The organism is Undibacterium sp. Di24W (genome assembly GCF_049340325.1).
Taxonomy (GTDB): Bacteria; Pseudomonadota; Gammaproteobacteria; order Burkholderiales; family Burkholderiaceae_D; genus Undibacterium.
The window spans coordinates 287,623-518,308 of the sequence record NZ_JBMPOP010000002.1; the positions used below are offsets into that span (position 1 = coordinate 287,623).

The following is a 230,686-nucleotide window of genomic DNA, read 5'->3' on the forward strand; positions in this document are numbered from 1 at the left end:
GCTTGCTGCTGCCTGCTCCAATGTTGTTCCAAAGCCTGCGCCATAGACGCCGCCGCTTTGCCAGCGCCGACCACGATGCAGCGTCCACTGACAGGAAAATCAGGTAAATGTGGTGGCAGGCAATGATGCGGATCAACTGCTGCGACAGCAACGGCAAATAGCTCGCGCAAAAAATCTAAGGCCTGTGTCTGATTCCAATTTGTCATCTTGGTTTGGTGCTGGGTGCTAGGTTGGCTAGAATAGCGGCTAAAATACCAGCTTTCTCCCTGTCCTGCGACGCTTTTCACCGAATCTGCCCATGATCATTACACCCAGCCACTATGACTTCAGTGCTATCGCACCTGCGATGCAAAGCTATGTTGATAGAAAAATTCTGTCTGGCGTCTCTTCTGCCGTTTTGCACGGACAAGATCTGGTGCATTTTCAGGCTGCCGGCTGGGCGGATATCGAAAATCAAATTCCGCTGCGTCACGATCATCTCTTTCGCGTATTTTCAAATACCAAACTCCTGACTTCGATGGCGATCATGCAGTTGGTTGAAAGCAGTCAATTGAAACTCGATGATCCGGTTGAAGTTTACTTGCCACAGCTAGGCACACGCCAGGTCTTACTTCCCGGCGCAACGGACATCAGCCAGACCGAAGCAGCTCGCTCAGCGATCACCGTACGCCAATTGCTGACGCATACCTCAGGCCTTAGTTATGGCCTGCTGGATCATGGCAGCACTATCTATAAAGCCTATGTCGAGCGCAAAGTTTTGAATGCGTTTGAACCCTTGTCCGAATTGATCAACGTATTGGAAGATTTACCGCTGAGCTTTCACCCTGGTACGCAATGGGAATACTCAATCGCCACCGATGTTTTGTCACGCTTGGTAGAAGTCGTCAGTGGCGATAATTTTGATGTCTATCTGCACGCCCACATCTTGTCGCCCTTAGGTATGAATGACACCAGCTTTTGGGTGCCGCCACATAAGCATGATCGTCTAAGCGCGTACTACGCGGGCAGCGATCCTATGAATGTATTAAACCGCGATCTCAAACGTTTAGAAAAATCTCCCTACCCAGAGGCTTTCTTAAAACCGATTCCACGCTTCTCGGGTGGTGGCGGTCTGGTATCGAGCATGCACGATATGCTGGCCTTAATGCGCAGTTTTTTGCCCGGCGGTCGCGCTGTTTTAAAACCCGAATCCATACAACTGATGATGCAAAATCACTTGCCCGCAGGCTGGGGCATCGCTTTTCCCGGCGTCGGCGATGTACCGGGCAAAGGCTTTGGTCTCGGTGGCGCAGTGACTTTACGTCCGGGCGAAAATGATCCTGCCGATGCAGAGGGTGAATTTGAATGGGGAGGCATCGCGGGCACGCATTGGTGGATCTCACCGCGCCACAATATGGCGGGCTTATTGATGACACAACGCCAAATGGCGTTTTGGCATCCTTATTCATTTGAGTTTAAAAAGCTGGCTTATGCCGCGATGTTGGGAAAATAAAACCTAAAAAATTTAGGACTCAAAGTAGTAAATCATCGCCGCTGTCAGCAGCGCCATGAGAACTAGCTGCCACAGCAGTTTTCGCTTAAACCATGGTAGCTCCTCAGTATTCGCGCTGCTGGTGGCTTCCAGATTCATGACACGAAATTTGGTGGCATAGGGTGCCTGACGAAAACGGATGATGATCACGTCTTGATCGGGGTCGAAGCGTATCGGCCACAAACTGGTTGCCAGATGCGCCCAGATCAGACTGCTTACACCAACTATGCCTAACACGGGCAAAGCTAGCAAAGCGCCCAATTCAGGGAAGCTTGAAAGTGGACGAGGTCCAAGCAATAGGGCGAATGCGAATATCGCTCCCACATAAGAAATAAAGCGCAACATGTACATCACCGGACTTTTTTCTAACAAGCGATTCGCCCAACGCGTCTCGGCGGCATGATCTGGACAAATAAAATAAGTCAGATACAGGATCTCGCTTTTCATCGTCAAACCACCGCCAAGATTCGGACGCACTGAGTTCACCCGACCTAAACGAGTCGTCATTTTTTCCAACATCTTGGTTGTGCCACACTCGGGACAGCAAGCCGGCCACTTCAATGGTGGGACGTCTTCACCTATCGCCACTCTGACTGTTTGCGGCATAAGTCGCCTTTAGGGTTATGAATCTCTTAATTAATCATCATAACCATTATTTGACGACTGCGGTATATCAAAATATTCAGAAATCTAGGCATCTGCTACCATGCCCACATTTCCCCAACCAGTCATGACCCACATCGCCTATGTCACAAACCATACTCATCGTTGAAGACGAAGTCGCCATCGCTGACAATTTAAGCTACGCACTAGCGACCGATGGCTTTACGCCTAAGCACGTCACCTTAGGACAGGCGGCGCTGGATCTCTTGCAAGCTGGCACAGCTAAAGAGATTGCTTTAATTGTTCTAGATGTAGGTTTACCTGATCTGAACGGTTTTGAAGTATGCCGCCGCTTGCGTCAATTTTGCAATACACCCGTGATTTTTTTGACGGCACGTAGTGATGAAATTGATCGCATTGTTGGTTTAGAAATTGGCGCGGATGATTACGTCACTAAGCCTTTTTCACCACGTGAATTGGTAGCGCGTATCCGTGCCGTCTTACGTCGTCAAATCGCGCCCGCCAATATCATTGCCGCTGATATCGATGTCGAGCGTTTTGAATTACGTGCTGAAGAGGCGCGTATTCTGTATTTCGGCCATCTGCTAAATTTGACTCGCTACGAATTTTTACTACTCAAGACCTTGCTAGAAAGACCAGGGCGGCTTTTCTCTCGTGCGCAATTGATGGATTTAGTCTGGTCGAATTCCATCAACACCATGGACCGAACTGTCGACACGCATATCAAATCTCTGCGTGCAAAGCTCAAAGCCATCAATGAGAATGACGAGCCAATTCAGACCCACCGCGGCATGGGTTATAGCATTGCTCAAGCTTAATTAAACTCTGACGCCTCATGAAAATCGGCCTGCGCATACTACTCGGTTACTTCCTAATCTTAGGGCTAGCAGCCTGGTTTGTTCTCAACGTGTTTGTCGCCGAAGTCAAACCGGGTGTACGTGCGACTTTAGAAGATACGCTAGTCGATACCGCTCAGCTCTTAGCGCAACTAGTTGCTGAAGACGTGAAACAGGGTGATCTGTCGCATGCTACTTTGGTGACACGTATGCAAAATTATGCGCAGCGCAGCGTCGATGTCAAAATCAGCGGTGTCCGCAAAGCCAGCCTCGATTATCGTATCTATATCACAGATGCCAAAGGTATCGTGATTTTTGACTCTGAGCTACGCGATGTCGGTAAAGACTATTCGCGCTGGAACGATGTGTATCTGACCTTGCGCGGGCAATACGGTGCACGTATCACGCGCACTGAGCCGCTGAATGAAGAAAGCTCGGTGATGCACGTAGCAGCCCCGATACTCGACAATAATAACGACGGCAAAATACGCAAAATCATAGGCGTATTAACCGTAGCCAAAGCAACCTCCACGATACGTCCCTTTATCGAACGCAGCCAAAAGAAAATCCTGCAACGCGGTTTTTGGCTACTGTTGGCCTCACTGATCATCGGTATCAGTTTTTCCTGGTGGTTAAATCGTTCATTGCAACGCCTGCAGCACTACGCCAAAGCCGTGACACGCGATGAAAAAGTTAGTCTGCCAGATTTAGGCAATAATGAAATCGGCGAACTGGGACAAGCATTAGAAAGCATGCGTTACAAGTTAGAAGGCAAAGAATACGTAGAAACCTTGATGCACACCTTAGCGCACGAATTAAAAAGTCCCATCGCGGCGATACAAGGTTCTGCTGAATTATTACGCGAAGATTTAGCCGCTGCCGAACGCAACCGCTTCTTAGCCAATATTATCGAGCAAAACGCGCGACAGAAACAATTGATCGACAAACTATTGGCTCTGATCAAAGTCGAGAAACAGCAAAGTTTGAGTGGTACACAAGACATCGCACTGAATGAATTATTAGAGCAGGTAGCACTAGACTACGCTGAAAAAATTCAAGGTAAACAGATTCGATTAAATCTCAACACCGACCCGTACACGATTCATGGCGATCAACTCTTACTACGTCAGGCGCTAGGGAATTTACTCGACAACGCGATTGCCTTTTCTTCGAAGTCCAGCACAATCAATATAACTGTAAATAGTAATTCAGAAAAAGCCAACTTAGAAATCAAAATAAGTGACCAAGGCACAGGCATCCCTGACTATGCCATAGACAAAATCTTTGAACGATTCTATTCACTAGCGCGCCCAGATGCTGCAAAAAGCACAGGATTGGGTTTACCTTTTGTGCGTGAAGTGGCGGCTTTGCACGGCGGTGAGATTCATTTGGAAAATCAGAGTTCTGGTGGTGTTTGTGCTTGTCTTAGATTGCCATTGGGGTGAGCAAAAATTGTGAATACAATCATCTGTAGAGAACGCCGCGCGCACTCTAGCAATAAACCTTATGGTAGGTGCGATTAGCGTCAGCGTATTCGCACGCATGTGAGCGTACACGAATCACAGAAAACAAGCGATCAAGCTGAGAAAGAATCTCTTTAATCTCGCATACTCGCCACCACATGCCAAATCTAAATACCGTGCGATTACGCTGACGCTAATCGCACCTACAAAACAGATCGCTCCGACAAACTACCAACGAACCGGCAAACAAAACTTCACACCCAACACACAAAAGCGAATCTCCACTTCATTCTCCGCACACAAGATTTTTTTATAGTGTTGACTCCTCATTTCACGGAGCAAGACATGCAAAAATCTTTATTTCTAAAATCTCTCACCATCGGCATTTTGATGCTCTTGATTGCGATTCCCTTGATGATGATTGAAGGGACGATCAGCTCGCGTATGCGATTTCGGGATGAGGCGGTGCGTAGCATAGCGGCGGATTCGGTCGGTGAACAGACTCTATTGGGACCGGTTTTGATTATTCCTTATAGCGAGCATTACGAGGAAGAAGAGATCGTCAATACCACCACTAAACTTAGTGTGATACGGCAACGGGTTTTAAATAAACGTTTATTTGTGTTTCCGAATGATCTGCAAATTTTCTCGAACGTCGATAACGATCAACGCTATCGGGGCATTCATAAAGTCTTGGTATACAGCGGACAACATACTTTGAGCGGCAATTTTGATCTGCCTACACTAGAGGCGTTGGTGCGTGACAAAGCAGGTTCGCAGTTGAAGATCGGACAGCCATTTATCAGCTTGGGTTTGAGCGATACGCGGGGCTTAAAAAATGTCCCTAAAATTAAATGGGATGGCGCGGCCTATGAATTTCAACAGGATAGTAAGCTGGAGTTTTTTAAACGCGGCTTACATGCGCCATTGGCTGCGATGGACTTAAAGCAAAGTAAAGCAGTCGAATTTAGTTTGAAATTGTCGATTGATGGTATCGAGCAACTGGCGTTTATTCCGATTGCTAAAAACAATATCGTGACCGTGACGTCGAAATGGCAGCATCCTCAATTTTTTGGACGTTTTTTACCATCTCCGAAAGAACGTAAGATTGATGCGAACGGCTTTACAGCGACCTGGAATATTTCCTCTTTATCGAGCAATGCGCAACAACAATTATTAAATACCGAATGCTGCCAAAACAGAGCGCCAGCGAATCAAGCGGGTGCAGTTGAAGCTGCCGCGCCGCCAGTTGGTCAGATCGACAGTTTTGGTGTGGCATTTATTGAACCAGTGAATATTTACTCCCAATCGGATAGAGCTATTAAATACGGCGTGTTGTTTGTGGCTTTGACTTTTGCTGCGTTCTTCTTATTTGAGATTTTGAAGCAATTACCCATCCATCCTGTTCAATATGCCCTGGTCGGTCTGGCGCTGGTTTTGTTCTTCTTATTACTGGTCAGCCTATCCGAGCACATGCGCTTTATCACCGCGTATGCGATTGCCAGCCTTGCATGTATTGGTCTCATCGGCTTTTATCTGAGTTACGCACTCAGAAGTTGGAAACGCGGATTTGGCTTTGGCGCCGCCTTGAGCTTGCTGTACGGTGTCTTGTTCGGTCTGCTGCAATCAGAAAACAATGCGCTAGTGATGGGCAGCCTCTTACTGTTTAGTGTTTTGGCTGCAATTATGTTGGTGACACGTAAGGTAGATTGGTATCAGATCGGCAAAACCAAGCCAATTGACTTATAACAAAGTATAAGAATTTTAAGAACGTCTGCACTCTCGCGGTACAGACGTTCTTTGCTTATTCTCCTAAAAAACCACTAAGTGAAAATTGCTGATGCGCATCATACAAATGTGCTCTAAGATAGCAAAAACCTTGATATATCTGATCTTACTACCTCGGTAATGCTTGGCAATGTCGCCAACGTCGCTTCAGTTTCAGTACAACTTCAATCACTTTGTGGAGATCTCGTGGACATGCAGCTTCTGCCATTTACGCCTCCTCACTTAACTGATGAGCTGGTTCTGTGATTAAGTCAATTTCTTCCCCTTTCAGCACTCGCCGGTCCTGCCAGGCAATCGGGCTGCTACAACTTGTTCAATATGGATTGTTTGCTTTTATTGGCTTCGTAGCGTCGCTGAGTTTCCTGAATTTAACGGTGTCAGATGTGTATGCTGCCAATACACCCGAGGTCAAGTTAGGCAATTTGCGTTTCGATCATGTGGGATACGACCAAGGTTTTGTGCAGCAATCCATGACCACGGTGATACAAGATAAACAAGGGTTTATGTGGTTTGGTACCCAGTTTGGCTTGGTCAAATACGATGGCTATCGCACGACCGTCTACCGCAATGATCCACGCGATCCCGAGTCCATCCGTGATAACTACGTTTCTGCCTTGTTTACTCACTCGGATGGCACCCTATGGATAGGCACGCAATCAGGACTTAGCCGCTACAATCGTCAGAAAAATAACTTCAGTAATTTTTTACGCAAAGATAAAAATGGTAGCGCCAGCGGTAACTATAGGATTAATGCGATAAGCGATGATGGTGCTCAAGGTTTATGGCTAGCAACGGATTACGGCCTGATGCATTTCGATATTCAAACACAGGGATTTACCGATTATCGTCACGATCCCACTTCAGCCGATAGCTTGCCTGATGATCTGGTTAACGATCTCGTCCTCGATCAAGATAAAAACCTGTGGGTAGGAACCGCGCTAGGTTTAAGCAAACTGAATGTAAAACGAGGAAAGTTTGAACATCTAAAGTTTGTTTCCGAAAATCGCGCAGCAGCAGCACAAAACAGCGTGGTAGCGCTGGCTATGGATTCACAACAAAGACTATGGGTAGCGACTGATGCCGGTTTATCCAAAATCGATTTGCGGCAAACACCCTACCACTCGGTAGCAATCGGCGAGGAACAAGGTTTAGATTCAGCACGTATACAAAGCCTGTTTATTGATAAGGATAACCATCTATGGATAGGCAGCTTAAATAGCGGACTGGTGCGCCATGTAGAAAAGACCCAAAGCTATGAATGGTTCCGACACAGACCGCTCGATCCCAATAGCCTGCTTCACAATCATGTGAGCAAAATCTATCAAGACCAGACGGGGGTTCTGTGGGTGGGCGCTCGTTCTGCAGGTTTGAGCAAAGTTGATCTGGCAAGTGGTGGTTTTACGCGTTTTGTGCAGCTACAAGACGATGCCAGCGGTAATAGCGATAACCGAATACGCGCCATCGCCAATGCCGGTCAAAATCATTTATGGTTAGGTACCTATGCTGGTGGTCTGTTAAGGATGAATTTAAGCAACCGTCGGGTCGAGGTTTGGAAAAAAGATCCTAAGAATAAGAATAGCTTGGTGGACGATCAAATCGTTAGCCTGTGGCCAGAGAAAGACGGCCGCCTGTGGATTGCGACACGCGCCGGCCTGAGCCTGTTTCAGCCAGCGCTAAATAGCTTTACTGAGGTTCCCATTGGGAATGACGCCAATGAGAAATATTTGGAAAAGATACTATTTGACCACGAAGGTGTGATGTGGGCATCAAGTCGTGGAGGCCTACATCGAAAATTCCCTACAGAAAAAAGCTTCACTAGTTTTCATCACGATCCGAAAGATGATGGCAGCCTTAGCAATAACTGGGCATTAAGCCTGTATGAAGACGATGAAAAACGGCTCTGGGTAGGTACCATGAATGGATTAGACCTCTTTGATCGCAAGACCGAAACTTTCATTCATTTCCGCCACAACGATAAGGATAAAGACAGTCTGAGCCACAATCGGGTTAATGCTCTATTCGAAGACAGTATGAGCAGGCTGTGGGTTGGCACAGCGGGCGGCCTTAATCGCATGGTAGAGATGGCGGACGGCAGTATACAGTTTCAGTTTTATCCCACCCAAAGCGATGGTTCGGGAGACTCCGTAGGTGGAATTTTAGAAGACAAGAACGGCGACATATGGATCAGTAGTTCTATTGGAATCTCCAAGTTGAACATGGCTACCGGGAAATTCAAAAATTACAGCGCCAAAGACGGCATGATACAAGGCTCCTTTCTAGTTGGCTCGGTACTGATGTCGGAAGACGGAACGATGAATTTTGGTGGCTGGACTGGATTGACTCGCTTCAAACCCGAGGATATCCGTGACAACCTTATTCCACCGCGTGTGTTAATTACCGATTTTTTAATTTCCAATCAGAGTATTTCTCAGTTATCGGTGCAGGGTAAGCCACGCCTGCAAGGCCCTATTCAAGATACACAAGAAGTGCAGCTCAGTTATCGCGATACTGTTTTCACCATCGAGTTTGCTGCTATTCACTTTGCTGATCCTATGGCAAATCGCTACGCTTATCGGCTCGAAGGCTTCGAAGATAAATGGGTAGAAACGGATGCAAAAAAACGGTTTGCGACTTATACCAACCTCGATCCGGGTGATTATATTTTTCGGGTGAAGGCTAGCAACAAAAATGCTGTTTGGAATGAAGAAGGTGCCACACTCAAAATACGAATTACACCGCCGGTCTGGAAAACCCTATGGTTCAGATTACTGGTCAGCGTCTTGGTATTGGGCTTGGCGTATGCCATGTATATGTATCGTGTACGCCAATTCATGCAACAAAAATTTGCTCTGAAAAATGAAGTAGAAAACCGTACGAAAGAATTACAGGACCAAAAAGCTTCATTAGAAAAACAAAAGGAGTCGATCGAGCACGCTCACAAAAACATTTCTTTATTGAGTGAAATTGGCAAAGAAATTACTGCCAAGCTGGACGAAGAAACCATCATGCAAATGCTGTACCGTAACGTGAATAATCTGATGGACGCCAGCGTGTTTGGTGTAGGCTTTTATTTGCCAGAGCAAGGGATTATTGACTTTCCTTATGTCATGGAGGCAGGCAAACGCTACGATCGCTACAGCCGTGACTTAAGTGAGAAAGATCAGTTGCCCGTGTGGTGTATAGAGAACAAAAAAGAAGTCTTTATTAATGATCTGGAGCAGGAATATCAACGCTATATTTCGCATCTGGAACTAACCAATAGCGTAGAGAGCCTTGGCTTACTAGAAGACGGTACCGTGGCGATTGCGCCGCAGTCGTTACTGTATGTACCTATTATCGTCAATCACCAAGTTCGTGGCGTGATCAGCGTTCATAGCTATAAGAAGAACGCATATCAAGTGACCGATCTTGATGTATTGCGCACGCTGGCCTCGTATGTGGGTATAGCACTTGACAATGCCGATGCCTATCAACAGTTACAGATCGCACAAAATCAGTTGGTAGAACGTGAGAAACTAGCCGCCTTGGGCGCACTGGTAGCAGGTGTTGCGCATGAATTAAATACGCCACTGGGTAATAGCTTGTTAATTGCCAGTTCAATTGAAGATCAGTTAGAAAAAATTACGGAAAAAATCGGTTCCGGCTCTGTCAAGCGCTCTGACTTCAAACAATTCACCGATCGTTGCCACGAGGCTTGCGTACTACTGATGCGCAGCTTAGAAACCAGTGCCAACTTAGTCAGTAGCTTTAAGCAAGTCGCTGTGGATCAGGCCAGTGCCCAGGCGCGCCCATTTAACTTGTACAAAACCACGCAAGAGATAGTCGCTACCATGATGAATCAGGTGCGACATGCCGATCATCAGCTCATCATCGATATTCCACCCCATATAGAAATGCACAGCTACCCGGGTCCCTATGGTCAGGTTTTGATCAACCTTTTACAGAACGCTTTGTTGCATGGCTTTGATGGCACAAAAAATGGCCTCATGCGCATCAGCGCCGCTGAGTTGGGAGACAAAGTACAAATCTGTTTTGAAGATAACGGCAAAGGGATACCCCAAGCGCATATAGGCAGAATTTTTGAACCTTTCTTCACCACGAAATTGGGACACGGCGGCTCTGGACTCGGTTTGAATGTCACCTACAATATTGTGACATCTTTGTTAGGCGGCCAAATCAAAGTCGACAGCGCAATCGGTCAAGGTACAGTGTTTACGCTTGAGTTACCTATTCATGCGTGGACACCGAATGAAATTGAAAAGCCAGTATAAGGTCTTAGGGCTTATCCTGGCTTTCACAAGTATTGAATTCTGGTTCTCAAATAGACCGCGCTATGATAAATAGCGCGGTCAAGATTCCACTATTAAATATCTTTTGCTACCGATACCAAACCTTTTTGCTTAGCTTGTTGAATCAAGTCTCTGACTTGTTTCTCAGCCTGGACGGCAAGCGCTTCCATTTGCTTACCTAACTGATTCATTTCTTCACCCAAAGCGTTCATGGGCTGACTTGCTTGATTCATCTTTTGCCCGAGTTCTTCCAAGGGCTGCAAAGAAGTACGTAATTTCTCATGTTCGGTTTGGTATGCTTGGCTATCCTTGCGTAATTTTTGTTCAAGCTCACGCACTTCCGCTTCGGCTTCTCTGATGCGTTTTTGTGCTTCAGTCCGCTGCTCATCTGTCTTCGCCAATTCTAACTTGGTAACCGCAGCTTCTATCTTGCGGCTGAAGGCTTGCATTTTCTTTTCAAGAGCGCGCATACGTGCTTCCAACGCCGCATCTACCGGGTACTCTTTAGCAGAAACCGCTTCCATCTGCTTGCCGATTTCTTCCATGACTTTGCTATGCACTTCCATCTTTTTACCTTGAGCGTCCATTTGTTTACCTAGGACTTCCATAGGTTGATAGGCTGCATTGGCTTGCGCCAGGATAGCGCTGTCTTTAATGATGTAAGATTGTCCGTTTTCAGAAAACCATAGAAATTCGTCTTTGGTTTTTTTCCTCAATGCATCGATTTCACGTGTTCCTTTACGATCGGTATTAACAAAGTTGCCGCGCTCATTATCTGGTTTAATCAGCGCAAATGAGGTCCTAGCTGAAGCGTCGGGTTTTGCAGTCATGACTGTTGTGCTTTGGGTATCCGCGACACTGGCAGGCGGCGGCGCAGGTGTCACCACGGGCATTGTTGCCGCAGCATTACTAGCCACCATGGGCGTCGTGCTACTATTATTTATAGTAGTTGTCGTGGCTGCTTGTGCATAGATGAGCGAGCAAGCTGCACTCAGACTCAGTAAAGGTAAAGCCATTTTCCAGGTCCAAACACCGGCTGGTGATGCCGGGCGAATTAAGCGTTTGATGCGTAACATAAGATTTCCTCCGTGTGCCGCTTGGGCGAGTTGAGGGTGAGAGAACTGGAACTGCTCCAGCTCAGATAATGCAAGCGCCAGGCGCCGCGGTTCGCCTAACAATCCTGCGGCTAAATCATCGGCAATCTGCTCACGCTCGATACGAATTTGTCGTGATAACCACCAGACAGCAGGGTGGAAGAACAACAAAATCTCTATCGCGCTTTGCAACAGATTGACCAGGTAATCCATACGCTTCACGTGCGCCACTTCATGCGCCAATAAAGCTTCTATTAATTCAGGAGGCATGCCAGTCATTAAGGCGCTTGGGAAAATCACCATAGGACGCCACCAACCGACCGTAAAGGGTGACTCGACTTCGTCAGAAATGCCGAGACGTATTGCACCTTGAATGTTCATTCTTTGCGCTAGCTGCTGCAGTTTAGCTTGCCAAAACACATTGCTTTGACGACTGCCACGTTGCACTCTTTGACGTACCCACAGCAGTCCAGCACACATGCGCAAGGCCATGCCAGCAACGCCGATAGCCCAGAGTAATACTAAGATAGGCGCGACAGAGGCGAACCGTGGTTCCCACGCTTGCCAACGCCAATTCCTGAAACTCGTCAACGAAGCTAACGTGTCACTTGACTCCCCAGCCTTGTTGTCAAGATCGTTAGGGACGGGCGTGTCAACATAGAATCCAGTCAAGGAGTCAGACTGCCAGTACTCAACAGATTGACCGGTGTGACTGATGAGGTTTTGCACAGGCAAAGCTATGCACAACAGCAAGGCTAAACAGAGCAAGAGATAACGACTCTGCGCTGACGCCGACCGCAACAAGCGCAAGCCCACAGCTGTCGCTATTGCGATCAGACTCGCCTGCCACAACACATGCAATAGGGCGATGCCTAGCACAGACAATCCAGGTAAGAATGGCGTCAGATTGCTCATCACGTCTTGTCTCCTTGCTGATTTTTGATTAGTTATCGCGTTTGTCTACTGGCGGTTTTCCGTGCAGATAGGCTTGAATCTCGGCACGTTCGGTATCACTGACATGCTCTTTCAGTGCTGCCATGATCAGTTCTTTACCAGAACCAGAAAATGCTTTTTGAATAAAGTCTTGTAGCAAGTTGGTCTGCAATTTTTCCTGCGCCTGTGCGGCGGCATACACATGTGAGCGCGCACTTTCATCGCGCGTCAACAAACCCTCGCTATGCATGATTTGTAATTGACGTAATACCGTAGCTTGGTTGATCTCAGGTCGATCTGCTTGTACTCGCTCGAAGACTTGCTTAGCAGTCGCCGGACCTTGTTGCCACAGGACCTTGAGCAGCGCTAATTCGGCCGCAGTAGGTTTTCGGGTGGCGCTGGTTTTCTGTGTTTTTTTTATGAGATTCATGCAAGCTCCAAATGCTTTTCAAATTTCAATGAAACAAGCATAGCGCATCTAGAACTTTTTTTCTAGAAAAATTTTTCTAGATTGAGAAATATTTTTTTTGGTCCCTCTTTGCTGACGATATAAACAAGGAAATCACCCGACGATTATGAGGCCAGGAAAGAAAAAAGCAGGAAACTTCATTTCTGAAGCTTCCTGCTTTTTGTGTGTTTCTAACTACGTCTGGTTTTACTTATTTAGCGCGCAATTTACCCAAAGGATCGCCCGCTTTCCAAGCTGGCATTTTAGGACTATCTGCCACCGCACGGCCTAAGTTTAGAGTGAATTGCGCTTGTTGCACCATACCGGACAAGTCCCAAGTAGGATCAAACTCGTCACTCGCTTGGTGATAGCGTTTGCCGTAAGCTTTCGCTTTTTCTTTCGCGGCTTCTGGATCTTTCACATAGTCTTTACCACCGCCGACTGAGAACGCAGGTATACCAGCTTTGGCAAAACTAAAATGATCGCTGCGGAAATAGCCGCCGGATAAGTCAGGTTCTGCCGGGGCGATCACTAAGCCCATATTTTTCGCTACTTTGGCGGCCATATCGCCAAGCTCTGTACGCTCACTTCCGCGTGTACTCATATCGCGAGTGACACCGACAAAATTCAAACTGTCCAAATTCAAATTCGCTGCAGTTTTTTCTAAAGGCCACAAAGGTTGTGCTGCATACAATGCGCTACCGAGCAGACCTTGTTCTTCGGCAGCGACCCATAAGAACATCTGGCTACGCTTAGCCGGCGCTTGCAAAGCGGCTTTTGCCATCGCTAGCAAAGCGGCTGTGCCTGAGCCATTGTCGACTGCACCGTTATAAATCGTATCACCACTCGTGCCTTGTTTGCCCAGATGATCCCAATGGGCACTGTAGATCACCAACTCGTCTTTCAATTTAGGATCTGTACCTGGCACCACGGCGGCAACATTGTATTGCTCCACCGTGCGGATATCGGCTTTTTCTTCGCCTGTCAATTTTGCTGAGAGTGTCACTGGTTTGAAATCACTGCGTTCAGCGGCAGCACGCAATTGATCTAAGTCCTGACCAGCGCCACTAAACAATTTACGTGCGGTGTCTTCACTGATCCAGCCTTGCAAAGCCGTACCCAATGCTGCGCCCTGCAATTGGAATTTTTCTGCCGTGCCGCCATTTTGTACCACTGACCAACCATAGCTTGCAGACGCGTCTGTGTGGATCAACAAAACACCCGCTGCGCCACGACGTTTTGCTTCTTCGTATTTGTAAGTCCAACGACCATAATAGGTGAGCGCTTTGCCACCGAAACGATTTGGCTCTTGCGCTGTTGGCTGCGGATCATTCACCATCATGACTAACAATTTGCCAGTCACATCTTGACCTTTGTAGTCATCCCACTTTTCTTCAGCCGCACTGATGCCGTAACCAACGAACACGATATCCGTATCGAACTGATGGCTCGCTACCGCATCACCCGGTGCCCAGACCCAATCTTTACCGAACTCAATCGCCAATGGATTACCACCTGCGACTAATTGCAAGCTACTTTGCTGCGGCTGTGCCTTGACACCAGCGATTTTGACTAATTGACGATAGCTGTTGCCATTGCCCGGTTTGAGACCTATCACTTGCGATTGGCTTTCCAAGTACTGTACGGTCAGATCGCCACCACGTTGCCCCGTACCACGGCCTTCAAATAAATCGGAAGAAATCAAAGCTAAATGCGCACGTAATGGCGCTTCTTCCACTACGGCGGCAACCGTTTTGCTCGCCTTTGTTTTATCAGCCGCTTGCACCGGAAAGGCTAAAATCAAACTGGCAGCCAAGCTGCTCAGTAACAAGTTTGTCTTCATAAATTTCCTATTTTTTTAATTTAACGTCTTCTAATTCAAAACAAATACCGGCAAGATAGACAACATCTTGCGCAAAAGATTCCTTAGTTGCCACAAGGATTATACGACGGGCGCGGAGTGCTATGTGCGGTCCCTTCCATGCGACCAATCTAGTGGAGTGTCGGTGGGCAAGGAAGTTTTCACCACGATATGCCCTTGCGCGATTTGCTGCTCAACCTCTAATGCGACGTCAGTGATATGTCCCTTGCTATAGTCACTGCCTAGCAAAAATAGACCGGTCCAGGCATTTCTGCCACCGCGCTTAGCAGCGTAAAGACATTGATCTGCGATATCCACCACTTGCTCCCAGGTAAAGGCTTCTACCGATGTCGGAATAAATGGGTAAGTCGCCAAACCGATAGAACAAGTTTTGTGTAGTACTTTGCCATCAGGCAGCACAAAATCGTGTTCTGCGATACGGGTACGGATGCGCTCCGCCAACACTTCGGCTTCTAGATAGTTCGCATTGCGCGCCACAATCAAAAATTCTTCCCCGCCCCACCGTATAATGATATCGGTTTCGCGAACCGCATCTTTTAGAATCTTAGTTGTCTCAATCAACACCAGATCCCCTGCAGCATGACCGAATTCGTCGTTGACTGATTTGAAGTAATCGATATCGACCATCATAAAAATGATGTCGATGTTTAACGTTGCGCGGTCGATGTCCTTGACGTTAAGGCCTTGATAGGCGCGATTCACTAGCGCGACATCTTCGTCTATACACAAGTTCAAATAACGGCGGTTACGCAATCCCGTCAGATGATCGGTCAAACTTTGTTGTTCTAAAAGTTGACGTGATACTTCCAATTCCTGGGTGCGCTGTTGGACCAACAATTCCAAGGTATGATTCCGGTTCGCAAGACGCCATAAGCGCCAACGTATCAAACCGACCACCAGTGTGGAGATCACCAAAAAGTAAGAGGTGTATGCCCACCAAGTTTGAAACCATGCAGGCATTACCCGTATAGGCAATACCACGATCTGTTCCGACCAGGCTCCGCTACGATTCGAACCACGCAATAACAAACGATAATCACCCGGTGACAAATTAGTGTAGGCCGCCAATCGACGGGTGTAATCGGTTTCTATCCAATCCTTATCGTAACCTTCCAGCTTGTAGGCATAATGATTGCGCTCTGGTGCAGAATAATCGAGCGCCGCGAATTCAATGATCATGCTATTGGCGTCAGGATTGATCACGAGCTTCTCAGGATTAGTTCCAAGAAATCTCGCTTGGTTAGCAGCGATCGTTTTACCCCCTGCTTGTATGCTGGTGATGACAACCGGTGGATCAAATTTGTATTCTTTCTTAAAAGAAGGGCGCACAACGGTGACACCACCAACCCCGCCGAAAATCAAATCACCTTGCGGCAATCTGGCACCCGAATTACTCCAATAGCCAGAAATTGCAACGCCATCAGGTTCAGTAATCGCGGTAATTTTTAAGGTGTCAGGATTCACTTTCGCCAAACCTTCATCGGTGCTAACCCAGATATCGCCGCGGGTATCTTCCAAAACTTTGTTGACTAAATCATTCTGCAAACCCTGCTCTTTACGCAGATGAATAAACTTAGCATCTGTTTTGCCGTTAGGTGTACGGAGTAATTCTAAGCCACCTCCTTGCATCGCGATCCACAGCCAACCGCGCGAATCAAATAAAAGCGCTGAGGCGTTTCTGTGCGATAAAGAATGTTCGTTTTTTGGATCTGGCTTAAAATTCTGCATAGCACCCGTATCGAGTTCAATGCGATAAATGCCGTCTTGTGACGTGCCCACCCATATCGCACCGTCAGGCGCTCTCTGCAAATCAGTGATAAATTTATTCGCAACTGGTTTGGCCCATACCGGTTGCATCACTTTATCTTCGTCCAGCGTTAAGTCTTTTTCCCACAATCCCTCGGGCCCCCCGATGAGCAGTTTGCCTGACAATTCCAACATGGCAGCGACACGTAAACCCGGATTGCGTGGCACCAAATTTAATTTTTGCAGATTTTCTCCCGACAAATCTGACCGATACATACCTTTATCGGTGCCGATATAAACTTTTCCCGACTGACTTTGGAAAATACTGAATATCGCGCTCTGCGGTAATGCACTCATTGGTTTGCTGTCGTCAGCGATCAAAGTTTGGAAGCGTTCACTACCCGGATGTAAAATGCTGATACCATGATTTTGCGAACCTATCCAGACACTGCCATCCGACATACCGCTTGCCGAAAAAAAGTCGATGCCAACTAAGCCATGCTGGTGCCTATCGCTACCAAACAACGTAAAAAACGCACTAGAAGAAGGGTCATGCAAACTGATACCGCGTTGGCTACCAACCCAAATCAGACCTGAACGATCTCGAAAGATCGACCATACCGAATTGTCTGCCAAACTGGTACTGCGGCTAGCCTCATGCAATAAACGTTTGCTTTCCAAAGTGGTGCTATTAACAATAACGACACCTTTACCGTAAGTACCCAACCAAATTTCATTCTCGGCGGTTTCACGTATCGTGAAAATATTATCATTCGCTGGCAACAGCTGATTAGTATCGGGCTGAGGCAATAGCAGTCGATGTGGGATGCCGTCTTTGGGATCGATATAGAAAGCACCTGCGTCAAAAGTACCGATCCAGATTTTACCGTCCTGACTACAAGCGAGACTAACAATACGTTGAACCTTTCCAGCTTCCATAGGTAAACGCACCGATTTAAACCGTGTACTGCCAACATCTCGCTGCTCTTGTTTCATCAGCCCTTGACTGGTACCTATCCATAGGCTGCCGGTTTTGTCGCGGGTTAGCGCACGTACAAAATCGGTGGACAAACTGGCTTCTTGCTTGGAATCTGCGTGAAATTGCTGGAACTTACCGCTGTCTGGATCGTAATGATTGAGTCCACCGCGAGTTGCCAGCCACATTCCATTTTTTCCATCGCCAATAATTGCATTGATCGTGACATGACTGATTGCCTGTGGACCAATTGGAATCCGTATAAAGCGGTCATTTTTTCTATCGTATCGCGCCAAGCCACCACCATTGGTGCCGACCCAAATCTGTCCGAGGGGATCGGTGTAGAGCGACATGACATAATTATCCGGCAAACTATTTGCATCATTTTGCACTGGCAAATAATTACGGAAACGATAGCCATCCCAGCGTGCAAGACCACCTTGGGTGCCAACCCAGATAAATCCATCGCCATCTTGAGCGATGGCAGTAGCACTATATTGCGGTAAACCGTTTTGAGTAGAAAGCCGGTGAAATACGGTATCAGCAAATTTTCGCCAAGTTGGTAGCGGTGCTAAAACTGCTTGTCCTGACTGTCGATTAGCCTGTGCAAGGGTCTGTGATTGAGCAGACACTACAACACCAGACCATGCAACACACAGCAATAAACCGCCAGTCAAACTGGCACCGAGCTGTCGATAAAATGAGGGAAATCGGCTCATCACTAGCGGTTCGAAATATAGACTTACTCTCGTCTCTGCTTAACCACGGTCACGGTACATTCGGCTTCCGCCACCACTTGCGCAGAAACACTGCCCAAGTAACGCCGAATAGTCGAACTACCACGCGATCCGATAATAATTTGATCGACATTGTTATTATGTGCATAGTCAATAATCGCAGAAGCGGTGTCGTGTGCCTCCAGCACATGGAAAGTAATTTTATCTTTGGGCACTTGCAATGGTCGCGCCCAGTGTTTTAGTTCAACCAACTGCTTTACATGCATATTTTGTCCGTCCTGGACCATGCCATCGTCCAGACCAATACGGCTGGTTTTACGTATCGTGACGCAAGCCAGCCGCGCTCCGGGTTCGGTCTGCAACATGCGCCGGGTCAGCATACGAATATCATCAGCTAACTCGGTATTACTTTCACTCAAATGCAAGGCCACCATAATGATCGGTGATTGCGAGAGTTGATCCGACATACTGTACTTGGCAAAAGGCTCAACACCTGCGGCATGAAAACGTCGCTTCAATACCGACAGCAAACCATCTTTATTGGATTTTTCCGCGCGTGCGGTCAGATGCAATTGATCTGGATTTTGCAGCATCAAACCCAGCTGCGCTGCGGTGTCAAAACGGGCAGCGGGATCGACTTCCAAGCAACGTAAAATGATCTCTTGTAACCAATTCGGGATCGCGGGATTGTGTACACGTGGCGGAATCGCATCTCGATACAAGCGTTTTTTTAAACCAGATACGGATGTAGGATGACCAAAAGGTCGCTCGCCAGTAGCCAGGTGATACAGCAATACGCCAAGCGAAAACTGATCACTGCGCGGCTCATTGCGTATGCCCAATACTTGCTCAGGTGCGATATATGGCCCGGTTCCCATCGGCAGACGAAATTCTTCTCCGAGCAAATCAGGCAATTTGTCGTGACGTGATAAACCATAATCAATCAAGACTGCAACACCACCTTCACGAAACATGATATTCGACGGTTTCAGATCAAGATGAATCACGTGCTGCCGGTGTAAGTCTTGCAAAGCGGCGGCGACCTTAATACCTATCGTTACCACCTCATCGACAGGTAAAGGTGATGCATCAAATCGTGAACGCAGTGAAGTACCTTCGATGTGTTCCATGACGATGAAAGGCTGAGCGTCAAAATCACCGGAGCCAAAATACCGAGGTACATGTTTGCCTTTAAGCTTAGGCATAATCATTTGTTCAACTTCGAAGGCGACAATAGCAGTCGGATCATCGATACTGAACATCAAAGGCACCTTCATGATCAAGGCGGGTAACTCGCCTTCCGGTGAACGGTAACGCTCCTGTAAATCGGTAATGCGCCACAACGCAGCCATGCCACCTGTATGTAATTTCTCTTCAAGACGATAATAATCAACCACCATGCCCGCTTGCAGTCGCTTGGGAGATGACGGTTTTTCCGATGAACTCTGAAGTTCAGCTGGAGTTAGCTTACTATCCTTCATAAAACTAGCCTCCCTGAACTAAGCGATGTGCCAGCACGGCAGGCAAACCCGCTTCCAGCACTTTTTGCGCGGCCGTTTCTGCGTCGTACGGTACCCGAAAAAAAGTTAGCTCTCGTTTAACCGTATCAAACAAGGCATAGCATGCAGCTGGATTACCATCGCGAGGCTGTCCCACCGACCCGGGTTGTACCAACCAGCGCCGCAATTTACTTAAAGACATACTTAGGTCTGAGACGGGTGTGAATTCACCGACTTTCCCAGCATCAGTCATATGGTACAAACTTGGGGTATGCACATGGCCACAAAAGGTAATCTGAGCCTGCGTGGCTTTAATGCTTCGCCCCGCTTCCATCACACCGTCTACATATTCCCACTTCTCTGGCGCCCAGGCATTCGCGTGCACCAACAATAAATTTTCAAACTCAATTTGCATAGGCAAATTGCGAATAAACTCTAGTTGATAGTGATTTAATTGACCGCGTGTCCAATCTACTACGGCTCGGGCATTTGCATTCATATCTTTGCGATCTACATGCAGGACACCAAGATCATGATTTCCCATCAACACATAGGCACCACGTCCGACGTAGTTAATGACCGTATCGAGCACCCATATAGGATCAGCGCCATACCCGATCAAATCCCCCAAAAAAGCATATTGTTCTGCATGCCGTTCTTCAGCATGCGCCAAACAAGCTTCCAAGGCTTCGCGGTTAGCATGCAAATCCGTTAACAATGCTAATAACATGGGTAAAATCTTTGAAAGATAAAATTTGATTGTAAGATATTTGTGCACTGAGAAATGCTATTTTGTTGTTCTGCGATGGACTATCTACGCGGCATAATAAAGCGATAACAAATCCCCTAACAAATACAACGCATCAAGTTTTTATCTACGAAAAAATCTATTTATTTTTCGATGATATTGGCAAAAACAGGTTTTTTCGGATATTGTGACCTATACTCAAACAGTTAATTTAAAGAAACTTTTTTAGTAATTAGTTTGAACACTCTGAAATGCCTGTGCGATGACCGACGCTACCCATCAATTTATCAGTCCGGCAGAATTGCGAATTGGTTTATACATCTACCTCGATATAGGTTGGATGGATCATCCATTTCCGGTGAGTAGCTTTGAAATCCGCAATCAAGATCAGATTCACAAATTGCAGGCACTAGGCTTACAAAAAATTCGGTATGCTCCTGACAAAAGTCAGCCTGATCCAAAGGCAAACACTCCAAAAAACGTCCCTGACGTGAATACGGCAGCCAACACCGAAACGCCAGAGGCATTGGCAGCGAAACATCGAAAAGCTTTACTTGCAAGCCAACAAGCAAGCCTGATGGCATGCGAACGCCAGTTTGGGCAGGCAACGCAAGATTTCAAACATCTGACTGAAATAGTCCACGCGCAACCACCTGCAGCCAAAGATACTGCCAGTAAATTAGTAGAAGGCATGTTGGATGGCATCCTCAATCATGATGAATCAGCGATCCGGCTTTTATCCGAAAAAGCGGGTGAGAAGACGGCACTACACAGTATCAATGTCACCTTGATTTCTCTATTACTAGGGAAGGCTTTAGAGTTACCTAAAGACGATATGCTGGAACTCGGTATCGGCGCATTATTGCACGATGTGGGCAAGATCGAATTGCCAGATCGCCTGCGGTGGGTCGATGAACAGAGCAGTCCATCTGAACGACAGTTATATCAAAGCCACGTCGCGCATGGTGTCAATTTGGCGCGCAAAATGCAATTATCCAGCAGTGCAACTTTACTGATCGCACAGCATCACGAGTTCGCCGATGGCAGTGGTTATCCAGGCCATATCCAGGTCGACAAAATGACGATGCTGAGCCGGATAATTTCACTGGTAAATCGCTTCGATAACATGTGCAACCCGAGCAACGTCGCACTGGCCATCACACCGCATGAGGCCTTATCGCAGCTTTTCACTAAGAACAAAATGCAGTCGGATACCGCAACACTGACGGCATTTATCAAAATGATGGGCATTTATCCACCAGGCTCCGTGGTACAACTCAGTGATGAGCGTTATGCGCTGGTCGTTTCGGTAAATTCCTCACGCCCGATCAAACCCAAAGTCATTATTCACGATCCTTCGGTGCCTCGTGATGATGCCTTAATGATTAATCTGGAGCATGAATCCCACCTAGGCATACGCCGTAGTTTAAAACCGGTGCAATTACCTAAGGCGGCCTACGATTATCTCTCGCCTCGTAAACGCCTGTGCTATTTCTTTGAACGCGCCAGCGATCCGCTCTCCATGGCGACTGATTTGGTTGGTAAAATTTCATGAGCAACCGCCAATGGGAAGCATTAATCGAAGGCATGCTGGAAGGCGTGTTGCTTGTCGATCCGGTACAACTGCATGTTGTCGCAGCCAACCGCGCTGCCCATGAGTTGCTCGGTGTCACACCACATAGTTTACTTAACACGCCAGTGATAAATCTGGCTGCGTCTCCAGAGGACATGTTCTTTTGGGAAGATGTCGCCGCAGGCCTGTCCAATAATATCTATTCTGAAACGCTGTTACGTCGTCCCGACGACAGCGTTATCCATGTCGTCCGACGCGTCAGCTTTGTTCACCTGGATAAAGACACCTCGCTGTATGTGGTGGCGATCCGGAATCACAGCGATCAACGACAAATCGAGACCGAATTAGAAAAGCTCATCGCTGAATTACGAGCTACTTTAGAGTCCACCGCAGATGGTATTCTGGTCACTGATCTAGACGGTGAAATTCGCAGCTACAATCACTTATTCGCAAAATTATGGGACTTGCCAGAAGCATTACTGACCGAGCGCAATGACATAGCGATCTATGCCTGGATGGACAATTGTATCGTCGATGCCAGCAATTACCATGAACGCCTGTCGGAAATACGACGCTCACCTCTGATGGAGGCCAATGACCTGCTGGTTCTGCATTCAGGAAAAATTCTGGAACGCGTCACACTACCGCAGTACGCCCGCGGACGGCCGATAGGCAGAGTATTTTCTTTCCGCGATATTTCAGAGAAATTGGCGGATCAAGCACGTTTACAACTGGCATCAAAAGTGTTTGAAGCTAGCACCGATGCCATCTTTATCACGGACCACTACCAAAAAATCATCACGACCAATCCTAGCTTCGAGCGTCTGACTCAGTACACCGAAGCTGAAATGATAGGCCAGACCATAAGCGACTTCTTACTTAATCAAGGTAGTTCTGAAGTCCTGAAACGGGTTTTGAATGAGCTAACCGAATACGGCTTTTGGGAAGGTGAAATCTGGAACCGTCGTAAAGACGGGCATGCGTATCTCTGCATGATTTCCTTGGTCTGCTTGCAAAATGAATTAGGTTACACGGTTAACATCATCGGTTTTTTTAAAGACCTGACCGAAAACTATAACGCCAAGCAAAAAATTGAAGAGCTGGCATTCTCCGACGCCTTAACAGGCCTGCCCAACCGACTGCTATTGGAAGAGCGCATCAACCAAGCAATTACGCATGCCAGCCGCGACAATGGTGAATTTGCCTTGCTGTTTTTGGATCTCGATAACTTTAAGCAGATTAACGACTCCTTGGGCCATCCTTTTGGCGACCGGGTCTTAATTGAAGTCACCGAGCGCCTGAAAAAATGTATACGCCAAGTCGATACTGCAGCGCGTCTCGGTGGCGATGAATTCGTTTTGCTATTACATCAGGCCAATGCGAGTGGGGCCGAGATCTGCGCCCGGCGCGTACTGGCTGACTTAGCTGCCTCGTTCTGTCTTGATGGTATTCCCTTTAGCGTGACCTGTAGTATCGGTATAGCCCTGTATCCTACCGATGGTCAAACGATGGAAGATCTGATTAAGAATGCGGATAGTGCGATGTACCACGTGAAAGAACGCGGGCGCTCCGATTTCCGTTTTTATCAGCGTCAAATGAATATAGGCTTACTGTCGCGTATGAAAATTGATCATGCCATGCGTCAGGCACTGGAGCATCAGGAATTCCGCCTGCATTACCAACCGCTTGTGGATCTGCAAACTCAACAGGTGTTCGGCGCAGAAGCTTTACTACGTTGGCACGACCCGGAATTAGGCGAAGTCAGTCCGGCGAAATTTATCCCCATCGCAGAAGAGACCGGTCTCATTATCGCGCTAGGCAATTGGGTGATGCATACGGCGATTACCCAAGCTGCCGCATGGAATAAAGATGGACGTCAAATACGCATCTCTGTGAATGTCTCTGCGCTACAGTTTCAACAACCCAATTTCGTGGATAGCTTGGCCAATGCCTTGGACGATGCCCATCTTGATCCCAGCTTTATTGAATTGGAACTGACAGAATCCATCTTGATACGTGATATCGACGAGACACTGAAGAAGCTCAATGCCATAGCCAAATTAGGCGTAAGAATGGCAGTGGACGATTTTGGTACAGGCTATTCCAGTCTTAGTTACCTCAAACGATTCCCCATCAATAAACTCAAAATTGACCGCTCTTTCGTTATGAATCTGACCAAAGACGAAAGTGATGTCGCGATCGTCACGGCGATTATCAGCTTAGCCCACGCGCTTAAGTTAAAGGTGATCGCCGAGGGCGTAGAGACAGAAGAGCAAAAAGACTTGCTGTCATCCTTATACTGTAACGAGATACAAGGCTTCTTAATCTCACGAGCCTTAAATCCTCATGATTTTGAAACGCAATTTTTGCAAAGTACACTGAAGGATGGCAACCGCGCCTAAGCTGATTTTGGTCCAAATACTCAACAAAAATTCCAATAAAACCCCCATTTCGATATCTTTTAAATCATAAAAGCTCAAATTGTCGTTACACTATCGACTGTTCATTTTTTATTTTTTTGATTAAAGGATTTGTCACATGAAAAAAAGTTCCTTGGCTATTGCTGTGGTCGCTGCTCTAGCTATTGCTTATCCAGCAGCCTCTTGGGTCACCGGCAAACGCTTAGAAACCAAATTGAGTCAAATCAACACCAGCGAGGTATTGTTTTCCAAGTTTAAGATCGTTAAACAAAATTACACGCGCGGCGTTTTTTCCTCTACTCAAGAAAGCACCATAGAATTTAGTTACGCAGATATCTTTCCAGCGACACCAGCCACACCAGCGAGCTTCCAGGAGCCAGAGGCAGGAACAGCGGGAACAGCTAGTGAGCCCGCCGAAGCTGCGCCAGATATGATGCCTATCATCAAACCGATACAAATCCAAATCATCAACCGTATTACTCATGGCCCAATTCCGGGCATCGCAGCGATAGGCGCTGGCAAAATCGACACTGAATTCGTTTTAGATCCTGCTACGGTTGCTGAAATCAAAAAGATTTTTGGCGACAAAAAATTCTTAGAGCTGCAAACCGTACTCAATTACGGTGGTGGCGGTACGGTCAAAATGAACAGCCCGGCGGTCAATACCGTGGTTGGCATACGCCAGGACAAACTCAACTGGAAAGGTTTGAATCTGGAGTTTGGATTTGATGCAGCCTATAAAAAACTAAAATTTGATTTCAACGCGCCTGGCATGGATCTGGTGAGCAGCGATGGCAGCACCACCATGAATCTGGGTGCCATTAAAATGAACGGTGATGCGGAACGCGCTTATATGGATGGCATCCTGTATGTTGGTACCTCAAAAGCCAGCATCAGCAGTATCAGCTTCTCAAATAAATTGGCGCCCAACGCTGGTTTTAATTTGAAAGATGTTTTATTGGAGAGCAACACAACTCGCAAGAACGATTTGTTTGATTCCGCCTTAAAAATGGGCATCCAACAAATTCAAATCAACAACACGGACTTCGGTAGCTTTCATTACGACTATTCCTTACAGAACTTACACGGTCCTAGCTTTAATCAAATATTTAATGCCTTGTATGCGATGGATCGCAAGAACCTGACGCCGGAGAAAATGGAGGAAATACAGGTCAGCTTTAAGAAGCATGGTGGAGAGCTGCTCAAATATCAACCAGTGTTGTCTTTAGACCGTCTCAGCTTGACAGGAAAAAGTGGTGAATTTAAAGCCTCAGGTAAATTGCTATTCGTCGATGTCAAACCAGAAGACTTAGAGAATCCTATACTGTTGTTAGCCAAACTCGAAAGTAAAGCGGATGTCACTTTGGCAGAGTCATTGGTGCAAGAATTGGTCAATGGCACACAAACCGAACCAGAAGCACGCAATATGATGTTAGGCATGTTTAAAACCAGCATAGAGCCCTACGAAGTTCAAGGCTACATCGTGCGTAACGGCGGGAACCTAAGCTCTCAAGTTCTCTGGAAAAATGGCAAGCTGACGATTAACGGCAAGGCTTATCCAGCGACAGCGGGTGCTGAAATGGGCGCGCAGCCAGCAGTTGAAATGAAATAGCATCTCACTCTGCCAATAAAAAAGCGACCAAAAGGTCGCTTTTTTATTATTTGCTCTAATCACACGAGCTAAGAACTTACTTCACACCATGCATCAATTTTTGCATCAATGGTGCGATCAAGAATAGCACGATACCAGCGCCTAATAATGAGTAGAAACCGAAGGTGTAGCCGCTCAAAGCAGACGCTACTGACATACCACCATCGCCACTGACATGACTGGCAAAAATACCTGACAAGTTGTTGCCAATACCCGTAGATAAGAACCAACCGCCCATACCTAAACCAACCAAACGCACTGGTGCTAGTTTAGTCACCATCGATAAACCGATAGGAGACAAACACAATTCGCCTATCGATTGAATCACATACACCATGAACAAAGTCCAGAACGGAATCTTGCTCTTTTCATCAACCAAGAAAGTTAATGCATACATCAATAAACCAAAAGCCAAGGCATTACCGATCAGACCCAAACCAAATTTACGTGGAATCGATGGGTTCATATTACGACGACCTAACATCACCCATACTGCAGCGACTACTGGTGCGAAACCGATAATCGCCAAGGAATTCACACTTTGGAACCAAGCCGTTGGAAAATTGAAGGTGGACGTTAAATCACGATCAACAATTTTGTCAGCTAAGAAAGTAAAAGAACTACCCGCTTGTTCAAAGAACATCCAGAACAAAATATTGAATGTAAAGATCAACAACATCGCAATCACTTTATCGCGAGCGACGTTACCATTACGGATACCTTCTACCATCAACATGACAGCCAAGCCGCCAAACAAGATAAACAAAACAATCTGCAATTTCACAGCGCCCATCGACAGCAAAAAGTAAGCCACGGGAATAACACACAATGCACCTAATGCAACATAAACAACACGCGACATACTCTCTTTACCTTCTGCTGGAGCGCCTATGCCTTTTAACATACGGCGACCGATAGCGAACCAGATCAAGCTCAAGACCATACCGATACCAGCAGCGATAAAGACAATCTTGTAGGCTGGCGTATCGCCAGTACTAAATACTTTTTGTGCCAAAAACTGGGTAAAGATCGGCGCTAAGAAACCGCCAACATTAATACCCATGTAAAAAATAGTGAAGCCAGAATCACGACGGGTATCTGCAATACTGTACAACTTGCCGACCATCGTAGAGATATTTGGTTTAAACAGACCGTTACCAATAATAATCGTAGCGAGGCCTAACTTAAAAATGTCTTGATTCGGAATCGAGATCATAAATAAACCAGCTGCCATGAACACCGCACCAACTAAAATTGAGCGTTGATAACCAATCACCCGGTCAGCGACATAGCCCCCAAACAAAGCAGCGGCATACACCAGCGCCAGATACGAGCCATAAGTCAGATTGGCATCTGCCTGACCTGCGCCAGAACCTTGGTAGAACTGATCAACAATATAGAGCACCAAAGCCCAACGAATACCATAGAACGCAAAGCGCTCCCAGAACTCGGACATGAATAGCATCCAAAGTGGAGCAGGATGCCCCATGATTTGCTTAAACTCTGGAATTGGGGTCTCTTGACCCGGTGTGATTGCAGCACCGCTCATGCAATTTTCTCCTATTTGAATTTTGTAAAACCTAGTTTGATTGTCTTAAAGCTTTTTTAATTTGCTTAAATCCGTTGTTCTCTAACTTACGTCCCATTTAGAAACAAAATCCACCGCATTTCATGACCGATAAGACTTACCAAAAATGCAGGGATTTTCAACGACGGTGCATTCTAAACTAGAAATGTCTGGGATAAGACCAATTTGTGGTGAAGAACCAGGCTAGATTTATTGCGCATTGCGGCATTTTTTGCGATTTGCATTGCGGTAGACAAAACAGCCAGCCTATCGCAATGCCATTCCTATAAGCCTTACTGCCCCGGATGATATTGACGCTTCAGATGCTTTGCCACGTCCTCCGGGTAGAACAAGACGTCCTTAAATTGCGCTTTGCTATACATCTCAGCCTGATCGTTAAAATGGACGGAAGCCGGATCGCCGCTCTCGCCACCAGCCAATATACTCTTGGCTTGTATGCGGGGTCCAAAAGATACCGCTGCCACAAAACTATTGCCACGATCACCATAAATCCGTTTGGTTGTTTGCTTAGCGACCATGCCATAAGCCGCCAGCGCACCCCAGTTACCTGATGCAAATGACACAGGCAAACTAGGCTTATTATCATCATAGCTGGCATTAATATCGCCGGAGAGTCGTTGGAAACGATTGATCTCGCCCCAAGGCATTTGCCAATGACCAAAATCATTTTGCAAACGCTGACTAGCACGTTGCAAACCAGCGAGCAGGGCAGATGCCGGCAGGCGAGGTAAATAATCGACCGCTGGTACATTTTTACTACGTGCCTCGGCACCATGCGTCTGCACCAAGTCTTGCGCCCAATAAATCGCCAAGGAAGTGGGACTGGATTCTAAAGTCGCACGCAAGTCCCAAGTACGCAGGCTTTTAATCTGTTCTGCTAAGGCTGGGTCAGGCGCTGCGTCGTAGGCTTTAAATAGTGGCGGCAACAAAGATTCAAACGCAGTGAGCTCATTATCGTAAGCAAGCTTGATCATGCCATCGAGCGTTAAATTTTTAGCCTCTTTCAAGACTTTCACCGCGTGCAGACCACGGGCGTTCTCGCCATTGGTCCACATATAGCGCGGATAATCTTGCAGGCGCGGGCTGCTATTGCCGTCTCCAGTACCAGCAGCGGAAAATGGCCAATTATTGGTATTTTGTATCCAGCCGTTGGCGGGGTTGAATAATTGAATAATGTCTTTGACTGGATGCAGTCCTTGCCAATCGGCCGTACGCAAACTGCCGTCTACCGGGCGCGTCCAATCTAACTGCGGATTACGACGTGGCACGAAGTCGCCATGGAAATACGCGATATTGCCGTCACGGTCGGCGTACACCGTGTTATTGGAAGAATTCGCACGTAGATCCATCACTTTGGCAAATCCGGCGTAATCACGGGTCTTGGTGCGCAAATAGGATTGCATCAAGGCTTTCACCGGCTCGTTCATCAATTGCACCGCGATCCATTTACCATCGGCAGCACGCACTACAGGGCCGTGATGACTAAAGTAAGTGCTGATCTTGCGATTATCCATGCCAGTACTAGTTTTGAAAGGCAGACTCTGTTCGACGACTTTCAAAGGCCGCGGTTTACCTTCGTACAGATAATAATATTTACCCGCTTTTTGACTAATGGTAAGGGCAAATTCATCAATCACATCCGCTGCATTCGAGGTATGCATCCAGCCATTGTATTGATTGAAGCCCTGATAAATGAAGAACTGGCCCCAAGTCACCGCGCCATAAGCGTTCAAACCTTGTGAACTGGTAACCTGCACCTCAGGGCGGAAATAGAATGAAGTATGCGGATTAATCCATAACATGGCCTGGCCGTTCGCGGTACGAGTTGGCGCAATGGCAAAACCATTCGAACCACGTGGCTCGGGCATTACCGGATCCATATTGAGTGCAGCTAATTCGGGGCGCTTGCCATATAAAGCTTCTAATTGCGTGAGGTTGATCGATTCAATATCGCCACCAATGCTACCTTCACTAAATGCCAGTGCCATCCACGGCTCAAAATGCGTAATCAAACGGGGCTTCACTTCGGGATGCGTGTGCAGATAATAATTCAAGCCATCAGCAAAGCCATTCATCAAGGCTTTCAGCCAAGCCGGACTAGCCGCATATTTGGCTTGCAAATCCTTGGGCTGAATAAACAACTTTATACGCAAATCGTGCCAGATCTGGGCCTCGCCTTCCACCTCGGCCAAACGACCTAGCGCATTGATATAGTTTAATTCTATGCGTTTAAAATCATCTTCTGCCTGCGCATACAATAAGCCAAACACGGCATCGGCATCGCTCTTGCCAACCACATGCGGAATGCCCCACTTATCACGCGAGATCGTGACTTTTTGCGCGGTGGCCTGCCAGCGTGCGAGGTCTTTCGTACTGGTAGTTGGGGCACTGGTAGTTGGCGTACTGTAAGCAGGCGCTATATGAAAGCTGGCGTATAGTAAAAAGCTTATGCCCGCTACTGTCTTGCTTAATGCAAAATTAGTTTTCTTTGTGGTTACCAATTTGGTTTGAGGCGATAACATCGTTCGTGCTCCTTGATTTGTTTTTATTATGGTTTTCCCGAACGAAAGACTACCACAGCTACAGCTAATTTCGAATTTCAAACCGCCAATCACAAATTAGCCTAGAAAATAAAACAGACACAGGATTGCTCGGGTGTCTGCACATTTTGAAATGTTCAACTGATCGCGATTAAGGCTCGGGAATCCAAACTAGACACACTCGCGGTAAGCTTGCCAACTTTCACTCCGTCCAAATCGCTTCGGTTGTGTAATGTAGTGTGCATTTATGGAGTCCAATACTGTCTTTGCGTAGCACCGCATACTCGTTCTGAGCTGAATACAAGGTCGTGAAGCCAAGTTTGGTCTCATAAAATGCGACCGTTCTGGCGATGTCGAGTGATGCAAGTATAGGCGTAGCAGATCGAAACTCGGTAACGCTAATCATTTAAGTCCTTATCAATAAATTTAATACCTCATATCTTAGAATTGAATTGACATTTCGTCTTCAAAATTTTTTAAAGAACCATTCGAACTAATATCTGACAGCAAAGTCGAATAAATTCAATTTCGTCACGGAGTATCAAATGCTTTTCAAATCATTTACTCATTTTTTGCACTTCGTTTTGTGCGCCTTACTCTTCTCAAGCAGCGTATTCGCACAAGAATCAAAAACACCACGCGCAGAGGATGTTACAAGCATAGATGGATTAATGCGCGCTTATTACGAAGTCGTTTCTGGCGGCGCGGGCGTGGCACGCGATATGCAGCGTGACTTGTCTTTGCATCATCCAGAGGCCGCCATCTTTATTCATACACGCAATGCCAACAAAGAGCGAATCTTAAAGCGGTACACGGTGGAGGAATATCACAGCAATTCCAAACCCTTTTTTGACGGCGGCTTCTTTGAAAATGAAATTAAACGTGAAGTAAAACGCTTCGGCCATTCTATCCAGATCTGGAGCACATACGAAATGCGCAAAACACAAGACGGCCCCGTAATTGGCCGGGGTATCAATAATTTGATGCTAAGTTTCGATGGCAAACGTTATTGGATTCTGGCGGAAACTTGGGATGATGAAAGCAAGGCTAATCCTATTCCATAAATGTCGTAAAAAATAACGTTGCTATAGCACCCGTAAGCTTATTCGATACTAAAGAGATGGTATCAGCGAAGTTCCGTCCTATATTCTGAGTTTCACAAAAAATCGGCATTTATAACAAAGACGCGTTAAACTGAATCGAATAATCAACCGATTGCTGGACAACACCATCACATAGGCTTAAACCGCCAAGCATAAGCCTGACTCACCTTCAGTATTTCTTTGGTACCGCGTAATTCCACAGTAATCTTACCGAGTTCATCACGATGCGCTTTGGCGATAGCTTCAGCGCGGACTACGACGCTGCGGTGGATTTGCCAGAATATTTCTGGATCTAGGCCGTCGATGATTTCTTTTAATGGTTTGCGTACATGCGCTTCATCATCAGTGCAGACGACGCGTGTGTATTTTTCATCTGAAGTGAAAAATAGAATTTTATCGATCGGGAACATCTTGATTGTGTCGCCGACACTGGCACTGATCCAGCGTATCCGTTCCGCAGCCTGAGGACGAAGGCGTTTGTCTAACTCTTGCATTAATTGACTGAGATCAGATGGTGCGGCTTTGCTCGCCATGCGCTCTTTGAGACGCGTGATGGCGTCGACCAAACGTTCACGCGAAATGGGTTTTAACAGGTAATCGATCGCACCAGCAGAGAACGCTTCAAGAGCATGATTATCATAGGCCGTGGTAAATACGGCGTGGCAGCGTCCCTTGGTTGCGTTTGCAACATCCAAGCCGGTCATTCCTGGCATACGGATGTCGAGAAATGCGATATCCGGACTATAGTGATGGATCGCCTCTAGCGCCTCAGTACCATGCTCACATTCTGCGAGTACCTCTAATTCTGGCCATAATTCTGCCAACATGCGGCGCAAATCTTTACGGGGTAAATCTTCGTCATCGGCGATAATCGCAGTCGTCATTTGAACTCCTTTTAGGGCAATTTACGGTAAATCACTTTTTGCTAAGTAAGGCTAACAATCAATTATGCGATCAGAGGAATCACAATACTAGCAGTCACGCCACCTTCAGGACGCGCTTTCAAAACTAAACTGGCGCGCGTGCCGTACATAGATTCCAAGCGTTCTCGGATATTTGCCAATCCTATACCCGAACCTGAAGTAGCACCGCCAAAACCGACACCGTTATCACTGACCGTTACTTCCAATTTTTCTTCGTCGTCCTGATCAAAATAGCGAGCACTGACACTGATATGCACTGGGCCTATTTTTGGTTCTACGCCGTGTTTGATCGCATTTTCTACGAGCGAAATTAGCAGCAAAGGTGGGAACGCAGCATCCTTTAATTCGGACTCTACGCTGTAAGTCAGGCGGGGAATCCGCGCTTGCATCAATCCTAAATAGGCACGTGCCGCTTCCAATTGTTTTGCTAAACGACCTTGCTCAGAGCTACCATCGCCGCGCATCTGAGGTATGGTGGAACGTAGATAATCGACTAAATGGTCGACAATTGCAGTCGCTCGCAAGGGCTCAGTCAAAATCGCAGATCGTACCCCCGCCAGAGTATTAAATAAGAAATGCGGCTCTACTTGTGCGACCAGAACGGAGAGACGCAACTCGGCTTCTCGTCGCGCATCTTGTGCTCGCTTTAACTCTTGTTGGCGTAGTGCCTCGGCTAAGCGTTTGCGTTGGCGTAAGAAGTACCAAAGGTCAAAACCGCTACCTGTATAAATCAAGACAAAAACCATAGGAGACATACCGACTATCATTTGCACCCATTTATCAATTTCAATATCGGTATCGTCCGCTTTAGGCGTTACCACTGAGGCCGATGCAGAACTTGCGCTTATCGCCGGTGTCGAACTAGATGTAGATGATGAAGCAGCGGTAGTAGGTGGCGTTTGAAGTTCTGCAGTTTTCTTGTCTTGCTCACGTTTCTTGCTGTCGTCAAAAATCTTATGTGATGCATCACCATATATAGCCAATTTCGCTAAACGGCCGCTCGCTTTAAAAACGCCAAAACTAAATGCAGCGCCCATCAATAGGGCAAGAGACAAACAAATGACTTCTTTCCTCGGCGTGAAACCTTTCTGACGCACCCAAACCGCCATGGCTTGGCCCGCCGTTGTCAGGCTGATAGCTGAAATCAAGGTTGGAAGCACCACTACCGAATACAAACGCCAATCGCCTTTGGTGATCAAGGCAATAATTAGAACGATGGCAGTAATGAATAAATAGGTGCCAATAAAAGCAATACTGCGATGACGAAACCAGGTCTTAGAAAAAACCGGAAAATTACGATAACGATTGAGCCAGGTATCGCTTTGTATCGATACCTCAGCTGGTATTGCTTGTTCTGACATGGCGGATTGGGTAAGGGATGAAGTACTCATGATGCCTCCTTAAGAATATGTCTCACTGTAAGCGAAGGCGTTAAAAAGGTGTAAAGATGCGACGTAATTCAGCGTTGCCTGATAAAGCAACTAAATATTGGGATGAATTAAGTACTGGGTGGCGCAGGATTCTCATCAACAGGCTGTTCGGCACTTGATGCAGTGTCAGCTTGTTTAGCACGTGTTTGAGTCGCTATCCGCAAAATCGCATTTCGAATGGACATTAATACCGCCGTAGAATTAAACGGTTTCACAATAAACCCAACCACACCCATGCCTTGTGCAGTCGTGATCGTTTCCGCGTCGAGTTTAGCTGACACCAAAAAAATCAAGGCTTTTGGCAACTGCGCACGCAAATTTTCTAAAATTGATAGTCCTTCTTTATCTGCTTCGCCGATATCGACACAAACGATTTGCGGTTGTAGTTTGACCATTTTTGCCAAGTTGTGAGCGCTATGATTACCATCGCCGATCACTTCATGCCCACCGTTCATGAGCACGGTTCCCAATAAATTACGGGCAACCGCTTGATTGTCGAGAATATACGCTTTGAGCATAATGAAAGTTTATGTGAGGATTAACTGCTTGAGATTTCAAATGCATTGTAACAACAAAACCTCAAGCTTTAGCTGATTGTGTAAAAAAGCCTATTTTGCTGGCAATGGCTTTGCATTTTTCACATAGCGCAATAGCCATTGATCTTGTTCCCACAACATGTGCAACAGCGACTCTCGCGCACGATAACTATGACTCTCGTGCGGCAACATAACCAAGCGAGCAGGCGTACCCAAACCTTGCAAAGCCTGATACATACGTTCACTCTGCATAGGGAAAGTACCTGGGTTATTGTCATCTTCACCGTGTATCAATAATAAGGGTACATCAATCTCGTCCGCATAATTAAAAGGCGACATTTCTTGATAGGTATCAATCGCTTTCCAATAATTTCGGTCTTCTGCTTGAAAGCCAAACGGTGTCAAACTCCGGTTGTAGGCGCCAGACCTGGCAATTCCAGCGCGGAATAAACTGGTGTGCGCTAACAAATTAGCCGCCATAAATGCACCATAACTATGCCCGCCAATCGCTATTCTTTGTCGATCAGCCACGCCTAAACGCACGACTTCATCGACCGCCGCTTCGGCATTCATTTTGATTTGCTCGATAAACGTATCGTTAGGTTCTTTACGTCCCTCGCCTACTATCGGCATCGCAAACCCATCCAAGACGGTGTAACCACGGGCTAACATGACTTGCGGGCCTTGCACATTGATGCGATTAAATTTGTACGGTGAGCCGGTGACCTGACCCGCAGTTTCTGCACTCTTAAACTCACGTGGGTAAGTCCACATGAGCATAGGACGCGGGCCGTCACGCTTAGGATCGTAGCCCGGTGGTAAATACAAAGTCGCACTCAAACTTAATCCATCCTGGCGTTCATAGTGCAACTGTTTCTTCTGTATACCTCGCAACTGTGGCGTGGGGTGAGGAAATGCGGTCAAAGCTTTTGGCGCGGCGTTGCTAGTGAGGTTATTACCGATATTGCGCAAATACAAGTTGGGACGTTCGTCTTGTGATTCACGCGTCGTAATGAGTTGCGTTCCCTGATCATCAACGACACCTAAGACCTCTTCATAGTAGGGCGCTTTAGAACGCCATAAGCGTAAGGCTTTCTGCGTAGGTAAATGATAACGATCTATAAATGGACGATCACCTTCTGGGCTAGCGCCCGTGCCAATTAAGAACATTGATTGTTCGTCGCGGGTCAGGCGAATCACCGAGCGCCCGTACTGATTCAACTCCATCAGAGGCGCGCCTGGATTAGCATATTGATCTTCAGATTTACGGGCAAATAACAATTCTGGTTTGGTATATGGCGCGCCTGGTTGAATTCGCCAAGTACGGACTTCTCGTGTCTTTCCCCAGTTTTCAGTCACTAGTGCGAGATGATCATTGCCCCATACGATTGAATTAAAACGCCATGAGAGGTCCATTAATTTTTGAGGGGCGCCGCCAAACGGTATTCCATGCTGCATTAAAATATCGTGTACTTTAATATTTGACTCTGGGTCGCCTCCCCCTTGCGCCTCCAGCCAATAGAGTGTCGCTGCCTGATCATTGCGCCAGGCAAAGTTGCGCGGTCCTGCCTGCACTGCATCATTTGCACTAGGCAAACGTTCACGCATGGGTAACTCGGCAATGGTCTTTAATTTCTTGCCATCGACACCCCAGACTTCGATCAATTGCCCAAAGCGCTCTAAAGGCAGCTGATAAGAATAGGGACGTTTGATTTGGGTAGTCAAAACCCACTTGCCATCAGGCGACGCTAAGACTTTCGTCAATGTCATCGCTGGACCAAAGCGCCGCACATGGCCTTGAACGCTGACCATTGCCAACTGTGTTTGCAATTGCCAATCGAGCATATCGGCGTCATAAGGATTTCTTAATAAATCGGGGTAGGTGCGGGTTTGTGCTAATTTGCCACCACGCGTTTCCTGCATAGATGGTCCAATTGGTACCGCACTTTCGCGCGGTGCTGGCTTCTGCGTTCGTGGCAACAGACGAACCAACAACTGATCTGCTTGGCCGTTTCCGCTCACCCACGAGAACCCCGCGCTGGTCACTGCATTCAAGGGCTCTTCGATCAATTTTTGTGCAGTCGCGGTCTTTACGTTGAGTAACCACAATTCAACCCCGCGCTTCCCCCAACAACTAAATGCCAACCAACGCTCATCCGCAGACCATGCCATATCAGCAATTTGTACACGATTTGGTAGTCCCCCGACTTTACGCGTATTACCAGTAGTAATATCCAACAAACTTAAGCCATCACTAAAACTGGTACGGCTAGCAGCACGTAAACGCGGATGAATGCGCATACCGGCCAGTTTCAACTCAGCTTGCGCGACTTCGGCGATACTTGGTAAGCTAGGAATACTAATCAACAAGCCCATTTTATTAAGCGGGCCAAGGCGAAACTCAGGACCACGTGGCGCGTCGACGAGTACCTGCAATTCGGGCGCAGGATTTTGATATTTACTGTCGTTGGCCAAGGCGGCCAAGCTATACGCTAACAAGCATAGGGTACTGATGCCTGTAAAAAAAGCATGTAAAGACCTCTGCTTGCTGCACGAAAAATAAACTTTCGGGATCAAGCGCTTCGCGCTTGACTCAAGTGAAACACCGATCATACTGAGAAATTCCTGTGGTTTCTATTGAAAACGATTCGTACAAAGACAGAGGAGAATTTTGGCTTTAATTTACATCGATGATTACAAGACGGAATTTTTTGTTTTCTGAATTTAGTTTTTAATTAACAAAAAAATCGCATTTACTTCACATTTTGCCGCAAACTCGAGAACGCTGTCGAAATTACCGTCTAAAGACTGATTTTTGTAAATAATTTGCTAAAATTTCTTACTATTACTTAGCGCCTGGGTCGAAATCTATGAAACGCCCTAAGCCTGTTGTTTTACCCAACGCATCGCTTTGGTTTACTAGGCTTTAAACACAGGAAAGTTTAGACTTAGCCCGTATGCTTATTGATATCAATAAACTTTTACCAATTCAGATACTTCCCCGAAAAGCTATTTTTGAGGCCTTGGTAATTACATCTCGATCCGCCATTTTCAACAAAATACTGTAAGTCTATGTCAGAACTGAACCAGGAACAAATTGCCGAACGCTTGCAGCATCTCACTGAACTGAGCGTAGCTCTAAATGGCATTAAGGATGTCAATCAATTGCTGGAGCGTATTTTAACGACGGCAAAAACCATCACTAATGCCGATGGTGGTACTTTGTATCGTGTCAGTAGCGATAAGCAAAGTCTAGAATTTGATATGGCGATTAATGACACCTTGAATTTGCATTTTGGCGGCTCACATGAAAAATCTTCCAAAATGGCGTCGATTCCACTGATTGATCAAGCTGGTCACCAAAATCTCAGTGCAGTCGTTGCCTATGCAGCAAATCTCAAGCAGTCGGTCCGCATCGCCAGCGTTTATGATGCCGATCTGTTCAATTTTTCCGAAATGCGGCGCTTTGACGAACTCAATAATTATCACTGCCAGTCCTTACTGACAGTACCGATGCTCAACCATGAATCCGAGCTAATTGGCGTATTGCAACTGATCAACGCGATTAATCCTGTAACGAAGGAAATCTGCAGCTTTACAGAGACGGATCAAGGGTTCATCGAAGCGCTGGCGTCGCAGGCGGCGATCGCTTTGAGCAATCAAGAATTAATCTTTCAGTTAGAAGACTTATTTGAATCATTGGTCAATCTGATCAATATTGGAATCGACGAAAAATCGCCCAATACCGGGCGTCATTGCCAACACGTTCCAGAATTAACCATGATGCTAGCCGAGGCGACTCACCGCCACAATGAAGGATCGCTCAAAGATTTCAAAATGACCGATCGTGACCGTCGTGAATTGTGGATGGCAGGACTACTACACGATTGCGGCAAAATCACTACGCCGGTACACGTTATCGAAAAATCGACTAAGTTGGAAACCATTTTTGACCGTATTCACTTAATCGATGCCAGGTTTGAAATTTTAAGACGTGATGTTGAAATTGAGCACTTAAAAAAAATGCAAACAAGTTCGGCGCACCCAGAACAAGCTCAAATTGCTGAGCAGGCGCTCAAGGCAGAGCTAGCGCAACTAGATCAGGAAAGAGCTTTCTTACGCCACGCCAATATTGGCGGCGAACGCATGAGTGACGACGATCAGCAACGTGTACTGCAAATTGCACAGCGCCGCTGGATCGATAGCCACGGCATACAACAACATCTGCTCAATGCCGAAGAAACCGAAAATCTGACGATCAAAGGAGGCACCTTAACCGCTGATGAACGAAAGATTATCAACAACCACATCGCGGTCACGATACGCATGCTAGAAGCCTTGCCTTGGCCTAAGCATTTAAAAAATGTGCCTGAATACGCGGGTGGTCATCATGAACGGATGGATGGCAAAGGCTACCCCCGTGGCTTACATGGATCACAAATGTCGGTGCAAGCACGCATGATGGCGATTGCAGATATTTTTGAAGCCCTATCAGCTAAAGACAGACCCTACAAGACCGGCAAGAGCTTAACGGAATCACTCGATATTCTAGGAAAATTCAGCTTGAACGGCCACATCGATCCTGAACTTTTCCATGTTTTTGTCAAAGAAAAAGTGTATCTGGAATACGCGAAAAAATTCATGGACGAATCGCAGATTGATGACGTGGACGAAAGTAAAATCCCAGGTTATCAGGTGTCATCCACTGCCGTTTAGTCAGCTTTCTCGGCGATGAAATCTTCACTACGTTTCATTCATGTTTTCACGCTCCTTGTCACTCTTATGGCAAGTTTTGAAGTACTTTGGCCCCATTACCTACTCAACCTTGACGGTAAATTCTCAGACTGGCTGGTAAAACAGCACGCGCTGAAATTGCCGGCGGATCCGGATATCATTATTCTCAATATCGATGACCGCAGCCTGACCCAAATGGAAGACAAAGTAGGCAGATGGCCTTGGCCTCGTTCAGTCTATGCCGAAGTGGTGGAAGCCATCACACAACAGCAGCCCAAAGCGATCGTATTTGATGTGACTTTTAACGAACGCGATTTGGATAGGCCCGAAAGCGATCAACTGTTCAACCAGGCCATCAAAGATAAACGTAATATTTTTTTCCCCTTTATCCGAAGTGAACTCGATCGAGCGGCCTATGTAGGAAAACTGAGCGATTTACAAACACGACTGGGATTGATCAAAACATCGCGAGCAGATGAACTGGCAGACGGCGCCTTTTTATTACCCATGATGATAGACGCTAGCCAATGGCGCATCGGTACCGTGAATTTTTCCGGCGATGCAGATGGCGTTGGTCGACGCTATGAACTCTACACCGATATGTCTGGCTGGTTGGTTCCCTCACTACCAGCACGTGTTGCCCAAGACTTGGCTTACGTGGTGCCACAAAAGGCTGATTTAGTACTAACCTGGCATGGTGATAGCAACCCCTATCGACGCATTTCGTTTGCAGATCTTTATGCCGACATCGATCGAGAAAAGCCGATGCGCCCAATGCAGGAATTCAAAAACAAAATAGTCATCATCGGTGCCAACGCGTCATCTTTGCACGATCTGCGAGTGACACCGATTGATAGCCAGTATTGGGGTTCCAATATTTTGGCCACCGCTATCGACAACCTGAAAAATCAACAGTTCGTCTCGACACCACCGCCATGGTCCATGCTATTAGCAACACTAGTAGCAATCGCTTTGATTTACGCTTGTTTTTTACGAAGAGTGAATGCCCTTTATCCCGCACTCGTCCTGGCTTTGACTACCCCAGTTGTCATTGGTAGTGCTTACTGGGCGTTATCACAGGGCGTCTTGCTGCATGTACTTACTCCCCTAGTTTTTGCCTGGGTCTATTACTTCTCCTTAGCGTTACGTGAATATTGGATCGTGCATCGCTCTTATCAAGCGACGATTAAAGAATTTGGACGTTATGTGAATCCGCATGTCGTCAAGGAATGGGTCGCGCGAGAGGGCTCCGAGCATGTCGGTGAAAAAGCCGAAAGCCGTGAAATTACGGTTTTGTTTTCCGATATTCGTGGTTTCACTTCACTTTCAGAAAGTCGCACACCTGAACAAATTGTCGATCTGCTTAATCGCTATTTCACACTGCAAGTGGAAGTGATATTCCGCTATAACGGTACCATCGACAAATTTATTGGTGACTGCATTATGGCATTTTGGGGTGCGCCGCTCGACAATGAACAACACGCCTTAGATGCGGTAAGGGCTGCGGTTGAGATGTCAGAAGTTCTGGAGAAATTCAAATTGGAGTTAGGCGATCTGTCAGCGGATTTTGACGTTGGGATTGGCCTGCATTCTGGGCCAGCAGTGGTTGGTTCCATCGGTTCATCAGAACGAAAAGAGTTTACTGCCATAGGCGATACGGTTAACCTCGCCAGTCGTATCGAAGGTTTAACCAAAGGCGTGTCGCGCATCTTGGTCTCGAGGGAAACCATGTTGAAATGCGGCGACACACTTGACTTTGAAGCCTTTGGCTCATATAAGGTAAAAGGTCGTGAACAAGAAGTTGAATTATTTGCCCCTAGTCCAAGGAAGCCAAAATGAAACCGTTTGCAACTCCGATTCTTATTGCGGGCGCATTAATGTCCGCACCATCGATTAGCCTTGCGCAAGGGCAAGCTATCGTTGTGCGCAGCACAGAGCTCAAGGCAAAACCTTTTAGCGATGCGGAAACTCTGAAGTCCTTAAAAGAAAATCAGAAGCTTGATGTCGTCTCACGCAAAGCCAGTTGGACTCAAGTCAAAGCGCAAGACGCCTTGGGCTGGGTCAAAATGCTGAGCTTACGTTTTGAGGATTCAGGGACAACATCGTTCAGTTTAAAGGATACGTTTGTTTCAGGAGCTAATCTACAAAAAGGAACAAATACCGGCAGCACAACCACTACAGCGGTAAAAGGTCTGACGCCAGAAAGTTTCAAAAACCTGTCGCCGAATGTAGATAGCTTCCAGAAAATGCAAAGCTTTAACGTCGAAAAGCCAGTAGCAAAGAACTTTGCAGCGCAGCAAAATTTGAAAGATCAAGACCTTGCCTATGTTAAAGCAGAAGGAGAGAGATGATGTCTAAACATTTGCTTACTGCCGGCGCATTTGGGCTCTGCTTAGTCATCAACTCTGCCATGGCGGCTCCGTCCCCGCAATTCAATTTGACTAAAATATTTAAGACGGTAACGGATGGTGCTAAAGCGGCAAAAGATATTTCGGAATCGGATGAAATTGTACTCGGTCAGGAGGTTGCAGCCAATTTGCTTAGCCTTGGCCCCTTGCTCGAGAATCAAGAAGTTCAAAGCTATGTGAACAAGGTCGGTCGCTGGGTCAGCTTGCATAGTGAACGCCCAGACCTACCGTGGACCTTTGTGGTGTTGGATTTGAGCGATGCCACCGCGTTTGCCGCCCCTGGGGGTTATATTGTTATTACAAAAGGTCTACTCCTGAAGCTGAACAGCGAAGCAGAACTCGCAGGCGTACTCGGTCATGAGGCCTCTCATGTCGTTCGTAAACATCATCTAAGCGCGATTAAGAAAGCCAATACCACCGCCTTTCTGAAAACACTTGGGGATACTGCGCTCGATGCCAGCGGTAAAGACAACCGTCGCAACCGAGCTTTTTTAGAGATCGCTTCTCTCGGCGCAGCGCTCTACGGCGTTGGTTTGGATAAAGACTCTGAATTTGAGGCAGATCGTATGGGCGTCGTTTTGGCGACGAGAGCGGGTTATGATTCTTTTGGTTTACCTGCGGTCTTACAAACATTGCAAGGAAGTAAAGGCAGCGAGGTCAATTCCCTCGTTTCTACTCATCCCCCAACCAGTGATCGTCTCAATCAATTGGACCGCGTAATGGGCTCGAATTTTGACCGATTTGATGCCTTACCTACAGTCGAAGATCGGTTTCTAAAAATCAAAGAACTGATCACTGCAAAGAAGAAGTAGAAAACAGAAGCCCGTGCATCATCTCTGATTCACGGGCTTTTTCGAAGCATTAAGGTCTATTCGCGTTCTATCGCCAACGCCACGCCCATACCGCCACCGATACACAAACTTGCTAAACCTTTCTTAGCATCACGGCGTATCATTTCATGAATCAAGCTCACCAAAATACGGCAACCAGAAGCGCCGATAGGATGACCGATGGCAATTGCGCCGCCGTTGACATTAATCTTGCTGGTATCCCAGCCCATTTCACGATTCACACCGATGGCTTGCGCAGCGAAAGCTTCATTGATCTCCATCAGATCGACTTCTTCATGTGTCCAACCCGCTTTTTTCAAGCACAACTGAGCGGCGGGTACCGGGCCCAAACCCATAACGGTTGGATCAATACCAGCAGAGGAATAAGCCTTAATTTTTGCCAACACTGGCAGACCTAATTCAGCCGCTTTTTTCGCTGACATCATAATCACTGCTGCAGCACCGTCGTTTAAACCGGAAGCATTGCCTGCGGTCACCGTACCTGCTTTATCGAAAGCAGGGCGTAAGGCGGAGAGTGAATCTAAAGTGCAGCCATGCTTAATGAATTCGTCAGTATCAAACACGGTCGTACCTTTTTTGCTGACGATTTCGTAAGGAATAATTTCATCGACAAATTTGCCGGCTTTTTGAGCAGCTTCGGCTTTATTTTGCGAAGCTAATGCGAACTCATCTTGTTCTTCACGCGTGATGCCATGTTTCTTTGCGACGTTCTCTGCCGTAATACCCATGTGATATTGGTTATACACATCCCACAAACCATCGACGATCATTGTGTCGACTAATTTTGCATCGCCCATACGGAAACCATCACGTGAACCGTTCAATACATGCGGTGATGCGCTCATGTTTTCCTGGCCACCAGCGATCACAATTTCTGCATCACCGGCCATAATCGCTTGTGCAGCCAAATGCGTCGCTTTCAGACCGCTGCCACATACTTTATTAATGGTCATTGCGGGTACTGTGTTTGGCAAACCTGAGCGGATAACCGCTTGTCGCGCTGCATTTTGACCAACGCCTGCAGTCAAAACTTGTCCCAGAATGACTTCACTGACTGCAGCACCACTTAGACCGGTTTTTGTTATCAAGGCTTTAATCACATGTGCGCCCAAATCGGTTGCCGCTACTTTTGCTAAAGAACCACCAAATTTACCAACCGCGGTACGTCCAGCGGCGACGATTACGACTTCTTGCATGTAAAACTCCCTCAAGGTTTGTGTCAAGCTTACGGTTAATTCGTTAGATTACACCAGACTATGCTGCTTGGCGTGGAATCGACTCTGAAATATTATTGCTTTGTGTCAGGCTCAACCTATCTCGCCTAAGCGTTAATCGAAAAAAAAGCCTCCCTTACGGGAAGCTTTTTTCTGAGACCAGTTTCACTCAAAACAAATTTAATTGTTTTTGTACACGAAACTTGCGGCTTCGTAGTCGTTTAGCGCTTGGCTTGGCCAAGGGCTGATCGGCTAAATTACTTCTTTTTTGCAGTTGTCGTTGCTTTTTCTGCAGCTTGTGTGAATTGCTTAGTTGCATTCGCCAAGTTGTCTTCCAAAGTTGCAACAGCTTGCTTGGTTGTTTTAGACAATTGCTCGTAACCTGCGTTGATGTTACCAACTACAGATTTCAATGCAGTCACAGCTTGCTCGGAACCAGCTGGTGCATTTTTTGTGACTTCGTCGATCAAAGAAACTACTTTTGCATTTGTTTCAGCGATATGAGATTCCACTGCTTTTGTGAATTCTTGTTGTGTTGCTGAAGTGATAGTTGCCAAATGACGGCCATATGCCAATGCTTTTTCTGCATTTGGTTTAGCTTGAGCAGATGCCAAAGCGATCAATTCTTGTGCGTCTTTTGCATTCAACAATTGTTGAGTTGCTGCAGTACCTTCTTCGAAAGTCGCTTTAGCAGCATTCACGTTCAAAGATACGAACTGTTCCAAACCTTCAAATGCTTTTTGGTTCAATGCTGTGATTGCTGCAAATTGTGCTTCCAAGTTAGTCTTAGTAGCAGCGATAAATTGTTCTGGTGTTGTGTACATGGAATTCTCCGGTAAGTTGACGATGTAGTTTGAATCAAAAATGGCAGTGACTCCAAAAACACTTAACATGGTGCACCGCAACAATTCGCATTCTACTGACTATTTTTTAAGCGTCAAGCTTTTTTTGTGCATTGCATCAAAAAAACTTTAAAGCTTGCTTTTTTGCTTTCTTTACGTCAATTTTTCCTTGTATTTCAAGCATTTAACTTGGCCTGCTGCAATCTTTCAAAGTCAAGTAAGTAGCGCTTATTCTCCAAGCCACCAGCATAGCCTTGTAACTCACCATTGGCGGCAATCACTCTATGACAGGGAACAATTATCGAAAGGGGATTACGGCCATTGGCAGCGCCCAGCGCACGAATGGCTTTAGGACGGGCGATCTTTTGTGCAAGTGCAGAATAACTGCAGGTCTCGCCATAAGGAATAGTTTGCAATGCTCGCCAGACTTCTTGTTGAAAATTCGTACCGTGGGCACAGTCAAGTGGCACATCAAAATCCCTGCGTTTTCCCGCAAAATATTCCTGTAATTGCTCCGCTGCCCTCAGCAACACCGCTTCTTGCGGTGCATGCTGCCATGCAGGATCCCATTCCAAATGTTTATGCGCGGGGAAATAGACACCAACTAAACCTATGGGACTAGCGAGCAGACGCAAATCACCTACGGGGGAAGAGAAAATCAAATATTTTTTCATCGTGTTTTAGAGCTACATTAAGAACCGTCAATAATACTAAGCAAAAGAATAGAGGCTTAAGGAAGGAATTACTCTTTCGCAGCCAACGATTCCCACAACAACAATGCCGCATAACTGCGCCAAGGTGACCAAGCCAAGGATCGCTGTTCTAGGGTACGAGCACTGCAACGCGTCTCATGTAAGTCAGTCGCTGCTTTTTGCAAACCCAAATCACCAGAAGGGAAAGCATTCGGAAAGCGCAATGCTCGCATTGCTATGTATTGTGCAGTCCAATCGCCGATACCTGGCAAAGCCACCAAACGCTTTATCACTTGCTCCAGACTAATTCCGGGTGTTTGCTCCAAGCCACCCGCCGCACTAAAGGCAGCAAAAGACTGTATGGTTGCAGCGCGTGTCTTTGGTATCCCTATACTGGCGATCGTTTCTATATCTAGCGCGGCTAGCCGATCTGGAGAAGGAAAATGATGACTTACCTCAGGCCAAGGAGTCTGAACTGGCTCGCCAAATCTTTGCACTAATCGCCCGGCTACGGTCGTTGCACCAGCCACGCTAACTTGCTGACCAAGAATCGCTCGTATTGCCAATTCAAATGGTGCAAAACTTCCAGGGACACGCAAGCCCGGAGTGCGCTGCAATTGTGCTGCCAACAAAGGATCCGTTTGCAAGTGATTTGCGATTAAAACAGGATTGGCTTCCACATCAAATTGCTGGCGTATTCTTGCCAGCAAAGGCATTAGCACCGTACTTAAAGTAGGCGCAACATGCAGCACCAATTGATGCTTGTCTGGTGCATTTTGAATACGAATCCAACCGCTTTTTCCTTCTAGTTGTATGCTACGCTGATAACTGGCGTTTGTGCTATCCACATGTTCAAGTGCGGACATGGCACGTCCACGCAAATAATTCAACAGGGCATCCCAAGCATAAGGTGGCCGGTACGCCAAACGTAAAGAAATACCCGACTCAGCTTGCGAATGCGAACGACGAATTGATGCCGGCGTCATTTTATAGCGTGCTTCAAACAAAGCATTAAATCGACGCACACTTCCAAAACCCGCTGCAAAAGCGAGCTCGGTCATACCCAAATTTGTTTCTTGCAATAATTTTTTGGCGAATAACAGGCGCTGCGTTTGAGCCAACTCAATTGGACTGACACCAAACTCCTGCAGTATCACCCTACGTAATTGACGCGAGGATAGACCTACCGTCAGCGCCAGTTGTTCAACGCCATGCTCATTCATCTCGCCAGCAGCTATTTTTTGCCAAATCGCATGTGCTAGGTTTTGTTGCAGGTCGTAGGGCGCCAACTCGGGACGACAACGCAGACAAGGGCGAAAACCTGCCGCCTCAGCAGCCGCTTGTGAGCCAAAAAAAACACAAGAACTAGCGCGCGGTGTTTTAACCCGACAAATAGGGCGACAATAAATGCCTGTAGTCGTGATGCCCGCAAAAAAAACGCCATCAAAACGCGCATCTTTTGCCGCAAGTGCCCGATAGAAGTCGGGAGAGGAAGAATCCGGTAGTTCAATTGTTTTGCTTGTCATAGTGCTGCGTCTGTATGTATCGCCGTTAAAGGACATCAGGTGACGTTATACGTGAAAGCAGACCAGGCTTCTAGCCATTTTCGGACAAGTATTTTTTTATCCAGATTGTCGATAAAAAAAACGCCTCTCAAGTAACTGAGAGGCGTGAAAGTCCCACCAAGAAATCATTACATTGTTTTTTTTGATCTATGCCATCCGACCAAGTCGTCAGGCATTCATTTCATTAAGAATGATAAGCTGATTCACCATGACTAGTGATATCCAAGCCTTCGCGCTCTTCATCTTCTGGAACACGCAATCCGATCACGATATCAACCAACTTATAGGCAATAATCGACACCACACCGGACCACAAGATCGTTACACCCACTGCAGTTGCTTGAGTTGTTACTTGCGCGACGATAGAGTAAGGATCCGCGGATAACTTGTTGGTGACATAATCGAAGATACCAACGCCACCCAAAGCGGGTGAAGCAAATACACCGGTCAGCAATGCACCCAAAATACCACCTACGCCATGCACGCCAAAGACGTCGAGTGAATCATCTGCGCCAATCAAGCGTTTCAGACCGTTCACACCCCACAGGCAGACGATACCCGCTAATAAGCCAATAGCTAAGGCGCCAGATGGACCAACATAACCGCATGCTGGAGTGATCGCCACCAAACCTGCTACTGCACCGGAAGCGCCGCCCAACATGGATGGCTTGCCTTTCGTAATCCACTCACCGAAAACCCAAGAAAGGGTTGCTGCTGCCGTCGCCAACAAAGTGTTGATGAAAGCTAAAGCTGCAGTGTCGTTCGCTTCATAAGCAGAACCAGCATTGAAACCAAACCAGCCCACCCACAAGAGAGACGCGCCTATCATGGTCATCGTCAATGAATGCGGTGCCATCGCTTCTTTACCGTAACCAACGCGTTTACCAATCATAAAAGCACCCACCAAGCCTGCCACCGCTGCATTGATATGCACCACAGTACCCCCAGCGAAATCAAGTGCACCCATTTGGAACAGGAAACCGGCTTTGGCTGTTTCAGTGGCCAAACTTGCCGCGTCGGTAATTGCATCAGGACCTGTCCAGAACCAAACCATATGCGCGATCGGCAAGTAGCTAAAAGTGAACCAGATGACGATGAAAGCCAACACCGCTTTGAACTTGGCACGTTCTGCAAATGCACCAATAATGAGACCGCAAGTAATCGCAGCAAAAGTCGCTTGGAAAGCAGCAAACACAAACTCAGGGATTACCACGCCTTTGCTGAAGGTCGCAGCGGTCGTAAAGCTAGCCTTTATTGGATCAAAAATACCCCCTAGCAGAACGCGATCAAATTTCCCGATGAAACGACCACCCTCGGTGAAGGCTAAGGAATATCCATAAACACACCATAGGACAATGATCACTGCGAAGATCATAAAGACTTGCAGCAAAATCGATAACATGTTTTTGGAACGAACTAGACCGCCGTAAAACAATGCCAGTCCAGGAATGGCCATCATGATTACTAACAGCGTCGCTACTAACATCCATGCTGTATCACCCTTATTCGGTGTAGGCGCAGGTGCTGCGGTTGCGGGAACTGCGTCTGGGGCAACTGCGGCAGGAGCAGAAGCCATAGTGGCACTGGCGGTTGGTGCACTAGCCGCTTCGCCAGCTGTTGGAACTGAGGCTAAGGAAGCAGCTGCAGAAGCTGATGCACTCACAGCAGTAACTGCACTAGCTGGCGCTGCGGTTTGCTCTTCGGCAAAGGCTAAACTGCTTTGCCCTATCGCTAGCGCACACGCGGTCGCTGCGAGTATTTTAAATAGTTTATTCATGTTAGGTCTCGTTGGCTCGATGTTGTCGAATTTAGTCAAATATGAGGCTTCGTATATGCGTTATTACAGCGCTTCATTTCCTGTTTCGCCGGTACGAATACGTACCACCTGCTCTAGCGAGTAGACGAAAATCTTACCGTCACCAATTTTTCCGGTACGGGCAGCATTTTCGATCGCTTCTAAAGCGCGCTCAACGATATTGTCTTCAACCGCCGCTTCGATTTTGGTCTTAGGCAGAAAATCGACAACATATTCGGCGCCACGGTACAACTCGGTATGGCCTTTTTGACGGCCAAAGCCTTTGACTTCAGTAACAGTAATTCCTTGCACGCCGATTTCTGAAAGCGCCTCGCGTACTTCATCCAACTTAAAGGGTTTAATAATGGCAGTAATCAGTTTCATGATGGTCTCAATGATGTATTGAACAAAACATCTGTTGGTTTGATTTGGGCATTAATTCAATGTGGCAGAATTAAAATGTTTTTACGGCAGACAGTACCAAGCTGGTTTTGCCAGTAAATTTGCCTGCAGGTGTGTAATACAGCTTTTCGTCAGCGCTGGTACCGATGACTGCTAAGCTGAAATTCACGCCAACCAATTCTTTGCTGACGCCCACTTTCCAATCGTTGTACGAGGAAGCAGTATTATTTTTAACGGTTTGACGACCATAGTGCAGATTCAAGGTGTAGCCCTCGCTCATCTCAAGATTGGCACCCAAATCTAAATAGCCACTATTTTTACTTTTTACAAAGCCGAATAAATTCGTTACCGAATGCGAGTACTTTGCATAAAAAGGTCCACTACCAATTTGGCCGTAGATTTCTGTCGTGTTCGCATCGACAAAACCTGCCACTTTTTTCAAACCATTACTCGGATAAACATAGGACAAGACACCGACGTCATAAGTAACATCTGACGTGATTTCACCGCGTTTTCCTGCGTACAGATCCATCTCGACTTCGCCACTGCCACCCGCATCCTTAGTCCACTTAATCGTTGATAACCAGGTGCCCGCATACAAGCCGTTCGTGTTGTTGACATAATCGGCACCACCTTGCAGTGCTGGTTTCAAACGCGATTGAGAAATACCACGATAGCGATAATCGCTAACGCCACCTAGATTGAAACTTACCTCATGTTCTGGCTTGGCTTCTTGTGCCATGGCGCGTTCACTGACGAAACTGCTGGCAATAACACTCGTTACTACGGCACACATTAAAATCGTTTTCATGTTGTATCCCCATTGGTAGAAGTTTGATTTAGACTGCTTTACTTGAACTAGATAAATGCATGGCTGTTCCGCACATAATTAAAATCAGCATTTTTATAAAAGGTACTAGCAGAACTCGTGCCAGCTTTGTTGCAACGCGCAATATAGCCTGTTGATTAGCAGGCTTGTTAGAACAGTGGTATGGTGAGCTGGCTGGTATACCTCCTATGAAAGTACTTGCAGCTTAGGTTTCTCCGCATGAACGACATCATAAAATTTTCAAAAAAAGTACACATATTATTTTCATTTATGTTAATTTTATGTCTATCGTCGTAAAAATTGCACCGAAATGGCGCATTCTTTATTTTCGTGGACTTTATAATGCACCGCGAGGGCGCTTTTGAACTAGATGTGAGATATTTGTCCGCACTTTTTTGCAACAAAGCGCTTCAACAATTATTTTTTAGATCAGGAAAAACCATGGAACCGAATCAATTTTTTAACGATATGCAAAATAAAGTACAGCAAGTGCTCGATAGTTCTCCCGCCAAAGATATCGAAAAAAATGTTAAAGCAATCATGAGTCAAGGTTTTGCCAAACTCGATTTGGTGACCCGCGAAGAATTTGATATTCAAACACAGGTATTGGCAAAAACACGCGCCAAACTAGAAGCGCTGGAAGTACGTATTGCTGAATTGGAAACTCAATTAGGTAAGCCGTAATCATTCAAATCTGGGCCTACGATATGGCATTGGCAGTTTTAAAAAGTCGCGCCTTAAATGGCATGGAAGCACCCGAAGTCACAGTAGAAGTCCACCTAGCTAACGGCTTACCAGCATTCGCCATCGTTGGTTTGCCCGAAACTGAAGTAAAAGAGTCCAAAGACCGGGTTCGCGCTGCACTTCAAAATGCCAGGTTTGATTTTCCAGCGCAAAAAATCACTGTTAATCTGGCACCCGCCGATTTGCCTAAAGAATCTGGTCGCTTCGATTTACCCATTGCTTTAGGCATACTCGCCGCCTCAGGACAGATTCCTGCTGATACACTCGATCAGTATGAATTCGCCGGAGAACTATCGCTATCGGGCGAATTAAGACCCATACGCGGCGCCCTGGCAATGACTTATGCGATTTGCAGAAGTACCAATAATTCATCAAACAATGCACGGGCATTTATGTTGCCAAAAGCCAATGCCAATGAGGCGGCCTTGGTCAGCGATGCCCGGATTTATCCGGCCGAATCATTGTTACAGGTGTGCGCCCACTTCGCTGGTGTCGATCCAGAATCAAAGATCAGTACCCATCGTAGTCAGATTCAAAGCGAAGCACCGCGCTATCCAGACTTCAGCGACGTAAAGGGGCAACTGCAAGTTAAACGTGCTCTGGAAGTTGCTGCAGCCGGTAACCACAGCGTGTTACTTATGGGGCCTCCTGGAACTGGAAAATCCATGTTGGCAAGCCGCTTTCCTGGAATCTTGCCTGGCATGACGGAGCAGCAAGCATTAGAATCCGCCGCAGTACAATCACTCAGTAGTGGCTTTTCTTTGAGTAGATGGAAGCAGCGTCCGTACCGGTCGCCGCACCATACTGCTTCCGCGGTCGCACTGGTCGGTGGTGGCAGTACGCCACGCCCCGGCGAAATTTCACTGGCACATCATGGCGTGTTGTTTCTCGATGAATTACCGGAGTTCGATCGTAAGGTCTTGGAGGTATTGCGTGAACCTTTGGAATCTGGCCATATCCATATTTCACGGGCGGCAAAACAAGCCGACTTTCCAGCTCGTTTTCAATTAATCTCCGCCATGAATCCCTGCCCCTGTGGCTATCTGGGTCACTTCAATAACAAATGCCGCTGCACGCCCGATGCAGTGAGCCGTTATCAGGGCAAAATTTCCGGCCCTTTGCTAGATCGCATCGATATGCAGATCCAAGTTCCAGCCTTGCCGCACGCAGATCTATTACGCCAAAGTGACGGTGAGACAAGTCAAGCGATCCAAGAGCGAGTAGAGCGCGCGTTCGAGCGGCAAATCGCTCGGCAAAACAAAGCGAATAATCTACTTAGTACCAAAGAAATCGATCAACTTTGTGAAACCGATGCCGCAGCCGGGCAATTGTTACGCAATGCCATGCTCAAACTGAACTGGTCTGCACGTGCTTACCACCGGGTCCTGAAAGTGGCGCGCACGATCGCCGATTTGGCGAATACAAACGAAATTCAACAGAACCATGTGGCAGAAGCGATACAGTATCGCCGAGCGTTGCGTGAACCTTAATTTACAGCAATAAGACTTTCGCAATTTTCAAAAGTTTGGCTTACACTATTACTCAGCAGTAAGTGCATTGCATTATTTGTGTCCGCCAATCGCATCTTGTTTCAAAGATCGGCGATACATCGCTAATGCTGAATATCTGTTGTTTTGAGCTTAGATTTAGTGCCTAGTTTTAACAAGCTGTTAAAACGCAAAAGAACGGATTTGTTGAATTCGTCCATCAAACCAAAGTACTATAATTGATAATTGAAGTGTGGCTGCGATGCAGTTCATATGATGTTTCAAAGTAATTGTGACCACGTGTAGGGCTAAGGCTGGTAGACAACTCTGTCTCCCGCAATTTTTTACAACATAAGTCGAGGTTTTTTGATGAGCATCAAACGCAGAATTTGGGCATTGCCCATCATCGCCACTGTCATTTTTGGTGTTGGTATCGCCGCTAGTGTCTATTTTTCTACTACTGCGATGAAATCGATCAAGACAACAGAAGACATTGATTATCCAGTCTTAGACCGATCCAAGAATATTCAGGCCGATGTACAAGGTATTGTCGACGCCTTAAAACAGGCGGTAGGCGAAGACGATAAAAAAGGCATAGAGGCTGTCAATGAGCGTGCCAAGAAAGTCCGCGAGAAATTCAAAAGCTTAAGCAGCGTACCAGGTCAACAGGCCTTAGGCGATAGGCTCGCTAAGGAATTTGATGCCTACTTTAGTCCCGCCATAAGTGTTGCAAAAATTATGCTAGGTGTAGAGCAGGGCGATCCGCAAACGGCGATTGGGCAAATGCAGACATCCTTAAAAGTACTTGAAGATGATTTAAAAAAGACAGTCGAATCAGCGCAAAAGCAATTCTCAACGGGCGTAGATAATTCTAGCGACAACGTGCGCCGCGTCTTATGGACGGTCATTGCAGCGGGTTTGATCGTGATGCTAGTGTTGGTTGTCGTGTCCTACTTTATTATTCGCACAATCTGGCAACAACTGGGTGGTGAGCCTGAGTATGCACAAGAAATAGCATCGGCTGTGGCATCTGGCAATTTGACTATGCAAATTGAAGTTGAGAGTGGCGACACGACCAGCTTGTTAGCAGCATTAAGTGAAATGCAGACACGGCTGCAAAACATGGTCTCGGAAATTAAAACTTCGGCTGAGACTATCAAAGTTGCAAGTGCTGAAATCGCCAGTGGCAATTCTGATTTGTCCTCACGCACTGAATCACAAGCGAGCAGCCTAGAAGAAACCTCCAGCTCGATGGAAACAATGACGGAGACAGTCAAACAAAATGCCGACAACGCCCGTCAAGCCAACAAGATGGTCGAAACCGCGTCTGAAGTCGCGGTAAAAGGTGGTGAGGTGGTCAGTCAAGTCGTTACTACTATGGATGACATCAATCAATCTTCTAAGAAGATTGTCGACATCATTAGCGTAATTGATGGCATCGCATTTCAAACCAATATTTTGGCGCTCAATGCTGCGGTTGAGGCAGCACGCGCCGGTGAACAAGGACGCGGTTTTGCCGTGGTTGCTTCGGAAGTTCGCAGCTTGGCGCAACGCAGTGCGGCGGCGGCCAAAGAGATTAAGACCTTGATTGGTGATTCTGTTGATAAAGTACGTACGGGTTCTGTCCTAGTTGATCAAGCGGGACAAACTATGGGTGAAATCGTGGCATCAGTGCGCAGGGTCAGCGACATCATGGCTGAGATCACTGCAGCTAGCCAAGAACAAAGTACCGGCATCCAAGAAATTGGCTCTGCAATCAATCAGATGGATGAAATGACCCAACAAAATGCGGCTTTGGTTGAAGAAGCGGCAGCGGCTGCGGAATCTCTAGAGGAACAGGCTGATTTGCTCACCAAAGCATTAGACGTATTCAAATTAAGTAGCGTCAACGGCAAATCTAACGTCGTCAGGGCTGGTGCTGTTACGCGGCCTATGACTGGAGGTGGGCGCCCTGTACAAGCCAGAATTACAGCCAGTCCCGCTGGCGCAAAGAAAGAATCGGCCGATAACGACTGGGATGAGTTTTAAATAAAACACATTCTTTGTAGCACAAAGCAAAAATCCCACATTCGCATGTGGGATTTTTTTATGTCAGATAGAAGATCAAACTGGTAAATACGCCTCTACCAATCGCACCCAATAACTAGCGCCAATTGGCAATAAATCGTCATTAAAATCATAACTAGGGTTATGTAAATTGCAGGGCCCTAAACCATGCCCCGAATTGCGATGCGCGCCTTCGCCGTTACCGATAAATACATAGCATCCGGGTTTTTGCTGCAGCATAAAGGCAAAATCTTCGGCCCCCATGGTCGGCTCCACTCGCTGATCAAGCTTTTCGGATCCAACCAAGTCGCATAATACTTGAGTCACGAATTGGGTTTCTTTTTCGTGATTGATCAAAGGGGGATAATTGCGTTTAAAAATGAAATCGACTTCAGCATCAAAGGCCGCCGCGGTCGATCGTGCGATTTTCTCCATTCGACTTTCGATTAAATCTAATACCTCGGTACTAAAAGTACGAACCGTGCCAATTAAACTAGCATCATCGGGAATTACGTTGGTTGCACTGCCAGAATGAATTTGCGTCAATGACAGCACTGCCGGCTCTAATGGATTAACATTACGACTGACGATGGTTTGCCAGCTTTGTGCAATCTGCACCGCAATCATCACGGGATCTATCCCTTTTTGCGGCTGCGCCGCATGAGCACCTTTTCCGCGTACCGTCACGTGAAATTCATTCGATGAGGCCATCATGCCACCGGAACGCACTCCAAAAGTACCCGTCTCCATGCCAGGCCAATTGTGCATACCGAACACCGCATCCATAGGACAACGCTCAAATAGACCTTCTTCTATCATTCGTCGGGCGCCACCGCCGCCTTCTTCGGCGGGCTGAAAAATAAGATAGACAGTGCCATCAAAATCTTGATGTTGCGAGAGATAACGAGCTGCGCCTAATAACATGGCGGTATGCCCATCGTGACCACAGGCATGCATTTTTCCTGTGTGCTGCGAGGTATGTGCAAATTGATTCAGTTCTTGCATGGGCAGAGCATCCATGTCGGCACGCAGACCTAGGGCTCGGGAACTCGTCCCACGTTTAATAATGCCAACGACTCCAGTATCGGCCAATCCACGTAACATGGGGATGCCCCATTCTTCCAGCTTCGCTGAAACGACAGCAGCGGTTCTATGCTCTTCAAAGCATAATTCAGGATGGGCATGGATATCACGGCGTATAGCTTGAATTTCTTGCTGAAATTCACGAATAGGATCGACCAGTTTCATACTGTCCTCAGACTGCAATTATCAGTCTGGCAGTGTAAATCATTTTTTTTGGTTTCGGTTCTAGTCATGTAGCTGAAAAGAACAATTTGCCCGTGTTATTGAGATACTAATTCGAACAAATTTTGCAGGCTTGGGAAGCTGCATCTAGATCTAAGCAAAACTAGATATATTCTTTGTTTATGTCTGGTATACAAAAAAGCAAGAAGACTTATTTGCTGCACTGCGATAAAGTAACACCTGTCTCCTCCAACACCTTCATAGGTTTGGACTTAGCCCGCAGCGAATAGCTAGCGGGTTTTTTTTGTCTATTTTTTCTGTAGACAAACAACTTTATCCAAAAAATGGTTAATTTAGAAGAAAAAGACTGAAAATAATTGATGTAGAGCGATGAAGATCAAAAAAGAAAAGAGTGCGATGTTTATGCGTAGTCGCACTATACATCTACACTCCGATTTTAAACAATAAAATAGCAAGCAATTAAATTACTTTAAAGCATGTTCAGTGCAGCAATACTGACTGCCCCATAAAAGAATCAAATTTTGCTAAGAATTCGTCTATCTCTTCAATACTGGGTTCATTTGAAATCAATTCTTTAACGTCTTGCCGAAAAGTCTCCGCCTGTATCCCGCCAATAAAGCATTCACGGCAAACCGATTTGTCAGTAATTTCATAGCCTCCAAAACGTAAAGCTTCATGATCTGTCTGGGCACCGAATTCAACCACACTATATTGGTCGCTGTTATAGATGATGTTCATTTGCTCTTCCTTTCTCAGGGGAGTCTCATATGAGAGGCCTTCATTCAAAAACAAGCAGGGTGCTTGGTTTGAAAAGAGAAAAACCGTTCTCTCATGAAGAGTTACGGCAGAGCAAGGTATGAACTTTAGGGCGGAACCTGTTAACGTTTAAATTAAGGCTCATAATTTAATGAGCCTTAGAGCACCATTACCTTTTTACATTGAAGAATCTGATCATATGGCGATAGTAACAATGCCTGCTGCAACTGAGCTAAATGCTGGGTGTCATTAATCGCAATATATAAATTCTTTAAATTTTGTCGAAGTAAGCGATTTAGCGTGACACGCATAGCGAGTTGACCTATGCAGCATAAACAACCAGGAGCAATGCGTTCTATGATGAGCTGGTCCAGGCTCTCAAGGAGCAGTATGCCAGTCGGCAAGCCTTCTAATAAGACTCCTGTTTTTTCATTTAAAGGGGGAGAGGCGATGGCGGCAGCAATCCAGGCTTCACGTACCTGATAATTGCTGCCCGCCACCAGAACCAGCGCAATAGGTGCAATCGGCTTACTCGCCGCGCTTACCATACTTAACTGATTCGACACCTAATTGCTTAAGTTTGCGATACAAATGAGTACGCTCTAAGCCTGTTTTTTCCGCAACGCGCGTCATGCTGCCACCTTCGCGATGCAGATGATATTCAAAATAAATTCTCTCGAAGGCATCACGCGCTTCACGTAAAGGCAAATCAAAAGAAAGATTATTGAATGAATGCTGATTGTTTTGAACCAGATGATTTCCCATCGCGAAATCACGAGTTTCATAAGTCACAGGCGCTGCCGTGAACGAAGCCACACTACTTACCTGTGCATTCGCATCCAAGCTACTCATACGAGTAACAGGCGCAACTGGACGTGGTGCTTCGACATTACGGGTCAAACCTTGTTGAACCGCTTTTAAAAGCTTTTGCAAAGCGATAGGCTTTTCCAAGAAGTTCAAAGCGCCAATACGGGTAGCCTCCACTGCCGTATCTATCGTTGCATGACCCGACATCATGATGACTGGCATCGTCAATAAACCATCGCGCTGCCATTCTTTCAATAAGGTCACACCATCGGTATCAGGCATCCAGATATCGAGTAAAACTAAATCCGGCCGTGATTGCGCCCGCGCCTCCCGCGCTTGCTGTGCATTTTCTGCTAATTGAACGACGTGTCCCTCATCGCCCAAAATTTCCGAGAGTAACTCTCGAATTCCCATTTCGTCGTCGACGACCAATATGTTTGCCATAAATGTACCCTAAAACCTACTACGCTAATTACACGACACTGTGCTTCTCTCTGGAAGCCTGCAGCATACACAGCACTTGAGATAAACCCCGAATGATACTCAGGTATTTGACTCCGGTGCTAACTTTAACAGCAAAATCGAAACTTTGGCACCGTTTGCATCGCTACGGTTTTGAATATCGACCTTGCCCCCATGTTCATCTACAATTTTTTTCACCATCGCCAAACCTAAACCTGTACCTCTTGGTTTAGAGGTTGCATACGGCTCAAAAGCGCGAGCCAATATTTTATTTGAAAAACCGGGTCCGTTATCAACTACCGACAAACGAACGGCAACTCTTTCAGTCTTATCCGCACTGGTGTAATGCACGATTTCAGCTGCCACATCGATTCTTGGAACTTGTCCCATTTTCGCATTTTCACTGACGGCATCCTGTGCATTTTGCAGTAAATTGTGAATCACCTGACGGATCTGAGTTGCATCGCCCATAATCAGCGGCAAACCCGGTTCGATGTGCAAATGAATAATATCGCGCCCATCGCCCGACAAATACAAATGCAGGACATCATCAATCAAAGCCGACAAATTAATCTTAGACAAAACCGCTTGCGGAATTTTGGCATAGTCTCGGAAATCATCCACCATACGTTTCATCGAAGTGACCTGATTAACGATCGTGGTGGTGCTTTTATTCAAAAACAAAGCGTCAGTTTCGTTCAACTTGTCGACCAACTTCATTTGCAAACGTTCGGCCGACAATTGAATAGGCGTGAGCGGGTTTTTGATTTCATGCGCCAGACGACGTGCAACTTCACCCCAAGCGATGGAGCGCTGTGCAGAAATAATATTGGTAATATCATCGAACACAATAACGTAGCCCAGACCGGAAGCGACAGGCAAATGTGAACCACGCGCTAACAAAGTCACGCCCTTATCTTCGTCTCCTGCTTGCATGGTCGAAACAGCTTCAGGCACCTCACTAAATGCGGAACTTGGCAATTCAATTTGCTGTTGCCAATGCTCTTGCTCAGTTCCACCTGCCGACTGCGCATGTTGTTCAGAAAAAGCTTTATCGATAGCGTCAGCAAATACTTGTAAGCCAGGTATATCGCTCAAAGGTTTTCCAGTTTCGCTATCTAATTGACGGCGCAAAATGCGCTCTACGGAATGGTTGCAGGTGACTAGACAACCAAATTGATCCAAGACCATAACCCCAGCAGACATACTTGCTAACACCGATTCCAGATAGGCCTTTGCATTTTCCAATTCGTTGCGATTTTTTTCTACCGCGGAACGGGCATCAAATAATTGCCGCGTCATGGTGTTAAATGATTGCGTCAAGCTACCTAGCTCATCAGAAGTAGTCGTAATCGGGCGTGGTGAGAGATTACCTTCAGCCACCGCTTTGGTGCCTTCTGCCAATAGCAATAAAGGCCTAGCCAGTTCACTAGAGATAAAAAATGCCGCTGTAATCGCCGCGAAAATCGCAAACAATAGCAATAAGGTCAAACTGACCAGATACATATCCTTCAGGCCTTCGCGGCTTCTGGATCGCTCACGATGCTCTGAAATCGCCGTGGTAAATACTTTAGCCTGCGTGTCCAATAATTCCGGAATCGGTTGAATCAATTGCAGATAGCTAGATTCATGTTGGAAGCGGGCATTCATACCGCTTAACTGTAAAGGAATAATAACGCGTAAAAATTCTTTATCACCGAGATCACCGCCGCTATTCTGATGCGCATCAGTATATAAATTGCGTGTCGCATCTTCACCAATGTGGTCAAGATGCGTACTAATTTTTGCGTACTTGCCTTCTATTCTGACCATCTGAATGATGCTGGCATTCGGTAATTCAGGCACTAGGATCGAAGGATTTTTGTTCGCGGTTGCGATCACTCGACCACGACCACTGATGATGGTCGCTTCTTCCACTTGCATTTGCTCCAACAGCCGAGAAAGCTTAATTGGTAAGGTTGATGAGTAAGGATTCTCACTTACATCGCTGAGTTGATTCACCATGCTCCTCGCTTTGGCCTCTAAATCTTTCAGCGTGTAATCTAAGGCCGTATGTCCTAAATCGACCCCGGAATTTAACAAGGGATCGAGTTTAACAATAAACCAGGAATCGATGGAGCGCGTGACGAACTGTACCGAAACGATATAAATCAAAGAACCCGGCAAGATACCTGCAAGCGCAAATAAGACCACCAATCTAGTCATAATACGCGAGCCAAATTCGCGCTTACGATAACGTCTTACTAGTTGCCACGATAATGTAATCACCATCGCCAATAAACCCAGAGCCACTACCGCATTGGCGATCAGTAGCAGCGGAAAGTTCGCATTGGTGTATTGAAAACGGCTGGAATTTTCGGTTGAAGTCATCAACGAAAACAATAAAACGCTCATTAGAACGCCGCCGACAACTAAACCTTTCCACAAAAACTTAATCACTTATCGTCTGCCTTAAACGTAAATCGTTTCCACTCGGAGGCTAGGCGCCAATCACTATTGCTAAACGAGGTAATTAACATGGGTCGGGAGAGTTGATTGCTATCGAGCTTTAAACGCACCGCAACGTTATAAGTTGCATTCGGATTCAATATATTCTTATCGGCGACCAACCAACGTCTGGGGTGCCAGACCAACGTCATGGCTTCTTCTAGAGTCGCAAAATTTTGTTTTAAACCCCCATTGACTGCTGCAGTATATTGACGGCGCCAGAGGTCATATTGAATTTTGACTGTTTGCGAAGAGCGTATGGTTTTTTCATCAAACCAATACCAGCGTGGGCGGTTAATCTCTACTTCTGCGGTAAACGATACCGGTATTCCTTCATTAATCGCCGTCTTTAAATCATTTCCAAGCTCAAATGAAAACGCTACTAAGACCCGATAGCCTTCATCACTAGTTTCAATTTTAGCAGTCGTCACCTCAACCCCAGAAGCATAAGCTTGGGCGCAAGAAAACATCATGGGCGCTAAACAGCTTAGCGCCCATGCAAGAAAAATTGATCGCGAGAATTGGATCAAATGGGTGAGCATATGAAAAACACTGGAATCCTAAAATAGCTAAAATTTTTAACAATAACTTTTGCACTAAATCTTACTGTATGTTTTTTGACATCATAACTTGAAACAAGTTTTAAACCGCCGGTTTTTGAAATAGCGCATAGAACAATCCATCGTGTTCGTTGTTGATTTCCGACGTAGGTAGTAACTGACCCGGCGCAGATAAGCGAATAGCACCATGTCGTTTTTCAAATGCGCTAGCTTGCGCTTCTGACTCAGAAGGCCAAATCGAACAGGTAACCAGCAATAATTTACCTTCTGGTTTTAACATACGCCATAAGTTGTCTAAAATACTCGCCGAGGTTTCTGCCAACTGTACTGCATCGTTTTTACGTCTGAGCCAACGAATATCGGGATGACGCCTTACCACACCAGAAGCGGTACACGGAACGTCTGCCAAAATACGATCAAATGATTGGCTGTCCCACCAATTAGAATATTTGGCATCACCACTTTTAATCGTTGCGAACAATTGCAAACGCGCTAGATTGTCATGAATACGTTCTACCCGTTTAGCATCAGCATCTAAAGCGAGCAAATCGATATTTGCGGCTTCTAACAAATGTCCAGTCTTACCACCTGGCGCAGCGCATGCATCCAATACGCGCATACCATCTTGTACGTCGAGCAAATCCGTTGCCAATTGCGCGGCTGCGTCTTGTACCGATACCATGCCTTGCTCAAAGCCTGGTATTAGTTGTACCTGCATAGCACGATCTAAGCGCACGGCAACGGGTCCGATTTGCTGTGCCTGAATATCATTCTTTGCTAACAGATCCAAATAATCGCCGACTGAAATTTGTCTTTGATTCACACGCAAAGTCATAGGTGGCGGTGTATCGCCCGCTTTCAGAATCGCTTGCCATTGTTCGGGATAAGCTGTTTTGCATTGATCCACCCACCATTGAGGATAATTCCACATAGCAGCAGGTTGTTTCATCACGAGTGCTAATAGTTCTAGCTTTTCTCTGAGAAAACGACGCAACACAGCATTGACCATGCCTTTGGCAAAAACCATTTGGGTGGAAGAGGCCGCTGCATTCACCGCCTGATCGACCACTACAAAATCATCGTAGGGCGCTTCTTCAGGATTTTCTGTCACCAACAAGGTCAATGCGCAACACAATAAGCTATAAAGCAAGGGCGGTTCGGGCAATTTACTAGTCATCGCTTTGATTAAAGCATCAACCCTACCAACTTGCCGCATTGTGCGGTACGCAATATCTTGAATCGCACCGCGAGCTTGTGGATTCAGTTCATTTTGTGCAAAAACCCTTGATAAAGCCTGGGGTAATGCCGTACCTTCCAAAACATAGGCAACCGCTTGTGCCGCACCGACTAGACTGAAGGCGAGCGAATCTGGTTTGATACTCAGCGTTGCTATCTCATTGATAACCGCTGGTAGAGGTGGCAATGACTTAGGTGTCGATGCTGATTTTGAGCCGGTACTGAACTTTGATTTGGGCTTAGTTTTGCTCAAAACAGGACGAGTTAATACTTTGCGGGTGGTTTCTGACATAAGGTTTTGACAAACGATGTTGGGTAAAAAGTAGGACTACGCGGCAAGCGCTTCAGGCATCAGATTTTTTTGTTCTAACCAAGTTCTGACATCATCAAAAGCTCGCAAAGCGTCTAATTCATTAAAAATTTCGTGATAAAAACCCGGATAAAAAATAGTACTAAGAAGTTTTGCATTTACACTACGTTCAATTTGTTGCACTAAGGCCTTCGCGCCTCGTGGGTTGACCACTAGATCGGCTTCTGCGACTAGCAATAACAATGGAATAGGTAATTCTTCAATATGTTTTTTCACATAACTCATCGAAGACAACATACTACCAAACAGACTGGCGCTGATACGTGAATGTACTAAGGTATCGTTTTGATAAGCGGCTACCACTTCGGAATCGTGTGATAAATACCGTCCGTTGGTACCATGTGCGACCCCTAAATGTGGAATAACAGCGCGACTAAGTTTAAACAAAATCTTCTGAAAAGTACTGGTCTTAACAGAAAAAGCCGGCGAAGATAAAATCAAAGCCTTAACTGGTGCCAAACCTTGCAGCACAAAATGCGTGGCAAATAAACCACCCATGCTATGAGCAAAAAGCATGGGCGCATCAGGCAATAATTTTAAGAAATCATTCAATACCGCTCGCGTATCACGCAATATCGCTTCGTTGTCAGGAACATCCCCACGTCTGCCACTAGATTGACCGTGACCTCGTTGGTCAAAACTTCTGACTCGATATCCTAAATTAAGAAAAAACCGAGCTATATGAATATAGCGTCCAGAATGTTCACCCAAACCATGCATAATCAAGATACCGGGTGCTGTCTCAGATTTTGCTGGCCAATCACGCACGAAGAGAGAAGTACCATCTGCTACTTCTAAAAAAAATTCTTCAGTATGTTCTACGTGTGCGCTCATGAATTTGTATGCCTCACTTATTTCTCACTTATTCTCATCTATCATTTACTTACACGCCCCACAGCACGTCTTTTTGTTTCTTGTTTGCGGCTCGTAACATATCTAAAAATGGAAACAAGCGCGCCGATAAAGTCACAACATCATTTTTTTTCTTCTTTTCTACACTATCTAAATCTTCATCAGCATCAATATCATTAACGCTTTCAAGCAGTTGCCTTTGTTTTTTATCTGCCTCAATTAAGGCTTCAATTTTTTGAATCGCCAATGCAGTCTCAGCAGCGGTAATTACACCACGTTCGACCTCTTTGCCTAACAATTCTAAAACGGCAGCAATATGCTCTTTATACATAATGATTTCTGCTGCAGCCGTTGATTTAAAGCTCACTAACATATTCTTCTCACCAATAATTTGTCTTAGTTTAATTTGGTTCTTAATTAAGCTTTAAAGAACCAAAAAACATATCAAGTACTTCAGGATCAAAAAATTTCTCTTCACCTATCATAACCGCTTGAATAATCCACGTTCCTTGAATAACAAAACGACCCACGAATTTAACTGCTTGCCCATTTTGAGTTTTACCTAATGCTGCAATAGTATTTTTTGGTAACTCAGGTATATTTTTTTCTAATAAGGTTCCCTGAATATTTTTTAGCATGCCTTGCTTCATTGCTTCTAAAGCTTGCTGTTGCTGCTGGCTCTTTTGTTCAAGACTTAAGCTTGCATCTGCCTGATCTAATTTTGCATAGGCTACTGCAAAACTAATCTGATTGACGTCCACCGCAGTCATTTGCAACTTAACTTTTATACCATTTAAATCCACATCTCTCGCGTGGCTGGCTGGCTTGCCCGGCATTAACACTGATATTGGTGCATCATTCATTCTGACTTCTCGCCAATCAAATTTCGGCGAGCAAGCTGAAAGTAAGAAAAAACAAAAAATCACTATAAAGGCGTGAACTTTAGACATGAAAAACGCTACTTTCGACATTAAATAATGATTTATAAAAATAAGATTGAGACTAGCTCTCATTGTAGGTGAAAGCGTCCTTAGATCGCAGTGAAATTTGCGACAACTGAACCTATTCTTCGTATTTAGCTCTCGATCTCTGTACTTTCTCGATTTTCTTTCGAACTAATTCCAATTTTCGTTCAAGTTTTTGTTTCCACTCATCGCTAAAAATTACCTTTGAGACCTCTCTTTCTGCTTTTAATCGCAGTCTGCTAGTGAGCGTTTTTTTACGGTGCTAAGGTGAAGTCATGGATGCAGGGTTCTGCATCAAACTAACCAAAAATAGGGAGAAATATCATGAACTTCGAAACACAACAAACTAGCAGCGAAAAAAATCAAAATACTAGAAACAATCCTGTTCTAGAGTTTATTTTGAATGTTACGGATGCTGGTAAATACATTTGGCAACACTATATGGAATGGATTATCGATGTCTCTTGGGGCAAGCTTTTCTTGGCGTGTTTATTAACTCTAATTATAGGTGGCATCTTATCCATTCACAGTTTGGCAAATTGGTTGGTTATAGGATCATTGTTATTGAAATGCTTTATCGGCAAAGAAGATCAAGATCAAGCTCAAGCAACACCAGCGCAAGCTAATACACAAAGCAATACGCAGAATGAGATTTCAGAAAAGGTAAAACCGGATGAAGTTCATCAGGAGAATTAACATGAAAGAAGATGAAAAAAATAAAGTACTCTCGTTCCTGCTGGATATAGCAGACACAACGAAAGTCTTTTGGTGGAAATTTTTTGACTGGCTAGCAGTTATTTCTTGGAGTTACTTAGTTTTTGTATCTCTAATAGCGATGATTATTGGTGGCATATTAGGTTTAGGTGCACTACTGCCATTGCTAGTATTTTCTTCGATTATGATTAAGAGCTTAGCGGGTGGTAAGCGTCGTGCAGAAATGGCTGCCAGCGATGCTGCTACCAGAGCCGATGTCGAAGCTTTGGAACGTCGTGTTTTGGAAGCGGAAATGGCAACGCTGCAGGCCCAAATTGAACCTCATTTTTTATTCAATACCTTGGCCTTAATTGGACAATTGATTGAAACCAATCCAGAGCAAGCTTCGACCGTTCACACGCATTTAATTAAATATTTACGTGCAGCATTGCCACAAATTCGTGAACAAGGCGGTGGAAAATTGGGACAGCAAATGGAATTGTCACGTGCCTATTTAAATATTATGCAAGCACGTATGCAAGAACGTTTGAGCTACAAGATTGAATGTCCTCGCGAATTGGAACATGCGCATTTCCCATCCATGATGATACAAACACTGGTCGAAAACTCGATTAAACATGGATTAGAACCTAAAACAGATGGCGGTCATATCAATATTGTCGCGCGTCAGGGTGAACATGAAATTCAAGTGGAAGTCAGTGATAACGGTATTGGTTTTGATATCCACGCCAACGATGGTATTGGCTTAAGCAATATTCGAGAACGGTTGAAAGTCTTGTACGGTATGAAGGCAAGTTTGGTCATCGAAACACCAGAAACAGGTGGCGCTAAATTGACCTTACATATTCCTGACTAATAAAAAAACAATAAAATTTAATATTGACGCCCACATTAGAAAACTATTCTGTCCTATGAAAACTACTACCGCCATGATCGTTGATGATGAAACACCAATGCGTGATCATCTCAGATCTAAATTAAAAAAAATATGGCCTGATTTGCAGATAGTTGCAGAAGCTGCTAATGGAATTGTGGCGATAGAAGAAGCCCAGTTACATGGCCCTGATATCATTTTTTTAGATATTCGTATGCCTGGTAAAAACGGTATTGAAGCAGCAACTCAGTTAGCAAAACAAGCCTTAATTATTTTTGTCACCGCTTATGACGAATATGCAATTGAAGCCTTTGAACGTGGAGCAATGGATTATCTATTAAAGCCAATTGATAACGATAGGTTGATACAAACCTGTCAGCGTTTGCAACAAAGAGTAGAAGAAAAACATGCTCATCAAAACATTGATACAAATAATCAAATGGAGTCTCAAATTGATTTGACGAAGATTCCTGAACAAACATCACAATCAAAACAAGTCGAACAATTATTGAACCAATTAATGCAACATCAACAGGGACAACAACGTGAATATTTACGTTGGATACAAGCCAGTGTTGGAACCACTTTACGTATGATCAGTACGAAAGAAATCTTATTTTTTAAATCGGATGAAAAATATACTTTAGTACAAACAGAACAAGCTGAATTTTTGATTCGTAAAACCTTAAAAGAATTAGAAGATGAATTAGATCCTAAAGAATTTTGGCGTATTCATCGATCAACTTTGGTTAGGGTTAGTGCAATTGCAGAAGTATCACGGGATTTTCGTGGTCGACAAATGTTGGGGTTAAAAGGAAGTTCCGAGAAACTCGAAGTGAGCCGCAATCATACCCATTTATTTCAACAAATGTGATTTATTTCAGCAGCTTTTTTTATGCGGGAAAAAATATCTTTTTTCTTTTAATTGAATAAGTTTATATATATGAATAGTAGTAGTTGTTAACGTTGTTTTATTTTGTGGATAAGCCTGTTTTACTTTTTAAAATCATGACTTTAGAAAAAATATAAGTAGGCGTAAAAATCTTGTATGAGAACTCAACAAATTTTGTATAAGTTTTTGTACTTGAATAAGTGAGCTACTTTTACACAAAATCTGCAAAGTTTACCCACAACTTTATCCACAAAAATATTTTTTGCTTTGTTGTTTCAATTTAGCTTTTTATTCGATTTTCAAAGTAATTCTTCAAAATTCCCAAGGAATATGGCGCAGCGACGTTTTTTACAAAACTCAAAAAATCGATATGTGCTGTTTCATTTGCACTATCAGAAATCGTTCTTATTATCACAAAAGCCAAGTCATGCTCTTCACAAACTTGAGCAATGGCGGCACCTTCCATCTCCACTGCCAACAAATCAGGCAAAGCTTGTTTTAACTGATTTAAGACAGAGCTGTCATGAATAAATTGATCACCGCTAGCAATTAGTCCGGTATGCAGCTTTACGTTTTGCAATTGAAATTCGTCTAATTGTGCAGAGGAAAAATGCTGCTTCATGCTTTGAATAAATCGTGTCGTTGCGTTTTGCACCTCGTTTAGTAAGTCTTTTTGAGCAAAAAAACGTGACTTACCAGTCAATGGAATTTCAAAACGTGGAAATAACGGAGAAGCATCTATATCGTGTTGTAACAGCTCTTTACCTATCACAATGTCTCCCACCTTTAGAACAGGGTCAGTGGAGCCAGCTACACCGCTTAAAATCAATTGATTCACTTGAAAATGATGAATTAAGAGGCTAGTTGTACTGGCTGCTGCAACTTTCCCTATTCCCGATAGCACCATGACGACTGGATGTCCCCATAGTTCACCTTGTATGAAATCGCGTTTGGCAATGTGATGAACTTTTTTGTTCTGAATAAAGCTTTGTAATCCTTCTTGTTCTTCACGCATGGCAAAGATTAGACCTGTGGTGTTGGGTTTGATTGAATTTGACATGGATTTTTAAGAGAAGAACAAAAAAGGAAAGCAGCTTTGTTTTGTATACATAAGGTATATATATACATAGTAGTAGTAGTTAACGCGGACGAATTTTGTGGATAAGCCGGTTTACCGGATTTAAATCAAGGATTTAGGCTAAGGATAAAGACTAGGACAATGCTTGTACAGAAAAAGAATAGATTCTGCATAAGATTTAGACTGTGGAAAGCTCAGGTGCTTTTGCACATAAGATCCTTGAGATATACAGAGACTTATCCACAGAAATTTATTGGTTTTTAATTATTTTTTCAAATACAAATAGAGAACCGTAGAGAGCACACCTGTCTCTATTCTGTAATTCTTGATTACGCGTAGCATTGGTTTGCCAAATGATGTCATCATCCGACTGAAAAACACTTTGCGGTATTGGTAATTGGGTTCCCAGGCTGCGTATTAAGACTTTTGCACCCGGAGCCGCACAGCGATTAATTTCTTGCCATAAGGTTTTGATTTCGTCTGGGTGTAAATAATCGAGATGATCCTGCAAGACAAAAGCATCAATTGATTGTTCACTCTGTTGTTGCAGAAAATCGATCAGACGGTGTTGATGCGGATGAACGCGATGGGCAAATTGGCGTAATTGCGGAAAAACGTCTTTTTGTAAATATAGGGGTAGGCTTTGCTGTTGTTGTATCTGGTAAGTTTGTCCTATGACTTGCTGGGCGAAATGGTTTTCTTGAATACTAAAATCACATAGCAAGCGACGTAATCTTTGTATCAAAATTTGTGATAACTCGTCTTGGTTGGCATTTTTGAGTCGGGTAATCTGATTTTGATTAAAGCCTAATCGGTTTAGCACGTAGCGACGTTGCATTAGGAATTGAAAATATTTGTTTTGTAGTGCAGGCAAAATGGCTTGTTCGAAAATAAGATTTTGTTGCGCCAAATCTTTCGCTTGATGAAGTTTGTCAAAACGGGCACCCAATTGAATCAATATAAATCGTAAAGCACGCAGACTGCTGTTGTAGTAACCATGTTCTTGTAAATTATCGCTAAACGCATAGTATCGAGGGCGGCCAAGCAGATTGCGTTTTTGCCAGTAGTGGCTGGCTTGATCGGATAAATTTGCGCGCAAATGACGTTGATATCGTTTCAAATTATCGCTTTGATGGGGCTGCGCTAAGAATTTGAGAACGGCGTCATAGTCAGGTAAATGAATCAAGGCTTTTGCTTTTATTTCTAGCAGCGCAAGTTGAGCAGCATTCTCGTCTATGCAGTGAATAGCAGCGGGTTTCGCACTCAGGTAAGCCAAAGCGTGGCAAGCACCGGCAGCGATGGTCACAATATTGGCAGCTGGTTTCAGATTAAGCGCGATTAAATCAATATGACTGTCAGCCCAAGTTTGTGATTGGATTAGCTTGTTTTGAGGTTTACGTTCAGTAAAGAATTTGCTGGCTGAAAAGGAATCAAGAATAGTAGCCTTAAAAGCGGTATCGCTAGATTTGCTATGAAAGAATGCTTTCGTATTCATGAAGTTCACCTGATAGTTTGCTAGAAGTAGAAGCACTCTAGGCCGATCAGGTGACAGGTTTATGACAAAAATACAGTGAGTTTGAATTTTTGTTGATTTGTGTTTATGAACTAGCTTTTTTAATGGCTTTATAGCTGGCCACAGGTTACTGGAAGTGGTGGTGGCGATAATTCTAGTTTTTCTCCAGCTTTGGGATGTCGTACGCAGTAAGTGCCGTAAGGTGTTTTGACTTTACTTACTGGTCTACCATCGTAGGCAAACTTCTTTTCGATAATCACGCCTTCTCTTTGAACTTGGGCTGCATCGGATAAGGCATTCGAAAATTTTTTCATATTTTCAGTGCTGCTTTTACTGTCAGGCCGGAAGTTTTTTTCTTGTTTTAGAAAATCCTCCTTTAAACCCAGACTCAATTCACGAATATCTTTTTGTATGGTCAAAGGCGCCACTTGAATTTCAGCTTGTGAAATGGATTCTTGTGTTTGATTGGTGACAGTGATTGATTTTGATTTTTCGCTATTTTTTTTGCTAGCGAGTTGTATTGTTAATCTAGGTTTGATTGCTTGAATTGTTTTTTGTTTGCTGACTTCGAAGCCTAAATTTTGTTGTGATAAAGAGAGAAGAAGCAAGATTTTATCGGTATTTGTTGCGGGATAGGAAGGAAGAAGCCTATTTTTCCATTGCAAAATTATGGCCACGTGAACTAGCAGAACAAGAATAAAAAGTATGCGTCGATCAAATCGATTTTTCTGCATAGCGCCTTTTTGCAAAGTGAAAAATATTGAGTAGTCGTTAGCTGCAAATTATTAACAATTCGAGTGTTTTTTTTATTTGAGTATAGTTGATTAGGTAAGCAGAAAGTGGCAAAGAAATATTCACGCTAATTACACCTACAAAATAAGCAGATACTTTTTCACGAATTTTAAAAACAATCGTCGCTAATTTTGGAGCTCTGTAAGCGTTTATATTTACTTGAATTTTTACGTCAAAAAGTAAGGAACTGCCAAATAGAATTCTAGTCTTAGTATTCAGGCAATGCCAAGGTTTTCTGTTCTTGTTAGATTAACAGGCTTGAGCGATACTGCGTTCTTGCTTACCCCTGTCGTTTAAAAAATGATCATAAGCATTCTAAATAATTACACTAAAAAAGAAAGGCAGCACGGAGATGGATTTTAGTAACCCTACCAGTATCACCTTCATCATTTATATACTTGCAATGATAGGCATAGGATTTGCCGCATGGCGTTTTACCAATAATTTGTCAGATTATATTTTGGGTGGGCGTAGTTTGGGTGCCTTTGTTACCGCGATGAGTGCGGGCGCCTCGGATATGAGTGGTTGGCTGTTAATGGGCTTGCCAGGGGCATTATATTTTTCTGGTGTATCCGAAAGTTGGATTGCGATTGGTTTGACTTTAGGTGCCTGGTTTAACTGGCATTTGGTAGCAGGGCGTCTGCGTGTGTATACTGAGTTGACGAATAATGCTTTAACTTTGCCCGACTATTTTACGCATCGGTTTGAAGACACCAGTAAGTTATTGAGGATTATTTCTGCACTGGTCATTTTGGTCTTTTTTACGATTTATTGTGCTTCAGGTATGGTGGCAGGTGCGCGCTTGTTCCAGCAAACTTTTGGCATGAGCTATGAAGTTTCGTTGTGGGCTGGAGCGGCAGCAACGATTATTTATGTGTTTATTGGTGGCTTTTTGGCGGTTAGTTGGACTGATACCGTGCAAGCAACTTTGATGATTTTTGCTTTGTTATTAGCGCCAGTCATGGTGATCATGCATGTCGGTGGTTTCAGTGAAGCGATTACGGTGATTCAAAATATCAATCCTAAATATACGGATCTGTTCAGTGGTACCTCGTTCATCGGCATCATCTCTTTATTGGCTTGGGGTTTAGGTTATATGGGACAGCCGCATATTTTGGCGCGTTTTATGGCGGCTGAAAGTTTTGCGACGATTAAGAATGCGCGTCGTATCGGTATGACGTGGATGATCTTGTGTTTGGGTGGTGCAATTGCAGTAGGTTTCTTCGGTATCGCTTATTTTGCGATGCATCCTGATCAGGCTGGTGCTGTGACTGCGAATAAAGAAACTGTGTTCATCTCTTTGTCACAAATTTTGTTTAATCCATGGATAGCCGGTATTTTGTTGTCAGCCATTTTGGCAGCGGTGATGAGTACTTTGTCTTGTCAGTTATTGGTTTGCTCATCGGCTTTGACCGAAGATTTTTATAAACCTTTTTTCCGCCCGAATGCCTCGCAAAAAGAATTGGTCTGGTTTGGCCGTATGATGGTTTTGGTGATTGCGGTGATCTCTATCGCAATAGCATCAAATCCTACCAGCAGCGTGTTGGGATTAGTCAGTAACGCTTGGGCTGGTTTTGGCGCTGCTTTCGGACCAGTAGTATTGTTGTCTTTGATCTGGCCTAATATGAATCGTAACGGCGCTTTGGCAGGTATGTTTGTCGGTGCGTTGACAGTATTGGTGTGGGGCGAGTTTAAATGGCTAGGCTTGTATGAATTGGTACCAGGATTTTTCTTTGCTTGTTTGGCGGTGGTAATAGGTAGCAAGTTGGGTACGCCTGCTTCTGAGAAAATGAAGGCGGCGTTTGCTACCATGCGTCAGCAGTCGCAGTAAGTAATTAAAGTCAGGAATTAGTAGGATAGGAAAGACACACTCTACTTTTTCTATTTAAGTATTAAGTATAAAAAAGCGAGGGAAGAAGAATTTCTTCCCTCGCTTTTTTTTATTTTTAGTTATGTTTGCTTATTTGATGGAGCTTAATTTTTTTCAGCAACTAGTTTTAGATTTTTTAAGCCGCTATCAAAATCTGGCCCGACCATTTTGTCCATAAATGGGGCAAATAATTTCATCATGAAATTACCCTCGCTAGTGCCCGTCATGGTCCAGGTGACTTTTGTTGATGTGCCATCCGATTCTAAACTCAAGTTACCTGTAGAAGGTTTGCCCATATCTTCAAAATACAATTCATAGTGGATGACTTGATTGGTGGTGACTTTAGTAAATTTCATGCCACCATTACCTTCACTTTTACTCTTCCAATCCCAGGCCGCACCGGCACCTGTTTCTGGTCCTGAAAACAGCATTTCCATGTTGGGGTCACGTTGATTCCAGACTGACCATTTTTTCCATTCTTTTGGCGTCGCAATTAAAGGATAAATTTTTTCTGGAGAAGTATTAATTTTGATGCTGCGGATTACACCATATTGATTGGGCATCATATAGGCAGCAGCAATCAAAATTAAAATGACAGCGGCCAAGCCTATCAACAACCGTTTTAGTAGACGCATGATGTTTTTCCTCTTTAAAATTGAACAAATTATCGTGTTGTAATTTCTAAAATTGGCGTAAGCCTTGTACGGTTTTCTTCCAGTTTTGCATTAAATTGTGTGCAGAGTCGCGCGTGATACTGGGCAGAAAACTTTGCTGCTGTTTCCACAACATACTACATTCCTCTAGATCAGCATAGACGCCTATCTGTAATCCCGCCAGGTAAGCGCTGCCTAAGGCTGTGGTTTCTAAAATGTCGGGACGGATGACGGGGATGCCTAGTAAGTCGGCTTGAAATTGTAGCAAAGTGTTGTTTGATGCAGCGCCGCCGTCGACACGTAATTCGCTGATGGTCGTATGGCTGTCGTTTTGCATCGCGAACAGTAGCTCGGCGCTTTGGAAGGCGATCGCTTCGATGGCCGCTCGGGCGATATGAGCAGCTTGAGTGCCTCGATGTATGCCTAAGATGGCACCTTTGACGTGCGGATCCCAATAGGGCGCGCCAAGTCCAGCAAATGCGGGCACAAAGATCACACCGTCGCTATCTGGTACGCTATTCGCCAGTGCTTCAATATCGCTAGCTGAGCTAAACAGATGTAATTGATCACGCAACCATTGCACTACAGCGCCGCCAATGAAGACGCTGCCTTCCAGAGCGTATTGAGGTCTATGATCGATCTGGCAAGCCGCCGTATTGATCAGGCCATGTTGTGACTGACTACACAGATCGGCTGTTTGTAGCAACATGAAGCAACCTGTGCCATAGGTATTTTTTGCCATACCAGACTTAAAACAGGCTTGACCAAAGAGTGCGGATTGCTGATCACCGGCGATGCCAGCGATGGGTATTGTCGATCCAAACAGATGGCAATCGCCAAAATGATGACTGGAGGGATGAACCTCAGGCAAGATTGCTGCGGGAATATTGAATAAGGTGAGCAAGTCCTCGTCCCAGCGATTCTGATGAATATTCCACAGCATGGTACGCGAGGCATTGGTGACGTCACTGACATGTAATTTGTGTTCGCTGAGCTGCCATGCGAGCCAGGAATCTATCGTGCCAAACGCCAATTCACCCTGTTGTGCTCTATTTCTCGCATCTGGAACATGGTCAAGTATCCAGGCGATTTTGGTCGCGGAAAAATAGGGGTCAAGTACCAGTCCGGTTTTTTCTTGTATGGTTTTGTTGTGACCCTGCGCACGTAAGGCATCGCAATGAGCGCTAGTGCGACGGTCTTGCCAGACGATGGCCGGACAAATTGGATAGCCGTTCTTTTTGTCCCAAACCACGGTGGTTTCACGCTGATTGGTGATACCGATGGCGGCGATTTTTTGGGTATTTATGCCGCTTTTTTCTAGGACTTGCTTGATGGTGGAAAGCTGGCTGTGCCAGATCTCCATCGCATCATGTTCGACCCAACCCGATTGTGGAAAGTATTGCGGGAACTCCTGCTGTGCACTGGCAATAATTTGACCTGCACGATTAAAAATAATTGAGCGTGAACTGGAAGTGCCTTGATCGAGTGCCAGTAAACAGGTCATGCTGCTCTCCAGATTTTGCGTACTGCTAGATATTTTGACTCCAGACTTCACCACCATGCACTTCAATTTGAGTCAGATACAAGCGACAATCAAGTTCGTATTGATGATACTCGGGTTCTATATAGGTGCAAAGTTGATAGAAAGCCTTATTGTGTTCTTTTTCTTTCAGGTGTGCTAACTCATGCACAGTGATCATCTTAAGAAATTCTTCAGGCACATATTTAAATAGACTGGCTATCCGGATTTCATTCTTGGTCTTGAGTTTACTGCCTTGCACTCGTGATACATAGGTGTGTGTGCCTAAAGCATTCTTGATGACGTGCAGCTTATTGTCATACAAAACCTTACTGATCTGATCACCGTTTCTTAGTGTTTCATTTTTCAAATCTTGGACATATTGGTACAGCGCTTTATCGGTGCGGATATCATGGACTTGTGGATATTTTTTGCGTAGATGTTGCGCCAGTTTTTCGCTTTCAAGCAGCTGCCTGACCTGAGCTTGTAAATGCTCAGGATAGGCAGTGAGATATTTCAGCGCGCTTGTTTTGGTGTCCGTCAAAATGATTTATTTTACTTTTAGCAGTTCAACTTCAAAAATCAAATCTGAATTGGCAGGGATCAAACCGTTGCCAACTTCACGAGTACCATAAGCGAGCGCAGCTGGGATGATCAAGGTGCGTTTGCCGCCGATTTTCATACCTTGCACGCCGAGATCCCAACCGCGAATCACTTCGCCACCATTGATAGTGAAACTGAACGCGTCACGTTTGCGTGAGCTGTCAAATTCTTTACCTTTTTCGCCTTTGGCTTTCGGGTCACGTAACCAGCCGGTGTAATGAACTGTGACTTGTTTGCCACTAATGGCTTCTGTGCCTTTACCGAGTTTATTATCAATTTTTTTGACTTCTGGCATATTAATCACATCCAGTAACTCAATATCAAATACCAGATCGGCGTCAGGTGGAATTACGCCTTTGCCTGCTCCGCGGGAGCCGTAGCCTAATTGTGAAGGAATAATCAAGGTGCGCTTACCACCGACTTTCATACCTTGTACACCTTGTTCCCAACCTTTGATGACTCGGCCTTCACCTAGATTAAAACTAAATGGACCACGACCAATCGAGCTGTCGAAACCTTTACCGTGTTGCTGTTCAGCTTGGGTATCACGTAGCCAACCGCTGTAATGTACGACCACGGTTTTACCAATGACTGCTTCGGCACCGCTACCAACGACAGTGTCGATTTTTTCTAATACAGGAGCGACGGTTGTTACTGGCGCGATTGGTGCAACAGCTTCCTGATTTGTTGCTGCGGCGCTTGCCGCCGTGCTGGTCGTTGCTTTTTCTTGTGTAGTTTTTTGTTCTTGGGCGAACGCTGTGCTTAGGCAAAAATTACCCGCAATTGCTAGGGTTATGATCAGACTTGATTTCATAAATGAGCTTTCCTTGATTGAGGTTGTTGTCGGTTTTTGTATTTCCGTTTGAGCTTGAATGTTATCGCTTCAATTTTGCTTCGAAAGCGATGTCGAGCTTGCTGGCTTTACGTGGAGCTTCTTTTTGTACGCTATTGACGAAGCGCACAAAGTCATCGATGTCTAATGCTGTACAGAGTTGTTCTTGCGATTCAGGGTCATGCCCTAGTACCAGATAAAAATGCCCACTGCCTGTGCTCACCATAGAATAGGGCGCATTATTACTGCGTTGCTTTAAGCGCAGTACGGCATTACTTGCTTTGGTTGAACGTGCCATGGTGTCCTTACTATATTGATGGAGCGCGAGCTATTGTATTTGGTGTCGATATTTAGTTTGGTAAATCGTCTCGAAACTTAATCTCCGACATGATAATCTAGACGCTGGATTTGGAGAATACCAGAAGGATAAGCATGACAGTGATCTCGCATTATATGAACGGCAGTTTGGTGGCGTCGAATAGTGGACGTCAACAGCCCGTATTTAACCCCGCTAGCGGCGTGCAAAGCGCTACTGTGGCACTTGCCAGTGTTGATGAGGTAGACCGGGCTGTAGGGTTCGCGCTAGCGGCTTGGCCGGCCTGGAGTGAGACACCACCCTTGCGACGTGCGCGGGTGATGTTTAAGTTTAAGGCGCTGCTGGAACAACATCAGGAACAATTGGCTGCCATTATTACGCGTGAGCATGGCAAGATTTTTTCGGACGCGATGGGAGAGGTGACGCGCGGTATCGAGGTGGTGGAGTTTGCCTGCGGTTTACCGCAATTACTGAAGACTCAGTTTTCAGACAATATTGGTGGTGGTATCGATCAATGGAGTATCCGTCAACCTTTGGGGGTTTGTGTCGGTATTACCCCATTTAATTTTCCCTTCATGGTACCGATGTGGATGGCACCGTTGGCAATCGCGACCGGAAATACCTTTATTTTGAAACCGTCCGAACGCGATCCTTCGGCTTCTTTGTTGATTGCAGATTTGTTTAGAAAAGCTGGTTTGCCGGACGGTGTTTTCAATGTACTGCAAGGCGATAAAGTAGCGGTAGATTGCTTGTTGGCACATCCGGATGTTGCAGCAATTTCTTTCGTTGGCTCAACCCCGATTGCTGAAACGATTTATGCAGAAGCGACACGGCGTGGCAAACGCGTGCAGGCATTGGGTGGTGCTAAGAATCACTTGGTCGTGATGCCTGATGCTGATTTGGAGCAGGCGGTAGATGCATTGATAGGAGCGGCATACGGTTCGGCGGGTGAGCGTTGCATGGCGATTTCTGTTGCTGTGGCGGTAGGTGCAATTGCCGATCAATTGGTAGAAAAATTAGTGCCACGAGTGCGTGCATTGAAGATTCGTGACGGCATGGATGCGGAAGCGGAAATGGGGCCGGTGGTCTCAGCTGCGCATAAAGCGAAGATAGAAAGTATGATCGCCGCCGGTGTCAACGAGGGTGCGCAATTACTGGTCGATGGACGTGGTTTGCAAGTGGTGGGACATGAGCACGGTTTCTTCTTAGGCGGCTCTTTGTTTGATCACGTGCAGGAAGGTATGCAGATCCATCGCGAAGAAATTTTTGGCCCGGTATTGTGCGTGGTGCGGGTGCCGGATTTCGCATCGGCTTTGGCGCTGATTAATCGTCATGAGTTTGGCAATGGTGTTTCACTATTCACTGCGGATGGAAATACCGCTCGTGAATTTTCACGGCGTGTGCAGGTGGGCATGGTCGGCATTAATGTACCGATTCCAGTACCGATGGCATGGCACTCATTCGGCGGCTGGAAACGTTCTTTGTTTGGTGATATGCACGCCTATGGCGAAGAGGGAATTCGCTTCTATACCCGCTATAAATCAGTTATGCAGCGATGGCCAGATAGCATAGCGAAGGGTGCGGAATTTACCATGCCGGTTGCGAAGTGAATGGTGAACGGTAGGGGCATTGTACACACGGCGAACCCTACCGATTGTCTGCTATTGACGGTCAGCAGGCTTTGTATTTACCCGGGTCTACACCGAGCATCGTCGTAATTTTCAAATAATTTTGTATGCGCATTTGCTGTTGTTTATAGCCTATGTTGTCACTAGGCTTGGAACATTCCAAATCCCCGTTAATACTGCGTACGGTTTCTCCAAAACCCAGATTTTGTTTGAGCGCGACATGGCTAGGCAATGGTCCAGAACCTTTGATTTCCATCCAATACCACAAGGCAGTTTTCCAGGCGACGGTGGGATTGCGTGCCACCATATCTGGATCATTCAGCAAATCCAAATTCAGTGCTTTGCCCGCTAGGGCATAATTGAAATTCCAGCTCAGTTGAATTGGACCTCGTCCAAAATACTGTTTTCCTTTTGCACAAGGGACTCCATTTTTATCATTGCAATAGTGGTCATGTGTGCTGGTATCGACTTCGGTAATTGCCTGTAGCTCATGTGACTCATGCATGATGTTGGCAAGGAATGCAGCGACTTCACGTTTGTTTTCTGCTTCGTTTCCAAAGTTACCAAATTCAGGATAGGCCTGAATGGCTTCGACCAAACCTGCATAGGTGTAAAAAGAAATACGTCTCGGGAATAGGGACTCAAATTGGGCTTCAGTGATCATAAAGCCGGATTGATTTGTTGTTTGGTTCGTTGTTGTGGTGCAGGCGCTGAAACAAAGCGTGAGGAACATCGTCGTTGCAAATGCAGCGGTGATATAGGTTATTTTTTTCATGTGCTTCCTTTTATCTCTATGAGCTAAATTGTGACGTCATTTAGCTTAAACAAAGTAAAGATCGAAAGCAAAGAAGTGGTATTGAATCAGACAAAATAATATAAAAAAAATGGCGAACCGAAGTTCGCCATTTTGAAGTTTAAGTACTGAGCTTAAGTACTAAGCAGATTAGAACTTGATTGTCGCACCTACACTGAAATAACGACCAACTGCATCGTAGTATTGTGGGAAGGTGTTACCGCTGTTAGTACCAGTGGAACCAATAGTGGAACCAACGATAGGTGGCGTTTTATTCGCAGCATTGTTGATACTAATGTTGAAGCGAATATTTTTGTTGAAGTTCCAAACAGCACTCAGATCAACGTAGTCAAATGCATCAATTTTTGCATAAGCAGGTAAGAAGTTAGTGCCACCTGGTTCCTCGATTACACCGCTAACATGACGCCAGTTGTAGCCAAATACGAATTCACCAAACGTCCATGCAGTACGTTGTGTAAATTTGTTTTTGTAAGTTGGGCCACCGCAAGCAACAGAGTAGTAACCTAAGCAGTCACGATCGATAGACGCTGGTGTTGGTTGTGCATGATATGACGTTGTTTTGTTCAAATCGAAGCCTAAATCCAAGCGACCATATTTTGAGTCCAGGCCCAAAGTAGTCATTGGAACTTGGTATTTCACGCTCAAGTCGTAACCGGCAGTGCTTTGTGTACCTAAGTTAGATGAACCTGTGATCACACCTTTGGAATCTACGCCATTGAAACTACCATTCGCCGCGCTACGACCAATCAATGCGCAAGACGCATTTAAAGTGTAACCAGGGTTAAACTTTGGTGAGTAGCAACCATCAAGAACGTCGGTAGTTGTAGGAGAAGAAATTGCCTTAGTAATATCGATTTTGTAGTAATCGAGACTAATCGCCAATTTTGGTAATGGTTCAATCACAAAACCGATAGTTTTGGTTTTCGCTTCTTCAGGGCCTAGGTTAGGGTTGCCACCTGTTTGACGATTGATTTGACCAGCCGATGGTTTATCGAGTGAGCCAATGACGCTAGTTGGAACGCCAGTTAAACGGCACAGGTTCGATAAGGTACCAGCTGTATTTGCTTGTCCAGCGTTGATCAAATCTAATTGGCATGGATCGGTTGCCAAGTTGCTTAAGCCTGTTACCGCTGGCGCAAACAATTCATTCACGTTAGGTGCGCGTGTCGCTTTTTGGACCATACCGCGGAAGCGCAGCATTTGTACAGGTGTCCATTCGCCACCGTATTTGTAGCTGCCGTAATCTTGAGACTTTTTAGCTGTCGCAAAGTTGGTTTGACGATAGCCAATTTCAGCATTTAAAGAACGAATGAATGGTAAGTCTTTGATCAAAGGAATCGCAGCTTCAACTGCGTATTCTTTCAATTTGAAACTACCTGTACGATCTGGTGTTGGAGCACCAGTGCCGAGCACTTCACCTTGTATCTGAGATACTGCATCAGATCTTGTATAAGCGGTCAACTTACGCTGTTCAGCACTGACGGATACGCTGATAGGATCTTTCGCCCATGGACTCTTGATGTTGCCCAAGTCACCGGAAGTTGATATCGCACCTACGTCTTGCTCAACACCTTGTAACAGAATTGCGCTTTGGTTGATGTAAGCAACTTGTTCAGGCGTGATAGAACCGGCAGCACCCCACACGTTTAAAGGTACGCAACCGTTGGATGCATCAACGCATTTGCCAACTGCGACGGAATTGAGCGCTTGCTTAACTTTGGATAATGAACCCCAGTTTTTACGAATTTGCGTTTGATCTGCTGTGCCACGGCTCCAGTAAGCATCGTAGTTCCAAGAACCAGCGATTTCACCTTTAGTACCGATAGTGTATTGCAGTGTCTTGTTATCGAAATCGTTGAAACGTGGACCCATTTCAGTGATACGGCGACCGATCGTCAAAGGTACGATGGTTGTGTTACCAACAACGCAATCAGCTGCAGCGATACCGCGACGTTGACACAATTGATCACGTGCTGCTGCTGGGATGAAAGGATTGCCAATTGGCACATTGAAGGTATTGTTGAAGGTGCCTGATTCAGCCAATGTGGACGCCACTTTGCTGGCTGTGTAGAACAATTCACCGTAGACTTCAAAATTATCGTTGATTTTGTAGTTAGCCAATGAAGTGGCTTGAGAACGATCTAAGCCCGTAACGTAATAGTTCAACGGGTTAAAATTGTATAGGCTGACCGGTTGTACCAATTTTCCTGTTGCAGGGTCGATTTGCCATGCGCCAGCTAAAGTGTCAGTACCGCCAGTACCTTTTACTGTCGACATTGCGGCAGGTACTGTCGTTCCAGAACCATCTGGTGCACCAGAAATAGAATTGAGCGCACTCTTACCATAGGCACGTGTACCTTGTGTTAGCGGATCAGTTTTAGTGCGACCCAAGCTCAATACGACGTTACCACGGCCTTCATCTAAGCTTGCACCCATAGTTACATCGGTGCGATTGCGCTTAGCATCGGACTTGCTAGTCGAACCGTAGGAGGTATTAACTTCGAAACCTTGGAAGTTCTTTTTCAAATTAAAGTTGGCGACACCAGAGACCGCGTCTGCACCGTACACTACGGAAGCACCACCAGTAACTAAGTCTACACGGCTCAATAAGGCGATAGGAATCGAGTTGGTATCGACCGTGCCACCTAAGTCGTAAGGTACCAGACGACGACCATTAACCAGAACTAGAGTACGGTTGGAACCTAAACCACGCAAGTCAATGGTTGCCGCACCACCCGTACCATTGTTGGTACCTGGGCCGATAGCTGGAACAGCCGCTGGCAAACCTTTAAAAAATTCTTCAACCGCCACTGGTTGGGCAGATTTGATTTCTTCCGCTGAGATGGAACCAATAGGGCTATTGGATGTCGTACCAGGAGAAGTGATACGGGTACCTGTAACAACCACGGTTTCCATTTTCTTTTCTTGTGCCACGGCAGGCAGAGCCATGACGCCCATGCTTGCTACTACACTACCTGTGAACATCAGTCGCAAGGAACGCGACAGGATTTTTTCTACAATCATTTAATACTCCTCGTGTGGGGTAAACACTATTGGGGATCAAGCTGGGATTAAGCCTGACACTTTTTGCTACTTCCCTCTTTGGTGGCAATTCTTTAGCACATCTTTATATATGTGTCTTTGATTTTTCGCATACCTGCATTTATTTATGCAGGCGTAATGAGACCATCTTCTGGTATGGCATGTCAATCAAACTTGTGTCTCTGTTTTCACCAAACAACAGTTGTTTTTTTACTTGATTTAATCCGTGTTTCCTGATTGCATATGTCTATGAAGTATCCTTACTGCGTACTTGTTTGTTGATACTTCTTTATTCAATAAATCTTAGTTTGAGATGCATTTTAGCGACATAAGTGAGTGCGAATTTGAATGGCTACTCGCAGTGTGTTTTTTTACAATTGATTGGGATGTGTGTGGGTGATTATGTTTTATTAGCTGTGGCCGCATTCTTTGCTGGCTTTGTAGATGCTGTTGTGGGCGGTGGTGGGTTGATCCAGTTACCCGCGCTCTTTACCGTATTTCCGTCGACAGTCCCTGCTAGTCTGTTGGGCACGAGTAAGTTGGCTGGTGTTTGGGGTACTTCTGTAGCAGCCATGAATTATGTCCGCACTGTGCAGTTGAAATGGCGCGTTATTTTACCAGCTGCCTTAATGGCCTTCTTTCTCTCGTTTGCTGGTGCGGTTACGGTGACGCATATTCCGCCTACTTATTTACGGAAAGCTTTGCCATTTATTTTGGCGATGATTGCTGTGTACACTTTTTGGAAGAAGGATTTGGGTAGCTGCTTCCGCCCTTTGTATAGCGGTAGCAAAGAGTTGTATATGGCTATGCTGGTTGGAGCTGTGATTGGATTCTATGATGGATTCTTTGGCCCCGGTACGGGTAGTTTTTTCATCTTTATTTTTGTACGTATCTTCGGTTATGACTTCCTTCATGCCTCGGCCTCGGCTAAAGTGTTGAATGTTGCATGCAATGTCGCCGCCCTTATCTGGTTTGGTTTTAGTGGTCATGTGATTTGGATGTTGGGCTTGGCAATGGCGGTATGCGGGGTTGTTGGTTCTATTGCCGGTACTCATTTGGCGATTAAGCACGGGAGTGGTTTCGTGAGGTCTCTGTTTTTGGTAGTTGTTTCAGCTTTGGTGCTTAAGACTACTTATGATGCATTCTTAAAATAGTATATGTTTCACGTGAAACAAATTTAAGTGAGAATATTTTGGGTCAAATTTTGGATCAGATAAGCGGTAAGTTATTTAGGCGAACCGAATTGGGTAATGCTGAGGTTAGAGAGCGAGCGTTAAAGTTAAATAAATTTGAGCAAACCTTATTGATTTCCGTCGACGGCGAAACCAGTGTGGTGGAACTTAGTAAGTTATTTCAATCGACCGAGATTTCGGATTTTGACGCGGCTATACGCAATCTGCAAAAGAATGTGTTGATTGAGGTGGTGCCAGACCAGGCTGCCGATAGATCGTTGAATGCAGATCTTTTGCGTTCAAGTATTGAAGATTTTGATTCAGAGAATTTCTTTTCTGGCTCACTTCGACCTATGCAAACAGGTTCTGGTTTGGTTGTCGATACGCATGCGAACAAAATGAAATCGGTAAACCTGAAGAAGCGTGATTTTTCAGTGCATGAGTCGTTTGAGCTTTCGCTTGGATTGGATGATGAGGATAAGGATAAAAAGACGAAACGTTTGAAGAAGAAGCTGGTGCAAGTCTTTCCTGAGCCAGAGAAAGTCAAAAAGCGCAAACGCTCTAGGCGTAAAGTTGAGGTGGTGCCTGAAAGTAAGTGGAAATTGCGGGTTTATATTGGCTTGATAGCGGGTGGTGTTTTGTTGGCTTTATTTTCGCTATTCTATTAGTCGATCAGTGTTTCACGTGAAACAGTTTTCTTGGGTTTTGTGTGGGTCGGGTTGTGATATCCCTATATTATTTGTAAATTGTTCGGAAATTGATCAAATTTCGAGTTTGAATAGGATATTCTTGGGTCGAAAAGCAACTATAATCGTGCCTCGTATTGGTTTTACTCTATCGTCACCAAGCAATTCCTCCTTGAGCTATCCACATGTTCTATCCAAATGAATTCGATGTCATCGTCGTCGGCGGCGGTCATGCCGGTACAGAAGCTGCCTTGGCTTCCGCACGCATGGGCCAAAAAACGCTATTGTTGACCCATAATATTGAGACCTTAGGTCAGATGTCTTGCAATCCATCGATAGGGGGAATTGGCAAAGGACATTTGGTTAAAGAAGTTGATGCCATGGGTGGTGCAATGGCAATTGCGACGGATGAGGCGGGCATACAATTCCGTATTTTAAATTCGTCTAAAGGGCCTGCGGTGCGTGCAACCCGTGCGCAAGCTGACCGGATTTTGTATAAGCAAGCGATCCGTAGCCGTCTTGAAAATCAAGAAAACCTCTGGATATTCCAGCAAGCAGTCGATGATTTGATGGTTGAGGGCGATCGAGTCGTAGGTGCTGTGACGCAAGTTGGTTTGAAATTTAAGGCGCGAGCGGTCGTGTTAACTGCTGGAACTTTTCTAGATGGGAAGATTCATGTTGGCCTGAATAGCTATTCAGCAGGTCGTGCCGGTGACCCTCCCGCGATATCTTTGTCCAGTCGTTTGAAGGAGTTGGCGCTGCCACAAGGGCGTTTGAAGACGGGCACGCCGCCGCGTATTGATGGTCGCAGTATTGATTTTTCCCAGATGGAAGAGCAACCGGGCGATCTCGATTCACTTCCTGTGTTCTCGGTCATGGGTAATGCTGCTATGCATCCGCGTCAAGTTCCATGCTGGATTACGCATACCAATGCCAAAACACATGACATTATCCGTGCTGGCTTAGACCGTAGTCCTATGTACACTGGCGTGATCGAGGGGGTTGGTCCGCGTTATTGTCCATCAATTGAAGACAAGATTCATCGTTTTTCCGGCAAGGATTCGCACCAGATTTTCTTGGAGCCAGAAGGCTTGACGACGAATGAATTCTATCCAAATGGTATCTCAACCAGCTTGCCATTTGACGTGCAATTGGAGTTGGTGCGTTCTATGCGCGGTATGGAAAACGCCTATATTTTGCGTCCTGGCTATGCGATTGAATATGATTATTTTGATCCGCGTGGATTGAAGACATCCTTGGAAACACGTTCCATCCAAGGTTTATTCTTCGCTGGACAGATCAATGGCACAACAGGATACGAAGAAGCTGCAGCCCAAGGCATGCTGGCCGGTCTGAATGCCGCATTGCAAACGCAGGGCAAAGAGGCCTGGGTGCCGCGTCGCGATGAAGCTTATCTTGGTGTATTAGTGGATGACCTAGTAACGAAAGGTGTGCAAGAACCCTATCGCATGTTCACCAGTCGTGCCGAATTTCGACTCAGTTTGCGTGAAGATAATGCCGATATGCGTCTGACGGAAATTGGTCGTAAGCTTGGTTGCGTGAGCGATAAGCAATGGCAAATGTTCGAAGAAAAGCGTGAAGCGGTTTCACGTGAAATGGAAAGGCTGAAGTCAACTTGGGTCAACCCACGCATCGTTGACGATGCCGAAGCCGAGCGTGTCGTCGGTAAAGCATTGGAGCGTGAATATTCATTGGCTGATTTATTGCGCCGTCCGCAGGTTACTTATGATCATTTGATGACACTCAAAGGCAAAGAAGGACAGTCTTTAGCGGGCGAAAATGTTACCGATCCAGCCGTCAAAGAACAGATAGAAATTCAAATCAAATATTCCGGTTATATCGGACGTCAGGCCAAAGAGGTCGAACGTCAGGCGCATTATGAGAATTTGAAGATGCCCAAAGACTTTGATTATCTCGAAGTAAACGGTCTTTCAATCGAAGTGAAGCAAAAATTGAATGCGCAAAAACCAGAAACTTTAGGGCAGTGTGGTCGGATCTCGGGCGTGACGCCCGCGGCCTTGTCTTTGTTGTTGGTGCATCTGAAAAAGCGTGGCTTTAAAGGTTTTGCCAATGCAGCGCCTGCCAATGATGAAGAATTGAATGCCAAAGTGGTAGGTGAATAAACTATGAGTCGTTTTGATAAAGAAGCTCTCGGGAGCGAGCTTAGAGACGGTATTGCCTCTTTAGGTTTGCCATTAAATGAAGATCAAGTCGAAAAGATGCTGGCTTACTTGGCTTTATTGATCAAGTGGAATTCGGTCTACAACTTGACTTCCATCCGCGATCCGCATGATATGGTTAAACAGCATTTGCTCGACTCTTTGTCGGCGGTGCATGCATTTACCCAAGCCAAGAATATTCTTGACGTAGGTTCTGGCGGTGGTTTGCCAGGCATAGTTTTGGCGATTGTTTTCCCAACGGCTTCTGTGACGATGATTGATATCGTCAATAAGAAGACCGCTTTCCTGACGCAAGTAAAAGCTGAGCTCAAACTAAAAAACGTCACGGTACATACCGGGCGTGTCGAGCTTTTGAAGGTTGAGCATAAGTTCGACGTCATTACTTCGCGTGCTTTTTCCGAACTCAATAACTTCATCAACTGGTCGCATCATTTGCTGGTCGAGGATGGTCGTTTCCTTGCGATGAAGGGCATGTCGCCAACGCAGGAAATTGATCGTCTTCCTGATGGTTGGGAAGTTGAAAGTATTGAACCTTTGCAAGTGCCAGGTTTGGATGTTGAAAGACATCTGGTGCATGTGAAGAAACTCGCTTCAGCAAATTAAGTTACACGTGAAACAGCAGTTCCGGGATTTTCTTTTAACCGCAATTATTCTAAAAAGTGTCTATGGCTAAAATTTTTTGCGTTGCCAATCAAAAAGGTGGTGTAGGAAAAACTACTACAACTGTCAACTTGGCGGCAGGTTTGGCGAAGCTTGACCAGCGTGTCTTACTTGTCGATCTGGATCCACAAGGAAATGCCACGATGGGCGCTGGCGTCAATAAAGCCAAGTTGGAATTATCTGTTTACCAAGTATTGCTCGGAATGGCAGATGTGAAATCCGCTGTGATTCGATCAGAATCCGGACAATTTGATATCTTGCCAGCGAACCGCGAACTGGCTGGTGCCGAGGTCGAAATGGTCGAGCTCGAAAACCGAGACAAGCGTCTGCGCTTAGCCTTAGACCAAGTGGGCGCTGACTACGACTTCATTTTGATCGATTGTCCACCTGCTTTATCGATGCTAACTTTGAATGGTTTGTGTGCTGCAAATGGTGTGATTATTCCTATGCAATGTGAATACTACGCGCTAGAAGGCTTGTCAGATTTAGCGAATACGATCAAAAAGGTCTCAGCCAATTTGAATCCCGATCTGAAAATCGTCGGACTGTTAAGGGTCATGTTTGACCCACGTATGACTTTGTCGCAGCAAGTCTCCGACCAGCTAGAACAACATTTCGGCGACAAAGTATTTAAGACCGTGATCCCGCGTAACGTGCGCTTGGCGGAGGCGCCATCCTACGGTATCCCAGGTGTGGTGTTTGATCCATCTTCCAAAGGCGCACAAGCCTACATCGCATTCGGCGCGGAGATGGTCGAAAGAATTAAAGCTTTAGATAAGAAGTAAACATTTAAGATGATTATGGCAACTAAAAAACAAAAAGGCCTGGGGCGTGGCTTAGACGCTTTATTAGATGGAGCTGGTGATTTCGCCGAAGCGGTACCAACGGTGGTTGGCGCGCCTACCAGTTTGCCAGTGACGCAAATGCAAGCGGGTAAATACCAGCCTCGAACTCGCATGGACGAGGGCGCCTTAGCTGAGCTCGCCGCATCGATTAAAGCTCAGGGATTGATGCAGCCTATCCTGGTGCGTCCTATCGGTCAGGCCAACGGTGTGACCAAATACGAGATCATTGCCGGTGAGCGTCGCTTCCGTGCCTCGCAGATGGCAGGTTTGACCGAAGTCGCCGTGTTGGTAAAAGATGTTGATGATCAAGCCGCGGCAGCGATGGCCTTGATTGAAAACATTCAGCGCGAAGACTTAAATCCTTTGGAGGAAGCCCAGGGGATACATCGCTTGATCTCCGATTTTACTTTTACCCATGAACAAGCAGCAAATGCGGTAGGGCGCTCACGTAGCGCGGTTTCAAACTTGTTGCGCCTGTTAAATTTGGCGCGACCTGTGCAAACCATGTTGATGGCAGGCGATATCGACATGGGCCATGCCCGTGCCTTGTTGGCCGTCGATGCTGCAACGCAGATTCAGCTGGCAAACCAGGTTGTGGCAAAACGAATGTCGGTTCGTGACACGGAAAAGCTGGTCACCAAGACCACTGCCGAATTGGCAACGCCCGCCAAGCAAAAAGATAAAGCCGAAAAATCGCGCGACATTACGCGTCTTGAAGAAGAGCTGTCAGATTTGCTAGCGACTCAGGTGACTTTGAAGATGGGAAGCAAAGGCCGGGGTCAGATGTTGATTGATTTCGAGGATCTGGATTCTTTGGATGGCGTGATACTGAAAATTCGAGGTCAGTGATTTAATGGGATAAACAAGTTGAAATAACAAGTTTTCTGATAATCCACAGCAAACTTGTTATTTAATCGAAGACTATTAGGTAAATGAATTCTAAAACGAAGTTTGTTGCGTTGCATCAAACGTTTGACCTTGCTTATACATGCACGTATAATTCCGTGGCTTTGGAAAATCTGCCTGATTGTGCACCGAAATAGTACCATTGGGACATTAAGGCAGCACTAAAATAGATCAAATATAGCACCAATGTAGCGCAAGCTAAGCACGAACTTAGTCTATAAAAAGAAGAAAAACGTTTAAAGCGCATTGGTGGAAAACGAACATTTGTTGTAAAACTGGGGAGTGGCATGGCGCGCATCATCCTGTTGCAATTTGCAGCAGCTTTCATCGCGGCGCTGGTGGCGTTGTTAGCGTCTGGTCTCTCTTCAGGTATATCCGCTCTGCTCGGCGGTCTATGTTGCGCGCTCCCGAACGCGTTTTTTGCTTTGCGCTTACTCAGTAGCGTGCGAAAACCCGGCGGCGCCAACCCGATGAATTTTTTTGTCGGCGAGTTTATAAAAATTGCACTGACCTTGGCTCTCATGGGAGCGGTGGTTATGTTTTACCCCGATTTGAACTGGCTGGCGTTTCTCGCTGCATTCATCGTGGTAATGAAAAGTTATTTAATACTACTCTTTAGGCATTGATTATGAGCGCAACTGAGCACGCCCCAACCCCGTCGGAATATATTTCCCATCACCTCGGTCACTTAAGCAATTCTCACGATCAACAGACTGCCCTCGTGGACATGTCATACATTAACTATGACACCATATTTTGGTCTGTGTTTTGCGGTCTCTTGGCTATTTTGTTGATGTTTTTAGCTTCACGCAAAGCAACTTCTGGTGTTCCTGGTCGTTTCCAATGTGCGGTTGAAATGGTCGTAGAAATGGTCAATGACCAGGCCAAAAGCATCGTACACGGAAACGTGTCATTCATCGCCCCAATGGCATTGACGATTTTCGTTTGGGTTTCTTTGATGAACGCGATGGACTTCTTGCCAGTAGATTTGTTCTCTGTCTGGTTGTTCCCACTTTTGGGCTTAGATCCAGAAATGCACCACCGTGTGGTTCCTACCGCAGATTTGAATGGCACTTTAGGTATTTCAATCGGCGTATTTGCATTAATGATGTATTACTCCATCAAGATCAAAGGCGCTGGTGGCTTTATTAAAGAATTGTGTACAGCACCGTTTGGCCCAATGATGTTGCCATTCAATATTATGTTGAACGTGGTTGAATACGCAGCGAAAACTTTCTCACTCGGTATGCGACTGTTCGGTAACATGTTTGCCGGTGAATTGTTGTTCTTGTTGATCGCTTTGTTAGGTGCTTACAGTCACTTCGGCGGCGTTGGACAAATCATTGCTGGCTCTATCTGGGCAATCTTCCATATTTTAATCGTATTCTTGCAAGCCTTTATTTTCATGATGTTGACTTTGGTGTACATGGGTCAATCTCACGAAGCGCATTAATTGATAGAAAAAAGTACTCTGCATTAGTAGTTCAGTACGATTGAGTAAGAATGGTTTTGAGTCGCATTTAAGTTTTCAGTTTTTTTGGTTTTAGTTTTTGGTTTTGGTATTTTAATTTTTTAACTTTTAGGGAGTTTTCTCATGACTAACGTCGCATTTGTAGCTTTGGCTTGTGGTTTGATCATTGGTTTGGGCGCTTTGGGTGCTTGTATCGGTATCGCTATGATGGGTGGTAAATATTTGGAAGCGTCTGCTCGTCAACCAGAATTGATGGACAAGTTGCAAGGTAAAATGTTGTTGTTGGCTGGTTTGATCGATGCTGCGTTCATTATTGGTGTTGGTATCGCGATGTTCTTCGCAACTGCTAATCCATTCAAATAATTTCCTTTTTTCTACCGCAGTGCTGGTCATAGGATCAGCGCTAGCGGAACGATAATTCACACAAGGAAACGACGATGAATCTTAATCAAACCATGTTGTACCAAGCGGCGGTGTTCTTCATCCTCGCTTTGTTCACAATGAAATTCGTTTGGCCGCCATTGATTGGTGCCATCGATGCACGTATGAAAAAAATCGCAGACGGCTTGTCCGCTGCGGATCAAGGGCAAGCCGCCATGAAAGAAGCTGAGAAAAAGATTCAGCTTGAATTGGCAGCCGCTCATGATAAAGGTATGACACAAATTGCTAACGCTGAAAAGCGTGGTCAGTTGATCGTAGAAGAAGCTAAGAATGCTGCCAACGCAGAAGCTGCGCGTATTATCGCTGCTGCTCAAGCGGAAGCTGCAAATCAAGTCACAAAAGCACGCGAAGAATTGCGCGACCAGGTTGCCGTATTGGCAGTCAAAGGCGCAGAGCAAATTCTGAAACGTGAGGTTAACGCTTCTGCTCATGCAGATTTGTTGAACCAATTGAAGACTGAGCTGTAATCATGGCAGAACTCGCAACGATCGCTCGTCCATACGCAGAAGCGTTGTATCGCGTTGCAAAGTCCGGTAACTTGTCCGCTTGGTCGGAATTGGTTGCTGAGATGGCGCAAGCGGCAGCGCATCCCGATGTAGTAGCTCTTGCACACAACCCCAAAGTCTCCGCAGCGCAAACTGCTGAGGCTTTCTTGTCCGTGTTGAAGTCACCTGTAAATGCTGAAGCGAAAAACTTCATCACTACATTGACTGAATATGACCGTTTAACCACATTGCCAGAAATCGCTGTGCAATTTCATGCTTTGCAAAACGCCGACGCTGGCTCTGCAGATGCTGAAATCACCAGCGCATTTGAAATGACTGACGCACAGGTTAAAGATTTGGCCGCAACACTGGAAAAGAAATTTGGTCGCAAACTGCACCCAACCGTCACAGTGGATTCATCCCTGATCGGTGGTGTGCGTATCGTGGTTGGTGATCAAGTGCTAGATACTTCGGTTCGCGCAAAGCTGCAACAGATGCACAACGCTTTGACTGCTTAATTGCCGTCATAAGTACTGAAACAATTTTAGGAGTTAGTATGCAACTCAACCCATCAGAAATCAGCGAGTTGATCAAGAGCCGTATTCAAGGCCTTGGCGACGGTGCTGAGATTCGTAATCAAGGTACGGTTATTTCCGTTACCGACGGCATTTGCCGCATCCACGGTTTGTCCGACGCGATGCAAGGCGAGATGTTGGAATTCCCAGGCAATACATTTGGTCTGGCTTTGAACTTGGAACGTGATTCCGTTGGTGCCGTTATTCTCGGTGACTACGAGCACATCTCTGAAGGCGACACAGTGAAGTGTACTGGTCGTATTTTGGAAGTTCCTATCGGCCCAGAATTGCGCGGCCGTGTTGTCAACGCATTGGGTCAACCAATCGATGGCAAAGGTCCTATCAACGCAAAATTGTCTGCACCAATCGAAAAGATTGCACCAGGCGTTATTGCACGTCAATCCGTTTCTCAACCATTGCAAACTGGTTTGAAGTCTATCGACTCCATGGTTCCAGTTGGTCGTGGTCAGCGTGAATTGATCATTGGCGATCGTCAAACTGGTAAAACAGCGGTAGCGATTGACGCGATCATTAACCAAAAAGGTCAAGACGTTACCTGTATCTATGTAGCGATTGGTCAAAAAGCATCTTCCGTTAAAAACGTTGTGCGCGCTTTAGAAGCACATGGCGCGATGGAATACACCATCGTTGTTGCGGCAACTGCAGCTGAATCTGCAGCGATGCAATACGTATCCGCATACTCTGGTTGCGCGATGGGTGAATACTTCCGTGATCGCGGCGAAGATGCATTGATCGTTTATGATGATTTGTCTAAGCAAGCGGTAGCGTACCGTCAAGTTTCCCTGTTGTTGCGCCGTCCACCAGGTCGTGAAGCATACCCAGGTGACGTGTTCTATTTGCACTCACGTTTGTTAGAGCGCGCAGCACGTGTTAACCCAGACTACGTTGAAGCATTCACTAAAGGTGAAGTTAAAGGTAAGACAGGTTCATTGACAGCATTGCCTATCATTGAAACACAAGCTGGTGACGTTTCTGCTTTCGTTCCAACCAACGTCATTTCGATTACTGACGGTCAGATCTTCTTGGAAACTTCTTTGTTTAACGCAGGTATTCGTCCAGCGATTAACGCGGGTATTTCCGTGTCTCGTGTTGGTGGTGCTGCTCAGACTAAAGTTATCAAAAACTTGTCCGGTGGTATTCGTACTGACTTGGCACAGTATCGTGAATTGGCTGCGTTTGCGCAGTTCGCGTCTGACTTGGATGAAGCAACCCGTAAGCAATTGGATCGTGGTGCACGTGTAACTGAATTGTTGAAACAAGCTCAGTACGCTCCATTGTCGATTTCTCTGATGGCAGTGACTTTGTTCGCAGTGAACAAAGGCTTCTTGGATGATGTACCTGTGAAGAAAGTTTTGGCTTTCGAAGCTGGTGTACACAACTTCATGAAAACTAGCCATGCAGCCTTGTTGCAAAAGATTGAAGAGACTAAGCAATTGGACAAAGATGGCGAAGCTGCCATGGCTGCCGCAATCGCTGATTTCAAAAAATCCGGCGCATTTTAATTACTTATAGCTTGAAGGAGTTTACTCATGGCTGTAGGTAAAGAGATACGTGGCAAGATCAAAAGCGTAGAGAATACGAAGAAGATCACGAAGGCGATGGAAATGGTCGCCGCTTCTAAAATGCGTAAAGCGCAGGAAAGAATGCGTGCGGCTCGTCCGTACAGTGAGAAGATTCGTACGATCACAGCTAACTTGTCACAGGCTAACCCAGAGTACACGCATCCTTTCATGGTTCAACAAGACCAATCCAAGAAAGTTGGATTGGTTGTTGTGACGACAGATAAGGGTTTGTGTGGTGGCTTGAATACCAACGTTTTACGTTTGGTCACCAACAAAATGCGTGAACTTGAAGGTCAGGGTTCAAAAATTGAAGCGGTCGCAATTGGTAATAAAGGTCTTGGTTTCCTGAATCGAGTAGGTGCAAAAGTTGTGGCGCATGCGACACAATTGGGTGATACACCCCACCTCGATAAATTGATTGGCCCAGTGAAGTTGTTATTGGATGCCTATCAGGAAGGCAAAATCGATGCGGTTTACTTAAGCTACACGAAATTCATTAACACCATGAAGCAAGAGCCAGTGTTAGAGCAATTATTGCCTCTGACAGCGGACAAGCTGGAAACAAATAAAGCCCAACATTCTTGGGACTATATTTACGAACCAGATGCGGCTGCGGTGATCGATGAATTGTTGATTCGTTATGTTGAAGCTTTGATTTATCAAGCTGTTGCAGAAAACATGGCGTCTGAACAATCGGCACGTATGGTGGCGATGAAGTCAGCAAGTGATAACGCAGGTAGTGTGATTGGTGAGTTGAAATTGATTTACAACAAAACTCGTCAAGCCGCTATTACCAAAGAGCTTTCCGAGATCGTCGCCGGCGCGGCAGCGGTCTAAACTGAATTTATAATTATTGAAGGAACGAACATGGCTAATGGCAAAATCGTTCAGTGTATCGGCGCTGTTGTGGACGTTGAATTTCCACGCAATGCGATGCCTAAAATTTACGATGCCTTAAAAATGGAAGGCTCTGACCTGACGTTAGAAGTGCAACAGCAATTGGGTGACGGCATTGTCCGTTGCATCGCGCTGGGTACCTCTGATGGTCTGCGTCGCGGCTTGATGGTTAGTAACACTGGTAATCCAATTATGGTTCCAACCGGCAAAGCAACACTTGGCCGTATTATGGACGTATTGGGTAACCCAATTGATGAATGTGGTCCGGTCAGCCGTGAAACACAAGCATCGATCCACCGTAAAGCACCTGCTTACGACGAACTCTCTCCATCGCAAGAATTGTTGGAAACCGGTATCAAAGTTATTGATCTGGTTTGCCCATTTGCGAAGGGTGGTAAAGTTGGTTTGTTCGGTGGTGCGGGTGTTGGTAAGACCGTTAACATGATGGAGTTGATCAACAACATTGCTAAGGCACACAGCGGTTTGTCCGTGTTTGCTGGTGTTGGTGAGCGTACTCGTGAAGGTAATGACTTCTATCACGAAATGGCTGACGCTAACGTTGTTAACTTGGAAAATCCAGAAGATTCCAAAGTAGCGATGGTGTACGGTCAGATGAATGAACCACCAGGTAACCGTTTGCGCGTTGCTTTGACTGGTTTGACAATCGCTGAAGGTTTCCGTGACGAAGGTAAAGACGTGTTGTTCTTCGTCGATAACATTTACCGTTACACATTGGCTGGTACTGAAGTTTCTGCGTTGTTGGGTCGTATGCCTTCCGCGGTAGGTTACCAACCAACATTGGCTGAAGAAATGGGCCGTTTGCAAGAACGTATTACTTCCACTAAGACTGGTTCTATTACATCTATTCAAGCGGTTTACGTTCCAGCGGATGACTTGACTGATCCATCCCCAGCGACAACGTTTGCTCACTTGGATTCCACTGTTGTTTTGTCTCGTGACATCGCTTCTTTGGGTATCTACCCAGCGGTTGATCCACTCGATTCAACTTCACGTCAGTTGGATCCACAAGTCGTTGGTCAAGATCACTACGAAACAGCACGTGCTGTTCAAGGTACTTTGCAACGCTACAAAGAATTGCGTGACATTATCGCGATTTTGGGTATGGACGAATTGGCGCCTGAAGATAAGTTGATCGTTGCTCGTGCACGTAAGATGCAACGTTTCTTGTCTCAGCCTTTCCACGTTGCTGAGGTATTTACTGGTTCCCCAGGTAAATACGTTTCACTCAAAGATACAATCAAAGGCTTTAAGATGATTGCATCCGGTGAACTCGATCACTTGCCAGAACAAGCGTTCTACATGGTAGGTACAATCGACGAAGCGATCGAAAAAGCGAAGAAAATGGCCTCATAATGAATCCTTCCCCAACTGGGGAAGGAGTGACGCCCCCCTCCCCTTCAAGGGGAGGGTCTGGGTGGGGATGGGGTAAGCTGTGAGTTACTAAGAACACTATAGAAGCTCGACGTAAACCCCATCCCCCTCCCGACCTCCCCCTTGAAGGGGGAGGGGCATTTTGAAAAAAGGTTAGCACATGGCACATACTATTCACGTTGACGTGGTTTCTGCAGAAGAGATGATCTTTTCTGGCGAAGCTGAATTCGTCGCGTTGCCGGGTGAATCAGGTGAATTGGGTATCTATCCAAAACACACACCATTGATCACACGTATTAAGCCAGGCGCAGTGCGTATTAAGGTTGCAGGTCAAGCTGAAGACGAATTCGTATTCGTTGCCGGCGGCATCCTGGAAGTTCAACCTGATGCTGTGACTGTACTTGCTGATACCGCGATCCGTGGTCATGATCTTGATGAGGCGAAAGCAGCAGAAGCTAAGAAATTAGCCGAAGAAGCTTTGGTCAATCGCGAATCAGGCATCGACTACGCGCAAGCACAAGCCGAATTGCAATCAGCGATTGCACAGTTGGCAGCGATACAGAAATTGCGTTCTAAGCGTTAATTCTCCAAAGTTTAGACTTTGCAGAAGAAGTACAATGAAAGGCAGCTTTGGCTGCCTTTTTCTTTTTCCACATGATTTTTGTTTGGGTATGAATTATGTCTGAAGCGTTGATTGATCACCTATTGAAAACCGCGAAAACCGTCGCCATCGTCGGCATCTCGAATAAACCAGAACGCGATAGCTATCAAGTCGCTCAATATTTGCAAGAACACGGCTATAAAGTGTTAGCCGTAAATCCTCAGCAAGCAGGCAATACCATCTTGGGCGAAACTTGCTATGCGAGTTTAAGCGAGGCGCAACAACAAAGTGGTCTCAACATCGATATCGTCGATTGTTTCCGCAAATCAGAAGATATTCCAGTCATCGTGCATGAAGCGATTGCCATCAAAGCAGGTGCTGTTTGGATGCAACTTAGCATCGAGAACGACGCAGCAGCAGAACAAGCCCTAGCGGCCGGATTGCAGGTTGTCATGGATAAATGCACTAAGATAGAACATAAACGCCTGAATCAAATTTCTTAACTCTAGAGTTAAATGCTATGACCGCAATTGCCCAACAATTTCTTGCACCGTCCAACTTCATTTTGCAAGATAAAGATGCCGGCAGACGTTCTTTCAGTGACCTTGGCACTAAAGAGGAGATGAAACTAAAGACGACTGGCTTGGGTGAACAGATCGCCGCTTATCAAGAGATTTTGTACGCACAGCATCAGCATAAATTGTTGGTCATCTTGCAGGGCATGGATACCTCCGGCAAAGACGGGACGGTGAAAGCAGTCTTTGGCCAACTCAATCCAATTGGTGTGCGCAGTATCAGCTTTAAAGCACCAACTACTATTGAGTTAGCACATGATTTTTTATGGCGCATACATCAGCAAGTGCCCGCTACAGGTGAGGTCGTTATCTTTAACCGTAGCCATTATGAGGACGTGTTGATCACCAAAGTCCATGCTTGGATTGATGACGCGGAATGCAAGCGACGCTATGCGCATATCAATGCTTTTGAACGCATGTTGAGTGAAACTGGCACGGCTATTTTGAAGTTTTTTTTACATATCTCTAAAGATGAACAAAAACTGAGGCTGGAAGAGCGTATTGCCGATCCTAATAAACATTGGAAATTTGATCCGCAAGATCTCAGTGAGCGAAAATTCTGGGCAGAATATCAGGATACCTATCAAGAGGTAATACACGCGACAAATACTGAGCTCGCTCCCTGGCATATTATTCCCGCCAATTCTAAGACACAAAGAAACTTTGCGATTGCGAGTATCGTGACCGAAAAGTTAGCAAGAATGGATCTCGCTTATCCTGCCGAGAATCCTGCACTGTATAAGCTTAAAGTCGAATAAGATTTTGAGACACTTTTTTCAGTGATGCTCTGATGTAACTTTGATTACGCAGGAACTTTACTCCGTTTTCAATGAACCTCTAATTAATTATCCACAAAAATTCCATAGAATATTTGCCTGTGGAAATTTCGCTCAATTAGTAATAATTTATAAATTTCGTTATAAATCATATGCTTGAGCTAGCTAATTAATTTGATTTATCTTTATTAGAAATTAAATTCAAAATTATTCAAATCTTACCCACAAAGTTATCCACAAGTTTCTGCGAGTAAGTTGCAGCAGGTTCGGTATTTTTTTACAGATTCGCCAGCAAAATAGCTTGTAAACTGCTGCGACCGAGTGATAAAAATGTCGCAAAAAAACACAGAATGGGAACGTTTCCAAAAAGATGTTGACATCAAATTTTGATGAATGCTATATTTCAAACCACAAATGGAAACGATTCCATAAAAGTGAAAAATTCAGCTAATTGACCTTGTTTGCTGAACCCGACGATAAACACTATGAGCGAGCTGCTTAAGTTGGTATCGAGCAAAATAACTTTTCGTGGATAAATACCTTTGTAAGCACTACCGCTTAAATCGCAAGTAAGATCAAGTCAGGACGAAATTTGATAAAGGTAGTAGCTGCAAGACAATGACTTAAATTTCGCAGAAATAAGCAATATCGAGAAAAACGAACACCTGTAGTGACATGAACCTACGATCCGCCTCGAGATCGCAGAATATCAAAACAAGGAGACAAAATGTTTCATCTGAAGACCAAACGCACTCTGATGAGCGTGGCAGTTGCCGGCGCATGCGGATTGATGACTATGCACGCGCAAGCCCAGCAGGCAGAGCCAGCGAAGACGGCTGAGCCGGGTACCACCAAGAAGAGCAATACTGAATCTGAAAAAATTCAAGAGGTACAAGTAACGGCGACCCGTTATTCAACTTCTCTATTAAAAACACCATTAGCCGTCACCGCCTTCAATCAAGAAAGTTTGGCGCGCATGGGTGTCACTAGCGCCAAAGATTTGGCAAACGAAATTCCTAATGTGACTATCGTACAAACCAATGACTCCGCCATCCAAGTGACGATTCGCGGTATCACATCAAGTAACACCACTGAAATCGGCGATCCCGCAGTCGGCTTCCACGTTGACGGTTTATATTCTCCACGCCCTCAAGGTGCACAAGCCTTGATGTTCGACGTAGCGCAGGTAGAGGTATTGCGCGGCCCACAAGGTACCTTGTTCGGTCGAAATTCAACTGGCGGTACGATCAATGTCATCTCCGCTAAACCAGATTTTACTGGTAATTATGGTAGCGCTGAAATTGAGCTGGGCAATTACAACAAGCGCCAAGTTCATGCGATACAAAATATCAAAGTCAATAATGAGTTAGCCTTGCGCGCAGCAATCATGAAAGTGACGCGTGATGGTTATGCCAATCAAATGCAAGATTTCAGTGAAGCCAACTTGCCATCAAAAGGTTGGATTCCTGACGGCATTCCAGACAATATCCAACGTTGGAATCGCAAAGTAGATCCTAGCGATTACTACACAAATCAAAATGAATGGGCTGCCCGTTTGTCCGCTGTGTACAAAGTGAATAAAGACTGGAAATTGAATGCGACTTATGAAGAGTTTCAAGATTCCAGTGCTGGTGGTACCGCTTTCAAAGACTGCGAATCGACTAAAGGTACTCGTTATGCATGCCCAGCTGGTTGGGGACGTTTCGATCTGAAAATCAACGTGCCTGGCATGACCGACATGAAGATTCGTACCTTGCGTGCTGGTTCAAATTGGAATATCAGCAATGATGCTAGCTTGGACTATAACTTCGCTTTAGCGGATCAACGTCGTAGCCAATTGTATGACAATGACAAAGGCAACATGACTGCGCTTCCTTTCCAGATCACGCAAGATCATCCGCGTATCGCTGGTGGGAATAACTGGGGAACTTGGCCCTTAGCAGATCAGTATCAACAAACGGTCGACTCCAAATATGTGTCAACCGTGCATGAACTACAGTTAAAGCAAAGAATAGGTTCATTAAAGTATGTTTCCGGTTTGTTCTGGATGCATGAAAAGAACCAGATCAACTACGAAGTGGTTGATCTGTATCGTGCACCTGTTGGTTTAGCATCGGGTGCATTCTATGCGCAGCCTAACCGTCAGGTCGATGCAAAAGCAATATTCGCCCAGGCAGATTGGGATTTCGCACCAACATGGACGGCAACTGCTGGTGCGCGTTTTAGTTCTGATACGAAAACTGACAAAGATGGCTTGAACCTCGGTGGATGGTGGGGGCAGAAGGAGTTTTATAACGGCGGTTACGACCCAGGCACGCCTGGTACGCCTAGCTACCGTTTGCCACAAGGTAATGACTTGAACTATGGTCCAGGTGGCAGCGCAGCGGCATATAAACTCTACGGAACACCAAGCAAAAACGATCATCAAGAGAAGTGGCATAAACTGACGTGGCGCCTAGGTTTGCAAACACAAATCAATCCAAACGAAATGGCTTATGCCGCCTTGGCAACAGGTTATAAGGCAGGTGGTTTCGGCGATCGCGGCTTAACTTGTGGTGGTGATGCTACTGGTCCAAATGTTCGCAAATGTGCAGGTGGTCAGCCAAATGTGGAAACCTTTCTTCCTTACAAACCAGAACTAGTTACAAACTTTGAACTGGGCTATAAGGGCAAATTCTTGGACAATAAGTTGAGCGTGTCTGCAGTTGCTTTTGCAATGAACTACAAAGATCAACAACTGACTGGTACGTATTTCGTTAGCAAATACATTCCTGAAAAACCATGTACGTCCGATCAACCGAAATGCGACGTGTATGAAACATGGCGCACGATCAACGTTGGTAATACCAAGATTCGTGGTCTAGAAGTTGAATGGGATTACAAACCATGGCCAGGTGCTAAAGTCGGTGGTGCGTTTACAGTGTTAGATACCAAGATCCATGACTACGGTTCATACAGTGATGATTACAACTGTGATGCTCGTGATGAGTTCAAATTAACGCCATGTCCAGCCACTTATAATGGATTAGGACCTGACAATGGTAAGCGTTTGTATGATGTCACTAATAACAGTTTGCCAAACGCGCCAAAACGTACTTTCATGTTGCATTTCTCACAGAAGTTTGACTTACCTAGCGGTTACAGCTTGACGCCATACATCAAGATGAACTGGCGCGATAAGGCATACTTCGACGTGCGCAATGATGAGTTTAAATACATAGGTCGTTACCAAAAGGCTTACGCGTTGGTTGATGCATCAATGCGTTTAGATGCACCGGAAGACCAATGGCATGCTGAGTTGTTTGTACGCAATGCCAGCGATAGCAAAGCAGTGTACTGGCGCGGTTCAGGTGTTGGCGCGCAAATGAATTCTGCACCGGTTGAACCCCGCATGTTTGGTATTCGTTTTGGTTTCAATTACTAATTGAGGGAAGTTTGATCAATCTGTAAGCAACAATCTTCATTGGGTACATCTGCATTCTTAGGGATGATTTGGTCTATGTTGTGCGATCACTTTTAGGTTGCATCACATAGACCTTTTTTTATTCAAACGAACGAAAACAAAGATAGAAAAAGTTGTGCTGTTAAACAAGTAAATAAGTAAAATGAATAACATCGACTCTCCGGGAATCGCTATGAATCAAAACGGTATTGAAGAAAGCTGTGCTAAAGAAAACCGCATTAAAGATGTCGTCATTGTCGGTGGGGGTACTGCTGGATGGATGAGCGCGGCAGCATTGGCGCAGCTACTGCCGAATGGATACAATTATCGTTTGGTCGAGTCAGATCAAATCTCTACCATCGGTGTAGGGGAGGCGACCATACCCAGCATACGCAATTTCAATATGCATCTTGGCATAGATGAAAATGATTTCATCCGAAATACGCAAGGTACCTTTAAGCTCGGGATTGAATTTGTAAACTGGGGTATCAACAATACTAAATATTTTCATGGCTTCGGCTCGGTAGGCCGCGATCAACCTACAGCAAATTTTTATCATTACTGGCTCAAACTTAATCAGCTAGGCATGGCTGGTGGTCTCGAGCCTTACTCCATCAATACGGTTGCCAGCATGTTAGGGAAATTCAGTGTCGGCCGCCCCGATCTGCCGAATTCACCCTTAGCCGATTTGTCTTACGCTTATCATTTTGATGCCGGTCTTTACGTTAAGTATTTACGCGTCTACGCCGAGCGGCGTGGCGTCAAACGTACTGAGGGTCGCATCGTACAAACATTGTTGCGCGAGAGCGATGGATTTATCGAAGCCTTGGTCATGGAGAACGGTGAGAAAATCCATGGCGATTTTTTTATTGATTGCTCGGGGATGGTGGCACTCTTGATCGAAAAAGCCTTGAATACTGGCTATGAAGATTGGTCGCATTGGTTGCCATGCGATACCGCTATCGCTGTGCCGTGCGAACTGGCTGGCTCGGCACAAGCACATACCCGCTCCACCGCCCACAGTGCAGGTTGGCAGTGGCGCATTCCCTTGCAGCATCGCATCGGCAACGGGCACGTCTTTTCTAGTAAGTTTATGGACTATGACACCGCACAAGATATCTTGATGAATAATCTGGACGGCAAGGCGCTGGCAGAGCCGCGTCAAATCAAATTCATCACAGGCAAACGTAAAAAAGCTTGGAACAAAAACTGTGTGGCGATTGGCTTGTCAGGCGGCTTTATGGAACCGCTGGAATCGACCAGCATTCACATGGTTAAAACGGGCTTGATGCGTTTGATTACCTTTTTTCCGGACAAAGATTTCGATCAGGTCGATATTGATAATTACAATCGGCTGACGGACAAAGAGTACGCCCAGATACGTGACTTCTTGATCCTGCATTACAAAGTGAATCAACGCGACGATTCAGAATTTTGGCGCTATTGCCGTGAAATGGATGTGCCAGAAAGTCTGCAAATCAAACTGGACCTCTTCGCCAGCCATGGACGCATTTTGCGCGAGAACGAAGAGCTATTTCCCGAAGACAGTTGGTTACAAGTCATGCACGGGCAAGGCATGCGACCACGCCGTTACAATCCGGTGGTTGACCAACGCAGCAAAGAAGAAATTGCCGGATTCTTGCACAATACCCAGGCCGTGATTCGTAAATGTGTGGATGCGATGCCTACGCATTTGGACTACATTCGAGCCAACTGCGCGACGAGATAAGAAACCAAATCAATCTAAATGCTTTGCTTGGGACGGCAATGCCGTCCAGTTAAGCCCCTTCTTATGCATTCCATCTAAGAGCTTGCACTCGAGTGCTTGAGTCGGCGGCAGAAATACCTTGGCATAAAATCCTAACGGCGCTGGGTCCTTGCCAACGCAGGGATGACACTAGTTCGATCTCAATATTCGCCGTGGGCGTTTTCTTTGTTTAATGAAGCATCGATTTTTTCGAGCAATGAGATTCAATTAATCGATTTGAATCTAGCTCCACTCGTCCTTACACTAAGTCCATTACCTAAACAAATGGAGAAGCGTAATGAACATCGATATACAGGCTCGTGGTTTTGAGTTGACTGAGGGCCTCCGTGAACACACATACCGCCGCCTCAAATTTGCTACTGACTGGGCGATGGATGATGTCAAAACGATTAAAGTCCGGCTTTCGGATATAAACGGCCCGCGTGGTGGTGAAGACAAGCGTTGTTTGATTCAAATACCTATGGCGAAAAAACAGCAAATAGTGATTCAAGACACCGAAGCTGACTTGTATATCGCGATCGATAAAGCAATTAATCGAGCCGAGCAATTACTTGCGAAGCGCATAGGTCGTATCAAAGAACATGCCCATGTCAAAGTGCATCATTTGGCTTATGACGAGGAAGTGTTGATTTCTAAGTAGAGCTTAAAGTAGCACGAGCACTAAAGCGTACAAGAAAATACCATTTTATTGAAGAGAGACATGTCATGAGAACTTACCGTGTAAATAGCCCCGAAGCGATGGCGCGTATCGTCGCCTTATCAATGTTGGTCGATGGCGGCCTGGACCAATCGGAACTGGACGTCGTTAGTCGTTACGGTATCGTCGAGCGATTAGGTTTAAGCGACGATGAATTCGAAAAGATTGTGCACCACTTGTGCGAGGACATGCTGCAGTGTGCTGATGGCGCGCATTATGGACAAATAGAGATTTCCAATTCAGCCATAGACAGTATTCTTGCTGAAATTAAAGATCCGCAATTACGTAAGCAGTTATTACGCATTATGGTCGCCATCGTCGACGCAGACGATAGCTTGAGTGATGGTGAAGCAGTGTTGATCGAGCACGCATTACAATGTTGGACGCTTGATTTAGTATCGATTAGCGACACACTTCTTGACGTTAATTTAGCGACTTTTGACAGTGCTCGATCATCTCGACAAGCCCATTTGCGAGATTATTCCTCGCCGAATAAAGCCTCAATTCTAGAAACGCACTATTAAACCTCTAATGATCTTATCTGAAATTGCTCGATGAAGTCGTATGGCTAATGCGAGCGGTGAAATACAGTTGTTTTGATGTGAAAATTAGGTATGCCAAAAAAATTCTTAAGAAGGGTGCTCCCAAGCCGGGAGACGATAGAACGTATTCCGATTAGTCGCCGTTTTACCAATCGGCTTAATCGACCTGGTCTATGGGACGTTGCGCGAGAGCCGGTGGCCTTAGGTTTGGCGGTGGGTGTCTTGTGCGGCATGATTCCGGGTCCTTTGCAAATGATCGCGGCAGTGACTTTAGCCTGCTTGTTGCGAGTGAATTTGCCCATGGCGCTCATTGGGACGTTCCTCACAAATCCTATTACTATCGTGCCCATCTATATGTTGGCTTATGGCATAGGGCAGAGCCTGAACGGTGCTGCACATTGGAATGAACTACCAGCGATGCCAGTGACAGATTGGACCCAGCTTATTGAGAGTTTGCACGCATGGTCCGCCTGGATGGCTTCACTTGGGACGCCTTGGCTGTTGGGTATGCTGGTTCTATCGCTATCTTTGGCGGTAATTAGCTATTGTTGGGTGCAGTTGATCTGGCGTGGTTGTCGCTTCTGGAGTCTGCATTGCTTGCGAGTGCAAAGGCGTAATCGAATAGCACAGATAAACAAGGCAATCATGTAGAATAAAAACCGTATGAACATTTGTTATATAAGTACATAGCGTAAGTTTAAAGATAAGGGACTCCAACTTGCCAGCATTGAATTTCAAGCACCTCCGATATTATTGGACGGTCGCCAAGACCGGTAGCATCGCTAAGGCGGCAGAAAAGTTGCATTTGACTGCACATGCAGTCAGTGGCCAGATCAACGAGTTCGAGCAGAGTCTCGGCGTGGAGTTATTCAAAAAAAATGGGCGCAATATCGAGTTGACTGATGCTGGTCGACGTATCTTGGTTTATGCCGACGATATCTTTAATTCTGGCGACCAGCTCCTCGATGCCTTGCGTGATCACTTACAAGCGCGTCGTCGCACATTTCGCGTGGGCATCGCCGATACCGTCCCCAAGGTCATTGCTTACCGCTTATTGCAGCCGGCGATCGAATTGGAAGAGCCGGTCCGCTTAAATTGCCGTGAGGGTCGTCTTGATCTCTTGTTGGCTGAATTGGCCTTGCATCGGTTGGATGTCATTATTGCCGATAGACCGATGGGAACCCAGACCAGTATTCGCGCGTATAACCATCTGCTTGGAAAATGTGGCTTAACCGTGTTCGGAACACCGGCATTAGCAAAGAAATACAAGGGTAGCTTTCCAGCATGCTTGCAACAAGCTCCGTTTTTAATACCTGGCGAAGATGTCGCGGTGCAAGGCAAGATTCTACGTTGGATGGAGGAATCGGAATTGCATCCTATCATCGTTGGTGAGTTTGACGATGGCGCACTAATGAAAGCCTTTGGTCGTGCTGGGGCAGGCTTCTTCTTAGCGCCGACTGCAATGAAGAAGGAAATATGTTCGCAACATAATGTCGTGGCCATTGGCGATGTTCCCAGCATTATTGAGGAAATTTACTTGATTACGATAGAGCGTCGCTTAAACGATCCCGCCATCCTCGCCATTAGTCAGACAGCCAAGCACGACATCTTTGCCTAAAATAGTTGTCAACAGACCCTAGACCTCAAAGGAACTTGACGAGCCTTCTTGGATCAAATGCGCTTGCATCACTTTCTTGTTTGCCACTTCGATCTATTCTGAGAGACTTCATGTACAAATATCCTTTGAGCGCCATGGCGCGCCATATTAGTGTTGCGTTGTTATTGAGTGTGAGTGTGGTTGCCTCAGCGCAAGATGCTACATCCAAAAAAATCGTCGAAATCGGCCTGCAAGACCCGCAAGTTATGACTTGGTTAGATGTGCTGACCAATCGTTTTGGCGGTCGTATGGTGGGCAGCGATAACTACACGCATGCCGCGCGTTGGACTAAAGAGCAATTGCAGCAATGGGGTATCCCAGCTGAGTTAGAAGAAGTAGGCCAACAGCCAGTCGGTTTTAATCGCGGTCCTTGGTTTGGCAAGATAACTGGCGCAACAGAAAAATCGCTGCGTTTTGGTACGCCAAGTTATACCGCCGGTACCAAAGGCGTACAGCGAGGCTTCGCAGTATTAGGTCCTGCCAACGAAGCAGAAGCCCAAACTCGCATGGCTGAATTTAAAAATGCCTGGGTCTTAATTCCTGGCGAGAGCCGAGGTATGGGACGTGACGGACGTAAAGAATACAAACCCGATGCTGTGACGCTAAAGTTAATTGAGGCCGGTGCTTTAGGTACATTGCAATCGGGCAAAGAGCCGCTGAGCCTGCTCGACGCCAAACCAACTAGCTGGGATAAATTACCGAATCTGCCGGATATTAAATTAACTGCTGCGCAGTACACTGAGATTCAAGAGCAATTAAAGAAAGGTGAAAAGCCTGAACTCGAATTTGATATTCGTAATTGGTTTTATCCCGGTCCAGTCCCATTTCATAATGTCGTAGCACGCATCCAAGGTAGCGAGAAACCTGACGAATACGTCGTGATCGGTGCGCATTTAGACAGCTTCGATAGTGCAACGGGGGCAGTGGACGATGGCTCAGGCGTATCGCCGACGATAGAAGCGATGCGCTTGTTAGCCAAGGCTGGCGCCAAACCAAGACGTAGTATCGTCATGTTGGCGTCCGCGGGTGAGGAGCTAGGTATTTTGGGCGCGTCAGCTTATACCGAAAAATACGCGAAGAACATGGACAAAGTCGTTATGATGCTCAATCGCGACGGAGCGCCCGGTGCGGTTTCTGGCATCACAGTGCCCAGCGCGTGGAAAGCACCGTTTGAGCGCGTCGCTAAAAGCTTGCAGGGCGTGAATACCGAATTTGGCTTTGAAGTAAAAACCAGCGATTATCCACGGGTACGCGCCGAAGCGCTGGCAGGTACTGACGCATCTGCTTTCTCTATGAAAGGCGTACCCACACCCTCTGCGAATAACAAAACCGATTTCAACTATGGTCGTACTTGGCACACGCTGCTAGATACTTATAACGAAGTCGTACCCTATGCCAAAGCGCAGCAGCACTCTGCTATCGCGATTGCTTTGATGGCCTACGAAGTAGCGAACGCGCCCGAGCCTATGAGTCGTGAGGGCTACTACTTACCATCGGGTCTGTATGTAGAATTAGGCACCAATCAAGGTAACGTTTTGTTCGCATTGCATCCAGAACTGGCACCTGCCACAGTGGCACGTCTGATTGGTCAACTAGAAACCAACTTCAAACCACCCGCATTCAATCCCGGTGCAGCAAGACCAACGACGCCTCCACCCGCTATCGGACAAGCAAAAAGGGTCGATGGCAAATTGGGATTTACCCTGACCGGCACCTGGCCTGATAGCGCGCTCAGCGAGTTGGTGAATACTTCACACAATTTGAAAGGCACTGTACTTGCCATTAACGCGCAAGGTAATTTGCTACTCAACGTAGCAGAGAGCGCCGTTCCAGCAGGCTTCATCACGATAGCGCAGCTAGTAGCAGGACAAGAGCTGTTGAGTAAATTGGAGACCGCAGGAGAATTAAAACAGATACGCGTAATTCGCGTGGGCGCTGAAGCAAAAGCCTTTGTTGGCGAAGGGCAGCAGAAAAAATAAGTGTCGTATTGGGTTTGTGTCTACTTTAATTTCGAACGACGCTACTCGCAGGTTCTGGCTAAAACGCCCTTCTCCACTAAGCGGGAGAAGGGTAGGGGATGAGGGTGGATCAGACTCGATCATAAAGTTTCGTCAGCCCAAGCAGACTGCCTTTTTGAGCTTTACTTGAGTTTACTTGATGTAAGTAAAGCGAAACTACAAAGACCAACTTACTGTGCCACCATCTCCACGCGACGATTGCGCGCACGTCCGGCCTCTTCCGTATTGCTCGCCACCGGTGCCAGATTGGCGTTACCTTTAGCGATCAATCGACTGGCGGCAATCTTGTAAGGCGCTGCGCTTAAGGCTTGGACTACTGCTTGTGCCCGTTGCAAAGACAGCGTCATATTACTATCGAAATTGCCGACATTGTCGGTGTGGCCGACAATGAAATATTTTTGTTGGGTTTGCGCTTGCATTAATTTTGCCATTTCTTCGAGCTGAACCTTTGATTCGTCTTTGATCGTGGCTTTGCCAGTGTCAAAAAATAGGCCGCTGAGCGTGACTTTGCCTTCCTCTTGTAAACCATTTTGTAAAGCTGTTGCATCGACTGCTACCTGGCCTGTCGGCATAGGCTTCGGTTCAACGAGATGAATATAGGTTTGGGTTAGACCGGTGACATCATATGCTGCCACCGATGTATAGAGTAAGACGTGGGTTTCTTGTTCACCGCGTTTGACACTACCGACTAACATCATACCTTTGTCGGGCGTTAAACCGGAGCTATGGCTGTAGCGGCTACTCGTCGGGGTGTAAATGCTGCCCTCAGCCCATTGCATTCCTTTGTTAGGCTCATTCATTTCTTTCCAGGCCCAATACAAATTACTACATTGGCTTTCGCACACAAAACGTATTTTTACGCCGGCGCTTTGCAAAGCTTGCTGATAATTGCGGAACACTTCGACCGGCATCTTGCCGCGTGGTGCGAGATAGATGATGCGCGTTTGCTTGCCTTCTAAAGTTACTACGTCTTGAAACTTCTTGTCTTTGCCGATGACATTGGTTGTTGGGAATTTCGTGATATCCCATTCTGCGGCAGAATAACCTGTTAGCCAAGAACCCACAAAGCGTTTGATAAAAGGATGATCAGCGCTTTTGGGTACGTCTTTGCCCCAATACTTAGCTTCATCGCTTTGTGCCAGGGCATGCGACGTTGAGAGAGTAAGAATCAGGCTGGCAAAAAGTGAAATAGCAAGACGAAGTTTCAAAGCAAGTCCTTTCGAATAGGTTGGAAAATTGTTGGCGCAGTATCGCCTAAAGAAGGTATTTGTGCAATTATCAAGCTTTTCCTGAAACGAGAATTCGGGTAATTCCTACTTACTTGTGTCATCTCGTATTATGTCAACACGCCTTATTAAACATTTCCATTTAAATTAACCGGAGTCAGTATGCCTATCGTAACGCTCACCGTCCGTAAGCCTAAGTCTGAAGAGTTCAAATCTCTAGTACTGGACTCAGTGCATGCCGCACTTGTTTCCTCTGGTGTGCCTACCACGGATAAATTTCAAAGGGTGTTTGAGCTTGACGCGCAAGATTTTCGCTTTGATACACACTATCCCGACCTGCAAGCAAGTCGTGATGACGATTTTGTGCTCATTGAAATTTTATGGTCGGTGGGGCGCAGCGTTAAAGTGAAGAAAAAATTACTTGAAGAATTGATGAAGCGTCTCGCTGAATCAGGACTCAATCCAGAGAATGTCATGGTTTGCTTTAAAGAGACTGCATGGGAAAACTGGTCATTTGGTGGCGGTCGCTTGATTCACGTTTGAATAGACGATACATAGGATGACGATGAACAAGCACGAAGTAACATCCTTTTTGGACTATCAAACTTCAGGCTACAATGCCCGCTAACACGATGATTTAGTCAGCTGCATAATTGCATCACTCTCTCGAAACGCGAATGAACCAACTACGCCAACAGCTCAACTTTTTACGCGAGATTGATCGCTTAAAATCGGTCATCCGACAATCACCATTATTGGATCAAAGCCGTAAAGAAAACAGCGCCGAGCATTCCTGGCATCTGGCGATGTATGCCTTGCTTTTGCGTGATCATGCTATGGGTGTAATTGATGTTGAGCGTGTCATTAAGATGTTGCTCATCCATGACATCGTTGAAGTCGATGTGGGTGATACGCCTATCCATAGTGGCGCTTCATCGCAAGATCAAGCGCTCCTTGAGACACAAGCTGCCGCACGATTGTTTGGCCTGCTGCCCGAACCACAAAGCAGCGAACTGCTCGCGCTGTGGCATGAGTTTGAAGACGCGATGACAGAGGACGCCAAGTTCGCGAAAGCCGTTGATCGGGTACAACCTCTGCTAGTGAATGTCCATACCGGTGGCGGTACCTGGACTGAAAATGGTGTGAGTTTAGAGCAGGTTCTGCAGCGCTATGGCCCAGTCATCGCGCGCGGCTCGCCGGCGCTGTGGCAGGTTTGTGAGCAATTGGCGAGAGAACATTTTGCTGCTCAAAAGTCTGCAATCTAAGGAGTACTAAATATGGAAACAGATCCAGGTAAAGTTTTAGACGAAGCCCGTGAGGCTGCGTGCAATAAGGATTACCCAATTGCGTTAGACCGTTATCGCTGGTTCTATGATAATGCGCTGCGGCTCAATGAATCTTACTATGGCGTCAGGCTGTCCTATTGCCTAATGGAATGGGCGCGTCTGGGTCAGGAATTTCCTCCGGCCTTGGAGGCATTGATTTCGCTTAAAGAAAGAACCTTGTCGGCATTTAGGGCATCGAAGTCCAGGCGGAGTTTTCACGAGTTTGCCTCAATCTGTCAGGTATTATCTTGTAGCGAAGAGGCATACCAAGAGTTTCGCGTTGTGAGTGATAAGGAGTTGTCTGCAAGCTTATTTAGGCATGTCTATCGATATTGCGCGTCGAATGGCATGTTGGATATTTGCCGCGAGTATCTCGACAATGGATATTCTCAGTATAGAGAAGCACTTGAATTACTCGATCACATGCTTAATTTTTCCAATGAACAGGCAGAAGGCGAAGCGCGTGAATCACTATTGCACACGGGTGTTGTGGAATTTAAACGTGAGATCTCTTGGTTATTGGCTATGCTGCGTCACGCCCAAGCGCTTGATGAGTATGAGTCAGCGATGACAGTATTAGAGTCTGATCTACGAGAACGAAAGCTCGAGACGGTTTTTCTTGAGATTAAGGGTAGTGCTTGAGATAGAACCTTGGTATTTGATCTCGATCGTCTGATGTCGTGGGCTTATGGGATTTTGTATTCAGCGCATGTTGCTGCATAGGGATTGAGCTTGGAAAAAGTGTTGTTTGACTTTTTTTCTTTGAATTTTGAAAATCGGGAAGCACCGTATTAATTCTTTTAACCTAGTATGACCATAATTATTAAATTCTTTAAGCCACACACGGCGTCTTTGTTGATAGCAACTTTGATCGTCGTTTGTTTAGCTCAATATCAGCTTGGTTTTATATTGAATTTCTTCCTGTTGGTTTGGATTTTTTGGCTGCCCTATAGTGCTTATCGCATCATAACCAATTCAGTAATTCGTCAGCATCAAATTGTCCGGGTTCTGATTTGGTTAATCGCTGCAGCCATTATTGGCTTGGCGCATACTGTGCAACATAACCATACGCGCAATGCGGCTGATGTATTCGTGATGAAAATTCAAGCTTTTACCGATAAGTATCATCGCTATCCTTCCAGTATTAGTGAAGTTGGTGTTAGTGAAGATGAATTGAACAGCCAACTTGGGCTTTCCTATTACTCATTGAATCAACTTGGAAGGCCAAGTTTTGTCTATGCGACCAGCTTTGAGCCCTTTAGTACTTTTTCCTATGATTTTGATGCCCGAGTGTGGGAGTATTTGCCAGACTAAATTTGCGTATGAAAGTTAGTGATTCAGTGCTGATGCCCCAGCCTCACCGCTATAGTCGGATGTCGCGCTACTAATCCTTTCAGCGCTTGTAAACTGCTCAGATTGCTAGCGTGATCGCGCGTATAGTCACCTGGTTCTACACCGTGTTCCCAGCCCCATAGTGTGTGTGAGGTATCGCCTACGATGAGGACGGGGCCTTGTGTGCTGCGTACCAGATAGGCGGTGCTGCCCTTGGTGTGACCTGGTACCGCAATCGCAAAGACGCTGCCGTCGCCAAAAATATCGATGACCGGGCGGTTGGTGGTTGCTGAGTCAATTCGGTCAAACGCCCATTCTTGCAATGGTGCGCGATTGGCGAGCAAGTGATCGGTGGCGGGACGCACGACCATGTTGAGCCAATAGGTTTCCTTACTTTCACCCGCGCCCGTAAAGACTGGAACAGACGTCGGAATATCGGGTAAACCACTGATATGATCGAGATGTAAATGCGTGAGAAATACACCGGATACTTTTTGCGGCAGTTTGGCCAAAATAGTGGACGTGCTGGTTTTTACCTGCATTTTTTCAAGTTGCATACCTTTACGCAGCATCCAGTTAAACCCAAACTTTGCCGGATCTTCTAGCAATTGTGCCGAGATGCCGGTATCAATTAAAAAGTAGCCAAACTGAGGATGTTTAATCACGTAGGTAAAAATTTGTATCGCCTCGTCCTTATCCTTGAGTTGCGCCTGACGTGCTGCTGGGCTATCTAAATTGACTAGCCCAGACAGAGGCACAGACCAGTTTGCAGCGGCGACAGTTTCAACGCTGATGGTGCCCGGTTGGTCTATCAATGCTTCCATGGCGGCTTGTGTGCTGGGCTTTCCTAAACGCGATGTTTCGGTAGGATGATTGCTGCTGGTGCAGGCTTGTAGGACGAACAAGGAAATGAGTGTCAAGCTGAGTGTGAACTTATTCATGTGACGTATCTATTTTAAGAAAATAGCGTTTGGATTATTTGTTTTTGACGGGCATAAAATCCCCGCTGGCTTTACCTAAGCCGAATAAAGGCATATTGACGTACACATTGCTGTGACTACCGGCAGTGATTTGGTAGCTTTCATGCCAAATGCCTACCGCAGTGTTGCCATCGGAAGCTTGTTGAAACGCGCGCCAAGCGGGTAGATGTTGGCGTTCTTTGCTTCTGGCATAGGCGTGCAATTGCTCCAGAGAGCGCCAGTACTGCACCATAATAATGGTGCGACCAAACCAAGCGTCCGCATGTAATAGACCCAATTCTGGCTGTGTGTACAATTCGGTCAGCATTCTAGGCATGGCACGCGCTACGGGCAACCAACGATGCACTTGCAAAGGTTTATTGATGCGCATGCCGATGAGGAATAAGACAAAATCGCCCTCTAGTTCTGCTTTCATACGATGTGGATAAATCATCTGCTCGCCTCTAAAATTTACAGTTAAGGCAGTGTCGCATATCCAAATATCTGCGACAATTGCCTAAATTTTGATGTATCCATCCGAATTTAAATGGATGTAGTCATTATTTGACGCAGTTTTTGCGGTAAAAAATGAAAGTTAAAGAGGCGCGAATGAGCTTACGTTGGGATGATGTCAAACTATTTGTGACCGTCGTTGAACAAGGTAGCTTGAGCGCCGCAGCGCGCGTGTTGCGACTCGGACAACCGACCTTGAGCCGGCGTATCGGTGAGCTTGAGGAAGCGATCGGTGAGAACTTGTTTGAGCGCGCCAGTAGTGGCGTGACCTTGACGCAAGCCGGTGAAAAATTACTACCTGCTGCGCAAAGAATGGCCGAATGGGCACATCAGGCCGAGCAAAATATCAGCAAAAAGACACGCCAGCCCGAAGGAAAAATACGCATCGCCGCGCCACCGGGGATTGCGTTTGATTTGCTGGCACCGTTAAGTAAGCAATTGCAGATCAAGATTCCCAAACTATACATGGAGGTCTTGTCGGGGGTAGAAACCTTAAACCTCGGGCGAGGAGAAGCGGATATCTCGCTGCGTACTGCCGCACCTAACGACGAGGATTTGATCTGTTTGGATCAAGTACACGTCCGCATTCGTGTGTATGCCGCCCCTAGCTATGCCGCAGAAATAGGGAAGAGCCCAAAGCCCGAAGACCTGAATTGGATATGTTGGGCCGAGTCGCATGATCATCTTTACGTGAACCAATGTCTGCGCGCCATGATTTCGAATTTTCGACCAGCCTTCACCTCAGACGACTTCAATGTTCAAGTCGCTGCTTGTCGTGCGGGTCTTGGCGCGATGCCCTTAGCCAAGGCGCCGCACACGTATTCCGTGATCAACGAATTGACTGAACTTGATCTGGATTTGGGGCCAGACGCGGTGGGCAGTTTGTATTTGGTGGTACACAAGCGCCATCGCTATTTGCCTAAGGTGCAATGTGTCACGGAACTCATTAGTGCAGCGTTTGAAGAGCTCAGGCAAACGCTCAATCGTTCTTAACGCAGATGCTATCGAGTTTTTCTTGTTGGGCTAAGCAAGCGCTCAATCACTGCCACGGCCGCTTACTGGCACGTGTAGGTCGTCCAAATAATCACGGGCGATATTGACGCTGCACGACACGCTTAAGTGTTGGCGGTGCACTAGCATAGCGTTCATCGAAAATGGCTGTAAAATGCCCGATCACGCTATTGATAGGGTTTGCGCGTCTTTGTCGATTTTGGCGAGTGCTCGTCAGACCACGGATAAGACTTTTTAGTGCGTTGTATGTTTGGGTTGATGGAAAGCTTAAGTGTCTGCTGAAAAGTGTCATTCGCGTATTCAGCTTTTCTAAAAATCACCTGCACTTTTTGTCGGTTTGTTTAAACCAAGTTGTTGTAGGGTATAAGCAAATTCAGCTAGGCCTGATGCGGGTTTCCAGAGGGTAGAAACAAATTGCCAAATTTTTGATGGTCGGTTATCTTCGCAACTTGTCAAATGAAATCGCGTTAGCCACTTATATGATCGCCTACGAAATCGAGATTGATGGAGAAAAATACGTCACTGCAGGAGTAGAGGATTGGTCAATCCTTAGTCTTCACGTCACTGCAAGCCGAGCCGCAGAGAAGTTAAAAGTGCGTGATGGCTATGTCGAATGCTCGGTTGGTGGTATGACGATTCCCGATTCAGATGATGTTCGTCATCACTTCCGCTGGGTCGAGGCTCCGCTTGCGATCGGGAGCCGTGTTTGTATCAAAGTAGTGGAAGTGGTAGACGCAGATCCTCCAAAGAATCGCTATCGTTCCGATTCGAAAATTCAGGAAAATCCATTCACCAAAGAAGAAATTCGCGAAATGCGTTACCGAGACTATCTAGAACTAAAGGCAGAGTTTGAGGGAGAAGCTCGTGGCTAACTCAACAATCGACACGGGCGCTTTGCGCCGGTCATTTCAGCGTTAAACATCAATGATTTCTGTGCACGATAACCTTATATATGGCTTCGCAACTTCGTCTACGAAGCAGAGGTTTGTGTTGCACACCAAATTTCGCCTTGAAAATGAGGCCATGGAGTTTACTGATGTTGTATTCGATGGCGTAGTCGCAATGCGACTTGATGATATCTGTATGACGCAAAGTATTCTTGGGGAAATTTATGAGAAAAGTGCGACAGAATTTTTTGATACGTTTGAAGAAGTCCTAAAAGTCGAAGAAAAATGGGGCATTAAACACTCTTATCTTTGGCTTCCTTTTAAGTACGAAAGCAAAGAAGATTTCATTGAAAAAATTAGGTCTAATTCACTTCTTTGTTTTGAAATAGATTCTTCATGGGGGTTAAATGGTTTTGTTATCGCGACAAGCTGCACAAGATTTTCTCGTGACTGTGAAGCAGAAATTGTTTAGCTGGACTTTCGACACTGACGCTCAAGCGTGCCGGTCAATTCAGCGTTAAAGCATAACTGACCGAATGACTCACTGCGATCACACTTCACTTTCGCCACTACCGCGCTCAACTACTACGCCCGCCAACCGGCACGCGCAAATCATCCAGATAATCACGGGCGATATTGACGCTGCATGACACGCCTAAGTGTTGGCGTTGATCTTGCAGCCATTGCTTCGCGCAGCTTTGTCCGAGGTCACGTAACTGATAAATTAGTTTAGCGTCAGTTTGTGATTTGCTGGAGGCGGGATAGGCTTCGAGTTCTGCGCCGCCGTCGATGCGATGCATGAGGACGTCTTTGTAACGAGTGGAATCGAGTTTGTTTTCGGCCAGTAGACGCTTAACAAAATCAATCGCGCGCATCTCAGCGATGAGGGCTGAGTTAAACGTCATTTCGTTGAGTCTGTCTAAAATATCGGCAGAGGTTTTCGGTAAGCTGTCACGTCGAATCGGATTAATTTGTACCAGCACGACGTCGCGACTTTGGCATTCGTAAATGAGCGGATGTATCGCCGGGTTGCCCGAGTAGCCGCCGTCCCAATAATGTTCACCTTCAATTTCTACCGCTTGAAATACCGTAGGCAGACAAGCCGATGCCATGACCGCATCGGCAGTCAGGCGCTGGCCGCTAAATATCTCGGCTTTGCCGTCGCTGACCTTGGTCGCGACTACAAACACTTTCAACTGCGTGCATGTCGCCAATCGGTCAAAATCAATTTGACGTTCTAGAAAGTCTTTGAGCGGATTAATATCTAAGGGATTACTTTGATAGGGCGAAATAGAACTGGTCCATAGACTACCAAGCGAATCAGAAAACATTTGCGCCGGTGAGTGCGCGCCAGCAAGAGCCGCCATGCCGCCAAACAAAAGATCAAACGGTACACGATGTGCGTGTGCCAGGCTATTTTGCATAGCGTTCATACTGATCACGCCGTCCCAAAAATCCTTTAATGACTGCCGTGCTGCCTCACGCCGCGCCAGTGCAGATTTTTTATCCGCTAAGGCAAAGCCGTGTGCCATTGCTACTGCATTCATGGCACCCGCGCTGGTGCCACTGACGCCTTCAAATTGGATGGTGCCATCGTCAAGTAAGGCATCAAGTACGCCCCAAGTAAAGGCGCCGTGTGAACCACCACCTTGCAATGCCAGATTGACGATATGTTGCTTACTCAAATGAATCTCCCTATGGGTGTTTTTTGCGATTGGTGCGAGGCTGCACTATCGTCAGAGTATAACGCTTGTGTAAGTGGGGTGTGATTTCTTGTTTGGGGCAAGAAGCCTCGGTGTGAACTTTTCGTAGTGTGTAATTATTTAATTGAGATTGATGGAAACAATTTCCAAATTCGGCGAGAAGTTTTATGATGGTGCCACCATTTAAGAAAACCGAATGCCATGCCAAACTACGCAATCCGCCCAGCCACAGAAGAAGATAGCCAAGAACTAGCAAGGCTATTTACCGAACTTGGACATCCAACTACGTCGGCGCAAATACTTACGCATTGGCCAGCGTGGTCACATTATGGCAGCCAAGCGCTGGTGGCTGCACACGTCGATGGGCAATTGTTAGGTGTGATCACGCTGCACAGCATGATCGTATTGCACCGGCCTAAGCCAGTTGGTCGTGTGAGTGCGTTAGTGGTTGATGCCCGTTTGCGTGGCAGTGGCGTCGGGCGTGCTTTAATGGCAGCGGCGGAACGCGTCTTGAAAGATGGGGGATGTGGTCTGATTGAGATTACCAGCAATAACCGCTTAGTGGATGCCCATGCATTTTATGAACACCTTGGGTACACTCGCACTAGCATACGGTTGGCGAAAAATTTGGATTGAAAAAGCTTGGGCGTAGATTGTTGAGGGATAAGTTAAATTATCATTCTATTTTTTGCTTGGTATGGGACTTCACATGCAGTTAATTTTTACAAAAGGGTCAGGCAAATACGACCAAATGGACGTGATGCGCAACGGCGTAGTCGCTGAAAAAATAGAGTGCCCAAAGCAGGGTATTATTCCTCATGATATGGTGCATTTTGGGGTCGAGAGTACGCTACATAAGCGCGGATTTGTGGATCGCATTCTTCACGGCGAAGCGGCAACATTTCAGATGGAATCAGAACCAGAAAGTGATGGCGTAGAGCGCTTGGTTGAAGTGTTTCAAGCGGATGCTTGGTCGGGCTGGAACAGTGCTCCCGCCGATATGTTAGATTTGTATCGGGTCACTTGTAATGCTCGTCAATGCGAGCCTTTGGAATTGAGTCTTGAGGATATCGATGCGGTACGCCAGAAGCTTTTAGTCCTGACAGCACAATGGCAATTGGTCGCAATAGGTGAGTCTTTGGTTTTGCAATTTGAATAGAGTTGATTTGGCACATCGCTTTGATTCACAGATAAGGAGGCAAATATGAGTACAGCAGACTCCACCCAGCAATCGATCTCAATTTTAGTGAAACAGTTAGAAGCGCTGGGTCTAGAATCTCACCGCAACACCTTACTCAAACATGGTGCGCAAGAGCCGCTCTTCGGTGTCAAAATTGAAGAGATGAAGAAGCTGATGAAGCCCTATAAGAATGATCTGGCTTTTGCGTGTGCTCTGTTTGATACCGGGATTTATGATGCGCAGTATATGGCGGGTTTGCTGTCCGACGGGAGCAAGATGAGCGCGGCGCAATTGCAGCACTGGGTAGAAACAGCCAACTCCCAAGGTATACGTGAATACAGTGTGGCGTGGGTGACGGCAGAGAGTTTACATGCGATATCCTTAGCATTGGCGTGGATAGATTCTGATAACCCCGATATTGCCGCCGCTGGTTGGTGTACGCTGAGTAGTTATATCTCGGTCACAGACGATGCGGATTTGGATTTGAAGTTATTGCAAAAACTGCTCAAACGCGTGCAAGCTGGGATTCATCAAGCACCAAATCGCGTGTGTTATTGCATGAATGGTTTTGTGATTGCGCTAGGTTGTTATGTTCCGGCGCTCAGCGAAGCAGCAATTCAAGCCGGAAAAAAAATCGGTGAAGTTGTGGTCGATGTTGGTGATACTTCCTGTAAGGTGCCGTTCTCGCCTGACTATATCGCCAAAGTCGCGCAGCGCGGTAGCTTGGGCAAAAAGCGTAAGACGACTAAGTGCTGAAGACTGGTTCCAGTTAGTTTTAGTCAATTCGTCGGCCTTAGTTTGTGCATAATGACTACACGCAACTACGCGGAAAATACACTCATCGCTATTCAACTCAAGGACTCGACCATGCAACAGATACGCGGCAGTTTCGACGTAAAACTCCAACCACAAGCGCCAGCGGATGCGATTGCAGAAGCTAATTTGGGGCGTCAAACCATAGATAAACAGTTTCATGGCGATTTGAGCGCGCACAGTTTGGGTGAGATGCTGGCAGCAATGACCGAGGTCAAAGGCTCTGCAGGCTATGTGGCGATAGAGCGGGTGAGTGGCACTTTACAAGGCAAGCGTGGCAGCTTTGTCTTGATGCATACCGGCGTCATGGACAAAGGCACGCCACACCTGACAATACAAGTAGTGCCGGATTCCGGCACGGATGAGTTAGTGGGCTTGAAAGGGCAAATGCAGATAGAAATTAAGGAGGGAAAGCATTTCTATGTTTTTGATTATAGTTTGCCGTGATAGCACATTGAACGCTATTTCTTAAGTCTTGTTTGCCCCCCTCTCCCGCTGGCGGGAGAGGGGGGATTGTAGGGCGGGTGCAACCCGCGCCGCCAACTCGTCGTATAACTGGGCCGCGCGGGATGCTCCCGCTCTATGGAAACATTGTCTAAGTGACTTCCTATCTAATTTTTACGCCGTCTTTTTAAATTTGAAAAAACCATTCAAAGCCAAACGTGCTGTATTCGGCTCGCTATTCAATAGCCCTGGCTGGGTGATATGTGCAGCGTGAAAGATTGTGCCTTCGTAGAAAATGGCGCGATTCCACTTGGCGGGCACGGTATGCATTAACTCGAAATAATCATTGCTGGCGTGTAGATAAGCAGGCGCAGTTTTGAGCAAAGTTGTGCAGGCCTCGGGCGTGGCATTTTGCGCGGTGCTTAGCAGTTCACGCGTTGCATCCGCGCTGAGTTTCGGTCGATAAAAGCTGGTGCCACCAAGATCGGCATTTTGAAACAGATACACGACTGCAGCAGCAATGCCGACGCCCGGCGGGAAAGTATCGGCATCACGATGGCAAAGTCTTTGTAAGGCATTGAGTTCATGCATTTGTAAAGTGGTTATCGAGATTCTGCAGGCGACGCCGAGCTGCCTGCGTGCGGCGAAGTAGCGGCGCATTTGCAACATAAAGTACTGTTCCAGACTGAGCGCAAATTCCCGCCCCATGTCCATTTCTAAACCTGGGAAATAGTTGTCTGCGTCATAGCGAAAATGTGCTCGTTGACTATTTGCCAAATCGATCATAGCCTGCGGTTCGCGCAAGAAATCATCGATCACAATGCAGTGGTGCCCGTCAAATAGCGGCACGACTTTGATGCTTGCGTCTGTATTAAAGATGTCTCGGCTATTGAGCATGGTTTGCTATGTTTCGATGGTAATTGCTTGAGTCATTAAGTTTGATTAAGGTTGATTAAGGTTGATAGATCCGCACATACTCAATCTCAAATTTACTTGGAAAAATGTTGTCATCCACCGCGCCACCGAGGTCACCGCCAATGGCCAGATTGAGGATCAAATATTGCGGTTGATCGAAAGGCCATTTTTTGTAGTCACCGGTTTTTGCATTCACGAATTGAAAGTAGTACTTGTCATCAACCGCGATCGCTAGCTGGTTTTGATCCCAATACAATTGATAGTTATGGAATGTGTCGCAAGCATCGTTGACCGTGGTGGCCTTGGTATTGCCTGTGCCATTCGCCCAGTTGTAAAAATTGCTGTAGGCGCTACCTAGAATTTGACCCTTGTTTTTCCCCACATGCTCCATGATATCGATCTCACCATCATCGGGCCACGCACCTTTGGTGCCTAGCGTCCAGATCGCTGGCCAGGTACCAAGACCACACGGGAGTTTGGCACGAATCTCAAAAAAGCCATAGGTCCAGCTTGCTTTACCACGTGTCAACAGACGGGCTGAGGTGTAAGCCTGGCCGCCATAATCGGGGGCGCTGCTGAGCTGTTCTTTGAGTGCGGTTATAGTGAGTTTGCCATCTGCCACACGGGCATTCTCCAGACGGTCTTTTGAATAGTACTGACGTTCATTATTGAACCAGCCCGCTTTGTTTCTTTCAGTATCGAACATCCACTTGTCGGCACTGGGTAATCCGGCTTGATCAAATTCATCGGACCAAACCAACTTCCAACCCGCTGGTTTACCCCCAGGTGGAAGGGCGGGCGCGCTTACGATGGGGGTCGTAACCACAGGGGTGCTGACTGGCGGAGTCGTTGTATTCGTTCCCGATCCACCTCCACAGGCGCTCAGTGTGCTTGCTAGAAGTAGTGTTAGAGGATAGAAATAAGCTTTCATCAAACTTTGCTCCTGTAAAGTTTTTTAGCGCACAAAAACGTTTTAAACTAGCTTTGTGGTAGAAATGTGGAATCGTTTCCAATTTGAGGGGAAGTATGGCATTATTCATTTTTAAATGTCAACACCAGTGTGGTTTAGGATTAAAGTAGGGCGCGCCACGCCAATAGCGATATCTGCTGGCGTGAATTGACATTCAAAAATGAAGAATGCTATAGTCGATGAAAAATGGTAACGTTTCCATATTGTGAAATGTGGCACTAAAGTTGTAGCCAATAAAGCGGTAAAGAATTCAATCAATAAAAATTTGTGAGTAATGCAGGCAAAGTATCTGCATTATCAGGAGACTCGATGTTCAAGCTTAACTATCCTATGCTGGCGATATGTCTGGCCTCATTTGCCAGTGTATCGACAGCGCAGACGCAGGTGCGGGTAACCAAGCCAGCGCCCGTCGAAAAAGCCGAAATCATCCATTGGTGGACCTCTAGCAGCGAGTCGGCTGCAGCCAAGCTGATCGCTGATGCTTATCGTAAAGCCGGCGGTATCTGGGTTGATTCCGCAGTTGCAGGTGCCGATCAGGCCAGAGCTGTGGCGATCAATCGCATCGTTGGCAGTAATCCACCGACTGCGGCACAGTTCAACACGACTAAGCAGTTTCTCGATTTGGTCGAACAAGGTATGCTCAATAATGTCGATGATGTCGCCAAGAGCGAGGGGTGGGAAAAAATTCTGCCAGAACCCGTCTTGAATGTGATTCGGATCAAAGGTCACTACTACGCCGTGCCCGTGAATATTCATATGCAAACTTGGTTCTGGTACTCCAAAGCGGCATTCAAAAAAGCGGGTATCGCCAAAGAGCCGGCGACTGTGGATGAGATGTTTGCCGCACTCGATAAATTGAAAGCAGCAGGCATCATTCCACTCGCTCATGGTGGCCAAGCATGGCAAGAAACCATCGTGTTTCAAGCCATGCTAGCCAATCTCGGTGGTAAAGATCTGTATCTGAGCGTGATCCGTGATCGCGACCAAAAAGCCATCAACTCTGAAGCCTTCAAGAAAGTATTGCTCGCCTTTAAGCGCATGCAGACCTATGTTGATGCGGGTGCACCGGGCCGTAACTGGAATGACGCCACCGCTTTGTTGATCAGCGGCAAAGCGGGTATGCAGATTATGGGTGATTGGGTAAAAGGTGAATTCTCTGCGGCCAAGCAAGTCGCAGGTAAAGATTTTGGTTGTATCGCAGGCTTAACGCCTAATTCACCTTACCTGATACAAGGTGATGCTTTCGTTTTTCCGCGCACTACCAATCCTTCTACCGTCAATGCGCAGAAATTGTTAGCGAAAGTCGTGCTGACACCAAGTACACAGCTCGAATTCAACAAATTAAAAGGCTCGATTCCTATCCGCAGTGATGTTGATACCTCTACCATGGATATTTGCGCACAAGCCGGTATGGCGATTATGAAAGACAAATCGCGTCAAGTCGGCATCAGCGAAATCTTTTTGACGCCCGATCAAAACGGCGCGTTGCAGGATATTTTGACGGCATTTTGGAATACTCGCATGCCAGTTGAAAAAGCCCAAAAAAGCATAGCCAGCGCCTTGAAAGACTAAGTAAGCAATAGGCAAAAAAATACCAATGCAAATCAAAGCCCTCAGCCGCAAAACCAAATTACTGATCCCATTCGCAGCTTTGCTGCCTATGGCTTTAGTGAGCTTGGTCGCCTACTTGGGTGCGACACTGTGGTCGATTAAAGTCTCGTTCTCTAATTCACGTACGATGCCGACTGACACCTTCGTCGGCATGGCACAGTACGCCAAATTATTTGACAATGAACGCTGGTTGCTATCGATAGAAAATATTGCGATCTACACGGTGCTTTTTATTCTAGTCAGCATGGTCTTGGGATTTTTGCTGGCTGTGTTCATCGATCAAAAAGTGACAGCAGAAGGTGTATTGCGCACGGTATTTTTGTATCCGTATGCGATGTCCTTTGTTGCGACCGGTTTGATCTGGCAATGGATGCTGACGCCAGGCATAGGAATAGAGTACGCGGTGCGACAGATGGGTTTTCCAGATTTTGTATTCGACTGGATTATTGATCAGGACAAAGTCATCTACACCATCGTGATCGCCACCGTTTGGCAAACTGCTGGTTTGGTGATGGCGCTATTGTTAGCAGCCTTGAGAGGCATAGACGAAGAGATTTGGAAAGCCGCACGACTCGATGGTATACCGGTGTGGCGGGTATATGTGTCTATTGTGATTCCTATGCTGGCACCTGCGATCGCCACCGTTTTCTTATTGCTCTCAACGACAGCAATCAAACTATTTGATTCCGTCGTCGCCATGACCCAAGGTGGTCCCGGTACGGCCAGTGAAGTACCAGCCAAATTCATTATGGACCATTTGTTTGGTCGCGCTAACATTGCCCTTGCCTCGGCAGGTGCGGTCATGCTGTTAGTCCCTGTTATCGCAATCCTCGCGCCTTATGTGTATGCACGCAACCGCAATGTACGTAACCATAAGGTAGGCAAATGAGCGCTGACTTGCCATCCGCGGCCCATCCAGCCCAACGCCTAAAGCAACGCGGTAGAAGCAAGCGATTTAGTCTCGCTCGTTTAGGTATTTATGCTTTTTTGATCAGCGCCGCAATTTTCTTTTTGCTGCCGCTTTACATCATGCTCACGACTTCGGTGAAAAGCATGGATGAAATTCGTATGGGTAACATCTTCGCCTTGCCACAGCAATTTAGCCTGGATGCCTGGACCATTGCCTGGACTAGTGCTTGTACCGGTATTGATTGCGAAGGCATACGTGGTGGTTTTATGAATTCGGTAGCGATAGCGATACCGAGTACCTTGATACCGATTTTTCTCGGTGCTTTGAATGGCTATGCTTTGTCGTTCTGGCGCCCACGTGGTGCCAACATTTTGTTTGGCATTCTGATGGTTGGTGCATTCATCCCTGTGCAAGTGATGATCTTTCCCTTAGTGAGAATTTTAGCCAGCATCGATTTGTACAGCTCTTTGCCGGGCATCGTCTTGGTTCATACGGTATTTAGTATGCCGGTGATGACGCTACTCTTTCGTAATTACTACAGCACGATACCGCATGAACTGTTTCAAGCGGCACGTATCGATGGTGGTGGTTTCGTTCGCATTTTCGTACAACTGATCTTGCCGATGTCGACGCCGATTATTGTGGTGGCGGCGATTATGCAATTAACCGGTGTTTGGAATGACTATATTCTAGGACTGGTATTTGCTGGACGTGAGCATTTGCCTATGACGGTGCAATTAAATAATGTGATCAATACCACCACCGGTACGCGCATGTACAACGTGAATATGGCTGCCACAATTTTGACTTCGCTCGTGCCTCTGACTTTGTATTTTGTCTCGGGGCGCTGGTTTGTACGCGGTATTGCGGCAGGTGCAGTTAAGGGATAAAACAATTTTGATGCTGTTTCGAAAAAATATTAAGGCTTAGGAAAACCGTGGCGAATGTCTGTCTACAAAATTTAGGCATCAATCTGGGTGGTAATCAGATCATTTCTGACCTCAATTTAAATGTTGAGGCAGGAGAGTTTTTGGTTCTGCTGGGACCATCAGGTTGCGGTAAATCCACGCTGTTGCATGCGATCGCGGGTTTGATTGATGTCAGTGCAGGTAGCGTGGAAATTGCAGGTCAGGATATGACCTGGGCCGATCCTAGCGAGCGTCAAATTGGTATGGTGTTTCAGTCCTACGCCTTGTATCCAACCATGACGGTAGAAAAAAACATGTCATTTGGCTTGCGTATCAACGGCACGCCCAAAGCAGAAATCGCGCGTCGCATCGAAAAAGTCGCCGAGATGTTGCACTTGACGCCATTGCTGCAAAGAAAACCTGCAGCCTTGTCTGGTGGGCAAAGACAGCGCGTGGCCATCGGTCGTGCCTTGGTGCGTGAAGCGGAAGTATTTTTGTTCGATGAACCCTTGTCGAATCTGGATGCCAAGTTGCGCAGTAATTTACGACGTGAACTTAAGTTATTGCACCAACAACTGCAATCCACCATGATTTATGTCACGCACGATCAGGTCGAGGCGATGACTTTAGCAACGCGCATCGTCGTGATGCAAGGTGGCAAAATCCAGCAAATCGGTACGCCTGAGTGTGTTTATGAACGGCCCGTGAATTTGTTTGTCGCGGGATTTTTGGGTGCACCAGCGATGAATTTTATTAGCGGCGAACTCGATGCTCAGGCACGTTTTGTTTCAAATACCTTGAGCATGGATTTGTCGACCTATGCGTTTGCCACACCTTGGTCGGCGACCGCTGAGGTCATGTTAGGCGTACGACCTGAACAGATACAAATCCGTGACGATGGTCAGTTCGTCGGTGCAGTCATGTTGGTCGAACCTATGGGCAATCATCAAGTTGTATGGCTACAGGCAGGAACGCAAACGATTTCTAGCATCGTCAATGATCAGCGCCCGTTCGAGATCGGCCAGACGGTTTTGTATAGTATCGACACGCGCAAAGTTTCTCTGTTTAATCCGCAAAGTGAGCAAAGATTATGAACCATTCTACGAATGCAGGCCAAGCTGCGAATACTGATGCACAGATCCGTGACATTGTGATTGTTGGCGGCGGCACTGCAGGCTGGATGACGGCGGCTGCACTGTCACGCATGCTACCGCAAGGTAAGCGCATTCGTTTGGTGGAATCAGATCAGATTTCCACCATCGGCGTAGGTGAAGCGACGATACCCAGTATCCGTGCCTTTAATCAATTGCTCAACCTGGATGAAGATGAATTCATGCGTCAAACCCAAGCCACCTTTAAGTTGGGTATCGAGTTCGTCAATTGGGGTAAGCAGGGCGATTCCTACATCCACGGCTTTGGTCAGATCGGACGCGATCAGGTCGTGGCGAAGTTTTATCAATATTGGCTGAAGATGTATCAGGCCGGTACCGTGCCTGATTTGGAAGCATTTTCTATTAATACCGTAGCGCCGCGTCAGGGTAAGTTTATGCGTCCGCCCAAGGACATGCCGAATTCGCCCTTGTCCGATATTTCGTACGCTTTTCATTTTGATGCAGGTCTGTATGCGCGCTATTTGCGGGGTATCAGTGAAGCTCAAGGCGTAGTGCGTAGTGAGGGCCGTATCGTCGACGTATTGACACGTGCTCACGATGGGCATATCGAAACCCTAGTGATGGAAAATGGTGAGCAGTTCACCGGTGATCTATTCATCGATTGCTCAGGTTTGGCCGCTCTGCTGATAGAAAAGACTTTGCAAACAGGTTATGAGGACTGGAGTCACTGGTTGCCAGCGAATAGTGCGATTGCTGTGCCGTGTACGTCGACCACGCCCTTACATCCTTATACGCGCTCGACCGCGCATAAAGCGGGCTGGCAATGGCGGATTCCTTTACAACACCGTACTGGTAATGGTCACGTATTTTGCAGTAAATTTATGAGCGCTGACGAAGCTCAGGCTGTCTTGTTGAATAATCTGGATGGCAGCGTGTTGGCGGAACCGCGCTTGATTAAATTCACGACAGGTAAGCGTAAGAAAGCTTGGAACAAGAATTGTGTCGCGATGGGCTTAGCAGGTGGTTTTATGGAGCCACTCGAATCGACCAGCATACACATGGTGCAAACTGCCATCATGCGTTTGCTTAGTTTGTTTCCAGATCGCGGCTTTAATCAGATTGATATCGATACTTATAATGCGCAGAACGATGAAGAGTATCAACGTATTCGTGATTTTCTCATCATGCACTATAAGTTGAATACGCATGAAAACTCGCCGTTTTGGGAATATTGCCGCACGATGGAAGTACCCGCCGAAGTGCAACACCGTATCGATTTATACCGTAGCCATGGCAGAATTTTCCGCTTAGGTGAAGAGTTATTTGCCGATGCCAGCTGGCTGCAAGTCATGCACGGGCAAGGTTTGCGGGCAGCGTCTTATCATCCGTTGGTCGATCAGCGTAGTGCCGAAGATATACAGTATTTTTTGGATCAGGTTCAAAAAACGATAGCCAAATGTGTTGATGTGATGCCTACGCATGCAGAGTTTATCGCAGCGACTTGTGCCGCGAATCCTGTCATGAACAATGCAATGAGTGCGGCAGCTTAAGTTGTGAGAAATTCCTTCTCCTGCTTGCGGGAGAGGGCTAGGGTGAGGGGCGTTCAGAAACGATGATGCTTCCAAGTGCATGATCAGTTATAAAAATCGTCAGAAGCAAGCGAAGGCATTTACAATATGCTGATAAATTGAGCAATTTCGATTTAGAAACGTAGAACATGAAGTAGCATAGAACATAAAATAACTTGCTGAAGAAAGCATGAGAACAAAAAAATATGGCAACTATTAAAGATGTCGCCCGTTTGGCGGGAGTGGGATTGGGAACGGCTTCCCGAGTCGTGAGCGGCAAGGGATCGGTGTCACCCGCGACTTTAGAGCGGGTCAGAAAAGCGATCGAAGAATTAGATTTTCGTCCTTCGCATGCGGCGCGTTCTTTGCTGTCTGGCTCTAGCCGTATGATAGGTGTTTACATTCCTTTGCTCAAAGGTACGTTTTACATGCCGATTATGCAGGCGATTGATACCGAGTTGCGTGCCGAGGGTTTGCATATGGTGGTGGCGTTCGGTGTGGGTGCGGGCGATGTACGGGAACAAGCGATTGATGGGATTAATTTCCTTATTGAACGTGGTTGCGATGGTTTGATTGTGATGAGTAATGCGCTACAAGATGCCGACATCGACAACTTAGGTTCTAAAAAGACGAATTTAGTCGTGTTGAATCATCGCTATGATTGCATCGCGGACCAGTGCTTTACTGCAGATCATAATTTGGGTGGACGCATGGCGGCACAGGCCTTGCTGAAACAAAAGCATAAAAAAATTGCCGTTATTGCCGGCCCTGCTAGCGCACCCGATAACGTGGACCGTATTGGTGGCTTCATGCACGAACTAGAGCAGGCTGGAATCGACGTTAAAAAGATGTGGGTAGCCGAGAGTAACTTTGCACCCGATGGTGGTTGGGCGTCAGCGCAGGAATTGGTGGAGTCTGCCTACGATTTTACGGCGGTATTTTGCGCGAATGATGAAATGGCAATCGGTGCTTTATCCTACTTCCAACATGCGGGCATCGCTGTGCCGGGTGAAGTCTCGGTGGTTGGCTATGATGATACCGAAACCGCTTCTTTTTCCGCACCGCGTTTATCCTCGGTGCACATCGCCTGGCGTGAGATGACGATGAATGGTTTAAGTTTTTTACTGAATCGTTGTTACGATTTGCAACGCCCAGTGCAGCGTAAGTTTCCGGTTAGTATGACTTGGCGTAGTTCGGTGGAAAAAGCAGCACGTACGTCTTTCCGTAAGCGTTTGATTCAAGCGAATGGTGAGCGACGCAGTGAGCTAGGTGATGAGATAGGTAGCGACAAATAAGTTCTATAGTCGTGATAATTTTGTATCGGACTTAGGCAAAACAGATGTTGGCGTTGTTGTGTTCCCCTCGTCAACGCAATTTTGCGTAAGCCCGGTATGGAAAATAGTTAGAAAAGACATGCACATTTTGCGTGTTTTTTTTGGATGCAAATTGGAAACGATTCCATGATAAAAACGGATGAATTTGGAAATCGGTGGAAAGGGGGAGGAATGAAAAATCTGAGTCTGAATAGTCGTCATAGTCAGACTTGGCGCAGCTGCGTAGGATTCAGCTTCAGCCTTTTCCTGGTAGCCATAGGTTTCTGCCTGAGCGCTTGCGGCTCGAGTGACACTACTTCCACGAAACCAGTAACACCAGCAGTCAATGTCATCGTTCCTATTCCGCAAGCCATCGTGCGTGAAACGCCCACCATGCTGCATACCGAAGGTACGCTGTGGCTGCGTGAGAGCGGCAAACCGATACAACTCAAGGGCGTCAATCTTGGCAATTGGTTGATACAAGAATTCTGGATGATGGGGCAGGGTTCGAACGGCATCGACGATCAATGTAAATTAGAAGCAGTGTTGGATAAACGTTTTGGGTATGCAGAACGGGAACGCCTGTACCGTTTATATCGCAAAAATTGGATACGTGAGCGCGATTGGGATTTGATCGCGCAATATGGTCTAAATGTGGTGCGCTTGCCTTTCATCTGGAGTGTGATCGAAGACGAAAAAAATCCCGGTAATCTACGCAGTAATGCTTGGGAATATCTGGACGATGCCATCGCTCAGGCAGAGCGTCGTGGCATGCACGTGATACTCGATTTGCACGGTGCGGTCGGCAGTCAGGGCTGGGAACATCATTCCGGTTGTGCTGGCAAAAATTTGTATTGGAGCACACCTGAATTTCAAGAGCGCACGATTTGGTTGTGGCAAGAGGTCGCAGCGCGTTATAAAGATAGGGCAGCGGTGGCAGGCTATAGCTTATTGAATGAGCCTTGGGGTACTACGCCTGATGTGATGGCGAAAGAAATGATTCGCCTGTATCACGCGGTGCGTAGTGTCGACAATAATCACGTGATTATTTTGCCCGGTCATTCCAGTGGCATTGATGCCTACGGCAAGCCTGCTGATCGTGGCTTGCGCAACGTCGCTTTTGAAATCCATACTTATCCAGGCTTTTTTGGTTGGGGCGAACCGTCGCTCCAAGTACATAAAGAGTGGTTACGCTGCGGGAGTTCTGGCAATGGCGGTGTCTGCGAATGGAATACCCGCTTAAAGAATCTGAACACGGCCTTTTTTGTCGGCGAGTTTCAACCCTGGGCGGGTTTAGGTGCGGAATTAGGCGGGCAAATAACCCGCGTCACCTACGACACCTATGCCAGTTACGGCTGGGCGGCCACCAGTTGGTCGTACAAATTGCTTAGTAACAATGGCGGGCAAGGCAATGGTACTTGGGGACTGGTGACCAACAGCGGTCAAGTCAAAGTACCTGCGCTCGACTTTAATCAAGCTAGTTTGAGTGAGATAGAAAAACTGTTCGAACTCTTTGGCAGTATTCCTTATGAACCACAGCAGGCGGTGATGACTTGGATGACCAGCGCTGTTGCACCCGATCCCTTTGCACGTTCCCAATAAGCATATTATGACTAATCTCTCTACTATGGTACTTCCCTCACAACCAGCGCTAGCGCGTGATGACTTTCCTGCGGATTTTGCCTGGGGTTGTTCGACTTCTTCGTTTCAAATTGAGGGCGGTGCGGGGTTGGACGGACGTGCCGAGTCAATCTGGGACAGATTCTGTCAACAGCCGGGCAAGATTCGCGATGGCAGCAATGCCAGTGTCGCCTGTGATCACTATCATCGCTGGCCAGAAGATCTGGATCTCGCTCAAGAATTTGGAATGAACGCCTATCGTTTTTCGATTGCCTGGCCGCGAGTCATCACTGAGCTAGGTGCTAAGCCCAATCAACGTGGACTCGATTTCTACTCGCGCCTGGTGGATGGCATGCTAGAGCGCGGCTTACAACCTTGGGCCACACTCTATCATTGGGACTTGCCACAGTACTTACAAAATTTGGGCGGCTGGGAGCGCCGTGCGACCGTAGATGCCTATTTAGAGTTTGTGGATGCGACCACCCGGCACTTAGGTGATAGAGTCAAACATTGGATCACGCACAATGAACCTTGGTGCACAGCCATGCATGGCAACTGGGATGGTATGCATGCGCCGGGTCAGCAAAACTTCAAAGCCGCATTGCAAGTTTGTCACCACGTTTTACTCTCCCATGGTTTGGCGGTCCCTCTGATCAAATCGAATGCCGCCCAGGCACAAGTGGGTATAGCATTGAGTTTGCATCCTCTGCGCAGCGCGAGTGATGCGCCTGAAGATATGGCAGCAATGCAGCGTCACGATGGCTTGCGTAATCGTTGGTTTCTTGATCCTCTTTTTGGACGTGGTTATCCCGCCGATATCCTCGAACATTGTGCGGCGGATCTACCTGACATCGAGGCAACCGATCTCGAAGTCATCGCCACGCCGATCGATTTTCTGGGTGTGAATTACTACTTCCCTGAAACGATTGCCGATGCGCCTGAAGTACCACCCTTACATACTAAATTGGTCGTACTGCCAGATCGTGAGCGCACCGGTTTTGCTTGGGAAGTAGCGCCAGATGGTATGCGTGAATTGCTAGTACGCATCAAAAATGATTATCCTAAAATCCCGATTTTCTTGACCGAAAATGGTTCCAGCTATGATGATCAGGTCGAGGTAGACGGTAGTGTTTGCGATACAGAACGGCGCAATTATTTCATGCGTCATCTGGATGCTTTGAAACAGGCGCGTGCAGAAGGCGTCGATGCGCGCGGCTATTTTGCCTGGAGCCTGATGGATAATTTTGAATGGGCAGAAGGTTATTTACGCCGCTTTGGTTTGGTGTATATCGATTTTGTTACGCAGAAACGCACAGTGAAAGAAAGCGGACGTTGGTTCAGCGCGTTTTTGAATCAAAATAAGTAGTATTGCAAAATGGGTAATCGCAGCATGCGATTATTAACCAGTCCGGTATGTGGATTTGCTGCACCAGGGTTTATGCACTACTTTTCCCGGGGGGGAGGAGTAAGCAAGAGTGGAGGCGAATGGCAATCAACACAACTTGATGCGCCGTTCGCCTCGCATTCTAAATATCAGTTTTGCCCGATAATATGCCTTGTACACATGCTATTTCTCCCGGCTTTTCGCCCCTAAGTTGTATCTCTTTCACATCCACAAAACATTTTTTAAAAATAATTGGTAACGTTTCCAAAATTCATTTAGAATAAAACGGAAACGTTACCAATTGGTGCTTAAGAGGTTCAAAAGACTTCTGAATTTGCTTGAAAATTGTATTTGTTGAAGTCTTTTCTCCCGCAAGCGGGCTGCGTTATGGACACAAGTATGAAATGTAGAACTACGGTGCATGACGGTGATGGAGTTCGTAGGGCGGGTGAAACCCGCGCCGATTAGCCTTTACGAACTTGAGCAGCTCGGGTTGCAGCCGCCTTACAAGATCGAGTAAAGAATTGAGCCTTAAAACTAAGATATTAGAAAACTAATCAGAGAGACAAAAAGTGAAACTAATGACAAAAAAAATGACCAGCGTGCAGCTCGCTCTAGCGGTGCTGTGTAGCGCAGGATTACATAACACAGTAAGCGCTGCCAGCACAAACGCCAGCACTAATACCGCCATCAAAGATTGGCCACACATCAAGAGCGCCATCGCCAAAGATCCAGCAATGGAAGCGAAGATCGCCAAGATGGTCAGCCACATGACGCTGGCGCAAAAAGTCGGGCAAATGACGCAGCCCGAAATCAAATTCATCACACCAGATGATGTGCGTAAATACTATCTCGGCTCAGTGCTTAATGGTGGCGGCAGCTGGCCAAAGATGAACAAATATTCAACCGCTGCCGACTGGGTTAGCTTAGCGGATCAATACTACGCAGCCTCAATGAGTACCGATATGGTGGACAAAGTGCCGGTGATTTGGGGCATTGATGCGATTCATGGCAATAGCAATGTAGTTGGCGCTACCTTGTTTCCACATAACATAGGCCTAGGTGCCGCACGCAATCCTAAACTGATAGGACAGATGGCTGAACAAGTCGCCAAAGCAGTACGCGCCACGGGTATTGCTTGGGTCTTCGCTCCGACGCTCGCGGTCGGACGTGATGCTCGCTGGGGACGTTCTTATGAGAGTTTTTCTGAAGATGGACGACTGGTCAAAGAATATGGTGCTGTGTACGTCAAAGCCTTACAAGGTAAATTTAAGGATGACAAGAATGTGGTCGCTACTGCCAAGCATTTCATCGGCGATGGTGGTACAGACAAAGGCGTAGATCGAGGTGTCAACAAAGCGAACTTGAGCGAGATGTTGAACCAGCATGCACAAGGCTACTACGGTGCGTTTGCTGAGGGTGCGCAGACTGTCATGGCGTCGTATAACAGTTGGCATGACGTGGCAGGCAATGTGAATTACGGCAAAATGCACGGCAGCAAGGCACTCTTGACGGATGCTTTGAAAGACAAAATGGGCTTCGATGGTTTTGTTGTGTCGGACTGGGATGGTATCGCCGAAGTGCCTGGTTGTAGTAACGATAGCTGTCCGCAAGCGATTAATGCGGGTATCGACATGGTGATGGTGCCAGATAATTGGAAATCTTTTATCGCCAATACCATCGCGCAAGTGGAACGTGGCGAGATTCCTATGGCGCGTATCGATGATGCGGTGAGTCGTATTTTGCGCGTCAAATTACGCGCTGGTCTGTTCGGCAAAAAGCCATCTGACAATCAATATGCAGGTAAACAAGAAGCGCTGCAAGCACGGGATATCGCACGTCAAGCGGTGCGTGAATCCTTGGTGCTGTTGAAGAACAATGACGGTGTTTTACCATTGGCACGCGGCAAAAAAATTCTGGTTGTCGGCAAGAGCGCCGATAGCATGATTAATCAATCCGGCGGCTGGTCTATTACTTGGCAAGGTACAGAGAACAAAGAAACCGATTACACACCTGGCGATACACTATTGACTGGCATTAAAGAAGCCGCTGGCGCTGTCAACGTGCATTACAGCGCTAACGGAGATGATGTCGATGTCGCCCAATTTGATGTGGTCGTCGCCGTGCTGGGTGAAACACCGTATGCCGAAGGTTTTGGTGATGTGGCCGCCAGTCGTGGTTTGAGTCACAGCCAACAGTTTCCAGAAGATTTAGCAGTTCTGAAAAAAGTCGCTAACAAAGGTAAACCAGTAGTCACTCTATTGTTGAGCGGTCGTGCCGTGTATGCCAATGATTTGCTGAATCTATCTGATAGTTTCGTCGCTGCTTGGTTACCAGGTACTGAAGGCAAAGGCGTTGCCGATGTCTTATTCAAAAATGCGCAAGCTAAAGTGGCGCATCCTATCAAAGGTCGTTTGTCATTCTCTTGGCCAGCGAAAGCATGTTTAACTCAAGCCGTAGCAACAGGTGGCAGCGAAACTTTGTTTAAGTATGGCTATGGCCTGCGCTACGGCAAAGTACCACGCATGGCGCTTTTGCCTGAAGATACCAGCACCGCTTGCAATGTCGCGTCTAGTCTGGTCATCTCGAATCCGCAAGACCAGACTAGCTATCCACTTTCAGTGACCACAGGAAAACGCAAAGTCACGCTAGGTAATGAACTGGCTTTAAACAAACCTGACGACACCGTCGCCGCAAAAACCGTACAAGTTGGCGCGGTCAGCGGAAAGCAAATCAGCTGGACTGGTAAAGGACGTTTTGAAGCGGCAGCGGCATTCGCCACGCCTATCCCAGCCAATCTGGTACCAGAAGGCGCATTGCAATTCTTAGCCCAAGTACAAACCGCACCTGCTGGCAGAGTTGGCATGACGATGGAATGTGGTGATACCTGCACAGCGAGCCTCGACCTCAGCTCTGTTTTCAAAAACATAGCAGGTGCTGGCCCTAAGACGGTGAAGATTCCCCTGTCCTGCTTCAGTGCTTTAGGCGTCGATATGCGTAAAGTCAAAACACCATTTAACGTCAGCACCGATGCCAGTTTTGTAGCAGCTTTCGCCGATATCAAAATCGTCGCAGGTGCCGCAAAAGATGCAGATGCTCTCTCTTGCGCGAGCTTGAAGTAAATGATTTCGGATTCCCTCTCCCGCAAGCGGGAGAGGGCTAGGGTGAGGGTGGTTCAGGAAGCATTCAAACGTCGAGCAAAAAAAGTAGGGCGGGTGCAACCCGCGCCGCCACAACGTATTGCACGCGAGCTCGACCTAGGAACCGCGCGGGTTGCACCCGCCCTACGAGTATTGATTGAACTAATGAAATCTGAAGATACAGAAACATAAGTTAACTGTCATGCCGGACTTGATCCGGCATCTAGGATTGACAAGCCTAAAGGTGAATTCTAGATACCGGATCAAGTCCGCCATGACAATAAATAGGCACTAAGTAGTGCAAGATCTTCAAAAAACGACGCAATACCAAACAACAAACAAAACAACAAAACAAAAAAATAAGGAGACACAACATGGCAAGTCAAATGGGTAGCAATGCCATCCCCCACCGGGTCGATGGTGAAGTGAGTAGTGTGGTTAAAAACAATAATTCCGCCTTGGTAATCGTCACCCTATTGTTCTTCATGTGGGGTTTGCTAACCTCCTTGAACGATGTCTTAATCCCGCATTTGAAGTCCATCTACACCTTGACCTATGTGCAAGCGATGTTGGTGCAATTTTGTTTTTTTGGGGCCTATTTTATTGTGTCTTGGCCAGCAGGAATTTTGATTAAGCGGATAGGTTATCAAAGTGGTGCCGTAGCGGGTTTGGTGATTGCCGCTATCGGTTGCGCTTTGTTCTATCCCGCCGCCACGCGCGGTTACGGTTTGTTTCTGCTGGCATTTTTTGTTCTGGCTTCCGGCATCACGATTTTGCAAGTAGCAGCAAATCCTTATGTCACGGTATTAGGCGATGCAAAAACGGCGTCAAGTCGGTTGACTTTAACTCAAGCATTTAATTCTCTTGGCACTACTATCGCACCTGCCTTAGGCGGGTTCTTAATTCTCTCCGGTGTGGTGCTGACTGCGGCACAGTTCGAAGCCTTACCTGCCGCCGAACAATTGGCACACAGAGCAAAAGAAGCTGCAGCAGTACAAGGTCCTTATCTGGCCTTGGCAGCAGCGTTGCTAGCTCTGGCGATTCTGTTTGCACTGGCACGCTTGCCAAAAATTTCGCATGAAGAGGAGCTCGTAATCAGCAGCTCTGAGTCAAGTCAGCATACCTCGATTTTTTCCCATAAGCATTTGATCTTAGGCGCGATTGGTATCTTCTTATATGTAGGTGGCGAAGTTAGTATTGGCAGTTTCTTGATTAACTTCTTAGGCGAAAGTCAGGTTGCTAATTTGAGCGCGGCTGATGCTGCACACTATGTGAGCTACTACTGGGGTGGCGCGATGGTGGGGCGATTCATCGGTTTTGTCGTGATGCGTAAAGTGAGTCCTGGTAAAGCTTTGGCCTTTAATGCCGCTTGTTCTATAGCTTTGATTTCGGCAGCCATTTTTGCCAGTGGCAGTGTGGCGATGTGGGCGATTATCGCCGTAGGTTTATGTAATTCCATCATGTTCCCGACGATTTTCAGTATGGCTTTAAAAGACTTGGGAAAATTCACAGGACAAGGCTCTGGCGTCTTGTGTATGGCGATTGTCGGTGGTGCGATTGTGCCCTTTATCCAAGGATTTTTGGCGGATCAAATTGGTCTGCAATGGTCGTTCTTTGTACCCGCCGCTTGCTACTTGTTCATCTTCTATTTTGGCGTGAAATATGCCGGTATGTACGATAAACCTGCATTCTGAAAATCAATCAAGGACAGCGCTATGTCGGAACAAACAGCCTTAGCTCAACAATTTCCCGCCGGATTTGTATGGGGTGTTGCCACCAGTGCTTACCAAATTGAAGGCGCCGCCAATGAAGGCGGTCGAGCACCCTCGATCTGGGACACTTTTAGCCACACGCCCGGCAAGATACTCGATGACAGCAGCGGTGACGCGGCTTGCGACCACTACCATCGTTATGCCGAAGATGTCGAACATATCGCGAATCTTGGCGTTGATGCGTATCGTTTTTCGGTATCGTGGTCACGTGTGCAGCCCGATGGCAGCGGTGCCTGGAACGAAGAAGGCATGGCTTTTTATGCGCGCCTGATCAACGCCTTAGCGCAAAAGAATATCAGTGCGCATATGACCTTGTATCACTGGGATTTGCCGCAAGCTTTGCAAGAGCAGGGTGGTTGGCTCAATCGCGATACCGCCGTGCATTTTGCCCGCTACGCACAAGAAATGGCAGCACGCTTTGGTGATCAACTAGCCAGTATTGCCACTCATAATGAGCCTTGGTGTACCGCCAATCTCGGTTATGGTAACGGTCAATTTGCGCCCGGTGTGAAGGACGAAGTCGCCGCTTTGCAGGTCTCGCACCACCTTTTGTTATCGCATGGTCTCGCGATACAAGCGATGCGCACCCAAAACAAAAAAGCCAAACTAGGCATAGTCTTAAATCAATGGACCGCCGATCCCGCCACCGACAGTGAAGCCGACCGTGCCGCCGCCGCGTGGGAATATGCACGTTCAGTACAATGGTTTATGGACCCGATTTTTCGAGGACGCTATCCAGCATTAGCACTCGCCAAAATCGACCAATCTCGATTTTTAGTCGCTCCCGGCGATCTGCAAGCGATACATCAGCCCTTAGATTTTCTGGGCGTGAATTACTATTTCCGTGCCTACGTCAGCACCGAAACCCCACCGCGCTTGCCTGAAGCCAAACTCGGTTTAACCGATATGGGCTGGGAAATCTATCCAGAAGGCCTAAGCCGCCTCTTGATCGGCATACATGAAGAGTACAAGGACCTAGGACTACCACCGATTTTCATCACGGAGAACGGCATGGCAGTCGCCGACCAACTAGAAGGTGAACAAATCCACGACACCCCTCGTATCGATTACATGCAACGCCACTTCCAAGAAGTCGCCAAAGCCATCGCCGCAGGTGTGAACATTAAGGGATTCTTCTACTGGAGCCTGCTCGATAATTTCGAATGGAATTCAGGCTACCTGCGCCGTTTTGGCTTGATCTATGTCGACTATGTGAGTCAGCGTCGAATTTGGAAGGATAGTGCGATTTGGTTTAAGGGGTTTGTGCAGAAGTTTCGGGGACTGGGGGGGTGAGGTTTACGCCCGCATGCCTACCCATATCACCACCACTGTAGACACTTCGACTATCGGCCGTCTTTGATTAGTGCTCGAAAGAAATTATAACGAACATACCGAAATACGTAACCATAGCAATCAGAATTCCAGCCGAAAACGCTGATTGTTTTGAACCTGGTAATTTCCAAAAATCAAGGAATAAAGTACAAGCTTTTCCAGCAGAAAAGATGCCTGTAACAGTTGCAGGTATCCCTGTGATCCATCCCCAACCGACCATACTTTCCATAGACTGTCCGAAGATTATAGGTAAAAAAAAGACAGCGAAAGAAGCTAGGGCGCCAGCACACGGTCCGACTATGCACCATGCTGCAAATAACAATCCAATATTACGGCTGCTTCTCATCTTGTATTCTTTCATTTGACATTTAAAGGACAGGTGCAAAGCACTCAGGGAGGTGCTTAGCTTAACGAGAACTTTGTCGAAGTTTCCAATAGCCAGGGCGTCGTTTGTTATGGGCAACGGCTAATATGAAAATACCTTGTTCCTCATGCTGGTAAATGATTGAATAAGGAAATCGTCTGACGACAAATTTCCGGAGCAATGGACCAAAGCGCGGTGGTGCTTCTGGGCGGGTCTGAATAAACGCTACTGCGTTTTGCACATCGGCTACAAACGATTTACCCAAACCGACTACTTTATCTTCATAAAACAAAGCAGCTTCAGTTAGCTCTGCTTCAGCTTCAGAATGAAACTTAACTAGCATCAATTGAGTCGACGATGCAAATTTTCGAAGACCACATCTGCAGATACTAATGTAGCTTCCCCACGTTTGATTTCGGCTAATCTTGACTCCGCCTCAATTTGCCATTCTTTCTCGATATCACCCGAATCCGCTGGTTCTAGCGTTTCAAGTAAAAACAAAGCAAACTCGGCTCTTTCGTCAGCCGATAACTGAGAGGCTTTTTGCTCTAGCTCTAATAAGTTTAAAGACATATTGTTCTCCTTCAGGGAGGCATAAAACACAAATGATTATACGTCACTTAAATAGTTCATCCGAATTGAGGATGGATGATCGGCTTCCTTAACCTGTTAAAAAATTCAGATTCAAATCTTGAACGCAACCTCAACACCCTTGCCGAGACAACTTAGCAACCTCAAGCATATGCCTCCCAGCTTTCGCTGCTGACGACAACAGCAAAACGGTGTCCGAATTGTTGTAACGAGATTTTTCTATGATGAGGTCGATCTTACCGTCGCGGTCAATGTCGCCAGCCCACGAGACGCTAATCGTTTCGGCGAAATCGCTCTCGCCATTTTCCATGGTATTACCTAACCATTGGTTTATGCCGTTGCCGACGAGGTAGACTTTGCATGCTTGAAATTCTTCGCCTTTGCCTTTCTTCTGGCATTGGTGTTGCACCGTGTATTTGGCGTTGTCGAAAACAATTGTTTGACCGTTGTCTGTGGCGCTAATGCTGGCTTGTTTTATGACGCCAGTTTTCAGACCTTCTCTTCTGATCAGCATAAATGGTTCTGGACCTTTCATCTCAACCTGCTTACCCGAGTACGAGGCTTTGTTTTTTTCATCGTCCATGATGCCGTCAAACACGGTTTTGATTTTAGGCGCGGCGGTCTTCAATTCCGCATGCTCACCATCGACCATCAAGGCGAACCAATTTCTGCCCGCGACGTTAGGCACTTCACCACCATGGAAAGTACCGACCTGCATGATCTCGGTTGGAATGTTGTTCACTGCCGAGGCCATCGGTATGAAAAGACCGAGCAACAAGGACGATAAAACGCGATTTGCAAATGCCATGATGTCTCCAACTAGTTTTGTACCGCCATTGAGAACGGCTCAAATTTAAGACTCGATTTCATAAAATTTCTAGCGTCTTCTGCTTCGTTGATACGCGAAAGTAGAATCGTGTTTTTTGCACGATCAATTAATGACTGACTATCACTCATTGTCTCAATTGCTTGGTTTTCGCTCATGTCAACTTCAATTTTATAGTAGGGTTAAGTGATGAAAAAATAAAAAGCACTTGATATTACAACGAGAAATAGCGCACTGTATTGTGATTTACCTAGTTACAATTTGTATGCAGGGTCTTGATCAGAACATTTGCCTCATCCCACTCAGCGCATTTCCCTCTTATTGAGACTCCATTGTACTAAACCTATCTTGCTAATTGATTTGATGCGAACCTGCAATTAAGCTAGGCTTAGCACCCACAAAGCCTCGCATTTTCGAACTGAAACGCCGATGTTCTTGAGGCTTTGACTTACTTAACTATACAATGTGCCTTAGCAATTCATGGCATGGGTTCAGGCTCCTTTATTCTTGGACTCTAAACGATTTGACCGCGGGGAAATATGGTATTTTTCCTTTGCTTGTCTAATCAATTCCATGCTTAGTTTGTCAATTTATCCAATTCAATTCATTTTGGAGTTCATTTGTCAAAACGGGTTTCGTTCGCATGTTTTACTTTATTGCTAATGTCAATGCAATATGGTTTGGCTGCGCCAGGACAAGTCTTGAAAGTGGTGACAGGTGACATTAATTTCCCCTATAACTTTGTCAAAGACCAACGTGTGCAAGGATTGAGCGTTGATGTGGCACAAGAGCTAGCTGCACGTCTAGGCATGCGTTTGGACATTCAAGTGTTGCCCTGGACACGTGCTTTGCATACCGCACAAACCCAAACTTCAGTGATGCTATTTACTGTGGCAAAGATCCCTGCGCGTGAAAAAAATTACTATTGGATAGGTCCAGTCACCCACAGTGAAGAATGGCTTTACAAATTGAAACGACGTACCGAAATTGAGGTTCGCACGCTGGAAGATGCTCGTCATTATCTGGTCGGTGATGAAGCCAACAATGCGAGCATTCCGGTGTTGGCGCACCTTGGCATTAAAGTCGATACAGCACCGTCTATGCCATCGAATTGCAGGAAATTTAAAGTGGGCCGGGTTGATCTAATTCCTTTTGATCCTGATGGCGTGGAAGATTTTGCCCGCAGCTGCGATCTCAGTATGGCTGAGATCGAAAAGACCGTGCAAGTGCCACGTGACACCGCGCTCTATTTCGCTTTCGGTAAAAGTACCCCGGCAGAGTTTATCCGTCGCGTCAACGCTGCCTTTGAGAGTATGGTTAAAGATAAGTCACTGCAAAAAATCTGTAAGACTTGGAAGCCAGACACGCCCAAAAAGTAAAAAACAGGTCACGCCAGCGATGGCTTACTTCAGCGTGAAATTTTCTAATGAATCGCACGACGCTTAATTTGTGGATAGTGTTATGTAGTGCTGTTTGCGGTTTGAAAACAACATAGCCTAAAGCCCTGCTACTGCCAGGAAAATAACGGTGCATACGTGCCGGCACAGCGCATGCTGAACAAAAAACGAAGAGCGATTGATTGAAAAAATACGTGCCACGAAATGCACATACGCTCGGACTTCGAGTTGAGCGACCAGTTAAAGCTTGTTGGAGTGCTCGCAAAAGTTTGGAAAGCCCAAATCATCAGATTCGAAATAGCTAAAAACTCCATCATGCCTTCTTGCTAGAGCAGTCAAATGACTCGGAATCGAGTGTAACGCAAGTATAAGTGCCTGCATTGAGTCACATCCCGCAGTGTAGGTACTTTTTTCAAAAAATCGCGACCGTATTAGAAAGGGGCAACGCCAATGATGTGGACCAAACTGAATCGGATACCATAAAAATATCTCAGTACTATCAACTTGACCATCAGCACGGGTAAACTCGATAGTTCGATCAGCAATTGCCTCTTCGATTGGGTAAACAAGATCTTGAAACTCTCCAACATGCAGTTTTTTTCTAAGACGGCGGCTTCGAGATTTAGTCAACTTGATCATGAGTTTTAACGTCTAGGTGTCGGGGCGCCGTCAGGCGTGTGCTGGAATGATTTGTTCAGCTGGGATTGGTTTGAGATTCTATTAAAAGTTGTTGCATCTTGCTCAAGTCCAAATAACCTCTTCTGATATTCAGCGATGGACCTTCTCCATGCGGAGTTCCTGAATAATCTGGTGACAGTAAGTCGCATCCTGACCGCCGAGATTTACGTGGGCATGAGCATGCTCACTAAGAAACTCAAGTTTATCATTGCGGGGCAGACCATGAAACGATAAAACTTCTGCCACCGCAAACGGGACTGAGGTCAATATCGTTAACTCCTTGTGGTCGTCGAGAAATATCTCCTCGTGGCGATCGACGTTGTAGCATGCGAAGCCGTACCCAACCATTCCATCATGGAGGAGCAATGGTAGATGCGGAGAAAATACCTCCACGATCTGAGGCCACGACATAAAGTCGCTTAGATAAGTGTCGATCCTGTCATCGAACCAATGACCGCAGAGAATTGCGTAGATTGACTCAGGAAGACAGACGTCGATCAATGCTCTAATTAGTGTGTCGAGATACTCCACCGAACATGCTACGCGAAAAACATGCGTCCACTTCTGGTCGGAAACAAGTTCCATTTTGTAGCCAGCCACAGGTGTGAAGGTAATACCCGAATTATCATATGCCCCATAGATTCCCCGAGGTAGTTCGAAAATAGTATTCATATTGATGTTGGAGCTGAACTAGCTATCGATGGTGAAATGACGGGCGAAAAAGGCGTTTGACGCATATTACTTTTCATATACCTTCCATGAAACCGTCGTAGATAGGCGCTTTTCACTAAGTTTCGTTAACTTCAACGATATTAAAATTTCTTTGAACAGTGTCAGCATTAAAGATGGCCATTCTATCAAGTCGTTTGCTCGCGTCAAGCAAACAATTTTGCTGATGTGATTAGCGTCGTCACGCTGTTTATCCGTAGTCTTCAGCCCACCACCCGCACCTGCTTTGACATTTTACGTATGCGGTTTGGGTTGAGATCGGGGATAATAGCGGATTACCTAATTCGCACTACGAAAGTACGCTATGTCTACCCAATTTGCTCCGCTTAAAAACGATACTTTTTTACGCGCTTTGATGCGTCAAGAGACTGATTACACGCCTTTGTGGTTGATGCGTCAGGCGGGGCGTTATTTGCCGGAATATCGTGCTGTCCGTAAAGGGGCGGGTTCGTTTATGAGTTTGGCGAAAAATCCTGATTTTGCTACCGAGGTGACGATACAGCCCTTGGATCGCTTTAAGCTGGATGCGGCGATTTTGTTTTCGGATATTTTGACCGTGCCGGATGCGATGGGCTTAGGTCTGTATTTTGAAGAAGGCGAAGGCCCTAAGTTTGAACGTCCTTTGAAAGATGAAAAGTCCATCATGGACTTGAAAGTACCGGAAGAGGGCAGCCTGCAATACGTGTTTGACGCGGTGACGCAGATCCGTCGTACCTTGGATGGTCGTGTGCCTTTGATTGGTTTCTCCGGCAGTCCGTGGACTTTGGCTTGTTATATGGTCGAAGGTCAGGGTTCGCGTGAATTTCATGGCATCAAGACTTTGATGTACAAGCGTCCCGATTTGATGGACCGCATCCTGAGCTTGAACGCGGAAGCTGTTGCCACCTATTTAAATGCGCAAATCGATGCTGGCGCGCAGGCGGTGATGATATTTGATAGCTGGGGTGGTGCTCTGGCAGATGCGGCTTATCAGCGCTTCTCGTTGAAATACATGCAACAAGTGGTGAGCAAATTGCAACGCGAAAAAGAGGGGCAGCGTATTCCGTGCATCGTGTTCACCAAAGGTGGCGGCTTGTGGTTAGAGCAGATCGCGGATATCGGCGCCGATGCTTTGGGCTTGGATTGGACTGTGAATCTGGGTCAGGCGCGCGCGCGCGTTGGCGATAAAGTGGCGTTACAAGGTAATCTTGACCCGGCAGTCTTGTTTGCTGAGCCCGATCAAATCCGCAAAGAAGTCACTGCTGCTTTGCATTCTTACGGCACACCAAGTGCAGGTCATGGTCACGTATTTAACTTGGGACATGGCATTTCTCAATTTACCTCGCCTGATGCGGTGACAGTATTGGTGGAAACCGTGCATGAAGTGAGCCGTCAGCAGCGTAGCAATGCAGGTTAATCCACTGATGGAAATAATTCAATTGTTATAAATTGCCAACAGAAAAAATACTCCCTGTGTGTTTTGGCCGCCTCATTTTGCTCAAGTCGTATTCGGCGATCGGTTCAAAATTAGGCGAAAAAACAAGAATTTTCAGCATATATATAGTAATGACATCATGTTGCTGTGCAAAACGTAGCGGGCATGCGGCTTAGCGCTATGAATTGCTTAAAAAGCCAAGACTATTGCGGTGGATAAGTCACCTTTGAAGCTAGATTTTTTAGTAGTTATTCACAAAAAAAGACACGCAAAAAAATAATATGAAAATTTGTTTTTTACCTAAAGTGAATTTTTTTAAGTCTTTGTTTTTAAACGAATTTTTTTGTGCATCGCAATTGTGCATTTTGTTGAAACCCGCATAGAATCTAGCACTCCCGCTTGTCAAGATGTTCTTGTCCACAAAGTTATCCACAGAAATTGTGGATAGAGCAAAAACACCTTATGAAACCGATAGTTAGCGCATTACCTCAAGCCTTACATTAAGTTCGTGGAACCCATTTACCTCACTATCGCACTCGACACCCCCCTTGACAGACTCTTCGATTACCGTTGGCTGCCGGAAGACGGCTGTCCACTCCCTGAGATCGGGCAGATTGCCTTGGTGCCATTTGGCCGGCAAGAGATAGCTGGCTTGATTGTGGGAATTAGTCAGCAGACCGAGGTGCCTGCGGATAAGATCAAAACGGTATTGGCGGTGCGCCATCAATGCCCGTCGCTGAGTCCACAATGGATAGATCTGTGCCGCTTTGCGGCTGATTACTATCAGCGTCCTTTGGGTGAGGTGGCGATTCCGGCTTTGCCTAAAAATCTGCGCGTGCCAAAAGCGACTTCGCTAGATCGTAATCTGAAGAAGTTGGCAAAACTGCAGCTAGCGCACGAACACGATGCGACGCCGAACCAAGAGCCTATCCTTAATGCCGAGCAACAAGCCGCGGTCGAAACGATTGCCAGTACGGCTGGGTTTGCCAGTTATTTATTGTATGGCGTGACCGGTAGCGGTAAAACCGAGGTTTATTTGCAAACCGCGGCGCGGGTTTTAGCAAGTGATAGCCAGGCGCAAATTCTGATTTTAGTGCCAGAAATCAACTTAACACCGCAATTAGAAGGCAATATCCGTCAGCGTTTCTCGGGCATACAAATCGCCACTTTGCACAGTGGCATGGCCGAAGGTGAGCGCCTACTCCATTGGTTAGCCGCACACACTGGTGAGGCAAGAATTGTTCTGGGTACGCGTCTGGCGATTTTGTCATCCTTGCCGCATCTCAAAATGATCGTGATTGATGAAGAGCATGATCCCTCCTATAAGCAACAAGAAGGCTTGCGTTATTCGGCACGTGATCTGGCCGTATGGCGTGCCCATCAATTAGCGATACCGGTCGTATTGGGCTCAGCCACGCCTTCTTTAGAAACCTGGCAACATGCCAAAGCCGGGCGATATCGCAAATTAGAGTTACGTCAACGTGCTGTGCAATCGGCGGTTTTGCCAGTTGTTAAGATTGTTAATACCGAACGTGAAAAACCGTCCGAGGGTTTGACCCAAAGATTAGTAACAGCAATCCGCTTACGTTTAGAGAAGGGTGAGCAATCACTACTTTTTCTAAATCGGCGCGGTTACGCACCCGTAATCCATTGCGATGCCTGTGGCTGGATCAGCAATTGCACGCGTTGTACCGCGCATCTGGTCATGCACAAACTGGACAAAAAGTTACGTTGCCATCACTGTGGATTGGAGCAACGCATCCCACGCAATTGCCCAACTTGTGGCAATGTCGATCTGCAACCGCTGGGACGCGGCACTCAAAGATTGGAAGAAGGCTTAAAAACGCTATTCCCGGAAGCCAGAGTTTTTCGTATCGATGCCGATTCTACCCGCTTAAAGGGCAGTGCCGAAGCCGCCTTCGATACCGTGCATAGAGGCGAAGTTGATATCTTAATCGGCACCCAGATGGTAGCGAAAGGACATGATTTTAAGAATCTGACTCTGGTCGCGGCCCTGAATCCCGATAGCGCTTTATTCTCACAAGACTTCCGTGCCAGCGAGCGCCTGTTCGCCCAATTGATGCAAGTCGCGGGTCGCGCTGGTCGAGCTGGGCAGAAAGAGGGCGGTAATCTCAGCGAAGTCTTAATTCAAACCCGCTATCCCGATCACCCCTTGTACCACGCCTTAATGGCGCACGAGTATCCTCGCTTCGCTGATGATCTCTTAGAAGAGCGTCAGCAAGCTGCCATGCCGCCTTTCATATACCAAGCCTTGCTGCGCGCCGAGGCACGCGAACTTGAAACCGCCATTGCTTTTCTGCAAATGGCCAGCCAATGCGAACCCGTGCAAGCGCACGTCGGCATTACCATGAATGATCCGATTCCTATGACCATGGTGCGTGTCCATAACGTAGAACGCGCCCAATTGCTGGTCGAATCCAATTCCCGCCCCGCCTTGCAAGCCTTCTTAAAAGACTGGATCGCCGAGTTGCGCAGCATGAAAGTGCGGGTTAAGTGGGGTGTTGAGATTGATCCTGTGGATATTTAGACTGGTGTTTTGTGTTTCTTAGATGGTACGCACCGTAATTACTAAATCTAAATACACAAGACTACTTTTTGGTATTCATCTGAGTTTGCTTCCATCGCAGGACAATTTTCTGCAAAGTCTGATCCTTAGTCATCGCGGTGAATTCTTGCTGTAATTGCGTAACGAGATCGGCGGGTGTGTTTTTGGAGAGTCCTATATAGAGCGCGGTGTCGCGAGGTAGATGTAAGACTTTTTCGACTTGGCGGGGATCGATGCCACAGGTTTGCAGGAAGGTATCGACGCCGTTCGGATCAAAAGGGATTAAATCGACCCTGCCGATTTTGAATTTATTGCAATTGGAAATATTGGACGGTGCGGTGTCGACTCTATAGCCCAAGGATTTGATCAGGCTTAAGGTGGAGTTGCCCGCAATATCACCTATCAGGTAGGGATTAACGTCGCGCAGCTCGGTAATCTGTATGTCGGCACGCGATGACAGTTTATAAAGCCAGACTTCGCTGGTGGTGATCGGCCCTATCCAGTGGTAAATCCTCTCCCGCGCGGCGGTGCGTGCCACACTGAAAATCATAGTGCCGCCCTCGGTTTGTGCTAACTGCAGCGCACGTGGCCAAGGCACAATGTCGACTTGCAACTGATATCCAGCTCGCTCTACCAGTGTTTTGGTGACATCATAGGCTAAGCCCTGAACCTGGCCGTCTTTTTGAAAATTGTAAGGATAGGTTTCAGCACTGGTGACCCCTTTTAGAACTGGCTTCTGAGCAGCGCTTTTATTTTGTGCCAAGGCGACTGCGCTGTGTAGCGCTAATGCCAATAAAGTAGGGGCTAGAACCAAGGAGGTGCGCATCTTTGGTGTTGTGCCTGAAAAAAAATTGCTCAGCATAATGTTGGTGGTTTGTTCGGATCAATGTAAAAGAGCAATTAAGAGTCTATAACATTCTTGCTTTGCTATTTTTAAAAAATGGTTCTATTCGGCATCTTTTTGGTTTCGACCTGACTTAGCTCAACCTGCTCATCATAGATAATTGGGCGTGCTAGCTCGCTTTGCTGTTTTGACTCACTTTTGCGTATGATGTCGCTTCTTCGCATTTTATAGGGCAATTTTGTCAAAAATATGGACACTTCACCACAATCTGAGCCAGTCAATGTGCGTCCTGCGGATCAGGACTTTGCCCGAGTTATGTTACAACGTGTCAGAAATCGCTTGATTGAATATCTGGAAGTGGCCGCCTCGTTTCCAGCTCAACAGGCATTTTTAGAGCAGTCACCCGATCTGGATGTACCTAACGAAATCATTCAACAATGGTCAGACTGGGTTAGTCCTGATTGGCGTAAAGAATTGCTCACTCCCGTTTTTTCAGAAGACGAACTCTTAGCGATTAGTCAATTTCAAACTATCTGGCAGGCGATTTCTCAGGATCTGGTGCAACCTTTGCCGCCATTAAGTATTTTGCAGCACTCGCCTTTATGGGAAAAATTAAGGCAAAGTGCACATCATACTTTGCTCATTTTTATGAGTCGGGGCGTGTTATCCGAAGATAAGGTGCAGGATAGTTGAGACGAATTTTAAGCCGTGATTGTTAATCACAATTGCGAATGTTGTTTTAATGCCTAGTTACTATTTATGCTGAACAATTTGCAATACAGTTGTTAAAGAAACTCGTATCATGGCGTGACACTTTCCCCTATCCCATTATTCAGGCATAGAGATCATGGCGCGACTATTGAGTAGTTTACGAATTCGTTTGACGCTATTGTTTGGCGCGCTCGCATTGCTTATTGGTATCGCTGTTTCGCTGTATATCAGTTATTTTGTCAGTTTGCGCATGACAGAAACCAAAGCGGAGTCGGTACAAAAGTTGGCACAGGCTATTGCGATATCGATTTCTGAGAATCTGCGCGAACGCCAACGCGAAGTCGGTTTATTGGCGCAGTCACCGCTGTTGATGCAAGCACCCTTAAATAGCAATGAAATACGAAAAAATTTAAATCGTACCAAGAACACCTATCGTCATTACGCCTGGGTTGGCGTGGCAGATGCACAGGGTCTAGTGCAGGCAAGCTCGGACGGTTTATTAGAAGGTGAGAATGTCATTGCCCGCACTTGGTTTATCTTTGGTTCAAAAACGAGTTTTTTTGGTGATGTGCATGAAGCGGCCTTATTAAGTAAATATCTGAGCACAAGCCAAGCTACAAGCGCCAATCAGGAACCATTGCGGTTTGTCGATTTTGCGGCACCCGTATTTGATGAGCAAGGTAAAGTCCGTGGTGTATTGGCTGCGCATGTGCACTGGCGCTGGGTGGATGAAATCATACAACGTCATTTGCCTGAAGGTGCCAAAGCCAATGGCATCGAGGTTTTCCTTACCAATAAAAACAATGAGGTGTTGGCACCTTTCTCCGCAATCGGAAAAATCACCGTGCCGCCAGCGATGACGAACCAAGCTTATCAAATGTCGAACTGGCCGGATCAGAACGCCTACTTGGCTAGCCGGACTACGATCAATCTTTATGGTGAGTCGCAACAGTTATGGCATGTATTGGTACGTCAACCTGTGGGACAGGCACTGAAAAATGTCAGCGAGTTACGTCAGAAAATGTGGCTGCTAGGGTTGATCGCTACGGTGGTTGTGATGTTGTTGGCGTATTGGCTATCGCGTGCGATTAGTGCACCGATCGAACAGTTATCGGTCATCGCCAAACGAATAGCCGATGGTGATGAACACGCTGAGTTGCAGGTGCATTCCAGCACCCACGAGTTAAAAATGCTGATTGCATCCTTGCATGCGATGACCTCAAAGTTAATTGAGCGCAAACGTGAGTTATTAAATTTCAATGATCAGCTAGAACAAAAGGTCGAGGAGCGAACTTTCGCACTCAAAAAATCTAACCTGGAGAGGGAATCTTTGTCGCAGCAATTAGAGCTATTGGCTCGACAAGATGCCTTAACGGGTTTGGGCAATCGCATGTCCGCTAATGAGCATTTGCAGCAGGAACATTTAAGAATGCTACGTACGGAAAACATCTATTGCGTGCTCTTAATGGATATCGATTACTTTAAGAAGGTCAATGACAGTTTCGGTCACGCGATCGGCGATCAAGTTTTACGGCAGATTGCTGATCTACTTAAGATGGCGGTCAGAACTAGTGACTTGGTGGCGCGCTATGGCGGCGAAGAATTTATCGGTGTATTGCCGCAAACCGATCTTACTGGTGCAACTATTTTGGCAGAAAAAATTACTAAATTAGTCGAAGCACACGCAATGCCGGGAGGTGCTCAGGTTACCTTGAGTGTTGCTGTCGCGTTGTCCCGAGTTGATGACAAAGACTATGATGAAGTCGTCAAGCGTGCCGATCGCGCTTTGTACGCAGCAAAAGAGAATGGTCGGAATCAGGTCGTGGTGGCGCCTAACTAGTTAGTTCGCTCCATTTGCAAACAGCTGTGCGCCGCGGTTACGACGCGCTGTGGATTGAGCCAGTAAAACTTTAACTAAGCTCAATTGCAGCGCGTCCTTTAAAAATCTTCGAATACTTAGTTGATAAAGTTAACCCGTTTGCCATTCACATTGCGTTGTGCAGGATTACCGTAAATAGTCACGTGACCTGAACCTGTGCTTTGTGCAATCACGTTTTGTGATACCGCCGCACTGACATCACCAGAGCCATAAACACCCAAATCTGCAGTCAGACTTTTTACTGCAGACAACTCCGCTGAACCAGAACCATGTGTTTGCGCTACCAGATTGCGCACATTGCCACTGGCATTGACCGAGCCAGAACCATGTACGCTGACGTTCAATTCATTGCCACTGATCTGACCGAGATTGAGCGAGCCGGAGCCTTGGACGCGCACTTTGGTATCTTGGCTTTGTAAATTCGTCGCATTAATTCTGCCAGAGCCGACGGAGCTAATATCCAGTTGAGTCACGCGACCTTCTAGTACGACAGTGCGTGAGCCATTATTTTTCAAATTGAAGGTGCCGCCATTGAGACCATTGACCATCAAACGGCCGGAGCCATTAGAACTAACGTCTTGTAATACCGGTACGGTGTAAACCACACGGATGGGATTGCCGCTGTAGAACTTATCGTCTATCCAGATCTTCTGGCTATCGCCCGCTACTTGCGCTTGTACCAGACCCACCAAATTACTGTCGCCAATAATTTCCAAAGAAGCCGTGCCGCCGACGCGTACTTCTACTTGCAAAGGCCCACTCACGTTCAGCGAGCTTAAGCCGGTGACAGCTCGCTTGTCGGTCGTCACCTCACCGTTGCCTTTTACTGCATTGCTGCCCCATGCGGATTCAAAACGAGCATCGTTGCCGTCAGGCGCAATAATGATGGCACAGCCAGAAAAAGCCAGAATAGAGCAGAGAGCAAAAATGGTACGCATGGTAGATCCTTTAATGAATTTGGTTACTGAGAGTTTGAAACTGAGGAACGCACTCTAACCAAGCCCGATGCGCTTGTTGAGCAAGAAGCGACGAATTGCAGCCTGAGTGGTTTGAACTGCAGAAAACCAGCGCTGAGTGTTGAAGAACTTTGTATTGATTTTTTATCAGCACTTGCGGTTATCCACAATAGACGCTACAAAACAGCTTCCCGATAATGCGTGCAAGGATAGTACATTGAGTGTGTTGCTGATAGCGTTTGTAATTAAGCTAAATGATTCAGGCCAAATGAATCAAGCAAAAAGATTTAAATCAAATAACTCAAGCTAAGGTCCTGTCATTCGCCAAGCCAGACGAAGGCAAATATCAATCAGGAGTGAGACATGAAACGCGTCACGGGACATTTATATTTTTGGGTATTACTCGCCATTTTTTGCGGCGGACTTTTTGGTTTTCTTGATGCTGCTAATGCAGTTAAATTGAAACCCTTGGGCGATGGGTTTATCGCTTTGGTCAAAATGTTGATCAGCCCGGTGATTTTTTGCACGGTGGTGCTCGGCATTGCTGGCGCGGGCGATATGAAAAAAGTGGGGCGGGTCGGTGGTAAAGCCTTGATCTATTTTGAAGTCGTTTCTACGTTGGCCTTAGCCATCGGCCTGATTGTCGTCAATGTCTTAAAGCCAGGTGCTGGCTTTAATGTCGATCCTGCCACGCTCGATGGCAAAGCGGTCGCCACCTACGCCAAGGCGGCGCATGATCAAAGCACGATAGATTTTTTACTCCATATCATTCCTAAAACGTTCACCGATGCCTTCACTGGCTCCGGCGATTTATTACAAGTGTTGTTGGTAGCGATCTTGTTCGGCTACGCCATGATGCGCATGGGTAAAACTGGGCAAGCGGTGCATATGTTTATCGAGGAAGCATCGCATATCTTCTTCGGCATGATGAATGTGATTATGAAGTTGGCACCGATTGGTGCTGGTGCAGCCATGGCTTTTACTATCGGTAAATACGGCCTCGCTTCCTTGAAACCTTTGGCCGCTTTGATGGGCAGTTTTTACCTCACTTGTGCCTTATTTATTGTCATTATCTTGGGTACGATTTCCATGTTGGTCGGTTTTAATATCTTCCGCTTCATTGCTTACATCAAAGAAGAATTACTGACCGTACTCGGTACTTCGTCTTCTGAATCTGCTTTAGTACCACTGATGGGTAAGTTAGAAAAAATGGGTTGTTCCAAATCGGTGGTGGGTCTGGTAGTTCCTTCTGGCTACTCGTTCAATCTGGATGGCACCAATATTTATATGACGATGGCAGCGCTCTTTGTGGCACAAGCTTTAAATATCGAACTGACTCTGACGCAACAATTAACCATGCTAGGTGTCGCCATGTTGACCTCAAAAGGCGCATCGGGCGTGACAGGTGCAGGCTTCATTACATTAGCAGCGACTTTGGCAGTCGTACCTTCGATTCCAGTTGCCGGTTTGGCTTTGATTCTTGGCATAGACCGCTTCATGTCCGAAGCACGCGCTTTGACTAATTTTATTGGGAACGGTGTTGCGACGGTAGTGGTATCACATTGGGAAGGTGAATTGGATCATGATGCGATGCATAAAGCATTGGGTAAAGCTGCGGAGGTCCCGGTGGTGATTCCTGCGTCAGCCGAGAGCAAGCTGGGCGCGGTCATATAAAAACACGTACTAAAGCGAGTGTTGGGCAAGACTTAAGTAAAAAGAATGCCCGCGATAAAGCGGGCATATGAATGGTACTAGGGAGGGTAAATTCAGTGTTGCGCTACTTTCCGAATGGATTGATAGGCGGAACCCGAGGCCCAGGTGGCGTGTTCGGATTATTAGGTGGCGTCGGTGTGGTCGTTGGAGGTGCTCCATTAACAAAGCCATCGCTGAGTGTCCCTAAGAAGGCAATAATGTCTTCGGATTCTGCTGGTGACAAAGCCGGTCCAGCAGAACGCGGGCGGTCCAATGGCGCTTTGTCATTCACAATATTCTTTTGGTACGCCAAGGGTAAATCATTCGGTACGCCGGCAGCTCCATACCAACGACGTGGATCGGCATTTCTTGTGGCGTAGAAAGCCACCACATCGCGCAAATCTTTAAAGAATCCGTTATGCATAAATGCCTGACGTTGCGCCACATTGCGCAAGCTTGGCATTTTGAATTTGCCGCAGAAATCATCGATCGATACAGTCAATGGCACGTTGGATGTGAGCGCAGGTTTGCTGCGTGCTGGTCCGCAAATACCGAGATCAAAAAAGCTGGGATTGGCATTCTGTGGAATCGCAGTGTTGCGAGGCACACCCAGTGCGTAGTAAGTGAATTCGGTGAATAAGGAATCTTTAGGATTTTTGGAATTCGGATTCATCAAATGGCACGCCGCACAATTACCCTTTTTCGGATCCATAAACAGTGCCATGCCGCGATTTTCGTTGGGGGCGAGCGTCGCTTTTCCCTGGATCATCGCATCGTATTTCGAGCTAAAAGATTGCAGGCCTATGGTCGATTCAAAGGCTGCGATGGCTACGCCTATCTTTTGGTAAGCCAGAACCGGATTGGAAAAAATGGTATTGCCAAATTCGGCTCTCATCATATCGGCATAGGGTGCCGCCGCGACTTTTAAAACGACCGCATTGGAATCAGGATTATTCATCTCCGCACTAGCCAAGAACGGACCCAATGCTTGCAGCGCAAGCGTATCGGCACGGCCATCCCAAAAATGCCCGCCAATCGCTTCAACACCATCGGCGCTTGTTTTGAATGAAAACGTCGGATTGAAACTGTTATACGCATTGCTCATTGCATTACGTAAACCGAGTGCTCCCGGCACGCTACCCTGGGGTACGCCGATGCGAGAGCCATTGTTATTAGCAAAACCGGTATTGGCCGTGTGGCAGCTGGCGCACGAAGTGCCAGCCGGTACAGAGAGATTGCGATCAGTGAAAATTCTTTGCCCCAAACTCTCAAGCCGCGTCAGCGCTGCCGCTGGATTTGCGTTTGGTAATTGGGCTTGGGCAAATACGGGATAGCCTATCGACATCAGGACAACACTCAAAGTGATAAGCCCAAGTGCTCGAAACAGATGACGATTCGGATTGTTGGCCATTCGTGATGCGGGTTTGCTGACTGTCGACATAGAGCCTCCAAAAGTTCAATGATTCGCAAAGTTGCGATTGGCAACTTGCGTTAAAGTTGCCATGAGTCAATGGTAGGAGCTAATTGTGAAGGAAAAATGAACTTTTTCCGGTATTGGGAGATTTCGCCTGATACTTCGATTTTTGGTCATTAGTCATGTAGGTCAGGTGCAGGCTGCGCGGCAGATCGGTCGAGCAACTATGTACATTAGATCGGCGGGGCGGGTAGCATCCGCAATACATGACTGCACTAGTTTGAATTTCCTGAGGTGCGAGATATTTCGAAAACATCATGACCGTTTTGGTTTTTGGTTATCTTGAATATCTCTCAAAGGCTGTTTTTATGTATTTGATTTACATAGACTTTCCTTTATGATCCTTGTTATTGATAAATCAAGTCGGTCAGGTTAATTTTCAATCTTGTCCGTTTAAATTAAAGTTAAATTTCAAAATCTCCGTTCTTGACTTGTAACTACACTGTAGTTATATTGTACCTATGAATGATCTTAGTTTTGAGTGGGATAAGTCTAAAGCCACTATAAATTTTAAAAAACACGGGGTTAGCTTTGAAGAAGCTAAGTCCGCGTTTTCTGATGAGCGGGCGAAATTAATTGCTGATCCCGATCATTCGGAAGATGAAGATCGATTCATTCTTTTGGGCTATAGCTCAAGCATGCGTCTTTTGGTTGTATGCCATTGTTACCGTACAGACGAAAGCATTATCCGGATAATTTCCGCACGGAAGGCTAGCCGTCACGAAGCCGCTTCTTACCGAAGGTGAAATCATGAGAGACGAATACGATTTTTCGAGAGCAACTAAAAATCCCTACGCTTCACAACTCAAAAAGCAAATCACTATCCGACTTGATGAGGAAAGTATTAATTACTTCAAGTCTATTTCAGAAGGCATCGGCATTCCATATCAAAGCCTTATCAATCTATATCTTCGTGATTGCGCAGCATCACATCGTAAGTTGAATCTCAAGTGGAAATGAAATTTAACAAGGCGTTCGACACAGACACGCAGGCGTGCGTGTCAACTTTGCGTTAGCGCTTTTGTATCCACACCATGTTAACCCTGGAGGAATTAGATGAAATTTTCCATCGCGTCACTTTTTGCTGGAAGCACATTGACCATCGCACCACTTGTTTCGTACGGTTATCAGTTGCATGTATTTGAATCGGTCGCAAAAACAGTATTGGTCACAAACGGTTCAGCGAATTTACCTGAGGCGCCAACCTTGTTGTACGCAGTCTCATGTATTGTTGGGTTAGCACTTATCGCTCTTGGCTACAAAATCGAATTACATGCCGTTCGCGCTACCAGTCAGACTCCCGCTTAGACAGAAAGAGGTGCAGAGCTTTGCGTGGTGTCGGGTTTTTCCTTCCGTGCTCTTCTCTGACGTTTTAGGTTTCACGCTAACTTTAGTGTTTGAGGGCGAAGCCGTAGTAAGATTTTTTTCTGTGAGTTGTACTTCGCGGCTCACCTCAACTTAGCGTTATGACTCAATGACCATTAAAGACATAATTGGGATGATCTTCTGCGGCGCTGGTGCCACGATCGGTACAATTGGGTATCGACTTCTAGGTCTGGAATGGTATTTTGGGGCGTGTATTTTATTAGCCATCGGTACATATTTCATTTGGGATGCCGCACGTGATCGAAAATTACGTGATGCATTGGATGAAGTACCAGGCGATTGGGGCGATCGGCACTACATCTCGGGTGCAAGTTCTACTGATGGTTTTGATGATGGAGGAGATTATGGAGACGTGTCTTAAAAAGTGGTCTACATGAATGTAACATCGAATCCTAACTTTACATCGACTGGGAATCGCCAACAATGACCGAATTCATTATTAATTTATTCGTGGCGGCGATCCCGGCCCCTCAAGGTTAGTGCGCCAATGCTCAATGCCTCGATTGCCATAACTATTCTCGTCTATGGGATTTCAGTGATCCTGTTGCGAGCTGATGCAGGGATGCTGACGTCTCCCGCTAGTCTTTTGGGGATCTTTATATTGACTTATATCTGCCTTCGCCACTGTGTTCGTAGAAGGTATCTAAGTTTTACCAAGATAAACCAAGTAGCGTTTTATTGCGGCCACTGTCTCATTGCAGCGGCATTTCTACTTATGTCTTTTTCTATAGCCGATGGCGCAAATCCAATTGGCGCAGCCATGGTTGCGTCCCTCATTTGTATCCTCGCTTTTTTCGCTTATGGTTGGGGAGTTATTGTCTTATTTTTGTACGCCAAGCGCTCTGTAAAGTCATAATGGCTTATCGTCCCCTACCTAACATTGTGGTTAAGAGGGATTCCGGAACCGGTGTGGATTCTTCGACTGGTCTCTTTTGCGTCGTAGCCCTTTACCTTCTACGTCAGGCACTTTACATGCAAAGTTCATCAAGACTCGTACAAAAAATAGTGCCTTTAATTCTGTTGGCACTCATGCTATGCAGCTGCGCGACCGAAAGCTTTCCTCAGAATTACTATGCCGCCAGAAACACCGGGGACCGAATCGTCTTGCCGTTGAAGCTTGGCATGACAATGGATGAGATTCGGAAGTCTGTTTCCGACAGCGAGTTCAAACAGTATGTAAAAGAAGGTCCATTGGGTTCTGTGCGTTCCGAGAAGGAAATACTGGAGTTTTACACCTACGCGATCTATCCCAAAAACGTCCTGGATGACATGAAGGTCGGTACGCAATACAGGTCGTATAGCTATTGGATCACTGCTCACACGAATGTGAACCTCTACTTATTTTTTGACGAGTCAGAACGATTGCGTGGCTGGGCGAACTACCCAAGCCGGTTTAACTATGAGCGATACTGGCACGAACGATTAACATCAAAGCTGAGAGTTAGAACTGAGAAGAAAGGCATGACGCGCGCTGAGGTATATGCTTTACTCGGCTCTCCTTTGGACATAGTTGATCTTCCGACAGAACGTTCTCGCTCTCAATATGTAGATCATGTCTGGCTCTCGTACGGCAATTTTTCTGATCCGCCGGTTCGCGATATCGTAAAGAAGCTTGATATCTACTCTTACCCTCTGGTGGGCGGAGGAGAAAGACGCGTGTACCTTGGCTACACTGAGTTTCCCCGTTTTAAGTATCAATTTGTCTCAAAGAAAAATCCTCGAGCGCAAGTACCAAATCCTGATTATCTTGGGCCGCAACAGGACGAATTAACGGTGTGGGGTTATGATCACGCCTGGGAAGAAGGCGAACGCTATATGCGTTACGAAGCACAGCAGAAAAAATGATGCACACCGTCGACGCAACTGGAGATACATCTCACCCGGCAGTCGAGCAGGAAAGTCAAAAGCTGCGCTTTTGCTTTCCTCCACTTTGCTCGGGCTATTGATTACTTTCACCTTATACTGCAAAACGAATATGCGAATCCTATCTAAGTTGCTCGTTGTGCTCGCAGCCATGTTCCTGCCACAAATTAGTATTGCCTGTAGTTGTCTAGGACCGGGGCATTATGATGTGATCTTTGAAGGGATCGTTACGAGCATTCGCGAAGATAAAACCAAAATGAATACCGATCGTTACGCCGAAGTGCGCTTTGAGGTCGTGCGAACGATAAAGGGTAAGAACAAAAAAGAAATAGTGGTGTATACCGGCAATTCCTTGATGTGCGGAGCGGTATATGAAGTCGGAAAAAAATATGTCATATACGCCATCGACAAAAGCTATCTTGAGACAAAATTTTGTTATGGAAAAGAGCTTCAGTGAGTCATGTTCTTGGAGTCCAAGACGCATTTGGCATCGCAGCCCGTGTTGCCTACCATTCGCTTGATCGGACCGTTGCGGCATGCGGCTCTGTTAGCTCAAACCTTCACTCATGAAGAATCAGCATGACAATCGGGCTCACCGCAAAAGTGCGCCCAAAAATAGGAGCAAGTGAAATGACTAGTGCCAAACTTGATGATGCGATCGACCTTTACCTCGCTGCTGTTGGCCGCCTCGGAAGCCCTGTTGGCGAGGTGATACGTCCACTGGCCGACAAAGGGTCCCTGGATGCATTGCGCGTGCTCGACGACGTAACCCTGCCCGATGAGCTGGTCGCCTACTTTAGCCGCATCGATGGCTACGATCTCGATGCCTTGGCAGAGAGAGATCTATTTGAGCCGACTTTCGCTTGGGCGATGGACGCACTTTCTGTCGACGATGTGCTGCGCACACATGGCGACCTGCAGTTCGCTATCATTGACGATGCGCCTGACTACTGGGTCGATGGTTTCCTTCCAATCCTGTCGGACGGCGCGGGTTCGGTGGTCGCGGTGAATTGCATTGCAGGCTCACCTACCTTCGGCGGTGTTTATGAGATGACCGACGGCGTCGGTCTAAACCGCATCGCGTCGTCTTTGACGAAATTCTTCGAGGGGTGCACCGCTGCAATTGTACAGAGATTCATCAGCTACGACGACGGCATGCTGCTACCCGAACATCCGCGCTTCCTGTTGGAAGCAGGGCCGTTGTACGGCAACCCGCCGTATTTCGCACGCATCGGAAAAATGGGCAGCCAGATCGTCGACTGGTACTGAGTAGAGAACGCGACTAGGCATGAGAAGATGAAATAATTGTAGGCAAGATAGTCGATGCACCCGAAAGAATATAGAAATGTGGCTTTGATCTTTATTAAAACAGATTCGACTACGGTAGGCTGCTAAACTTAAACGTAAAAATCATGCCAAAAAGTGTAATTGACAAACCGACCGCAAAAGTTGATATGACTACGATGCCTGACCCACTGGCGCGCTTCGTCCGCGCCCAGGAACGAGACTACGTACAAGCACTCGCTGAGCTTGTTGCGGGACAAAAGCGGACTCATTGGATCTGGTACGTCTTACCGCAGTTGCGCGAGCTCGGACGAAGTCAGATGGCCCGTGACTATGGAATAGCGGATAGTAACGAGGCAGCGGCCTACTACGCACATCCAGTCTTGGGGCCAAGGCTCGTGCAATGCGTCTATGCAGTCCTCGGCCATCGCGATAAGAGTGCGATGAGAATTCTGGGAGAAACCGACGCTATGAAGTTTCGCTCTTGCCTGACCTTGTTTGCCAATGTAGTACCCGATGAACCAGTCTTTTTGGATGCACTGAACACGTTCTACGAAGGCAAACCTGATACAGCGACGATCCGCATTCTCGGCGCTGCAGCACGTGAGGTCTAAGTCCTGATTCAAGTGGTAGCCCGACAGCGTGCTGCCAATTAATATTAACGTTTGCCCATAAAAACAAAGCCTATCTATGTCCAAATCGCCAAAGCAAATCGCAGCGTCTCTTTCTGAATTTTGGTCTCCGTGCGTCATCGCTGAAGTTGATGACTCCTACATCAAGGTCGCCAAAGTCATCGGTTCTTTGGCATGGCACAGCCATGAGAATGAGGATGAACTGTTTCTAGTCCTTAAAGGTCATCTGAAAATCGAGATGGAGGATAGGACTGTTGAACTCGGAGAGGGCGAGGTTTTCGTTGTTCCCAAAGGCGTTCGTCACAATCCAATCGCTGAGCACGAGTGCCACATCATGCTGATTGAAAAGAAGACTACGTTACATACTGGCGACACAGTTACAGAGAAGACTCGCTCGTTGGCAGATCAGCTGCGTCCGGCGTGAGTACGTGCCAAGTACTGCGTACTCTCTCATTCAATAATCAGGATACATCATGCAAAAAGTGAGTCTTACCAATCTGAAAATGTCTGAAACCACCGTGCTGCAACGTTTGCTTCAGCTCTACTATTTCGAATCAACAATGTGGAGTAAAGAAGAAATCTGTAGTGACGGGTTGTATGACGGTTCTACCGCTTCAGATCTTGAGCATTATGTTGACGGGGACGATGCAAAAGCTTACCTAATATGGGTCGGTGACAATCTGGTGGGTTTTGTCATGCTTGATAAGATCGAACTGGAAGATCGTCCTATTTGGGAGCTTGCTGACTTTTTTATCTTACCTAAATATCGCGGTGCCTGGGTTGCGCTAGAAGCGGTGCGTCAAATAATTGCTATAGTCGAACAACCCATGGCTGCATCGACATTTAAAGAAAATGAACTGGCCTTTCGTTTTTTTAAGGCAGTAGGAAAACGAGTGCAACTTGATTCTGTGCGCGAGTTGAAAGAAGAGGATTCATCGCCGTTTTATACTTTTATCGTTAATGATTGACCCTGCGACGATCGCAAGTTCGTGGGACACCCATCCCATCATCTATGGATGACGCGCCAGGTTCCTAACTCACGCTATAGCTAATCAATACATATGAATACACTTCGACAGATATTAACCATTCTATTGATACCCCTGTATTTGTTCGTGGGCGCTTTTTTAAGCGAATGGATATCTAGAAATCTTGGTGTATGGATTATGTACGTGGAAGCGCTTGTACTGCCAGTCCTTGGAATTCTTGCGACCTTTTTTATCGCTCCGTATCGCAAGGTCTATAACCTTATTTTCATATACGTAGTCGGCTTAGTTCTAGCCTATTGCTTGGGCTACCCGGCACAATATCCGGAAGGTTCGGCGCATCCTTATCAATGGACGTATAGACCATTTGCACTGACTGTTGTTTGGGCCACCACTTTGCTCGTCGGCTGTATATTTCTGATTAAGCGTGAGAAACGATAACAAGCGCCTGTAGCTCCGCCTATCCGCGGTGGTGATAGCTAAACGCCAAGTTTGAGAAAGGCGCGTAACCTGACAGTCGAGATTGACATCGTTATACTGTCAGCTCCTCGTGCAGGCTGTGAATCGCGGCGCACGCCACTTCGACCTAGAGCTGCCTTGAGCCATCCCTTATGCAAATATTACACATCCACGAGCGCGAGATTCCTGCTGGAGCCTCAGAAGTTGGTGCACTGATTGACTCATCTCAACACCTTCTAATCTGGGAAATTTGGTTCATATCCGGTGTTGAAAAGTAAACGTGATAACTCAGACCATCTTTACCTTCACACCGGAAGAAGAGAACCGCATAATGTCTTCACAATTGCGATGTAGACTTGCAGCTAAATCGACTTGAAAGATGTCTCGTGTTTCCATTGACCATATCAAAAAAGATTTCGATTTCCGTGTTGATCGTACTCGTTCTTAGCGTGAGCGGAATGGGCTGGTTGACGGTGCGTAGCTTACAGTCAGGATTTAATGCGTATTTACGTGAGACCCAGGAAATCGAATTACAGAAAATTAGCCGGGCGATGTCCGGTTATTATCGAGATAATGGCACTTTCCAATCTTTGCAACATAACCCTGGCGAGGTAAAACGCTTAATTGATCGCGCCTTGTCTCGTTTGCCCGCTGATGCCCAGCCACCTGATATGCCGCCGCCAGAGCGGGAGGACTTTGAGCGCGAACGATTGAATCCTGAGCCACGTGCAGATGGCAGGCGCGAACGTGAGCCTCCCCATGAGCGCCCAAGACGACCACCACCAGAACGTCTATCCGGAGACGACCCACGACAGCGTCCAGCCCGAGATGTCTTTGAAATTGCTCCTCGGATTTCCTTGGTGGATGCGCAGGGCGTCGGCATCTTTGGACCATTGCGCGCACATCAACCTAGTTTAAAGGCCGAAGTCGAAGTCGAAGGTAAGAAGGTTGGCGTAGTTCTGGCACCTTTGCCGCAGTTCGCCTTAGAAAAGGTGTCCTCCGATTTTGTGCGTTCGCAGATAAGACAAATTACCTTGATCGTGAGTTGTTTTATTGGTTTGGCGATCTTGGTGAGTATTTGGCTAGGACGACACTTAGTCAAACCAATTGCGGGTTTGCGTAAGCTGACGCAGCAAATTGCGGGAGGTCAATTTCAGGCGCGTGCCGACGTATTAAATCAGGATGAGATTGGTGGTCTTGCTCAGCATATCAATTCCATGGCCAAGGCTTTGGAAAACAATGAACGTAAGCGCAAAAGTATTATGGCGGATTTGTCACACGAATTGCGTACGCCGCTCACGGTCATGCGTGCCGAAGTCGAAGCGATTATTGACGGTGTGCGCCCGATGAACCTAGATGCAGTTCGTTCAATCGAAGCAGAAATTCATCATCTGAATAAATTGGTCGATGACTTGCATCAATTAGCTTTAGCGGATGCGGGTGATTTGCGATTTCAGTTTGCACAGGTCGATGTGGCGGATTTGCTCAAACAAATCGGGGAACGTTTTCAGGCGCGTATGCAGCAAGCAAAACTTCAGCTGCAAGTGGACGTGCCCGATCTACCCGTGATGTTGAATGCTGATGCAGGCAGGGTAACGCAGATCATAGAAAATTTATTGGAAAACAGTTTGCGTTACACTGATCCGAATGGCCGTGTTTTGATTCGGCTAACGCGCGACGCTGGACTAGCGCGTATTTGCTTGGAAGACAGTGCACCCGGGCTCAATGACGAACAACATCAAAAGATGTTTGAGCGCTTGTATCGAGAAGACAAAGCGAGATCGCGTGCCAAAGGGGGAAGTGGTTTGGGTTTATCGATTTGTCGTACCTTGGTGCAAGCACATCGTGGCGAGATTCAAGCCAGTGCCTCGGCACTCGGTGGCGTAAAAATCACTATCCTATTTCCTCTACTAGATGTGAAGCGAGGAGAATGATGCTCTAAGCGAAAACCCCAGCGGCGAAAATCTTAGTGGTGGAAGATGATGCCAAGATCGCCAAAGTTTTATTGGACTATCTAAGCGCGAGTGGCTATCAGGCGGTTCATATTGGCGATGGTTTGCAGGCGCTACAACGTTTGAAAGACGAGACTTTCGATGTGGTCTTGCTCGATCGTATGTTGCCAGGTTTGGATGGCGTCAGCTTATGTCAACAGCTGCGCGGTTTTAGCCACGTGCCTGTCATCATGTTGACTGCGTTGGTAGACGAGAGCGATAGACTCGATGGCTTAGATGCGGGTGCTGATGATTATGTCTGCAAACCGTTCAGCCCACGCGAAGTGATGGCGCGCGTCAAAGCGCAACTACGGCGCGCTGGAATTCACGCAACTACCGCAATGCCGACCAAGCTGTTCGAGGTTAATGAGACAAACCGAAGTATTGCTGTCAAAGGCCAAATCCTGAATTTGACGCAGGTGGAATTTAATATCTTCGCCGAATTGATTCGACATCCCAGCCGCGTCTATACGCGCCAGCAATTACTCGACGTGGCGCGGGACGATTTTCGCGATAGTAGTGACAGAACTGTCGATGCGCACGTGAAAAATATCCGCAAAAAAATTGCCAACTTCAGTGAATGCGCCGACTGTCTGCAATCGGTTTATGGTGTTGGTTATCGATTTGAACTGGGATAGAGAATTGGGGCGGCTTCAGTATGGTAGTATCAAACCAATTCTAACTTCAGCTAACTTTTCTATTTTAATGACACATAAATTAGGCAATTTAGATAATATTGCCTAATTTATGTGGTGAAAACAGCCTGAATTACCTTAACGTTGAATCTTTATGACTCATATAATTGACAATATCAGTTATATTGACCAGTATATGGGGCATTATGGCTAAAAAATCCCTCACACTCTATCCAAATCAAACTGCACAGATGGCGGCTTTTGGCGAACGCATTCGCCTTGCCCGGCTAAGGCGCAAATTGACGACGACCTTGTTTGCTGAGCGTATGGGGGTTTCAAGAGAAACCTTGCGTCGGGTTGAAAATGGTGATCCTACCGTCGCATTTGCTTCCTATTTAAGTGCGTTACAGACTTTAGGTTTAGCCCAAGATATCGATCATTTAGCCAGCGAAGATGTTCTGGGGCGCAAACTACAAGACGCGAGTTTCGTTACAAAACCCAAACAAAGTCTTGCTAGTTCAAAGCCAAAACGAACCCACGATGCCATTACGATAGCAAAAACCATTCAGCCAAACGCACCATCCTTAATCAATCAAGTGTTGGCGAAATATAAGAATAAACCGCCCTCAAACGATCAGGGATAAACATGGCACGTGCATCTACGCTTATCCAAATCTGGTTAGATGATATTGGCTACATGCAGTCATTGCAGATAGGCGAATTACGTATCTCTGATCACACCGATGTACCAGCTTCATTTAGTTATGACAGCACGTGGCTGCAGCACAAAGACGCTTATGCCATCGATCCTTATCTGCCACTAGTCGCTGGGCATCAGTATCCGGTTCGCGGCTCAATCGCGGGTATCTTTCGCGATTCTGCGCCAGATCGATGGGGGCGAGTCTTGATAGAACGTCGAGAATCTTTAAATGCCGTTAAAGAAAAAAGAACTAGCAAGACCTTATTTGATATCGATTTTTTACTCGCCGTACAAGACGCCTCTCGCATGGGCGGCTTAAGATTTCAGGACGATCGAGGCAACTTTATTGCTGCTGCAGAATTTGCTGTTCCGCCTGTTAGTCAACTGCGTGAATTGCAAGCTTTAGCCACACGGATACAAGAAGTTGGCATTGAATCTTTGCCAGAATACGAACAATGGCTCGCGATGCTAATGGCGCCTGGCTCATCGCTAGGCGGCGCCCGTCCAAAAGCTAATTTTCAAGATGTCGATGGCAGTTTGTGGATCGCAAAATTTCCTGCACAAGAAGACCGCTACGACATAGGAAAATGGGAATATCTGGCACACCGCCTGGCAAACAAAGCGGGCATTCAAGTTCCCAATGCCAGAGTTGAACAACTCGGTTCTCAGTATCATACTTTCTGCGTGCAACGCTTTGATAGAGTTAATCATCGTCGTCGTATGTACGCCTCTGCCATGACCATGACGGGCAAACAAGATGGCGAATCCAGCAGCTATTTAGATATCGCCCAAGTGATTGCAGAGCATGGAGCACGCGGTTTTATCGAAGCCGATTTGGCTCAACTATTTAAGCGATTACTATTCAATGTCGCGATCGGAAACCGAGACGACCATTTGCGTAACCACGGCTTTTTGAGAGAACACTTAGGCTGGCGACTCGCACCCGCTTTTGATATGAATCCCGATCCAGCGAAACGTGAACACGCCTTACATCTAGGTATCGCAACGACACCCGACTATGCACTCGAAGCAGTTGTCTCCACCTACGAGTTTTATCGATTAAGCGAACAGCACGCGGCAAGTGAGTATTTGCATCAAATGAGCCAGTAATTTGCATTTGAAAAGAGCCACATTATTGCAGTCAGGTGCGCCATCGGTTGCACACAAATGTGCCACGAAATTGCATAGGGTGCCAGCAACTTGATAATTGGTGAAAAATGCGGATTCAGGACGCTTCTATTTCCTAAACTTTAGGCTGTTGAATTAGTAATAATTCGGGCTGATTTGGAGGGCAAGGAAATTGAAGACGTCGGCCATTCTATTCTGGCCGACGATATTTTTGACGTAGATGGTAGATTTATCTATTTCAGTTTCTTTTGTTTTTTTCTAAGAGACTCGCCTGAAAATTTCAATGTATGCGAACTGTATATTAAGCGATCCATTACTGCATCCGCGATCGTTTTGTTATTCATTGCATCATGCCATTTTTCAATCGGAAACTGACTTGTCAAGATAGTCGCCCCTGTTCCAACCCTTGAATCAATTAGCTCAAACAAATCTTGCTGTGCTCTTTCATCTAAAGAGTTCATCCCCCAATCGTCTAGTATTAGTAATTTCACTTTTGATAGGTTGGTTAGAAATTTATTGAAAGTCCCGGTCGCATGTGCAGCTAAGAAATTTTCCTGAAGCAAAGTAACTCTAGTAAAGAGAGTTGAAACTCCCATCCTACAAGCCTGATTTCCAATCGCGCACGCGATCCATGTTTTTCCAGTACCCGTTGGTCCAGTGATTATTAGATTTTGATTTTCTTGAACCCATTCGAGCTTTGTCAGTGCCAACAACTGATTCTTTTCAATGCCTCTGGGACTCCGATAATCTATTTCTTCAATTGAAGCAGAAATTTTTAGTTTTGCTTTTTTGAGTAAAATTTGAAGTCGTTTGTTGTCTCGATATATCTTTTCATGATCAATCATCGAACGAACGCGCTGTTCGAAAGGAAATTCATTCATAGATGGATTTTGAATCTGCTTCTCAAAGTCATTTGCCATGCCGTGCAATTTCAAATCACTCAACTGATCATAAACATATTGGTTGCTCATTATATTTTTTCCTTTTCAGTATCTTCATCATTTAAGATTTTTTCGAAATACTCGGCGCCACGAATATTTTCGTGCTCTGAACTTGCTACGATCTTTTGCACTTCGATGCTCGAATCTCTTTGTTTGTTTGAAAGAAGTCGATCAAGATTTCTAGCTAAGATTTGTTTGATTGTTTGAGTGTCATAAATCTTATTCTCTACTGCATATTTACATGCCTCTTCAAAACGAACTGAGCCATACTTTTTTTCCAAAGATTTGATTGCATTTAGAAATCGATAACCGAAAGTCTTATTGTTCAATTTTGGTAACTGCAATTCAAATAATTGAGTAGTCGCAAAACCAATGCTTTTAGCCCAATCAAGTGAATCTTCAAAACTCCAATTTGTTACGGCTTTGTGTTCACTTGTTTGGTGCGCATCATCAGTTGTACAGCCATTTTTTTCGAAGCTCCTTGAGTGAGTCGCAACGATTTTCCCTTTGAAAAAGATTTCTAAGTTTGAATTAGTGAGGCGATACTGGAGTTCATGTAATTTATATATATGTGGGACACTATAAGTGTGATCACCGATGCTCACGTGGTAATCGGCACCAGCGCGAACTTTCCCCCATTCCGCAGTTTCGTATCGCGAGAGGGGTAGCGGTTGGAGTGAGAAACGTTCATGCTCAATCCAATGACTAAAGCGACTTCCGTGAAGCTTTTGAAATGGCTTATGATTGAGACCCTCAAGCAAATCTCGTATAGCGACGTTTAACTCATACAGACTAAAGAATTTTCGCTTTCGTAGCTTGAAAAGTATCCATCGCTGGACGAGTAGCACGGCAGCTTCGGCTCGAGATTTGTCCTTAGGTTTATATGTACGAGCCGGGAATGGCTCAGTGCCATAGTATTCGCACATTTTTTTATAACTCTCATTGATAATTGGAAAAAACCGGTCTGCCTTTGTGACCGCAGATCGAAGATTGTCTGGTACAACTAAGAGAGGAACTCCACCAAAATATTCAAACATTTTGCAGTGAGATTCGATCCAGTCATGCAGTTTCTGCGTCAGTGTTGCTTCCGCATATGTATAGAGTGATGCGCCAAGCACGCCCACAAAAATTTGAACGACTTGTAGTTCACCAGTTTTTCTATCAGTTATGGATAGTGTCTTTCCAGAATAATCAACAAAAGCAACTTCACCGTGTGGATAGGTTTGTCTAAGACTGATTCTGAGACTGTTCTTAAATTTTTTGTATTGCCTCGTGAACTGAGAGTATCCAATAACGTTATCAACACCTAAACTTGTTACTATTTCTTCGTGTAATCCCAGAAGTGTTGCGCTCGGTTGCTTCAGTTCAGAGTGAATATTAGCGAAATCAATCACCTGCGACATTGGGTCAATTTGATCGGATTCAACTGGAAATAGCCGCGATTCCAGTTCGTCATCGCTTAAATCCGGCGGTAAAGGCCAGCCGATTTCTGACTTTGCAAAACGATCTTGATAATCAGCCACGACGCGCCGACTCACGGAGGCCAGCTTTGCAATCTTGCGATTGGAATAATTGTGTTCATATAAATATTTTAGAACTATTCGAATTTTTCGCATTTCGATTCTCCTATTTGCCATGTATTCAGCCCTTCGTCAGGACGTGAGACGCCATGCCTTATATAAATTAAGGCAAAGTCCATGATGTTTACTACTTGACAGTGGAAGGGAGAGATAAGAAAATGAAGATACTTATGTAGTAGTTCACTCGGAAGGAGTTAGGTCGCCACCTAACTCCTTCTTCTTATTTCAGCCCATGTTTGGTATGTTTATGGGTTCATTTCATCTTCTCCTTCATTCGTTTGATTTGTTAGACGGATGTATCCTTCTTTAATATTAAGCAAAACAGCGATTTCGTGCGACTTGCCACGGCTGCATTTTGACTGTTTTGATAATACTTGCTGTACCAAATATGGGGCGTAACCATGTTCTTGAGCCCATTGTGCAATGGTCATTCCAGCTCGATTAAAATCTCTTTTTACTTCCTCAATAGTTCTTAAGGGCATGCTATTATCCATAGATTGAAGTGCCATAGATCTAGATATTAATTGACGTATACAAACATATTTAAATGTTTTAAGCAATTGTTTTATATGTTATTGGTCGTCATGTATTTGTAGTTAAAAGTGAGGTACATATGGAAAACAAATCTATTTCCGAGTTTTTTGGTGATCGCCTCTCACAAGAGCGTACGAGGCTGGGCCTAACTCAGTCAAAGTTAGCTGAATTGATGCAAGTAAAACCTTTAACAGTTATTCAATATGAGAAAGGGATTACCAAGCCAAATTTAGCATCGATCTATAGACTTCAGGATGCAGGATTTAGGCTACAGTTCTTATTGTTTGGGCGAGAAAACGTGCCAAAACCTGGCGATTTACCCAGCGATACATTTGAACAGATTGTTAAAACGATTTCGTCCCTAGAGAACAAAATTGCTGACGGCGCTTTCCCACCTGAAGTTAAGTACCGTATGTTTCTAATTCTATTGGATCAGTACTTAGACGCACCTTCATTAAAAGCACTGTCTGAAAAAGATGTTATCTCATCGTTGGTGAAGATGTTATGAGAGAAATCGACCCAGAGAATTCGGAAGCAGCAATTAGAAAGCTAATTGAATCAATTGAAGAATTGAAACAGAAGTCAGGAAATCACTTCACACAAGAGAATTTTCTAGTTGAAGTCGAATCAATTTATTCAACGAAATTAAAAGCACGACCATTTTTACTAAAATTTTCGTTAAGGCTTTTTCATTTTCGATATTGGCTATACGGCCTCTACTTTCAAAATTGGAACTTTGGATCCAAAAGGGAATTAGAAGCTTCTAAGCAGAAATATTTTCGCTTAAAAATGGCATCGAAATATGGTGCAAGTTTGGACCAAGGCAATATTGATTGGTTAAAAAACGAAATTAGTCGGTTGGGTATGTGCCAATTCGACGCTGTTTTCCTAGTGTGGGCAGGTGTAATTCAACCTAGCAAACGGAAAATTGTATTCAACCATTGGGATAGGTTTTCATTTCTCTGTTTGATGCTACCGGTTTGCTTTTTAGCTCTCTTTACGGCAAGTGCGCTTTTTTGCAACTGCGTCAGCGGCGAAGGTAAATATTACTTTGCGACGATTTCGTTATTAGAGGGGTATGCACTAGTCAAATTATTTAAGGCTCAAAGCTATGATGTCTACCAAATTGCAATGAAGTACTACATCCCGACTGGCTGGCAATCCTCCCCGATTGACCGTGCAAGTATAGGTTGTTAAGTCGATTGACTTTATCTTCTCCTACTTCATTTTTTCAATGATACTTTTTCTTGACTTCGATGGTGTTCTGCATCCAGAGCCATGTTTCGATGATACGAAGTTGTTTTGTTTTCTTCCGAGACTTGAAAGCGTTTTGAGAGACTATCCTCAAATCAAAATTGTGATTAGTAGTACTTGGAGAGAATCACGATCGCTTCGCGAATTACAGAATTTTTTTTCAGTGGACATCGCGCAACGAGTAATCGGCGTGACTCCTTGTTGGCGTGATTATCCTGAATTATTTGAAGTGAATGGATATCAACGCCATACAGAGATTTTGACTTGGATACGATTTTCAGACGAGCCATGGGTAAAGTGGGTTGCAATCGATGACAAGGCTTTTCTCTTTAAACCCTTCCTAAAAAATTTGGTCCGAACAAAATCTTTAACTGGATTCGATGCTGCTGCGGAGAATCAGTTGCGTTTATTGACTGATGAAATTTAGAGCAAAAACATGCCAAAACCAATCATCGCGTTAGATGCGGATGGTGTTCTACTTGACTACCATGCCGCATATCGGCAGGCATGGTTCCGAGCATTTCAAGTTATGCCAGAAATCAAAGACAAAGACGCTTATTGGCCAATCGATCGCTGGGCTGTTTGTCAATTAACAGGTAAGGAGCTGCGACATTTCCGAAGTTTTTTTGATGAGCAGTTTTGGGGTACGATTCCCGCTATTTCTGGTGCGGTAGATGCTTGCAAAAGCTTAAAAGAAGCAGGATTTGATTTGATTTGCGTTAGTGCGATTGAATCGCGATTTCAGCAAAATAGATTGGAAAATTTGATCAATGAAGGTTTCCCAATTAGGTCTGTGATAGCGACTGATGGTAAAGATGGAGAAATCAGCCCAAAGGCGAAGTCACTGCGTGAGATCAATCCGGTGGTGTTTGTTGATGACTTTCTGCCTTATCATCGTGGTGTTCCATCAACCATTCACAAGGCGTTGATACTAAGGGAAACAAACGGTAGTCCAAACGTCGGAGACGAATTGAAATTAATCGATTCAACTCACAACGATTTGTCTACTTTTGTTGAATGTTGGCTCATCGATAAAAACTCAAAATAAAGTATTACCAAAATAATAATAAACCTAATTTCGTCACGTTCAAATTTCTAAACAGCGTATCAATTGTATTAGTTGAAGTTTGACTTGGTATTTGCTGTCCATTGACTGCTGGCTTAAACCTCAGCAGCTTCCAACTTTGAGTGCTTCGGGCTAGAGACATGATGCGAATCGTTAGATCCTATACTGCTGAGCCTCAGACTTACTTCAGAGCACCGCTCCAGGCACTTCGATTCCTCTATGAATTGCCTGATCTGATGGGTTAGTTGCACTGACTCGTTTTGACCGCCTTCCTTGAAGGAGCAGCACGAAGCCACATTAATCTATTATCGGAAACCGTTTCGCTGTGGTTTTCGCAGCCTTCTTTGCATCCCGTTTGGCCTTTTCCTCCTCGACGGCCTTCTGTTTTGCGAACTGGCGCACGCCTTCTGCAACGCCCTTGGGGACAAATACATATTTGAGCACTTCGTCTATGATCTCGGGGTGCATGGAAACCGGCGAGTTTAGAAACTTGACTGGTCCAAATGGAGCTGTAGGCGACTGTAGGGGCGGTCACGTGCCCAACCGCGTCAGCCAGCAAGTCGCCATTCGATTAACTGCTAACTGGCTCTTCCGGCTCAGGTCGCAGGCCAAATACATCTACCGCCTGTTCGAAGAGCTCAGCATCAATATCTGAATGTTCTGTTAGCAGAGACGCGAAAAATGCATAGACATCTGAGTCCGTAGCTATCCAACGAATTTGAGCATTGTCCACAGCCGCTTGAATCAAACGCTCAGCATCTGAGCGCCGTAGCGCGTTTCGAAAGTAATTAAGACGGGAAATCGCGGCATGAGTGGTGGTAAAAGACACACTGTCGACAAGCATATGCACAGCTGCTTCTTTTTCTGGATTGACCTCTTCGACAACTTCTTCTTGTGCAGAAAACTGAGGTGGCACCACGATTGGACCTAATTCCACAGAGTCTGGTTGTAGGGTAACAGGCGTCACAGGTGCGTCTACGGCACTATGCCTCGGCACGTGTTGAGTGATAGGCGCTTGAGCAACCATCTCATTATATTTCTTCAAAAACGCCCTGAGGTCGCTATATATGTGAAGATGCCCGCCCTTTCTGTCTCCCCATTCGCTCTCCAACGAAGGATGCGGTCTACCTTTATTTAGAAGCGAAGCATAGTCCCCATCTTTGGAAACTATATGAAGATCGCCCTCTGGCACTTCCTTCAACAATGTCTCCCAATTGTATTGATCGCCAACACTACCATTTTTCCCAGGTGGGTTTCCCTTCTGCATTCGCTGTAGCGCAGCTGCAAAAATGCCTTCGTCTTCAGGATATTTAATTGCCTTACCAAAAACAGCACGAATCAATCCGTCGGACGCAAGGGTCTCATTAGACGCATCGGCCAATGCAAGACTCGCAAGTTGACTCCGCAGCTTCTTTGCTAGCTCAATCGCAGCCACATATTCCGCGCACTGTGCGTAATGTTGCATGTGACGAGGTACAGCGGACGGAAGAGACTCTTTAATGAACTGATCATTTGCGGCTTTCAGCTTAGCTTCACGATTTCTAGCGAGCTCATTTATCACTTGCTGGGGAAGGTGAAGACAAATACCCGTGTCGTTAATCATGTCGATTAGTTGCACTAGTTCCTCCAAGCTGTCATCGGCGAAATGATAAAAGTTGAGGAGAACATTTGTGTCTATAAATAGGTGAATTATCAGCATAGAATTTGTCAATTTAAATACTACAAATAATTTCGATACAACGTGAATGCTTGGCTGCATCGCTTCCGCCCCACAAGTCCATGCGTATAATTTCGCTGATAGCTACTGGCCGAACAAGGATAGTCAGGCCAGCGGTCTAAGCTAGATTTGGCTTTATATTTCCTGTTGCCCTAGTGCGGTTTATATATCGGCAACCAGCGCCCCCATCTTGACACGCTGGTACAGGCCTGACCACTCTTCGTTAGCTGTCGGCGGCGACACGAAGGGCGCTACTTTTTTCCACCGACTATGGCACGCAATTCGCTCTCCTGCTTTTCGCCGCAAGTTAAATAGCGCAAGCTTTTCTACCGAATCAAGACCTTCGCGAACGCATCCGCTTAGTAGTGAAAAACTCAAAGAGACCGCACTCGAATCGCCGATTTCTTTTCGCACTAGTTCCGGCAGCGAGGCAAGGTACGCAAGGTCAGGAACAATCCGAAGCACAAAATCTCGAGCGTTATCACACTTTTTTGTTCTATTAGGAAGAGTACCGAATTTACATTCGATATCGTACAGTGTTCCGCCAGCTATCCAGAGCAATAGAATGGGCTCTAAACGATCCAGAGCGTAGAGCCCCCGCTGCTCATCATCAGTAAGCGTTGTGTACGGCTTTCCGAACAATGTTTCGAGTCCCTGTCCTCTGACTAAATGCGGGAACAAAGAAGCATTATTTCTAAACCAAACGAACAACCAGGAAATCCAACTGGCAATACTGTCTTGGCTCGGCGCCACATTGAAGTGCTGATGCAAAGAGCGTAGGGTTGTTGGCTCGACACCAAACTTAGCTCCAAGGCGGTCGGCCCAGTCTATCGTTTCTTGAGGGCCAGACAATTTCTTGCGGGCAATTAACGCCGATTGAATACGCGAAGAAATCCACGAAGCGTCACCAGCTCTATTGCGCATATATGCGTTAAAGGTCCTGGAAAGAAGCTCCTTTGCAGGAGCGTCAGGATCAGCAGCGTCGGCACCAAGGGGCAGCCTTCGTAAAAAATACTCGGACGCCTCACTCTCTTCGTTTCCTACCGAGTGAATTTGGTCGAGAATTGCCTCAAGCGGATCTTCGATTGCTAGACATTGGTCACTTTGTGAAAAAATTCCTTGTAGTTCAGTCCAGTGATCGTGTATCAGTCCATCTTCGTCGTTGAAGTGAACTACTTTACTTGGAATCACGAGCACGAATCCGTACGAATTTTCTCCAGCTCGGCCAGCTCGACCAGCAGCATTGAGAAGTTCGTGCGCCTCAAGGCGCTCGAGTTGATTCGCACCTTTATCAAATCGGCTGTCGCCGGCGATGAGGACAACTTGACTTGGGAGGTTCATACCCTGGGCAAGTGTCGAAGTCGCTGCCAACACATTAATCCCGTCACTTCTTTTGTATAGAGACTCATGCAAATGACGTTCGGATGGCAGCAGGCGCGCATGGTGGGGAAGTGCTGAAGACGCTACACGGAGGTCTTCAGTTAGCTCGACAAAAAGAGCTCTTGCCGTGCCCATTTCTTCTAACGCCAATTGGTAAAGAGCAGCTTCGCTTGGCGTCAGTTTCACTGAATAAAGCCCGATTCTATCTCTTGCAGACTCCGCTGTGCTGTTTGCATTCACTGTGGTCTGGCAAAAAACTAGCGTCTTAAGTGGCCGTTCTGCGGAATCGCCAATTGCAGCTGCTGCAATAGCAGAGGCTAATTGGTTTGCATTTGGAGTGAGCCTCCAGAACGAATTCAACGCGAGTGGAACTGGTTTGTCCAACAGACGAATTAAGGCGTAGTCGTTCCGATCTAACGTGTTCCAAGTTTGTTTGAGTCCAAAGAAGCCCTGTGGGTTAGCGAGCAATGTATTTTGGACAGCCTTTGGGGGATTCACCGCACTACTCGCAGCCCGAGCAATGCTCGCGGCCTTCTTAAGCGCGACTATTTCCGACGCGGCATATACGATGCAGCCTCGTACTTGCCGCGTCGGCTTCCAATTCATCGACAGCGATAAGCACGGTCTCTTCGTGATTGTTTGGAGCCAGCCTGCAAGATCGGCGGAGTTACTCATCATCGCCGATAGGAGCAGCAAATCTGCCTTCGGCGCAAACTGAAGCGCATTCAGCACACACAACATCGAGTCAACTGCTCGCTGCCCTCGTTCTGGCGTTGTAGCATGCAAAAGGTGGCACTCATCAAACACGACGAGGCCAACATTTCGAAAAAGTGCTGACTCAAATCCCATGAGCGTCAAGCACCTTTCAGGAGTCATGACAGTAATTGCCGGTAATGTGTCATCTTCGAATCCGAAGGGGTCGTCGCTTGCATGTTCACGCTCAACCTTGGCAGATGGAAAGGCGGCGTCAAGCGCACGGGCAGTCTGATCGACCAACGACAGGGTAGGTGCCAGAAAGACGACTTTCAGACTTGCGCTCAGTGTGGAGAGAATTTTGAGCTCAGAAAGAGTTGATTTTCCAGCACCAGTCGGAAAACTTATCGCCGACGAAACTCCCACATTCAGGTATCCATTTCGAATGGCGTCCAAATGGTTGGGCCAAAGATATGGGCGATTTCCCGCGATAATTGTTACGCCTGCTTCCCACCGGGCAGGGTCGCAGCCACTGGGCACTGGAATGTTTGCGACACTCGCCTCTGGAAAGTCCTGTGCTAAGCACTTAAAAAGTACCGCGAGATGGCGTGGACCCGAGAATAAACTATAAAAGGAGAAGTTATAGCCAGTTGGCATCGAGCTCATTGCCAACTCTTCAATTCTGGCAAACTCAGCGACGATTGACTGCTGGTCTAACTGGCCAAGCATTACCTGTGCAAATTTAGACAAGTTCCGATGGATCAGATGGTAGAGAGCACTACAAGCGCGCTCTGCGGGTGATTCATCGCTAGGATGTATAGCATACTCACCTGGTGTCCCAATTTTTGTTAGTTGACCTGAAGCAAAATGCCCAATGTCACGGATCAGGTGCCCTCTAACTCCATTTTCAGCCACCAAGAAACTATTTATTTCACGACTCATCTGCGAAGCGTCCGCGCTCGCACCTGCTATTAAAAATAGCAAAGTTGCGGAAATCTCAGGAGGAATTGAATTGATGCCAAGACGATTAGATACTTCCGTATCCATTATCAAGCGTCTAGCTTGGAGCAAAACGTAATGTGCAGTCCCAGCGACAAATGCCGCTGACTTTCTATCGATACGGTTTGGGCTTACTGAAATCAGGGCTTCCTGCGTATTGGCTAAGTGTAGAAGGAAGGAAATCTCATTCTGAACACCTTGCCTCAATCCTATGGAAGGATCTGGGGTAACCACATCTTCTGTTTTTTGTTGAGAGCCCATTTTTCGCAATCTCATTCGGGCTGCAACAATACTTGCGAAAATTCTGGTGAAGTCTTTGGGCAAGGCACTAAGGTCTAGCCCCTCAAGCGGGGGGGCATTTCTTATGAGATTCTCGGTTTCGGCATCGAACATTTGAGGTCGCGGTTAGGTGATACTTATTTTCTTAGCGTGCGCAATAGCGAGGTCAGCCAATGTCGCCATCCAAGGTCGTAAATCTTTTATGGGAAAAATTTCACCCCGTCTCCGTTCGACAGCCCCTTTCACAGAGGATGAATATCCCTTAAACAAGGAATTTCGTGACGCTAGCGTGTTCTTCTTTGTGGTGATACTAAGGCGATACCGCTTGGAGCTCTTCCACACAATCGCTGACACCGCTTGCGATGGATTTGGATGTTTTGATGCTGCAAGAATTCCCGCAGCAGCTTGGCTCATTCGACTTACCGCAGCACCGCTCTCAAAATCTTCGAATTCTGGCCAAACAAGGTCTCGTACGGTACTTCTTGCATTTATAGTTGCCTTGTCTTCAAAAATCACGGTTCCGGTCACTTTCTGATTAGCGTCCAAAATTATTTCTAGACCATCCAATCCTTTCTCCGCATGAATCATATGTGGGGCCGCAATGAGAGCATTCGGTGTGCGCTTGTGGGCAGCTAGCCAAGACATGATTTGGAACATCCAACCATCGCGATGGTCCGGTGATTTTCCAGCTTGTGTCAGCAGTTTGACTGCCTCTTTTACCGCGTCGGCATTGGTCGGCAATGGCGCTGCGCCAGCGAGGTGGAGAATGTTCGAGACATGGTAACTTTGTCCAACTGCTACCCACGCTATCCACTTGGCTAGTAGATCAACGTCGGTAATCGTCCATTCGCATCCTTCATATTCAGGATGGGCAGGAAATGGCGTTAATGTGATCGGCATAATTTTTTTCTTACCAGCAACGGGCGAAGCAAGACTCTAACCCATCTGCCCATCGTTGTCAGGTCTAGGATGGCCGTCAAACAACTTTCCCAAAATCCATAGATTCTGAAATTTCTCTTCGAGCTCTCCCGCTACTAAAGTATGCTATAGGAAAACAAAATCAAATGACATGGGCAGACGTGTAGTTTTCTCATTCCGTTTAGCCCTTTCGTGGACCAGTAAATGACCATCAACCCAGAGAAACCGACACTTATACAAATCTATATCGGGGAACCAATCCAGCACCGCTCGGACTATGACTGTCTGAGCGAGGTCTGCACCGCCTTGAGCCAAATGGGGCAATGGGCATATGTTTTTGCGAATTTCCATTTGGCTGATCGACAGGTCGATTTGGTGGTATTTACGGAAAAGACTACAGTCGTCATTGAAGCGAAAAGCTATTCATTCTCAGTACGAGGAGGAACGAATGGCCCTTGGGAACAGTATGGTCCATACGGCACCCGGAAAATTCGCAATGCGTACGAGCAGGCCTGGAACGTTAGAAATGCCCTCCGCGATGAAATCCAGCGAGGTTGCCAAACCGATGGTTACCCAAATGGGTTAGTCGTCATCACCCCCGAGATACCGAAAGGCTCAGTGCTAACCTCCAATTTCAAGGTGGTTATTGCAGGACTAAGCCAGGTTGGTTCAGAATTGGAGCGTCCTTCAGGGGCACTTTTGACTCAAGAGCAATGTGCGGCGCTCGCAATGCGGTTACGACTGGAACAAGTAGCAAGCGTTGCCGCAGCACTTGATGATCAAGTTCTCGCGGCCGAAAGAACACATCGAGTCTACACGGCCGCGTTCCGGGCTTTTCATACTCCACTAGCGGAAGGACTGGTAAAGGACGAATATACGTTCGATGACGCCAAGATTGGGCCAGAGACGGTCCAGTCGCTGGTACTTTCCAGCGAAAGCGGCATCTTCATTAAGGGTCCCTCCGGATGCGGAAAGTCGATGTTGGCCACTTTCTGTGCGGTGTCGTGCTTAGGTGTAGATTGCCTTCCAGTCTTTGTCAGCGGCGGAAGTTTCGAAGGCAATTTTCAGCGGCTCCTCGACAAGGAAGCGGCGTTACTAGGAATGCGATCGGCAAGTTGTATCACCAAAATGGCGCGAACTCTTGGCAGACGCTTGATCTTGTTCATGGATGGCTATAACGAATGCCCAGAAGGTCTGCAGCTCAATTTGACGAGAAGTCTCAGAGCGTTTTCGCTTCGTTATAACGCCAGCGTCGTTGTCAGCACACAGCAGGACATTGTTCGATGCGATCTTCTCGGAGCCCATACGGTATTTGTACACCGCCCGTCTGATGAGCTCAAAGCCAGTCTTGCGAAATTTACTGAAACTGATCCTACCGGAAATCTACACAGCCTCCTCGAAGTTACAACTTCTGGCTTAGAAGCCTCGCTCGCCGGACAAGTTGGAACTACTTTGCCGATTGGGTCGAGCAGGTTCGGGCTGTTCGACTCCTATGCGCGGATCAAACTTGGCACTGCCGCCAGTGAGGGCATTCGGCTCCTCACGTCAGTCGCGGAAAGGCTAGTCTATGGAGCCTGCTTCAGTCTGTCTGTCCGTGAATTTGACCGCCTTTGTGATACCGCCAACTTAGTGCACCTCGATGGACAGCAACTAGTGCAGTCCAAATTACTACATGTGCGGGGCGACAGAATTAGCTTTGTTCACGAGCTGTTTTTCGCTGCATTCTCCGCAGAAGCCGCTATTAGATCTGCAAAAGGAAATACTCAGAGAATCATAGACGCCCTCGAGTCACCTCGATTTTCCTCTTCGAAAGTATTCATTTTGGGAGCGGTGGACGATGACCGGGTCTTGCAAGACGTACTAAGCAATCTGAATGACCGAGACCTCCTCTCCGCTTGTTATCAAGGAGAGTGTGGAGCCACTGCACAATCTTTCGTTAAGAGGAAAATCACAGCTGTACTAGATGTCATGCTCTTGGAAGCAAAGGCTCTGGATTTTCATTTTATTGGCGAAGGACGGAATAGTGTAGAAATTAACCCTACCACACTCAATAGCGAGCTGAAAAATTTCAACGCATATATCAGCGCGATCGGGGATGGGTTAATGCGAGGACAGTATTTGAACGTCGTATTGTCGGCGTGCCAATATGTAGACAATGCAATCGTGAATTTTACGACCAACAATGAAGCTGAAACTAAAGCGATGAAGACGCCGCTTCGACACGAAATGTTCTCCGCAGCGTATGTCATGCATCGTGGAGCAGCTATTTCACAACTCGTCAATTTTATTCATAGCGGCGGGATGTCCTTTCGCTGGCAAGAGACACGCGAGTTTTCGCCTGCGATCCTAGAAGCATGGGATTGTGCACAATCAGTTGGGCAACATTACTTACTTATCGGACTGATGAGATTTACATCGCACAAACTTGAGACGGCACCATATGTGGCGCAACTGCTTCGCAATGTGAGAGCCCAACCTTATCATCTCCAGCTAGCCCTAATCGATTTCGCACAATATTTTCGTGATGCAGGGGAGCCACATCGCACGACGATTATAGCGTCGCTGGAGGCGATACTCGACAAGTTGGGTGTCATGATGAACTCAATTATTTTTGAAGCTCTCGGTAGATTAGGTGCGCTGGAAGAGGACGAACAGAACTATGCCTCTATCGTGCGCGACGAAATTCAAAATGCATTGGACAGCGAAGGTCGCGAGTCCGACTCTGCAGCTTGGGGACTTTTCTCATGGCAGTTTGACCATCCATTTGATGCGGTCTATTGGGACGAAATCCAGTCGTTGGACGAGTCGAGAAAGAAACAACTCTTCACAAAAGCATGTCGAGGGGCGACGGCGAACTACGTTTCGTTCCTGGGAATACTTATTCGTCAACTATCCAAATTCAACGATCATACTGTTGCGCCTACTATTGCACAGTGGACGGCTTTGCCGGACAAATCATGCTTCATGCCACAAGAGGCCGTGGAGGTGTTCGTTATTGCACATGAAGTTCTAGGAAGTTTGGGTGCCAAGCTTCCCGCCTCGAGGGGAAGTGCGATCAACGAAGCGGATAGTGCATTGTTGGCTTGCGGTGAACTCTTTTATTGGGCTAACCGCGCAGACGTTGAGAATGCCGAGATTTCTAATCATACTTTGGCTGCGAGATCGACTCTTTTGGAACGATGCCAGAACTCCGCAGCCGGCGCATTAAAACTTACGACTTCGGCGATGCTCTCCTCTGACGGGACGCCAAAGTCATTAGTCCAGAAGTATCCACTAACCTCATCCGAAATATGCCGAAACGCGCTAGAAAATCGAATTCAACAGGTCAGTTATTTTGAACGCGGTTTCAATTGCGATCCGGACAGCATCGCTTGCTTCGCCATCCAAGTATTAGGCGAAGTCGGCAACATTGACGACTTAGCGGCTCTTCGTGATCTGTCTGATAACAAGAATTGCGGCACGAATGCCCTTAGTGCTATCAGACGGATTGAAGAACGTCACCGTTTCCGTTCCAGTTCATTGTAGCCAACTCGAGGCGAGTGCTTCAGCTCTCTTGCTTTCATGTAAGTTGCATTGGCATTTTCGATAGTTGCTTGTTCAGTCGCTGCAGATTCGTCTTTCTTCGGTGCGCGACATGCTCATGTGGTTGTCCTCATTCGTAGAATCTTGTTTTTCGATTCCAGTGTATTACTCAAATCAGCGTTCATTCGCTTCAGTTCCTGTATTAATTTAAGGTTGGCAATCGAGATTTTTTCAACCCATTCTCACGCTCCAAAAGGAGCGCACGTAACTCTTTAGCCTGCTGTAACTAAAAAATGAAGCTGGAATGAAAATACTAAACTGTTGGCAAAACTAGCAGAACTCGACGCAAGCCAAGCTTGTTAGTTCAAGATAAGCCTCTAATACTGCCAATCCTCATAAGCCAAAGGCAATTTATTCAGCAAAGCACGACTCTCACGCCACTTCGGCAGAAATTTATCCATGTATTTGCGGAAGCGCTCATTGTGATGCCGTTCGAGCAAATGAACCAACTCGTGAACGAGAATGTATTCTAGACACTCAGGCGGTTTCTTCACTAGTTCAAGATTTAGCCAAATGCGTTTTGCCTCGATATTGCAGCTACCCCATTTAGTTTTCATCTTTCGAATACCGAATGCGTTTGGTCTTCGTTTAACGACGGGAGCCCAATGCTGAACTAGCTCATCGACCTTTAATTTAAGTTGTTCGCGATACCAGCTGTTCAACACCGCTAGCCGATTTTCAGTGGAAGTACCTGGTTGGACGTAAAGACGTAATTTTGTCTTCGCCTTTGTTTCAATGCGGTGTTTTCCATTGTCTTCAATGACCTCAAGACGATACGATCTACCCCAGAGATAATGACTTTCGCCATTGGTCATTTCACGCTCGGTTTGTCGTGGCTGCGCGTTGAAGTCGGCTTGTTGGCGTCGAATCCAGCCAAGCTTTGAGATAATGGCCAAACGGACGCGTTCATCCGTCACATGATGAGGTACTGCCACACGGACTTTTCCGTCTGGCGGCAAAACCGCAAGATGGAAATTTTTAATACTTTTACGTACGACTTGAATTTTCAATCCACTGATTACTAAAAAATCTTCTGTCGAACCCGTGTCAATAATTCTGCCCAAAATTCTTGCTTTCAAAAAATCTTATTGATATTCGCGCTGATTTTTTGCCAGCTCCAGCACCTTTGTGATATCCACATCGTAGCCCTCTAATTCTTGACGAATAGCATTCGCAACTTCGCGCTCTTTGAAACGATCACCTACCCAATCCGCTTTTTTGGTATAGCGAATGGCGGTATCGATCTTATTCGCCAAAATCTCGTCATTGTTCAAGTTGTCAAACAAAGCGCGCTTCGCCTGAGTATCAATACTGGAAGGATAAGGATTCTTGGTATCGCCCTGAGGCTTAATCACCTTGCGTGCCAAGGCTTTGATTTTCTCTAAATACTCTTGATAGCTGATTACTTGATTGCGTCGCTCCTCAATGATGGCATCGAGTAATTCCGACATCCGTTCATAGTATTTTGGATTCACTGGATTTTCATCGATGATCGTCTTACGCATGTTGTTTTCAATGGTTTCAGCCATCGCCTCAGGATCCTTTTTGATACCTTCGGGTAATCCATCTAAACCAGCGTCACCATTTTCAACGATTAACTGAATCAAACCTAGCTCTTCAAAATCAATCAGCTTTTCGCTACCTTCTGCGCGAATGTACATATCGAGCAAATGGCGCATGGCTGGTTCAAAGCGTTTCATGTCTAAGTAATCGCCACTTGCCAACTTCACTTCATCACGCATTTTTTCGTAATGAACGACATCTTGCTTTATTTGCTCAGCTTCTTCCCCACTAAACCCAGCTGTACGTAGCTCATTGGCGATATTAGCGTAGCTACGCAATAATTTGCTGACGGTCTTATACAGTGCGACACGCAATGCTTCGCGGTCTAACAAACTCTGCGGCTTACTCGTATCACCACAGAAATATGCAATGTAGTCTTTGGTATCGCGTGGCAGCATGACGGGCTCACACAAAGCTTTAACCGCCTCAAGCGCATCAGTTAGCTCAATCTTCGCCAACCCCAAGCGATCTTTTAATAAGCCAGCTACATCGTCTGCATCGTACCCATCGAGCGCATTTTCGGTATAGCTCTGAACTGCTTTATTCAAAGACTTAAACAAATCCTTGTAATCGACAATGTAGCCATAGTCCTTGTTATCACCATCTAATCGATTCACACGGCAAATCGCTTGGAATAAGTTATGGTCGGCCATGTGCTTATCGATGTACAAGTAGGTCGCTGATGGCGCATCAAAGCCAGTCAGAAGCTTATCAACAACGATGAGCAAGCGCATTTGTCCCGGCTCTTTGATAAACCGTTGTTTTACTTCTTTCTCAAAATCTTCTACTCGATTAACGGCGGCGTCTTCTGGCAGCTCAAAATAATCCGCGAGCATTTTTCGATAGGTATCGTACTTAAACAGTTTTTCTGTTAAACCTTCACCAGATTCTTCGCCTTTAATATCAGATGCAGTCGGTTTATAACTCGTGACGATCGCACATTTATCTTTAAAGTCAGTCTTGCTGAACATGTCATAGACTTTGCACGCTTGATAAACACTGGCACAAACCAACATGGCGTTACCGCGTCCATCCATCAAGCGCGGCTTAGTTTCCATATCCAGCAAGATGTCGTTCACAATCTGCTCAAGGCGGGATTTGCTCGACAACACCTTTTGCATGGTGCCCCATTTTTGTTTCAGCAGGGTTTTATTAAACGCTGTTAGTTCTCGCGTCTTGGCCTCAAACCATTCATCAACTTTCTTTTGAGAGGTAATGCTTTGGTCGATATCTCGCGCTTCATAGCGCAAATCCAAGACCACACCATCGTTGACAGCTTCATTGAACTTATAGGTATGAATGTAAGGGCCAAAAACTTCGAGCGATTTGCGTTTGTCTTTCTTGAGTAGCGGAGTTCCAGTAAAACCAATGAACAACGGTTCAGGCCCCTTGTCGCTAACCAAAATCGCCTTCATCGCATCATGTAACTTGCCTGATTGTGTGCGATGACATTCATCCACAAAAACAAATAAATTACCTTTTACTGAAAAATCTTTTGGGAGATTTTTTCGTAATTCTTCAATGTAGTCATCCGCTGAATTTTCATCCTCATCATCACCATGACGACCAAACTTGTGAACCAAGGAACACAGTAACCATGGATTAGGCTCATTGATACTCGCCATGAGATGCGCACCGCTTTGACTACGCTGTATCTCTTCATCGACACCCTTAAATACTTTTTCGATTTGCTCATCTAATTCGGTGCGATCCGTAATAATTAAGACGCGGGCATCCCTAACATTTTCACGTATCCATTTAGCCAGCCACACCATCGTCAAACTTTTGCCTGAACCTTGAGTATGCCAAATAATGCCGCCTTCACGACGCGCAATATGACGCTTAGCCTCTTGAATTCCAAAGTATTGATTATGACGACAGGTCTTTTTAACGCCGCTATCGAACACAATGTAGTCGTGGATGATTTCCAGAAAACGCTTTTTATTGCAAACCTGAGCAAGATGTCGTTGCAATGGATTTTCAAATTTCTGTGTGCTGTCTTCTTTCCACTCTAAGTAATGCTTCTCTGGTGTCTCAATCGTGCCGTAACGCAGGCCCTGAGTCTCGTTGCCGGCCATCACCAATTGCATCGTCGTGAAAAAATTGCGAATGAAATCTTTCTTTTGATTGTCTAGATTTTGACGAACGCCTTCGCTAAACGACACCGAAGAGCGCTTTAGCTCCAGCACCCCCAACGCAATACCATTCACGTATAAAACGATGTCAGGACGCTTTTTGTTTTCGCCTTTCACCGACACTTCTTCTGCAATAGCAAAATGATTGTTTTGAGGTTCCTCCCAATCAATCAGCCAAATGGTTTGCTTTACATCACCAGCGCCAGTTTTCTCTTTTACGCCATAACGCAGCAAGCGATAGACCTCTTTATTCGCATCGTATAGTTTCTTGCCTTCTCCTAAAGCAGCAGCGCTATCAAGGCGGCGAATTGCTTTCTCGATCAAAACTGGATCAATGCCTCGACTAGTAAGCCATGCACGCAAGTATTGAGGCTCAACATTGCGATTCGATTGGCGATCGTGCCAGTCACCTAAATAGTGATAGTCAAGTTCGGACTGAAAAAATTGAACGACTCGATTTTGAGTGTGCCGTTCTATTTGTCCCACGTTAGTCATTTTTTAGCTCCCTCAATGACTCGAAAAGAGAGGCTAGCTTGCTTATAGTCTGCGATGGTGTGTCGCAAACACCGTAGAAGCCTTCTTGAATGCCACTATCTGCCTTCATACGAACGAAAAATCCAGCAGATTCTAGAATCTTAGAGACATCATCGGAAAACGGGTTCTCATTACCATTTCTAAATGCGAGCTTATACTGATTTGATTCGTACCAAATAGTCAAACGATAGGAACATTTTTCGTGGTGAAACTGTTCAAAGAAAAGATTCGAGAGTTCATACGACGTCTTACTTGGAATATACCTAACTCTTTCAAACGGACTACAATTTACTTTTTCTGAGAGAAGTTTGAGTTCTAAGTATTTCGAAAAAAGTTCACTATGATAGTGATTTCTTTGTGATTCATGCAGCAGTACTATCTCGTGATTGTTGTGAACAATAAATCCTTGTCTGCACAAAGTAAAAAGCTGTGGCATCTCAATCAGTAGCATCCGCCATTCGTTGCCTTGAGACGTATTTAACGCTTTCGCACATATAACTTCCAATGCCCCCTTGACATCAACCGTACTGAAATCTGGATCATCAAACACTGCTTTTACAAAGCTTTGTTTTTGATCCCACAAAGGATCTTTGCCAATTGGGCGTAACAGTCTTTTCCAGCTATGATCACGATCAATATTATTTATGCCACGAGCACTCAAAAGATTAAATCTATCAACAGTAGTCCCATTCATGTAAAACCCTTTGGACAATACAGCACGCTCCCATGCGTAGTTGATATTACGGGAATCGGCAGCTATGAGAGAAAACACAGCTGATGAAGATTGCGCATAGAAGCAAAACTGCTTGAAATAATTGACATCGGAATCGCCCCAATCGGTACTGAAATGTTCGTTGTAATAGTCAACGATTCCGGAAAATTTCAAAATAAACCCGATTTGCCCCTCGAAATAAGGGTGGGCCTCAGTTTTAAGAATCTCTTGTTTCCAAGCTGGCGATTTTGTTAAAAGATGTGCTTTTATCTTTTCTTCGAGTATCTGCTCTTGGGTAAAACCTAAAACAACCACATTGCGTTTAAGCAGGGTATGGATGGGTTCCGCGTGTGCAATTAAATCTCGTAAACTTTTCAATGCCCTATAGTAATTATCTAGAGTATTAAAAGGCGTGTTCTCAGTTAGATTGAATATAACCCTCATCCAATCTAACAAGTGTTCATCCCGAAACCCTCTCGCAAGTAATTCATAAAAAGCATAGAACCGCAATTTTTCAGAATAATTTGTGGTGTTCGTGATAATTTTTTTAAATACCTTCTCTTCATCGTAGTAAGGATTAGTGTCAAGGTATTGCTTTATTTTGCCGTGACTACCTAGTAAATCCAACTGGGTTATAAGCTGAGCCAAATTACCCTGTGTCAGGCATCCTGCCCCCTCATATTCCATGAACGATAATCTTCTAACTACGCCTACTGAACCGAACATTTTGCTCTCTTGCCCGGTTTGTAACAAATGGCAATTGGCCAAAGCCATCGCAATAAAATTCATTAATTCATCGTCATAGGTATTATCGTCGGAGCTCTCATTCCTATAGTCCCAGAAAATATCCGCCCAATCAGTGTCAATTTTATGAATAAAATATTCGTATCCTCCAACAGGCAGATCTCGAAACTTCAATTTATAAACTGGCCATGGTCCTCCGAATGATTTCAGTTTCTTCTCAAGCCGAGCCTTAAAATTTTCAAAATGTGTTAGCGGTTTTCCGCGGGCGTTCATTTTTATATAAAGGTCATCTGTAAGATTAAACTCGTGCAGATTCAGAAAAAGAAAAGTGATGACCGGATTCTCTTCATCAACTAGACGTTCGAAAAAATCAGCACAGCCTTTAAATTTTTGATGGATAGCATCCAGCATATTGAGCATCGCGCGGATAGTTGGATCACCACTCCATGATAGGTAGAACCAACTCGCATCCTGGATAGTGGCGGAAATAATTTTCTCATTTCCATCATTGTTGCGCAGATATTCAAGATTCAGATCATGTTTTAACAAGGCATCGCAAAACTCTCTTGAGCTACTTCGAGTTTTATAAGTAAATCGAGACCGCCCATTGACGCCCAGTGCTGTGCGAAAGTACTCCGCCTTACCGGATATTTGCCCCAAATACCAATGTAGCAGGAAAAGCGTAGTTAATCGCTGCTGTCCGTCAAGCGGAATAAACCGACCAGAGATATCACCGCCGTCGATTAGGTTATCGGCCTCATTGAGAGCAACGCTTCCATAGACGAAATCGAGGTCTCGATGAGTTTTCCCCTCCTCCAAATAACTAAAGAGGGCTGTCAAAAAAGCCTCCCTAACGGCACTCTGTTTCTCTCGTCCTTGAGCATAGTCACGTTGAATAATGGGAATTTCTACTACTAGCTTTTTCTGAGTGAAGAGCTGAAAAAAACTTATGCGCTCGCCTGAATAAGCGAGAGATACCAGATCAGTCATTTCTTTCCCCTTGTTCAGGTAAATAGTCAAAAAGAATCTTAGCAATTGCAGCAAGATAATCATCCGCATCGGATTTCCTCCAATACCTCAGATCGGAAGATGTTTGACTATAAAACTTAAGAAATGCATTTTTTGTACAAATAGGGACAAAGATTCCACGCATGTCATTCTGAATAATTCGTGCTCGTTTTACGGGAAATAACGCGTTCTTATAACTACGATTTGTTCCGGCGTCTAATAATGCTAAATTCCGTAGTTCATTCATCCAAGGTATATCTTCTCCAACGTAATGTCTGTACACATCCTGGTAGAGGGTCGTGAATTCAACATCGTCTATTTTTACCTGAGCGCAAAGTTGATTAATCTTGTCAACGAACTGTTGAATTTTGGGTTCTTTGCAAAGGTCTCCAACCATGAAATATTCGCGCATGTCTACTAACCATGCTTCACGAGCTGGACCAGAAAGTGTTATGCCAGTTTGCGACTGAATATGTTCAATATCCCATTGCTCGTTTTTGAAACGATCAAACGGAAAACGAACGTCGGCCTCTTTGGTCGCTAGAAGTGTTTGAATGTTAAACAGTAACAATACCTTTTTTATCTGAGGCTTATCTTTATCGTACTCCAGTTCAGATAATTGGCAATTCACTTCCTTACGAATTTCGTCGCGCAGATAATTTTTAAAGGCCGTTTTAGTTAGAGCAACAAGTTCAGATTGAGCCTTCAATTTTGCAACGTTGCGCTCACAATCGACTAAAAAGCCGATCAAGTGGTACAGCTCCCTATCCCGAAACCATTGATCAAAAGTGAGGAAGTAGTTCTTAATTTTCATCCACAAATCATCAACATCTTTGTTGTTCATAAAATCAGCATTGAACTTATGAAATGTAAAGTAAGGCTCGTCCCCAGCTTTCTTATCTTGTATTAAATCGAATATGTATTCAATTCTTGTTTCGTATTTTTGCGCCGAAGCACCTTTGTAGATGAAGTGCCAAAAGGCTGGCTCCTGTAATTGTTTCTCTATGGCGTCCCACTCCGACGCAATCTGAATTTGCTTCAAACTTGCACGCTCTTCGGGAAAATGGCTGCGCCGCAAAAATAACGCCTTTACGAGTTCAGCGTTGGTCAACGGAATTTTTCCGATATTGATACGCGAAAACACGTCAATAGCATAATCATTATCTACGCACTCATCTGACAGGTCATACCAGATGACTTTGACTGACTGATTACCACCAGGCTTGGCTAACAACGTTGCAAGCAATTGATTGTTTTCGTTGTAATCTCGCTTGGAAAACCATTCAGCGACTACCTCATAGGCTCTAGCGATATGAAAAGAATCAATATCCTTAGTTTCGCACGATGGTTGGATGTCTTGCAAAACTGCCGCATTCCCCTCGCGTGTTTCATAGGTCATCGAATAAAGTGATTTTTTATAGGCCTCGTGCAGCTCTCTACGCAAATGCATTTTTTCTAGGTAATGCAGAATTACGTAAAGTGTAGTAAGCCGTTGTTGCCCATCAACCAATTCCCATCGTTCACCTCGTCTGGCCACAACAATAGGCTGAAGGCAATAGAATGCTGATTTATCAGCTGCCGACTGTTGGCTAAATTCCCAAATATCATCCAACAGCTCACTTACCTGAATAGAAGTCCACCGATAACCCCGTTGGTAGGATGGTATAAAAAATTGTTCGCCGAGTAATTCATAAATATTCTTTAGGCATAGATTTAAAGGAGTGGCTATTGCATTCATATGAGGCGCGTCTTTCCTGTCAATAATTCCTGCATCATGCCTTGTTTGATTTGTTGGGTTTTGTGTAGGCGTTGTTGTAGGGCTTCGATTTCTCTATCTATGTCAGACAGGACGTTGGCGATGGCAGTTTGCTCTTTTTCGTCTCTCGGTAATGGGATTCTAAAACTTGCCATATCTTTGTTCGTTATCTGATTAATTGTTGCACCCATTACTTCATTTATCTGGTCCTGAATAATATTCGATTGAAACTGATAAAAAACGAATCGACTATTCTTCGAGCGATAAATTGACATAAATGCGCCAAATGCGCACCCAGCAGTCTTCGCATCTATTAATGCACATTTTCCGATCAGCTGACGGCTACCATTTCGAACACATACGAGTACATCTGCTTCTCGAACAATGACCCGATCTGGAAGGACCATGTTGACAAAAACGTTGTTATCGAATGCCAATCGATTATTTTGTACATTTGATGATCGCAAAACTAACGTTCCAAAATCTGAAACATCATTAGGGCTATAAGTTAAACCGATGATTGTCTCTCCGATTTCGCCTAGGGAGGCCACTTCCCAATCCCCCGGAATTTCCCCCAGCTCGGTTTGTTTGCAGCCTGTGTTGAGCTGGTCGAATGGTGGTAAGCGTTTTTTACCGGTGAGGAGTTGTTGCATCGCGGCGGTTTTGATGGCGCTTTTTTTGTTGATGAATTTTTCTAAGGCGGCGATTAGGGCATCGATATCGGATAGCGCATTGGCGATGGCGGTTTGTTCTTGATGGCCCGGCATTTGAACAATTAGTGCTTTGATTTGCTTTACATTAACGCGTTTAAATGTTGTCCCAACCATGCAATCATCTAATTGATTCTTTATGGTGGAAAACGAAAAAAGCTCTTGCAAGAATACTGGTGAATCGTCCTTGTTCTTTCTTCGTAACAAACAAACATCCTGTCCCATAGCGAACTCAGGATGCCAATCCATAACCTGTGCAACTTCACCAACGGTGGCGTTTCGACTTAAGAGAAGATCACCGGTCTCAAGTTTCCTTCCTCCATCGGTTAACAATTTAAAGAACTCATAGGTGGTTTGTTTTGCATCTGTTAGGTCGACAAACCGACTTTGCACTTCCTGGATACTTGCTAATGGGTAGCCGTTTGGAACAAACTTAGCGGTAACATGCTTGCAATCAGTTACGTTCCAAAAATTATCGAGACTTCCAATTCTCCAACTTTCAGGAATAACCCCAACCTCCGTCTGCTTATAACCAGCCGGTATCAATTGCTTTTCCATCGCGTTCACCATACCAAGCCCATTTTTTTCAAATGGACATCCACTTTTCTGCTGAGACTTGCAACTTCATCGATAAAACTAGGCATGGGTGTACAGTAACGCTCTTCCAAGGTTTTGACGCGATTCGCGAGTTGTTGGGTGATGCGTTCGATTTCCGCAATGATGCTGGCTTGCAGACTCGCTAGCCATTTATCATCGACGATGAGTTGTTTAATATCTTCAACGCTGAGTTTCGGGTATTTGGTAAACACTAAAGTATCCAATTCGTCTTGCGCGTCTTTGACGGTTTTCTTGTGTTCTGCTTCTGTTTCTATCAGGTCTTTGACTTTTTTCAGCGCAGCAATTTCATCTTTGTCTGTCGCGATTTTTAAACGTGCGGCAACGCTAGCTTTATTGACTTTGCCAGCGTCATTCATTGCTTCGGCGAGCAAGCCATCTTCGACCGCGTGTTCTTCGATATAGGCTTCCAAGCTTTGCGTACTGGCATCGCATTCGCTTTGTAGAGCGTCGATTGCGCTTTGTTGCGCTTGGAAAAAACGTGCAACGATTAAAGCCGGTGGAATCAATTCAGCTTTATATTTAGTTCTGCCGATGATCAGATCTGGTGTTTCTTTGGATTTGGCATTGCCATCAGCGCTTTTCATGTTCAGCAATTCGCGTAATTGCTTGCCCGCTTGCCAGTCGTCTTGCGTGATGACGTAGACATCGTCCTGCATGAGCTCCGCCCAATAATCCATGATGATTTGGTAGATGTCGTATTTATCCAGCAGCGGTGATTCAGCAAAGGCACTCAACAAACTTTCTGAAATGCGATGGATAATTTCTTTAGGGCTGTCGTGTTTGCCATCGGCAGCGGTTTTTAAATCGCGCAAATTGGCTTGATTTTTCCAGACGTGAAATAGATCAATCGCCGTTTGTGCGAAGGCTTTAAATTCTGCATGATTTAGAATCGTCGATTTCACGGCATGCGCATCGACCAATGCTTTGCTATAACCAGCGCGATCTGGCGCAAATAGCGCAGCGCGTACACTAGGAAAAGCTTGCCAGAAATGTTGCAAGGCATCGATATCGCGGTTGGGGATGCCGCCCTGTAAATGGGCACTGAGATCATGCAAATCTTCTGGTTCGCTCGAATCAATGTAACGTGGGATATTGAGGTTGTAATCGTTGGACTCAATTTCTTTGATGCTGACTTTGCGGCTGAAGCGATCTAACTCAAGTTGCTTGGTGAATACATCCACCACCTTATGAATGTCTTGACTACGCAGACGATTTTTATTGCCGTCTTTCATAAAGCCTTTGCTGGCGTCCATCATAAAGATTTCTTTGCGCGTCGCTGCTTCGGCTTTATCCAAAACGATAATACAAGCAGGAATGCTTGTGCCATAGAACAGGTTGGCGGGTAAGCCGATGATGCCTTTGATATAGCCTTGTTTAATCAAGTTAGTGCGTATTCGTGCTTCGGCATTGCCACGGAATAGAACACCATGCGGCAAAATCACTGCGCCTTTGCCTGTGCTTTTGAGTGACTTGAGAATATGCAGCAAAAAGGCATAGTCACCGTTTTTGTCGGGTGGTGTGCCGTATTCAAAACGACGAAATTCGTCGTCATTGATATTGATGCCGTTGCTCCAACTCTTGACTGAAAACGGTGGATTGGCAACCGCAAAATCAAAACCCTTTAAGCTGCCATCATCGTTTTTCCAATAGGGATTGGCGAGCGTATTGTCTTGCCAAATTTTGGCAGTGACGTTGTCATGCAAGATCATGTTCATGCGAGCTAAGGCGCTGGTCGCATTGTCCATCTCTTGCCCAAAGATGGTGAGGCCACGCGGCGCTTCATCGCTTGCTTTTAACAAGAGAGAGCCGGAACCACAGGCGGGGTCATACACGGTGGCATCTTGTGGTGTATCGCTGGTAATGCCAACCACTTTGGAAACGATGCGAGAGACTTCCGCTGGTGTATAGAACTGACCTTTTGATTTGCCGGAATCTGTCGCGAAGTGGCGCATCAAATATTCATATGCGTCACCGAGCAAATCATCACCATCGGCTTTGTTGCTCGCCAAATCTAAGCCTTGAAAAATACCCACCAATTTGGTGAGTCTATCCACCATGTCTTTGCCTTTGCCGAGTTTATCTTCATCGTTGAAGTCGGCAAGGTCAATCACACCTTTTAAGTCATTGGCTTCAGCAAGTTTGCTGATGATCTTATTGATTTCTTCGCCTATGTTCTTATCGTTTTTTAAGGCGACCATGGCGTTGTAATCAGCGCCTTCAGGCACTTCAATCAAACCGTGAGGGTCTTTGGCGTATTTGTCGGATACGTACTTCATGAACAGCAAGGTAAGTACGTAATCTTTGTATTGGCTGGCGTCCATGCCACCACGCAGTTCGTCGCAGCTGGCCCATAGGGAGGAATAGAGCTCTGTCTTTTTGATTGCCATTGGGCTTCCTGAATGTATTCAAAGGTCCCAGAGGCCCATGAATTTTGAAATTACAAATTCTGTCAAATTCATCTTCGCGAAAATTTTTATTCTTTGCGCTCGCGCTAGAGGGGGAACATTACCAGATTCTGGTGCTTTTAGGCATCAAATGCTAGGTAAAGTTCAGTCGTTTAGTGAGGAAAATCAATGCATCAGCGCGACTAAGACTGCGACGCTATCCATCGACTTGAGGGTCTCATTTATGATGGGTGAGTTTTAGTTGCAGCATAAGCAGCAACATCGACTCTCTTTATTGGAAAGTGAAAATTTTTTACATGTAATTTTTGGGATTCTTTTAAATGAAAACCTTAGAGCTGTGTGACGATAGTTTTGATTAAATACAAGCGGTGATGTAAGTGGCATTTGACTCATGCTCATGAGTCCCATTGCTGGACTTGATTTTGTTTACATGTAAATGAAATCAACTTATGAGTTGGCCTAAATTTCCGGCATCTCATTGAACAACTTTTTATATCCACTAAAGTATATGCATTCAAAAAATTGTGCTCGCTAAATATGCTTGTTGTAAGCGCGCAAATTGAGGCTCCTAGAAAAAATAGAAAAGCACACCCTGGATTAAGTACCTAATTGAATCCACCCATCAAAATTTGACCAAGAGCATTTGGAAGTGGTTAGAATCTCCGATATGTCAGACGACATTGTTCCAAAGTGTATGAGACACATCCCTCGTTTAGATTAAACCAAGATGGCTGCTATTTCTACATTTAGATTTTCAAGGCTTCACCCGTTTGAAGCCACACTTTTCCTATCGATTCCAGACAGGGCAGTTGCTTTCACGATGCCAAGAGAAACTTGATTAATTCCGGTGATCGAAATTAACTCACTTTAATGGTGTATCAAATCACGTGCGATTTCTGGAGAAATCTCAGCATAAAAGATTTTGCTGAACTTCCTTGCGTGGAAATTCATTTGGGTGATAGAATTTCGACGCACTTAAGTGTGCGTGGTTTCTGAGCGACCACCACTGAGTAGCTGCCTTCTCAGTCGATTAGCTCAAAGGATTCGTCCTCACTCTCCAAATCAATTTACTAACCCTTACTAGTTGCTTGAGGCAGCACGGCCTATTGCGTCGTAGCTAAATTGGAGAGTTTCATGAAAAATCGTTCCCTGTTACGCGCAACGCGTGATGTTTATGTATTGGCAGATAAGCCGAATTCCACGTCCGCCGATTCAACAAAATACTGGTCCATAAAAATTGATGGTTTGGATCCAGCCGACATTCGTTGCGCTGTAAATCATCTGCGTGAAAAGCAGCTCGAAAATGCTCAAACTCACGAAGAAAGACAAGCGCTGAAAGCGACCTCGCTTTATGACTCTATCGCAAAATCGCTGGGTGCAAAGTCCCATCGACATTGGTTAAATGAAGAATATCCGAAGATCCAAAAGTTTCTGGATGAGCATGGGATGCATACGCCAACTGATCTCATTAAATGGCAATTTCGACCTGGATTTTGTGATGCTTTGACTGCTCGAAGATTGGCTGACCGCTTTTTCAGCTCCGAATTGCCGCTACCTAAACGCATGTTCACTGGCGTCGGTTCATATTTATTCGCCCCTAGTGGTTATGGTCGTATGGATGTACAAGAAGTGGCGGGTCAATACTTCGACACCGATGAAGCTATATATGATTATTGCGTTGCATTGGCTGAACAAAGAGTTTTGCGTGCTGTGCATATGCGCGACGGTTGCCAACTTTCCTTTCTTGATTTAACAGGTAGGACATTGATGCTTCACGCAGTTTCTGAGTTCATTGGCTCAATGTACTGCTTGATCGGCGACAATCTCATGGATCCAATGATCAAAGAACCCGTAATGAGATCCTACAATATGAGCATCCTAGAGAAGGAATTTGAGTTGAAGGTATTCCACTTATTCCGACAAGAAGTTGAAAGCTCAAATGATGGATGGGTGGAAGTAATTCCACTTCCGGACAATTCACATATTGTGTTTCTTAAAGGGAAAAACGGATGTTTTGATTGGATCATTCGCGACCAAAGAGACGAAAAATATTCATCAAATAATCTTTACCCCTTTTTTAGAAAAGAGGAATTGCCAAGCGCCATCAGCCAAAATAAATTGGATGCACATTTGTATTTTTCAACAGGCAGATGGCAAGAAGAGTTAGAGCATCGGGCGGAGGAAAAGCACTATTTAAATGGTGGGACTGTTCGCACTTGGCCTGGTTATAAAAAGTTAATTGAGAAGGAGCTTTTTGCTGAAGGCTACAATACCCCACGCGTAATTACCGGTAAAACGAATAACTACTTTGTTCCACACCGCTTAGATAAATACTGTTTAATGGTTTCGCCGCTAATCACGATTCGTGAGTTTTTTGAGTTTTACGTTAAGAAGGATTGGGGGCAAACTCGATTGGAACGAGCGAGAGAGGCAAACTGGGATATAGAAAGTAATCTCATGTCTGTTAATTCTGATCCAGATCAGAGTCTTCCGGTAAGTGTAACTTGGCTCGACGCAATTGCATACTGCGGGCTTTTTCAGAGAGAAACCGCGCTTCCCGTGCGTTTACTTTCAGTGGATGAATGGCGTCAAATTGCCCCACCAGCAAAACCTGATCAGAGCGCATTGTCTGCCTTACATACGATTGAAAGGGGCGGTAGCGGTCGTCGGCCACGGGACTCTTATTGGGAGAAAAGAGGCTGGTGTGTAGAAGGTAGTGATCGTCGCTTTGGCAAAGACTCATCCGATTGCTACTCTCCCAATGGCAAATTGCTTTTCAATTCAAATTTTCAATTATTCTCAAATAATGAAGGTTTAGATTTTGTCGAATCCCCTGGATTCGGTGAGTGGCTTGGCGACAGACGCTATGAGAAATCTGCGTTAATAGCAGCTGCTTATGCAGACGAGAAGGCAAGAAGTTCGATTGAGTCTGACTCTCACTCCATTACCTATACGTTGAGAGAAGAAGGATTGAAAACAGGCTTTCGCATCTGTTACATCGCCAACGCCGACGCTTAAGCACCTCACTAGGAGAATATTCATGGTATCACTCCATATGGGAGAGGCGGATGCTCGCCCGCATCTTTCTGAATTGGTTATCAATTGGCATATTACCGAGGTATGCAATTATCGATGTGGTTACTGCTATGCGAAGTGGAATGACGACAGCAAAGAGTTTTTGCATGACTGGGAAAGAACTCAGCGTTTGCTGGATGAAGTATTTTCATTTTTCTCTCCCGATAACTCTTCGAATCCACTTAGAAACCAAATCTCTTGGGGAAGAGTACGTCTGAATTTGGCTGGTGGCGAACCCCTTCTTTATCGAGATAAAGTACTTCGTATCCTTTCGTACTCGAAATCGAAAGGTATTGATACTTCCATTATTACGAACGGGAGTCGCCTTGACGTCGACTTTTTGGATCAGCTCGCATCACATGTTTCAATGTTGGGCTTGAGTATTGATTCAGCCAATAAGGAGCAGAATATTGAAATTGGTCGGACAGATAAGAGCGGTAATCAATTAGGATTGGACTCGATTGCCGACTTGTTCGACCGTGCAAGACAGGTGAACCCAGGCATTAGACTGAAGATCAACACCGTGATCAATGCAATCAATTACAACGAAGACATGCAAGAATTGATCAGTTCGTTAGCTCCACAGCGGTGGAAGGTGTTTCGTATGCTGCCGGTTATCACAAATGATTTGTCGATTTCAAGTTCTGATTTTCAAAAATTTGTCGAGAAACATAAATCACTTGATCATGTCATGTCTGTTGAAGGAAACGAGGATATGAGTGAGTCGTACATCATGATCGACCCACACGGACGCTTCTTTCAAAACAGAATCAGACATCAAGGGTATCAATATAGTAGGTCGATTGAATCCGTTGGAGCCGCGAAGGCGTTCGACGAATTACGTTTGTCGGCAGAAACGTATGCATCTAGATACCGAATGATACCGATCAAGGAGGCAATATGAGGCGCTACAGCTCCTGCAAGGATATTAACAAACTGGTTTCAGGCCTACTGTTAATTGGATGGTCATATCAATCAGGCGGCCATCATGGAAGACTGTATCCGCCGCATAAGCATGTGTTCATTAGTGTTCCCTCTACGCCAAGTGACAGAAGAGGATTCAATAACTTTAAGCAAAGAGTCAGGCGTATGGTATAGAAGTCGATGGAAGGATTCGACAACTACATAGCGTGGTTGTCGAATTTGGTGTTAGTCAGGTAGTGATATATTGAATCAATCGTTCTCGAACAGGGTTTAACGTGATCGGAGATTTTATTTCCGAGGTGTTTTTTTCTTCGAAATGTCTTTTCAAATAGTACTTGATGTTTGTGCTTGGAATTTTCAGTTGTACCTTAACCATCCTATTATCTGCGATGGTTATACTGGATTTAATGTACAAGCTGAGGCGAGATTGCAGACAATGTTACTGGGGATAAAATACTAGCCTGATAAACTCTGACCTTCGGTACTATCGTTTTCATAAATTGTTACTTGGTTAGAAACAAGCATTCGTTTCGACACCTCAATGTTATTACTCCACTTCTCTAGAAATTCTTTGTCCATGTGTTTTGTCCCTACTAATAGTTTTCTTATTCCGATTAAAATTATTGCGCGCGAACAATCACAACAAGGAAAATGAGTAACCACAAGCATTTTGTCGCTAAAGTCATAAATTCCAGACTGGATGGCTGAATATATTAGACGTCGTTCTGCATGCTCTGAATATAGGCATCTATCTTCTTCATTTTCAATATCAGCGTTGTCATACAAAGGATTAATATAGTCGTTGCATGCTTCGGCAATTACCCCTCCCATTTTGTCTACTAAAACTGCACCAACTTTAGTACCTGGTTTCTTGGAAAACAAGGCAATTTTGTTGGCGCGGTCTAGTAATGCTAGTACAGAAAAAGTCATCGATCACCTATCTTTTCAATGCAAACGTTAATTACACCTTCCATATCCATGGTCGATGTATCAATACGGAGCCAGCCTTTGCTCTCGCAAGTCCGCGCATAGTTAGCAATCAGCCGTTCTTGGTAAGATTCATCATTCAAAACCTTAAAATCCATATGACTGATGTAGTTAGGATCTCTTGATTCAAGTCTTTTTCTTTGAGCTTCTTTGTTGATATCAAGAAAAATTGTCATATCAGGAGCCTCAAGATCGATAGATGAGACAGGAATTTTCTCGCAAATAGAATCCATATCGATATTGTTTTTAGAGGCATAACCGATGATTGTGCTATAGAAATACCTCGCACAAATAATCGGGCTTAATTCTGATTCTCTATGCTCCCTAATCTCGCGAGAGAGATCAAAATTTGACGCTAGATAGAATAGAAACCTTCCCTTATCACATAGAGTTTCATCAATATAATTGCGCATATCCTTGAATTTACCTGTTGGACTTTCTAAGTGTCGTGCGCCCATTCGTTTAGCTACGGCCGCACTAATTTCGCTTTTTCCCGCGCCATCTACTCCTTCAAAAACAATAAAAGGAAATTTCATTCATTTCACCGATTGAGTTGGTTGATCTTGAAGGCTTCCATTACGGTATAAAGAAATTCCAACGCAACCTTTTTCCTTAGCAAGAAGAATGGCATCTTTAACGATATCGGTTGTTGCAAAGTTTGGTAAGTTAATCGTTTTTGAAATACCACCATCAATAAAACTTTGAAATTTCGACTGCGTTAAGATGTGCTCCTCGGTGGTTAGCTCATTTGCCGTCACCAAAACATGTTTCATGTCCTTATCAATACAGTCAATCAAATCAAGTTCTTTTCCTGAGATCAGTTCTGCGTAAATAAAGTTGTGATCAATCTTATTTTTGCTGAGTAAATACTTAAATGTGGGCTGGAGTTGACGGACAATAACACCTTGAACATTCTGCTTAATGAGATAGCTGAATACTGGTTCAATTCCGCCAGAAACATTTGCAAGTAAACTTAAAGTTCCATTGGCTGGTATTGCCATCAAAGACGCATTTCTTCTCGGAGCCGCTCCGTTTACGAGTAAGCTTGCACTGCAAAAACCACGTTCCTGTCCCAGTTTTTCGCTTTCATTTAGGAGTGATGATTTAAGCAAAGACATTAGTTTTTCTATGAACTCCAAAGATTCATCAGATCCATACCGAAGGTTCAATAACAAAAGAGTGTCGGAATAACCCATCACTCCGACACCTACTTTTCTACTTTCAAAGCACCTCTCTTGAACAACAATAGACGCATGATCTTGAATGTCATGTAGATTATCTAAGCACCGTAAAGCAATGCGTGCTGTTTTTTCGAAACGCTCAAAGTCAAAAACAGAATTTCTCACAAATTTAGTCAAGTTTATTGACCCTATCAAAGATGATTCATTTTCTCGAAGCAAAGACTCACCACAAACATTGTTAATTAATTTTGTGTTGGAACGTTTATTTTTTTCTGAGCTAAAGGACAAGGAAGGACGACCAGTTCTATGAATTGATTCACAAAGAATGTCCCATAGAGCCTTTGAACCTGCATCTTTATCTCTTAGCTTATCGAAGAAATCATCATCAAATTCAACATTGGTGTGGGTAATTGTCAGGTCTTGGCTAACTTTAATAAAGTCATAAATCATGGGATGCAAATATGATAAAGTTACTGCGCTATGCGCCTTGCGCTTTCTATTAGGATTCAGATTTTCAGTTTGCTTTTCAATGCTTATCGTTGCGGAAACTGGGTCTCCCAATTGCGAAAAATCATAACCGATGCCTCCACAGCCATCATGAATTTTCTTTGCAATATTTAAATCATCAAAATTTGATGGCGGAGACAATACATGGCAAGCAAAAAGATTGACATTGCCATCGCCCTCCGAGTTCATCATAACCGGACTATTTGGAAGAAATGTACCGTCACTCACCAGTTTCATTACCTCTCGCGCCCTTTGCTGTGCTACGACTATATTGGAATATTTTTCTTCTGCCTTAAAAAAGAGCTTTCCCACGCGCTTTGGTAAATCACTCCAATCATAATTTTTACCTGAAGAAAAAAAGCGTGGAGCCAGTATGCCTAGATAAGGGTTATCAATTACCCATTCTGGATCTACTTCGATAAATGAGAAGTGATCTGTGTTTGGTTCATCTTTTAAAGTGTTCATGCTGGATAACATACCTATTTTGAGGGAAGAAAATGGATTGATCTGTCGCGTTAAAGTCGCGCGAATCGATAAATTTGGATGTCAATCCTTAAAACGTTTGTAGAATTCGCAACCGATGGTAGTGATCAATACAATTGGTTGTACCGCCTTTGATAATTACACCAGTTGCTTTACCTATCGAGCATAGCAAATTAAGTCAGAATATCGGCTCAATAGACTAAATCAGAAGCACCCACTAACTGCGATAGAACGTGCTGTGCTGTGCTGTGCTGTGCTGTGCTGGCAATAGTGAACACTAGGGTTGTGGCCGATGCGCTTACTAAATTTGCTTTGCTGGCTACAGTGACAAGAATCCCAGGCACACCTTCGGCGTTAGACGGAACTATTATCCTCTATCAGGCATAGCTAAATATGAATACTAAAAGTATTAAGATTCAAATCGGAAAATACCTTACTTGAACACTCGCCCGTTTCGTCATGATCTGGCTGTCCCCAGCAAGACTGACAGTCACTTTCCACTTCAGACCAATTAGCAGAGAGTTGGGGTAAATAAGTTTTAGCAAATTCAGAGGCGTTTTTGGCCACTGCAATGTCGGGTGAATCTGTTTCGGGCACATGATCTATAAATGCTCCCAAAACTTCAAAACAAAACATTCTATAGTCAATGGTAAACATTAAAAATTCATGCCAGCCAACATCAATTATTTTGCTTGGTTTTAATGGGGTTTTGAACAGTTGAGCGTTAAATTTTGACAAACATAAAAATAATTTAACGTCGGCAAATAATTGCTGTGCTTCGTTATCGCTTAAATTGAAATTTTTTTGAATGCTCGAAACAATCTGTGGAGCATGCCAAGAACGTGCTGCACTTAAAATGGCCTTATGTGTTGCTTTGTCGTGAGAGTTGTTTGGAGTTTGCATTATTAAGCTTTCTAAAAATATTGCCCTAGATTTTGATGATCTATTAATCTAGGATAAGTAAAAAAATGGAATTTTTGGCAATTTAATTCAAAGGTATTTGTCGATTGAAGTAGCCGGTTCAATCGCATTAATTGATTTGTAAAATTTGGTCTTACGGTGAATTGCCATGGAGAATAAACGGCGTAAAAGGTGTCATTTGGAACATTTCACTTAATGCGACTGAGATAGCGCTCACAGCTATTGCAATTTCAAATCAGCGATTAGCTTAGTAAAATCAGGAGAGGTGGGTTTTTCACCATTTTTAATCATGGTGCGCAAGTTTTCATACATCTCAATGATCCAAGGTGCACCCTTTCCGCGAATTAATATTTTGTAATCGCCAAAATAGAAATAGTAATCAAATGGCAAGGTGGACTCTGTAAAAAGTTTGCACAATTCTTTATCGTTGATAATTCGGAAATATGTAGCATCATAAATAATTTCTTTAAAATTACTCACGAAACGCTTCTTCATCGTTTCGCTTATTTTTTTCACGCCACGTCCTGAAACTGTGCGGAAATCTTGTGTTCGTTTAGTGCCTTCGTCGTCGCAATTGATATAACGCGCCAAACCCTCCATTGTTCTAAAAGGGCCGAAAATTGGGTGAATAAAATTACATTCATAATATGAAGACAACATTCGACCTATAAGTGTTTCACCTTCAATATCTATGCGGATATGGGTGATGCCATCGCCGCTGGTTTTTTTGTCATCAGCGCTGTTTATGGGCAGACTAATCACCGTATCAGAGCTATCGGTAACAGGTTTGGATGCTCGAGTCTCTACCTGTATTAAACCTGTTCCAGATAAAAGAGCGGATGTGCCTGCTGATTCAACCATTTGGTAATGCGGAGTTACTCCCGGAAAAGTATGAGGCTGAAATGAGTTTGTAGCGTGCGCGTTATTTGAATTCATTTGGTTTCTCTATGGTTAGTTACTGCTTTTAATCGTGTTGTTAGACATGGTTTCTAGCAAAATTTTATTTAATTTACTTACTTTCTTCTTGAGCGATAAGCTTGCCAAAGAAGTGTATGTACTATAAAACTGATTCCACAACATTGCCATTTGGTTGCGATCGCATGCGCTAATCGCAACTTTAGAGGTGCTAGTTCCTTGCGAGAATTAATGTAAAATAAATTTTTGAATGATTAATTAAAAAATTATTATGGCGAAAATTTCTAATCCGAACTCTCCAGTAGCACTCGCGCTGGAAAGGATTAAAAAAGCGGCGGAGGATTCTAAGGAAGCGGCGAAGGATACGAAGAAAGAAATCCTCCTCGAATCAATTGAAGATGTTGCAGCGAAATTGATTGCAGATTATCCGCAATTCGCAGGTTTCAAACAGCGCAATTTAAGCAAACAGATCAGTGATTTAAATAACGGGAATAATCGTTGGTGGCTGAACGAAAAGAACAAATCTAGAGAACTTTTAGATTCCTTGTGTCAACTTCTGGGAATGGAAGAATATCTACCTCATTTTCTAAAAGATAGAAGTGATAGGTTTAACTTTCCTGGCTTTCATGCCCTCAAACCTTTGGATTTGAAGCTTGAGGATGGTTGGGATATTGGGGAAGCAAAGATCGACATTTGTAATGAAAATTCTCACTTCGTTGAAACTTTAGATTGCTGGCTTTCGACGACGAACAGTCAGACACCGTATGAGAAAAATATAGAATTACTGTATGTACCGGATGCAACCGAGTTTGACATGCTAAGCCACAAAGTCTCTGTGGGGCGCCACAAATATTTGAAGATCAACAGGTTATCTGAGGTCATCGATGGTGAAAATCTAGAATCTTTACGTCGCCACGAACCACTAATCTTAGTTATCAACATAAATGAAAGTAACACTAGCGCAATGCAAGCTATTCGTGCTAACCACAAAGCACCGTTACTCATCATCTCATCAACGCCATTTACGCACCTTAATGACAAATCTAATGCTCTGAAATCAAACGCAACTGATTCACATACCAAACATATAGCTCAGTCACCAGACATGCCTACGATTAGAAACTGGTCATGGCGTTTAAATCAGAATTGGCGTGAATCCTTGGTTGCTTGGGTAGAATCACGTCTAAAAATTGATAAAAAAAGCTTTGATGAATCTCCCTTCTCATATGCTGTGATGAAAGAAATATTCGATGTCTTCGATCCCAGAGAACAATGGTTTACCACCGTCCGTGATGTATTGGTACTGTGTAGCGAAAGCTATAATGGATCTGGTGAAATATCCGTAGCGGAAGGTATGGAAGTAAAGAGTGATGAGAAAAAGGCTGAGGAGAAAAAAGCGGAGGAAGAAAAAGAAAAGGACATGGAATTTGTCATGAAATTTTCCAGAAAAATACCAAGTGAGAATTTTAAAAAAAGCTATGAAGTATTACTTAAGCAGCGGTGGCAGCACTGTTGCATAGCTTTTCAAGGTGAACTCACGCAAGGTGATTGGAAAGATTTGATAAGGGCAGGGAAAGACGATTTGCTATTTTCTTGGACAACGTTTGAGTCGTTAAAAAAAAATGGCGTTATTACCACTGTTACGCAAGGGTATGATTTGAGCGATAGCCTCTCAATGCCCTTAATCTTACGCACTTATTTAGTAAAAACTTTAAACGGAGTTTTAAAAGAAGACTCCGTAGAAACTCTCGATTTAGTAGGTTTTGATAATCAACGACGCCCTTATTTTGATGCTGCGCTTGATTCAGTGAATCCTGACACATTGTTGAAATTAGTAAAGCAGCTCAATACGATGCATAAATCAAAACCAAGAATTGGGTTCAATGAAGCGCTGTTCTTGGCTGTAGGTCGTCGCCTCATTCGAGCAGATGATTTTTTCATTAAAAATGAAAATAATGCTGAGCTATTAACCTTAGCCCGTAATGTTATGACTGAGCAACAGAAATACAGGACAGTTGCTCCCTATTCTCCAATGTCACGCACGATGGAACAGCTTGAATGGTTAAGCATATGCTGGGCATGGAGTTTGGTTCTTCCGAGCAATTTTGATAAAGAACTTTTCTCGGAATGGCTTTTCCTAGGTGGTATCTCAACGGGAAAAAAGGAGTCTTTAGAAGTTGAAGTACCTAGTTGGCTTAAACATCGTCCTGGTTACGATGATCAATTTCGTTTTCGAAACGGGTTGACATACACGATGCAGAACTTCATAGCGATAGCTACCCTTTTAGCTCCGAAGCTAAAAGAAATGCCTGTATTTTTGCCAGAAGTAAATTTCGGCATTCGCCTTGGGCTAATACAGCGTTCATGTGAAGAAGGCTGGGAAGTTGTCCCTTCCAAATGGGATGGTATTCTTCGCCAAGAGTTCTTTGAAGATTTTTTGGTTAAATACGCTGACCAGAAAATGTCTTATGAAAAACCAAAAATTGCAAAACTGTGGTGGCCTTCTTTAGTTAGGCACCTAAGAACTCAAAATAACAATAGCAGTCCCAAATGGGGATATACCGATTATTTTGCATCGAATTCATTGTCGCAAAGTTATTCAAAGTTGATGGCCTGGGTGATGGTTAATTTAGGCGAAGAGAGTAATCTCCTAAATGACTTAGATGATGAAGATCGACACTTTCTCGTCAATTGCCCAAATTCACTTCCCACATTCGTGAAAAAACAATTATTAAAATGGTTGTATGACAATGATATGGTGAATCCACCACAAATTCTGCTTGAAAATGACAGTACGTTACTTCGTTTTGGTAATGAAATGGCGCAAGATTTAGTGATGTTTCTTGATACTTGGGTAAGACGTAATGAAGCTGCGAAATTATTATGGCTCTGGCAACCAGTTGAAACTAGAGATATGTTGAAAGCTGGGAAATTATCTGATGAGGCTTTAAAAGTGTTAATTCTTGAGTCGCCATCCATTGCTATGGATCACGTGATCGAATTGCTGGTTCAACTTAAGAGGTTATTAACACCTAGTGAGGTTCGAAAGTGGGCGCTCGAAAAATTACCTGATTCCCGTCATAATGCGGGAAAGCTAATCGAATTGATTCATCAGGCTAATGAAGAAATTAAGCAAGCAGATGAAAAAAACGTAAGGCTTACTACATTACATTAATTTGTGACATAAGGGTTTCTTGCAAAACGAAATAACTGAATACACATTTGTTCACCTCATGGCGACGCTTCACAGAAACGAAGCCATAATCAGATTCGTAGTCCCTGCAAAAACACTCAACGCGACGCGTCCGATTACGATAAAGCAGGTGATCTATTTGATTGGAATTCAATCTGATAGATTTTATTCTACGGGTGACAGCTGTCTAGTTTAGAAATTTATTTAAAGGCTTCGACATTCACTTAATGTGGTTGTCGAATTTCGAATTGGACTAATACCAAGTCCACCAGATAACAGATCTCGAAGAGTAGAATGTCGTCCGAGATTCTACTTTCGAATTGTTTTTTTCTTAGTATTATCTTGTTCAGTTAGCGACTCGATAATGATCTCTAAGCCCTCATGTGGGTCTGCCCCAATGGCATGGCAATACTTAATGAATTCGACAATCTCAATCTTCTTTCTATCTTGCTCCATCTTGCCAACACTCGTGAAATGCGCACCAATTATGGGAGCAAGATCTCGTAACGTTAACGAAGTTAAAGAGCGCTTTTGCTTCAGCCAATGGCGAAGTTTCTCGTAGTGAGGAGAATAGGATGAAGTTTTCATTGTAGCGATATTAGATACAAGCTACAATGTAGCGAAATTCGCTACAACAATCGGATGTTCAAAATGAAGCAAAAGAAATGCAAAAGTGAAGTATTTGAAATTTTTCGGAACCTGGCAGGCGATGAATTTACTACTGGCCAAGTGCTAGATTCATATATGGCAGCATCTTTTCGTGAGCACACAGATTCGAAAATTGCCCGTCAATTTATTCATAGAACCATTTTGAAACTTGTTTCGAGCGGCGACTTGATCAAGACTAGTGTAGAAGGTCGAAGACATAAATATCGGACGACAAATCAGTTCAATTCGCGCCGCATTGAGTTAAATTCAGCACCCATAATTCCTAACATCAACGATTCGACACGGAAGGTTTCAATAAAGGAGAGTCTGACGGAGCGATTGCATCATCAGAAATTGCAACTATTGACTGCGTTGGGCGAAGCTGAAGAATATGATGCAATCTATAAAGAGATGCCTGAAATGCAAAAGCAAATTCAAGCGCTTTATAACGAATCAAGAGACGAATGCTCAAAATTGCTAGGTAAAGTAAAGGCTATCGAAAACCTCATTTTACTTAGTGCAAAATAAGAGTATGAAACTAAGACAATGGCAAGCCGATTGCATATCCTTAGCCATACAAAAATTTGATACAGCAGATAATCATTTTCTATGCCTAGCAACACCAGGTGCTGGAAAAACTTTGATGGCATCGGCTCTGGCGACCGTGCTACTCCGCGAGGATAAAATCGATTTAATATTGTGCTTTTCCCCTTCAGTTGTGGTCGCTGAGGATTTTGGGCGCGCACTTGCGGCGCACACAAATATGCGAATGGATGGCCTTCTCGGATCTAGAGGGCGATCCTTAACGTATCAAGCAATGCTACATCTGGATTCATCATTCTGGAGTTTGTTTGATTCACATCGAATATTCGTGATTTTCGACGAAATTCATCATTGCGCTAGTGATGGCGTTGCGACCGCAAATTCATGGGGCCAGAAAATAATAGAGAATATTCAAGGACGAGCAGCATACACACTTGCACTTACTGGTACGCCGTGGAGGTCAGATCAGATACCAATTGCGTTAGCTCGCTATTCTCACACAGGTAAAATCCATTGTGATTACACATACGGCTTGTCTCAGGCCGTATCGGATAACGTCTGCAGAATTCCTAAGATTACTTTAATTGATAATGATCGGATTATCGTTAGACGAGATAACGAAACTTCAAGATATACCTCTTTTGAGCATCTTCTAAAAGACTCAGGGTGTTCATACCAACAGCTAGTTGAAGATAAAGAATTGATTGTTTACTTTCTTGAGCAATCTTCAAAAAAATTGGATGCGATCAGAAAAGAATTTCCAAACGCTGGCGGGCTTATTGTCGCTGCCTCAGTGGGACATGCGAATGAAATTGCTAGAATAATGAAAGACCGTCTTGGTGAAAGTGCACATGTGGCGACTTATCGAGAAGAAGATCCATTAACCATAATCAGCACCTTCAAAGACAATTCGGAAAAGTGGATAATCTCGCTTGGCATGATTAGCGAAGGAACAAACATACCAAGGCTACGTGTGTGCTGCCATCTAACAAGAGTAAAGACTGAACTTCACTTCAGGCAAGTGCTAGGACGAATATTAAGAAACGAAAATGAAATAAATAGCGAAGCGTTTCTCTATATACCTGCAGAGCCATTACTGATTGAGTACGCAACTAGAGTAGCAGATGAAATACCGAACAGCGTCTCATTAAAATTTGATTCAATGTCGAGCGCAAAATTCGAAAGCAAAAAGTCGAAAATTTTTAATGACGTCGACCATCCATCAAACGAAATATCACTAAATCTCGGGCGTTCCCCTATAGACTATTTAGGGCTACAAAAACAATTACAAACTGGCGAAGTGCAAAGTTCACTTGCGAATACATACGAAACCAGTATGAACATTTTTGGGCGTTTTAGACAAGAGCTTCTTTCACTTGATCTTGGATTTCGGTGATTAAAAATTTACGTTTGATTAATTTTTTTGATGAAGCATTGAAGATACTGGACAAGAAGAAAATTGAAAAATTAATGGATTCTTCAAGTCACAGTCGATAATTATAATTCTCTAGAAAGTCATTTTCGCATCTGAAGCGATTAAGTCCTCACCCGTATCAAATGAGTGAGTGGCACTTTTGTATGCAATCGATTAAATACTCATTTCCATTATATTGGCACAATTGATGCAATTAAATGGCCCATTACAATTCAATTGCGTGGCTCATTTTGTGCAAATAGTCAGCAAGCATTCTGGATGAAGTACTCGGTGCGGTATCTACTTGGCAGGAGGAGGCGAGAAATTTGCAGATCACTGAAGTTGAGATTGAACGTATGCGCTCGGTTTTTAAAATTTAGGTGGACATAATGAGAACGGGAAGCTGTGCTTTTAGCAGTCGTATCTTTTTAACTAGATGACTGACTCAATCGGAAAGTAAATAAAAATAAAAACAAGTAAGGCAAAACAAAATGCAATACCAATTGTCTTAAAAAATACTGATGTTAGGCTAGACTTTCTATATATGCCCGCAGATAGCTAGCCTTATTGGGGGGATAGCTGGGGATGCGGTCAAGCAAGTATCATATCGTTACTTGAAATGCCTATGAGGCTCAACGCCGTTGTGATATCGGTAGGCGTTATTGCAGCACAAACTTGCATGCCTTTCGTTATTGCCATGTCGTCAGAATTGTAATTTAGCCCCCAGTCAATCGCGACAGTTTTGGCGACCTTAATTTTGTTGTCCAATAAGTTGGCGACCCAGCCCCAATCTTTATCGCCCTTAAATGTGTGCGCAGCGTTGAGGATGTTAGAAACAAGAGTGCCGCGTGTTGCCCTGCCGCTTGAGAGTTCGCTATTCCAGTATGTTAATCCTCCTATATCCGCACCATCAATGCGTCCTAGTACGTTCTTATAAACGATGTTTATAAATGCTTCATTACTCATGGATGCGGAAAAACCGGTGAGTGAAGAATAGGCGATACCTGCCGAATAAAAAGAATCGGCGATCTGGTTTAGCTTTAATCCTTTTTGCATTTGTCCTATCCAATACTCAAGGCCAGATGCATCGGGTAACCTGTTAAAGAAAGCAATGTAATGTTCAATTAAACTCTGAACCTGATCTTGCGGTGCTGATGCTGCCATGCCTTGTATCGTAAGGTCTACCGAGAAGTCTGCAAAGGTAAGTGCCTCAGTATTGACGACTCTATCGCTTCCTTCGTCGCCAAGTTTTGCTTTGATAATATAACTGTTGCCGGTTTTAACGATGGAGTAGTCTTTTAAGTTTCCGTGGAATTGCGCCGTGTCAAACCCAGCTCCTCCATCAAAATAATCATCGCCACCATTTCCCTCAAACAGGTCATTACCCGCCAAGCCGGCGACATTATCACTAGCTTTACCACCATGATAGGTTTCATTGCCGGTTTGTAGGCTAATTTGATCGCCTTGATCGCTACCCCACACAATAGTGTAAGGAGCGAATGCATCATATCCGAGGGATTTCCCTATCTTGAGGTAATGATCTAGTGCGTTTTTAATCTTGCCATCGTTGATGGCGGTAACGACCTCGGGATGGCGTCGTAAATAATAGTTTTCGTCAAAGCCTGGCACACCCGAAGCCGCTCCTTCTGCGCCATTCCCAGCTTTGCCATATCTAGCGCTGCTAGTAATTGAATACAAAAAATTGACCGTAGGTTCGTTCTGTGGCCAGCTCGTGATTGGTTTGATGATTTCTCCTACCCAATCAATGCCATTCTTCCCGTCAAGATCGATAGGCACTAAGCGAAGGTCAGGTGCCGAATCTCTCGCTAACCAGCCACTTAACATTTGTGAAGTGGCACGTGGAATGAGGTCTTGTGGCATTTCTGTGAAATATCCTTCACCATCATTGAGTAAAACACGCGTACCAGAATCGACGATATCCAAGTGACCATCTGCATTGACATCGACGATGAATAATTGTCCTTCACCGCTGCCCGTGTTCTGGTCTATATTTACCACATCCTTGCGTGGGTCCGTTGGCAATCGTTGTGCCGTTTGATTGATTAATGTGGTACCGTCACTAACCAAAAACTCTAGAGCCCGACCTTGATAATAGGGCACAGCACGTGTTTCGCCCAACACGACCTCATTGCTCCCATCATGATTGAAGTCGGCCTTTATAGCGTGGTTAAACTTTGTATTGGTAGGGCCGAACACTCCTTCACCGAGTTTTCTCGGGGCGGCGTTTGTAAAACCACGACCATTATCGTTGAGTAACAGATAGCCTGTACTTAATGGATCTGCCTGCCAAAACACAAGGTCATCATAGCCGTCACCGTTAATATCTGTGAGTAAGCTAGACATCGCAAATTTTTCCAGTCGCAACGCCGCTGCTTTTCCCATTAGTGCGCTGGCATTACTGAAATTACCCTCTCCCTGATTGAGAAAAAGGAAATTTCCGGTTAAAAAATCTGGCCGACCATCACCGTTAATATCGCCCGCGGCGAAGTCATGACCAAACATATTGACACCGTGGTCTGAGTATCCATCTTGACCGGCAATTTTTGAAGTGGTATCAGTCCAGCCGCCATTGACATTACTCATTACGGCTAAGATAGGACTGTCAATATGCTTATTAAATAGATCTCCTGTGACGCCTTGTGAAGCGATGGAATCTAAGCGGCCATCTCCATTAAAGTCAACAGCTTGTGTTCTATAGTCTTGCTGCCTTCCTTTTAAAACAGCGTCGCTAAATTCGCTTGAGATTTGCAAGCCTTTGGATGTATGCACGAATAATATTGGCGCAATGGGTCGATGTTCGAGTAAGTGGGGAAACATGACAGGGTAGATTAATAAATCCTGCCCAGGTTTTCCGTCATATTCGCCAAACGTTGCATTGTGTAAGAGCTCTATTGAGTTGTAGCCTGCCGGATAAGTATCGGTCGGTTTCGGATAGTAACCAGCAGCATGTTGGTCGTTCAACTCAAGCTTGTAAAGGATTTTACTATCCGTGCTCCAAAAGGCAGAAGGTTTTGTGAGCTCAGTATGAATGCTTGGATTGTTGCGTGTTTCTGAAGTGATTTTTTTGGGAGCATCACCAAACAGCTCCCATTCAGACAATAAATTCCAATTTGGATCGTAAAACTGAACTAATTCTGTTCCTTTTAAATTAACACTATTCGATGGTTGGTCACGTGATTGATAATTGATTAGCCAACTACCATCTTTCTGTTTGGTCATTGAATAGCTGGTGTCGGAGGTGACGCTAATCTTGACTTTATCAATCCCTCCACCCAAATCGATAGTGTCGTTTCCGCCGCCAGCAAACATGACGCTTTCATTGGCATCGGAACCGATGACAATATCATCAAACGATGTGGTCATCACCTCATCTACACCAGTGAAATGATCAACAGTTCCCCACCCATCCTGGGCCATTCCGGTTTTAAAATTAAAGACGATTCCGGAAGGTGAGTCCCAATACAGAATCGTTGTATGCCCGTTACCTATGATCGTGTCATTCCCTTGCGAGGGTAGAGTTTGATCGGCTGCGGTAATGATATCGTCACCTGCTTTTCCATCGATTCGAGAATAGATGACACCGTTTGGACCATTGGCATTTAGTACATCTGGGCCATCTGTACCAGTTAGAGTTGGCAACTTTCCTCCAGAATCAAAGCCATAAATGACTCAAAAGTATTTGGAAAAACTTATGGGAATTTTGAAAATAGCTTGCTAATGCGATTGGAATTTAGCTTTCGTTTAAATGCCAATGATGAAGAGTAATTTTAACGTGTGCGAAAGACGCTTTGCAAGACCCGAATCAATTGATTGAGTTTCGCTTGCTTAGTGCGGTTAAAGCGGTACGGTTTAGCTTAACAGCGCCAGTTGAGATTTTCGGCCTAACACTTTTGTGATTGAAAAAACTGAAAGAATCACCGTTCAATGAGTAGAAAATACTTTTAATATTTCGAGTGCGATGCTGGGGCGAGCGGCTATATCGACGTCCTTTAGCGTTGTGTTGAAATATTTTACATATTTCGGAAAATTCTCTAGGTCGGAATCAAGCAATTTCTTAAAACCCATGCTCCAGTCCTTAAAGTCTCTGGATTCAATCGCGTCTTTGAGTAAGAGAACGATGCTCTGATGGCGAGGATCTTTACCTATGCGTCCATAGGTCTCTAAGACGTTTTCTTTTTTGCCCTCGAGTACTTGCAGAAAACGACCATTTTTATACACCAGCATACCTGTAATTCCGTTTTTTTCGTTGTTTCTCACACTGGCGCTCAGTATCGTGCTGAGTTCTGATTCATTGGAACCACTCAGATCACTGGCATAAATTAATTGCAATAAACTCATGATAATTCCCCTTGGAGATTCAACGAGACGAATAGGACTGCTGATTTGCTTTCAGATTTACACAAATTTAGTGTGCCTTATTTTTTTTGCTTTAACAAGCAATATACGCTTTGCAGAGAATTGCGTCCAGATTGACTGAGTCGGCCCAAGATGTTAGCGCAATGGCGGCCCATATTGAGGGACGAAAAAGACAGAAATGCGATCAAATAGAGGAAACCAAGCTTCTCTCATCCTGCCATTTTCTGGCAGTAAATGCGCTAAACTATCCGCTTCCTCTCCATTCAAATACTCAACAACCCATGTCCCGCGCTCAACGCTTACTTGATTTGATACAGATATTACGTAGCCATCGATTTCCGGTGACGGGACAACTTCTGGCTGAAGAGTTGGGGATTAGCTTGCGTAGTCTGTATAGAGATATTGCAACTTTGCAGCAGCAGGGGGCGAGTATCGTGGGGGAGCCTGGTTTAGGTTATGTGTTGAAGCCAGGATTTATGTTGCCGCCTTTGATGTTTTCTGAGGAAGAGATTGAGGCTTTGGTACTGGGGTCGCGTTGGGTCGCAGAGAGGGGCGATACGCACTTGGCGCAGGCGGCACTTAATGCATTGCAAAAGATCGCTGCGGTTTTGCCAGAGGATTTGCGCCAGTCTTTAGATACCAACACTTTGTTGGTGGGGCCGGATGCGAAAGCGCCGGACATCGATACTGCCTTGCCTCTGTTGCGTAGCGCTATTCGTAATGAAAGAAAAATCTTATTGGATTATCGTGACGGTCAAGGCAAAGTTAGCCAGCGCATGATCTGGCCGTTTGCGTTGGGATTTTTTGAGCATATTCGGATCTTGATTGCCTGGTGCGAAATGCGTCAGGAAATCCGTCACTTTCGTACTGATCGTATCGTCTCATTTGAAGTTTATGAAACACGTTACCCACGCCGGCGTCAGGCCTTACTAAAAGAATGGCGTGCACAGGAGGGGATTGCATCAACTTAGTTCATCAGCATAGTGCGTCAGCACAATTGACTGCTGACAAAAACTGACAGTAGCTGCTTATAAGATGGCACTTATGGGGTCGCGTACGTATCGCACAAGTAGATCCTATATATGAATACTCTTATTTCTTAACTGGAGCACACCATGTCAGCAAATTCAGCAAGCGCAGTAAACCCATTAGCATCCTCCATATCACATCCCAATTTTGCCTTACTCTACGTTGACGATCCTTTGATCAGCGCGCGTTTTTATGCCGATATTTTAGAGATAGAGCCAGTAGAAGCTCAAACTACTTTCGCACTGTTTGCTTTGCGTTCTGGTTTGATGTTGGGTTTATGGGCGAAGAGCGGTGTATTACCAGCCGTGACTGCGACATCGGGCAGTAGTGAATTGGCGATCGCCTTGAAAACTGAGCAAGAATTTGAGCACATATATCAAAACTGGCAGGCGCGTGGTGTGGTCATTGCGCAGGTGCCGACCTCCATGGATTTTGGCCTGACCTTTGTTGCACTTGACCCAGATGGACATCGCTTGCGCGTATTCGTACCGACAGAAGCGCTTGCCGCATCATGAAAAACTGGATCGCGGTTGCTTCCGCCGAGCATGTTGCGATAGGACGGGAGCTAGGTTTTATGCAAGTGTGTCATGGTAAAGTCGGACCACTACGACGTTTACGAGCGGGTGATAAGGTCGTCTATTATTCACCGACTCAAAGTTTTGGTGGTAAGGAAAAACTACAAAGCTTTACCGCCTGCGGTACCGTCTTGGAACGTGCGCCTTATCAAGTCGAAATGTATGCGGACTTTCATCCCTTTCGCTGTGATGTGAACTGGGATCAAGCTCAGTACGCTAGCATTCTGCCTTTGTTGCCTCGGTTGGAATTTTCTCGTGACAATAAAAATTGGGGCTATCAATTTCGCTTTGGATTGTTTGAGATTAGTGCGGCGGACATGACTTTGATTCAACGAGCTATGTTGGTGGAAGCGCCGTATGACGTGTTTGAAATTCAACAACAGCAACTGTGGTTTTCTTGATGCGACTAGCGGCGCTTCTTAGCACATAGTTTCTCAAGGTTCTTGTTTTGGGTCAGAATGCATGCAAACACTTTTTTTTAGGGGTCAGCATGCATTTTCTTTTTAAAGCAGGTAGTCAACTATCACGTACGGCTTTATTACTCATATTGAGTATTTTGTTGCCGATAGCGTTTGCGCTGTGGAGTGTACAGCCGCGCTTGCTGTCCAGTACCGAAGCAAAAGATGCTACTCCCTTCTCTCTTGCCGCAGCACAGACTCAGTTAAAACAAATCACGCAAGAGCGTCATCCGGCCGGCAGTCCCGGGCATGCGCGTGTACGTGACTACTTGATGGCGGAATTGAAAGCTATTGGATTAGAACCTCAGATACAGAACACTTTTGCCGTATTCGAAAAAGGTAAATCCAGTGGTCAGGTACAGAATATTGTGGTGCGTCTGCCGGGTAAATCTGCGCAGAACACAGCAACTGCAACGCAAGATAAAAAAGCCTTGCTGCTGATGGCGCATTATGATGCGACGCCCTATAGCTATGGTGCGGGCGATGATGGCGTTTCGGTGATTAGCATACTGCAGGCTTTGCGTGTATTGAAGCAGCAAGCACCATTACAAAATGATGTGATTGCCGTCTTTAGTGATGCTGAAGAGGTGGGTTTGCTGGGTGCTAGCGGTTTCGCGGCGGATCATCCATGGATGAAAGATGTCGGCATGCTGCTCAATTTTGATAATCGTGGCAATGATGGCCCAGTCTTAATGTTTGAGCCTAGCGTTGGCAATGGCAAGCTGATCGCCGGCTTAGCCCAGGCAGTAGGTCAGCCTATCAGTAACTCTATGATGTATGAAGTGTATAAGGCGCTGCCGAATGACACGGACTTTACGGTGTTCAGAAAACAAGGCATTCCCGGTCTGAACTTCGCTTTGATACAAAATCTGTCGAGCTACCACACGCGTTATGATCGTTCTGAATTGATCAATCCGGCCTCGCAACAACAGCAAGGCGAGATGGTATTGCAATTAGCACGTCATTTTGGCAATCAAGATTTGAATCAACTCAAGGGGGACGATAGCGTCTATTTTAGTTTTCCCTTGGTCGGTTTGATTCATTATCCTGCCGCTTACGCTTTGCCACTCGCTGCGTTGATCAGTGCCTTGGTGATGCTAAGTTTTTGGATCGCGGCGAAACGTGAATCAGTGCGTATGTTACGCACCGCCGCTGCGGTCTTGCTGTTTTTACTTGTGATTGTTGTTCTCGGTTTTCTGTCGCAACGAGCATGGAATTTGCTGTTGCAACTCTATCCATCGTATTGGACTTTGATCGATCCCGATACCAGTCATTTTTATTTGTCGGGTATTTTGTTAGTAAGCACGCTGATCTTTGTCGCTTTGTATCAATTCTTCTCACGTTGGTTGAGCGTTACTGAAATGCGTTTCGGCGCGGCTTTGGTATGGCTGATATTGTTAGTGTTTACCAGCTTACGCTACCCTGGTGCCAGCTTCTTATTCGCATGGCCTCTATTTTTTGTAACGCTGTCCTGGCTGGTTTTGGATGTCAAAGCAATTGCCTATGAGAGTGCGGCCTATGGTTGGACTTTGTTGGCGGGCTTTACTTTTGCGCTGATTTTGTTTGCGCCGCTCGTCTTGTTATTTAATATTGCACTCGGCTTTCATTCTCTGGGTGTGCCGGTAGTATTGTTCGCACTATTGTTGGGCATTGCGCTGCCTTTGTTGATGTGGCTATTTCAGCATTTGCGTATGCCAGTATTTTTGCTAACGAGTTTCGGATTGATGGCCTATGCCGCCTACGCGACCGCTGCTTTTCATCAAAGCTATCCCGTCGCACCGCAATTGATTTATGCCGCGGTACCGCACACATCACAATACTATTGGCTGACACCACAGAAGCATTTAAATCGTGAGCTGTTAAGTCAATTTAGTGCGAAAGCGGAACAAAAATTAGTACCCGACGTGTTTGGTCGCAGTTCTCCTAGATCAGAGTGGAAGTATTGGACTGAAGTAGCGCCAGCGACTGCACTGGCTGCACCGAAGATGACGATACTGTCGGATCAGATTGTGGGTGAACAACGTGAACTTGTGGTTCACATCCAAAGTCCTGAGCACGCCATCTCTACCCGTATGGGGATTGAGGGTGTAACGGTATTGAAGGCAAGTTTGCAAGACAAGGTGATGATAGAAAAGTCCACTGAAAAATGGAATTTCAGCATCAGTGCAATGCCAGAAGCTGGCGTAAATCTACGTTTTTCTATCGACAAAAATGCCAAACTTGCTGAGGCTAAATTGCGTGCCATGGATGCTTTTTATGAGCCGCCTGCCAGCCTTGGTGGCGCTAGTGGCGCCATAGGACTAAATCTGCCATCAGCAAAATCAGTTGATTTCCTCGCGTTGGCGGTGAGTACTTTAGATATTCCTGTGCTGCCTGCTAAGTAGTTTGGTGGCTTGCCGCTCATACTTAGGAGCGGCGAGCGACTATGCTTTTTTCACTAGCTGCAATAAGCCCTGTGAGGCATCCTCAATATAATCCAAGACGGTATCAAAACCGCTGGCACCGCCATAGTAAGGATCAGGCACCACGTCTGATCGACTGTGAGTGGCGTGGGACATCATCAATGATAGTTTATGTTGATGCTGTGCCGGACAGCGGTCCTTGAGTATGCGCAGATTGTCTTTGTCCATCGCGACGATAAAATCAAAATCATTAAAATCTTGCACTGTCACTTGCCGTGCTCGTTGTGGCGATAAATCATAGCCACGTTTGCGAGCATAGTCTTGCGAGCGGGCATCTGGCGGTTCTCCCACATGGTAGGCATGCGTGCCAGCCGAATCAATGTCTACACTCGCGGACATACCGGCCAGTTCAGCTTGAGCGCGGAACACACCTTCGGCGGTGGGGGAACGGCAGATATTGCCCATGCAGACGAAGAGGATACGGGTTTTCATAATGTGCTGGAATTTACCTGGCTAGAAGATTAAGGACTAATCCTATTGTAGTTTGACCGTGCTTGGTTTAGCTACAAGCATGTGTTTAAATGGCGCATCCTTTTTTTCCCTTTCACTTATGTCAGACACTATTCAAACGCTACTTCAACAAGCCTTAGCGCATCATCAGCAAGCCCGCCTGCAACAAGCGGAGGAGACCTATGCGCGCGTGTTGCAAATCGATCCGCGCCAATTTGATGCCTTGCATTTAATTGGTGTGATCGCAAAACAGCGAGGTGACCTGGAATCAGCCTTGAATTTCTTCGGTAAGGCGATGCAAGTTGATCCGCTACAAGCTAAGTTACATTGCAATCTGGGTGCCACTTTGCAAGAGAAGGGTGAAACGCTGCTAGCCTTGGCGTGCTATGAGGACGCGCTGCGGTTGCAGCCTGATTATGCGATGGCGTGGAACAATCTCGGTAACACTTTGCGTAGCTTACAGCGTTATCAAGAGGCTTTAAACAGCTTTGAAAAAGCCATGCGCTTACAAACTAATTATCCCGAAGCCTATGTCAATCGGGGTATTTGTTTGCAAGAAGTGGGTGAGCATGCGCAGGCTATTTTGGATTTTGAGGATGCGATACGATTACGTCCTAATTATGGACAAGCGTGGTTTGCTTTAGGCTTTAGCCATCAGCAATTGCAGCATTACGAGCCAGCCCTGGCTAGCTATCATAATGCTGTAAGCATCATGCCCGGACATAGCCCGGCTTATTACAATCGCGCCATTGTGTTGATCAAAATAGAAAGTTATGCCGAAGCGCTGGATGATTTGCAGCAGGTCATTGAGATCCAGCCGAAATCGCCTTCTGCCTATCTACAACAAGGCCACGCTTTGCGTCATTTGCAACGGTTCTCAGAAGCGGTGCAGGCGTATCAGATTGCGCTGGAACAAGGTGGCGATGCACAGCAATTACACTATTATCTGGCGAGCTTGGGTGTGGGCGTGACACCATCGATAGCACCAGCAGCTTATGTCGCGGACTTATTCGATCAATATGCCGAGCGTTTTGATCAGCATTTGCAGCAACAGTTAGATTATCAGGTGCCTCAATTGCTACACCAAGCGCTGCAGAACTTAGTGCCTCAAGCAGAGTTGCGGTTTGATCGTGCTTTAGATTTGGGTTGTGGTACGGGTTTATGTGCAGCTTTCTTAAAGGCGATGTCAGCCGCTGTAGACGGTGTTGATTTGTCGGCAAAGATGCTGGAGAAAGCGCGCCAACGTGGCTTATACGACAGCTTGCATAGTCAGGAGATCGTAGAATTTTTGACGCAATCAGTATCGTCTTATGACTTGATGATAGCTGCCGATGTGTTGGTCTACTTTGGTGATTTGCGAGCTTTGTTTGAGGCCGTGCATACCAAATTGGATGCAGCGGGTATTTTTGCGTTCTCGGTTGAGGCTTCACAAGAAGTAGAGTGGCAATTGCAGCGCTCGCAAAGGTATGCACATTCAGAAAATTATCTGCGTAGCCTAGCCAAACAAGTGGGTTTTGAATTGCTGACGCTCGATGCGCATCATGGCCGAAGTGAGCAAGAGCAGTCTGTTTCTAGCCTCATTGTCGTGCTCAGGAAAACTTAGGCTTTTCGCCAAAAATACGCGAGCCCACATAGTAGCAATCCAAAAACAACCAGTAATCGCGTGTCATTGCCTATCAAATAGGGATAGAACATGAGTGCAAAACCCGCCCACTTGAGTTTGCGTTGCTTGTGTTTCCTTGAGATAAACACACACACCATGCCTACAATGCCAAAGAGTATTGAGATGGCGATAAAGACGGGACTGGGCAGCATGCTGATCAGCTGAGCGAGCAAAACTTCTAGTTGTTCTTGTTCGCTCATAGGAAATTTACTTTATCAGTTTGCTGACCAGCTTGCGGGTCAATGGTGCAAATAATAGCACCAAAGGAAACGCACATGCCCAAGCAATCAAAAAGGCATGCATCCAGCGCGCAAGATAGCCATTTGCAATGCCTGTGTTGACCGCGGTTAAAATGCCGGACATCACCAAGGCCATTTGCATCGACATCAGGAAACCGAAGGCCAGTTGCTGTTGTTTTTCTTTAGTCATTGTTGAGAAATAGTTAGATGAGAGAGAACATTGCGACGCTGACGCCAACTCCGCCAAACCATATCAAAGAACGCAAAGTTGATTTATCCATTAAATAAGCAGCCACGTACAAGCAGCGCAAGATAATGAAGGCGATAGCAAGCCCGTCTACGCGACCTTGCTCTACATGAGCTTGCTGCGCCAGAACGACACCCGCAATAAATAAAGGCAATGCTTCAAATCCATTTTTCTGTGCGGCGATTGCGCGTTGTTGCCAGCCAGTTAGTTTGGATTCCCAATCGCGCGGATGGTGATTGTCATAGCCGCCATTTTTTCGTGATACTTTTCCCAGACTACCTTTAGCAAGACCGACAGTGATTACAGGAAGAAAGCAGGCCGCTAGTACACACCAGTTTGCAATACTCATTTTGGATTTCTCATTGTAAATTTTCCTTGCCGATTAAGGCGTTTTATCAGCAAGGAAAATGAGTTGGTAGGAAGTGGCGCAGTTTTTTTGAAGCACCTATTTGCTGCAGTTATTTGATCAAGCCTTCAGCCTTCATTGCAGCGATGACCGCAGGACGAGCGGCGACGCGCGCGCGGAATGCTAACAAATTGCTATAGCCAGAGATATCGACACCGACCAAACCAGCCCAGTTGGTGACATTGAATAAATAGGCATCCGCGATAGTAAAGTGCTCGCCCATCAGATAAGTCTTACCCGCCAGTTCAGCATCGGTAAAGGCCAGGCGTTGACCTAATTTAGCGATAACACTGACTTTGTAGTCAGCTGGTGTGGCAGGGCTAAATAGGGGTGAGAAATTTTTATGAATTTCAGTCGAAATAAAATTCAAAGTTTCTTGTAACTTGTAGCGCTCAAAGCTGCCGTTGGCAGGAGCCAGATTTTTCTCAGGCGCGAGATCGGCAAGATATTGATTGATCGCCGGACCTTCGCGTAATTGACGACCATCATCTAATACTAACAGCGGCACATAACCAAGCGGATTAATTAGGTAGTAATCGCTGCCATCGGGCAGTTTGTGCGTTTTGGTTGGCGCAGAAATCGCCTGATACTCGACACCTAATTCTTCCAAAACAATATGAGGTGTTAAAGAACATGCACCAGCAGAGTAGTAAAGTTTCATAGCGTATCCTGAGTTTGAGTTGATAAGATTGGCAGAGGCTAGTTTCAGCACTAGCGGTTGAGAGACAGCTAGTGCTGAACATCTCAAGTCCTGCACATTGAATTAAGGCGCTTATCTTACGCCAGAAAAAGAAGCTTCGCTGAAAGTGGCGATTTTGTTCGATTTGAAATAGTAGGACACAATGAAAGGCATTCAGGACGAGAATGTTGCGCGCTCACACAGATTTTTTACGACAACCATGAAGCTCACCGCGCCAAGCTTTAACTGCAAGGAAAGCCGTGCCAACTAACCATACTCCGCTCAATAGGGTATCGAGAGTCCGATCCAAGTTGCTGCATTTGCGCGAATACAAACAATCAATACTGACCACGATACTAGAGCTGATGGCGACAATCACAAATAAGCCAAGCGAGTAAAGCACCATACAAAGAACGCGGCGTCCGGCTGAAGGGTAAATGAAGTTTCGCCCCTGATCGCTGTTATTGAGCCATTGTGTCAACGGTTTGAAGGCTTGTGGTAATGACATAAAATTAAAAGAAGATATCGTGAAATGCAGGCGTAATTATGCGCCATTACGGTGCGAGGTAAATAAAAATTGTACCTCGACCTTAGCTACTTGTCGCTATTCTGTGCGATCGCGACTAAATTTTATATCCCCAACTATTCCTGCGGCAAATCCAAGGCATGGCGAACCCGTGCACATAGCTCTAAAGGTGTTTGCGAAATTAAAGCTAAAGGAATTTCAAATTTCTTGCTCAGTCTTTGATAGTCTTCAAAGCCGTAAGACGCGATGAATGGGTGCATACCCGCCGCCAGTGCGGAGGCATAATCTTTATGCTCATCGCCGCAAGCGAAGGAGAGGGCCGGATTGATAGCGAATTGAGCGCTGGCTGCTTTGAAAAAATCCGCTTTGCTGGCACGAATTGGAACATGTGCAAAATAGTCTAAGTCGGCTATGTCTATGTCATGGCGGGCAAATAGCTTGGCCATGGTAATTTGCGGCTCGTTGCTAATATTGCGTGTCACTAAGCCGACTTTGATGTTTTTGTCTGCGATTAATTGCTTGATCAGCGGCGCAAATCCTTCATAGAACTGCGCTTCTTCGCGATAAATCTCCGTTAAGGTAGCGATGACTTGCTGGCGACTTTTTTTGCCCAATTGTTTTTTGATATTGAGTGGAAATTCTTTCAAGCCACCCAAGTATTTAAAGAATTTATGACGCTTTTGAAAGCTTTCTAAGTCGCCGATCGCCATGCTATGCCGCGCGAACGTCTCTTCAATTGCACTAAATGCATCGATAATCGTGCCATCTGCATCAAAAATAATCAGTCGATTGCTATTTGGATACATGTTTGAGCCTTGGGCGTGTTGACATAAGATTTGGGCAATGCGAATGAGGCAAAATGAGTACAGGTTTAGGCGCAAGCTGCGCTACTATGTGAATAAAGTATCAAGCATCTTACTGTCGCTAATTGACCGTTTTATGACAAAAGCCTTAATTTGGCTTATGTGTTGGTTCTGAGTTGATTCTTATATTGACCTGTGTTTCTTTTGTGCTTCATTTCATCCTTACTTTATGTTAATTCCCGCACCTGATTTTCCACAATTAACGACAGAGCGTTGCGTATTGCGCCAGATACAACAGGCCGATAGAGCTGCTTTGTTTGCGGGTTTATCTCACCCTGCGGTGATCGCATACTACGGCATTTCTTATGCCAGCGAAGCAGCGACTCAGGAGCAGTTGGATTGGTATCGAGCGCAGGAGCTCAATAACAGCGGCGTTTGGTGGGCAATTTGCTTAGCAACTCAAGGCGGGCAAAGCCTGATCGGTGCCTGTGGGATTTATGATATCGATGACTATAACCGCAATGCCGACATCGGCTATTGGTTGTTACCCGAATACTGGGGAACAGGCATTATGCAGGAATGCCTGCGACGCATACTGAATTACGGGTTTCATGAAAAGCAACTACATCGTATCGAAGCTGAAGTTGAGCAAGGCAACCTTGCCAGTGTCCGGCTTTTGCAAAAATTGGATTTTCGCTGGGAAGGCAGGCGTCAACAAGTGGCGTGGCGAGACGATCATTTTGTCGATCTGAACTATTACGCGTTATTGGCGCCGAATTTCCAGATTTCAGCGCACCAACAATAAGCATGATGCTGGCTGGCTGTTACAACTTCTTACCAGACTGACGTGTAAGTTACCAAATCCTGAGTGCATTTTCACAGCCGAAGTCTTAAGCTGTGGCTTCCTTTCGATATTTGTGCCTTTTTTATAGAGGTAGCATCATGACTAAGTCCGCTTCTTTTTTTCTGCCTGTATTGAGCCTTGTTTTGCTAACCGGTTTGGCTGGTTGTGCTAGTTCAAATAGGAGTGATACGCTGCAAAGTGAATCAGTACCCGGGCGCAGCGTCCAGCTCGGGAACCAATTACAGCAAGCGCAGATTGATCCTGGTCTCTTTTTAAATCGCCTGACTTGGGGCGAAAATGCCAGCAGCATGGCAGCCATGCAAAGCCTTGGTATGGATAAGTATTTGTATCAGCAATTACTCGCAAAGAATGCGCAGTTACCAGAGGCTGTGCAAAAACAAATTGACGCGATGACCATTTCGCAAAAGCCGTTCGTCACGATGATGCAAGACTTAGATCAGCAGAGGCGCGCATCCGCTGAGATGAAAGGCACTGATGACACTTTGCGCAAAGCCTACCAACAAGAATTGACTCGCATAGCACGTGAAGCTGCATCCCGCTCTGTGTTGCGCGCGACCTATTCTTCTAACCAATTGTTAGAGCAAATGGGTTGGTTCTGGATGAATCATTTCAACATCTCCAACCGCAAAGAGAATCTGCGGGCAATGTTGGGTGACTTTGAAGAAAATGCGATTCGTCCTCAGGCGTTGGGTAACTTCCGCACCTTATTGCGCGCTACTGTATTCCATCCTGCGATGCTGCGCTATTTAGATAATGAACATAATGCCGCGAATAAGATCAATGAGAACTATGCGCGTGAATTGATGGAGCTGCATACGATGGGCGTCGGTAGCGGTTATACCCAAACCGACGTGCAGGAGTTAGCGCGAGTTTTGACCGGTGTCGGGATCAATTTGCGCCCAGCGCAGGTACCTGCTAAAGCCGAGCAACAGGCGAATTTTGTGCGACTTGGCATGATGGAATTCAATCCGCGTCGGCATGATTTTGGTGATAAAACTATTCTGGGTGTGACGATCAAAGGACGTGGTATTGCCGAGGTTGAACAAGTGATAGATTTACTCAGCAGACAGCCTGCGACCGCAAAATTCATCAGCCGTAAGTTGGCGATGTACTTTGTTTCGGATGAGCCTTCGCAAGCACTGGTCGATCGTATGGCCGCGACTTTCTTGCGTAGTGACGGTGACATTCCTTCGGTATTGCAAACGATGTTTTATGCCCCCGAATTCACTGCGTCTCTAGGCAAAAAATTTAAAGATCCCGTGCACTATGTGATTGCTTCGGTACGTCTGGCTTATGACGGTAGCAATATCGTCAATACTGGCCCCATCCTCAATTGGATCAATACGCTAGGCCAACAGCCCAATGGCCATCAAACGCCAGACGGTTATCCCTTGCACGAGATGGCTTGGTCCAGTGCAGCACAAATGACAGCGCGTTTCGACATCGCCCGGGCGATAGCGCGTGGAACACCGAATTTGTTTAAGCCCGAAGAAGATGACGGAAAAAATGAAGCTTTAAATGCGCAAGCACGTGAATTAGCGCGCCCGGCGTTAGCGCAAAATGTCTATGTTAAGACCTTAAGTAAGCGCTTTAGTGCGGGTTCGCAAGAAGCCTTGACGCAATCGGCATCGCCGCAAGAATGGAATGCATTTTTCCTGGCAACGCCAGAAATGATGCGTCGCTAATGTAATCGCCGAACGATAACTGAATATCGAGAGCAGACTTGAAACGAAATGAAAGGAAGACAGCATGAACCGTCGTGACCTATTGAAATCTTTTGCCGCTTTAACGGCAACTTCTGTTGGATTGCCTTTTAGTACGCAATTAATGGCAGCACCAGCGACTCAAAACCGTTTGTTAATGGTGTTTTTGCGCGGTGCTTATGACGCGACCAATTTACTGGTACCGACGTCAAGCCAGTTCTATTATGACTCGCGCCCAAATATTGCGATTGCGAAACCGGGCACTAATCCAAATGCGGCCTTGGAACTCACCGCAGATTGGGGTCTGCACCCCGCTTTACGCGACACGATTTATCCTATGTTTAAAACAGGTGAAGCTAGCTTTATTCCTTTTGCAGGAATTGATGATTTGTCGCGCAGCCATTTTGAAACCCAAGACAGTATAGAAATGGGACAAGCCTTGGGAGCTAGTCGTAATTTTCAGTCGGGCTTCTTGAATCGTTTAGCGATGCAATTGAATGCGGGTAGTGCCATGTCGTTTACCGAGCAACTTCCGATTATTCTGCGCGGTGATACTAAAGTCTCAAATGCTGCTTTATTGAAAGCCGGAAAAAATAGCTTGGACGACCGACAAAGCAAAATTATCGCGCAAATGTACGGCAACACGAATTTGGGAAAACAAGTAAGTGATGGCTTTGAAGTGCGTGGTGAAGTCGTGCAAAACATGAAGGCTGAAGAACAATCCATGCAAAAAATGATGAATAACGACGGCAGTCGTGACGCGATTTCATCGAAAGGTTTTGAGCTGGAAGCCAAACGCATCGCCAAGATGATGCGCGATAAATATTCGCTCGGGTTTATTGATGTAGGCGGTTGGGATACGCATGTCAATCAAGGCGGCGCCAGTGGCGTCTTGGCCAATAAATTGGAAGAATTAGGACGAGGTTTAGCTGCGTATAAAGCAGAAATGGGCAGCATGTGGAAAAACACTACGGTGGTCGTGATCAGTGAATTTGGTCGCACTTTCCGCGAAAACGGCAAACAAGGCACTGATCACGGTCATGGCAGTGTGTATTGGGTGCTAGGCGGCGGCATTAAAGGTGGGCGCATATTGGGTGAACAACAAGCGCTGGAAGCAGCCACCTTGTTTCAAAATCGCGATTACCCAGTATTAAACGAATACCGCGCAGTTCTTGGCGGCTTGTTTGCCGGAATTTATGGTCTAAATCCAAGGCAAATGGATCAGGTATTTGCCGGTGTGCAGACGCGTGACTTAGGATTGGTGTAGAAGAACATGCATGACGTCTGATCTCTCGATTATCTCTGTTTGTGTCCAACAATCAAATTAAGGAATCAGACAGATTTACAACAGAAATCTGGTTTTTTGGGGATATTACTTCTCGGAATTGTTTCTCGGTGCTAAGGTTTTAACACAGTGTCTGGTTAAGTGAGTGAGGATGCAGCTGGGTCACCAGATTTTGAATGTAAAACGGGAGCATGCATAATGAAAAAAATTATTTTGATGACTGGTCTAATGTTTATGGCTTGCACAGCATCTGCCGGTGTTTTGTCTTGCGAAGATTTAAAAGCCAAGATAGAAAAAAAGGTGGCGGGTAAAGGCGTGAAAGAATACAACATGGTGATAGTCACCAAAGACACCAAAATTGCCGGACGGGTATTAGGTAGCTGCGAAAAAGGGACGATGAAAATCATCCATGAAAAAAGCAAACCTAAGGCAGCAGAAAAAACCTCTTAATCTACGCCTAGCTACACCGCAGCTAGGTGCGCAAAAGGGCGGGTGAAACCCGCGCTGCTCAGGTGCTTGATGGACTGGCGGTGCGGGTTTCACCAGCACTACGACAACGTTATGAGACTGTTTAAGAAAAGCTTTAATCCAAACACGCGGCATACTCTTTACTTCCTGCATTAGCCGCGCTTCCTTTGATAATCCTACCCGTCGCAACACCCGTCGCGATCCCGTCTCGCAGTGCAAATTTTCCATTCACTAGTACATGCTCTACACCGGTAGCTAGTTGGTGTGGCTTTGAAAATGTCGCATGGTCTTGAATTTTTTCGGGATCAAAGACAACGACATCGGCATAATTACCCGATTGCAAACTACCCCGATCTTTGATGGACAAAGTCGATGCGGGTAATGCGCTGAGTTTTCGTACCGCTTCTTGTATGCTGAGGACTTTGTCTTTGCGCACGTATTGTGCAAAGACGCGAGCAAAATTGCCATAAGTGCGCGGGTGCGCCGATGCTTGTAAGAATATGCCATTTGGTGCCGCACCAGCAGCGTCTGAACCAAAGCTGACCCAGGGTAATGCTACTTGTTTGCGCAGATTTTTTTCATCCATTAAGAAATACGCGACCTCTATCCTTGAACCATCTTCTATCACCAGATCGACAGCGATATCCTCGGGACTGACGCCACGCTCTTTCGCAACTTGTGCCAGACTTTTGCCGGTCAGTGGTTTCAATTTGGCTGTTTTAAATCCCAGCAACATTGTACCTTCTGCACTCGCACCACCATACAAATTTTCCCAATCTTTGGGATGCGGATTACGCATTTCTGCGATGACTTTGGCGCGAGTTGCCGGGTCTTGCAGGCGTTTAATCCATGCCGCTAAACCACCTGCTTGCACCCAGCTTGGCATGGCAGCATCCAAGCCAGTCGCGCCTGCCGTGTAGGTGTACATATCTGCGGTAATGTGCAGACCTTGCGCGCGAGCCGCCTCAATTTTTTTGATGATGGGATCTATCTTGTGCCAATTGTCTTTTCCAGCAAATTTTAGGTGGTAGATTTCGACTGGCGCTTTGCTGGCTTTGGCGATAGTGATCATTTCATCAACCGCTGCTTCTATGCGATCGCCCTCGCTACGCATATGCGCGCTGAAGATTCCTCCACAAGTTGCCGACTCCTTGGCCAATGCAATCAGTTCTTCCGTCGTTGCAAAGGTATTTGGTACATAAATTAGCGCGGTCGTCAGACCTAGTGCGCCTTCGCGCATGGCTTGGCGCACCAGCTTACGCATGCTTTGTAGCTGAGTTGGATTTGCTGCAATGTCTTCACTGCCGAGAACATAGTTGCGCACTGTGCCGGCGCCGACTAATGCGGCGACATTCGGTCCTAAGCCGCGTTGTTCTATCACTTTCAGATACTCGCCAAAGCTAGTCCAATTGACTTTGTATTTGATATCGCCCTGTGCTGCTTCCATACTTTTTTGCACGGAGGCCGGAATTGGCCCCATAGAGTCTTCACCCAGCACTTCCAATGTCACACCTTGCGCCAGATCGCTCAAAGCACGGCCATCAATGAAAACCGACTCTTCCATATGAGACAGCATATTGATAAAGCCGGGTGCTATGGCTTTGCCCTTAACGTCAATGACGGACTTAGCGGTCATCTTGCGATGTGTTCCGACATAGACAATTTTGTCACCACGAATGGCAATTTGACCGCGATAAGGCAGGCTGCCAGATCCATCGTAAATCACACCGTTGTGCAATATGAGGTCAATTTCTGGCGCGGTTGTTTTCGTCTGAGCACTGGATGGCAAAATCAAGCCGAGGGAACAGCCTAAACAGGCTGCGATGATTTTTTTAGACATGTGTAAAAGAAAAGTCATCGCTAGATCCGGCCTGCTTTTTAGGAGAAGTTTCGTGAGTTCTGAAAGTCGAGTATTTAAGGCCCAATACGTTTATCGTCAATGACCTCACCCGCAGCCATTGCACTTTTCTCATGACCCGGCTCACGCCATTTTTCTCGCAATGCCTCGGTTTGCCATTGCTGCATGGTAGGTAATGCCAGCATGCGTTTGACATAGGCACTGGCTTGCGTATTCATCGGTAAGCTATAGGTTTGGATGCGAAACACCACGGGGGCGAAGAAGGCATCCAGTGCGGTGAATTTTTCGCCTGCCAGATAGGGGCCACCGAAGCGGTTGAGACCTTCACTCCAGAGTTCGTTTAAACGATCGAGATCAGCTTGCAGAGCTGGTGTGATTTCCTTCATGCGTATACGCAGACCGACATGCATAGGGCAGGTGCCTCGTAAGTTATTAAAGCCAGAATGCATTTCGGCAGCGGCACAGCGTGCCCAGATTTTGGCTTGGGCATCAGTTGGCCAGACGCCACGTTGGCGGTCTGCCAGATATTCGATGATGGCTAAGGAATCCCACACGATGGATTCGCCATCATGCAAACAAGGGACTTTGCCAGCGGGTGAAAATTTTCGAAAACTTTCCCAATTGCTGCCTGGTCCAAAGGTGACCAGTTTCTCTTCGAACAATAACTCCATTTCGCGCATGAGGATCCACGGGCGCAGTGACCAGGATGAATATACTTTATTGGCAATATAGAGCGTGTACATGAACTAGTCCTTAGTATGAAGAAGGTGGAATGATGAGATCGATCTATTATCACCGATTTTATCGCTACAAATTCCCAAAAAATTGCTTTCTGTACGCAATTGGGCTGGTTGCTGCGACTCGTTTAAATTGGCGTCGGAAGCTTTCTTCTGAACCAAAACCAGTCAATTCCAAAATCTGGCTGAGGCTGGTATCCGAAGATTCCAATAATTCTTTTGCAATTGCCACTCGTTCCCGGATGACCCATTCATAAGGTGAGTAGCCAGTCAGTGCTAAAAATTGCCTTTGTAGGGTGCGCTCGCTCATCGCAGCGCGTTGTGCTAAGTCAGCCAGTTTATGTTCTCGTGCTGGATGTTCGCGTATCCAGTCTAGCAGTTGTGATAAGCGTCCACGTTCATCTTGTGCAATTGGGCGTGGAATATATTGCGCCTGCCCACCTTCACGATGCGGCGGTATCACCAGACGTTGCGCAACTTGGTTGGCTACTTTTACACCGTAATCTTTTCTTACTAAGTACAACAACATATCGAGACCGGCAGCGGACCCGGCTGAGGTAATGACTTGCCCCGCATCGACATACAAGGCATCGGCCTTAACCTGTATTGAAGGATAACGTTTTGCCAGTTTGTCTGCGTAGCGCCAATGTGTGGTGACGGTTTTGCCATCGAGTATGCCAGTGGCAGCGAGCACAAAGACACCTGAGCAAATGGTGCAAAAGCGGGCCCCACGGGCATAGGATTTCTGTATTTTTTTTATGAGTTGTGGTGGGGGTAGTTCATCTACGTCACGCCAGCCTGGGATGATGATGACATCTGCTTTGTCGAGTAGACGTAAGGTGTAGGGCGCTTCTATGGTAATGCCACCCGCTGCGCGCAATTTCCCTGGCTCAGCTGCGCATACGGCGAAGCGATACCAATCCACATCTAACTCTGGACGTTCTAGAGAAAACAGTTCAACAGCACAGGCAAATTCAAACGTACATAGGTGATCATATGCGAGAGCAACCACGAGAGGCGAGGGCATGAGTAATCCTATTTACTGGTAATACAACATAAGGCGTTTTCTGTTTGTTGGCGTAAATCGACTGCAATATGTCATTCCTGCCACTATACCGTGTTTTCATCTGAGCGCACAATCACCTTGTTTTTGGAACTGACTTTTACTCTCACTCACGAACAAGGAAATTTATGAGCCACAATTCCGTACTCCAAGTAGCTGCAGCAGATAGTGCAAGCGCGATTGAACATTTCGCGGCGAGTTTGCGATTTGAAACCGATTGCTGGGATGTGCATAATGCTTTTGAGAATGGCGACCCGGGTTTTGTATTACTGGATGTACGTTCGCCTGAGCAGTATGCACAAGGACATGTGCCGGGTGCGATCAATCTACTGCGCGGAAAAATCATCGCATCTAAATTGGCGGCGTATCCGGCAGATACTTTATTTGTGACTTATTGTGCTGGCCCGCATTGCAATGGCGCAACCAAGGCGGCGATCGTGCTTGCGCAAATGGATCGTCCTGTGAAGATCATGATAGGTGGGATCACCGGTTGGTTGGACGAAGGTTTTACGCTGGAGCGTAGCCAATAACTTAGGTGAAAGTCAAAGTAGAGTGTGGACAGCGCACTCTACTTTGATTTAATGCTTACTTTTATCCCGGAAGCACCAGGCCAGTAACAAGCTGCAGATCGCTATCCAAAATGGAATCATGCCCCACCAGCCGAAGACCGCCGTGACATAGACAAAGCCAGCCCAGGAAAAATGGTTAACTTGTTCTAACAAACCTGCCGCAAAATTACCGTTAGCGCGTCGATTGAACTGCGCGCGTGGCTGCGGTTTATTGAGCCACAGATTAATCAGGCTGACACAAAACATGGACGCGATGGCGCTAAATAAGGTTAGCAACGCCAAACCGGGTGCGCTGAGCATGACCCACAGTAATACCGGTAAGATTAAAAGCAATACAGGCAAGATTGCGGCGATCAGCTTGATGCCTTGAATTTGTTTTTGATTGGCTGGTGCACTTTGTAGCAGATCGGCGGCGTCTTCCGCCATGACGATGATCCAGATCAGCGAGCCTGCCAAAGAGGAACTTAAGATGATCATGCCCGCTGCCATGCCTGGCAACATTGCTTTGCCATTAAAAATTAAAAACATGGCAGGACACAAGTACAGCAATTGTAGCAAGACATGTGAGATCAGCTGAGGATCTCTGCGGATTAAACGCCATTCTTTCAACAAAACATTGCGCGCTAAGCCATGCGCGAATAGGTGATTTTTTCTTGTAACAGTCTGGCTTGCAAGGCTTGTGTTTGCGATCTTGGTACTTGCCAAGGCTTGTGATTTCGCCATCCCGCTGCTTTGCTGTACACCACGCACAAAAAACTGATGCGTGAATTTGCTGGTTGCATAAAAAGCTGCGAATGCCAGCGCGGTAAATAGAGCCAGTTCGACCGGTGCCCCAAACAAAGCCTTGGCGGGGAGCCACAAGACACTATCGCCGCCTAAAGCTGCACCATCTTCAAATAAGGGGCGAACATCGGTGAGTATCTTTTGTTGAAAACTCTTACCGCTATTGCCGAATAACTGCGATAGCAAAAACATCGTCGCACCAGTTAGTGCCCCTAATATCTGCGCCACAACTAAGGTACGTCGGATACCTAAAATTTTGACTAAACCTAAAGTCAGCAACATGGCGATTGAGGCGGCAATAACTGCCATGCTTAATATAGTGGGATAAATTCCCAGCCATCGTGCCTGTCCCAGCACCAAGCCGACATGAGCGAATGGCGCTAAAAAGAACAAAGCCGTGGCGCTGACGCCAAATACGACGGCCGCCAGTTTCACCCGAAAAATCACTTTCGATGAGATCGGTGATGATAGTAGTAAATCGAGATCGCCACGTTGAAACAAGGCATTCACGCTGCGGTTGAGTGCCAGTGATAGCATCAAACTAAACACGGCAAACATGGCCAAACCTGTCACTATCAAGATGACCGGTGCAGGTTGATCGGATAGGGTAGGTAACTTGCGTAAAATGACCCAGGCCAGAAAGTGCATGAAAATCAGCACGAATCCCATGATAAACATCATACTCTTAGGCATGCCACGCTTTTGCTGAGCACTAGGTTTTTGTCCACTCATTTCATAAAAGAACAGGCGGATTTCATGCCATAGCAACCAACTCAGACTGGCTGGCTTTAGCGCCAGTGTTAGTAAGTTACTTGGTTTTTTTGCCGGCGGTGTCGGTAGCTCTGAACTCAGGCTGGTATGGCTCATGTTGCGGCCTCCGTCAATTCCAAGAACAGATCCTCCAAACTCTTCGCACCTTGCAGACTTTGTTCACGCAACTCTTCCAAAGTGCCTTCAACGATCAATTTGCCATGTTGGATAATGCCTATGCGTTCGGCCAGGCGTTCAGCGACTTCTAGAATATGAGTAGTTAGAATGACTGTACCGCCGCGTGCGACATGTTGTAGTAACAAATCTTTGACTTGGCGCGCTGCTGCCACATCGAGACCCGTGAGTGGCTCGTCCAGAATAATTAATTCTGGTTCGTGAATTAAGGCACCTGCCAAGGCAAGTTTTTGCTTCATACCTCGGGAAAAACCTTCGATGAGTTCTTCCCGATGTTTGCTCAAGTCCAGCCAGTCTAATAGTTCGGCTGCTTTGTCTTGTGCTTGCACCGCGGGCATACCCCATAAACCCGCAACGAATTCTAAGTATTCCAGCGGCTTTAATTTGTTATACAACATAGGATCGTCAGGCAGGTAAGCCAGCTTTTGTTTGGCGGCGGCTGGATCTCGCTGCAAATCGATGCCTAAAATATGTATGCTACCTGCATCGGGCAGTAATAAACCTGCGACCATTTTGAGTGTGGTGGATTTACCGGCACCGTTTGGCCCTAACAGCGCGTAGAACTCGCCGCGTCTGACTTTAAGATCGATTTGATCGACAGCGGGGCGACCAAAGCTTTTGCTAAGTCCGGTCAATTGCAGGGCGTGTTGTTGATCGTCAAGTGCTGCGGAGAAGGAATTGGTCATAGCGTGCATTGATTAGGTTAAGGTAAACATTTAGCAATGGCTAATCATATTCAGCCTGCTGACGAAAAGATAGTTTTTTCGATGTTCATGCCGTTGTGAGAATGATTAGCGATAAAAATAGCTATGCCACTTTCGTCATACTGCAGAGCCAGTCTCGTCAAGACTCTAGCTGCAAGGCTGCACTATATTGAATTTCATAGAAATTATTGATGGGGAAATCGATGAGCCAGGATAACCAAGACACTTTGTTAGAACAACGGCGACGTCATTTGCAGACATATTGGCAAGTGGCTGCATCTTTGAGTTTGTTACCCTTGAGCGTTTCCGCTAACTCTGCCCAAGCCGCAAAGACCAGTTTACCCACCAGCGCCAAAGCGGTGCCGCTGGATCTGGTGCGCTTGTTACCATCGCCTTATCAGAACGCTTTAAAGGCGAATCATGCCTATTTATTGCGTTTGAGTGCGGATCGCTTCTTACACAATTACCATAAATTTGCGGGT

Annotated in this window: 196 protein-coding genes (2 of these 196 running past the window's edge); 108 read left to right on the forward strand and 88 right to left on the reverse strand. The window is 45.8% G+C overall.

What is annotated here, in order from left to right:
• On the reverse strand, window positions 1-206 hold the 5' end (the start) of the coding sequence (locus ACO0KZ_RS04790) for a glycerate kinase type-2 family protein (RefSeq protein WP_422993287.1). Its footprint begins 1,117 nt before the window's first position; the window shows 206 of its 1,323 coding nt (coding positions 1-206); it begins with the start codon at window positions 204-206; the stop codon falls past the left edge of the window.
• A gap of 92 nt (window positions 207-298) precedes the next feature.
• On the opposite strand from ACO0KZ_RS04790, the gene ACO0KZ_RS04795 reads away from it, so the two are divergent.
• A complete protein-coding gene (locus ACO0KZ_RS04795) occupies window positions 299-1,492 on the forward strand; it encodes a serine hydrolase domain-containing protein (protein WP_422993289.1) in 1,194 nt (397 codons plus the stop codon).
• A gap of 12 nt (window positions 1,493-1,504) precedes the next feature.
• On the opposite strand, the gene ACO0KZ_RS04800 is transcribed toward ACO0KZ_RS04795, so the two are convergent.
• Window positions 1,505-2,137, reverse strand: coding sequence for a hypothetical protein (locus tag ACO0KZ_RS04800; RefSeq protein WP_422993291.1), 633 nt, complete (start codon window positions 2,135-2,137; stop codon window positions 1,505-1,507).
• Between the two features lie 140 nt (window positions 2,138-2,277).
• Here ACO0KZ_RS04800 and creB point away from each other — a divergent pair, with 140 nt between their 5' ends.
• From creB to ACO0KZ_RS04820, 4 genes are all read left to right on the forward strand, one after another.
• Complete coding sequence (gene creB / locus ACO0KZ_RS04805) at window positions 2,278-2,973, forward strand: two-component system response regulator CreB (protein WP_422993293.1); 696 nt, start codon at window positions 2,278-2,280, stop codon at window positions 2,971-2,973.
• A 17-nt stretch (window positions 2,974-2,990) separates the two neighbouring features.
• The gene (gene creC / locus ACO0KZ_RS04810) at window positions 2,991-4,436 is read left to right on the forward strand and encodes a two-component system sensor histidine kinase CreC (protein ID WP_422993295.1); all 1,446 of its coding nucleotides are present in this window, start codon (window positions 2,991-2,993) and stop codon (window positions 4,434-4,436) included.
• Between the two features lie 363 nt (window positions 4,437-4,799).
• Window positions 4,800-6,203, forward strand: a complete 1,404-nt coding sequence (creD, locus tag ACO0KZ_RS04815; protein ID WP_422993297.1) for a cell envelope integrity protein CreD — start codon at window positions 4,800-4,802, stop codon at window positions 6,201-6,203.
• 362 nt (window positions 6,204-6,565) lie between these two features.
• Window positions 6,566-10,513 carry a sensor histidine kinase gene (locus tag ACO0KZ_RS04820; RefSeq protein ID WP_422993299.1) on the forward strand — a complete coding sequence of 1,316 codons (3,948 nt, stop codon included), beginning with the start codon at window positions 6,566-6,568 and terminating at the stop codon, window positions 10,511-10,513.
• A gap of 92 nt (window positions 10,514-10,605) precedes the next feature.
• Here the strand turns inward: ACO0KZ_RS04820 and ACO0KZ_RS04825 are convergent, their stop codons facing one another.
• The 6 genes from ACO0KZ_RS04825 to ACO0KZ_RS04850 form a co-directional block, all read right to left on the reverse strand.
• The gene (locus ACO0KZ_RS04825; RefSeq protein ID WP_422993301.1) at window positions 10,606-12,540 is read right to left on the reverse strand and encodes a M56 family metallopeptidase; all 1,935 of its coding nucleotides are present in this window, start codon (window positions 12,538-12,540) and stop codon (window positions 10,606-10,608) included.
• A 28-nt stretch (window positions 12,541-12,568) separates the two neighbouring features.
• Window positions 12,569-12,988 carry a BlaI/MecI/CopY family transcriptional regulator gene (locus ACO0KZ_RS04830; RefSeq protein ID WP_422993303.1) on the reverse strand — a complete coding sequence of 140 codons (420 nt, stop codon included), beginning with the start codon at window positions 12,986-12,988 and terminating at the stop codon, window positions 12,569-12,571.
• Window positions 12,989-13,217: 229 nt separating this feature from the next.
• Complete coding sequence (locus ACO0KZ_RS04835) at window positions 13,218-14,849, reverse strand: M28 family peptidase (protein WP_422993305.1); 1,632 nt, start codon at window positions 14,847-14,849, stop codon at window positions 13,218-13,220.
• Between the two features lie 120 nt (window positions 14,850-14,969).
• Window positions 14,970-18,329, reverse strand: coding sequence for a two-component regulator propeller domain-containing protein (locus tag ACO0KZ_RS04840; RefSeq protein WP_422993307.1), 3,360 nt, complete (start codon window positions 18,327-18,329; stop codon window positions 14,970-14,972).
• A 23-nt stretch (window positions 18,330-18,352) separates the two neighbouring features.
• Window positions 18,353-19,828, reverse strand: coding sequence for a protein kinase domain-containing protein (locus ACO0KZ_RS04845; RefSeq protein WP_422993309.1), 1,476 nt, complete (start codon window positions 19,826-19,828; stop codon window positions 18,353-18,355).
• Window positions 19,829-19,832: 4 nt separating this feature from the next.
• Window positions 19,833-20,576: a metallophosphoesterase family protein gene (locus ACO0KZ_RS04850; protein WP_422993311.1), complete on the reverse strand. Its 744-nt coding sequence runs from the start codon at window positions 20,574-20,576 to the stop codon at window positions 19,833-19,835.
• Window positions 20,577-20,856: 280 nt separating this feature from the next.
• On the opposite strand from ACO0KZ_RS04850, the gene ACO0KZ_RS04855 reads away from it, so the two are divergent.
• The 3 genes from ACO0KZ_RS04855 (at window position 20,857) to ACO0KZ_RS04865 (ending at window position 26,199) form a co-directional block, all read left to right on the forward strand.
• Window positions 20,857-22,149: an HD-GYP domain-containing protein gene (locus tag ACO0KZ_RS04855; RefSeq protein ID WP_422993313.1), complete on the forward strand. Its 1,293-nt coding sequence runs from the start codon at window positions 20,857-20,859 to the stop codon at window positions 22,147-22,149.
• A complete protein-coding gene (locus ACO0KZ_RS04860) occupies window positions 22,146-24,569 on the forward strand; it encodes a sensor domain-containing protein (protein ID WP_422993315.1) in 2,424 nt (807 codons plus the stop codon). The genes ACO0KZ_RS04855 and ACO0KZ_RS04860 overlap by 4 nt, the downstream gene beginning before the upstream one ends.
• 136 nt (window positions 24,570-24,705) lie before the next feature.
• The gene (locus tag ACO0KZ_RS04865) at window positions 24,706-26,199 is read left to right on the forward strand and encodes a YdgA family protein (RefSeq protein WP_422993317.1); all 1,494 of its coding nucleotides are present in this window, start codon (window positions 24,706-24,708) and stop codon (window positions 26,197-26,199) included.
• 76 nt (window positions 26,200-26,275) lie between these two features.
• On the opposite strand, the gene ACO0KZ_RS04870 is transcribed toward ACO0KZ_RS04865, so the two are convergent.
• The 3 genes from ACO0KZ_RS04870 to ACO0KZ_RS04880 form a co-directional block, all read right to left on the reverse strand.
• Window positions 26,276-27,787, reverse strand: a complete 1,512-nt coding sequence (locus ACO0KZ_RS04870; RefSeq protein ID WP_422993319.1) for a peptide MFS transporter — start codon at window positions 27,785-27,787, stop codon at window positions 26,276-26,278.
• Window positions 27,788-28,098: 311 nt separating this feature from the next.
• Window positions 28,099-30,348 (reverse strand): penicillin acylase family protein, encoded by a 2,250-nt coding sequence (locus ACO0KZ_RS04875; protein ID WP_422993321.1) that lies wholly within the window; start codon window positions 30,346-30,348, stop codon window positions 28,099-28,101.
• Between the two features lie 220 nt (window positions 30,349-30,568).
• The gene (locus ACO0KZ_RS04880; protein WP_422993323.1) at window positions 30,569-30,772 is read right to left on the reverse strand and encodes a hypothetical protein; all 204 of its coding nucleotides are present in this window, start codon (window positions 30,770-30,772) and stop codon (window positions 30,569-30,571) included.
• Window positions 30,773-30,911: 139 nt separating this feature from the next.
• On the opposite strand from ACO0KZ_RS04880, the gene ACO0KZ_RS04885 reads away from it, so the two are divergent.
• Window positions 30,912-31,430 (forward strand): hypothetical protein, encoded by a 519-nt coding sequence (locus tag ACO0KZ_RS04885; RefSeq protein WP_422993325.1) that lies wholly within the window; start codon window positions 30,912-30,914, stop codon window positions 31,428-31,430.
• A gap of 167 nt (window positions 31,431-31,597) precedes the next feature.
• On the opposite strand, the gene ACO0KZ_RS04890 is transcribed toward ACO0KZ_RS04885, so the two are convergent.
• The 4 genes from ACO0KZ_RS04890 to ACO0KZ_RS04905 all read right to left on the reverse strand — a co-directional run bounded on the left by ACO0KZ_RS04890 (window position 31,598) and on the right by ACO0KZ_RS04905 (window position 36,971).
• Complete coding sequence (locus tag ACO0KZ_RS04890) at window positions 31,598-32,353, reverse strand: LytR/AlgR family response regulator transcription factor (RefSeq protein WP_422993327.1); 756 nt, start codon at window positions 32,351-32,353, stop codon at window positions 31,598-31,600.
• Between the two features lie 62 nt (window positions 32,354-32,415).
• A complete protein-coding gene (locus ACO0KZ_RS04895; RefSeq protein WP_422993329.1) occupies window positions 32,416-33,783 on the reverse strand; it encodes a sensor histidine kinase in 1,368 nt (455 codons plus the stop codon).
• A 107-nt stretch (window positions 33,784-33,890) separates the two neighbouring features.
• Window positions 33,891-34,340 carry a response regulator gene (locus tag ACO0KZ_RS04900; RefSeq protein ID WP_422993331.1) on the reverse strand — a complete coding sequence of 150 codons (450 nt, stop codon included), beginning with the start codon at window positions 34,338-34,340 and terminating at the stop codon, window positions 33,891-33,893.
• Window positions 34,341-34,430: 90 nt separating this feature from the next.
• Window positions 34,431-36,971: a prolyl oligopeptidase family serine peptidase gene (locus tag ACO0KZ_RS04905; RefSeq protein ID WP_422993333.1), complete on the reverse strand. Its 2,541-nt coding sequence runs from the start codon at window positions 36,969-36,971 to the stop codon at window positions 34,431-34,433.
• A 459-nt stretch (window positions 36,972-37,430) separates the two neighbouring features.
• Between ACO0KZ_RS04905 and ACO0KZ_RS04910 the strand changes: the two genes are divergently transcribed.
• From ACO0KZ_RS04910 to ACO0KZ_RS04925, 4 genes are all read left to right on the forward strand, one after another.
• Complete coding sequence (locus tag ACO0KZ_RS04910) at window positions 37,431-39,074, forward strand: HD domain-containing phosphohydrolase (RefSeq protein WP_422993335.1); 1,644 nt, start codon at window positions 37,431-37,433, stop codon at window positions 39,072-39,074.
• A 66-nt stretch (window positions 39,075-39,140) separates the two neighbouring features.
• Entirely contained in the window at window positions 39,141-40,931 is a 1,791-nt protein-coding gene (locus ACO0KZ_RS04915) for a CHASE2 domain-containing protein (protein WP_422993337.1), read from the forward strand.
• Window positions 40,928-41,443 carry a hypothetical protein gene (locus ACO0KZ_RS04920; protein WP_422993339.1) on the forward strand — a complete coding sequence of 172 codons (516 nt, stop codon included), beginning with the start codon at window positions 40,928-40,930 and terminating at the stop codon, window positions 41,441-41,443. Before ACO0KZ_RS04915 ends, ACO0KZ_RS04920 begins: the two co-directional genes overlap by 4 nt.
• Window positions 41,440-42,312, forward strand: coding sequence for a M48 family metalloprotease (locus ACO0KZ_RS04925; RefSeq protein ID WP_422993341.1), 873 nt, complete (start codon window positions 41,440-41,442; stop codon window positions 42,310-42,312). Before ACO0KZ_RS04920 ends, ACO0KZ_RS04925 begins: the two co-directional genes overlap by 4 nt.
• Before the next feature lie 56 nt (window positions 42,313-42,368).
• Here ACO0KZ_RS04925 and ACO0KZ_RS04930 read toward each other — a convergent pair whose 3' ends face one another.
• From ACO0KZ_RS04930 to ACO0KZ_RS04960, 7 genes are all read right to left on the reverse strand, one after another.
• Window positions 42,369-43,547: an acetyl-CoA C-acetyltransferase gene (locus tag ACO0KZ_RS04930; protein WP_422993343.1), complete on the reverse strand. Its 1,179-nt coding sequence runs from the start codon at window positions 43,545-43,547 to the stop codon at window positions 42,369-42,371.
• A 275-nt stretch (window positions 43,548-43,822) separates the two neighbouring features.
• Window positions 43,823-44,389 (reverse strand): phasin family protein, encoded by a 567-nt coding sequence (locus ACO0KZ_RS04935; RefSeq protein ID WP_422993345.1) that lies wholly within the window; start codon window positions 44,387-44,389, stop codon window positions 43,823-43,825.
• Between the two features lie 194 nt (window positions 44,390-44,583).
• Window positions 44,584-45,081, reverse strand: a complete 498-nt coding sequence (locus ACO0KZ_RS04940) for a methylated-DNA--[protein]-cysteine S-methyltransferase (RefSeq protein ID WP_422993347.1) — start codon at window positions 45,079-45,081, stop codon at window positions 44,584-44,586.
• Window positions 45,082-45,149: 68 nt separating this feature from the next.
• Window positions 45,150-46,625, reverse strand: a complete 1,476-nt coding sequence (locus ACO0KZ_RS04945) for an AlkA N-terminal domain-containing protein (RefSeq protein ID WP_422993349.1) — start codon at window positions 46,623-46,625, stop codon at window positions 45,150-45,152.
• A gap of 223 nt (window positions 46,626-46,848) precedes the next feature.
• Entirely contained in the window at window positions 46,849-48,441 is a 1,593-nt protein-coding gene (locus tag ACO0KZ_RS04950; RefSeq protein ID WP_422993351.1) for an ammonium transporter, read from the reverse strand.
• 63 nt (window positions 48,442-48,504) lie between these two features.
• Window positions 48,505-48,843, reverse strand: a complete 339-nt coding sequence (locus tag ACO0KZ_RS04955; RefSeq protein ID WP_314862757.1) for a P-II family nitrogen regulator — start codon at window positions 48,841-48,843, stop codon at window positions 48,505-48,507.
• Window positions 48,844-48,913: 70 nt separating this feature from the next.
• Entirely contained in the window at window positions 48,914-49,672 is a 759-nt protein-coding gene (locus ACO0KZ_RS04960; RefSeq protein WP_422993354.1) for a TorF family putative porin, read from the reverse strand.
• Between the two features lie 459 nt (window positions 49,673-50,131).
• Between ACO0KZ_RS04960 and ACO0KZ_RS04965 the strand changes: the two genes are divergently transcribed.
• The 3 genes from ACO0KZ_RS04965 (at window position 50,132) to ACO0KZ_RS04975 (ending at window position 53,949) form a co-directional block, all read left to right on the forward strand.
• Window positions 50,132-50,374 (forward strand): accessory factor UbiK family protein, encoded by a 243-nt coding sequence (locus ACO0KZ_RS04965; protein ID WP_422993356.1) that lies wholly within the window; start codon window positions 50,132-50,134, stop codon window positions 50,372-50,374.
• A gap of 23 nt (window positions 50,375-50,397) precedes the next feature.
• The gene (locus tag ACO0KZ_RS04970) at window positions 50,398-51,924 is read left to right on the forward strand and encodes a YifB family Mg chelatase-like AAA ATPase (protein ID WP_422993358.1); all 1,527 of its coding nucleotides are present in this window, start codon (window positions 50,398-50,400) and stop codon (window positions 51,922-51,924) included.
• Between the two features lie 366 nt (window positions 51,925-52,290).
• The gene (locus ACO0KZ_RS04975; protein WP_422993360.1) at window positions 52,291-53,949 is read left to right on the forward strand and encodes a methyl-accepting chemotaxis protein; all 1,659 of its coding nucleotides are present in this window, start codon (window positions 52,291-52,293) and stop codon (window positions 53,947-53,949) included.
• A 75-nt stretch (window positions 53,950-54,024) separates the two neighbouring features.
• Here ACO0KZ_RS04975 and ACO0KZ_RS04980 read toward each other — a convergent pair whose 3' ends face one another.
• From ACO0KZ_RS04980 to ACO0KZ_RS05025, 10 genes are all read right to left on the reverse strand, one after another.
• Window positions 54,025-55,215 carry a M20 aminoacylase family protein gene (locus tag ACO0KZ_RS04980; RefSeq protein ID WP_422993362.1) on the reverse strand — a complete coding sequence of 397 codons (1,191 nt, stop codon included), beginning with the start codon at window positions 55,213-55,215 and terminating at the stop codon, window positions 54,025-54,027.
• 498 nt (window positions 55,216-55,713) lie between these two features.
• Complete coding sequence (locus ACO0KZ_RS04985) at window positions 55,714-55,971, reverse strand: BTH_I0359 family protein (RefSeq protein ID WP_314858522.1); 258 nt, start codon at window positions 55,969-55,971, stop codon at window positions 55,714-55,716.
• Between the two features lie 176 nt (window positions 55,972-56,147).
• A complete protein-coding gene (locus ACO0KZ_RS04990) occupies window positions 56,148-56,555 on the reverse strand; it encodes a GTPase (protein WP_422993364.1) in 408 nt (135 codons plus the stop codon).
• Window positions 56,518-57,240, reverse strand: coding sequence for a response regulator (locus ACO0KZ_RS04995; protein WP_422993366.1), 723 nt, complete (start codon window positions 57,238-57,240; stop codon window positions 56,518-56,520). The genes ACO0KZ_RS04990 and ACO0KZ_RS04995 overlap by 38 nt, the downstream gene beginning before the upstream one ends.
• Before the next feature lie 99 nt (window positions 57,241-57,339).
• The gene (locus tag ACO0KZ_RS05000) at window positions 57,340-59,652 is read right to left on the reverse strand and encodes a sensor histidine kinase (RefSeq protein ID WP_422993893.1); all 2,313 of its coding nucleotides are present in this window, start codon (window positions 59,650-59,652) and stop codon (window positions 57,340-57,342) included.
• Between the two features lie 41 nt (window positions 59,653-59,693).
• Complete coding sequence (locus ACO0KZ_RS05005) at window positions 59,694-60,218, reverse strand: DUF4390 domain-containing protein (protein ID WP_422993368.1); 525 nt, start codon at window positions 60,216-60,218, stop codon at window positions 59,694-59,696.
• A 169-nt stretch (window positions 60,219-60,387) separates the two neighbouring features.
• Complete coding sequence (gene rsmB / locus ACO0KZ_RS05010) at window positions 60,388-61,833, reverse strand: 16S rRNA (cytosine(967)-C(5))-methyltransferase RsmB (RefSeq protein ID WP_422993370.1); 1,446 nt, start codon at window positions 61,831-61,833, stop codon at window positions 60,388-60,390.
• A 36-nt stretch (window positions 61,834-61,869) separates the two neighbouring features.
• Complete coding sequence (locus tag ACO0KZ_RS05015; protein ID WP_422993372.1) at window positions 61,870-62,745, reverse strand: lysophospholipase; 876 nt, start codon at window positions 62,743-62,745, stop codon at window positions 61,870-61,872.
• A 49-nt stretch (window positions 62,746-62,794) separates the two neighbouring features.
• On the reverse strand, window positions 62,795-63,136 hold the full coding sequence (locus tag ACO0KZ_RS05020) for a DUF1840 domain-containing protein (RefSeq protein WP_422993374.1): 342 nt from the start codon (window positions 63,134-63,136) through the stop codon (window positions 62,795-62,797).
• Window positions 63,137-63,176: 40 nt separating this feature from the next.
• Window positions 63,177-63,713, reverse strand: coding sequence for a hypothetical protein (locus ACO0KZ_RS05025; protein WP_422993376.1), 537 nt, complete (start codon window positions 63,711-63,713; stop codon window positions 63,177-63,179).
• Window positions 63,714-64,052: 339 nt separating this feature from the next.
• Here ACO0KZ_RS05025 and ACO0KZ_RS05030 point away from each other — a divergent pair, with 339 nt between their 5' ends.
• From ACO0KZ_RS05030 to ACO0KZ_RS05040, 3 genes are read left to right on the forward strand one after another with little or no spacing between them, the layout of a single operon-like run.
• Window positions 64,053-64,424: a hypothetical protein gene (locus tag ACO0KZ_RS05030; protein ID WP_422993378.1), complete on the forward strand. Its 372-nt coding sequence runs from the start codon at window positions 64,053-64,055 to the stop codon at window positions 64,422-64,424.
• A gap of 1 nt (window position 64,425) precedes the next feature.
• Window positions 64,426-65,298, forward strand: coding sequence for a sensor histidine kinase (locus ACO0KZ_RS05035; protein ID WP_422993380.1), 873 nt, complete (start codon window positions 64,426-64,428; stop codon window positions 65,296-65,298).
• A gap of 55 nt (window positions 65,299-65,353) precedes the next feature.
• Window positions 65,354-66,190 (forward strand): LytR/AlgR family response regulator transcription factor, encoded by an 837-nt coding sequence (locus ACO0KZ_RS05040; RefSeq protein ID WP_422993382.1) that lies wholly within the window; start codon window positions 65,354-65,356, stop codon window positions 66,188-66,190.
• Window positions 66,191-66,488: 298 nt separating this feature from the next.
• Here the strand turns inward: ACO0KZ_RS05040 and ACO0KZ_RS05045 are convergent, their stop codons facing one another.
• From ACO0KZ_RS05045 to ACO0KZ_RS05055, 3 genes are all read right to left on the reverse strand, one after another.
• Complete coding sequence (locus ACO0KZ_RS05045) at window positions 66,489-67,268, reverse strand: 5'-methylthioadenosine/adenosylhomocysteine nucleosidase (protein WP_422993384.1); 780 nt, start codon at window positions 67,266-67,268, stop codon at window positions 66,489-66,491.
• Between the two features lie 268 nt (window positions 67,269-67,536).
• Window positions 67,537-68,781 carry a DUF3419 family protein gene (locus ACO0KZ_RS05050; protein WP_422993386.1) on the reverse strand — a complete coding sequence of 415 codons (1,245 nt, stop codon included), beginning with the start codon at window positions 68,779-68,781 and terminating at the stop codon, window positions 67,537-67,539.
• Between the two features lie 128 nt (window positions 68,782-68,909).
• On the reverse strand, window positions 68,910-69,407 hold the full coding sequence (locus tag ACO0KZ_RS05055; RefSeq protein ID WP_422993388.1) for a hypothetical protein: 498 nt from the start codon (window positions 69,405-69,407) through the stop codon (window positions 68,910-68,912).
• A gap of 536 nt (window positions 69,408-69,943) precedes the next feature.
• Between ACO0KZ_RS05055 and putP the strand changes: the two genes are divergently transcribed.
• Window positions 69,944-71,422, forward strand: a complete 1,479-nt coding sequence (gene putP, locus ACO0KZ_RS05060) for a sodium/proline symporter PutP (RefSeq protein ID WP_422993390.1) — start codon at window positions 69,944-69,946, stop codon at window positions 71,420-71,422.
• Window positions 71,423-71,565: 143 nt separating this feature from the next.
• On the opposite strand, the gene ACO0KZ_RS05065 is transcribed toward putP, so the two are convergent.
• From ACO0KZ_RS05065 to ACO0KZ_RS05085, 5 genes are all read right to left on the reverse strand, one after another.
• On the reverse strand, window positions 71,566-72,096 hold the full coding sequence (locus tag ACO0KZ_RS05065; protein ID WP_422993392.1) for an SRPBCC family protein: 531 nt from the start codon (window positions 72,094-72,096) through the stop codon (window positions 71,566-71,568).
• Between the two features lie 46 nt (window positions 72,097-72,142).
• The gene (glpK, locus tag ACO0KZ_RS05070) at window positions 72,143-73,618 is read right to left on the reverse strand and encodes a glycerol kinase GlpK (RefSeq protein ID WP_422993394.1); all 1,476 of its coding nucleotides are present in this window, start codon (window positions 73,616-73,618) and stop codon (window positions 72,143-72,145) included.
• Window positions 73,619-73,643: 25 nt separating this feature from the next.
• Window positions 73,644-74,177 carry a YgjP-like metallopeptidase domain-containing protein gene (locus ACO0KZ_RS05075; RefSeq protein WP_422993396.1) on the reverse strand — a complete coding sequence of 178 codons (534 nt, stop codon included), beginning with the start codon at window positions 74,175-74,177 and terminating at the stop codon, window positions 73,644-73,646.
• Window positions 74,178-74,183: 6 nt separating this feature from the next.
• The gene (locus tag ACO0KZ_RS05080; protein WP_422993398.1) at window positions 74,184-75,050 is read right to left on the reverse strand and encodes an FKBP-type peptidyl-prolyl cis-trans isomerase; all 867 of its coding nucleotides are present in this window, start codon (window positions 75,048-75,050) and stop codon (window positions 74,184-74,186) included.
• A gap of 61 nt (window positions 75,051-75,111) precedes the next feature.
• Window positions 75,112-75,366 carry a hypothetical protein gene (locus tag ACO0KZ_RS05085; protein WP_422993400.1) on the reverse strand — a complete coding sequence of 85 codons (255 nt, stop codon included), beginning with the start codon at window positions 75,364-75,366 and terminating at the stop codon, window positions 75,112-75,114.
• 134 nt (window positions 75,367-75,500) lie between these two features.
• Here ACO0KZ_RS05085 and ACO0KZ_RS05090 point away from each other — a divergent pair, with 134 nt between their 5' ends.
• On the forward strand, window positions 75,501-76,994 hold the full coding sequence (locus ACO0KZ_RS05090) for a CoA-acylating methylmalonate-semialdehyde dehydrogenase (RefSeq protein ID WP_422993402.1): 1,494 nt from the start codon (window positions 75,501-75,503) through the stop codon (window positions 76,992-76,994).
• 61 nt (window positions 76,995-77,055) lie between these two features.
• Here ACO0KZ_RS05090 and ACO0KZ_RS05095 read toward each other — a convergent pair whose 3' ends face one another.
• Window positions 77,056-77,787 carry a chitinase gene (locus ACO0KZ_RS05095; RefSeq protein ID WP_422993404.1) on the reverse strand — a complete coding sequence of 244 codons (732 nt, stop codon included), beginning with the start codon at window positions 77,785-77,787 and terminating at the stop codon, window positions 77,056-77,058.
• Between the two features lie 168 nt (window positions 77,788-77,955).
• Window positions 77,956-80,850 carry a TonB-dependent receptor domain-containing protein gene (locus tag ACO0KZ_RS05100; RefSeq protein WP_422993406.1) on the reverse strand — a complete coding sequence of 965 codons (2,895 nt, stop codon included), beginning with the start codon at window positions 80,848-80,850 and terminating at the stop codon, window positions 77,956-77,958.
• Between the two features lie 410 nt (window positions 80,851-81,260).
• On the opposite strand from ACO0KZ_RS05100, the gene ACO0KZ_RS05105 reads away from it, so the two are divergent.
• The 24 genes from ACO0KZ_RS05105 (at window position 81,261) to ACO0KZ_RS05220 (ending at window position 106,219) form a co-directional block, all read left to right on the forward strand.
• On the forward strand, window positions 81,261-82,022 hold the full coding sequence (locus tag ACO0KZ_RS05105) for a TSUP family transporter (RefSeq protein ID WP_422993408.1): 762 nt from the start codon (window positions 81,261-81,263) through the stop codon (window positions 82,020-82,022).
• A gap of 38 nt (window positions 82,023-82,060) precedes the next feature.
• Entirely contained in the window at window positions 82,061-82,708 is a 648-nt protein-coding gene (locus tag ACO0KZ_RS05110) for a hypothetical protein (protein ID WP_422993410.1), read from the forward strand.
• 203 nt (window positions 82,709-82,911) lie between these two features.
• Window positions 82,912-84,870: a tRNA uridine-5-carboxymethylaminomethyl(34) synthesis enzyme MnmG gene (mnmG, locus tag ACO0KZ_RS05115; protein ID WP_422993412.1), complete on the forward strand. Its 1,959-nt coding sequence runs from the start codon at window positions 82,912-82,914 to the stop codon at window positions 84,868-84,870.
• A gap of 3 nt (window positions 84,871-84,873) precedes the next feature.
• Window positions 84,874-85,530 carry a 16S rRNA (guanine(527)-N(7))-methyltransferase RsmG gene (gene rsmG, locus ACO0KZ_RS05120; RefSeq protein WP_422993414.1) on the forward strand — a complete coding sequence of 219 codons (657 nt, stop codon included), beginning with the start codon at window positions 84,874-84,876 and terminating at the stop codon, window positions 85,528-85,530.
• 62 nt (window positions 85,531-85,592) lie between these two features.
• The gene (locus tag ACO0KZ_RS05125) at window positions 85,593-86,372 is read left to right on the forward strand and encodes a ParA family protein (protein ID WP_422993416.1); all 780 of its coding nucleotides are present in this window, start codon (window positions 85,593-85,595) and stop codon (window positions 86,370-86,372) included.
• 15 nt (window positions 86,373-86,387) lie between these two features.
• Window positions 86,388-87,281 carry a ParB/RepB/Spo0J family partition protein gene (locus ACO0KZ_RS05130; protein ID WP_422993418.1) on the forward strand — a complete coding sequence of 298 codons (894 nt, stop codon included), beginning with the start codon at window positions 86,388-86,390 and terminating at the stop codon, window positions 87,279-87,281.
• Between the two features lie 344 nt (window positions 87,282-87,625).
• Window positions 87,626-87,964 carry an ATP synthase subunit I gene (locus tag ACO0KZ_RS05135; RefSeq protein ID WP_422993420.1) on the forward strand — a complete coding sequence of 113 codons (339 nt, stop codon included), beginning with the start codon at window positions 87,626-87,628 and terminating at the stop codon, window positions 87,962-87,964.
• A 2-nt stretch (window positions 87,965-87,966) separates the two neighbouring features.
• A complete protein-coding gene (gene atpB, locus ACO0KZ_RS05140; RefSeq protein ID WP_422993423.1) occupies window positions 87,967-88,791 on the forward strand; it encodes a F0F1 ATP synthase subunit A in 825 nt (274 codons plus the stop codon).
• 141 nt (window positions 88,792-88,932) lie between these two features.
• Window positions 88,933-89,172: a F0F1 ATP synthase subunit C gene (atpE, locus tag ACO0KZ_RS05145; protein WP_422993425.1), complete on the forward strand. Its 240-nt coding sequence runs from the start codon at window positions 88,933-88,935 to the stop codon at window positions 89,170-89,172.
• 74 nt (window positions 89,173-89,246) lie between these two features.
• The gene (locus ACO0KZ_RS05150; RefSeq protein WP_422993427.1) at window positions 89,247-89,717 is read left to right on the forward strand and encodes a F0F1 ATP synthase subunit B; all 471 of its coding nucleotides are present in this window, start codon (window positions 89,247-89,249) and stop codon (window positions 89,715-89,717) included.
• A gap of 2 nt (window positions 89,718-89,719) precedes the next feature.
• Window positions 89,720-90,253 carry a F0F1 ATP synthase subunit delta gene (locus ACO0KZ_RS05155; protein ID WP_314858588.1) on the forward strand — a complete coding sequence of 178 codons (534 nt, stop codon included), beginning with the start codon at window positions 89,720-89,722 and terminating at the stop codon, window positions 90,251-90,253.
• 38 nt (window positions 90,254-90,291) lie between these two features.
• Window positions 90,292-91,833 (forward strand): F0F1 ATP synthase subunit alpha, encoded by a 1,542-nt coding sequence (gene atpA / locus ACO0KZ_RS05160; RefSeq protein WP_315472397.1) that lies wholly within the window; start codon window positions 90,292-90,294, stop codon window positions 91,831-91,833.
• A gap of 27 nt (window positions 91,834-91,860) precedes the next feature.
• Window positions 91,861-92,730, forward strand: coding sequence for a F0F1 ATP synthase subunit gamma (atpG, locus tag ACO0KZ_RS05165; protein ID WP_186922772.1), 870 nt, complete (start codon window positions 91,861-91,863; stop codon window positions 92,728-92,730).
• A gap of 30 nt (window positions 92,731-92,760) precedes the next feature.
• Window positions 92,761-94,164, forward strand: coding sequence for a F0F1 ATP synthase subunit beta (gene atpD, locus ACO0KZ_RS05170; protein ID WP_422993430.1), 1,404 nt, complete (start codon window positions 92,761-92,763; stop codon window positions 94,162-94,164).
• A 178-nt stretch (window positions 94,165-94,342) separates the two neighbouring features.
• Complete coding sequence (locus tag ACO0KZ_RS05175) at window positions 94,343-94,765, forward strand: F0F1 ATP synthase subunit epsilon (protein ID WP_186891525.1); 423 nt, start codon at window positions 94,343-94,345, stop codon at window positions 94,763-94,765.
• Between the two features lie 95 nt (window positions 94,766-94,860).
• Window positions 94,861-95,286 (forward strand): CoA-binding protein, encoded by a 426-nt coding sequence (locus tag ACO0KZ_RS05180; RefSeq protein ID WP_422993433.1) that lies wholly within the window; start codon window positions 94,861-94,863, stop codon window positions 95,284-95,286.
• A 17-nt stretch (window positions 95,287-95,303) separates the two neighbouring features.
• Entirely contained in the window at window positions 95,304-96,116 is an 813-nt protein-coding gene (locus ACO0KZ_RS05185; RefSeq protein ID WP_422993434.1) for a PPK2 family polyphosphate kinase, read from the forward strand.
• A 745-nt stretch (window positions 96,117-96,861) separates the two neighbouring features.
• On the forward strand, window positions 96,862-99,558 hold the full coding sequence (locus tag ACO0KZ_RS05190) for a TonB-dependent receptor (protein WP_422993436.1): 2,697 nt from the start codon (window positions 96,862-96,864) through the stop codon (window positions 99,556-99,558).
• A 211-nt stretch (window positions 99,559-99,769) separates the two neighbouring features.
• The gene (locus tag ACO0KZ_RS05195; RefSeq protein WP_422993895.1) at window positions 99,770-101,305 is read left to right on the forward strand and encodes a tryptophan halogenase family protein; all 1,536 of its coding nucleotides are present in this window, start codon (window positions 99,770-99,772) and stop codon (window positions 101,303-101,305) included.
• A 316-nt stretch (window positions 101,306-101,621) separates the two neighbouring features.
• Entirely contained in the window at window positions 101,622-101,984 is a 363-nt protein-coding gene (locus ACO0KZ_RS05200) for an HPF/RaiA family ribosome-associated protein (RefSeq protein ID WP_422993438.1), read from the forward strand.
• Window positions 101,985-102,049: 65 nt separating this feature from the next.
• The gene (locus ACO0KZ_RS05205) at window positions 102,050-102,565 is read left to right on the forward strand and encodes a TerB family tellurite resistance protein (RefSeq protein WP_422993440.1); all 516 of its coding nucleotides are present in this window, start codon (window positions 102,050-102,052) and stop codon (window positions 102,563-102,565) included.
• Window positions 102,566-102,655: 90 nt separating this feature from the next.
• Window positions 102,656-103,234, forward strand: a complete 579-nt coding sequence (locus ACO0KZ_RS05210) for a DUF2062 domain-containing protein (RefSeq protein WP_422993442.1) — start codon at window positions 102,656-102,658, stop codon at window positions 103,232-103,234.
• A gap of 67 nt (window positions 103,235-103,301) precedes the next feature.
• Window positions 103,302-104,201 carry a transcriptional activator NhaR gene (nhaR, locus tag ACO0KZ_RS05215; RefSeq protein WP_422993444.1) on the forward strand — a complete coding sequence of 300 codons (900 nt, stop codon included), beginning with the start codon at window positions 103,302-103,304 and terminating at the stop codon, window positions 104,199-104,201.
• A 110-nt stretch (window positions 104,202-104,311) separates the two neighbouring features.
• On the forward strand, window positions 104,312-106,219 hold the full coding sequence (locus ACO0KZ_RS05220; protein WP_422993446.1) for a M28 family peptidase: 1,908 nt from the start codon (window positions 104,312-104,314) through the stop codon (window positions 106,217-106,219).
• A 209-nt stretch (window positions 106,220-106,428) separates the two neighbouring features.
• On the opposite strand, the gene ACO0KZ_RS05225 is transcribed toward ACO0KZ_RS05220, so the two are convergent.
• Window positions 106,429-107,466 (reverse strand): OmpA family protein, encoded by a 1,038-nt coding sequence (locus tag ACO0KZ_RS05225; RefSeq protein WP_422993447.1) that lies wholly within the window; start codon window positions 107,464-107,466, stop codon window positions 106,429-106,431.
• Between the two features lie 180 nt (window positions 107,467-107,646).
• On the opposite strand from ACO0KZ_RS05225, the gene ACO0KZ_RS05230 reads away from it, so the two are divergent.
• The 4 genes from ACO0KZ_RS05230 to ACO0KZ_RS05245 all read left to right on the forward strand — a co-directional run bounded on the left by ACO0KZ_RS05230 (window position 107,647) and on the right by ACO0KZ_RS05245 (window position 110,123).
• Window positions 107,647-108,027, forward strand: coding sequence for a tautomerase family protein (locus ACO0KZ_RS05230; RefSeq protein WP_422993449.1), 381 nt, complete (start codon window positions 107,647-107,649; stop codon window positions 108,025-108,027).
• Between the two features lie 134 nt (window positions 108,028-108,161).
• Window positions 108,162-108,749, forward strand: a complete 588-nt coding sequence (locus tag ACO0KZ_RS05235) for an HD domain-containing protein (RefSeq protein WP_422993451.1) — start codon at window positions 108,162-108,164, stop codon at window positions 108,747-108,749.
• Window positions 108,750-108,761: 12 nt separating this feature from the next.
• The gene (locus ACO0KZ_RS05240; RefSeq protein WP_422993453.1) at window positions 108,762-109,451 is read left to right on the forward strand and encodes a hypothetical protein; all 690 of its coding nucleotides are present in this window, start codon (window positions 108,762-108,764) and stop codon (window positions 109,449-109,451) included.
• Between the two features lie 168 nt (window positions 109,452-109,619).
• The gene (locus tag ACO0KZ_RS05245; RefSeq protein ID WP_422993455.1) at window positions 109,620-110,123 is read left to right on the forward strand and encodes a hypothetical protein; all 504 of its coding nucleotides are present in this window, start codon (window positions 109,620-109,622) and stop codon (window positions 110,121-110,123) included.
• A 23-nt stretch (window positions 110,124-110,146) separates the two neighbouring features.
• Here ACO0KZ_RS05245 and ACO0KZ_RS05250 read toward each other — a convergent pair whose 3' ends face one another.
• Both ACO0KZ_RS05250 and ACO0KZ_RS05255 read right to left on the reverse strand, forming a co-directional pair.
• A complete protein-coding gene (locus ACO0KZ_RS05250) occupies window positions 110,147-111,082 on the reverse strand; it encodes an MBL fold metallo-hydrolase (RefSeq protein ID WP_422993457.1) in 936 nt (311 codons plus the stop codon).
• Window positions 111,083-111,116: 34 nt separating this feature from the next.
• On the reverse strand, window positions 111,117-111,554 hold the full coding sequence (locus tag ACO0KZ_RS05255; protein ID WP_422993458.1) for a DUF4188 domain-containing protein: 438 nt from the start codon (window positions 111,552-111,554) through the stop codon (window positions 111,117-111,119).
• Window positions 111,555-111,709: 155 nt separating this feature from the next.
• Here ACO0KZ_RS05255 and ACO0KZ_RS05260 point away from each other — a divergent pair, with 155 nt between their 5' ends.
• From ACO0KZ_RS05260 to ACO0KZ_RS05270, 3 genes are all read left to right on the forward strand, one after another.
• Complete coding sequence (locus ACO0KZ_RS05260) at window positions 111,710-112,606, forward strand: LysR family transcriptional regulator (protein WP_422993460.1); 897 nt, start codon at window positions 111,710-111,712, stop codon at window positions 112,604-112,606.
• 467 nt (window positions 112,607-113,073) lie between these two features.
• The gene (locus ACO0KZ_RS05265; RefSeq protein WP_422993462.1) at window positions 113,074-113,496 is read left to right on the forward strand and encodes a hypothetical protein; all 423 of its coding nucleotides are present in this window, start codon (window positions 113,074-113,076) and stop codon (window positions 113,494-113,496) included.
• 115 nt (window positions 113,497-113,611) lie between these two features.
• Window positions 113,612-113,983: a hypothetical protein gene (locus tag ACO0KZ_RS05270; RefSeq protein ID WP_422993464.1), complete on the forward strand. Its 372-nt coding sequence runs from the start codon at window positions 113,612-113,614 to the stop codon at window positions 113,981-113,983.
• A gap of 106 nt (window positions 113,984-114,089) precedes the next feature.
• On the opposite strand, the gene ACO0KZ_RS05275 is transcribed toward ACO0KZ_RS05270, so the two are convergent.
• Window positions 114,090-115,196, reverse strand: a complete 1,107-nt coding sequence (locus ACO0KZ_RS05275) for a patatin-like phospholipase family protein (protein ID WP_422993466.1) — start codon at window positions 115,194-115,196, stop codon at window positions 114,090-114,092.
• A 219-nt stretch (window positions 115,197-115,415) separates the two neighbouring features.
• Between ACO0KZ_RS05275 and ACO0KZ_RS05280 the strand changes: the two genes are divergently transcribed.
• The 4 genes from ACO0KZ_RS05280 to ACO0KZ_RS05295 all read left to right on the forward strand — a co-directional run bounded on the left by ACO0KZ_RS05280 (window position 115,416) and on the right by ACO0KZ_RS05295 (window position 117,654).
• On the forward strand, window positions 115,416-115,850 hold the full coding sequence (locus tag ACO0KZ_RS05280) for a GNAT family N-acetyltransferase (protein WP_422993468.1): 435 nt from the start codon (window positions 115,416-115,418) through the stop codon (window positions 115,848-115,850).
• Window positions 115,851-115,923: 73 nt separating this feature from the next.
• The gene (locus tag ACO0KZ_RS05285) at window positions 115,924-116,373 is read left to right on the forward strand and encodes a hypothetical protein (RefSeq protein ID WP_422993470.1); all 450 of its coding nucleotides are present in this window, start codon (window positions 115,924-115,926) and stop codon (window positions 116,371-116,373) included.
• Window positions 116,374-116,418: 45 nt separating this feature from the next.
• Window positions 116,419-117,150, forward strand: coding sequence for a DNA alkylation repair protein (locus ACO0KZ_RS05290; RefSeq protein WP_422993472.1), 732 nt, complete (start codon window positions 116,419-116,421; stop codon window positions 117,148-117,150).
• Between the two features lie 111 nt (window positions 117,151-117,261).
• Window positions 117,262-117,654: a DUF3224 domain-containing protein gene (locus ACO0KZ_RS05295; protein WP_422993474.1), complete on the forward strand. Its 393-nt coding sequence runs from the start codon at window positions 117,262-117,264 to the stop codon at window positions 117,652-117,654.
• Window positions 117,655-117,825: 171 nt separating this feature from the next.
• Here ACO0KZ_RS05295 and ACO0KZ_RS05300 read toward each other — a convergent pair whose 3' ends face one another.
• Both ACO0KZ_RS05300 and ACO0KZ_RS05305 read right to left on the reverse strand, forming a co-directional pair.
• Complete coding sequence (locus ACO0KZ_RS05300; RefSeq protein ID WP_422993476.1) at window positions 117,826-118,548, reverse strand: DUF6445 family protein; 723 nt, start codon at window positions 118,546-118,548, stop codon at window positions 117,826-117,828.
• Window positions 118,549-118,603: 55 nt separating this feature from the next.
• The gene (locus ACO0KZ_RS05305) at window positions 118,604-119,497 is read right to left on the reverse strand and encodes a glycoside hydrolase family 16 protein (protein WP_422993897.1); all 894 of its coding nucleotides are present in this window, start codon (window positions 119,495-119,497) and stop codon (window positions 118,604-118,606) included.
• A 348-nt stretch (window positions 119,498-119,845) separates the two neighbouring features.
• Here ACO0KZ_RS05305 and ACO0KZ_RS05310 point away from each other — a divergent pair, with 348 nt between their 5' ends.
• The 11 genes from ACO0KZ_RS05310 to ACO0KZ_RS05360 all read left to right on the forward strand — a co-directional run bounded on the left by ACO0KZ_RS05310 (window position 119,846) and on the right by ACO0KZ_RS05360 (window position 136,167).
• Window positions 119,846-121,108 carry an ABC transporter substrate-binding protein gene (locus tag ACO0KZ_RS05310; protein ID WP_422993478.1) on the forward strand — a complete coding sequence of 421 codons (1,263 nt, stop codon included), beginning with the start codon at window positions 119,846-119,848 and terminating at the stop codon, window positions 121,106-121,108.
• Window positions 121,109-121,133: 25 nt separating this feature from the next.
• A complete protein-coding gene (locus ACO0KZ_RS05315) occupies window positions 121,134-122,036 on the forward strand; it encodes a carbohydrate ABC transporter permease (RefSeq protein WP_422993480.1) in 903 nt (300 codons plus the stop codon).
• Window positions 122,033-122,947 carry a carbohydrate ABC transporter permease gene (locus tag ACO0KZ_RS05320; RefSeq protein ID WP_422993482.1) on the forward strand — a complete coding sequence of 305 codons (915 nt, stop codon included), beginning with the start codon at window positions 122,033-122,035 and terminating at the stop codon, window positions 122,945-122,947. Before ACO0KZ_RS05315 ends, ACO0KZ_RS05320 begins: the two co-directional genes overlap by 4 nt.
• 47 nt (window positions 122,948-122,994) lie before the next feature.
• Window positions 122,995-124,059 (forward strand): ABC transporter ATP-binding protein, encoded by a 1,065-nt coding sequence (locus ACO0KZ_RS05325; protein WP_422993484.1) that lies wholly within the window; start codon window positions 122,995-122,997, stop codon window positions 124,057-124,059.
• Window positions 124,056-125,627: a tryptophan halogenase family protein gene (locus ACO0KZ_RS05330; protein WP_422993486.1), complete on the forward strand. Its 1,572-nt coding sequence runs from the start codon at window positions 124,056-124,058 to the stop codon at window positions 125,625-125,627. The genes ACO0KZ_RS05325 and ACO0KZ_RS05330 overlap by 4 nt, the downstream gene beginning before the upstream one ends.
• Before the next feature lie 224 nt (window positions 125,628-125,851).
• Complete coding sequence (locus ACO0KZ_RS05335) at window positions 125,852-126,940, forward strand: LacI family DNA-binding transcriptional regulator (protein WP_422993488.1); 1,089 nt, start codon at window positions 125,852-125,854, stop codon at window positions 126,938-126,940.
• Between the two features lie 210 nt (window positions 126,941-127,150).
• Entirely contained in the window at window positions 127,151-128,560 is a 1,410-nt protein-coding gene (locus tag ACO0KZ_RS05340) for a glycoside hydrolase family 5 protein (RefSeq protein ID WP_422993490.1), read from the forward strand.
• 7 nt (window positions 128,561-128,567) lie between these two features.
• Window positions 128,568-129,944, forward strand: a complete 1,377-nt coding sequence (locus ACO0KZ_RS05345) for a GH1 family beta-glucosidase (RefSeq protein WP_422993492.1) — start codon at window positions 128,568-128,570, stop codon at window positions 129,942-129,944.
• Between the two features lie 599 nt (window positions 129,945-130,543).
• The gene (locus ACO0KZ_RS05350; RefSeq protein WP_422993494.1) at window positions 130,544-133,084 is read left to right on the forward strand and encodes a glycoside hydrolase family 3 N-terminal domain-containing protein; all 2,541 of its coding nucleotides are present in this window, start codon (window positions 130,544-130,546) and stop codon (window positions 133,082-133,084) included.
• Between the two features lie 404 nt (window positions 133,085-133,488).
• The gene (locus tag ACO0KZ_RS05355; RefSeq protein WP_422993899.1) at window positions 133,489-134,796 is read left to right on the forward strand and encodes a sugar MFS transporter; all 1,308 of its coding nucleotides are present in this window, start codon (window positions 133,489-133,491) and stop codon (window positions 134,794-134,796) included.
• Between the two features lie 21 nt (window positions 134,797-134,817).
• Complete coding sequence (locus ACO0KZ_RS05360; protein WP_422993496.1) at window positions 134,818-136,167, forward strand: GH1 family beta-glucosidase; 1,350 nt, start codon at window positions 134,818-134,820, stop codon at window positions 136,165-136,167.
• Between the two features lie 67 nt (window positions 136,168-136,234).
• Here the strand turns inward: ACO0KZ_RS05360 and ACO0KZ_RS05365 are convergent, their stop codons facing one another.
• The 5 genes from ACO0KZ_RS05365 to ACO0KZ_RS05385 form a co-directional block, all read right to left on the reverse strand.
• Complete coding sequence (locus tag ACO0KZ_RS05365) at window positions 136,235-136,567, reverse strand: hypothetical protein (protein ID WP_422993498.1); 333 nt, start codon at window positions 136,565-136,567, stop codon at window positions 136,235-136,237.
• Window positions 136,568-136,613: 46 nt separating this feature from the next.
• Window positions 136,614-136,913 (reverse strand): type II toxin-antitoxin system RelE/ParE family toxin, encoded by a 300-nt coding sequence (locus tag ACO0KZ_RS05370; protein ID WP_422993500.1) that lies wholly within the window; start codon window positions 136,911-136,913, stop codon window positions 136,614-136,616.
• Window positions 136,913-137,143 (reverse strand): addiction module protein, encoded by a 231-nt coding sequence (locus tag ACO0KZ_RS05375; protein ID WP_422993502.1) that lies wholly within the window; start codon window positions 137,141-137,143, stop codon window positions 136,913-136,915. Before ACO0KZ_RS05375 ends, ACO0KZ_RS05370 begins: the two co-directional genes overlap by 1 nt.
• A 130-nt stretch (window positions 137,144-137,273) precedes the next feature.
• Window positions 137,274-137,969, reverse strand: a complete 696-nt coding sequence (locus ACO0KZ_RS05380) for a hypothetical protein (protein WP_422993504.1) — start codon at window positions 137,967-137,969, stop codon at window positions 137,274-137,276.
• An 11-nt stretch (window positions 137,970-137,980) separates the two neighbouring features.
• A complete protein-coding gene (locus ACO0KZ_RS05385; protein ID WP_422993506.1) occupies window positions 137,981-138,145 on the reverse strand; it encodes a hypothetical protein in 165 nt (54 codons plus the stop codon).
• Window positions 138,146-138,649: 504 nt separating this feature from the next.
• Between ACO0KZ_RS05385 and ACO0KZ_RS05390 the strand changes: the two genes are divergently transcribed.
• On the forward strand, window positions 138,650-139,366 hold the full coding sequence (locus ACO0KZ_RS05390; protein WP_422993508.1) for a substrate-binding periplasmic protein: 717 nt from the start codon (window positions 138,650-138,652) through the stop codon (window positions 139,364-139,366).
• 258 nt (window positions 139,367-139,624) lie between these two features.
• On the opposite strand, the gene ACO0KZ_RS05395 is transcribed toward ACO0KZ_RS05390, so the two are convergent.
• Together ACO0KZ_RS05395 and ACO0KZ_RS05400 are read right to left on the reverse strand one after the other, a co-directional pair.
• A complete protein-coding gene (locus ACO0KZ_RS05395; protein ID WP_422993510.1) occupies window positions 139,625-140,023 on the reverse strand; it encodes a DUF6968 family protein in 399 nt (132 codons plus the stop codon).
• Between the two features lie 129 nt (window positions 140,024-140,152).
• Window positions 140,153-140,734, reverse strand: coding sequence for a hypothetical protein (locus tag ACO0KZ_RS05400; RefSeq protein WP_422993512.1), 582 nt, complete (start codon window positions 140,732-140,734; stop codon window positions 140,153-140,155).
• 361 nt (window positions 140,735-141,095) lie between these two features.
• On the opposite strand from ACO0KZ_RS05400, the gene hemE reads away from it, so the two are divergent.
• Both hemE and ACO0KZ_RS05410 read left to right on the forward strand, forming a co-directional pair.
• Entirely contained in the window at window positions 141,096-142,187 is a 1,092-nt protein-coding gene (hemE, locus tag ACO0KZ_RS05405; RefSeq protein ID WP_422993514.1) for a uroporphyrinogen decarboxylase, read from the forward strand.
• A 526-nt stretch (window positions 142,188-142,713) separates the two neighbouring features.
• A complete protein-coding gene (locus tag ACO0KZ_RS05410) occupies window positions 142,714-144,753 on the forward strand; it encodes a primosomal protein N' (RefSeq protein WP_422993516.1) in 2,040 nt (679 codons plus the stop codon).
• A 61-nt stretch (window positions 144,754-144,814) separates the two neighbouring features.
• Here ACO0KZ_RS05410 and ACO0KZ_RS05415 read toward each other — a convergent pair whose 3' ends face one another.
• Window positions 144,815-145,597 (reverse strand): substrate-binding periplasmic protein, encoded by a 783-nt coding sequence (locus tag ACO0KZ_RS05415; protein WP_422993518.1) that lies wholly within the window; start codon window positions 145,595-145,597, stop codon window positions 144,815-144,817.
• A 267-nt stretch (window positions 145,598-145,864) separates the two neighbouring features.
• Here ACO0KZ_RS05415 and ACO0KZ_RS05420 point away from each other — a divergent pair, with 267 nt between their 5' ends.
• Together ACO0KZ_RS05420 and ACO0KZ_RS05425 are read left to right on the forward strand one after the other, a co-directional pair.
• Entirely contained in the window at window positions 145,865-146,308 is a 444-nt protein-coding gene (locus tag ACO0KZ_RS05420) for a hypothetical protein (RefSeq protein WP_422993520.1), read from the forward strand.
• Between the two features lie 154 nt (window positions 146,309-146,462).
• The gene (locus tag ACO0KZ_RS05425; RefSeq protein ID WP_422993522.1) at window positions 146,463-148,166 is read left to right on the forward strand and encodes a sensor domain-containing diguanylate cyclase; all 1,704 of its coding nucleotides are present in this window, start codon (window positions 146,463-146,465) and stop codon (window positions 148,164-148,166) included.
• A gap of 116 nt (window positions 148,167-148,282) precedes the next feature.
• Here the strand turns inward: ACO0KZ_RS05425 and ACO0KZ_RS05430 are convergent, their stop codons facing one another.
• Window positions 148,283-149,143: a GIN domain-containing protein gene (locus ACO0KZ_RS05430; RefSeq protein WP_422993524.1), complete on the reverse strand. Its 861-nt coding sequence runs from the start codon at window positions 149,141-149,143 to the stop codon at window positions 148,283-148,285.
• Window positions 149,144-149,524: 381 nt separating this feature from the next.
• On the opposite strand from ACO0KZ_RS05430, the gene ACO0KZ_RS05435 reads away from it, so the two are divergent.
• Window positions 149,525-150,835, forward strand: coding sequence for a dicarboxylate/amino acid:cation symporter (locus tag ACO0KZ_RS05435; protein ID WP_422993526.1), 1,311 nt, complete (start codon window positions 149,525-149,527; stop codon window positions 150,833-150,835).
• 103 nt (window positions 150,836-150,938) lie between these two features.
• On the opposite strand, the gene ACO0KZ_RS05440 is transcribed toward ACO0KZ_RS05435, so the two are convergent.
• Window positions 150,939-152,294 (reverse strand): cytochrome-c peroxidase, encoded by a 1,356-nt coding sequence (locus ACO0KZ_RS05440; protein WP_422993528.1) that lies wholly within the window; start codon window positions 152,292-152,294, stop codon window positions 150,939-150,941.
• Window positions 152,295-152,788: 494 nt separating this feature from the next.
• Between ACO0KZ_RS05440 and ACO0KZ_RS05445 the strand changes: the two genes are divergently transcribed.
• The 14 genes from ACO0KZ_RS05445 (at window position 152,789) to ACO0KZ_RS05510 (ending at window position 163,373) form a co-directional block, all read left to right on the forward strand.
• Window positions 152,789-153,073 (forward strand): BrnT family toxin, encoded by a 285-nt coding sequence (locus ACO0KZ_RS05445; RefSeq protein ID WP_422993530.1) that lies wholly within the window; start codon window positions 152,789-152,791, stop codon window positions 153,071-153,073.
• Between the two features lie 4 nt (window positions 153,074-153,077).
• Entirely contained in the window at window positions 153,078-153,287 is a 210-nt protein-coding gene (locus ACO0KZ_RS05450) for a BrnA antitoxin family protein (RefSeq protein WP_422993532.1), read from the forward strand.
• 96 nt (window positions 153,288-153,383) lie between these two features.
• The gene (locus ACO0KZ_RS05455; protein WP_422993534.1) at window positions 153,384-153,635 is read left to right on the forward strand and encodes a hypothetical protein; all 252 of its coding nucleotides are present in this window, start codon (window positions 153,384-153,386) and stop codon (window positions 153,633-153,635) included.
• A 190-nt stretch (window positions 153,636-153,825) separates the two neighbouring features.
• Window positions 153,826-154,074: a hypothetical protein gene (locus tag ACO0KZ_RS05460; RefSeq protein ID WP_422993536.1), complete on the forward strand. Its 249-nt coding sequence runs from the start codon at window positions 153,826-153,828 to the stop codon at window positions 154,072-154,074.
• 611 nt (window positions 154,075-154,685) lie between these two features.
• Complete coding sequence (locus ACO0KZ_RS05465; RefSeq protein WP_422993538.1) at window positions 154,686-155,558, forward strand: hypothetical protein; 873 nt, start codon at window positions 154,686-154,688, stop codon at window positions 155,556-155,558.
• A 130-nt stretch (window positions 155,559-155,688) separates the two neighbouring features.
• Entirely contained in the window at window positions 155,689-156,033 is a 345-nt protein-coding gene (locus tag ACO0KZ_RS05470; RefSeq protein ID WP_422993540.1) for a hypothetical protein, read from the forward strand.
• Window positions 156,034-156,206: 173 nt separating this feature from the next.
• Window positions 156,207-156,845, forward strand: coding sequence for an SMI1/KNR4 family protein (locus ACO0KZ_RS05475; RefSeq protein ID WP_422993542.1), 639 nt, complete (start codon window positions 156,207-156,209; stop codon window positions 156,843-156,845).
• Window positions 156,846-156,988: 143 nt separating this feature from the next.
• A complete protein-coding gene (locus ACO0KZ_RS05480; RefSeq protein ID WP_422993544.1) occupies window positions 156,989-157,474 on the forward strand; it encodes a DUF1810 domain-containing protein in 486 nt (161 codons plus the stop codon).
• Window positions 157,475-157,550: 76 nt separating this feature from the next.
• Window positions 157,551-157,916, forward strand: coding sequence for a cupin domain-containing protein (locus tag ACO0KZ_RS05485; RefSeq protein ID WP_422993545.1), 366 nt, complete (start codon window positions 157,551-157,553; stop codon window positions 157,914-157,916).
• A gap of 49 nt (window positions 157,917-157,965) precedes the next feature.
• On the forward strand, window positions 157,966-158,460 hold the full coding sequence (locus tag ACO0KZ_RS05490) for a GNAT family N-acetyltransferase (RefSeq protein WP_422993547.1): 495 nt from the start codon (window positions 157,966-157,968) through the stop codon (window positions 158,458-158,460).
• A gap of 863 nt (window positions 158,461-159,323) precedes the next feature.
• Window positions 159,324-160,871, forward strand: coding sequence for an ATP-binding protein (locus tag ACO0KZ_RS05495; RefSeq protein WP_422993549.1), 1,548 nt, complete (start codon window positions 159,324-159,326; stop codon window positions 160,869-160,871).
• A 35-nt stretch (window positions 160,872-160,906) separates the two neighbouring features.
• Complete coding sequence (locus ACO0KZ_RS05500) at window positions 160,907-161,566, forward strand: response regulator (protein ID WP_422993552.1); 660 nt, start codon at window positions 160,907-160,909, stop codon at window positions 161,564-161,566.
• A gap of 203 nt (window positions 161,567-161,769) precedes the next feature.
• Window positions 161,770-162,207, forward strand: coding sequence for a helix-turn-helix domain-containing protein (locus ACO0KZ_RS05505; protein ID WP_422993554.1), 438 nt, complete (start codon window positions 161,770-161,772; stop codon window positions 162,205-162,207).
• Window positions 162,208-162,209: 2 nt separating this feature from the next.
• Entirely contained in the window at window positions 162,210-163,373 is a 1,164-nt protein-coding gene (locus tag ACO0KZ_RS05510; RefSeq protein ID WP_422993556.1) for a type II toxin-antitoxin system HipA family toxin, read from the forward strand.
• Window positions 163,374-163,624: 251 nt separating this feature from the next.
• Here ACO0KZ_RS05510 and istB read toward each other — a convergent pair whose 3' ends face one another.
• The 3 genes from istB to ACO0KZ_RS05525 form a co-directional block, all read right to left on the reverse strand.
• Complete coding sequence (gene istB, locus ACO0KZ_RS05515) at window positions 163,625-164,362, reverse strand: IS21-like element helper ATPase IstB (RefSeq protein WP_422993558.1); 738 nt, start codon at window positions 164,360-164,362, stop codon at window positions 163,625-163,627.
• The gene (istA, locus tag ACO0KZ_RS05520; RefSeq protein ID WP_422993560.1) at window positions 164,362-165,948 is read right to left on the reverse strand and encodes an IS21 family transposase; all 1,587 of its coding nucleotides are present in this window, start codon (window positions 165,946-165,948) and stop codon (window positions 164,362-164,364) included. Before istA ends, istB begins: the two co-directional genes overlap by 1 nt.
• A gap of 209 nt (window positions 165,949-166,157) precedes the next feature.
• Complete coding sequence (locus tag ACO0KZ_RS05525; RefSeq protein ID WP_422993562.1) at window positions 166,158-166,394, reverse strand: DNA-binding protein; 237 nt, start codon at window positions 166,392-166,394, stop codon at window positions 166,158-166,160.
• A 131-nt stretch (window positions 166,395-166,525) separates the two neighbouring features.
• Between ACO0KZ_RS05525 and ACO0KZ_RS05530 the strand changes: the two genes are divergently transcribed.
• The 4 genes from ACO0KZ_RS05530 to ACO0KZ_RS05545 all read left to right on the forward strand — a co-directional run bounded on the left by ACO0KZ_RS05530 (window position 166,526) and on the right by ACO0KZ_RS05545 (window position 168,748).
• Window positions 166,526-166,954, forward strand: coding sequence for a helix-turn-helix domain-containing protein (locus tag ACO0KZ_RS05530; protein WP_422993564.1), 429 nt, complete (start codon window positions 166,526-166,528; stop codon window positions 166,952-166,954).
• Window positions 166,951-167,643 (forward strand): hypothetical protein, encoded by a 693-nt coding sequence (locus ACO0KZ_RS05535; RefSeq protein WP_422993566.1) that lies wholly within the window; start codon window positions 166,951-166,953, stop codon window positions 167,641-167,643. Before ACO0KZ_RS05530 ends, ACO0KZ_RS05535 begins: the two co-directional genes overlap by 4 nt.
• A gap of 37 nt (window positions 167,644-167,680) precedes the next feature.
• Complete coding sequence (locus tag ACO0KZ_RS05540; protein ID WP_422993568.1) at window positions 167,681-168,127, forward strand: HAD domain-containing protein; 447 nt, start codon at window positions 167,681-167,683, stop codon at window positions 168,125-168,127.
• Window positions 168,128-168,229: 102 nt separating this feature from the next.
• Window positions 168,230-168,748: an HAD family hydrolase gene (locus ACO0KZ_RS05545; RefSeq protein ID WP_422993570.1), complete on the forward strand. Its 519-nt coding sequence runs from the start codon at window positions 168,230-168,232 to the stop codon at window positions 168,746-168,748.
• A 589-nt stretch (window positions 168,749-169,337) separates the two neighbouring features.
• Here the strand turns inward: ACO0KZ_RS05545 and ACO0KZ_RS05550 are convergent.
• The 3 genes from ACO0KZ_RS05550 to ACO0KZ_RS05560 form a co-directional block, all read right to left on the reverse strand.
• Entirely contained in the window at window positions 169,338-170,525 is a 1,188-nt protein-coding gene (locus tag ACO0KZ_RS05550) for a PIN domain-containing protein (RefSeq protein WP_422993572.1), read from the reverse strand.
• A gap of 120 nt (window positions 170,526-170,645) precedes the next feature.
• Window positions 170,646-173,948: a DEAD/DEAH box helicase gene (locus tag ACO0KZ_RS05555; RefSeq protein ID WP_422993573.1), complete on the reverse strand. Its 3,303-nt coding sequence runs from the start codon at window positions 173,946-173,948 to the stop codon at window positions 170,646-170,648.
• A 12-nt stretch (window positions 173,949-173,960) separates the two neighbouring features.
• Window positions 173,961-174,734, reverse strand: coding sequence for a hypothetical protein (locus tag ACO0KZ_RS05560; RefSeq protein ID WP_422993575.1), 774 nt, complete (start codon window positions 174,732-174,734; stop codon window positions 173,961-173,963).
• Window positions 174,735-174,956: 222 nt separating this feature from the next.
• On the opposite strand from ACO0KZ_RS05560, the gene ACO0KZ_RS05565 reads away from it, so the two are divergent.
• Window positions 174,957-178,277: an NERD domain-containing protein gene (locus ACO0KZ_RS05565; RefSeq protein WP_422993577.1), complete on the forward strand. Its 3,321-nt coding sequence runs from the start codon at window positions 174,957-174,959 to the stop codon at window positions 178,275-178,277.
• Window positions 178,278-178,651: 374 nt separating this feature from the next.
• Here ACO0KZ_RS05565 and ACO0KZ_RS05570 read toward each other — a convergent pair whose 3' ends face one another.
• Genes ACO0KZ_RS05570 through ACO0KZ_RS05595 form a run of 6 tightly spaced genes read right to left on the reverse strand, consistent with a single transcriptional unit; the run spans window position 178,652 to window position 190,501 of the window.
• Window positions 178,652-179,413 (reverse strand): M48 family metallopeptidase, encoded by a 762-nt coding sequence (locus ACO0KZ_RS05570; protein WP_422993579.1) that lies wholly within the window; start codon window positions 179,411-179,413, stop codon window positions 178,652-178,654.
• 6 nt (window positions 179,414-179,419) lie between these two features.
• On the reverse strand, window positions 179,420-182,527 hold the full coding sequence (locus ACO0KZ_RS05575) for a type I restriction endonuclease subunit R (RefSeq protein ID WP_422993581.1): 3,108 nt from the start codon (window positions 182,525-182,527) through the stop codon (window positions 179,420-179,422).
• Window positions 182,520-185,012 (reverse strand): DUF262 domain-containing protein, encoded by a 2,493-nt coding sequence (locus ACO0KZ_RS05580; RefSeq protein ID WP_422993583.1) that lies wholly within the window; start codon window positions 185,010-185,012, stop codon window positions 182,520-182,522. The genes ACO0KZ_RS05575 and ACO0KZ_RS05580 overlap by 8 nt, the downstream gene beginning before the upstream one ends.
• Window positions 185,005-186,768: a DUF262 domain-containing protein gene (locus ACO0KZ_RS05585; RefSeq protein WP_422993585.1), complete on the reverse strand. Its 1,764-nt coding sequence runs from the start codon at window positions 186,766-186,768 to the stop codon at window positions 185,005-185,007. Before ACO0KZ_RS05585 ends, ACO0KZ_RS05580 begins: the two co-directional genes overlap by 8 nt.
• Window positions 186,765-188,054, reverse strand: a complete 1,290-nt coding sequence (locus tag ACO0KZ_RS05590) for a restriction endonuclease subunit S (RefSeq protein WP_422993587.1) — start codon at window positions 188,052-188,054, stop codon at window positions 186,765-186,767. The genes ACO0KZ_RS05585 and ACO0KZ_RS05590 overlap by 4 nt, the downstream gene beginning before the upstream one ends.
• Before the next feature lie 5 nt (window positions 188,055-188,059).
• Window positions 188,060-190,501, reverse strand: a complete 2,442-nt coding sequence (locus ACO0KZ_RS05595) for a type I restriction-modification system subunit M (RefSeq protein WP_422993589.1) — start codon at window positions 190,499-190,501, stop codon at window positions 188,060-188,062.
• 1,152 nt (window positions 190,502-191,653) lie between these two features.
• Here ACO0KZ_RS05595 and ACO0KZ_RS05600 point away from each other — a divergent pair.
• The gene (locus tag ACO0KZ_RS05600) at window positions 191,654-193,537 is read left to right on the forward strand and encodes a hypothetical protein (protein WP_422993591.1); all 1,884 of its coding nucleotides are present in this window, start codon (window positions 191,654-191,656) and stop codon (window positions 193,535-193,537) included.
• Window positions 193,538-193,559: 22 nt separating this feature from the next.
• Window positions 193,560-194,498, forward strand: coding sequence for a viperin family antiviral radical SAM protein (locus tag ACO0KZ_RS05605; protein ID WP_422993593.1), 939 nt, complete (start codon window positions 193,560-193,562; stop codon window positions 194,496-194,498).
• A 476-nt stretch (window positions 194,499-194,974) separates the two neighbouring features.
• Here ACO0KZ_RS05605 and ACO0KZ_RS05610 read toward each other — a convergent pair whose 3' ends face one another.
• The 5 genes from ACO0KZ_RS05610 to ACO0KZ_RS05630 all read right to left on the reverse strand — a co-directional run bounded on the left by ACO0KZ_RS05610 (window position 194,975) and on the right by ACO0KZ_RS05630 (window position 199,533).
• Window positions 194,975-195,448, reverse strand: a complete 474-nt coding sequence (locus ACO0KZ_RS05610) for a deaminase (protein WP_422993595.1) — start codon at window positions 195,446-195,448, stop codon at window positions 194,975-194,977.
• Window positions 195,445-196,041, reverse strand: coding sequence for a deoxynucleoside kinase (locus tag ACO0KZ_RS05615; RefSeq protein WP_422993597.1), 597 nt, complete (start codon window positions 196,039-196,041; stop codon window positions 195,445-195,447). Before ACO0KZ_RS05615 ends, ACO0KZ_RS05610 begins: the two co-directional genes overlap by 4 nt.
• Complete coding sequence (locus ACO0KZ_RS05620) at window positions 196,042-197,658, reverse strand: hypothetical protein (protein WP_422993599.1); 1,617 nt, start codon at window positions 197,656-197,658, stop codon at window positions 196,042-196,044.
• Between the two features lie 405 nt (window positions 197,659-198,063).
• Complete coding sequence (locus ACO0KZ_RS05625; protein WP_422993601.1) at window positions 198,064-198,579, reverse strand: hypothetical protein; 516 nt, start codon at window positions 198,577-198,579, stop codon at window positions 198,064-198,066.
• Window positions 198,580-198,816: 237 nt separating this feature from the next.
• A complete protein-coding gene (locus tag ACO0KZ_RS05630; RefSeq protein ID WP_422993603.1) occupies window positions 198,817-199,533 on the reverse strand; it encodes a hypothetical protein in 717 nt (238 codons plus the stop codon).
• A gap of 250 nt (window positions 199,534-199,783) precedes the next feature.
• Here ACO0KZ_RS05630 and ACO0KZ_RS05635 point away from each other — a divergent pair, with 250 nt between their 5' ends.
• The 3 genes from ACO0KZ_RS05635 to ACO0KZ_RS05645 all read left to right on the forward strand — a co-directional run bounded on the left by ACO0KZ_RS05635 (window position 199,784) and on the right by ACO0KZ_RS05645 (window position 205,292).
• Entirely contained in the window at window positions 199,784-202,687 is a 2,904-nt protein-coding gene (locus ACO0KZ_RS05635) for a hypothetical protein (protein WP_422993605.1), read from the forward strand.
• 669 nt (window positions 202,688-203,356) lie between these two features.
• Window positions 203,357-203,881, forward strand: a complete 525-nt coding sequence (locus ACO0KZ_RS05640) for a hypothetical protein (protein ID WP_422993607.1) — start codon at window positions 203,357-203,359, stop codon at window positions 203,879-203,881.
• Window positions 203,882-203,885: 4 nt separating this feature from the next.
• Window positions 203,886-205,292, forward strand: coding sequence for a DEAD/DEAH box helicase (locus tag ACO0KZ_RS05645; RefSeq protein WP_422993609.1), 1,407 nt, complete (start codon window positions 203,886-203,888; stop codon window positions 205,290-205,292).
• 609 nt (window positions 205,293-205,901) lie between these two features.
• On the opposite strand, the gene ACO0KZ_RS05650 is transcribed toward ACO0KZ_RS05645, so the two are convergent.
• On the reverse strand, window positions 205,902-208,970 hold the full coding sequence (locus tag ACO0KZ_RS05650; protein WP_422993611.1) for a DUF4214 domain-containing protein: 3,069 nt from the start codon (window positions 208,968-208,970) through the stop codon (window positions 205,902-205,904).
• Between the two features lie 282 nt (window positions 208,971-209,252).
• A complete protein-coding gene (locus ACO0KZ_RS05655) occupies window positions 209,253-209,669 on the reverse strand; it encodes a BLUF domain-containing protein (protein ID WP_422993613.1) in 417 nt (138 codons plus the stop codon).
• 299 nt (window positions 209,670-209,968) lie between these two features.
• Here ACO0KZ_RS05655 and ACO0KZ_RS05660 point away from each other — a divergent pair, with 299 nt between their 5' ends.
• The 4 genes from ACO0KZ_RS05660 (at window position 209,969) to ACO0KZ_RS05675 (ending at window position 214,133) form a co-directional block, all read left to right on the forward strand.
• Window positions 209,969-210,658: a helix-turn-helix transcriptional regulator gene (locus ACO0KZ_RS05660; protein WP_422993615.1), complete on the forward strand. Its 690-nt coding sequence runs from the start codon at window positions 209,969-209,971 to the stop codon at window positions 210,656-210,658.
• 144 nt (window positions 210,659-210,802) lie between these two features.
• Window positions 210,803-211,231, forward strand: a complete 429-nt coding sequence (locus ACO0KZ_RS05665; RefSeq protein ID WP_422993617.1) for a VOC family protein — start codon at window positions 210,803-210,805, stop codon at window positions 211,229-211,231.
• A complete protein-coding gene (locus tag ACO0KZ_RS05670) occupies window positions 211,228-211,692 on the forward strand; it encodes an EVE domain-containing protein (RefSeq protein ID WP_422993619.1) in 465 nt (154 codons plus the stop codon). Before ACO0KZ_RS05665 ends, ACO0KZ_RS05670 begins: the two co-directional genes overlap by 4 nt.
• 89 nt (window positions 211,693-211,781) lie before the next feature.
• Window positions 211,782-214,133: a M28 family peptidase gene (locus ACO0KZ_RS05675; RefSeq protein WP_422993621.1), complete on the forward strand. Its 2,352-nt coding sequence runs from the start codon at window positions 211,782-211,784 to the stop codon at window positions 214,131-214,133.
• A 39-nt stretch (window positions 214,134-214,172) separates the two neighbouring features.
• Here the strand turns inward: ACO0KZ_RS05675 and ACO0KZ_RS05680 are convergent, their stop codons facing one another.
• Window positions 214,173-214,643: a low molecular weight protein-tyrosine-phosphatase gene (locus ACO0KZ_RS05680; protein ID WP_422993623.1), complete on the reverse strand. Its 471-nt coding sequence runs from the start codon at window positions 214,641-214,643 to the stop codon at window positions 214,173-214,175.
• Between the two features lie 118 nt (window positions 214,644-214,761).
• Between ACO0KZ_RS05680 and ACO0KZ_RS05685 the strand changes: the two genes are divergently transcribed.
• Entirely contained in the window at window positions 214,762-216,264 is a 1,503-nt protein-coding gene (locus tag ACO0KZ_RS05685) for a tetratricopeptide repeat protein (protein ID WP_422993625.1), read from the forward strand.
• On the opposite strand, the gene ACO0KZ_RS05690 is transcribed toward ACO0KZ_RS05685, so the two are convergent.
• The 5 genes from ACO0KZ_RS05690 to ACO0KZ_RS05710 form a co-directional block, all read right to left on the reverse strand.
• Window positions 216,261-216,524, reverse strand: a complete 264-nt coding sequence (locus ACO0KZ_RS05690) for a hypothetical protein (protein WP_422993627.1) — start codon at window positions 216,522-216,524, stop codon at window positions 216,261-216,263. The genes ACO0KZ_RS05685 and ACO0KZ_RS05690 overlap by 4 nt on opposite strands.
• A 7-nt stretch (window positions 216,525-216,531) precedes the next feature.
• Window positions 216,532-216,753 (reverse strand): DUF2798 domain-containing protein, encoded by a 222-nt coding sequence (locus tag ACO0KZ_RS05695; protein WP_422993629.1) that lies wholly within the window; start codon window positions 216,751-216,753, stop codon window positions 216,532-216,534.
• A 13-nt stretch (window positions 216,754-216,766) separates the two neighbouring features.
• Window positions 216,767-217,159 (reverse strand): MAPEG family protein, encoded by a 393-nt coding sequence (locus tag ACO0KZ_RS05700; RefSeq protein WP_422993631.1) that lies wholly within the window; start codon window positions 217,157-217,159, stop codon window positions 216,767-216,769.
• A 109-nt stretch (window positions 217,160-217,268) separates the two neighbouring features.
• Window positions 217,269-217,877 carry a glutathione transferase GstA gene (gene gstA / locus ACO0KZ_RS05705; RefSeq protein WP_422993633.1) on the reverse strand — a complete coding sequence of 203 codons (609 nt, stop codon included), beginning with the start codon at window positions 217,875-217,877 and terminating at the stop codon, window positions 217,269-217,271.
• Between the two features lie 660 nt (window positions 217,878-218,537).
• Complete coding sequence (locus ACO0KZ_RS05710) at window positions 218,538-219,227, reverse strand: HAD family hydrolase (RefSeq protein ID WP_422993635.1); 690 nt, start codon at window positions 219,225-219,227, stop codon at window positions 218,538-218,540.
• 226 nt (window positions 219,228-219,453) lie between these two features.
• On the opposite strand from ACO0KZ_RS05710, the gene ACO0KZ_RS05715 reads away from it, so the two are divergent.
• The 4 genes from ACO0KZ_RS05715 to ACO0KZ_RS05730 all read left to right on the forward strand — a co-directional run bounded on the left by ACO0KZ_RS05715 (window position 219,454) and on the right by ACO0KZ_RS05730 (window position 223,527).
• Entirely contained in the window at window positions 219,454-220,029 is a 576-nt protein-coding gene (locus tag ACO0KZ_RS05715) for a GNAT family N-acetyltransferase (protein WP_422993637.1), read from the forward strand.
• Window positions 220,030-220,166: 137 nt separating this feature from the next.
• On the forward strand, window positions 220,167-221,774 hold the full coding sequence (locus ACO0KZ_RS05720; RefSeq protein WP_422993639.1) for a DUF1800 domain-containing protein: 1,608 nt from the start codon (window positions 220,167-220,169) through the stop codon (window positions 221,772-221,774).
• Between the two features lie 64 nt (window positions 221,775-221,838).
• Window positions 221,839-223,059, forward strand: a complete 1,221-nt coding sequence (locus ACO0KZ_RS05725; RefSeq protein ID WP_422993641.1) for a DUF1501 domain-containing protein — start codon at window positions 221,839-221,841, stop codon at window positions 223,057-223,059.
• A gap of 216 nt (window positions 223,060-223,275) precedes the next feature.
• On the forward strand, window positions 223,276-223,527 hold the full coding sequence (locus tag ACO0KZ_RS05730; protein ID WP_422993642.1) for a DUF1161 domain-containing protein: 252 nt from the start codon (window positions 223,276-223,278) through the stop codon (window positions 223,525-223,527).
• A 133-nt stretch (window positions 223,528-223,660) separates the two neighbouring features.
• Here ACO0KZ_RS05730 and ACO0KZ_RS05735 read toward each other — a convergent pair whose 3' ends face one another.
• The 3 genes from ACO0KZ_RS05735 to ftrA form a co-directional block, all read right to left on the reverse strand.
• Window positions 223,661-225,403 carry an N-acyl-D-amino-acid deacylase family protein gene (locus ACO0KZ_RS05735; RefSeq protein ID WP_422993644.1) on the reverse strand — a complete coding sequence of 581 codons (1,743 nt, stop codon included), beginning with the start codon at window positions 225,401-225,403 and terminating at the stop codon, window positions 223,661-223,663.
• A gap of 56 nt (window positions 225,404-225,459) precedes the next feature.
• Entirely contained in the window at window positions 225,460-226,146 is a 687-nt protein-coding gene (locus tag ACO0KZ_RS05740; protein ID WP_422993646.1) for a glutathione S-transferase family protein, read from the reverse strand.
• A 64-nt stretch (window positions 226,147-226,210) separates the two neighbouring features.
• Window positions 226,211-227,167, reverse strand: a complete 957-nt coding sequence (gene ftrA / locus ACO0KZ_RS05745) for a transcriptional regulator FtrA (RefSeq protein ID WP_422993648.1) — start codon at window positions 227,165-227,167, stop codon at window positions 226,211-226,213.
• A 164-nt stretch (window positions 227,168-227,331) separates the two neighbouring features.
• Here ftrA and ACO0KZ_RS05750 point away from each other — a divergent pair, with 164 nt between their 5' ends.
• Entirely contained in the window at window positions 227,332-227,733 is a 402-nt protein-coding gene (locus tag ACO0KZ_RS05750; RefSeq protein ID WP_422993650.1) for a rhodanese-like domain-containing protein, read from the forward strand.
• Between the two features lie 48 nt (window positions 227,734-227,781).
• Here the strand turns inward: ACO0KZ_RS05750 and ACO0KZ_RS05755 are convergent, their stop codons facing one another.
• Both ACO0KZ_RS05755 and ACO0KZ_RS05760 read right to left on the reverse strand, forming a co-directional pair.
• Window positions 227,782-229,422, reverse strand: coding sequence for a putative ABC transporter permease subunit (locus ACO0KZ_RS05755; RefSeq protein ID WP_422993652.1), 1,641 nt, complete (start codon window positions 229,420-229,422; stop codon window positions 227,782-227,784).
• Entirely contained in the window at window positions 229,419-230,186 is a 768-nt protein-coding gene (locus ACO0KZ_RS05760) for an ABC transporter ATP-binding protein (protein WP_422993654.1), read from the reverse strand. The genes ACO0KZ_RS05755 and ACO0KZ_RS05760 overlap by 4 nt, the downstream gene beginning before the upstream one ends.
• 221 nt (window positions 230,187-230,407) lie before the next feature.
• Between ACO0KZ_RS05760 and ACO0KZ_RS05765 the strand changes: the two genes are divergently transcribed.
• Window positions 230,408-230,686 carry the 5' portion of a beta-L-arabinofuranosidase domain-containing protein gene (locus ACO0KZ_RS05765; protein WP_422993656.1) on the forward strand. 2,127 nt of this gene lie beyond the right edge of the window, so only the first 279 of its 2,406 coding nucleotides appear in the window; the start codon lies at window positions 230,408-230,410; the stop codon falls past the right edge of the window.

What these genes read in the sequence shown, in the direction of transcription:
- ACO0KZ_RS04985 (WP_314858522.1), bottom strand. Translation starts at nt 55,971, where the DNA reads ATGAACATCATCTATAACAGCGACCAATATAGTGTGGTTGAATTCGGT.
- ACO0KZ_RS05235 (WP_422993451.1), top strand. Translation starts at nt 108,162, where the DNA reads ATGAACCAACTACGCCAACAGCTCAACTTTTTACGCGAGATTGATCGC.
- ACO0KZ_RS05345 (WP_422993492.1), top strand. Translation starts at nt 128,568, where the DNA reads ATGACTAATCTCTCTACTATGGTACTTCCCTCACAACCAGCGCTAGCG.
- ACO0KZ_RS04945 (WP_422993349.1), bottom strand. Translation starts at nt 46,625, where the DNA reads ATGACAAGCAAAACAATTGAACTACCGGATTCTTCCTCTCCCGACTTC.
- ACO0KZ_RS04915 (WP_422993337.1), top strand. Translation starts at nt 39,141, where the DNA reads ATGGCAAGTTTTGAAGTACTTTGGCCCCATTACCTACTCAACCTTGAC.
- ACO0KZ_RS04970 (WP_422993358.1), top strand. Translation starts at nt 50,398, where the DNA reads ATGGCATTGGCAGTTTTAAAAAGTCGCGCCTTAAATGGCATGGAAGCA.
- ACO0KZ_RS04795 (WP_422993289.1), top strand. Translation starts at nt 299, where the DNA reads ATGATCATTACACCCAGCCACTATGACTTCAGTGCTATCGCACCTGCG.
- istB (WP_422993558.1), bottom strand. Translation starts at nt 164,362, where the DNA reads ATGAGCAACCAATATGTTTATGATCAGTTGAGTGATTTGAAATTGCAC.
- ACO0KZ_RS04925 (WP_422993341.1), top strand. Translation starts at nt 41,440, where the DNA reads ATGATGTCTAAACATTTGCTTACTGCCGGCGCATTTGGGCTCTGCTTA.
- ACO0KZ_RS05440 (WP_422993528.1), bottom strand. Translation starts at nt 152,294, where the DNA reads ATGTCGACAGTCAGCAAACCCGCATCACGAATGGCCAACAATCCGAAT.
- ACO0KZ_RS04800 (WP_422993291.1), bottom strand. Translation starts at nt 2,137, where the DNA reads ATGCCGCAAACAGTCAGAGTGGCGATAGGTGAAGACGTCCCACCATTG.
- ACO0KZ_RS04885 (WP_422993325.1), top strand. Translation starts at nt 30,912, where the DNA reads ATGCTTTTCAAATCATTTACTCATTTTTTGCACTTCGTTTTGTGCGCC.
- rsmG (WP_422993414.1), top strand. Translation starts at nt 84,874, where the DNA reads ATGAGTCGTTTTGATAAAGAAGCTCTCGGGAGCGAGCTTAGAGACGGT.
- ACO0KZ_RS05640 (WP_422993607.1), top strand. Translation starts at nt 203,357, where the DNA reads ATGAAGCAAAAGAAATGCAAAAGTGAAGTATTTGAAATTTTTCGGAAC.
- ACO0KZ_RS05020 (WP_422993374.1), bottom strand. Translation starts at nt 63,136, where the DNA reads ATGTTAGTGAGCTTTAAATCAACGGCTGCAGCAGAAATCATTATGTAT.
- ACO0KZ_RS04920 (WP_422993339.1), top strand. Translation starts at nt 40,928, where the DNA reads ATGAAACCGTTTGCAACTCCGATTCTTATTGCGGGCGCATTAATGTCC.
- ACO0KZ_RS05400 (WP_422993512.1), bottom strand. Translation starts at nt 140,734, where the DNA reads ATGAATACTATTTTCGAACTACCTCGGGGAATCTATGGGGCATATGAT.
- ACO0KZ_RS05550 (WP_422993572.1), bottom strand. Translation starts at nt 170,525, where the DNA reads ATGCAGCCAAGCATTCACGTTGTATCGAAATTATTTGTAGTATTTAAA.
- ACO0KZ_RS05015 (WP_422993372.1), bottom strand. Translation starts at nt 62,745, where the DNA reads ATGAGCGCACACGTAGAACATACTGAAGAATTTTTTTTAGAAGTAGCA.
- ACO0KZ_RS05535 (WP_422993566.1), top strand. Translation starts at nt 166,951, where the DNA reads ATGAGAGAAATCGACCCAGAGAATTCGGAAGCAGCAATTAGAAAGCTA.
- ACO0KZ_RS05425 (WP_422993522.1), top strand. Translation starts at nt 146,463, where the DNA reads ATGGCGCGACTATTGAGTAGTTTACGAATTCGTTTGACGCTATTGTTT.
- rsmB (WP_422993370.1), bottom strand. Translation starts at nt 61,833, where the DNA reads ATGTCAGAAACCACCCGCAAAGTATTAACTCGTCCTGTTTTGAGCAAA.
- ACO0KZ_RS05700 (WP_422993631.1), bottom strand. Translation starts at nt 217,159, where the DNA reads ATGAGTATTGCAAACTGGTGTGTACTAGCGGCCTGCTTTCTTCCTGTA.
- ACO0KZ_RS04850 (WP_422993311.1), bottom strand. Translation starts at nt 20,576, where the DNA reads ATGTTATTAGCATTGTTAACGGATTTGCATGCTAACCGCGAAGCCTTG.
- ACO0KZ_RS05150 (WP_422993427.1), top strand. Translation starts at nt 89,247, where the DNA reads ATGAATCTTAATCAAACCATGTTGTACCAAGCGGCGGTGTTCTTCATC.
- ACO0KZ_RS05530 (WP_422993564.1), top strand. Translation starts at nt 166,526, where the DNA reads ATGGAAAACAAATCTATTTCCGAGTTTTTTGGTGATCGCCTCTCACAA.
- ACO0KZ_RS05555 (WP_422993573.1), bottom strand. Translation starts at nt 173,948, where the DNA reads ATGTTCGATGCCGAAACCGAGAATCTCATAAGAAATGCCCCCCCGCTT.
- ACO0KZ_RS04835 (WP_422993305.1), bottom strand. Translation starts at nt 14,849, where the DNA reads ATGAAGACAAACTTGTTACTGAGCAGCTTGGCTGCCAGTTTGATTTTA.
- ACO0KZ_RS05190 (WP_422993436.1), top strand. Translation starts at nt 96,862, where the DNA reads ATGTTTCATCTGAAGACCAAACGCACTCTGATGAGCGTGGCAGTTGCC.
- ACO0KZ_RS05085 (WP_422993400.1), bottom strand. Translation starts at nt 75,366, where the DNA reads ATGGCACGTTCAACCAAAGCAAGTAATGCCGTACTGCGCTTAAAGCAA.
- ACO0KZ_RS05540 (WP_422993568.1), top strand. Translation starts at nt 167,681, where the DNA reads ATGATACTTTTTCTTGACTTCGATGGTGTTCTGCATCCAGAGCCATGT.
- ACO0KZ_RS04840 (WP_422993307.1), bottom strand. Translation starts at nt 18,329, where the DNA reads ATGAGCCGATTTCCCTCATTTTATCGACAGCTCGGTGCCAGTTTGACT.
- ACO0KZ_RS05025 (WP_422993376.1), bottom strand. Translation starts at nt 63,713, where the DNA reads ATGTCTAAAGTTCACGCCTTTATAGTGATTTTTTGTTTTTTCTTACTT.
- ACO0KZ_RS05340 (WP_422993490.1), top strand. Translation starts at nt 127,151, where the DNA reads ATGAAAAATCTGAGTCTGAATAGTCGTCATAGTCAGACTTGGCGCAGC.
- ACO0KZ_RS05050 (WP_422993386.1), bottom strand. Translation starts at nt 68,781, where the DNA reads ATGAATACGAAAGCATTCTTTCATAGCAAATCTAGCGATACCGCTTTT.
- ACO0KZ_RS05315 (WP_422993480.1), top strand. Translation starts at nt 121,134, where the DNA reads ATGCAAATCAAAGCCCTCAGCCGCAAAACCAAATTACTGATCCCATTC.
- ACO0KZ_RS04870 (WP_422993319.1), bottom strand. Translation starts at nt 27,787, where the DNA reads ATGAGCGGTGCTGCAATCACACCGGGTCAAGAGACCCCAATTCCAGAG.
- ACO0KZ_RS05545 (WP_422993570.1), top strand. Translation starts at nt 168,230, where the DNA reads ATGCCAGAAATCAAAGACAAAGACGCTTATTGGCCAATCGATCGCTGG.
- gstA (WP_422993633.1), bottom strand. Translation starts at nt 217,877, where the DNA reads ATGAAACTTTACTACTCTGCTGGTGCATGTTCTTTAACACCTCATATT.
- ACO0KZ_RS05525 (WP_422993562.1), bottom strand. Translation starts at nt 166,394, where the DNA reads ATGCCCTTAAGAACTATTGAGGAAGTAAAAAGAGATTTTAATCGAGCT.
- ACO0KZ_RS05750 (WP_422993650.1), top strand. Translation starts at nt 227,332, where the DNA reads ATGAGCCACAATTCCGTACTCCAAGTAGCTGCAGCAGATAGTGCAAGC.
- ACO0KZ_RS05260 (WP_422993460.1), top strand. Translation starts at nt 111,710, where the DNA reads ATGAGCTTACGTTGGGATGATGTCAAACTATTTGTGACCGTCGTTGAA.
- ACO0KZ_RS05755 (WP_422993652.1), bottom strand. Translation starts at nt 229,422, where the DNA reads ATGAGCCATACCAGCCTGAGTTCAGAGCTACCGACACCGCCGGCAAAA.
- ACO0KZ_RS04940 (WP_422993347.1), bottom strand. Translation starts at nt 45,081, where the DNA reads ATGAAAAAATATTTGATTTTCTCTTCCCCCGTAGGTGATTTGCGTCTG.
- ACO0KZ_RS04895 (WP_422993329.1), bottom strand. Translation starts at nt 33,783, where the DNA reads ATGAGTACTTCATCCCTTACCCAATCCGCCATGTCAGAACAAGCAATA.
- ACO0KZ_RS05485 (WP_422993545.1), top strand. Translation starts at nt 157,551, where the DNA reads ATGTCCAAATCGCCAAAGCAAATCGCAGCGTCTCTTTCTGAATTTTGG.
- ACO0KZ_RS04855 (WP_422993313.1), top strand. Translation starts at nt 20,857, where the DNA reads ATGACCGACGCTACCCATCAATTTATCAGTCCGGCAGAATTGCGAATT.
- ACO0KZ_RS05305 (WP_422993897.1), bottom strand. Translation starts at nt 119,497, where the DNA reads ATGAAAGCTTATTTCTATCCTCTAACACTACTTCTAGCAAGCACACTG.
- ACO0KZ_RS05100 (WP_422993406.1), bottom strand. Translation starts at nt 80,850, where the DNA reads ATGATTGTAGAAAAAATCCTGTCGCGTTCCTTGCGACTGATGTTCACA.
- ACO0KZ_RS04875 (WP_422993321.1), bottom strand. Translation starts at nt 30,348, where the DNA reads ATGTTATCGCCTCAAACCAAATTGGTAACCACAAAGAAAACTAATTTT.
- ACO0KZ_RS04975 (WP_422993360.1), top strand. Translation starts at nt 52,291, where the DNA reads ATGAGCATCAAACGCAGAATTTGGGCATTGCCCATCATCGCCACTGTC.
- ACO0KZ_RS04980 (WP_422993362.1), bottom strand. Translation starts at nt 55,215, where the DNA reads ATGAAACTGGTCGATCCTATTCGTGAATTTCAGCAAGAAATTCAAGCT.
- ACO0KZ_RS05665 (WP_422993617.1), top strand. Translation starts at nt 210,803, where the DNA reads ATGTCAGCAAATTCAGCAAGCGCAGTAAACCCATTAGCATCCTCCATA.
- ACO0KZ_RS05035 (WP_422993380.1), top strand. Translation starts at nt 64,426, where the DNA reads ATGAAAGAAGATGAAAAAAATAAAGTACTCTCGTTCCTGCTGGATATA.
- ACO0KZ_RS05155 (WP_314858588.1), top strand. Translation starts at nt 89,720, where the DNA reads ATGGCAGAACTCGCAACGATCGCTCGTCCATACGCAGAAGCGTTGTAT.
- ACO0KZ_RS05335 (WP_422993488.1), top strand. Translation starts at nt 125,852, where the DNA reads ATGGCAACTATTAAAGATGTCGCCCGTTTGGCGGGAGTGGGATTGGGA.
- ACO0KZ_RS05450 (WP_422993532.1), top strand. Translation starts at nt 153,078, where the DNA reads ATGAGAGACGAATACGATTTTTCGAGAGCAACTAAAAATCCCTACGCT.
- ACO0KZ_RS05445 (WP_422993530.1), top strand. Translation starts at nt 152,789, where the DNA reads ATGAATGATCTTAGTTTTGAGTGGGATAAGTCTAAAGCCACTATAAAT.
- ACO0KZ_RS05175 (WP_186891525.1), top strand. Translation starts at nt 94,343, where the DNA reads ATGGCACATACTATTCACGTTGACGTGGTTTCTGCAGAAGAGATGATC.
- ACO0KZ_RS04995 (WP_422993366.1), bottom strand. Translation starts at nt 57,240, where the DNA reads ATGGCAAACATATTGGTCGTCGACGACGAAATGGGAATTCGAGAGTTA.
- ACO0KZ_RS04960 (WP_422993354.1), bottom strand. Translation starts at nt 49,672, where the DNA reads ATGAAAACGATTTTAATGTGTGCCGTAGTAACGAGTGTTATTGCCAGC.
- ACO0KZ_RS05130 (WP_422993418.1), top strand. Translation starts at nt 86,388, where the DNA reads ATGGCAACTAAAAAACAAAAAGGCCTGGGGCGTGGCTTAGACGCTTTA.
- atpD (WP_422993430.1), top strand. Translation starts at nt 92,761, where the DNA reads ATGGCTAATGGCAAAATCGTTCAGTGTATCGGCGCTGTTGTGGACGTT.
- ACO0KZ_RS05625 (WP_422993601.1), bottom strand. Translation starts at nt 198,579, where the DNA reads ATGCAAACTCCAAACAACTCTCACGACAAAGCAACACATAAGGCCATT.
- ACO0KZ_RS05740 (WP_422993646.1), bottom strand. Translation starts at nt 226,146, where the DNA reads ATGTACACGCTCTATATTGCCAATAAAGTATATTCATCCTGGTCACTG.
- ACO0KZ_RS05680 (WP_422993623.1), bottom strand. Translation starts at nt 214,643, where the DNA reads ATGAAAACCCGTATCCTCTTCGTCTGCATGGGCAATATCTGCCGTTCC.
- ACO0KZ_RS05230 (WP_422993449.1), top strand. Translation starts at nt 107,647, where the DNA reads ATGCCTATCGTAACGCTCACCGTCCGTAAGCCTAAGTCTGAAGAGTTC.
- ACO0KZ_RS05045 (WP_422993384.1), bottom strand. Translation starts at nt 67,268, where the DNA reads ATGTCAAATTCAATCAAACCCAACACCACAGGTCTAATCTTTGCCATG.
- ACO0KZ_RS05210 (WP_422993442.1), top strand. Translation starts at nt 102,656, where the DNA reads ATGCCAAAAAAATTCTTAAGAAGGGTGCTCCCAAGCCGGGAGACGATA.
- ACO0KZ_RS05000 (WP_422993893.1), bottom strand. Translation starts at nt 59,652, where the DNA reads ATGAGCGTTTTATTGTTTTCGTTGATGACTTCAACCGAAAATTCCAGC.
- ACO0KZ_RS05300 (WP_422993476.1), bottom strand. Translation starts at nt 118,548, where the DNA reads ATGCTCAATAGCCGAGACATCTTTAATACAGACGCAAGCATCAAAGTC.
- ACO0KZ_RS04865 (WP_422993317.1), top strand. Translation starts at nt 24,706, where the DNA reads ATGAAAAAAAGTTCCTTGGCTATTGCTGTGGTCGCTGCTCTAGCTATT.
- ACO0KZ_RS04935 (WP_422993345.1), bottom strand. Translation starts at nt 44,389, where the DNA reads ATGTACACAACACCAGAACAATTTATCGCTGCTACTAAGACTAACTTG.
- glpK (WP_422993394.1), bottom strand. Translation starts at nt 73,618, where the DNA reads ATGACCTGTTTACTGGCACTCGATCAAGGCACTTCCAGTTCACGCTCA.
- ACO0KZ_RS05200 (WP_422993438.1), top strand. Translation starts at nt 101,622, where the DNA reads ATGAACATCGATATACAGGCTCGTGGTTTTGAGTTGACTGAGGGCCTC.
- creC (WP_422993295.1), top strand. Translation starts at nt 2,991, where the DNA reads ATGAAAATCGGCCTGCGCATACTACTCGGTTACTTCCTAATCTTAGGG.
- creB (WP_422993293.1), top strand. Translation starts at nt 2,278, where the DNA reads ATGTCACAAACCATACTCATCGTTGAAGACGAAGTCGCCATCGCTGAC.
- atpG (WP_186922772.1), top strand. Translation starts at nt 91,861, where the DNA reads ATGGCTGTAGGTAAAGAGATACGTGGCAAGATCAAAAGCGTAGAGAAT.
- ACO0KZ_RS05240 (WP_422993453.1), top strand. Translation starts at nt 108,762, where the DNA reads ATGGAAACAGATCCAGGTAAAGTTTTAGACGAAGCCCGTGAGGCTGCG.
- atpB (WP_422993423.1), top strand. Translation starts at nt 87,967, where the DNA reads ATGAGCGCAACTGAGCACGCCCCAACCCCGTCGGAATATATTTCCCAT.
- ACO0KZ_RS05295 (WP_422993474.1), top strand. Translation starts at nt 117,262, where the DNA reads ATGCAACAGATACGCGGCAGTTTCGACGTAAAACTCCAACCACAAGCG.
- ACO0KZ_RS05620 (WP_422993599.1), bottom strand. Translation starts at nt 197,658, where the DNA reads ATGAACACTTTAAAAGATGAACCAAACACAGATCACTTCTCATTTATC.
- ACO0KZ_RS05575 (WP_422993581.1), bottom strand. Translation starts at nt 182,527, where the DNA reads ATGACTAACGTGGGACAAATAGAACGGCACACTCAAAATCGAGTCGTT.
- ACO0KZ_RS04880 (WP_422993323.1), bottom strand. Translation starts at nt 30,772, where the DNA reads ATGATTAGCGTTACCGAGTTTCGATCTGCTACGCCTATACTTGCATCA.
- ACO0KZ_RS05415 (WP_422993518.1), bottom strand. Translation starts at nt 145,597, where the DNA reads ATGCGCACCTCCTTGGTTCTAGCCCCTACTTTATTGGCATTAGCGCTA.
- ACO0KZ_RS05250 (WP_422993457.1), bottom strand. Translation starts at nt 111,082, where the DNA reads ATGAATAAGTTCACACTCAGCTTGACACTCATTTCCTTGTTCGTCCTA.
- ACO0KZ_RS05435 (WP_422993526.1), top strand. Translation starts at nt 149,525, where the DNA reads ATGAAACGCGTCACGGGACATTTATATTTTTGGGTATTACTCGCCATT.
- ACO0KZ_RS05610 (WP_422993595.1), bottom strand. Translation starts at nt 195,448, where the DNA reads ATGACTTTTTCTGTACTAGCATTACTAGACCGCGCCAACAAAATTGCC.
- ACO0KZ_RS05595 (WP_422993589.1), bottom strand. Translation starts at nt 190,501, where the DNA reads ATGGCAATCAAAAAGACAGAGCTCTATTCCTCCCTATGGGCCAGCTGC.
- ACO0KZ_RS05280 (WP_422993468.1), top strand. Translation starts at nt 115,416, where the DNA reads ATGCCAAACTACGCAATCCGCCCAGCCACAGAAGAAGATAGCCAAGAA.
- ACO0KZ_RS05320 (WP_422993482.1), top strand. Translation starts at nt 122,033, where the DNA reads ATGAGCGCTGACTTGCCATCCGCGGCCCATCCAGCCCAACGCCTAAAG.
- ACO0KZ_RS05245 (WP_422993455.1), top strand. Translation starts at nt 109,620, where the DNA reads ATGACCATAATTATTAAATTCTTTAAGCCACACACGGCGTCTTTGTTG.
- ACO0KZ_RS05580 (WP_422993583.1), bottom strand. Translation starts at nt 185,012, where the DNA reads ATGACTGATCTGGTATCTCTCGCTTATTCAGGCGAGCGCATAAGTTTT.
- ACO0KZ_RS05590 (WP_422993587.1), bottom strand. Translation starts at nt 188,054, where the DNA reads ATGGAAAAGCAATTGATACCGGCTGGTTATAAGCAGACGGAGGTTGGG.
- ACO0KZ_RS04965 (WP_422993356.1), top strand. Translation starts at nt 50,132, where the DNA reads ATGGAACCGAATCAATTTTTTAACGATATGCAAAATAAAGTACAGCAA.
- ACO0KZ_RS04845 (WP_422993309.1), bottom strand. Translation starts at nt 19,828, where the DNA reads ATGAAGGATAGTAAGCTAACTCCAGCTGAACTTCAGAGTTCATCGGAA.
- ACO0KZ_RS05470 (WP_422993540.1), top strand. Translation starts at nt 155,689, where the DNA reads ATGCGAATCCTATCTAAGTTGCTCGTTGTGCTCGCAGCCATGTTCCTG.
- atpA (WP_315472397.1), top strand. Translation starts at nt 90,292, where the DNA reads ATGCAACTCAACCCATCAGAAATCAGCGAGTTGATCAAGAGCCGTATT.
- ACO0KZ_RS04910 (WP_422993335.1), top strand. Translation starts at nt 37,431, where the DNA reads ATGTCAGAACTGAACCAGGAACAAATTGCCGAACGCTTGCAGCATCTC.
- ACO0KZ_RS05455 (WP_422993534.1), top strand. Translation starts at nt 153,384, where the DNA reads ATGAAATTTTCCATCGCGTCACTTTTTGCTGGAAGCACATTGACCATC.
- ftrA (WP_422993648.1), bottom strand. Translation starts at nt 227,167, where the DNA reads ATGCCCTCGCCTCTCGTGGTTGCTCTCGCATATGATCACCTATGTACG.
- ACO0KZ_RS05375 (WP_422993502.1), bottom strand. Translation starts at nt 137,143, where the DNA reads ATGTCTTTAAACTTATTAGAGCTAGAGCAAAAAGCCTCTCAGTTATCG.
- ACO0KZ_RS05090 (WP_422993402.1), top strand. Translation starts at nt 75,501, where the DNA reads ATGACAGTGATCTCGCATTATATGAACGGCAGTTTGGTGGCGTCGAAT.
- istA (WP_422993560.1), bottom strand. Translation starts at nt 165,948, where the DNA reads ATGCGAAAAATTCGAATAGTTCTAAAATATTTATATGAACACAATTAT.
- ACO0KZ_RS05080 (WP_422993398.1), bottom strand. Translation starts at nt 75,050, where the DNA reads ATGAAATCAAGTCTGATCATAACCCTAGCAATTGCGGGTAATTTTTGC.
- ACO0KZ_RS05385 (WP_422993506.1), bottom strand. Translation starts at nt 138,145, where the DNA reads ATGAGCGAAAACCAAGCAATTGAGACAATGAGTGATAGTCAGTCATTA.
- ACO0KZ_RS04900 (WP_422993331.1), bottom strand. Translation starts at nt 34,340, where the DNA reads ATGCTCAAAGCGTATATTCTCGACAATCAAGCGGTTGCCCGTAATTTA.
- ACO0KZ_RS05675 (WP_422993621.1), top strand. Translation starts at nt 211,782, where the DNA reads ATGCATTTTCTTTTTAAAGCAGGTAGTCAACTATCACGTACGGCTTTA.
- ACO0KZ_RS05310 (WP_422993478.1), top strand. Translation starts at nt 119,846, where the DNA reads ATGTTCAAGCTTAACTATCCTATGCTGGCGATATGTCTGGCCTCATTT.
- ACO0KZ_RS05710 (WP_422993635.1), bottom strand. Translation starts at nt 219,227, where the DNA reads ATGTATCCAAATAGCAATCGACTGATTATTTTTGATGCAGATGGCACG.
- ACO0KZ_RS04930 (WP_422993343.1), bottom strand. Translation starts at nt 43,547, where the DNA reads ATGCAAGAAGTCGTAATCGTCGCCGCTGGACGTACCGCGGTTGGTAAA.
- ACO0KZ_RS05255 (WP_422993458.1), bottom strand. Translation starts at nt 111,554, where the DNA reads ATGATTTATCCACATCGTATGAAAGCAGAACTAGAGGGCGATTTTGTC.
- ACO0KZ_RS05725 (WP_422993641.1), top strand. Translation starts at nt 221,839, where the DNA reads ATGAACCGTCGTGACCTATTGAAATCTTTTGCCGCTTTAACGGCAACT.
- ACO0KZ_RS05600 (WP_422993591.1), top strand. Translation starts at nt 191,654, where the DNA reads ATGAAAAATCGTTCCCTGTTACGCGCAACGCGTGATGTTTATGTATTG.
- putP (WP_422993390.1), top strand. Translation starts at nt 69,944, where the DNA reads ATGGATTTTAGTAACCCTACCAGTATCACCTTCATCATTTATATACTT.
- ACO0KZ_RS05380 (WP_422993504.1), bottom strand. Translation starts at nt 137,969, where the DNA reads ATGGCATTTGCAAATCGCGTTTTATCGTCCTTGTTGCTCGGTCTTTTC.
- ACO0KZ_RS05475 (WP_422993542.1), top strand. Translation starts at nt 156,207, where the DNA reads ATGACTAGTGCCAAACTTGATGATGCGATCGACCTTTACCTCGCTGCT.
- ACO0KZ_RS05585 (WP_422993585.1), bottom strand. Translation starts at nt 186,768, where the DNA reads ATGAATGCAATAGCCACTCCTTTAAATCTATGCCTAAAGAATATTTAT.
- hemE (WP_422993514.1), top strand. Translation starts at nt 141,096, where the DNA reads ATGTCTACCCAATTTGCTCCGCTTAAAAACGATACTTTTTTACGCGCT.
- ACO0KZ_RS05505 (WP_422993554.1), top strand. Translation starts at nt 161,770, where the DNA reads ATGGCTAAAAAATCCCTCACACTCTATCCAAATCAAACTGCACAGATG.
- ACO0KZ_RS05095 (WP_422993404.1), bottom strand. Translation starts at nt 77,787, where the DNA reads ATGAAAAAAATAACCTATATCACCGCTGCATTTGCAACGACGATGTTC.
- ACO0KZ_RS05720 (WP_422993639.1), top strand. Translation starts at nt 220,167, where the DNA reads ATGACTAAGTCCGCTTCTTTTTTTCTGCCTGTATTGAGCCTTGTTTTG.
- ACO0KZ_RS05560 (WP_422993575.1), bottom strand. Translation starts at nt 174,734, where the DNA reads ATGCCGATCACATTAACGCCATTTCCTGCCCATCCTGAATATGAAGGA.
- ACO0KZ_RS05030 (WP_422993378.1), top strand. Translation starts at nt 64,053, where the DNA reads ATGAACTTCGAAACACAACAAACTAGCAGCGAAAAAAATCAAAATACT.
- ACO0KZ_RS05635 (WP_422993605.1), top strand. Translation starts at nt 199,784, where the DNA reads ATGGCGAAAATTTCTAATCCGAACTCTCCAGTAGCACTCGCGCTGGAA.
- ACO0KZ_RS05670 (WP_422993619.1), top strand. Translation starts at nt 211,228, where the DNA reads ATGAAAAACTGGATCGCGGTTGCTTCCGCCGAGCATGTTGCGATAGGA.
- ACO0KZ_RS05290 (WP_422993472.1), top strand. Translation starts at nt 116,419, where the DNA reads ATGAGTACAGCAGACTCCACCCAGCAATCGATCTCAATTTTAGTGAAA.
- ACO0KZ_RS05125 (WP_422993416.1), top strand. Translation starts at nt 85,593, where the DNA reads ATGGCTAAAATTTTTTGCGTTGCCAATCAAAAAGGTGGTGTAGGAAAA.
- mnmG (WP_422993412.1), top strand. Translation starts at nt 82,912, where the DNA reads ATGTTCTATCCAAATGAATTCGATGTCATCGTCGTCGGCGGCGGTCAT.
- ACO0KZ_RS05285 (WP_422993470.1), top strand. Translation starts at nt 115,924, where the DNA reads ATGCAGTTAATTTTTACAAAAGGGTCAGGCAAATACGACCAAATGGAC.
- ACO0KZ_RS05715 (WP_422993637.1), top strand. Translation starts at nt 219,454, where the DNA reads ATGTTAATTCCCGCACCTGATTTTCCACAATTAACGACAGAGCGTTGC.
- ACO0KZ_RS04890 (WP_422993327.1), bottom strand. Translation starts at nt 32,353, where the DNA reads ATGACGACTGCGATTATCGCCGATGACGAAGATTTACCCCGTAAAGAT.
- ACO0KZ_RS05630 (WP_422993603.1), bottom strand. Translation starts at nt 199,533, where the DNA reads ATGAATTCAAATAACGCGCACGCTACAAACTCATTTCAGCCTCATACT.
- atpE (WP_422993425.1), top strand. Translation starts at nt 88,933, where the DNA reads ATGACTAACGTCGCATTTGTAGCTTTGGCTTGTGGTTTGATCATTGGT.
- ACO0KZ_RS05135 (WP_422993420.1), top strand. Translation starts at nt 87,626, where the DNA reads ATGGCGCGCATCATCCTGTTGCAATTTGCAGCAGCTTTCATCGCGGCG.
- ACO0KZ_RS05180 (WP_422993433.1), top strand. Translation starts at nt 94,861, where the DNA reads ATGTCTGAAGCGTTGATTGATCACCTATTGAAAACCGCGAAAACCGTC.
- ACO0KZ_RS05365 (WP_422993498.1), bottom strand. Translation starts at nt 136,567, where the DNA reads ATGAAAGAATACAAGATGAGAAGCAGCCGTAATATTGGATTGTTATTT.
- ACO0KZ_RS05565 (WP_422993577.1), top strand. Translation starts at nt 174,957, where the DNA reads ATGACCATCAACCCAGAGAAACCGACACTTATACAAATCTATATCGGG.
- ACO0KZ_RS04950 (WP_422993351.1), bottom strand. Translation starts at nt 48,441, where the DNA reads ATGAATAAACTATTTAAAATACTCGCAGCGACCGCGTGTGCGCTAGCG.
- ACO0KZ_RS04860 (WP_422993315.1), top strand. Translation starts at nt 22,146, where the DNA reads ATGAGCAACCGCCAATGGGAAGCATTAATCGAAGGCATGCTGGAAGGC.
- ACO0KZ_RS05005 (WP_422993368.1), bottom strand. Translation starts at nt 60,218, where the DNA reads ATGATGTTTTCTTGCGCCCAAGCTTATGCTTCTGGGGTTGAGGTGACG.
- ACO0KZ_RS05490 (WP_422993547.1), top strand. Translation starts at nt 157,966, where the DNA reads ATGCAAAAAGTGAGTCTTACCAATCTGAAAATGTCTGAAACCACCGTG.
- ACO0KZ_RS05355 (WP_422993899.1), top strand. Translation starts at nt 133,489, where the DNA reads ATGGGTAGCAATGCCATCCCCCACCGGGTCGATGGTGAAGTGAGTAGT.
- ACO0KZ_RS05065 (WP_422993392.1), bottom strand. Translation starts at nt 72,096, where the DNA reads ATGCGTCTACTAAAACGGTTGTTGATAGGCTTGGCCGCTGTCATTTTA.
- ACO0KZ_RS05460 (WP_422993536.1), top strand. Translation starts at nt 153,826, where the DNA reads ATGATCTTCTGCGGCGCTGGTGCCACGATCGGTACAATTGGGTATCGA.
- ACO0KZ_RS05370 (WP_422993500.1), bottom strand. Translation starts at nt 136,913, where the DNA reads ATGCTAGTTAAGTTTCATTCTGAAGCTGAAGCAGAGCTAACTGAAGCT.
- ACO0KZ_RS05735 (WP_422993644.1), bottom strand. Translation starts at nt 225,403, where the DNA reads ATGACTTTTCTTTTACACATGTCTAAAAAAATCATCGCAGCCTGTTTA.
- ACO0KZ_RS05760 (WP_422993654.1), bottom strand. Translation starts at nt 230,186, where the DNA reads ATGACCAATTCCTTCTCCGCAGCACTTGACGATCAACAACACGCCCTG.
- ACO0KZ_RS05605 (WP_422993593.1), top strand. Translation starts at nt 193,560, where the DNA reads ATGGTATCACTCCATATGGGAGAGGCGGATGCTCGCCCGCATCTTTCT.
- ACO0KZ_RS05730 (WP_422993642.1), top strand. Translation starts at nt 223,276, where the DNA reads ATGAAAAAAATTATTTTGATGACTGGTCTAATGTTTATGGCTTGCACA.
- ACO0KZ_RS05660 (WP_422993615.1), top strand. Translation starts at nt 209,969, where the DNA reads ATGTCCCGCGCTCAACGCTTACTTGATTTGATACAGATATTACGTAGC.
- ACO0KZ_RS05645 (WP_422993609.1), top strand. Translation starts at nt 203,886, where the DNA reads ATGAAACTAAGACAATGGCAAGCCGATTGCATATCCTTAGCCATACAA.
- ACO0KZ_RS05360 (WP_422993496.1), top strand. Translation starts at nt 134,818, where the DNA reads ATGTCGGAACAAACAGCCTTAGCTCAACAATTTCCCGCCGGATTTGTA.
- ACO0KZ_RS05040 (WP_422993382.1), top strand. Translation starts at nt 65,354, where the DNA reads ATGAAAACTACTACCGCCATGATCGTTGATGATGAAACACCAATGCGT.
- ACO0KZ_RS04955 (WP_314862757.1), bottom strand. Translation starts at nt 48,843, where the DNA reads ATGAAACTGATTACTGCCATTATTAAACCCTTTAAGTTGGATGAAGTA.
- ACO0KZ_RS04825 (WP_422993301.1), bottom strand. Translation starts at nt 12,540, where the DNA reads ATGAGCAATCTGACGCCATTCTTACCTGGATTGTCTGTGCTAGGCATC.
- ACO0KZ_RS05465 (WP_422993538.1), top strand. Translation starts at nt 154,686, where the DNA reads ATGCAAAGTTCATCAAGACTCGTACAAAAAATAGTGCCTTTAATTCTG.
- ACO0KZ_RS04830 (WP_422993303.1), bottom strand. Translation starts at nt 12,988, where the DNA reads ATGAATCTCATAAAAAAAACACAGAAAACCAGCGCCACCCGAAAACCT.
- ACO0KZ_RS05430 (WP_422993524.1), bottom strand. Translation starts at nt 149,143, where the DNA reads ATGCGTACCATTTTTGCTCTCTGCTCTATTCTGGCTTTTTCTGGCTGT.
- ACO0KZ_RS05655 (WP_422993613.1), bottom strand. Translation starts at nt 209,669, where the DNA reads ATGAGTTTATTGCAATTAATTTATGCCAGTGATCTGAGTGGTTCCAAT.
- ACO0KZ_RS05695 (WP_422993629.1), bottom strand. Translation starts at nt 216,753, where the DNA reads ATGACTAAAGAAAAACAACAGCAACTGGCCTTCGGTTTCCTGATGTCG.
- ACO0KZ_RS05330 (WP_422993486.1), top strand. Translation starts at nt 124,056, where the DNA reads ATGAACCATTCTACGAATGCAGGCCAAGCTGCGAATACTGATGCACAG.
- ACO0KZ_RS05390 (WP_422993508.1), top strand. Translation starts at nt 138,650, where the DNA reads ATGTCAATGCAATATGGTTTGGCTGCGCCAGGACAAGTCTTGAAAGTG.
- ACO0KZ_RS04905 (WP_422993333.1), bottom strand. Translation starts at nt 36,971, where the DNA reads ATGATCGGTGTTTCACTTGAGTCAAGCGCGAAGCGCTTGATCCCGAAA.
- ACO0KZ_RS05395 (WP_422993510.1), bottom strand. Translation starts at nt 140,023, where the DNA reads ATGATCAAGTTGACTAAATCTCGAAGCCGCCGTCTTAGAAAAAAACTG.
- ACO0KZ_RS05220 (WP_422993446.1), top strand. Translation starts at nt 104,312, where the DNA reads ATGTACAAATATCCTTTGAGCGCCATGGCGCGCCATATTAGTGTTGCG.
- ACO0KZ_RS05195 (WP_422993895.1), top strand. Translation starts at nt 99,770, where the DNA reads ATGAATCAAAACGGTATTGAAGAAAGCTGTGCTAAAGAAAACCGCATT.
- ACO0KZ_RS05510 (WP_422993556.1), top strand. Translation starts at nt 162,210, where the DNA reads ATGGCACGTGCATCTACGCTTATCCAAATCTGGTTAGATGATATTGGC.
- ACO0KZ_RS05685 (WP_422993625.1), top strand. Translation starts at nt 214,762, where the DNA reads ATGTCAGACACTATTCAAACGCTACTTCAACAAGCCTTAGCGCATCAT.
- ACO0KZ_RS05350 (WP_422993494.1), top strand. Translation starts at nt 130,544, where the DNA reads ATGACAAAAAAAATGACCAGCGTGCAGCTCGCTCTAGCGGTGCTGTGT.
- ACO0KZ_RS05420 (WP_422993520.1), top strand. Translation starts at nt 145,865, where the DNA reads ATGGACACTTCACCACAATCTGAGCCAGTCAATGTGCGTCCTGCGGAT.
- ACO0KZ_RS05185 (WP_422993434.1), top strand. Translation starts at nt 95,304, where the DNA reads ATGACCGCAATTGCCCAACAATTTCTTGCACCGTCCAACTTCATTTTG.
- ACO0KZ_RS05615 (WP_422993597.1), bottom strand. Translation starts at nt 196,041, where the DNA reads ATGAAATTTCCTTTTATTGTTTTTGAAGGAGTAGATGGCGCGGGAAAA.
- ACO0KZ_RS05480 (WP_422993544.1), top strand. Translation starts at nt 156,989, where the DNA reads ATGCCAAAAAGTGTAATTGACAAACCGACCGCAAAAGTTGATATGACT.
- ACO0KZ_RS05205 (WP_422993440.1), top strand. Translation starts at nt 102,050, where the DNA reads ATGAGAACTTACCGTGTAAATAGCCCCGAAGCGATGGCGCGTATCGTC.
- ACO0KZ_RS05690 (WP_422993627.1), bottom strand. Translation starts at nt 216,524, where the DNA reads ATGAGCGAACAAGAACAACTAGAAGTTTTGCTCGCTCAGCTGATCAGC.
- creD (WP_422993297.1), top strand. Translation starts at nt 4,800, where the DNA reads ATGCAAAAATCTTTATTTCTAAAATCTCTCACCATCGGCATTTTGATG.